Here is a 163,743-nt window from a genome sequence, read left to right on the forward strand (position 1 = left end):
GGGCGGGCTCACGGAGCGCCATCTGCCCCGCGACATCGGCTTGGGCCGGCCCGGTCTGGAGAGCAGACTGGAAGCCGTGCGGGCCGAGTGGTTCGCCGAGATGCGCGCCGAACTGCCCGGGTTCGCACGGGAGACGGAGGACTGGCGGGCGCTGCTCGCCGCGGCCGGTCTCACGCCCAGCGGCGCCCGCTCTTTCCTGCTCGACATCCCCGCCCCCGTGACCCCCGTTGTACGTGAATATCTGCACACCTTCTTCACCCGCAGCCGCACCGCGCTGGAGGGGCGGCTGGCGGATGACGACATCGCCGCGCTCGACCGGCTGCTGGATCCCGAGGACCCGCAGGGGCTCGCCCGGCGGCCCGATGCGTATCTGCTCGCCGCCCACACGGTGCACACCGCCCGCCGGGGGTGAGCCGCCCGCCGGGGGTGAGCCGGTCGGCGGCATGGACGGCCGCCGACAGCTGGCTGGCCGCCGCCCGATGGACGGATACCGGCAAATGGGGTGAAGTGCGCATACGTTGTGGCGTATGCCGTCCTCGATCTACCTCAAGCGGCTCCTCGTCGGACGCCCGCTCGACAGTGCGCGCCTGGGGGAGACCCTCCTCCCCAAGCGGCTGGCACTGCCGATCTTCTGCAGCGACCCGCTCTCCTCCGTGGCCTATGCGACGGAGGAGATCCTGCTGATCCTCGCCCTCGGCGGGGTCGCGCTGCTCCATCTGGCCTGGTACGCGGCGGCGGCCATCGTCTTTCTGCTGATCGTGGTGGTCGCCTCCTACCGGCAGACCTGCCGCGCCTATCCGGGCGGCGGCGGGGCCTATGCCGTCAGCAGGGCGAATCTGGGCCCCAACGCGGCGCTGACCGCGGCCAGTGCGCTGCTCATCGACTATGTGCTCACCGTCGCCGTCTCCGTGGTCTCCGGCGTCGCGGCCATCACCTCCGCCGTCCCGGCGCTCGCCGGCCACCATGTGGAGCTGTCCGTCGGCTTCGTCATCCTGCTGACCCTGATGAATCTGCGCGGCGTCCGGGAGTCGGGGCGTGTCTTCGCCGTCCCCACCTACGGCTTCGTCGCCGCGGTCTATCTGATGTTCGCGGTGGCGGTCTACCGGCTGGCCACCGGGTCTGTGATCCGTGCCGAGTCCGCGGATCTGCCCATCCACGCGGAAGGCGACTACACCGGGATCGCCGTCGTGCTGCTGGCGATGCGCGCCTTCGCCTCCGGCTGTACGGCGCTGACCGGCGTCGAGGCCATCAGCAACGGCGTCCCCGCCTTCCGCAAGCCCAAGAGCCGCAACGCCGCCAACACGCTCGCCGTGATGGGGCTGCTCTCGGTGACCATGTTCGGCGGGATCACCGCCCTCGCCATGACATACGACGTCCATGTGGCCGCAGAACCCGCCGAACTGGGCCTCGCCCCCGACACGCCCATGTCCACCGCCCTGGCCCAGATCGGCCGCGCCACCTTCGGCGATGCGCATCTGCTGTTCTATCTGCTGCAGGCGTTCACCGCGGGGGTGCTGGTCCTGGCCGCCAACACGGCGTTCAACGGCTTCCCGATGCTGGCCTCGTTCCTGGCCCGCGACCGCTATGTCCCGCACCAGCTCCACCACCGCGGCGACCGGCTCGTCTACTCCAACGGAGTGATGCTGCTGGCCCTGGCCGCCATCGGGCTGATCGTCTTCTTCGACGCCTCGCTCACCCGGCTGATCCAGCTGTACATCGTCGGCGTGTTCGTCTCCTTCACGCTCTCCCAGGCAGGGATGGTGCGGCACTGGCGCGCAGCGCTGCGGGAGCGCCTGCCGGCCGCCCGGCGGGCGCGGATGCGCCGCTCGATGGCCGTCAACGCGGTCGGCGCGTTTCTCACCGCGCTGGTGCTGGTGATTGTGGTGGTCACCAAGTTCACCCATGGGGCGTGGCTCGTGGTCGTCGCCATGCCGCTGCTGTTCGCCGGGATGAAAGGGGTGCGACGCCACTATGCGCAGGTCGCCGCGGAGGTGGCGGTGCCGGAGGGGCGGCGGCTGCGCGCCCCGGCCCGGCACCGCATGATCGTGCTCGTCGCCGATGTGCACGCCCCGACGCTGCGGGCGCTGGAAGTGGGCATGGCCATGCGGCCGTCGACGATCGAGGCGGTCACGGTCGGCTCGGACCCGGACGAGCTGCGACGGCTGCGGGAGCAGTGGGCCGAGCATGCGCCAGAGGTGGCGCTGACCGTCCTGCACTCCCCGTACCGGGAGCTGATCGCACCGGTGCTGCGGCACATCAGGGAGGCCGCGGAGGCCGATCCTCAGGCGCTGGTCTCCATCGTCATCCCGGAGTACGTCGTCCGGCACTGGTGGGAGCAGCCGCTGCACAACCAGAGCGCGCTGCGGCTCAAAGCGCGGCTGCTGTTCCACCCGTCCGTGGTCGTGATCGACGTCCCCTACCGGCTCACGGCGCAGACCGGGGCCGGGGCCGGCGGGGGAGTCTCCGGGTGACGGCTACGCGCCGTCGAACGCGGCCGGGTCCGGGCCCAGCCGCCTGCCCTCGTCCAGCGCGGCGAACACCGCCATGTCGTCGGCGTCCAGCTCAAAGTCGAACAGGTCGATGTTCTCGGCGATCCTGGACGGCGTCACGGACTTCGGGATCGCCACATTCCCGAGCTGGAGGTGCCAGCGCAGCACGATCTGCGCCGGCGTCCTGCCGTGCTTCTGCGCCACCGCGACGACGGCCGGCACCTCCAGCAGGCCCCTGCCCTGCCCCAGCGGGGACCAGGCCTCGGTCGTGATGCCGTGCTGGGCGTGGAAGTCGCGCAGTTCGGACTGCTGGAGCTGCGGATGCAGCTCGATCTGGTTCACGGCGGGGACGACGGACGTCTCGCCGATCAACCGCTCCAGATGTTCGGGAAGGAAGTTGGAGACGCCGATGGCCTTGGCCCGCCCGTCCGCGTGGATCCTCTCCAGCGCCCGGTACGTGTCGACGTACAGGTCCCTGGACGGCAGCGGCCAGTGGATCAGATAGAGGTCCACATAGTCGAGGCCGAGCCTGGACAGCGAGGCGTCGAAGGCGCGCAGCGTCGTGTCATAGCCCTGAGCGCTGTTCCAGACCTTGGTGGTGATGAAGAGGTCCTCGCGGGGCAGCCCGGAGTCGGCGACGGCGCGGCCGGCGCCCTCTTCGTTCTCGTAGATCGCCGCGGTGTCGATGCTGCGGTAGCCGGCCTTGAGGGCCGTGCCCACCGCCTGCGCCGCCTCGTCGTCCGGCACCTGCCAGACGCCGTAGCCGAGCTGCGGCATCGTGTTGCCGTTGTTGAGGGTGAGGGAGGGGACCTTGCTCACGAGCGGTCGAGTCCTAACGTCGTCGGTTGTCACATGCCTGCCCAACGATGCCAGCCCGCGGCGCATTCCCGTACGAAGCGATCTTTTTGTTTCCCGCGCGCCTCCGGGAAGCCCCGCCCGCACCGGGCGTCACCCGTACAGGGCGTCCACCTCGGCCGCGTACGCCGCCTCGATCGCCTTCCGTTTGAGCTTCAGCGAGGGGGTCAGCAACCCGTGCTCCTCGGTGAACGGATGCGCCAGTATGCGGAAGGTGCGGATCGACTCGGCCTGTGACACCAGGGTGTTGGCCGCCACCACCGCCCGCCGGATCTCGCTCTCCAGATCGGGGTCGCGCACCATCGCCGCGGGCGGCAGCGGCGCCCTGTGCTGCATGGCCAGCCAGTGCTCGACGGCGTCCTGGTCGAGCGTCACCAGCGCGGCGATGAACGGCCGGTCGTTGCCGACGACGATGCACTGGGCGATCAGCGGATGGGAACGCACCCGCTCCTCCAGCCCCGCCGGCGAGACGCTCTTGCCGCCCGACGTCACCAGGATCTCCTTCTTCCGCCCGGTGATGGTCAGATAGCCGTCCTCGTCGAGGGTCCCGAGATCGCCGGTCGCCAGCCAGCCGTCCCGCAGCACCGCGTCGGTGGCCTCGCGGTCGTTGAGATACCCGGAGAAGATCTGCGGGCCGCGCAGCCACACCTCCCCGTCCTGAGCGATATGCACCGTCGTACCCGGGACCGGCTGGCCCACCGTGCCGTAGCGGATCCGTTCCGGCGGGTTCGCCGTCGCCGCCGCGGTCGACTCCGTCAGCCCGTACCCCTCGAAGACCCGCACGCCCGCGCCCTCGAAGAACAGCCCCAGCCGGCGGCTCATCCCGGACCCGCCGGACATGGCATGGCGCACCCGCCCGCCCATCGCCTCGCGCACCTTGCCGTAGACGAGCTTCTCGAAGAGCTGGTGCTGCACCCGCAGCGCGGCCGAGGGGCCGGAGCCCAGCCCGAAGGCCCGCGCCTCCAGCGCCTCCGCGTACTTCACCGCCACCGCGACCGCCTTGTCGAACGCGGCCGCCTTTCCCTCCGCCTCGGCCGTGCGCCGCGCGGCGTGGAAGACCCTCTCGAAGACATACGGCACGGCCAGGATGAACGTCGGCCGGAACGCGGCCAGATCGGGCAGCAGCGCGGTCGCCTGAAGCACCGGCTGATGACCCAGCTTGACCCGGCCGAGGACCGCCGCCACCTCCACCATCCGCCCGAAGACATGCGCCAGCGGCAGAAACAGCAGCGTCGCCGGCTCATCGCCCGGCCTGGTGTGGAACACCGGCTCCCAACGGCGGATCAGGGTGTCCGTCTCGAACATGAAGTTCGCATGGGTGAGCACACACCCCTTGGGGCGGCCGGTGGTTCCCGAGGTGTAGATCACCGTGGCGATGGAATCGGGTGTGACCGCGCGCCGGTGCCGGTGCACCACCTCGTCGTCGATATGCGCGCCCGCCGCGAACAGCTCGGCCACCGCCCCCGCGTCCACCTGCCACAGCCGCTGCAGCCGCGGCAGCCGGCCCAAGGCCGACCCGACGGTCATCGCATGGTCCTCATGCTCCACCACGCACGCCGTCACCCCGGCGTCATGCAGAATCCAGGAGACCTGCTCGGCGGACGAGGTCGGATACACGGGCACCGACTGCGCGCCCACCGTCCACAGCGCGAAGTCGAACAGCGTCCACTCGTAGCGCGTACGGCACATCAGGGCCACCCGGTCGCCGAACCGCACCCCCTGCGCCAGCAGCCCCTTGGCCAGCGCCAGCACCTCGTCGCGGAACTCGCCGGAGGTCATGTCGCGCCAGCGGCCGTCCGCGTCCTTGCGCCCGAGAGCGATATGCCCGGGGTCGTCGAGGGCATGGTCGAACACCGCATCCGCCAGTCCCCCGACCTGGGGCGCCGCGGCCAGGGGTGGGACAGTGAACTCGCGCAATGGCTGCTCCTCGTGGCGCTCCCCGCACAGCGCCGCGACGGTACCCCAGTCGATCGAGACGTGGGTCAGAGCCCGGGCGAAGTGTGGACAAATGGCGTCGGTACAGGTCAGCGGCTGATGGTCGACCACAGAATGGACGTCTTTATGGACGTTCTTACCGTGGAGTCAGTTCGCGCCGGAGCGATCTCCACCGAATCTGTACCTCCTGAACACGCGCGCTCTACGGGCGTACGCCCCCTGGTACGGACCTGGCGCCTCCGCTGTGCAGCCGATCGCCGCTCGCCAGAATCGCCGCGGCCAGCGCGTCCGCCGCCTCCTGCGCCCCCGACCGCGCCCCCGACGCCGGACCGCGGCGGCGGCCGTGCAGCAGGACGAAGTCCACCGCACCCAGCTCCGGAAGACCGGCCCGCTCGGGAACCTGCACCAGCCCCGGCGGAATCAGCCCACGGGTGTGCGCCATCACGCCGAGCCGCGCGCGGGCGGCGGCGACCAGCCCGCTGAGGCTGCCGCTCGTACAGGCGATCCGCCAGGGGCGGCCATGACGCTCCAGCACCTCAAGCGCGCGGGCGCGGGTGACCGCCGGGGGCGGAAAGAGGATCAGCGGCACCGGGCGGTCCTGCTCGATCCGCACCCCCTCCGCGGCGATCCAGACCATGCGGTCGCGCCAGACCAGCCGCCCCGCGCCGCCGCCGTCCCGCTGGGCGCCGCCCTTGGCGAGCACCAGATCGAGCCGGCCCGCCGCCAGCCGCTCGTGCAGGGTGCCGGACAGCTCGACGGTCAGCTCCAGATCGACCTCGGGATGGTCCCGCCGGAACGACTCCAGAATCTCCGGCAGCCGGGTCAGCACAAAGTCCTCCGACGCCCCGAACCGCAGCCTGCCGCGCAGCCGTGTCCCCGTGAAGTACGCCGACGCCCGCTCGTGCGCGGCCAGGATCGTCCGGGCGAAGCCGAGCATCGCCTCCCCGTCCTCGGTCAGCTCCACGCTGTGCGTGTCCCGTGTGAAGAGCCTGCGGCCCGTCGCCTCCTCCAGCCGCCGCACATGCTGGCTCACCGTCGACTGCCGCACCCCGAGGCGGCCCGCGGCCTGGGTGAAGCTCAGGGTCTGGGCGACGGCGAGGAACGTACGCAGCTGAACCGGGTCGTACATGCTTCAAGCGTAGTGCGCTCATCACGAATGGCGATGACAGTCAGTGCGGCGTACGGGATTCCCGATCGCTGTCCTGCGGCGGATCATGGGAACGCACGTCCGGAGCCGCCGGACCCGAAAGCAAGTGAGCACCATGAGCCGCCGCCCCGCATCGCGCCTGAGTCCGCGTCTGCCGTCCTGGCTGCCGCTGGACCCCTATCTGCTGGCGCTGCTCGGCACGGTCGCCCTGGCGGCGCTGCTGCCCGCCTCGGGCACGGCGGCCGACGCCGTCGGCGGCGCCTCGACCGGCGCGGTGGCGCTGCTGTTCTTCCTCTACGGAGCGCGGCTGTCCACCCGCGAGGCGCTGGACGGGCTGCGGCACTGGCGGCTCCATGTCACCGTCCTCGCCGCCACCTTCCTGGTCTTTCCGCTGCTGGGGCTCGCGGCCCGCGGACTGCGGCCGTACGTCCTCACCCCGGACCTGTACAGCGGGTTCCTCTTTCTCTGCCTGGTGCCGTCCACCATCCAGTCGTCCATCGCCTTCACCTCGATGGCCCGCGGCAACGTCCCCGCCGCGATCTGCGCCGGCTCCTTCTCCAGCCTGGTCGGCATCCTCCTCACCCCGCTGCTCGCGGCCGCCCTGATCGGCGGCGCCGCGGGCGGGTTCTCCGCGGACTCGCTTCTGGGGATCGCGCTTCAGCTCCTTGTGCCGTTCCTCGCGGGGCAGCTGCTCCGGCGGTGGATCGGCGGGTGGCTCGCCCGGCATCGCACGGCGCTCGGCTACGCCGACCGGGGCGCGATCCTCCTCGTCGTCTACACGGCCTTCAGCGAAGGCATGGTCTCGGGCGTCTGGAACCAGGTCACCTGGCCCCGGCTGGGCGCGCTCCTCGGCGTCGAGGCGCTGCTCCTCGCCGTGATGCTCGCGCTGACCTGGTACGGGGCCGGGCGGCTCGGCTTCCCGCGCGAGGACCGGATCACGATCCAGTTCGCGGGTTCGAAGAAGAGCCTGGCGGCGGGGCTGCCGATGGCGAGCGTGCTCTTCGGGGCGCAGGCGAGCCTGGCGGTGCTGCCGCTGATGCTCTTCCACCAGATGCAGCTGATGGTCTGCGCCGTCATCGCCACCCGGCGCGCCCAGTCCTTCGCGGGGCAGGGCCCCGCGCCCCGCAGTGCGCCGTTTCCACGGCGCGGGGGGCCTGGCAAGATCGTCGGGTGACAGTGCATCCGACGGATCCCAAACATTCGGCGTGTTCGCCTCCGGGCCCGCATCCGATACGGCCGTTCGCCGAGCGCCCCTGCACCCTGGTCGTCTGCCGGGGCTGCTGCTGCGGCAGTCCGCGCAAGCACCCGGACGTCGACCACGAAGGCCAGCTGGCCCGGCTGCGGGCCGCCGCGGACGCCTCCGGCGGGCGGATGGCGGTGCGCACCAGTGAATGCCTCGGGCCCTGCGGGCAGGCGAATGTCGTCGTGGTCCAGCCGTCCGCCGAGGGCCGCCGCCGCGGCGCGCGGGCCGCCTGGTTCGGCTGGGTGCTGGACGACGACGCGACCGACGACATCCTGGCCTGGGCGGCGGCGGGCGGCCCCGGCGTCGCCGAGCCCTCGCCGGCGCTGGAGCTCCAGCGGGTGCCCGTCCCGCTGCCGCCGAGCCGCCGCCCGCGCCCCTGACGCCCCGCTGACGCCCCGTTCAGCCTTCGGGCTCGCCTTCTCAGCCTTCGGGTTCAGCCTTCGGGCGCCGAGGGCTCCAGGGCGATCCGCTCCTCTCCCGCGTACACGTTCATCTGCGGCCCGCGCAGAAAGCCGACCAGCGTCAGACCGCTCTGTGCCGCCAGGTCCACGGCGAGCGAGGACGGCGCGGACACCGCGGCCAGCAGCGGAACACCCGCCATCACCGCCTTCTGCGCCAGCTCGAACGAGGCGCGCCCGGACACCAGCAGGATCGCCCGGGACAGCGGCAGCCGGCCGTCCTGGAGCGCGCGTCCGACGAGCTTGTCGACCGCGTTGTGGCGGCCCACGTCCTCCCGTACGTCCAGCAGTTCACCCGTCTCCGAGAAGAGCGCGGCCGCGTGCAGCCCCCCGGTCCGGTCGAACACCTGCTGCGCGGAGCGGAGCCTGCCCGGCAGCTCTGCGAGCAGCGCCGGGGAGACCCGCACCCGGGGGGCGTCGGCTACGGGGAAGCGGGCGACGGTGCGCACCGCGTCGAGGCTGGTCTTCCCGCACAGCCCGCAGGAGGACGAGGTGTAGACGTTCCGCTCCAGGCCCGTCTCCGGCACCGGCACACCGGGGGCGAGCTGTACGTCCACCACGTTGTAGGTGTTCACGCCCTCGTCGTCGGCCCCGGCGCAGTACACGATCGAGCGGACCTCGTCCGCCGCGCCGATCACGCCCTCGCTGACCAGAAAGCCGGCCGCGAGCGCGAAGTCATCGCCCGGGGTGCGCATGGTGACGGCGAGGGGCTTGCCGTTCAGCCGGATCTCCAGGGGCTCCTCGGCCACCAGAGTGTCGGGGCGGGCGGTGACGGCGCCGTCCCGGATGCGGAGCGTGCGTCGGCGCTCGGTGACGCGTCCCATGGTGTGTGAAGCCTCCGTCCCGGTCGCCGCGGCTGTTCGGCGGCCGTGTGCGGTGTTCATTCTCCTGCATTCGCTCTCGTGTATGCCGCCTGCATGCGCCTGCATGCACTTGTCTGCGCTTGTATGCGATCTCCTGTGCGCGGGAGCGCCCTTGTCCGGCCGCGGGGGGCCGGCCGCCGGCATCGCACGTGCGGAAGCTCCAAAGTCCTGGCCGCGACGCTGTGGGATCACCTGCCGTCGTACCGATCGGTAGCCGCCAACACTGGATGTTCCTGCAAACCGCTGCATCGGCTCCGGAGGGGGAACCATCGATGACCGGCTCACGCGTCGTGGCGCTCGGGCACTACCAGCCGGCCAAGGTGCTCGCCAACGAGGACCTGGCGGCCCTGGTGGACACCAGCGACGAGTGGATCCGCAGCCGCGTCGGCATCGAGACCCGCCATGTCGCAGGACCCGACGAACCGGTGGACGAACTCGCCGCGCACGCGGCCGCCAAGGCCCTGGCCGCCGCGGGCCTGACCCCCGACGCGATCGACCTGGTGCTGGTCGCCACCTCCACCGCCGTCGACCGCTCCCCGAACACCGCCGCCCGCGTCGCGGCCCGGCTGGGCATGGCGTCCCCGGCCGTGCTGGACCTCAACGTCGTCTGCGCGGGCTTCACCCACGCCCTGGCCATGGCCGACCACTCGCTGCGCGCCGGGGCCGCACGCCGGGCTCTGGTCATCGGGGCCGACAAGATGACCGCCGTCACGGACTGGACCGACCGCACCACATGCGTCCTCGTCGGCGACGGAGCGGGGGCGGCCGTCGTCGAAGCCGTGGACGGCGGCGCGGACGGGGGCGCGGACGGAGGCGACGGCACACCGGCGGGCATCGGCCCGGTGCTGTGGGGCTCCGTGCCGGAGATGGGCCACGCCGTACGCATCGAGGGCACCCCGTCCCGCTTCGCCCAGGAAGGCCAGGCGGTCTACCGCTGGGCGACCACACAGCTTCCGCCGATCGCCCGCCAGGTGTGCGAGCGGGCCGGAGTCGCCCCCGAGGAGCTCGCCGCGGTGGTGCTGCACCAGGCGAATCTGCGGATCATCGAGCCGGTCGCCCAGCGGATCGGAGCGGTCAACGCGGTGGTCGCCCGCGATGTCGTCGCCTCGGGCAACACCTCGGCCGCCTCCATCCCGATGGCGCTGTCCAAGCTCATCGAGCGGGGTGAGGTCGAAAGCGGCGCGCCTGCCCTGCTCTTCGGCTTCGGCGGCAATCTCTCGTACGCGGGCCAGGTCATCCGCTGCCCCTGACGGCTCCCGCGACATGCCCCGGTGACGCACTCAGGGGCAGACTGGCCCCATGGCCACGGCGGCGAAGCGAAGCGCGGGACTGCTGCTCTTCCGCAGGCGCGGCACCCGGCGGGACGGCGCGGGCAGCGCCTATGAGGTTCTCGTCGGCCATATGGGCGGGCCCTTCTGGCAGTCGAAGGACGCCGGGGCCTGGTCGGCGCCCAAGGGGGAGTACGCGGAGGGCGAGGAGCCGCGGGCCGCGGCGCGCCGGGAGTTCGCCGAGGAGCTGGGGGTCGAGCCGCCGGACGGCGAGTGGCTGCCGCTCGGGGAGGCCCGTCAGCCGGGCGGCAAGACCGTCGCGCTGTGGGCGCTTGAGGCGGACCTCGACATCGCGCTGGTCCGGCCGGGGAGCTTCACGATGGAGTGGCCGCCGCGCTCGGGCCGTGTCGCGGAGTTCCCCGAACTCGACCGGGTGGAGTGGCTGTCGCCCCAGGCGGCACGGCCCCGGCTGGTCACCGGTCAGCGGGTCTTTCTCGACCGTCTCGACGCCCTTGTCCACGGGGAGCAGGGGGAGCGTGAGGGGCGTGAGGGGCGCGGAGAGCAGGGGGAGCAGGGGGAGCAGGGAAGCTGAAGCGCTCTGAAGCCTGCCCCCGCTTTGTCCTCTGAGTGGCAAAAGTTGACGGAGAACGCTGCGCAAGTTCTTCCCCACTCGGAAGAGTGCTGCTACGTTCCCCTCGAAAGTCCGCGAATGCGGGTGAGAGTCCGTGCAGGAGCCGGTCACCGGGGTCCCCGCGCCGCAGGCCAGGGGAGGGGAGGGGCACGTGAGACGTATGACCGCCCGACCCGCCAACGCCCATCAGGCGCGCCTGCTGAGGATGTTGCGCGACGAGGGCCCCAGCTCCCGCGCCCAGCTCGGCGACCGGGTGGACCTATCGCGCTCCAAACTCGCCGTCGAGGTGGACCGGCTGCTGGAGACCGGGCTCGTGGTGGCGGACGGACTCGCCGCCTCGCGCGGCGGACGCCGCTCCCACAACATCCGGCTCGCCCCCGCCCTGCGCTTCCTCGGCGTCGACATCGGCGCGACCTCCGTCGACGTCGCGGTCACCAACGCCGAACTGGAGGTGCTCGGGCATCTCAACCACCCCATGGACGTCCGCGAGGGGCCGGTCGCCGTCTTCGACCAGGTGCTGTCGATGGCGGGCAAGCTCAAGGCGTCGGGCCTCGCCGAGGGCTTCGACGGCGCGGGCATCGGCGTCCCCGGCCCCGTCCGCTATCCGGAAGGCGTCCCGGTGGCCCCGCCGATCATGCCGGGCTGGGACGGGTTCCCCGTCCGCGAGGCCCTCAGCCAGGATCTGGGCTGTCCCGTCATGGTCGACAACGATGTGAACCTGATGGCGATGGGGGAGCAGCACGCGGGCGTCGCCCGCACCGTGGCCGACTTCCTCTGCATCAAGATAGGCACGGGCATCGGCTGCGGGATCGTCGTCGGCGGCGAGGTCTACCGGGGCACGACCGGCAGCGCGGGCGACATCGGCCATATCCAGGTCACCCCCGACGGCCGCCCCTGCCCCTGCGGCAACAGAGGCTGTCTGGAGGCCCACTTCAGCGGCGCGGCGCTCGCCCGCGACGCGGAGGAGGCCGCCCGCTCCGGCCGCTCGCCTGAGCTGGCCGGACGGCTGGAGACGACCGGGCGGCTCACGGCCGTCGATGTGGCCGCCGCAGCCGCAGCGGGCGATCCCGCCGCCCTCGCTCTCATCCGCGATGGCGGCGACCGCGTCGGCCAGGTGATCGCCGGGCTCGTCAGCTTCTTCAACCCCGGGCTCGTCGTCATCGGCGGCGGAGTCACCGGGCTTGGCCACAATCTGCTGGCCAGTCTGCGCACCCAGGTCTACCGGCAGTCGCTTCCGCTGGCCACCGGAAACCTCCCCATCGTGCTGGGCGAGCTGGGACCCGCCGCCGGAGTCATCGGGGCGGCCCGCCTCATCAGCGACCATCTGTTCTCCCCCGCCTGACCGCCGACCCCGACCGCCCGCGTCGCCGTAAAGCCTCCGTACAGCGTCCGTACAGCGCATCTGGTACCGCACCCCCGCCGCCCCTTCTCTCCGCTCACCGGCCGTACAGCCGAGGGGATTCGCCATGGCACCAGAACCACCGCCCCTGCTCACCATGGACGGCATCGTCAAGTCGTTCCCCGGCGTCCGTGCCCTCGACGGCGTCGACCTGGAAGTCCAGGCGGGGGAGGTCCACTGCCTCCTCGGCCAGAACGGCGCCGGCAAATCCACGCTGATCAAAGTGCTCTCCGGGGCCCACCAGCCCGACCGGGGCGAAATCCGCTGGCGCGGCCGGCGGGTGGCGCTCCGCTCGCCCAGCGCCGCCATGCGCCTCGGGATCGCAACCATCTACCAGGAACTCGACCTGGTGGAGGGCCTCACCGTCGCCGAGAACGTCTTCCTCGGCCATGAGCCGACCGCCGCCCGCTGCCTCGTACGGCGCGGCCGGGCCCGCAGCGCCGCGGCCCGGCTGCTGGCCAGGCTGGGGCACTTTGAGATCGCACCCGACCGGCCCGTCGCCCGGCTGTCCGCCGCACAGCGGCAGATCGTCTCCATGGCGCGGGCGCTCTCCCACGAGGTGCGCCTCATCGTCATGGACGAGCCGTCCGCCGCCCTCGATCCGGACGAGGTCGGCAATCTCTCCCGTGTCGTCGCCGGTCTGACGGCGGACGGCGTGGCCGTCGTCTATATCTCCCACCGCCTGGAGGAGATCCGCCGCATCGGCGACCGGGTGACCGTGCTCAAAGACGGACGGGCTGTCGCCCGCGGACTGCCCGCGAAGCAGACGCCCACTCACGACATCGTTGCCATGATGACCGGCCGCGCCGTCGAACACCTCTTCCCCGAGAGCCGCGGCCACACGCCCGCCGCGTCCGGGGCCGCACCGGTGCTGACGGCCGAAGGCCTCGCGCGGAAAGGCGAGTTCGCACCGCTCGACCTCCAGCTGCGGCCGGGGGAGATCGTCGGCCTCGCCGGACTCGTCGGCTCCGGCCGCTCGGAGATTGTGGAGACGCTCTACGGCGCACGACGCCCCAGCGCGGGGCGCGTCCTGGTGAACGGCGCGCCCCTGCGCCCCGGCAGCGTACGGGCCGCCGTGCGCGCGGGCCTCGGCCTCGCTCCCGAAGAGCGCAAGTCCCAGGCGCTGCTGATGCTTGAGTCCGTTGCCCGCAATGTCTCGGCGGCGTCCCTGGAACGCTTCTCACAGGTCGGATGGATCGACCGCACGGCGGAACGGAACGCGGCCCGCACCGCGACCCGGGACCTGTCGCTGCGCCCCGACGACCCCGACGCACCCGTGCGCACCCTGTCCGGCGGCAATCAGCAGAAAGCCGTACTCGCCCGCTGGCTGTTGCGCGGCTGCCGGGTGCTGCTCCTCGACGAGCCCACCCGCGGTGTGGACGTCGGCGCCCGCGCCGAGCTCTATGCCGTCATCCGGCGGCTGGCGGACGACGGACTCGCCGTGCTGCTCGTGTCCAGCGAGATCCCCGAAGTGCTGGGCCTCGCCGACCGGGTGCTGGTGCTCCGCGAAGGCCGTGTCGTGCACACCGCGCCCGCCCGGGAGCTCGACGAGCACCGCGTCCTCGACCTCGTGCTGGAAGGACCGGCAGGAACGGAAGAAAAGGCAGGACGGGCGGGACGGGCAGGAACGGAAGAAAAGGCAGGACGGGCAGGAACGGAAGGAAGTGCAGCTCCATGACCCAGCCCGCTCCCGTGGCACCGCGGGACGCCCAGCCGTCCGCCGGCCCGCAGGACGGGGCGCGCGGCGGCCGGCGAGCCCTCGGACCGCGGGCCGACGCCCGCAGTCTCTCCCTCCTCGGCGTGCTCGCCGCGCTCGTCGTGGTCGGCGGCCTCACCCGGCCCGATCAGTTCCTCGCCGTGTCCAACCTCCAGCTCGTCCTCACCCAGGCGTCGGTCATCGGCGTTGTCACGGTCGGCATGACCTTTGTGATCACCGGCGGCGGGATCGATCTGTCGGTCGGGGCGATCGTCGCACTGGCCTCGGTATGGGCCACGACCGTCGCCACCCAGGAGTACGGCTTCGCGGGCATCCTCTTCACGGCCGCCGCGGTCGGGCTGGGCTGCGGGCTGCTGAACGGCCTCCTCATCGCCTACGGCGGGATGGCGCCGTTCATCGCGACGCTCGCCGTGCTCGCCTCCGCCCGCGGCCTGGCACTGCAGATCACCGACGGAAGTACGCAGATCGTGACGGTGGACGCGGTGCTGGACCTCGGCGTCCCGGACGCCTATGTGCTGGGCGTGCCGCCGCTGGTGCTGGTCTTCGCCGGGGTCACCGTCATCGGCTGGCTGCTGCTGAACCGCACCACGTTCGGCCGGCGCACCGTGGCCGTCGGCGGCAACGCGGAGGCCGCACGGCTGGCCGGCATCGACGTACGCCGTCAGCGGCTGTATCTCTATCTGCTCTCCGGGCTGTGCTGCGGCGTAGCGGCCTTCCTGCTGATCGTGCTGTCCGGGTCGGGGCAGAACACCAACGGCAATCTGTACGAACTCGACGCCATCGCCGCCGCGATCATCGGCGGCACGCTGCTCAGCGGCGGCCGCGGCACCATCACGGGCTCGGTGCTGGGCGTACTGGTGTTCACCACGATCACCAATATCTTCGCCCTGAACAATCTGCAGAGCGACGTCCAGCAGATCGCCAAGGGCGCGATCATCGTCGCCGCCGTACTGGTCCAGCGCCGCACCCTGCGCGACGGCGCGAGATGACTGCCGCCCGCCGACAGCCTGCCGATACGCCCCCCCCACACACACCCTAGGCAAAGGGGTCCTTCCGCCATGCCAGAATCCAGTCGCAGAGGACTGCTCTTCGGCGCCGCCGCCGTGTCGACGGGCGCCCTCCTCGCCGCCTGCACCGGCAACGAGCCCAGGAGCACCCGGTCGGACGCCGACACCGCGCCCGCCGCGGACGACCGGCCGGGCGCCCCCGTCACCATCGGCTTCGCCGGGCCCCAGGCCGATCACGGCTGGCTCAACGCCATCAACGAGAACGCCACCTCACGCGCCGCGCGCTACTCCGACGTGACACTGGAGATCACCGAGGGCTCCAATGACACCGCCGCACAGATCGGCCAGGTCCAGACACTGATCAACAAAAAGGTCGACGTCCTCGTCGTCCTCCCCGCGGACGGCAGGGCGCTGACCCAGGTGGGCCTGCAGGCCATGAAGGCGGGCATCCCCGTCATCAATCTGGACCGGGTCTTCGCCTCCCCACAGGCGTACCGCTGCTGGATCGGCGGCGACAACTACGGCATGGGCCTCAACGCGGGCCGCTACATCGGCGAACGGCTCAAGGACAAGCCGGACGCGAAGGTCGTCGAACTGGCCGGCCTGGACAATCTGGAACTCACCAAGCAGCGCACCCAGGGCTTCGACGACGCCCTGAGGAACTACCCCAACATCACCAAAGTGGCCCGCCAGGCCGCGGAGTTCACCGTGGAGTCCGGGCAGGCCACGATGGCTCAGCTGCTCCAGGCGCAGCCCGCCTTCGACGCCCTGTGGAACCACGACGACGACCAGGGCGTGGGCGCGCTGCGCGCCGTCGCCCAGGCCGGACGGGATGACTTCCTGATGGTCGGCGGCGCGGGAGCGAAGTCGGCGATGGACGCCATCAAGGCCGACGACGGCGTGCTCAAGGCCACCGTGCTCTACCCGCCGACCATGGCCGCCTCCGCCATCGACCTCGCCCGCGCGCTCGGCCAGCACAAGGGCGTGGGCGGCATGGCGGAACTGGAGATCCCCGCCTCGGTCACGCTCTACTCGGCCGTCGTCACCAAGGACAACGTCGACGCGTATCTGCCCACCGGGTTCAGCTGACGCGCCCGCCCCGGCCGACGTCCCCGGCCGCTGTCCCCATCGAGCACGTACGACGAGGAGGTACCGCATGGAGCAGCCCCGTACCGGACACCGGGCCGGCCGGGACAGCCAGGGCAGCCGGACCGGCGCCGCACCCGCCGCCGACGGGGCGGAAGCGCCGCCGACCCTCGGCATCGGCATGGTCGGATACGCCTTCATGGGCGCGGCCCACTCCCAGGGCTGGCGCACCGCGGCCCGCGTCTTCGACCTGCCGCTGCGGCCGCGCCTCGCCGCGGTCGCCGGACGGGACGGAGCGGCTGTACGCGCCGCCGCCGCCCAGCACGGCTGGGCCGCCGCGGAGACCGACTGGCGCGCCCTGGTGGACCGGGACGACGTACAGCTCGTCGACATCTGCACGCCGGGGGACAGCCATGCGGAGATCGCGGTGGCCGCCCTGGAGGCGGGCAAGCACGTACTGTGCGAGAAGCCGCTGGCCAACTCCGTCGCGGAGGCGGAGGCCATGGCCGCCGCCGCCGAACGGGCACGTGCCCGCGGACAGACGGCGATGGTCGGCTTCAACTACCGGCGGGTGCCGGCGCTCGCCTACGCCCGCCGGCTGATCGCCGAGGGGCGGCTGGGAGCGCTGCGCCATCTGCGGCTGACCTACCTTCAGGACTGGCTTGTCGACCCCGGCTTCCCGCTCACCTGGCGGCTGCGGCGCGAGCACGCCGGTTCGGGCGCCCTCGGCGACCTCGGCGCGCACATCGTGGACCTCGCACAGCATCTGGCGGGGGAGCCGGTGGCCGGAGTGTCGGCGCTGGCGGAGACGTTCGTACGGGAACGTCCGCTGCCGGCGGGGGACTCGGCGAGGCGGGGGCGGGTCACCGTGGACGACGCCGCGCTGTTCACCGGGCGGCTCGCCTCCGGGGCGCTCGCCTCCTTCGAGGCCACCCGGATGGCGGCCGGGCGCAAGAACGCCCTGCGGCTGGAGATCAACGGGGCGCGCGGCTCGCTCGCCTTTGACCTGGAGCGCCTCAACGAACTCTCCTTCCACGACCACACCGAGCCTCCGGCCTCCTCCGGCTTCCGCCGCATCCTCGTCACCGAGCCGGACCACCCGTATCTGGACGCCTGGTGGCCGCCCGGCCATGGCCTGGGCTATGAGCACACCTTCGTCCACCAGGCCCGCGATCTGCTGCTCGCCGTCGCCGGCGGCGCGCCCGCGACGCCGTCCTTCGCCGACGGGCTCCAGGTGCAGCGGGTGCTGGCCGCGGTGGAGGAGAGCGCTCAGCAGAACGCCGTCTACACCCCCGTCCCCGTACCGGCATAGGAGACAGCAATGCCTCGACCGTTCACGCTGTTCACCGGCCAGTGGGCCGATCTGCCGCTGGAGGAGGTCTGCCGCCTCGCCCGCGACTTCGGCTACGACGGCCTCGAACTCGCCTGCTGGGGCGGCCATTTCGAGGTCGGCAGAGCGCTCGCCGAACCCGGCTATCTCGCCGGGCGGCACGCGCTGCTGGAGAAATACGGGCTGAAGTGCTGGGCGATCTCCAACCATCTGGTCGGACAGGCAGTCTGCGACGACCCGATCGACGCACGGCACCAGGCCATCGTCCCGGCCCGCGTGTGGGGCGACGGCGAGCCCGAAGGCGTACGGCGGCGGGCGGCGCGCGAACTCGCCGACACCGCACGGGCCGCGGCCGCCTTCGGGGTGCGCACCGTCGTCGGCTTCACCGGATCCTCCATCTGGCATCTGGTGGCGATGTTCCCGCCGGTGCCGGAGCGGATGGTGCAGCGCGGCTACGAGGACTTCGCCGAACGGTGGAACCCGATTCTCGACGTCTTCGACGCCGAGGGAGTGCGCTTCGCCCACGAGGTGCACCCCAGCGAGATCGCGTACGACTACTGGACCACCCAGCGGGCCCTCGACGCGGTGGACCGCCGGCCCGCCTTCGGGCTCAACTTCGACCCGAGCCACTTCGTGTGGCAGGACCTCGACCCCGTCGGCTTCCTCTACGACTTCCGCGAGCGGATCTACCACGTCGACTGCAAGGAGGCCCGCACACGCCTCGACGGCCGCAACGGCAGGCTGGGCTCCCACCTCCCCTGGGGCGACCCGCGCCGCGGCTGGGACTTCGTCTCCGCCGGGCACGGCGACGTCCCCTGGGAGGACGTCTTCCGGATGCTGCGCTCCATCGGCTACGACGGCCCGGTCTCGGTGGAGTGGGAGGACGCGGGGATGGACCGCATGACGGGCGCGAGGGAGGCGCTGGGTGCGCTGAAGCGGTTTGACTTCCCGCCGCCGGGGACAGCGTTCGACGCGGCGTTCGCGCGCGGCGAGTAGGGCCCGCCCTGCGGGGCGTTTTCCCCACCCCACCTGCCCCGCGCGCTTTGTCCTCGCTCAGGAAGAAGTCCAACTTCAACCCCGCACAAGGACTTTCCGCTCCGGACGAAGCCCGCTACCGTCCCATGTTGCGTACACGACACAGGTGGTCCACCGGCGTGACGGCGCACTCCGGTTCCACGGCAACCCGCCCGTTCGACCGGCCACTTCCGGAGGACATTCGTGCACAACAGCCACCACAGCCCACGGCGACGCCGGGCTCACCAGGTGCTCGCACTCCTCACCGGCGGTCTGCTCGCCGCCGCCTCCCTCTCCCTCTCGCCCGCAGCCGCGGCTCCCGCCTCCGCCCCGGCCTCCGCCACCGCGCCCGCCCCCACAGGGGACGCCCGCGGCCCGCAGGCGGGCTCCTTCCAGCAGGTCACCCTCGCCAAGGGTGAGCCCGAGATGGGCGAGCCCATGTCGCTCGCCGTCCTGCCGGACCGCAGCGTGCTGCACACCTCGCGCGACGGCGAAGTCCGGATGACGGACAGCGCCGGCAACACCCGCGTGATCGGCGTCGTCCCCGTCTACGTCCATGACGAGGAGGGCCTCCAAGGCATCGCCGCCGACCCGGACTTCAGCGAGAACCGCTTTGTCTATCTGTACTACGCGCCCCCGCTTCAGACCCCCGCGGGCGACGCCCCGGGCCAGGGAACCCCAGAGGACTTCGCCCCGTACGAGGGCGTCAACCGCCTCTCCCGCTTCGTCCTGAAAGCCGACGGCACCCTCGACAACGCCAGCGAGAAGAAGATCCTCGACGTCCCCGCGACCCGCGGCATCTGCTGTCACGTGGGCGGCGACATCGACTTCGACGCCGCCGGCAATCTGTATCTGTCGACCGGCGACGACACCAACCCCTTCGCCTCCGACGGCTATACGCCCATCGACGACCGGCCCGGACGCAACCCCGCCTACGACGCCCGCCGCACCTCAGGCAACACCGACGACCTCCGTGGCAAGATCCTGCGGATCACGGTGACGGACGACGGCTCGTACACCATCCCGGAAGGCAACCTCTTCCCGCCCGGCACCGACAAGACGCGGCCTGAGATATACGCCATGGGCTTCCGCAACCCCTTCCGTTTCACCGTCGACCGGCAGACGGGCATTCTGTACGTCGGCGACTACGGGCCCGACGCCGGAACCGCCGACCCCGCGCGCGGCCCGGCGGGACAGGTCGAGTTCAACCGTGTCACCGGCCCCGGCAATTACGGCTGGCCGTTCTGCACCGGGGAAAACGACGCCTACGCCGACTATGACTTCGCCACCCAGAGCTCCGGCGCCGCCTTCGACTGCGCGGCCCCGCGGAACGACTCCGCCCACAACACGGGGCTGGCAGAGCTGCCGCCCGCGCAGCCCGCCTGGATTCCGTACGACGACGGCTCCGTGCCGGAGTTCGGCGCCGGCTCCGAATCCCCCATGGGCGGGCCCGTCTACCGCTACGACCCCGCGTCCGCCTCCCCCGTGAAGTTCCCGGAGGCGTACGACGGCGACTTCTTCGCCGGGGAGTTCGGCCGCCGCTGGATCAAGCGCATCGAGCACGCCGCGGACGGCGTCGTCCACTCCATCGCGGATGTGCCCTGGACAGGCACCCAGGTGATGGACATGGCCTTCGGCCCCGACGGCGCGCTCTATGTCCTCGACTACGGCACCTCCTGGTTCGGCGGCGACGAGAACTCCGGCCTCTACCGCATCGAGAACGCCTCCGCGGGCCACTCCCCGGCCGCCGAGGCCAGCGCCGACAGAGTCTCAGGACAGGCGCCGCTGCGAGTCCGCTTCTCCTCGGCCGGCACCTCCGACGCCGACGGGGATCCGCTCGTCTACCGCTGGGACTTCGGCGACGGGACCACGTCGACCGAGCCCCACCCCGTCCACCGGTACACCGCGAACGGCACGTACACCGCCACCGTCACCGCAGAGGACCCCGGCGGCCGCACCGGCTCCGCGAGCGTACGCGTCGTCGTCGGCAACACCGCCCCCACGGTGCGGCTGGAACTGCCCGCGGACGGGCAGCTGTTCGAGTTCGGCGACGAGATCCCCTTCGAGGTCAAGGTCACCGACCCCGAAGACGGCGGCATCGACTGCGCCGAGGTCACGGTGCACTACATCCTCGACCATGACAGCCATGGCCACCCCATCACCTCCGCCCAGGGCTGCAGCGGCGTGATCAGAACGTCCTCGGACGGCGGCCATGACCCCGACGCCGATGTCTTCGGCGTCCTCACCGCCGAGTACACGGATCAAGGAGGCGGCGGACAGGACGCTCTCACCGGCCGAGACCAGGCCAAACTCCAGCCCCGGCAGCGGCAGGCCGAGCATTACGGCGACTCGTCGGGCATCAGGACCTACGACAAGGACACCGCGCACGGCGGAAAGACCGTGGGCGACATCCACAACGGCGACTGGATCTCCTTCACGCCCTATCTGCTCGACAAGGCCACCACGCTGACCGCCCGGATCTCCTCGGCCGGGGCGGGCGGCTTCCTCGAAGTGCGCGCCGGATCGGCCGGCGGACGGCTCCTGGGCTCCGCGCCCGTGCCGGTCACCGGCGGCTGGGAGACCTTCCAGGACGTCGACGTACCCCTGCGGCGCGTCCCGCAGCAGACCACCGACCTGTACCTGGTGTTCAAGGGCGGCCAAGGAGCCCTCTACGACGTGGACGACTTCACTCTCTCCGACACCCCGCGCGACCGCACCGCCCAACGCGTCCTGGTCTTCTCCAAGACCGCCGGCTTCCGCCATGACTCCATCCCGGCGGGCATCGCGGCCCTGAAGGAGCTGGGCGGCGACAGCGATATCACCGTCGACGTCACCGAGGAGGCACGCCAGTTCACCACCGGCAACCTCGCCCGCTATGACGCCGTGGTCTTCCTGAACACCACAGGCGATGTGCTGAACGCCGCGCAGCAGTCGGCGTTCGAGCAGTACATCGCCGCGGGCGGCGGCTATATGGGCGTCCACGCCGCCGCCGACACCGAGTACGACTGGGACTTCTACGGCGGACTCGTCGGCGCGTACTTCGCCTCACACCCGCAGATCCAGCAGGCCACCGTGCGGCTGGAGGACCGCGCCCATCCGGCCACCTCCCATCTGGACGCCTCCTGGCAGCGCACCGACGAGTGGTACAACTACCGCGCCAATCCCCGCGGGGCCGTCCGCGTCCTCGCCACCCTCGACGAAACCACCTATCAGGGCGGCACGATGAAGGGGGACCACCCCATCGCCTGGTGCCAGAGCCATCAGGGCGGCCGCTCCTTCTACACCGGAGGCGGCCACACCAAGGAGGCCTACGCAGAACCGGCCTTCCGGCAGCATCTGCTGGGCGGGCTGCGCTATGCGACAGGGCAGGTCAAGGCCGACTGCCGGCCGCAGCAGGGCTACCGGCCGCTCTTCAACGGCGAGACCCTGGACGGCTGGCGGCAGGCCGGCCCCGGCGGCTTCGACGTCGTCGACGGCGAGCTGCGCTCCCGCGGCGGCATGGGCCTGCTCTGGTACCAGGCCAGGGAGTTCTCCGCATACTCCCTGACCCTCGACTGGAAGCTGGAGGGCGACGACAACTCGGGAATCTTCGTGGGCTTCCCCGCCTCCGACGACCCCTGGTCCGCCGTGCACAACGGCTACGAGGTGCAGATCGACGCCACCGACGCACCGGAGCGCACCACCGGCGCGATCTACGGCTTCCAGTCGGCGGACATCGCCGCCCGCGACCGGGCGCTGCGGCCGCCCGGCCAGTGGAACACCTATGAGATCCGGGTCCGCGGCGAGCGTCTGCAGGTCTTCCTCAACGGAGTCAAAATCAATGACTTCGTCAATGCCGACCCCGCGCGCAGCCTGAAGGACGGCCACCTCGGCATCCAGAACCACGGGGACGGCGACCAGGTCTCCTTCCGCGACATCAAACTCAAGGAGCTGCCCTCGTAGCGGCTTCCGGCAGCCGGCGGCGGGCGGGGAGGCGCCGTACCCCCGCCCGCCGCCCCCACCGGCCGGACATTGAGGCCAGCAGGCAGGGCGAAGAGGCAGGGAGGCAGCACGTGCAGCAAGCAACGAGCGCACCGTCCGGCGCCGGAGTCTGGTTCATCGGAGCGCGCGGTTCGGTCGCCACCACCGCCATGGCCGGCTGCGCCGCCGTCGCCGCCGGGCTCCAGCCGCCGACGGGCATGGTGACCGAGACCGAGCCGTTCGCCGACGCGGGGCTGCCGGCCCTGCCGTCGCTCGTCTTCGGCGGCCATGACACGGCCGGCTGTCCGCTGCCCAAACGGGCGGAAGCCCTGACCGGCGCGGGCGTCCTGCCACCCGGCCTGGCCGCGGCCGTACGGGCCGAACTGGAAGCCGCCGATACGGAGATCCGCGCCGGCGGGCCGCTGCCGGGCGACCGCCGCGACGACGAGGAGCTCATCGCGGCCTTCGCCGCCGACATGGCGGCTTTCCGCGGCCGCCACGGCCTCGCCCGCGTCGTCGTCGTGCATGTGGCCTCGACGGAGCCGACGCCCGCGGCAGACGCGGCACGGCTGCCGCCCAGCTCCCTCTACGCGGCCGCCGCGATCCGCGCCGGCTGCCCCTATGTCAACTTCACCCCCTCCACAGGGCTGCGGACCCCCGACCTGACCGAGGCCGCGGCAGCCCGCGGTCTTCCCCACGCGGGCCGCGACGGCAAGACCGGCCAGACGCTGCTCCGCTCCGTGCTCGCGCCCATGTTCCTGCAGCGCGCCCTGTCCGTACGGGCCTGGTCCGGAACGAACCTCCTCGGCGGCGGGGACGGGGCCGCGCTCGCCGACCCGGCCGCGGCCGCCGCGAAGAACTCCGGCAAGGAACGCGTCCTCGCCGACACCCTCGGCCACATCCCCCAAGGGCAGGTCCACATCGACGACGTCCCCGCCCTCGGCGAGTGGAAGACGGCCTGGGACCATATCGCCTTCGACGGCTTCCTCGGCTCCCGCATGGTGCTCCAGACCATCTGGCAGGGCTGTGACTCGGCCCTCGCCGCACCCTTGGTGCTGGACCTGGCCCGCCTGGTCGCCCGCGCCCACGAGGCAGGCCTCACCGGCCCGCTGCCGGAGCTCGGCTACTACTTCAAGGACCCCGACGGCGGCCCGGCCTGCCTCCCCGCACAGCACACCCGGCTGCTGGCCTTCGCCGAACGCCTGAAGGCAGCCGCCGTGCAGGGCCCGCCTGAGAGGGCCGCCCGATGAGGCGGCGGGCCCGCGCGGGGCTGCGCGCCTGGGCGGAACTCCTGCGCCTTTCCGCGGCGTTCACCGTCCCCGGCGACGCCCTGGCCGGTGCGGCCGCCGCCGGACTGCACCCCGGCCGCGGCACGGCCCACGCCATCGGGGCCTCCCTGTGCCTCTATGAGGCGGGCATGGTCCTCAACGACTGGGCCGACCGCGACGAAGACGCCTTCGACCGCCCCCACCGCCCCCTCCCTTCCGGCCGCGTCACCCCCGCCGCGGCCCTCACCGCCGCCGTCGCCCTCACCGCGGCCGGTCTGGCGTGCGCCGCCCGCGCAGGCCGCCGTCCTCTCGCCGTGGCCACCGCCCTCACGGCCACGGCCTGGTCCTACGACCTCTGCCTCAAACACACCCCCGCGGCCCCCGCCGCGATGGCCGCGGCCCGCGCCCTCGACCTCCTCCTGGGCGCGACCGCCACCCCCGTCCCGCCCGCATGGCCGGTGGACACCATCCCGGACGCACCCCGCGCACGGGCCGTACTCGGCGCGGCGCTCACCCTCGCCGCCCATACGTACGCCGTCACCGCCGTGTCCCGGCACGAGGCGCACGGCGGGTCCACGGCCGCGCCGCTCGCCGCGCTGGCGGCCACCGCCGGGGCGGCGGCGCACCTCGCGCGGGCCCCGCTGCCCGGTGTCCTGCGGGGCGTGCTGCCCGGCGCCCTGGCGGGCGTCTATCTGCGCACCGCGGGGACGCCACTGCTGCATGCCGCTCTCCACCCCTCGCCGCAGCTCACCCAGCGGGCCGTCGCAGGAGGCATCCGGGCCATGATCCCGCTCCAGGCCGCACTGGCCGCCCGGGCAGGCGCCCGGATCTCCGGGACCGCCCTGATGGGCCTGGCCCCCCTGGCCCGCAGACTCGCGCAGAAGGTGAGCCCCACATGATCCCGCTGCGGCTCGGCTACGGCACCAACGGCCTCGCCGACCTCCGGCTCGACGACGCCCTCGCCCTGCTCGCCGACCTCGGCTACGACGGCGTGGGACTGACCCTCGACCATATGCACCTCGACCCGCTCGCCCCCGATCTCGCCGTCCGCACCGCCCGGCTGGCCCGGCGGCTGGACGCCCTCGGCCTCACCGTCACCGTCGAGACCGGCGCGCGGTATGTGCTCGACCCACGCCGCAAACACGGCCCCTCCCTTCTCGACCCGGACCCGGCGGACCGCGCGGCCCGCCGTGAACTCCTCACCACCGCCGTACGCGTCGCCGCGGACCTCGGCGCACACGCCGTGCACTGCTTCAGCGGCATCACCCCCGACGACACCGATGCGGACACCGCCTGGAAGCGGTTCGAAGAATCCCTCACCCCCGTCCTGGCCGCCGCTGACGCCGCCGGCGTCCCGCTCGCCGTCGAACCCGAACCCGGTCACCTCCTTTCCACCCTCGACGACTTCCACCGTCTGCGCCGCGCCCTCGGCGGCCCCGCCCCGCTGGGGCTGACCCTCGACATCGGCCACTGCCAGTGCCTGGAGCCGCTGCCGCCCTCCGACTGCGTTCGCGCCGCCGCGCCCTGGCTGCGGCACGTCCAGATCGAGGACATGCGCCGCGGGGTGCATGAACACCTCCCCTTCGGCGAGGGTGAGATCGACTTCCCGCCCGTCCTCGACGCCCTGGCGGCGACCGGGTATCGCGGCCTCACCGTCGTCGAACTTCCCCGTCACTCCCACGCGGGACCCGGACTCGCCCGCCGCTCGATCGAGTTCCTCCGCGCGGCGGACGCGGCCCGTGCCGCCCGCCGCATGAACGGAGCCCAGACATGAACCCTTTGACGCATACAGAACTCGCCGGCCGGCTGGACGGGCCCGCCAGCGCCTGGCTGGACGACGCGCTCGCCGAAGCCGCCGCCCACGCGGCCGCCGGGGCCGCCGGGGCCGATAAGATCACTGCCGCCGCCGCGCCGCCCGCCCCGCCGTCCCGCATCCCGCTGTGGGAGGTGCGGTTCGCAGCGGCCGGCCGCTGCTGCGGACCGGAGCACGCCGACGCCGTACGCACCCTGCTCCTCCAAGAGGCCCACGCGGACCTGGACACCCTCACCCGTCTCTACCGGCAGGGCGCCGCCGCCGAACGCCGTGCCGTACTCCTCTCCCTCCCCCTGCTCGTCGAATCGCCCGCCGCCCTCCCGCTCGTGGACGACGCCCTGCGCACCAACGACACCCGCCTCCTCACCGCCGCCCTCGGCCCCTATGCCGCCGCCCACCTGGACCCCCACTCCTGGCGGCAGGCCGTCCTCAAGTGCCTCTTCACCGGGGTCTCGCTCGACCATGTCGACCAGCTCGCCCTGCGCGCCCGCGGCGACGCCGAGCTGGCCCGCATGCTCACCGACTACGCGGCGGAGCGCACCGCCGCCGGCCGTCCCGTGCCCCCGGATCTGCACCGGGCACTCGACCTCGCACTCGCCCCCGCGAAGGAGGACTGATGCGCATCTTCGACCCGCACATCCATATGACCTCGCGCACCACCGACGACTACGAGGCGATGTACGCGGCCGGAGTGCGCGCCCTCGTCGAGCCCTCCTTCTGGCTGGGCCAGCCCCGCACTTCGCCCGCCAGCTTCTTCGACTACTTCGACGCGCTCCTCGGCTGGGAGCCCTTCCGCGCCGCCCAGCACGGCATCGCCCACCACTGCGCCCTCGCCCTCAACCCCAAGGAGGCCAACGACCTCCGCTGCACCCCCGTCCTGGACGCCCTGCCCCGCTATCTCGTCAAGGACTCCGTCGTCGCCGTCGGCGAGATCGGCTATGACTCCATGACGCCCGCCGAGGACACCGCGCTGGCCGCCCAGCTGCAGCTCGCGGCCGACCACGGCCTGCCCGCGCTCGTCCACACCCCGCACCGCGACAAGCTCGCCGGACTGCACCGCACCCTCGACGTACTGCGGGAGTCCGCGCTGCCCGCGGACCGCGTCCTGCTCGACCACCTCAACGAGACAACGGTCAAGCAGGCCGCGGACAGCGGCTGCTGGCTCGGCTTCTCCATCTACCCGGACACCAAGATGGACGAGGACCGCATGGTGGCCGTCCTCAAGACCTATGGAACCGAGCGGATCCTGGTCAACTCGGCCGCCGACTGGGGCAGAAGCGACCCCCTCAAGACCCGGCGGGTCGGCGACGCGATGCTCGCCGCCGGCTTCGGCGACGCCGACGTCGACCAGGTCCTGTGGCGCAACCCCGTCGCCTTCTACGGCCTCAGCGGCCGTCTCCGGCTCGACGCCTGCCAGCCGGGAGCCCTCCACGAGGGCAACTCCATCCTCCGCGGCGGCGAATAGGGAGCCGGCCCGATGCGCTTCCGGCACCCCGACGGCACGACCGTCCATCTCTCCTACTGCACAAATGTCCACCCCGCCGAGACCCTCGACGGCGTCCTCGCCCAGCTCCGCGACCACTGCGAGCCGGTCCGCAGACGCCTCGGCCGGGACAGGCTCGGCATCGGCCTCTGGCTCGCCAAGGACGCCGCCCGCGCGCTCGTCGCCGACCCCGCCGCGCTGCGCTCCCTGCGTGACGAACTCGACCGGCGGGGCCTGGAGGTCGTCACTTTCAACGGCTTCCCCTATGAGGGATTCGACGCGCAGCAGGTCAAGTACCGCGTGTACCGGCCCGACTGGTCCGAGCCCGCACGCCTCGCCCACACTGCCGACCTGGCGCGTCTCCTCGCCGCCCTCCTCCCCGCCGACGTCACGGAAGGGTCCGTCTCCACCCTGCCGCTCGCCTGGCGCACCCGGTACGACACCGCCGCCTCCCGGGCGGCGCACCAGGCGCTCGCCACCCTCGCCGACCGCCTCGACACCCTGGAAGAGCTCACCGGGGCCGCCATCCGCCTCGCCCTGGAACCCGAACCCGGCTGCGCGGTGGAGACTGCCGCGGACGCCATCGCCCCCCTCGCCGCCCTGGCCAGCCCCCGTATCGGCCTCTGTCTCGACATCTGTCATCTCGCCACCTCCTTCGAAGATCCGAAAACCGCCCTCGACGCGCTGACCGCCGCCGCCATCACCGTCCCCAAAGCACAGCTGTCCGCCGCACTCCACGCCGAGCACCCCCGGCGGCCCGAGGTACGCCAGGCGCTGGCCGCCTTCGCCGAACCCCGCTTCCTCCACCAGACCCGCACCCTCACCCGGCCCCTGCGGCCCGGGGAGACCCCGTCCGCCGCCGGGCTGCGCGGCGCCGACGACCTCGGCGAAGCCCTCACCCCGGGGGCCCTGCCCGACACCGCCCCCTGGCGCTCCCACTTCCATGTCCCGCTGCACGCGCCGCCCGCGCCGCCGCTGACCTCGACCCTCCCCGTGCTCCACGACACGCTGGCCCTGCTGGTCGGCGGGCCCGCCCCGCTCACCCGCCATCTTGAGGTGGAGACCTACACCTGGCAGGCGCTGCCACCCGGCTCACGCCCCCGCACCCGTGCCCAGCTCGCCGACGGAATCGCCGCCGAACTCTCCCTGGCCCGCGAGCTGCTGACCGGCCTCGGCCTCAAGGAACTCCCCTGAGACACCGTGAAGGAGCCTTTGTGAGCGACACCCCGCGCCGCCCCGCTCCCCTCCTCGTCCTGGACGTCGTCGGCCTCACCCCCCGCCTGCTGCGCCGTATGCCCCGCCTCCAGGCCCTGGCCCGCACCGGCTCCCACGCCCCTGTGACCACCGTGCTGCCCGCCGTCACCTGCACCGTCCAGTCGACCTTCCTCACCGGCGCGCTCCCCGCCGAACACGGCATCGTCGGCAACGGCTGGTACTTCCGGGAACTCGGCGACATCCTGCTGTGGCGTCAGCACAACGGGCTGGTCGGCGGAGACAAGATCTGGGACGCCGCCCGCCGCGCCCACCCCGGCTACACCGTCGCCAACATCTGCTGGTGGTACGCCATGGGCGCCGACACCGACATCACCGTCACCCCCCGGCCCGTCTACTACGCCGACGGCCGCAAGGAGCCCGACTGCTACACCCGGCCCGCCTCCCTCCACGGCGAACTCACCGCGAAACTCGGCGTCTTCCCCCTCTTCCAGTTCTGGGGACCCGGCGCCGGCCTGGTCTCCAGCCGGTGGATCGCCGAGGCCACCCGCCACATCATGCGCACCCGCGATCCCGATCTGACGCTCTGCTACCTCCCTCACCTCGACTATGACCTCCAGCGCTACGGCCCCGACGACCCCCGCTCCCACCGCGCCGCCGCCGAGCTGGACGCCGTCATCGCCCCACTCCTCGACGACGCGGCCCGGCAAGGCCGCACCGTCGTCGCGCTGTCCGAGTACGGCATCACCCCGGTCAGCCGCCCCGTCGACGTCAACCGCGCCCTCCGCCGCGCGGGCCTGCTGGAGGTCCACGCCCAGGACGGCATGGAGTACCTCGACCCCATGGCGTCCCGCGCCTTCGCCGTCGCCGACCATCAGGTCGCCCATGTCTACATCCGCCGCCCCGAAGACCTCGCAGCCGCCCGCGAGACGCTCGCCGCCCTGCCGGGTGTGGAGCGGCTCCTCGACGACGAAGGCAAGAAGGCCCACGGCCTCGGCCATCCGCGCTCCGGAGAGCTGATCGCCCTGGCCGAGCCCGACGCATGGTTCACGTACTACTACTGGCTCGACGACGCCCGGGCCCCCGACTTCGCCCGGCTCGTCGACATCCACCGCAAACCCGGCTACGACCCCGCTGAGCTCTTCCTCGACCCCGAAGACCCCTGCGTACGCCTCAGGGCCGCCGCCGCCCTCGCGCGCAAGAAGCTCGGCATGCGCTACCGCATGGCGGTGGTCCCCCTGGACCCGTCACCTATCCGCGGCAGCCACGGCCGCCTCCCCACGGGCGACGACACCGGCAACGGTCCGCTCATCGTGTGCTCCACCCCCCGCGCCCTGTCGGGCCGCATCGCGGCCACCGACGTCAAAACACTGCTGCTCCGACTCGCCGGCCTCCACTGAATCCGGCCTCCACTGAATCCGGCCTCAACCGAAGCCGGATTCCACTGAACCACACACCGCCGACAGCGAGGAGTTATCCACAGCCGCCCGTCGACGTACCGGCGACTGGCCCCGCAGCAGGCGAACGGCTGCCGGCATTTTCCCCGACCACCGCCTCATGCCGTATCCCCGTACAGGCCCGCCCGGCGGCCCTCAGCTGATGCCCTGGCGGTCGGGCAGCAGCGCGAACTCCCGCTCGGCCGCCTCCGGAGCCGTACGCGCCACCGCCTGCACCAGCAGCGCGCGATGCCGCAGCAGCGGCTCCTTCCGGTCCCCGGGCGCGATGCGCAGCAGATCGTCGATCCCCGCCAGCAGCCGCCGCGACACCTGCGGGTTCCCCGCCGCGCAGCCACGGATCTCGGCGAGCCCCAGATCGACCAGATCCGCCCACCCCGGCACGCTCTGCACCAGCCGCACGGCGCCCCGCGCATCCCGGTGGTGCACCGCGCCGAGCGGCTGGTCCGCCAGCGCCGTCAGAAACTGCACGATCCGGTCCAGACACTGCACGGCGGTGGTCGGGTCGTTCACCCCGGGGGAGAGTGCCCGCAGCGCGATGTCGGACAGCTGTCGCAGCCCGAACCCGAGGTCCTGGTGAAAGGTCCGGTCCACCCCGACGGACACCGTGTACGCCAGCATCCGCCGCGGCGGCTCGCCCCCGCCGTGCACGGCCAGCACCGGCATGCCGCGGACCAGATAGTCCCCGATTTTGGGAATGAGCCGCAGCACGACTCCCTGCCGACGTGCCGCCCGCACCAGCCGCGCCACATTCACATCCCGCAGCACTCCGGCCCGCCCCCGGTAGAGGATCACCGCGCTCTCCGGCGCGAGCGGCTCCCGCTGCAGCGGTCCGCCCGGATGGCGGAGCAGCGTCCGGAACGACTCCCGGGCAATCCGGTCCACCACCGGTCCCACCTGCATCAGCCGCAGTGTCGCCGTCACATAGGCGATGAACAGCAGCAGACTCAGCCCGACCAGCACCAGCGTCACCAGGGACTGCACAAACGGCACCGAGGTGACCCGCTCCAGCGGGATCTCGCTCTCATACGAGGTCAGCACCAGCAGCGAGAACGCGAAGGTGGCCAGGAAGACCGTGAGCGTCAGCTTGGTGATCCTGCTCCGTACGAAGATCCGTACGATCCGCGGGGTGAACTGCCCGCTCGCCATCTGCACGGCCACCAGAGAGATGCTGAACACCACGCCGATGAACGTCATCATGGCCGAGCTGACGGTCGTGACGATCGTTCTGGCGTCGTCGGCGAACGCGACCAGATCGGCGATCGCCGCGAAGTCCCCCCGCTCCCGGAGGAACTCGATGAACTCCCTGTCGACCTCCGCCGCCGCCCACCACAGCATCGCGGCGGCGACCAGGCCGGCGGTCGGCGTGAACCAGAGGGTGTCCCGCAGATGCTCCCGCAGCGGAGAAAGCGTGCGGGGCCGCCGAAGACGAGGGGAGCGGTGCGAACGCCGCGAACGAAAAGCCACGATCCGACGCTATCCCCACGAAGAGCGACAGCCTCGGCACACACGGTGCACACCGCCGCCCAGTCGCCGGTTTCCCCCCGCCGCACCCCGCTGACCACGGGATATGCAGGTGAGGAGCACCCGGAACCCCTGGTATTGTTGTCCATGTCGCCGCGGGAGACCGCGGGCGGTCACCAAGTCCGGGTGGCGGAATGGCAGACGCGCTAGCTTGAGGTGCTAGTGCCCTTTATCGGGCGTGGGGGTTCAAGTCCCCCCTCGGACACCAGCTAAGACCCCAGTGCATCTGGGGTTTTTCTGTATGACCAGATGGACCAGCCGTACCAGGCGCCGGGGGTCGATTCCGACAAGGGACGGACACATGGAGTTCCGGTTGCTCGGCACTGTCGAAGCGCATCACGCGGGACGGGAAGTCGACATCGGACACCCCCGGCAGCGAGCCGTCCTGGCCATCCTCCTCACCGAGGCCAACCGGGTGATCACCGCGGACCGGCTGCGCGACCGGCTCTGGCCGTACGATCCGCCGTCCGGCGCCCCGCGGACCCTGCACAGCTATCTGTCCCGGCTGCGCAGCGCGCTGGCCGCCGCCCCGGATGTGAATATCGAGCGCCGCGCCGGCGGCTACCTGCTGAGCGTCGACCCCCGCACCGTGGATCTGCACCGGTTCCGTGAGCTGACGGCGCATGCCCGCAGCGCGGAGGGGTCCCGCGTCGAGCTGTTCGACGAGGCGCTCGCACTGTGGCGGGGGCCGGCGTTCGACGGGCTCGATCTGCCCTGGCTGCTGGACACCCGCGCCGCGCTCGCCGCCGAGCGCCGTGCCGCCCGGCTGGACCGCAACGACGCCCTCCTCGACGCCGGAGACCACACCGCCGTACTGGCGGAGCTCGCCGGAGAGGACGGCGTCGACGCCCTCGACGAACGCCTCGCCGCCCAGTGCATGCTGGCGCTCTACCGCGGCGGACGGCAGGCGGAGGCGCTCGACGCCTACGAGCGGCTGCGCCGCGCCCTCGCCGAACGACTCGGCAGCGACCCCGGGCCCCAGCTGCGGGAACTGCACCGGCAGATCCTCACCGCCGACCCCGCGCTGCTCACCCGGCCGCAGCCCGCGGCGGCGCTGTCCCAGCCGCCGGTCCCGCGTCAGCTCCCGCCGCGGCCCAGCGGCTTCACCGGCAGGGACGAGGCGCTGTCCCGGCTCTCCGAGGCCATGCCCGTCACCGTCGTCAGCGGTCCCGGGGGCGTCGGCAAGACCTGGCTCGCCCTGCGCTGGGCGCACGGCGCCCGTGCGGCCTTCCCCGACGGCCAGCTCTATGTCAACCTGCACGGCTTCGACGCGTGCGACACGCCCACACCGCCCGCGGAGGCCCTCCGCCGGCTGCTGGAGTCGCTCGGAGTGCCGGGGGACGCCATCCCGCCGGATCTCGAGGGCAGGACCGCGCGGTTCCGCAGCCTGCTGGCGAACCGGCGCATGCTGGTGCTGCTCGACAACGCACGGGACAGCGCACAGGTCCGCCCGCTGCTCCCCGGCGGCGACGGCTGCACCACGCTGATCACCAGCCGCCACCGGCTCACCGCCCTGGTCACCGAGTCCGGCGCTGCGCATCTGACCCTCTCCGCGATGAGCGCAGAAGAGTCCCATGCCACCCTCGTCGGAGCGCTGGGCCCGGCGCGGCTCGACGCCGATCCCGGCGCACGGGCCGCACTCGTCGCCCACTGCGGCGGACTGCCCCTGGCGCTGAGCATCCTCGCGGCCCGCGCCGCCGCGGAGCCTGAGCTGCCGCTCGCCGCGCTGGCCGCGGAACTGAGCGACGACCGCACCCGGCTCGACGCGCTCGACACCGGGGAACTGCACTCCGGCCTCCGCGCCGTGCTGACGGCCTCCGTCAGCGCCCTCACCCCGCAGACGGCGCGGGTCTTCGCCCTGATGGGGCTGATACCCGGCGCGGACTGGGCGCTGCACCCGCTGGCAAGCCTGGCCGCCCTGCCGCCCGCGGCCTGCCGCCGGGCGGTGCGCGAGCTGCTCAACGCCCATCTGCTGGAGCAGTACGCACCCGGGCGCTACCGGTTCCACGATCTGACGGGGCTGTACGCGGCGGAGCTCGCCCCGGACCCGGACTCTCCGGAAGGGGCCGCGGCCCTGCGCCGGTTCACCGATCACTACGCCTTCAGCGTCTACCGCGACTCCGCCTATCTCCGCATGGCCGTCCACTTCGACGGGGACGCCGGCCCCGCCCCGGACGTCGTGGTCGAGAACCATACGGAGGGCGACACACTCGTCGACTGGTTCACCGCCGAGTACGACTCCCTCCGGACCGCGCAGTCCATCGCCCACGATCACGGCTGGCAGCAGCCGCTGTGGATGCTGGCGCTGCCCATCGCCTACCACCAGCTGATGCGCGGCCACACCGAGGCCAGCCTCGCCTCCAGCCGCAAGGCGCTGCTCGCCGCCGAGCGCCTCGGCCTCCAGGCCGCGGTCAGCCAGGCGCACCAGATGCTCGGCCTCGCCCTCTTCTCGGCCACCGGCGACGACGATGCGGCGCTGCGGTCGCTGCACGAGGGCCTCATCGCGGCCGAAGCCGCCGACGACGCACTGGTCAGGGTGCAGGCGCGGTGGGCGCTCTGCTCGGTGACGTCGTCGCTGGAACAGCATGAGACGGCGCTGTCCCATGCCCGCGAGGCCCTCGCCATCGCGGAGAAGCTCGGCATGGACCTCATCGTCGGCATGAGCCTGAACACCGTCGGCTGGTGCCTGGCCCAGCTCGACATGTACGAGGACGCCTACACCCACTGCGAGCAGGCGCTGCACCGCCTGCCGGACGGCACGACCCGACTGCTGACCGGCCATATCCGCGAAAGCCTGGGCTATATCTCCTCCCGCAGCGGCCGTCTGCACGAGGCCCTGCACCACTACGACGCGGCGGTCGCGATGTTCGCGGCCGGCCGGATCGACGTCCACCTGGCCGAAGCGCTGCTGTCCCGGGGCGAGATCCACCATGCCCTCGGCGATCTGGACCAGGCGCACCGCGACTGGCAGCGCGCCCGTGACCAGCACCGTTCCCGCGGGGACAGCCGCCGGGAGGAGCGGGCGACGGCCCTGCTTGCGACGCTGACCGCAGCCGGCGGCCTGGCCTGATTCAAGCTTTCCTCAACATCGCCCCAAATCCCGTGTGTGAAGATCGCGTCATCGGCCGAACCGCCGCCGCACCAGGTGCGCGGCCGGCTTCCCGTGTCGTCCAGGAGAGCCGCGGGGGTGTTCTCCTGGACGGCTCCCACGGGGGCCCACGGCTCCCACGGCGCTCACGGAGGCCCACGGCGCTTACAGGGCCCCGCGGAGCCTTCGCTCTTCTGGCCGATCAGCCGCTGAACTGCCGACGCACCAGCTCGTGCAGACGCCCGCCCGGGTCCGCGAGCAGCTCCGCGGGGCGGCCCTGCTCGACGATACGGCCGTCCGACATCACGAGCAGGCGGTCGGCGTCGAGGACCGTGGACAGCCGGTGGGCGATCACCACGCGGGTGGCGTTCAGGGCGCGGGTGCTGTCGATGACGCGGCGCTGGGCAGCGTTGTCCAGGGCGCTGGTGGCCTCGTCGAGGAAGAGGACGCGGGGGCGGCGGATCAGCGCCTGGGCGATCATCAGGCGCTGACGCTGGCCGCCGGAGACGGCGCCGGCAGCGGAGATCATGGTGTGCATGCCCATGGGCATACGGCGGATGTCATCGGCCAGGCCCGCCATCTCGGCCGCCTGCCAGGCCTCTTCCTCGGTGAAGGGCTCAGCGCCGCGGATGCAGTCGAGGAGCGAGCCGGTGAAGGGCTGGGCGTTCTGCAGCACGACGCCGCACTGGCGGCGCACCGCGGACTGGTCGAGGGCGGCGAGGTCCTGGCCGTCGTACAGGACGCTGCCGGACGACGGGCGGTCGAAGCCGATGAGCAGGCGCAGCAGGGTGGACTTGCCACAGCCGCTGGGGCCGACGACGGCGACGAACTCGCCGGGGGCGATGTCGAGAGAGACGCCGTCGAGGACGAGAGGACCGTCGTCGGCATAGCGGAAGGACAGCTTGCGGGCCTCGATCGCGCCGGTGAGCGCGCCCGGCTGGGTGCTGGCGCCGCGGACCTCCGGCAGTTCCCGCAGGATCGGTCTGATCTGTTCGAACACCGGGAGCGCGGCGGCGGCCGAGACGAGGGCGCCGGTGAGCTGGGTGACCGAGGCCAGCATCATCGTCACCGCCGTATGGAAGGTGAGGAACTCCCCGGCCGTCAGACTGCCGCGCGCGGGGCCCGCCAGCAGCATGAACATGATCAGCGAGCAGAGCGGCAGATAGACGGCGTCGAGGACCGTGAGCACATTTCTGACGCGGCCCGCCCTGCGGTGCAGCTCACGGCTGCGGGCGAACTGCCGCGCCCACGCCGCGTAGGCGAAGCTCTCAGCCGCCGCGACCCGCAGCTTCGGCAGTCCGCGCAGCGTCTGGAAAGCCTGGTTGTTCAGCTTGTTGCCGAGGACTGTCAGGCGGCGCTGCCAGCGCAGCTGCCACAGCCCCAGGGCCAGGAAGACCGCGCCGATGACCAGCAGCATCGTCAGCGCCGCCAGCGCGAGCGGCACGCTGTAGTACAGCAGCAGGACGAGGTTCATCGTGCCGACCGCGCTCGCCTGGACCACGACCGGGCCCACGCCGGACAGCATTCTGCGGATCGCGCTGACGCCCATCGCCGCGCTCGCCAGCTCGCCCGTGGAGCGTTCGGCGAAGAACCGGGTCGGCAGCCGCAGCAGCCGGTCCCACACCGCCGGCTGCAGGACGGACTCGATCCGGCCCTCCAGACGCAGCACGGTGAGGTTCTGCATCAGCATGAAGGCGGCCGAGACGACACAGGCCGCCATCACGGCGACCGACACCTGCACGATCAGGCCGGTCTGCCCGCCTGGGACATAGACGCCCAGGATCTGTCCCGTGGCGATCGGCACAAGAGCGCCCAGAGCGACGGACACCAGACTCGCCAGTGCCAGCCGGCGCAGTTCCGGCCGGGCGCCGAAGAGGCTGAACCGCAGCAGCCGCCAGACGCCGACGGGCCGTTCGGGCAGCGGCCGGTAGAACATGACGGCGCGGGGCTCGAACTCCTCCGCGCTGTCCTCGTCGATGCGCACCCGCGTGCCGCTCGCCGGATTCACCGCCTCATACCGTCCGCGCCGCCACAACAGCGCGACCGGCGCACCGGACTTGGCCCGGCAGCCCACCAGAGGGCCGGCGTTCTCCCGCCACCAGCGGCCCTCCAGCCGCACCGCGCGGGTGCGGATGCGGGAGACGGCCGCGATGCGCTCCACCGCGCCGGTCCGGTCGTCGGCGGGGTCGCCCTTCGGGGGCTCGCTCAGCGCGATCCCGCAGGCCGAGGCGACCACCCGGCACACCGCGTACACGGCGTCGTCGGAAGCGGCCGGAGTGCGGGCGGCCGCCGTACGGCGGCCCGGACCGCCGATCGAGGCGAGCAGCGCCTGATCGGCCCGGGCCCGCACCTCCTCGCCCGCCTTGATGCCCGCAGCCGCCCGGTCCTCATGGGCGCGTTCCAGCCGCTCGATCCACCGGTCAAGACCCGCCAGCAGCCGGTACTGCTGATCGACCAGCTGCTGCCACAGCGCGCCGTCGACGAGCAGCTCCCCGGCCGCGTCCGCGCTGAAGGCCGCCCCGTACTGCACACTGCCGGGGCCCACCGGCGGCCACAGCACGTCGTCGTCGGCGGCCGACGGCTCGTCGGCGGCCGCCCGGCCGTCCAGCGGCGCCTCGAACAGCACCCGCTGACCGCGGCCCACGCCGAGGGCGACGGCCTGCTCCAGCAGGCTCAGCATCCCGTCGTGACCGCCGTACACAACGCCGTACACCCTGTCGTACGCGCCGGGGAAGCCGCTCTGCTCCGGCGGGCGGCACAGCTCCCGCAGCGGGATGCGCCGCAGCTCGCACCCCCGCGCGGGGCGGCCGACGAGCGTGTGCCGCGGCCCTTCGACCGGCCCGAGCAGCAGCGTGCCCGCCTCCAGCCGGCCGAGGAAGTGCCAGTGCCCCTGCGCCGCGGCGTCCACCGCGAACAGATCGAGCGCCCCGCCGGCCACCAGCCACAGCACCTGAGGGCCTTCGAGCGGCACACTGCGCAGCCCGGCGCAGTCGACGGGCGCGCCGAGGGAACCCAGCGCGGCGAGCACCGTGTCGCCGCCGGGCGCGGCGGGGGAGTGCGGTACGGGGATCACTTCAGCGCTCCCTGATCAGCGCGGCGTACGCGCCCCGGGCCGCGAGGAGTTCCTCGTGCCGGCCGCGCTCCACTGCCGTGCCCTGGTCCAGCACCACGATCTCGTCGCTGTCGCGGACCGTGCTCAGCCGGTGGGCGATCACCACACAGGCACAGCCCCGCCGCCGCAGATTGTCGATGATGACCCGTTCGGTCTCCGCGTCCAGCGCGCTGGTCACCTCGTCGAGCACCAGGACGCTGGGGCGGCGGACCAGCGCACGGGCGATCTCCAGACGCTGCCGCTGTCCGCCGGAGAAGTTGCGCCCGTCCTGCTCGACCCGGCCGTGGACGCCGCCGGGCCGCCGGGCGATCACCTCGTACACGGCGGCGTCGCGCAGCGCCTCGATCACATCCTCGTCCGGGACCGACGGATCCCACAGCGCGACGTTGTCCCGCACCGACCCCTCGAAGAGGAACACGTCCTGGTCGACGAAGGAGACGGAGGCGGCGAGCTTGCCGCGCGGGATCTCGTCGAGGCGCTGTCCGTCGATCCGGATCGTCCCCTCCCAGGGCGCGTACAGACCGGCGATCAACCGGGACACCGTCGACTTGCCGCTGCCGGAGCCGCCGACGAGCGCCACCTGCCGGCCGGGTCCGACCGCGAGGGAGAAGCCCGTCAGCAGCGGCTTGTCGAGCGGGCTGTAGCCGAAGGTGACGTTCTCCAGGGTCACATGGCCGTGCAGCCGCCGGGTGTCCGGCAGCGCGGGGGAGGGGCCGCGGCGGGTGTAGAGCGGATCGGCGGGGAAGCCCTCGACGTCCTTGAGCCGGGCCACATCGGCCGCGAAGTCCTGGATGCGGCTCGCCATGCCGTTCAGCCGGGTGATCGGCGCGGTGAAGCGGGTGACCAGCGCCTGGAAGGCCACCAGCAGACCGATCGAGATATGACCCTCCACCGCCCGCAGCCCGCCGATCCACAGGATCAGCGCGCTGTTGAGCGTGGCCAGCGTTGGCGCGACCACCGCGAGCGCCGCACTGGGCACGCCGAGCCGCTGCTGCTCCTCCAGCGTCGTCGCATGCTGTCCCGCCCAGCGGCGGAAGTAGCCGCTCTCGCCGCCCGTCGCCTTCATCGACTCGATCAGCTGGATGCCGGTGTACGAGGTGGTGGTCAGCCGGGCCGCATCGGCGCGCAGCTTCTGGGCGCGGGTGGCCCGCAGCCGTACGACGATCCGCATCGCGACCACGTTGAGCAGGGCGATCAGCACGCCGACGACGGTGAGCTGGGGGTCGTACGCCCACAGCAGCGCCGCGTAGAGGACGACGACGATGCCGTCCACGCCGAACGCCGTCAGATCCCGGGCCAGGGTCTCGGCGACCGCGTCGTTGGACTGCAGCCGCTGCACCAGATCGGCCGGGCTGCGCTGGGCGAAGAACGTCACCGGCAGCCGCAGCAGATGGCGGAGGAAACGGGCGCTGCTGAGCGTGGAGGAGATGATCCGGCCGCGCAGCAGATTCGCCTGCTGCACCCCGGTCAGCACCGCGGTCAGCGCGGTCAGCGCGGCCATCGACGTGAACAGGACCCCGAGCAGCGAGGTCTGCTGCCCTACCAGGAACATATCGACATAGGCACGGCTCAGCGCGGGCAGCGCCGCGCCGACCCCGACGAGAAGCAGGCTGGCGAGCAGCGCGGCGAACAGCGTGCCCGCCGTGCCGCGCAGCCGCGCCGGCACGGTGCGCAGCACCCCCGGCCTGCGGCCGCCGCGGCGGAAGCCGTCGCCGGGTTCCAGGACCAGCACAACGCCTGTGAAGCTGGTGTCGAACTCCTCCTCGGAGAGGAAGCGGCGGCCCTTGTCCGGGTCGTTGACATAGACGCCGCGGCGGCCGAGACGGCGGCCGGCCCCGTCGTAGACGACGTAGTGGTTGAACTCCCAGAACAGGATCGCGGGGGCCCGCACCCCGGCGAGCGCCGCCGGTTCCATCTGCATGCCCTTGGCGGTCAGGCCGTAACTGCGGGCCGCCTTGAGGATGTTGCTCGCCCGCGAGCCGTCGCGGGAGACGCCGCAGGCGATGCGCAGCTCTTCCAGCGGGACATGGCGTCCGTAGTGGGCCAGCACCATCGCGAGCGCCGCCGCGCCGCACTCGACGGCCTCCATCTGCAGAACGGTGGGGGTGCGGACGGTCTTGTGCCGCACCGGCGACGCCGTCTTCCGCGCCCGGCGGGACGGGGAGCGGCGCGACGGGGACCTGCGCGACGGGGACCGCCCGGAGGGCGCCGCTCGCCGTCCGCCGGGGGAGCGGCGGGACGCCGGCGCGCCGCGGCCCTCCGTGGGCTGTTCGGTCGCGGTCATGGCAGCAGCCAGTCGACGGGACGCTGTTCGGCCAGGTGTACGGAGCCGACGGCGGGCGTCATGGAGGCGAGCGCGTACGGAGGAGCCCCGTCCGACGACCAGACGTAGCCGGACGCGCCCGCGTCCGACCGCTCCAGCTCCACCAGCACCGGGACGGGCCGGCCCTGCCGCGAGAACTCCTCCCCGAGCTGGCTGTCGCCGAGGAACGCCGTGATCTGCCGCTGCGTCTGGGCGGTCCGGCCGATGGAGGCGACACGGCCGCGCAGCACGCCGTACCGCTGTGCCGGGACGGACTGGACGGTCAGATCGACGCGTGCCCCGACAGACACCGGCGGGCCGCTCCCGCCCGGGAGATACAGCATGGCCCGCAGAGGCGCGTCGGCGTCGTCGACGACCTCCACGACCGCCACGTTCGCACCGGTGGTCACCACCGCGCCGATGGTGGCGACCAGCGAGGTCAGCCGGCCGGCGGCGATGGTGCGGACGGTGCGGTCGGCGTGACCGGCGCCAGTGCCGGTGCCGGTGCCGGTGCCGTCGCCCTCGCCGTCGTCGTTGTCGGACGCCGGTGCACGGCTCCCGTCCGTGCGCACGGTGAGCAGCGGCGCGCCCGCGGGCAGCCGCTCGCCCTCTTCGGCGAGGACTTCGGTGATCTGCCCCGCTACCGGACTCTGCAGCACATAACTGCCCTGCCCGTAGGTGAGAATTCCCGGCACTTTGACCGTTGAGGAAACAGAGCCGTACATCGCCCACAAAAGGGCCGCGGTCATGGCCGCGACCGTGACCGTCAGCACAAGCCATCCCTGTGGGCGTGCAAACCGCACCGGCAGCTCCGTGTCCTCCGGCGACTGCAGCTTGGCAAGGGCTTTCTGACGGAATTGCATAAACTCTTCCCACTGATGCGCGAGCAGCGCGGCAGGCCCCGGAACATCAGGGATTCCGGGGCCTGCGAGCGGTGATTCTTACAGGCCGGCGACGAAGCCGGTGACCGCGGCGGTGTTGAGGCCGGCAGCCGACTCGACGCAGCCGGCCGCGGAGCCGGAGACGCCGGTGACCGGGGCGATGCCGTCAACGGCGCCGGTCACGTTGGCCACCACGGCGTCGGCGAGGTTGCACTGCAGACCGCCGGAGACGCTGTCGAGGTCGCTGTCGGAGATCTCCGCGGTCTCAATCCGGGGGGTGAAGTCCATGATCGAGCTTCCCTTCGTGTGGATGTTTCTCAATGGCGGCGGCCAGCCGGAGTCCGCCGGATGCCGAGCGGCCGCAACTGCGGTCGTGCGAAGCCGATATGAGGGCCCTTTTCACGCAACTCCCGCGGTGCGCAGGATCAAAGCACGCCGACGCGCCGGACAGCCAATCCGACGGCGGTCTCCGTGTGCTGCGTGCGGCGCTCAATTACGCCTGCGTGCAGGTGTGTCCACGAGCCGGTTTCGACTCCTTCACATGCTTCACCGCATGGATTCCGAACGGTCGGAGACCGGGCGCGGAGGCGAATCGGACACTCCCGAACGAAGGGCCAGCGATACGGCAGGGCCGGGGGATGGAGGGGTGTTCGTGTGCGGCGGTTGGGTGTTCGGTGTGCAGGTTTACGGAAGATGTGGTTCCGGCTACCCCGCCGGCGGCGGCGCGTGGGGCCACGAGGGACCCGTGCGCCGCAAGACGCGGCTCAGCAGCCGGGTCACCGCGGGCTCCGTCCACCGCGCGGCAACCGGCCCGAGGAGGACCAGAATCAGCACATACGCCGCGGCCATCGGCCGAATCCGCGGCTCCGCCCCGACCGTCAGACCCGCGATGACGATCGAGAACTCGCCGCGTGCCACCAGCGCCCCGCCCGCCCGCAGCCGGCCGCGCGCACCGACGAGGGCGCGGCCGGCCGCGTACCAGCCGGTGAGGATCTTGGTGAAGGCGGTGACCAGCGCCAGCAGCAGCGCGGGGACCAGCACCGGCGGAATCGCGCCGGGGTCGGTCGACAGCCCGAAGAAGACGAAGAACACCGCCGCGAACAGATCCCGCAGCGGGCTGAGCAGCTTGCGGGCTCCCTCCGCCACCTCGCCGGAGAGCGCGATGCCCACCAGGAACGCGCCCACGGCGGCCGACACCTGCAGCCGCTGTGCCAGCCCCGCCACCAGGAGCGTCAGACCGAGCACGACCAGCAGGAGCATCTCCGGGTCGTCGGAGGAGACCGCACGGCTGATCACCCTGCCGTGGCGGAGGGCCAGATAGACCACGACCCCGACCGTGCCCAGCGAGACGACCAGGGCGACCGTGCCGCCCGCGAGTCCGATGCCGGCCAACAGGGTGGTGAGCAGCGGCAGATAGACGGCCATCGAGAGGTCCTCGATCACCAGGATGCCCAGGACGGCGGGCGTCTCCCGGTTGCCGAGCCGCCCCAGGTCGGTCAGCACCTTGGCGACCACGCCGGAGGAGGAGATCCAGGTGACGCCGCCCAGAGCGAACGCGGCCAGCGGCCCCCAGCCCATCAGGAGCGCCGCGATCGCGCCCGGCAGGGCGTTGAGGGCGAAGTCCACGGCCCCCGACGGGTACTGCGTGCGCAGACTGCCGACCAGTTCGGTGGCGCTGTACTCCAGGCCGAGCATGAGCAGCAGCAGAATGATGCCGATCTCCGCGCCCACGGCGATGAAGTCCTCACTCTCGCCCAGCGGCATCAGCCCGCCGCGGCCGAAGGCGAGCCCGACGAGCAGATAGAGCGGGATGGGCGACAGCCCGAACCGTCCGGCGAACCGGCCCACCAGTCCGAGACCGAGGACGATGATCCCCAGCTCGATCAGCAGGACGGCCGTGTCATGCAAGGTCAGCCTCCGGTGATGATCTCCGCGAGAGCGTCCACGCCCTCCCTGGTGCCGACCGCGACCAGGGTGTCGCCCGCGGCGAACCGGAATGTCGGCCCGGGGGAGGGGAAGGCGCCGGTGCGGCGCAGCACGGCGACGATGGACGCCCCGGTGCGCGTGCGCGCCCGGGTGTCGCCGAGCAGCCGTCCGGCGTAAGGGGACCGGGAGCCGACGGGGATGTGTTCGGTGACCAGGTCGATGCCGTCAGTGCGTACGGCCTCGATGGGACCGGGATCGAGAAGGTGGGACATCGCGGCGGCCTCCTCCATGGAGAGGGGCACCGACAGCACGCAGGAGTCGGGGTCGTCGGCGTCGTAGAAGCCGAGGAAGCGACGGCCGTCGCTGTGGACGACGACCGAGAGACGCCGTCCGTGCTCCGTGGTGAAGTCGTACTGAACGCCGACTCCGGGCAGTGAGACACGACGTGTGGTCATGATCGCCTCCCAAGGCGCGGGGCCGGTCGCCATGGGGGAAGGCCGGACCCTGGAGAGTGCGATCAAGTCTACGGAGCCGCCGGGCCGCCGGCCTGCGGAGCGGACCCGCCGGGTCTGCCCGGCCCTTGTCGGGGCAGGGAGCTCCTGCAATGATCACGTCATCCGCCCATCCGCCCATCCGCCCATCCGCCCATCCGCCCATCCGCCCATCCGCCCATCCGCCCATCGCCAGTGAGCCGCGAGCAGCCAGGAGACAGCTATGACGGGGTCCGAGCCGCCCTTCGGCCGAATCGACACCAGCAGGCCGCATCCGGCCCGGGTCTACGACTGGTTCCTCGGCGGCAAGGACAACTATCCGGTCGACGAGGAGCTCGGCCGGCAGATCATGAGCATCGACAACCGCGCCAAGCATGTCGCACAGACCAATCGGCGGTTTATGCACCGGGTCGTCCGCTGGCTGGCCGCCGAGGCCGGGGTGCGCCAGTTCCTCGACATCGGCACCGGCATCCCCACCGAGCCGAATCTGCACCAGATAGTCCAGGGCATCGCGCCCGAGTCGCGGATCGTCTACGCCGACAACGACCCGATCGTGCTCACCCATGCGGCGGCGCTGCTGCGCAGCACACCCGAGGGCGTGACCGACTACATCCAGGCGGATGTGCGCGATCCGGACCGCATCCTCGAACAGGCTGCCAAGGTGCTCGACTTCACCCGGCCGATCGCCCTGTCGCTGGTGGCGCTGCTCCACTTCGTCGGCGACGAGGACGACCCGCACGACCTGGTGCGCCGCCTCGTCGACGCGCTGCCCTCCGGCAGCCATCTCGTCGTCTCCCAGCTCACCGCCGACTTCGATCCGCTCTCCGTGCAGCGCGGGGTCGACATGTACGCGGCGGGCGGCGTGACCCTCGCCCCGCGTCCTTACGCGGAGATCGCCCGGCTGTTCGACGGTCTGGAACTGGTCGAGCCGGGGCTCGTACAGCTCACCGAGTGGCGGCCCGAGCCGGACGCCGGAGAGCGCGGGGACGGGGACGAGGCGGTGTCGCTCTACGGCGGCGTCGGGCGCAAGGGGCCGTCGCAGGGGCTCTGACCGCACCCCAAAATCCGCTTATGATGCGCGGGTGTTCGATTCTCGGCACATCAAGACGTTCCATCAGGTCGTCCTGTCCGGTTCGTACTCCGCCGCCGCCCGGGTGCTCGGCTATACGCAGCCGGCGATCACCCAGCAGATGAAGGCGCTGGAGCGGGACGTCGGCACGCCGCTGTTCGTCCGGGTCGGACGCGGGCTGCGGCTCACCGAGGCGGGGGAGGCGCTGGCGCGGCACGCGGCCGTCATCCTCTCCGACCTGTCGGCGGCCGAGCAGCAGATGGGCGCGCTGACCCGGCTGCGCGCGGGCCGGGTGCGGCTCTGCGGCTTTCCCAGCGCCAACGCCTCGCTCATCCCGGAGGCGCTCGCCCGGCTGGCCGCCGGCCATCCGGGGATACGGGTGGAACTGCTGGAGAGCGAGCCCCCCGAGTCGCTGCACCGGGTGGTGCGCGGCGAGTGCGACGTCACGCTGGCCTTCACCTATCCGGGACTCCATGAGCAGGTGCCGGACGCCCTGGTCGAGATACCGCTCCTGGAGGACCAGCTCACCGTGTTGCTGCCTGCCGGGCATCCGCTGGCCCGGCGGCGCGCGGTCAAACTGGCGGACCTGGCGGGGGAGCGCTGGATCGCGGGCTGCTTACGCTGTCGCGCCAATCTGCTGCACGAGTGCGCCGAGCAGGGCTTCGTCCCGGACGTCGCCTTCAGCACCGACGACAACCTTGTCGTGCAGTCCATGGTCGCGGAGGGCCTCGGGGTGGCGATGACGCCCGCGCTGATCCTCGGTTTCCTGTGCCACCGGAAGGTCACGGGCCGGGCGCTGCAGCCCCAGTCCAGGCGGCAGATCTCCGCTTACGTCCTGCGGGAGCATCTGCGCGTCCCCGCGACGGCGCTGGTGCTCGGCGAGCTGAGGGCCGTCTCCGCCAACAAGGTCGGCTGCTGACCCGCGGACCCCGGACCCCCGACCGCGGACCCCGGACCCCCGACCGCGGACCCCGGACCCCCGACCGCGGACCCCGGACCCCCGACCGCGGACCGCAGACACCCGACCGCAGACTCCGGACCGCCGAGCGCTGCCCGCCGGCCCATAAGCCTCTGTTGGGGAGCGGCCAACAAACCCTCGTTGGACGCAGGGGCCGGACGGCTCGACGCTGCCCCTATGACGGCACCCATGGCCCCCACCCCCCACTCCGCCGCCACCGAACGCCTCACTTCCCTCGTCGCCGAGATCCGCGAGGCCGTCGGGCGGGGGATGCCGCCGGACCTGACCGCCCGACTGGTCGCGGAGCGCCTCGCCCCTCATCTGGCCGCCGCGGATCTGCTCACGCCGGGACAGCGCGCCGGCGACCCCCGCCGCTACCGTCAGCATCTGCTGCACGCCGAGCCCGACGGCGGCTTCTCGATCGTCGCGCTCGTCTGGCTGCCCGGCCAGCGCACCCCCGTCCACGACCATGTGGCGTGGTGCACCACCGGGGTGTACGAAGGCGTCGAACACGAACGCCGCTACCGGCTCGTCCCGGCCGCCGCGGACGGCGGAGGGCAGGCACGGCTCGCCGAGATGTCCGACGCCGTCGGGGAAGCCGGCACAGTCGCCGCCTTCGCCCCGCCCGGAGACATCCACCGCGTCTGGAACCCCGGCCCGGGCAAGGCGATATCCCTCCATGTGTACGGCGCGGACATCTCCCGTCTCGGCACCAGCGTCCGCCGCGTCTACCGGCTCCCCGCCGACCGCTGATGGCGCTCCCGCGCCAGCGCACGGCCACCCTGACCACGCGTCCGCCGCGCCCCCGTCTCGCCCCCGGACTCGCCCTCGCCGCGTTCGGCGTTCTCCTCGCCTGGTGCGTGCATCTGCTGCTGCCGGACGTGCCCCTGCTCACCGCGTCGGTGGCGCTCGGCATCGTGGCCGCCCAGCTGCCCGGCGTCCGCACGGCGGTGCGCGCCACGGCCCGTCCCGGACTGTCGTACGCGGGAAGGCGTCTGATGCGCATCGGCATCGTGCTGCTCGGGCTGCGGCTCGGCCTTGACGCCGTGCTCGGGGCCGGCTGGGCGACTCTCGCCGTGGTGCTCGGCGTCGTCGCCGCCACCTTCTTCGGCACCTGGCGGCTCGGCCGGCGGCTCGGCCTGCCGGGCGACCAGCCGCTGCTGATCGCCGCCGGATATGCGATCTGCGGCGCGTCCGCGATCGGCGCGGTCAGCGAGGCACGGCGGAGCGACGAGCGGGACGCGGCCGCCTCGGTCGCCCTCGTGACGCTGTGCGGGACGCTGGCCATCGTCGTACTGCCGCTGCTGCAGCAGCCGTTGCAGCTGAGCGACGCGGAGTTCGGCCGGTGGGCCGGGGCGAGCGTCCATGACGTAGGACAGGTCGTCGCGGCCGCGCAGGCCGCGGGCCCCGGCGCGCTCGACGAGGCGGTGCTCGTCAAGCTGATGCGGGTGGCGCTGCTCGCGCCGCTGGCCGCCGCCGTCGCCCTGTCCGTACGGGGCCGGGTGCGGCACGCCCGTACGGCGGCGGCGGACGGCCGGGCCCGGCCCGCACATGCCCGGCCTCCGTGGCCATGGACCGCGCACCGGGCCCGCGGGACCGGCGGATGGCTCCCGGCCTGCGGGAGCGGTGGGTGGCGCTCGGCGCGCGGGATCGGCCGTACGGCCCCCGGGGCGGACGACAGGTCCGGCGGGTGGCGCTCGGCCTGCGGGAGCGGTGGGTGGCGCTCGGCGCGCGGGGTCGGCCGTGCCGCCCCCGGGGCGGACGACAGGTCCGATGGGTCCGGCCGGGAGGCAGGCCGCGCGGCAGAGGGCTCCGCGGGCGGCGCACGGCCGCCGGTCGTGCCGCTGTTCGTCGTCGGCTTCCTCGCCATGGCGGCGCTGAGCAGCACCGGACTGCTTCCCCCCGCGGCGCTGGACGCGGCGGGCCGCGCACGGGAACTGCTGCTCGCAGCGGCGCTGTTCGGGCTCGGCAGCGCGGTCGACCTGCCCTCGCTGGCCCGGACCGGCCGCCGGGCGGCGGCGCTGGGGCTGGCGGCCTGGGCGCTCGTCGCATGCGTCTCGTACGCCGGGGTGGCCCTCCTCTCGCGGTGAGCCCCGCCCGCCGCCCGTCTGCTCAACTGATCGGCTGACCGACTTCTCGACTGCCCGTCACTCGACCGTGACGACCGTATGCGTGCCCTTCGCCGCCAGCTTGTGGCCGTCGCGCACATCGGCCACCCAGGTGACCAGCGCGTACTCGCCCGGTGTGAACGGCACCTGGACGATGACCGACCGGCCGGGGGAGACCGGGGGCGTGCCGACGCTGCCGAGCGGGAAGGGCGGCGGCACGGACCAGTCGTGGTTGTCGACCCCGACGAAGAACCGGTGCACGTCCTCCTCCGTCTTGCCCGGATACAGCTTGTAGAAGGCGGCCTCGTTGACCTGGTCCAGCGCGTTGAAGAACAGCAGCGGCTCCCCGGCGCGCAGGGTGCGCGGCGTCAGATAGCGCGCCCCGGCGCCCGGCCTGTCGTATGAGGCGACGACGGCGCGCGGCCCGGGCGGCCGTCCGGCGGGGCTGCCGGAGACCGTGAGCGTGCGGATGCGCTCCTCGCCGACGGGCAGCTCGGTGTTCTGGAAGTCCTTGTATTCGATCACCAGATAGCTGCCCGGCCGCAGCAGCTGGGTGAAGGTCACCGGGTGCCCCGGTTTGGTGAGCCCGCCGCCCAGCAGCTCGGCCGAGGCGCTCAGGAGCGCCGCGCCCCGTACGCTCTCCGCCCGGTCGTCGGAGAACGACTTCCGCAGCCCGGTGCGGAAGTCCTCAAGCGCGTCGGGCCTGCGCAGCCGGACGAGGCCGACCTGTCCGGCCGTCGCGTCGGTCGTGGAGACCGCGAAGGTCGCGGGGCCGGGGCGCGCCATGGCCGGTACGACTAAGTCATCGGCGGTGGCGACGATGGCGTACGAGTTTCTGCGGTGCTCCGCGGACGCCGCCTCCGCCCGGCCATGGGCGGCGGCTGCGGAGTCCGTGGCGTCGGCTGCGGGGCCGGCGGCCGTCGCCGCGCCGGGCGCCAGGCCGGTGAGCAGCGCGGCGGCGGTCAGCAGAGCGAGTCCGGCGGCTGTGGCGGACGTGGTGTGTCGCCGTGCTCGTGTGAACATGGGGCCTCCTGGGACACGGATGGGTGATGCACCGTACGCCCCTCGGCTCGGCTCCCCGTGGACTGCTCGTCGTGCCCGCCCCGACCGCCGTGACAGACGCGTCCCGGCGGCCCGTGTGCCGCGGCTGTCCGCCCCGGCGGCCAGTGCCCCTGCCCCGGTCCGGCCGTCGTGTCCGGCCCGGCGGCCGTGTCCCGATCCGCTCGCTGTGTCGCGTACCGGCGGCTGCGCTCCGCGGCTGTCCAGCCCCCGCGCGGCCAGTGACCCTGACCCGCCTCGACCGCCGTGTCCCGGTCCGGTGGCCGTGTCCTGGCCTGGCGGCCGTGACTCGGCCCGACCGCTGTGTCGCGGCCTGGCGGACGCGTTGCGCGGCCGTCCCCGGCCTGGTCAGGTGAGCAGCGTCGGCGTCGCGCGTGTGAGGACGTCCGTCACCCGGTTCCAGGTCTCGATGTCGCGTTCCACCGGCGGCAGCTCGGCGGTGTGCCCGCTCTGCCAGCCGGCCGCCAGCGCCACCGGGTCCTCGCCCGAGGCGGCCGCCGCCGCGAGGGCCGCCGCGCCGAGGGCGACCAGCTCGCCGTTCTGCGGGATCAGCAGAGGGCGGCCGGAGAGCCGCCGCACCGTCTCCACCCAGTGGCGTCCGCGCGCCCCGCCGCCGACCAGCCGCAGCGGGCGGGAGGCGACATCGGGATCGGCCGGGTCGAGTCCGCACGCCCGCAGCACCTCGTCCAGGGCCCGCAGCACCGTCACCGTCGCGCCCTCGTAGGCGGCGCCGAGGATCTGATGCCGGGTGGTGCCGTGCCGGAGCCCCGTGAGCAGACCGGAGGCGGACGGCAGATCGGGGGTCCGCTCGCCGTCGAGATACGGCAGCAGCACCACCTCGCCGCCCGCCTGTGCGGCGTCCCGGTGCAGACCGAGGACGGCGGCGACCTTGTCGACCGCCTGGGTGCAGTTGAGGGTGCAGGCCAGCGGCAGAAAGACGCCGTCCGCGGCGGCGAACCCGGCGACGGAGGGGCGGGTGGGACGGGTGCGGGTGGCGGCGAACACGGTGCCCGAGGTGCCCAGGCTGAGCACGGGGTGGTCCAGCAGCCCCGCGCCGCCGAGCCCGAGACCGACCGCGGCGGCCATGTTGTCGCCCGTCCCCGCGGCGACCGCGATCCCCGCGGGCAGCCCGAGGTCCCCGGCCGCCTCGGCGGTCAGCGAGCCGACCCGTACGCCGCCGGTGGCCGCGACCGGCGGCAGCAGGGCCGGGTCGAGCCCGACGAGGCCGAGCAGTTCGGGGTCGTACGCGCCGTCGGCGGTCGAGTACCAGCAGGTGCCCGAGGCGTCGCCGGGGTCCGTGGCGGGCGTGCCGGCCAGCCGCTCGGTGAGGAAGTCGTGCGGCAGCCGCACCGCGGCGGCGGCCCGGGCCGTACGCGGTTCGTGCTCGCGCAGCCACTGCCACTTGGCGGCCGTCATCGAGGCGACGGGCACGGAGCCGGTGCGCGCGGCCCAGGCGTCCGCGCCGCCGAGGGCCTCGGTCAGGGCCGCGGCCTGCGGGGCCGAACGGGTGTCGTTCCACAGCAGCGCGGGCCGCAGGGCCCGGCCCGCGCGGTCCAGGACGACCAGTCCGTGCTGCTGGCCCGCGACCGCGATGCCGGTGACCGCGGAGGCGGGGAGACCGGACTCCTTGAGCCCGCCGGCCACCGCCTCCCGCAGCGCCCGCCACCACACCTCCGGGTCGCTCTCGCGCGCCCCGCCCGCCCCGCCGACCTCGTGCGGGGCCCGCCCGACGGCGAGCACGGCGCCCGTGCCGACGTCGGTGAACGCCGCCTTTGCGGACTGCGTGGAGCTGTCCACGCCGATGACGACCCGGTGTGTCGGCATTGCCTACTCTCCTCGCTGGCCATTTGGCTGTGGCGGGAACAAATTACGCCAGGTGACGCCGGAGGAAAAGGTCTGACAGCCTTCCCTGGGCCTCAGGTGCCGTGGAATAATTAGTTCATATAGACAACAAAATAGGATTGCCCATATCCGTCCATGTCTCCTCTGGCGAAGGCGGTTGCCCGATGTCGGAAAGCTTCACCCCCACCCCCGAGGACCGGTTCAGCTTCGGCCTGTGGACCGTCGGCTGGCAGGGCCGGGATCCCTTCGGAGACGCCACCCGGCCGCCGCTCGACCCGGTCGAGACCGTCGACAGGCTCGCCGCCCTCGGGGCGTGGGGCGTCACCTTCCACGACGACGACCTGATCCCCTTCTGCGCCTCCGACGCCGAGCGGCGGGGGCGTGTCGCACGCTTCCGCAGGGCGCTCGACGCGGCGGGCATGGCCGTGCCGATGGCCACCACCAACCTCTTCACCCACCCCGTGTTCAAGGACGGCGCCTTCACCGCCAACGACCGCGAGGTGCGCCGCTTCGCGCTGCGCAAGACCCTCCGCAACATCGACCTCGCCGCCGAGCTGGGCGCCCGGGTCTATGTCGCGTGGGGCGGTCGCGAGGGGGCGGAGTCGGGGGCGGCGAAGGATGTGCGGACCGCGCTGGACCGGCTGAAGGAAGCGTTCGACCTGCTCGGCCAGTATGTGCGGGAGCAGGGCTACGAACTGCGCTTCGCCCTGGAGCCGAAGCCCAACGAGCCGCGCGGGGACATCCTGCTGCCGACGGTCGGGCATGCGCTGGCCTTCATCGAGCGGCTGGAGAGGCCCGAGCTGTACGGGGTCAACCCCGAGGTGGGCCATGAACAGATGGCCGGACTCAACGTCAGCCACGGGGTGGCCCAGGCGCTGTGGGCGGACAAACTCTTCCATATCGACCTCAACGGCCAGAGCGGCGTCAAATACGACCAGGACCTCCGCTTCGGCGCGGGCGATCTGCGCGGGGCGTTCTGGCTGGTGGACCTGTTGGAGGGGGCGGGGTACGAGGGGCCGAGGCACTTCGACTTCAAGCCGCCGAGGACGGAGGACGCGGAGGGGGTGTGGGCCTCGGCCGCGGGATGCATGCGCACCTATCTGATCCTCCGGGACCGCGCGGCCGCCTTCCGCGCGGACCCGGCGGTCCGGGAGGCCCTGCGCGCGGCCCGCCTCGACGGCCTCCGCCGCCCCACGGCGGACGACGGCCTGGCGGGGCTGCTCGCGGACCGCACGGCGTACGAGGACTTCGACGCGGAGGGGGTGGGGGAGAGGGGGATGGCGTACGAGGTGCTGGATCAGCTGGCGCTGGAGCATTTGGTGGGGGTGCGCGGCTGAGGCGGTGTGCCGGTGGGTCTTTCCCCTCCCCCGAAGGGGGGTGCGGGGGCGGAGCCCCAGTCGGTACGCCCCGCGTGCACGCGGGGCGCAAGATCAGGACGGCGCGTAGGCCGCGGGGTCGGCGAGCGCCGACTGGAGGACCAGGCCCGCCGCGCCGCGGGAGGCGTCCGTGGTGGGGGAGGCGGGCCGCAGGCGGCCGCTGCCGGGGGGCCAGAGGCCGGAGACCACGCGGGTGGACAGCTCCGCCTCCGCGGGCGGGGCCAGCCAGGGGAACAGCGGGCGGTAGATCCCGCCGAGGACGACCGCGTCCGGGTCGAAGAGGTTCACCGCGCCCGCGAGCACCCGGCCCAGCACCCCGCCGGCCCGCTCCAGCGCGGCCACCGCGGCCGCGTCGTCGGCCGCGGCCCGCCGCTCCAGCTCCGCCACACCCGGCGCGCCGGACTCCCCGTCGAGTCCGGCGGCCCGCAGCAGCGCCGACTGTCCCGCGTACTGCTCCAGACAGCCCCGTGCCCCGCACCGGCACAGCCGCCCCTGCGGATCGACCGTCATATGTCCGATCTCCCCGGCGAACCCGTGCGCACCGCCGAGCAGCTCGCCGTCGAGGACCAGCGCGCCGCCGACCCCGATCTCGCCGGTCAGATAGAGGAAGCCGCGCACCTCGCCGAGGCCGCCGGATCCGAGGCCGCCGAACCACAGCTCCGCCAGCGCGGCGAGGTCCGCCTCGTTTCCCGCGGACACCGGCAGCGGGGGCGCGGCGGGGCGCGCCGCGGACAGCTCCCGGGCGAACGGCTCCGCCGCCTCGACGCCGCGCCACCCGAGGTTGGGGGCCTCGCGTACGGTCCCCGCGTGCACCAGGCCGGGGAGGGCCAGCCGCACCCCCACCGGCCGCAGCTCCTGCTCCGCCGCCGAGGCGAGCGCACGCGCGGCGATGTCCGCCGCGCGCCCCAGCACCTGCCCGGGAGGCGCGCCCCGGTTGTCGAGGTGCTCCACCAGCCGGACCCGGTCGGTGCCCGCGAGATCCGCCACGCACACGGACACATAGGCGACGTTGATCTCGACGCCGACTCCGGCCACTCCGGTGCGGGACACTTTCAGGACGGTGCCCGGCCGTCCCGCGTGCCCGCTGAAGGTCTTTCCGGACTCGGTGAGGAACCCGCCGTCCAGCAGCTGCTCCACCAGCGAGGAGACGGCGGCACGGGTCAGCCCCACCCGTGCCGCGACCCCGGCGCGGGTCGCCTCCCCCTCGTCGCGCACGGCCCGCAGCACCAGGCTGAGATTGTGGCGTCGCACGGTGTCGCGGTCGGCCTTGGGACCCAGGGACGTCCGGCCGCCCCTGGCACTGCCGTTCATGTCGTTCATCGCACGATCGAGCCTACGCGCCTGCCGGGGCCGTGGTTCTGCGGGACTGTGCGACGACGGGTGAACGGCGCAGCGCGAGGGAGATGCGCACCAGATCATGCGGCCCCTCGCCCGCCTCAAAGGACGCGGCGGGGCCGGATTCGGCGGAGGGAGCCCCCGCGGCCGAGGCGATGACCCTGCCCTCCGGGTCGGCGGCCCGCGCCCGCAGCGCGGCGGAGATCATCGCCGCGTCGGCGACGGCCCGCGCCTGCTCCGGGCAGACGCCGGAGCCGAGGGCGGCTCGGTGCGCCTCGGCCCGCAGCGCCCGGTCGAAGTACGGGTGCAGAAACAGCAGTCCGTCATGGATGTCCGACTCGCGCTGGGTGACGCGCAGATCCGCCGGCGCCCACCGGGGGATCCGCACCGAGGGCGTGGAGGCGGGGACCACGGCGCGCAGCTCACGCCAGAGCGGCCCGAGCAGCCGGTACGCGTACCAGGCCGACCAGTGGTCGCCCACCCGCCGCGCCAGCAGCGGCAGCACGAACCCGGCGGCGCTGAGGAGGGCGCCCAGCGAGGCCAGCGGCGGGGCGACGGAGGTGCTCAGCGCGTCCAGATCGGCTCCGGCCCAGCGGGCGAGGACGGCCGCGCTCTTGCAGAAGCCGTAGCCGAGGCTGAACAGCGAGCCGACGACGATGGTGACCAGCCCGGTGCGCAGCCAGCCGCGGACCTTGCGGGACCAGCGCCAGCACATCGCCGTCATGGCGGCGGCCGCCACGCTGTGGGCGGCCAGATACAGCACGATCATCTCGCGGATGTACGGGGTGCCCGCGTAGTGCGTGTCCAGGTCGCGCAGCCGCTCCACGGGGGCGTCGCCCAGGAAGAACAGCACATTGAGGGCGACGACGACGGCCCCGTAGCCGTACATCCAGCGCCGGGCCACCGTCCGGGTCTGTTCGGGCGGGCCGCCGCGCCAGTTGACCAGCAGCACCAGACAGGAGGCGCCGAGGGCGGTCAGGATGCTGTAGACGAGCGGCGCGGAGAAGTTGGGCACGCCGACGAGGCGGTTGACCGCGGTGATGGTCGGCGGGGCCGCGAAGAAGAACGTGGACGCGGCCAGCGCCAGCAGCGCGCACACCGAGCGCAGCAGCGGATCACGCCAGTTGCGCCGCATCCCCGGCAGCTTGAACGCGAGCGCGAGGCCCAGCGCGGCGGCGGGGATGTAGTAGTCGGGCCCGTCCACGCATCAGCCCTGCGGACCGCGGTATCCCAGGGACGCCTCGATGCGGCCGGCCAGCCCGTCACGGCTCACCGGGCCCTTCCCCGTACAGCCGTCGGCCAGCCAGGCGCGGCACTTGCTGCCCAGCAGCAGGCCGAAGCTCTCGGCCTCGTTCTCCTCCGCCTGGTCGAAGCGGGTCCTCGCGGCCACCTTGAGCACGGTGTCCTGGATGTCCGCCGCGTCCGACAGCAGCCGGGCGGCGACGGCCGCGCCCTCGACGTGGTGGGTGCAGTGCCCCGCCTTCATATGCCACAGCTCATGGCCGAGGATGACGACTTGGTGATAGGGCGCGGTGCGGCGTTCGATGACGATCAGATCCTGGTCGGTCATGTCGAGCCAGAGGCCGCTGGCCGTCCCCGGAGGGAAGGAGGCCGTGCGGTAGCGCACGGGCCTGCCGCGGTGTCTGGCCATCCCTTCGCACAGGGCGGCGTAGAGATCGGCGGGTTCCGCCGGAGCGGGGAGATCGATTCCGGAGACCAGCTCGCCGCACAGCCGGCGCATCTCTTTGCCTATGCTCACCGTTCTCCTCTCCCCTGAAGCGTCTGGGCGGACACGTGTGCGGCCGACGCTGTCCGGAAATCGGGGTTACCGGGAGCCGTCGGGGCCGGTCGGCTTGACGCTCTCCAGCAGCATGTCGAGCCACTCGGTGACCTTGTCACGGTGTTTGTCGGTGGGCAGCTGGGCGGCACGCCAGGCGATGCCGCGTACGCCGTGGTCCTGCAGCAGCCGCTCCAGCGGATCGCCGTCGCCGGCGTAGTCCTGCAGCAGGCGCTGCTCGGTGCGCTGGAGCGCGCCGTTGAGCGCGTCGGCGTCGTCGGCCGTAAGAAACCCGGCGTGGACCTTGAAGAACCTCTGGATGGCATCGCAGTGCTCCATGGTGGGCCGGCGGTCGCCGTTGATCAGGGCTCCGGCCTGCTGACGGGACATCCCGGCGCCGTCGGCGATCTCTTGCTGGGTGTAGCGGCGGCCGTTGGGCTTCAGCCGTGTTCTGCGCAGCAGGTCGAAGCGCTGCAGAAAGCGGGTCTGGAGGTCCGGTTCGCCGGCCGGTTGCCCGTCGAGCAGGGCGGCGACGACATCGGCGGGCACGCCGGACGCCTCGGAGAGCTGGTCGGCGTCGAAGACGTCGCCATGGCTCAAACCGAGCTTGCCGGCGAGGTCCGCGACGCGGGCAACGGTAGCCGCAAGAGGGCCTGTGGTCGTCGGGCCCGGAACCGAGAAGCCGTCTGTCACCAGTAGGTCTCCTAGATCACGCGGGTTCGCTCCGCAGACAGTGGGCTGCCGCGAGACTAGCCGCTCCGAGTAAATACAGCCAGGTTTTGCCACAGCTGTGGCGCGTTCTGGTCGTTCAACGACGCGGAATGCCACGATAGTTGACATGACCGCCTGTGCGGTAGCAGGATCGCCACGCGGTTGAAGATCGAAACGATCGTTCTGGTCCGGACGAACTGACCGGCGAACTGACCACCGGCAAGGGCGACTTCGACACGGCAAGGCTTTGCGAAAAGAGCTTCACGAACTTCGAAAGACCGCGAGGCGACTTCGAGAAGGGGGGCGTTCTCGATGACACACGAGGCGGGCATGGAGCAGCCCGGTGTCCAGAGGCGGCTCGGATGCGCCGGCGCGACCCGTGGGACGCTGCGGTCCCGGCGGCTGGCCGAGGCGCTGAGGCGGCGTCGCGGGCAACTCGCGCTGAGCCTGGAAGAGATGTCCGGGCGGCTTGCGGTCGCCCCGGGGGCATACCCCGGCGGGAAGCGCCCGGAGCGGGAGCGTCACGGCCGCCGTGGCGGGCAGGCCGCGCGACGCCCTGATGCGAAGCTGCGGGCTCTGCTCGACGCCGTGGAACAGGCGGAGCTGAGCGAGGCGGGGAACGCCCGGCTGATCGCCTCCGCCGGGGGGCACGAGGTGTTCCGCTTCACCGGCGCTCCGCCGCGCCCCTCGGGCGCGCCGTTGCGTCCCTCCGGGCCGGTGCCGCCGTCCGGCCCCCGCCGTCCGGCCGTGCCGACCCGCCCGGCGGGACCGGCCCGTCCGTCCGGACCGGTGCCCCCGTACCGGCCCCCCGCCTGCCCCGCGGGGCCGGATGCCCGGCCCGCCCGCCCCGCCCCGCCCGTCGTCGTCCCCGACACGCAGTCCTATCTGCGCGACTACGCCGCGATGATGGACGCGGTGCCGCTGCCGTCGCTGCTCTTCGACCGCCGCTGGGACGTGGCACACGCCAACCCGGCCTTCGACGCGCTGTTCCGGCATGTCGCACCGCACCCCACCGCCATGCCGACGCAGAACTTCCTGCGGTTCGTGCTCTTCCACCCGGACGCGGCCACCGTGCTCGCCGACCATGAGACCAGCTGGTGTCTGCCGCTGATGGCGCAGCTGGAGTCCGCCCTGGAGAGCGACGGCGAGGACCGGGTGCTGCGGGCCATCCGCGACGACATCGCCGACGACCCGATCATGGACGCCGCCTATCGCTGCGGCCTTCCGCACTGGATGAGCGCCGTGGGCGCGGCGGCCCTCCACCACGACGGGGCGGTGCGGCCGCTGTGGCACCCCGACCCGCGCTGGGGCCGCACGGACTGCCGCATCGTCGATGAAACGCCCAGGACCCTCCAGGACAAGGGCTATACGCGGATGACGCTGGTGCTGCGCGAGACCCGCCCGGCGGCGGTGCCGGGCTCCCGGCGCGGCCCCTCCCATCTGCGGGCCGTTCCGGGCGGCTGAGCCTGCCGCCCGGAACGGCGGGGCAGGCCGGCTCAGCCGATGTGGACGCCGTAGACCGCGAGCGGCTCCGTCACCGGCTGGAAGAACGTCGTGCCCCCGGTCACGCAGTCGCCGTCGCCTCCCGAGGTGAGGCCCAGCGCCGCGTCCCCCGCGAAGAAGGGGCCGCCGCTGTCGCCGGGCGCGGCGCAGGCGTTCGTCGCGACCAGCCCGTGGACGACATTCCCCTCGCCGTAGTCCACCGAGACGTCAAGGGCGAGCACCTCGCCGTCCCGCAGCCCCGTCGAACTGCCGCTGCGGAACACATGCTGGCCCACATAGGCGTCGGCCGCGTAGTGGATCGGCTGTGCGGAGCCGTCGTACAGATTCACCTCGCTCGGATGGTCCACTGGCGCGGTGTACCGCACGATCCCGAAGTCGTCGTAGGGGAAGCTGCCTCCCGCGGTGGTGCCGATCTCGCCGCCCAGCGGCGAGTCGGACCAGCTCGCGGTGGCGTCCGTGCAGTGCCCTGCGGTCAGGAAGTACGGCGTGCCGAAGGAGTCGACCACGTTGAACCCCAGCGAGCAGCGTCCCACCTCCCCGTTCTGCAGATTGGCGTAGACGGCGTCCCCACCCCTGATGTACTGCCGGAACGTCCCCGCCGTGCGGCGCACCTCCGCCTTGTCCCCGTACGCGCTCGCCGCCTGCTGAAGTTTCTCGAACGCGGCGGGGCCGACCTTCTGGTCCGCGGTGACCACGACCTTGTTGGCCCTGACGTCGACGGCCCAGGAGGTGTGGGGCGTCTTCGCCGTGTTCCGCAGGGCCGTACGGACGGATTCGAGCTGCGCCTGGCTGTACTTGACGGTCCTGGGCTCGGCGCCGGCCCTGCGCACCCGGTCGGCGGCGGCCCCGTCGACGACGTTGACCACCAGCTTCCGCGCCGTCGCGTCGTAGTACGCACCTGCGGCGCCGCCCGCCTCGGCGGAGGTGAGACGGTGGGCGAGGCCGCCCGCCTGAGCAGAGGACAGGGCCGCACCGGCCGGGGCGGCGCCGGCGCTCGGTGAGAGGAGCGCGGCCAGGAGTATCGCGGCGCCCGTTCCGACGGCGGCGACGGAACGACGGACGGACGCGTATCGGTGTGTCACCTCTGACCTCCAGAGGGGGGGTTGGGCCCGAGCGCGGATGGGCGCGGGCATGCCAACGTGCGCCGATGAGTATCCCGACGCCTTGCCAGCGCAAATAAGGTGATGTTCGCACCGCGCAAACGGCGGGGGCCGCGCGCCCCTTGTCCCCCACGCGCGTCTTGCGGACGCCCTCGCGACGGGTCCGGCAAACAGCCGAGATTCGAGGGGCGATGCGTAACGTGCCCGAATCCCCTGTGTTCCGCGGGGGAGACGGGGGCGGGCGGAACAGGCCCCCCGTCTGGACGGCTGGGACGGCGTTCGGGAGTTCGAGTGGCTGCGCTCATCGAGGACTACGCACTGATCGGGGATATGCAGACCGCCGCCCTGGTCGCCAGGGACGGCTCCGTCGACTGGTTCTGTCTGCCCCGCTTCGACTCGCCCGCCGTCTTCGCCGGGCTGCTCGGCGGCGAGGAGCACGGCTTCTGGCGGCTCGCCCCCACAGCGGGCGCCCGGGAACCCCTGCCCGCCACGCGCCGCCGCTACCGCGGCGATTCGCTGGTGCTGGAATCGGAGTGGGACACGCCCGAAGGCACCGTTCGACTGGTCGACTTCATGCCGCCGAGGGACGCCGGGCGCGGCCGGCCGGACGCCGCGCCCACCCTCGTACGCATCGTGGAGGGCGTCTCCGGGCGGGTGCGGATGAGTTCCGCACTGCGCATGCGGTTCAGCTACGGGCGCATCGTGCCCTGGGTGCAGCGCGAACACGGGCCCGGCGGACGGGACCGGGTGGTGGCCGTCGCGGGCCCCGACGCGCTGTGGCTCGACGCCGACGTCGACACCTACGGCAGCGATCTGACCACCCACGCCGCGTTCAGCGTCGCCCCAGGCGAACGTGTCGCGCTCGCCCTGAGCTGGCAGCCGTCCCACGGCGAGGCCCCGCCGCGGCCCGACCCCGCCGCGCTGCTCGCCGGAACCGAGGCTTTCTGGGCCCGCTGGACCGGACAGTGCACCTACCGCGGGCCGTACCGGGAGGCCGTGGTCCGCTCGCTGATCACCCTCAAGGCGCTCACCTACGCCCCCACCGGCGGCATCGTCGCCGCGCCCACCACCTCCCTGCCCGAGGAGATCGGCGGCGTGCGGAACTGGGACTACCGCTACACCTGGCTGCGCGACGCCGCCATCACCCTCTCCTCCCTGCTGCGCACCGGCTACCGCGAAGAAGCCCGCGCCTGGCGCGAATGGCTGCTGCGGGCCGTCGCAGGCGACGCCCAGAACCTCCAGATCATGTACGGGGTCGCGGGCGAACGCGAACTCGCCGAGTCGGAGCTGCCATGGCTGCCCGGCTATGAGAAGTCGGGCCCCGTCCGCATCGGCAACGGCGCGGCGCACCAGCTCCAGCTCGATGTGTACGGGGAAGTCGTCGACGCCCTCTGGCTCGGCCAGACCTCCGGCCTGTCGCGCGACGACTCCACGCATATCCTCCAGATGAAGCTGATGAACTACCTTGAGTCCCACTGGCGCGAGCCGGACGAGGGAATCTGGGAAGTCCGCGGGCCGCGCCGCCACTTCACACACTCCAAGGTCATGGCGTGGGTCGCCGCCGACCGCACCGTCCGCCGGCTCAGCAGGCTCCCGCTGGAGAGCCCCGTACGGCGCTGGCGGGCCCTGCGCGACGAGATACACCGCGATGTGTGCGCCCACGGCTACGACCCCGGCCGCAACACCTTCACCCAGCACTACGGCTCCCGCGAACTCGACGCCTCGCTGCTGCTCATCCCGCAGATGGGCTTTCTGCCGCCGGACGACCCCCGTGTCGTCGGCACCGTCGAAGCCGTCCAGCGCGAGCTGTGCGACGACGGCTTCGTCCGCCGCTACCCCGTGCCCGGCGACGGCTCCGCCGACATCGGCGGCGACGGACTGCCCGGCGGGGAAGGCGTCTTCCTCGCCTGCTCCTTCTGGCTCGCCCACGACCTCGCCCTCATCGGCCGCACGGGCGAGGCCCGCAAGCTCTTCGAGCGGCTGCTGGCGCTCCGCACCGATCTGGGGCTGCTCGCCGAGGAGTGGGACACCCGCCGCGGCCGGCTCGTCGGCAACTTCCCGCAGGCGTTCAGCCATGTGCCGCTGATCGACACGGCGCTGCGGCTGTCCTGAGCGCAGGATCGGACCGGCGGTTAGAGCCATCGTCGAGAGCGACGGCGCATGGTCGGCACATGCGGTCCACCACTCGCCAAGGAGTTTCGGCCATGTCGTCGCTGCGGAAGTTTGTCGTCGTGAGGGTGTTGCGCCCGGTGGGCAGGGCACTGATCGCCTACGGGATGTACTGGGTCTGGGTGCCCGGGGTGCGGCAGCACGACACGCTGCCTTCGGAGATCATGCCGCGTGGCGACGGCAGGTGAGAATCACGCCTTTTTCCACGAGGTCCACGGGGCTTCAAGGACGGCTTGAGAGCGTTCTCCGAAGCTCTGGCCATCAGTACGCGGCTCTGGGGGCGTAGATGGCTGCACACCGGAACTTCACCGAACTCGCGCACGAACGGATAACCGCACTCGCCGAGCGCGAGGCCTATGTGTGCGTCCGGGACGATCAGCAGGGCGGGCTGGAGTCCGACGTCCTCAGCTACGGCGAGCTGGGAGAGCGCGCCCGGGGGCTGGCCTCCTGGCTGCAGCGCAGCGGCTCCCACGGACACCGGGTGCTCATCCTGCAGAGCGACGCACGGCAGTTCATGAGCAGCTTCCTCGGCTGTCTGTACGCCGGGGCGGTGGCCGTGCCCGCGCCCGTGCCCGCCGGCTCCCGGCAGAACGTCGAACGCGTCGCGGGCATCGTCCGGGACGCCTCGGTCAGCTATATCCTCACCGACTCCGCCATGGCCTCCGCCGTCTCGCAGCTGCTCGCCGACATCGGGCACAGCGAGGTCGCCTGCCTGGCCACCGACCGCTTCTCCGGGGGCGACCCGGACGCCTGGGAGGAGCCCGGGCTCTTCCCCGACGACGTGGCCTTCCTCCAGTACACCTCGGGCTCGGTCAGCGACCCCAAGGGCGTCATGGTCACCCATCGCAATCTGCTGGCCAATCAGCAGTCGATCCAGCGCGCGATGCGCACCTCACAGGACTCCCGCGTCGGCGGCTGGCTGCCCTTCCACCACGACATGGGGCTGGTGGGGCATCTGCTGCACCCGCTGTGGCTGGGCGCACGCGGTGTGCTGATGCCGCCGATGACCTTCGTCAAACGGCCGCTGCGCTGGCTGCAGATGGTCGACCGGTACGGCATCACCACCGGCGGCGGCCCCAATCTCGCCTACGACCTGTGTCTGCGCCGCATCAAGGACGACCAGATCGCCGGACTCGACCTGTCCCGCTGGGAGACGGCCGTCAACGGCGCGGAGCCGGTGCGGGCCGAGACGATGGAGGCATTCGCTCAGCGCTTCGCGCCGGCCGGGTTCCGCAAGGAGGCCTTCTACCCCTGCTACGGACTGGCTGAAGCCACCCTGCTGGTCAGCGGCGGCGACGTCGGCGAGCCGGCCGCGACGCGCGTCGTCGACGCCGCAGAGCTCGAACAGCACCGGTTGCGCCCGGCCGAGGTGGGGCAGCCGGAGCGGCGGCTCGTCAGCAGCGGCCGCCCGCAGGGCTGCGAGATCGCCGTCGTCGACCCCGACACCGGCCGCAAGCTGCCCCCGGGACAGGTCGGCGAGGTGTGGCTGCGCGGCGAGAGCGTCGCCCGCGGCTACTGGAACCGGCCGCTGGAGAACGCCCACGCCTTCCACGCCGTCACCGAGGACGGCGACGAAGGCTATCTGCGCACCGGAGACCTCGGCGCGTTCGCGGGCGGAGAGCTGTATGTCACCGGCCGCATCAAGGACATCATGATCGTGGCCGGCCGCAATCTCTATCCGCAGGACATCGAGCGCAGCGTGCAGCGCATCAGCGCGCTGTTCGGCTCCAGCGCCGCGTTCGCCGTCGAGTCCGGCCGCGACCATGTGGTCGTCGTCCAGGAAGTGCGCACCGGCTCCGGCTTCGAGGCCGAGCTGGCCCAGCTGTCGGCCGCCGTCCGGACCTGCGTGTCCCAGGAGTTCGAAGTCGCCGCCGAGAACGTGGTGCTGGTCCGCCCCGGCACCGTACGCCGCACCACCAGCGGCAAGCTCCAGCGCACCGCCATGCGCCGGCTGTTCCTCGACGGGCGGATCCAGCCGCTGCACGAGGAACTGCACCCGGAGGTGCGCGACCTGGTGACGGCCGGGGCCCTGAGCGGCGGCGCGACGAGCGGCGGGGCGGCCGGATGACCGCACTCACCGAGCGGACCGGCGCCCCCACTCCGCTGCGCGCGCCCGCGGACGCCCGCGACGACGGCGGCGGCCCGCGCTGGCGCCTCGCCGAACAGCTCGACCGCCGCCTCGGCGACCCGGAAGCCGACGGACCGCTGTCCTACGCCCGCGCCGCGCGCGAGGACGCGGCGGAGGAGTTCCCGGCGGACGCCTGCGAACTGCTCGGCTCGCTCGGCGTCCACCACTACTACATCCCCGCCGAATACGGCGGGGCGCTCACCGGCTTCCCCCAGCTGCTCCAGATCGTGCGCACGCTCGCCCGCCGCGATCTGACCTCCGCCATCGCGCACGGCAAGACCTTCCTCGGAGCGGTCTGCGTCTGGGTCGCCGAGGACCGGGCCGGCGCCGCGCGGCTGGCGTCCCTGATCAGGGCGGGGGAGCCCGTCTCCCTCGGGCTGACCGAGCGCACCCACGGCAGCGATCTGATGGCCGGGGAGCTCGTCGCGGAACGCACCGACGGCGGCTATCTCGTCAGCGGCGAGAAATGGCTGATCAACAACGCCACCCGCAGCCGCCTCGTCTGTCTGCTCGCACGCACCGCACCCGAAGGCGGCCCCCGCGGCTTCAGCCTGCTGCTCGTCGACAAGAACGAACTGCCCGAAGGCGTCTGCCGCACCCTGCCCAAGGTGCGCACCCTCGGCATCCGCGGCGCGGACATCAGCGGCATCGCCTTCGACCGCGCCCCCGTCGACGAACGCGCCCTCGTCGGCCGCGAGGGCGAAGGACCCGAGACCGTGCTCAAGGCCCTCCAGATCACCCGCTCGCTGTGCACCGGGCTCTCGCTCGGCGCGGCGGACCACGGGCTGCGCCTGGCCTGCCGGTTCGCCGCCGAGCGTGAGCTGTACGGACGCCGGCTCATCGATCTGCCCGCCGCGCGCCGCACCCTCGCCGAGAGCTACGCCGATCTGCTCGCCATGGAGGCGCTGAGCACGGTCGCGGCCCGCTCCATCCACACCCTGCCCGACGAGCTGAGCGTGACCTCCGCCGTCGCCAAATACCTGGCGCCCACCGTCGTCGACGACATCCTCGCCAGACTGCGCGGAGTGCTCGGGGCTCGCTCGTACCTCACCCGCTACTACGCGCACGGACGCTTCCAGAAGCTGGAGCGCGACCACCGCATCGTCGGCATCTTCGACGGAAACACCATGGTCAACCTCTATGCGCTGACCGCCCAGTTCCGCACCCTCGCCCGCCGTCACCCCGTGCGCCCCGGCCGCCCCGAGGACCGGCAGGCCCTCGCCGCCGCCTTCGGCCACGCCCGGCCGCTGCCCCGGCTGCGGCCCGGCCGGCTCAGCCTGCTCGCCCGGCACGGCAGCAGCGTCATGGGCTCCCTGCCGACGGCGGCCGAGGTGCTCGCCGCCCAGGCGTCCCGCGAGCCCGCCCTCGCCCCCGCCGCCGACCTCGCCGGCACCCTGGCGGCCGCGGCCGGGCGGCTGCACACCCGGATGCGGGCCCAGCGGCCGGCCCCCGGCGGCGCGCCCGTGGAGAGCTTTGACCTCGCCCGCGGCTACAGCCTGCTGTTCGCCGCCGCCTGCTGCCTCGGCGTATGGCAGCACAACCGGCGCGAGGCGCCGCACCCGCGCACCGGGGAACCTAAGTGGCGCACCGAGGCGCTGTGGCGCGACGGCCTGTGGCTGCACGCCGCCCTCGCCCGGCTCGCCGAGCGGCTGGACCAGGCGCTGCCCGGACTCACCGGGCCCCAGCCGGTCCGCCCCTTCGCCTACGACCCGGAACTCGCGGAGCTGTACGAGCGCCTGCTCGGCCCGCTCACCGACCAGTACCAGGCGGGGGAGCTGTTCTCCCTGCTGACCGGCCGTATCGCAGAAGGACCCCCCAAAGGACCCCCATGCTGACCCCGAGCCAGGAAGAAGTCCTCATCCAGCGGCGCGTCGCCGATCTCGAGCGCCGCTTCGGCGACCCGGCGGACCCGCACAATCCGCTCGGCCTCGACGCCCTGCTCGCCGCCGACGAACGCAGCGAACTCCTCGCCGAGGCCGAGGAAGAACTCGCCGACTTCGGGCTCAACGCCGAATTCACCCCCCGGGAACTCGGCGGCAGGCTGGACCGCGTCGACACCCTCGGCCGCGTCCTGCGCACTGTCTTCCGCAGGGACGCCAGCCTCGGTCTCGGCTACGGGGCCACCACCTTCCTCGCCGCCGTCGCCGTCTGGGCGGCCGGCACCCCCCGGCAGCAGCGCCGCGTCGCCGACCTGCTGCTCGGCGGCGGCCGGCTGGCCATCGCCTACCACGAACTGGCCCACGGCAACGACTTCGTCCGCAACGAGTTCAGGGCCCGTCCCGTCGACGGCGGTTTTGTGCTCAGCGGCGTCAAGCAGGTCATCAACAACGTCGAACGGGCCGAGGCGCTGGTGCTGTTCAGCCGCACCGACGACAGCCCCGGCAGCCGCAGCCACTCGGTGCTGCTCGTCGAGAAGGACCGGATTCCCGCCGACCGCTACCGCTATCTGCCGCGCTACGAGACCGTCGGCGTCCGCGGCTGCCAGAACGCAGGCATCGAGTTCACCGACTGCCCGCTCGACGCCGGCGCACTCGTCGGCCGACTCGGCGACGGCGTCGAACTCGCCCTGCGCTCCTTCCAGATCACCCGCAGCGTCGTCCCCTCCATGATCCTCGGCGGCGGGGACACCGCCCTGCGCACCGCGGTCGGCTTCGCCCTGGACCGCAGGCTCTACCATCGCTCCGTCCTGGAGATCCCGCACGCCCGCGCCACCATCACCGGCGCCTTCACCGATCTGCTGATCAGCGACAGCCTGGCGCTGGCGGCCACCCGCGCCGTGCATCTGCTGCCGGACGCCACCAGCGTCTACGCGGCGGCCGTCAAGTATCTGCTGCCGAAGCTGCTCACCGAGACCGCCTACGATCTGTCGATCGTGCTCGGCGCGAACTTCTACGTACGCGACGGAACATACGGCGCGTTCCAGAAGCACGTCCGCGATCTGCCCATGATCAGCCTGGGGCACGCGGGCACCGCCGCCTGCCAGGCGACGATCATCCCGCAGCTGCCGCGGCTGGCCCGCACCGCCTGGTTCACCGGCAAGGCCGCACCCGAGGGGCTGTTCCGGGTGCGCGACCCACTGCCTCCGCTGGACCCCGCCAGACTGGCGCTGGTCGCGGGCAGCGACGCCCTGGTCGCCACCCTGGAGGGGGCCGCCGAGCAGTTCGCGGGGCAGGACGCGGCACGGGCCGGGGAGTACGCCGAGGCGTTGAGCGCCCTGGCAGCGGCTCTTGAGCAGGAGCTGCGCAGTCTGCGGACCGAGTGCCGCGACATGCCCCCCAAGGACCGCACCGTCCTCGCCAGCCCCAAGGCGTACGCCGTCGCCGACCGCTACACGCTGCTGCTGGCGGGCGCGGCCTGTCTGGGGGTGTGGCGCTGCCAGGAGCCGGCGGAGGACGCGTTCCTCGCCTCGCCCGCCTGGCTCGCCGCCGCCCTGACCCGGCTCGTCAAACGGCTGGGCCGGCCGCTGCCCGCGCTGCCCGACGGCGTCGGCGGCCGGCTCCTCGACGAAGTCCTGGGCCGCTACCACGAAAGCCGCAGCTACGACCTGTACGACACCCCGATCGCCGGCGATGCGCACCTGGCGTGACACTGCCGTGGCCCTGCCGAGAGCGCGTCGCCGAGAGCACGTTGTGGAGGAGCATCAGATGGCGCTGCATCCCCCCGGGGCGGACGTCCCGGGCCCGAGTCCGTCGTCCGCGGCACCGGTCGCCTCACCGGTTGCGCCAACGGCCGTGGCACCGGTCGCGTCGTCGGCAGTCGCCGGGGCCATCGCCTCGCCCGGGGCCGTCGCCGAACACGACGCACGCTACTTCCGGAACTGGCTGATCACCCGGCTGAGCGAGTATCTGCAGCGCCCCGCCGAGGAGATCGGCAGCCGCACCCCGTTCGCCGAGTACGGCCTCGACTCGGTGGCCGCGCTCAGCCTCTACGGCGACATCGAGGAGGAGTTCGGCCTCTACCTGGAGCCGACTGTCGCCTGGGACCACCCCACCGCCGACGCACTGGCCCGCCACCTCCGCGACGAGTTCGCCAAGGCATGCGGCGGGCGGCGGGAGGTGTGACCATGGGCCGTCCAGCTGGCCCGGCCTCCCGTACGGCGGCCGGGCAGCCCCTCGCACAGCCGGTCGCGGTGGTCGGTCTTGACTGCCGGTTCCCGGGCGCGCCCGACCCGGAGTCCTACTGGCGTCTGCTGCGCGGCGGCGTGCCCGCCGTCGGCGAACGCCCCGCGGCCCGCGGCCCGGCGCCCTCCCCGCCCGGCGGATTCCTGGCCGACGCCGACGCCTTCGACCGCGCCTTCTTCGCCGTCCCCGCCGCCGACGCCGAAGCGATGGACCCCCAGCAGCGGCTGCTGCTCCAGTGCGCCTGGCGGGCGATCGAGGACGCCGGAGCGTCCCCGGCCCGGCTCGCCGGCGCCCCGGTCGGCGTCTACACCGGCTGTATGTCGGACGACTGGCTGCTGCTGAGCGCCGCCTCCGCCGGCGGGATCAGCCCGCGCACCGGCACCGGCGCGGGCCGCTCCATGCTCGCCAACCGCCTCTCGTACCAGCTCGATCTGCGCGGCCCCAGCGTCACCGTGGACACCGCCTGCTCCTCCTCCCTCGTCGCCGTCCATCTGGCGTGCGCCGCGCTGCGCGCCGGGGAGTGCGAGCTGGCGCTGGCCGGCGGAGTGAACATCGTGGCGGGGCCCGTGCTGGACGAGATCTACGCGCAGTCGGGGCTCGCCGCCCCCGACGGGCGGTGCAAGCCGTTCTCCGCCGACGCGGACGGCATCGGACGCGGCGAGGGCGTCGGCGTGGTGGCGCTGCGGCTGCTCGACGACGCACTGCGCGACGGAGACGCCGTGCACGCGGTCATCCTGGGCAGCGCGGTCAACCAGAACGGCCGCGGCAACGGCATCATGGCCCCCCGCCGGGCCGCGCAGCGCGATGTGATCGCCGCCGCCTGCGCCCGTGCGGGGACACGGCCCGAGGAGATCCGCTATGTCGAGGCGCACGGCACCGGCACCCTGCTCGGCGACCAGATCGAAGCGCTGGCGCTGGGCGATGCGTTCCGCGACGACGCGGGGGTACGGGAACGGCCCCTGGCGCTCGGCGCGGTCAAGGGCCTGATCGGGCACACGGAGGGCGCCGCGGGGATCGCCGGGCTGATCAAGGCCGTTCTCGCCCTGCGCCACGGCCTCGTCCCCGCCGACCCGCCGCCGCCCGGCGGGGTGAACCCGCGGCTCGCCCTCGGCCGCCGCGGCCTGGAACTGCTCGCCGAGCCGCTGGCGCTGCCCGCGGAAGGCTGCGCGGCCGGGGTGTCCAGCTTTGGGATGGGCGGCACGAACGCACACATGGTGCTGGCCGATGTGGTCCGCGGCTCGGTGCTCCCCCTGACCCCGTCGCAGGGACCCCCACGGGGCGCTGAAGCGTCTGCCGGCGGTCCCCGCGGCGTCCTGTCGGTTCACTCGCCCATGAGCGAACCGCGGTCAGGCGAACCGCGGTCAGGCGAACCGCGGTCAGGCGGACCGCTGTCAGAGGACTCGCGGCCCGTGGGGGTTTTCACGCTGTCCGCCGACAGCCCCCGTGCGCTGCGCCGGAATCTGCGGCTGCAGGCCGTGGACGTCGCCGGGCGCGGCGCGGCGGAGTTCGCCCGGCTGTGCTGGACCAGCAACCGCTCCCGCGCCCATCTGCCGTACCGCTTCTCGGCCGCCGCCGACACGCCCGAGGAGCTGGCCTCACGGCTCTTCGCCGCCGCGGACCTGGACGGGGACTTCCATGACGCCGGCTTCCCCGGGGCGGAGTTCCGTGAGGCGGAGCAAGTGCCGGCCGTCGCCTTCGCCTTCACCGGGCAGGGGGCACAGCATCCGGGCATGACCGCGAGCCTGTACCGGCACTCCGCCCTGTACCGGGGCTTCCTCGACGAGGCCGCCGCGGCGCTTGAGCCCCACACCGCGGCCCCGGTCCGCGAGACGATCCTCTCGGGCGACCCGGCCGTGCACCGTACGGGCCTGGCGCAGCCCGCGCTGTTCGCCGTCGAGTACGCCCTCGCCCGCACCCTCATGGAACTCGGCGTGCGCCCCGTGGCGGTCATCGGCCACAGCGTCGGGGAGTTCGCGGCCGCCGTCGTCGCCGAGGCGCTCGACCTCGCCGACGCCGCCCGGCTCGTCGCCGTACGCGGCGCGCTGATGCAGCAGCTGCCCGAAGGCGGCGGCATGCTGGCGACCAGGGCGCGGCCCGCGGAGGCCGCCGCGCTCGTCGCCGACGAGCCCTCCGTCGGCGTCGGCGCGCTCAACGGCCCCGGCGCGACGGTGCTGTCCGGCGACCTCACCGCCCTCGGCAGGGTCCGCGCCCGGCTGGAGGAGCGGGGGCTTGCCTGCACCCCGCTCACCGTCTCCCACGCCTTCCACTCGCCCCTGATGGCCCCGATGCTGCGGGACTTCGAGCGCGCGGCGTCCCGGACCCCGCCCGGCCGCCCGCGGCTGCCGTTCCACTCGACCGTACGGGGCCGGCTTCTGGCGCCCGGCGAGGAGCTGAACGCCGCCTACTGGACCGAGCACATCGCCTCCACCGTGCTCTTCGAAGCGGCCGCCGGCTCGCTGTGTGCCCAGCGGCCCGCGCCCACGCACCTCCTCGAGATCGGGCCCAAGCCGGTGCTGTGCGGCCTGTTCCGGCGCATCGCGGCCTCCCGCGACATGCCCGCCCTCCCGGTCTGCCGGGGCGCGGACTCCGGCGTCCGGGAGCTGGGCGAGGCGCTCGCCCGGCTGCACCAGGACGGGCTGGACCCCGTCTGGGACGGCCTCTACGCGGACGCCGACCGGCGGGTCGCACGGATGGTTCCGCACGCGTTCTCCACCGAGTGGCGGTCCTGGCGGCACGCCCCGCAGCCGAACGGGACAGCGGCCGCGGCCCCACAGGCGGGGCCCGCGGACGCCGCGCCCCGCGCCGACCGGGTGCGCGAGGGCGTGCGCGAAGCCGTCGCCCTGGTCAAGGGCGGACGCTGCGACGACCTTGACGACCGCTTGCGCTTCTACGACGACCTCGGCTTTGACTCCGTGATGCTGATGGAGCTCAAGTACCGGCTGGAGGCGCGCTTCCCGGAGCTCGGCGAGCTGTCGATGCCGGAGATGCTCTCCAGCCTCGTCAGCGTCGAGAGCCTGATCGGCTACCTCGGAGAGCAGCTGGAAGCGGCGGTGGCGGGGTGAGGCCGCGGACCCGGCTGGCGGGCGTGGGCACGGCGCTGCCCGGCGACCCGGTCGGCAACACGGCGCTCGCCCAGCGGCTCGGCATCTCCCCGGAGTGGGTGGAGGCGTTCATCGGCACCAGAAGCCGGCACTTCGCTCTCGACCTGGCGAGCGGCGCGGTCCGCTGGAGTCTGGAGGACCTGTGCACGGACGCCGCCGACCGGGCGCTCGCGGACGCCGGCGCGGACCCCGAGGACGTCGGCTTCCTGGTGCTGGCCACCGCCACCCCCGACGCCCTGATGCCGACCACGGCCGCGCTGGTGGCGGACCGGCTGGGCATCGACCAGGTGCCCGCGTACCAGCTCCAGTCCGGCTGCTCCGGAGCGGTGCAGGCGCTGGCGCTCGCCTGCTCGCTGCTCTCCGCTCAGGGGCCCGGCGGCAAACCCCTCGGGCTGGTCATCGGCGGCGACGTCTGCAGCAAACACCTGGACCTCGCACAGGACTTCCGCGAGCTGCCGCCCGCCCAGCTCGTCAACTATGTGCTGTTCGGGGACGGCGCGGGCGCGGTGGCGCTCAGCGGCGAGCCGGGAGCCGGACGCCAGGCCCGGCTGGCCGCGGCCGACCACTGGCTCAGCGGGCTCGGCCGGGCCCCCGGCCAGCGTGTCGAATGGTTCGGCGCGGCGGACCTGCACACCGGCCGGCCCGCCGTCACCGAGGACTACAAGGCCGTGGAGCGCCAGGTCCCCGTCATGGCCCGCGAGGTCCTCGACACCCTCCTGGCGACCCTCGGCTGGCCCCCGGAGAGCCTCGGCCATGTCCTCCCGCCACAGCTCAGCGGCCGGATGACTGAGCGCATCGCGAGGACGCTGCGGCAGGGCCTTGAGTGGGAGGAGGTCTCCTGTGTCGCGGAGACCGGGAACAACGGCAACGCCCTGGTCTTCTGCCAGCTTCAGCGGCTGCTGCCGCGGCTCGGAGCACAGGGGCGGGCAGTCGGCATCGCGATCGAGTCCAGCAAATGGATCAAGGCCGGCTTCGCAGTGGAGGCGACGACATGACCACGCGACGCGATGAAGCGGAAGTCCGCCTGCGCGCGCTGGACGCAGCGGGCGCACTCGCCGCCTCCTACCCCGAACTCGCCGGCCTGCTGACGGCCCTGGACGAGCCGGCTGCCATGACGCGGCCCGCGGACGACGCCTGCGACTGGGCAGGGAGGGTGCTGGCGCGCCTCGACCCCGGCGAGGTGCTCGCGGCCCACCCCGCGACCCCCGTCGTACGGGTGGCGGTGACCGGGCGCGCCGCCGCCGCGGGGATCGTCGCGCCGCTGACCGCGCAGCTCGCCCGGCACGGGATGCTGATGATCCCGTACACCGGCGGGCACGGCGGTTATGTGCACGAGCTGGCCGATCCGGCGTCCGGCCTGTACGCCCACCGGCCCGGGGTGACCGTGTGCCTGCTCGATCCGCTGACCGTCTGGGACCGGCTGCGTGCCCCGTGGCAGCCGTACGACGTCGCCCTGGAGGCCGAGCGGCTGCGGCTGCTGCTCGCGGAACTCGCCGCCGCCCACCGGGCGCACGCCCCCGAAGGGGCCGTCCTCGTCCTGAACACGGTCCCTCTGCTGCGCCGCTTCACCCATCAGCTCGTCTCCCTCGATCAGCGTGCCGAACTGGGCGCGGTCTGGCGGGAGTTCACCGCCGATCTGCTGCGGATGGCCGACCCGGCCGCCGGGCTGGCCGTCGTGGACGCCGAGCCGCTGACCGCCTCCGGAATCCGCGCCGACGATCCGCGCCTCGGTGTGTACGCGGACGCCCCCTGCACGGGCGGGCTGCTCGCCGCCCTCGCCCGCGAGATCGCCCATCTGGCCAGGGCCCGGCGCGGAGCGGCCAAGAAGTGCCTCGTCCTCGATCTGGACGGCACCCTGTGGGACGGCGTCCTGGCCGAGGAAGGGCCCGAGCGGATACGGGCCGCTCGCTCGCTGCGCTCCGGGGCGTTCGCCGCGTTCCGGCGGATCGCGGAGCAGCTTGCCGCACAGGGGGTGCTGCTCGCCGTGTGCAGCAAGAACGACCCCGAGCCGGTCGCCCGCGCCCTGGCCGCTCACCCCGACTGGCCGCTGAGCGCCGACGACTTCGTCAGCGTCGTGGCCGACTGGGGGCCGAAGGCGGACGGCATCCAGAAGATCGCGGCCGAGCTGGGCATCTCACCGTCGAGCGTGGTCTTCGCCGACGACAGCGCCTTCGAACGCGAGGCGGTCCGGGCCGCCCTGCCCGGTGCGGCCGTTGTGCCGCTGGACGCCGAGCCCGCCCTCCACGGCGAACGGCTCCTCGCCGACGGCTGGTTCGACACGCCCACGCTGACCCGGGAGGACCGCAGCCGCGCGGACCGCTACCGGCAGCGCGAACGGCGGGAGCGGCAGCGCACCGGCGCCAAGGATTACGAAACGTTTCTGCACGGTCTCCGCATCGAAGTGACCGCCGCGCCGGCCGCCGCCGGCGACACCGCCAGAATCGCGCAGCTCACCCTGCGCACCAACCGCTTCAACCTCACCGGCGTCCGGCTCACCGCCGCGCAGGTGACGCGACGCGCCGACGACCCGGCCGCGCTCGTCCTCGCGGTCCGCGCCGCCGACCGCTTCGGCGACGACGGAGTCGTCGGCGCGGTCCTCCTGCGCCGGGGCGCCGGCGGACTCCATCTGGAGAACTACGTCATGAGCTGCCGGGTCCTGGGCCGCGGCATCGAGGACGCCGTTCTCGCCGGACTGCTCCAGGCGGCACGGAGTGACGGGCTGCCCGCCGTGCACGCGCTCTGGCGGCCGACCGCCGCCAGCGAGGCGCTGCGCGGCTTCCTGCCGGGCCACGGCTTCACCGCCGTGCCCGACGGCGACGACGACGGCGCGATCCGCTACCGCCACGACCTGCGCCGCATCCCGCCCGCCCCGGACCACATCCGGCTGGCATTCCACTGGCATGCGCCCCCCGAACGGACAGAACCCCTCGCCTCACGGGCGAGTGAGCCGAAGGGGAGCGCGGGTGTCGAAAGGGAGATCACGCGCAGGTTCCGAGGAACGAGGGAGCGAGCATGATCGACCGTCGACGCACGCTGAAGCGCCCCGGAGGAGAACCGAGCCACCAAGAAAACGAGGAGCCTTCATGCAATCCGTCGTCGATCTGATCGAGCTGGCCAACCGGCGCCTCGGCACCGAGCTGACCGCGCAGGACGCGGAACGGGAGCTCGCCGAGGTGCCCTGCTGGGACTCGGTCCATCTGCTGCGCCTGGTGGGGCTGCTGGAGGCGGAGCTGGGGCGGCCGGTCCCGGTCGCGGAGGTTCTTCAGGCGCGTACGCTCGACGAGATCTGGACGGCGGCGAGCACGGCGGACTCCGGCCCGGCAGCCCCCGATCCGGCGGCGGCGAGCACAGCGGTGCACGCATGAAGACCTCCCGCGACCGCGCCCGACGGCATACGCGCCACTTCCTGACGTGGGCGCGGGCCGCCGCCCCCGTCCATCTGTGCGCCGACGTCGACATGACCCGCGTCGAGCAGCACAGGGCCGCCGCGCGCACCGCGGACGGGGGACGCTTCTCGCGCGTCAGCTATCTGCTGTACGCCGCGGGGCGGGTCGTCGCCGTCCGCCCCGAGGCGCGTGCGCTGGCCCGCGGCCGGCTCTGGCCGCGCACCGTGCCGCTGCCCGTCCGCGGCCCCGACGGCGTCACGGCCAAACTCGCCCTCGACCGCACCGCACCCGGCGGCGAGCGCATCGTGCTCACATCCGTGCTGCCGCGCATGGACACGGCGACGCTGACCGAGATCCAGACCTGGGTGGACCGGTGCCGGGACGGCGACCCGCGGAGCCTGCCCGGCGCGGCGGCGGTGCGGCTGCTGACCCGGCTGCCGCCGCCCGTGGGGGAACTGGCGTTCCGGCTGGGCCTGCGCGCCCCCGCCGCCAGGGCACAGCGGATGGGGACCTTCGCCGTCAGCTCGCTGGGCCACCGTGCCGTGGACGTCTTCCACTCCTACGGCGGCACGGCGGTCACCTTCTGCGCCGGCCGCACCGCCGAACGCGCGGTGGTGCGAGACGGGCGGGTGACGGCGGCCCCGGTGATGAGGCTCGGGCTGACGTTCGATCACCGGGTGCTCGACGGAGCCGCCGCGGCGGATGTACTCGACGGAGTGGTGAAGCGGCTGGAGGACTGGCATGGCGATCTTTCCGGGACCCGTGGTGAACCCCGCGACCGAGCGGGGCTTCGCCCGACCGGTGCGGGTGACCGGGCCCGAGGGACCCTGGGATGAGGTCCGCGAGGCGGTGCGCGTACACGGCAGCGTGGTCGTCTACGCCCAGCTCGACGACTGGCTGCCCGACGACCTCGACGCACCCTGGCTGCGGCCGGTGCTCGGGCGCGACCACGCCCGCTTCGCCGCCATGACCCACCAGCAGATCCGGTCCCGCTTCGTGGCGTCGAGGCTGCTGCTCAAGCATGTGGCCTGTGCCGTCATCGAGGCGTCCCCGCAGTCCGTGGAACTCGCCTACAAGCCCGGCGGACGCCCGTATCTGCGCGGTCTCGACCAGATCGACATCAGTCTCAGCCACACCGAGACGCTGCTGCTCGTCGGGCTCACCCGCAGGGGCTGGATCGGCGTCGACGCCGAGCTGAGCGACCGGCCGATGCTCGGCCTCGGCACCGAGAACCAGGTCTGCACCCCGCATGAGCGCCACGCCCTCGCCCAGATCGCCGAGGAGCGGCGCAACGGCGCGCTGGTGCGGCTGTGGACGCTGAAGGAGGCGTACAGCAAGGCCATCGGACAGGGCATGCGGTTCCGCTTCACCGAGTTCGGCTTTGGTCCCGAGGACCGCACGGTGCAGGTGCTGCGGCCCGACGGAGCACGCGGCACCGGAGCGGAATGGACCTTCCACACCTGCATCGTCGACCGCCGCTACACGGTGAGCGTCGCGCTGTTCGACGCGGGCTTCGGCGACACCGACGACACCGCGGCCGCGACGATGCTCGACGCGGGCCTGGTGGCGGCGCTCGCCGAGCCGCCGGCGCCCCAGACACCGACACGGGGAGCGCCATGACCATCACGGCCGATGTATGCGTGGTCGGCGGCGGCCCCGGCGGCCGGGCCCTCGCCCTCGCCCTGGTGCGCCTCGGCCGCCGCGTCGTGCTGCTGGAGCAGCGCGCGGCGGCCGCCCGCGCCTTCCGCGGCGAATCCCTCACCCCCGACGGAGTGCGCCTGCTCGCCGGACTCGGCGTCCTCGACCGGGTACGCGACCGCGCCCACGAGGTGCACCGGCTGGAGATCGCCGACGGCGGAGCGCGCGTCCTCGACGTCCGCTTCGACATCTTTCCCCACGCGTACCGCCGCCCCGTCGAACTCGCCCAGCCGGCACTGCTGGCCGCCCTCGCCGACGCCGCCGCCGAACACGGCGGCTGCACCGTGCTGGAGCCCGCATCCGCCGTCGGACTCCTCGAAGAGGGCGGCGCGGTGCGCGGCGTACGGGCGAAGACGCCCGGCGGAACCGCCGAGATACGCGCCGAGCTGACCGTCGGCGCCGACGGCCGGTACAGCGCCGTGCGGCGGCTCTCCGGACTGGAGCACTCCGCCCGGCGCACTCCTCTGGAGCGGGACGTGGTCTGGATGAAGCTGCCGTTCCCCGACGCCTGGGACCGGCGCGCCTACCGGGTGCGGATCGACTCCGGACGGCACGGGCTGTTCCTGCCCAGCACCGACGGAACCGTACGGGTCGGCCTCAACATCCCCAAGGGCGGGCTGCGCGAGCTGCGCGCCGCGGGCCTTGAGCTGCTGCACGCCCGGCTGCGGCAGCTCGCCCCCGAACTGGCCGCGGAAGCCGCCGAAGGGCTGCGGAGCTGGTCCGACACCGCGCTGCTGGACATCTTCACCACGGATGTGGGCCGTTGGTCCGCGCCCGGCGTGGTGCTCATCGGGGACGCCGCGCACACGCTTTCCCCGATCCTCGGACAGGGCGTCAACCACGCCCTCGCCGACGCGGCGGCGCTCGCCCCGCTCCTCGACCGGGCCCTCGCCGAGCCCCGCAGCCGCCGGGCGGCCGCCCTGGACGCGGCCGCGCTCGCGTTCCGGCGGGCGCGAGTGGACGCGGTACGGCGCTCCCGCGCGCTGCAGCTGCGCCAGGAGCGGATGTTCACCCTCGCCGCCCGGCCCGCCGTCGCGCTGCGCCGCGCCGTCTACCGGGCCGTCAACTCAAGCCCCGCGCTGCAGCGCAGGGTCCTCGCCCCCGCCTACTTCCCCCGCGCCGCCGCCGCGACAGCGCCGCCCGACCGCCCGGCCAGGACCAGGACGGAGCCCCGACGATGACCACCCAGCCCACCGTGCCCACCGTGCCCGGACCAGCCCTGGCCGAACTGCGCCGCTACGCGATCCTCCACGCCCGCGCCCAGGAGATCCCCGAAGACCGGTGCCGGGCGCTGCTGGAGCGGATGACCGCCGCGCACGGCGACGGGCCGGGCTCCTGGGCCGCCGTGTGGAGCCGCGCGGGCGATGTGCTCGCGGCCCGCGGCCGGCCGCTTGAGGCGAGCCGCTGCTACGGCCTCGCCCGCTTCCCGTACGCCTCCGACGGCGACACGCCGCGCCTGCGCGCCCAGCGCCGCTGCGTGCAGACCTTCGACGACTGGCGCGGCGCCCGCCCCGGACTCGGCGTCGAACGCCTCGACATCACCCTGCCCGAAGGCAGGTTCGCCTGCTGGACCGCGGGGCTCGCCACCCCCGCCCGCCCGGCGCGCCGCCCCCTGATCGTGGTCATGGGCGGCATCGTCAGCGTCAAGGAACAGTGGGCCCCCGTCCTGGCCCGCGCCAAGGCCCTCGGCGTAGCCCTCGCCGTCACCGAGATGCCCGGAGTCGGCGAGAACACCCTGCCCTACCGCGCGGACGGCTGCCGGATGCTCGGCGCGCTCCTCGACCGGCTGGGCTCCCGCGCCGACGTCACCCGCACCTCCGTGATCGCGCTCAGCTTCGGCGGCCACCTCGCCCTGCGCGCCGCCCTCGACGACCCCCGCATCCGCGGCGTGGCCACCGTCGGAGCGCCGCTGCACCGCTTCTTCCGCGACCGCGACTGGCAGCGACGGGTTCCCGACACCACCGTCCGCACCCTCGCGCACCTCATCGGCTGCCCGCCGGACCAGGTCTTCGACACGATGCGCGGATGGGCTCTGACCGACCATGAGCTCCAGCGGCTGACCATCCCCGTCACCTACGCCGCGGCCCTCCGCGACGACATCGTGCCCCCCGACGAGCCGGACGCCCTGCTGCGCGCGCCCCGGGCCCCCCGGGAGATCCTCCGCCTCGACGACGACCACGGCGCGCCCGGTGAACTCCCGCGCCTGCGGCTCACCCTGCTGCGCGCGGCCCTCCGCGCCGCCGCCGCCCATCCGGCGCGCCGCGCGGCCCTGGCCGCGGCGCTCGCCGCCCGGCCACGCGACACCGCCGCCTGGACCTACCGCGCCCCCCTGGGCCGGGCCGTGAGCGGCCTCGTCGGCGCGGCGGCCCTGGCGGCCGGCGTCCGCGTCGCGGGCGTCCGCAGCCGTACGCTCTGGACCTGCGCGGTGCTCCCCGACGCGGCCCTGCTGTACGGCATCGCCGCCGCCCCGAGCTTCGAACGCCTCCCGCGCTACGCCGTCCGCCCCTACAACGCCCTCCACTCACCCGCCGTCCCCGCGGCCCTCTTCACCGCGGCGGCCCTCACCCGCAGCCGTACGACGGCGACCGCGGCGCTCGGCTGGCTCGCCCACATCGCCGTCGACCGCGCCTTCGGCTACGGCCCCCGCCGCCCGGACGGCCTGCGCCGCCGCTAGGCGGTGCCCGGGGGGTCTTTCCCTGCCCTCCCCCTATGCCCTGGGGCGTGGGGGGACCCCACTTCCCGTAACTGGGGCTCCGCCCCAGACCCCGTGCGGGGGCTCCGCCCCGAACCCCCGCGCCTCAGTGGCCGGTGGGGCTTGGTTTCTGGCTCCTGCGCCTTAGTGGCCGGTGGGGCTTGGTTTCTGGCTCCTGCGCCTTAGTGGCCGGTGGGGCTTGGTTTCTGGCTCCTGCGCCTTAGTGGCCGGTGGGGCTTGGTTTCTGGCCCTTGCGCCTCAGTCGCCGGCGGGGCTGAGTTTCGGCCCCTGCGCCTCACACGCTGGGGGGGACCGGGTTTCCGGCCCTTGCGCCTCGAACTCGCCCAGCTACCTCCCCCAGACTCCGTCCGGGGCTTGAGTGTGCGGGCCCTCGCGCCCAAGCGGCAGTTGGGCCTGCGGTGCTCCCCGATTGTCGGCGAGGGCCGGGCACTTGGCGCAGCCAAACTGAGCCGGTTGTGGGGCACCTCCCAGCGGTAGCTGGGGGCGTTGGAGGACACGGCCTTCAGGCCGTGCCGGGGGCGGCGGCGCGAAGCTGCCGCCCGCCAGGGGGCGCGGGGCGCCAGCCCCGCAGCCCCTCCCCCCGAAGGGGGGTCTGGGGGGCGAAGCCCCCCAGTTACGGGAAGTGGGGCCCCACGCCCCCAGGGCGTAGGGGCAGGGGAGGGGAAAGCCCCACCGGCCCCCCACCGGCCGCCGACTCCCGACCCGTCACAGGAGGCACGCGTCAGCGAGAGCCCTGGCGGCGACGTCAGGCACATAACCCGCCAGCGCAGCGACAAGCGCCCGGATCTCGCGCCGGGCTTCGGGCGTGAGCGACGCGGTGCGCGCGACGTCGAGCTCATTGGCGATCGTGAGGACGGCGAAGTCGGTGAGGTCGGCCCCGGCCAGGACGACGACCTCACCGGTGAAGCGGTCGGTGAGCGGGAGCGGCGTCGCGCCGAGGCGGGCGTAGGTCTTGCTTCGGTCGCAGGCGGCGTAGCGGTAGACGAGGGCCTCGGCCTCGTCGCCGATCGCCGTCCGCAGGCGGGCTCGCCGGTCGAGCGGCAGCAGCGCGCGGGGGAAGCCGTCGGTGCCGTAGGCGGCGTGGCAGAGCGCGGCGAGGCGTGTGCGTCGGCTCCCGCCCCAGCTGGCCACCAGCTCGTGCACCCGCTGGAGATGGTCGAGGAGCGCTCCGTCGGGGTGGGCGGCCTGCCCCGCGCAGGCAGCGCGCAGGAGTGCCCGCGCCGGCCAGTCGGCGGTGACGGCGGCGATGGTCTCGGCGAGCGCCACGGGCTGGTCCCTTGCGATGAGGTGTCCGGCGTCGCGGATGCGGGTCACGGTGGTGTGGGGGGCCAGGCGCAGCAGCTCGCCGGCGTCGTCGTCGGTGACGGGCGACCCGCTGCCGCCGCGGACGAGCAGGACGGGCAGGTCGAGTTCCGCGGTGGTCTGCCGCAGCTGTGGCACGTGGGCGAGGATGTCGTCGACGATCTCGGTGTGGGCGTCGAGCATCCCGCCGGCGGCGAGAAAGCGGCGGACCCGGCGGGGGTCGAGGCCGGGCACGACGTCCACCAGTACGAGGCCCGCCGCCTTCGTCCGCACCGCCGGATCGCCCAGGGCGGCGATGGCGGCGAGCCCGCCCAGCGAGGCGCCGACGACCACGCATCCCGGCGGCTCGGCGCGGAGCATGGCGGCGACGTCGTGTGCGCAGGGCGCGAGCGCCCGGGGCGAGCCGTCGCTGTCACCGTGCCCGCGCTGGTCGAAGGCCACGCACCGGAACCCGGCGGCGACGAGGACGTCGATGACCGGCTTCCACACCTGACGGCGCTCGCCGCCGGCGTGGAGCAGCAGGACGGTCGGGCCGGCGCCGGCCTCCTCCCCTCGCAGGACCGCGTCAGGGCGGGCGATGCGCCGCGCCCGGGGGGCGGTGAGATCGCGCATCGTGCGACACCTCCTCTGCCTTGTGGAGTCAAGGTAAGACGTTAAGGTCTCTGCCTTGATGTATCAAGGTAAGGTGGGCGGCATGACCCGTTCGCGTGTGCGCCGCCCTCCCGACGAGGCGCGGCGTCTGATCCTGGATGCCGCCGAGAGGCTCCTGGCCGAGGGCGGTGTGGCCGCCGTCCAGGTCCGGGCGATCGCCGCCCGCGTCGGCATGACCGATGCGGGGGTCAGCCATCACTTCGGCACCCGTGACCGCCTCCTGGAAGCTCTGCTGCGCCACGGCGGCCGGAAGATCCGGACCGGAGTGGAGGGGGTGCTGGATTCCTGGCTCGGCCAGGATGCCGATCTCGGTGAGCTGGTCGACGCCTTGGCGGACTTCTACCGCCGGGGCTATGGCGAGCTGGCGGTGGCACTCCACGCCGCCGGGTGGCGGGACGAGGGATCGGGGATGCTCGATCCGGTCGTCGACGCGCTCCACGCCCTGCGGCCCGACGCCGCCGGCACCCCTGTCGAGGACACCCGGCTCGCCGTCGCCGCCCTCCACCAAGCCCTGGCCACCGAGCCCCTGTACGGCCCGGCGTTCCGCCGCAGCGCCGGCCTCACCGGCCGGGCGGCCACCGCCCCCGCCCCCCAGCTCCGCTGGTGGACCACCCACCTCACCCGCTCCCTCGGCCTTGGATAGCCCAGGCAGCGCCGTCCGGGCGGCGGGGAGCGCACGCCGCTACTCCGGCTGCGTCACCGTCAACGCCCACCGAAGGGTCTCCGTCGAGGCGTCCACGGTCACGGTGAAGGACCCGGGCCGAACGACGCCGACGTCCATGGTGACGGTGCCTTTGCCGACCGCCCCGTCCGGGCAGTCGACGGAGAGGGCCGCGACGTCCGCCGACTGCGACTCCATCGTCACCGCCACAGAGCCGCCCCCCTCACACGCCACCGTGAGCACGGTCGGCAGACCGTCCCACGCGCCGCCCGAAGCGACGCCGCCGTCTCCAGTGTGCTCCTTCACCCACACCAGGCCGTCGGGCCCCGGATGGGGCAACAGGACGTCCGCCGACGCGGCGGCGGGCCACGCCGTGGCCCCTGTCATGCCGATGGCCGCAAGCGCCGCCCAGGCCAGGGCTTTCCCCCTGCGCTTCACGATTGCTCCTCACACTGGTCCGTCGTGGGCCCACAGTGTGTCGCGACAAGATCGCTCGCGCATGAGTACGAATACTCAGGTGCGGTCGCCGCGTTCGCCCTCAGTCCCACTCCACCGGCAACGCCTCCAGCCGGTTCACCAGCAATCCCGTCCGCATCCGAATCTCCTCCGCCGGAGCCGCCAGCCGCAGCCCGGGAAAGCGGCGGGCCAGGGCTGAGAGCGCTATCTGGAGTTCGGCCCGGGCCAGGGGCGCCCCCAGGCAGTAGTGCGGGCCGTGGCCGAACGCCAGATGCGGGCCGTCGCGGCGGTCGGGGGCGAAGCGGTCCGGGTCGAAGCGGTCGGGGTCGCCGAACCGGCGTCCGTCGCGGTTGGCCGAGCAGATCGCGCCGATCACCGCACTGCCCGCCGGCACCGTCACCCCCGCCACCTCGATCTCGTCCGTGGTCACCCGCAACGGCCCGCCGTCGCCGATGGGGTTGATGCGCAGCAGCTCTTCCACCAGCGCGGCCAGCGGCTCCGGCTCCTCGGGGACCAGTTTGACGCCGCCGTCATGGCGCAGCAGCGTGAACACGGACGCGCCGAGCACCGAGACGGTCGTCTCATGCCCGGCCACCAGCAGCGTCATCGCCATGGTGATCAGCTCATGCTCGGTCAGCGGGCCGTCCTCGTCCCGGACCTGGACCAGTGCGCTGAGCAGATCGTCTCCCGGCCGCCGCCGCTTGTCCCGGGCCAGGTCCTGGAGATAGCCCACCAGCGCCAGCTTGCGTTCCAGCATCTCTTCAGGGGTGTGCGCCGTCAGCGAGACGATCCCTTCCGACCAGGCGCGGAACCGCTCGCGGTCGGCGAACGGCACGCCCAGCAATTCGCAGATCACCGCCACCGGATACGGAAACGCGAAGGCGTCGTTGAAGTCGACGGGGCCGCCGCGCTCCGCCATCCCGGCCAGCAGCCCGTCGGCCAGCTCGGCGATGCGCGGCCGCAGCAGCTCCACCCGCCGCGCCGTGAACGCCCCGGCCACCAGCGAGCGCAGCCGGGTGTGTTCTGGCGGGTCCATGGTGAACAGGCCGCCCGCGTCGAACGGCACCGCCGTCAGCTTCGGCGACTCGGGGAGCACCGTCGCCGCACGGCTGCAGCGGGAGTCGGAGAGCACGGTGCGCACATCGTCGTACCGGCTGAACAGAAACGCCGGGTCGCCGCTCGGCATGACGACCTCCGCCGCGGGGTCTGCTTCACGCAGTCGCGCGTACTCCCCGGGGATGCCGGTCGCCGAGCGCCGCGGGGGCGGGTAGCTGCGCACAGTGGGGTTGTCAGGCATATCCGAACAGTCGCGCCGCGGACTCGCGTTCTGATGGAGCTGGTGTTCAGAGCGGGTCGGGAAGGTATCCTCGGCCTTCGCTGAGACAGGCAGGGGGAGGCCGAGTGCTGGGCGAGCCGTCGCACATGATCAAAGTGGTTCTGGCCGAGGACATGCATATGGTCCGCGGGGCACTGGTCGCATTGCTCAACCTCGAACCGGACATCCAGATCGTGGCCGAGGTCGGGGCCGGGCGGGACATCCTGCCCGCGGTGCTGCTCCATGAACCCCATGTCGCGGTGCTCGACATCGATCTGCCCGGCATGGACGGGCTCGCCGCCGCGGCCGAGGTGCATGCCAAGCAGCCCGCCTGCCGCACGCTGATCCTGACCGGTCTGGGCCGCCCCGGCAATCTGCGCCGGGCGCTGGAGGCACAGGTGTCCGGCTTCATCCTCAAGGACGCCCCGCCCAGTCAGCTCGCCGACGCCATACGGCGCGTGGCCGCGGGGGAGCGGGTGATCGACCCCCAGCTCGCGCTGGACGCCTGGGCGGCCCGGGACAATCCGCTCACGGCGCGGGAGACAGAAGTGCTGCGGATGGCCGCAGACGGCGCCGAGGCCCCGGACATCGCCGCCCGGCTGTATCTGACCGTCGGCACCGTGCGGAACTATCTGACCACCGTCGTCACCAAGCTCGGAGCACGCAACCGGGTGGACGCCATCCGCATAGCGCGCGAGCAGGGCTGGCTCTGAAGAGGTTCCGCGCACCGGTCTGCCCATGCTGGAAGCGCTCTCAGAGGGGCTTGCACGGCCGCCCACAGGCCGTCAGACCGCGCTGCGCGTCCCTCCCTTGGCGGCCTGCCCGCCCGCCGCACCCCCGGCGGCCTCAGCGCCCTCAGAGTCTTCAGCGGGCAGCGGCTCCACCAGTCGCGGCCGCCGCCCCCGCAGGGCCTCGTCGACATCCAGCGGAACCCGCGCCACCAGATGGAAGCAGCTGTCCTCCCGCACCTCCGCGGTCAGCGTGCCCCCGATCGTCGCCACCCGGGCGCTGAGGTTCGCGATGCCGCTCCCCCCGTATGCCGCCGGCCCCTCCTGCGACTTCGCCACCCCGTCGTTGCGCACATGCAGCACCGCCTGCCCGTCGCCGGCGTCCCGCGCCGAGATACGGCAGTGCCGCACCGCGCTGTGGCGCAGAATGTTGGTGACGCCCTCGCGCAACACCGTGGCCAGCACCGTGCCGATCTGGTCGGGCACGGAGGACAGCGTGCAGTCGACCTCGACGGCGATGCCCGCCGCGCCGAACACCGAGCGGGCCGAGGTCAGCTCGTCGGCGAAGGACATGTCGCGGTAGCTGCGCGCCACCTGCCGGGTGTCGGCGAGCGCCTGGCGGGAGATCTCCAGCACCGTGGACAGCTCCTCCCGCGCCCGCGCCGGATGCTGCTCGACCAGACGCAGCGTCAGCTCGCTGCGCAGCGTGATCGCGGAGAGGCTGTAGCCGAGCAGATCGTGCAGATCACGGGCGAACCGCAGCCGCTCCTGCTCCACGGCGAGCCTGGCGATCTCCTGCTGGGCGCTGCGCAGTTGCAGCACCATCTCGGAGAGCGCGGTCAGCCCGTACACCAGGCTGGCCACCATCACCGTGGAGACGCCGATATAGGCGACGTCCAGGACCGGCTTGCCCGACCAGGCGGTGGTCAGCGCCATCGTGCCGACCGTCGTCGCCCCGGCCGTCAGCCATGACCAGGGCGAGCGCAGCGTCAGCAGCAGCGAGCCGGTGAGGAAGCCGATCAGCCCCACCCAGGCCGTGCCGAGCAGCAGCAGCGGCGGAAAGCTCAGCAGCACCTGCACGCCGAGCAGCGCGTACTGCTGTCTGCGGCTGAGCCGGACCCGCCGCGGCGCGGACAGGGCGACCTGTGAGGCGAACATGCCGAGCAGCGCGGCCGCGCCGATGAACAGCTGGACGGGATTCTGCTCCACCGTCAGCAGATGCAGGGTGGCGGCGGCCAGCACACTGCCCAGGGCCACCACCAGAATGCTCAAGGCGATCTTGGGCGCAAGGCCCGCGTCACCGCCGCCGCGATAGGGCATGAAAGGCTCGCGGCGGTGTGCGCTGTGCACGTGCTGTCTCTCCTGGGTGGAATTCACGTCAGGCATTGGACCCCCGTCGCACGCTACGCGTGGCTCGATCCTATGCCAGGGGTGTGGGGATGGGACTGGCGTTTACTAGACAAACAGTGGTACGGGATTGAGCTCCTCATAGGCAATCGGGCGAGTCCTGCGGCCGAGTTGCACCGGGATGTCGTAGAGGCGTCCCGGACCGAAACGCGCCCAGAAGTGCCGCAGTCCGGGCACCACCACCTTCACCGTGGGAAGTTCGAGGTCGGGCCGTGTCTGGTCGAGCACCAGCAGCTCGAGTCCGCGCTCGCGCAGCAGCGCCTCCGCGGCGTGGATGTCGTCCAGCAGATCCGCGCGCAGCGTGTACGGATAGTCGGCCCGCCGTCTCGCGGGCACGGACGGGTCGGGGCCCAGATACGGCTGATTGGCCACGGTCCGCCGGGCGCACCAGTCGGCCAGCGCCGGGTCGTCCGCCGGGGAAGGGCCCAGCACGGCCGGCAGCAGCTGATTGAGTTCCGTCAGCGCGCGGCGCAGCGCGATCACCGGGTCGAAGTGACAGCCGAAGCCGAACATGATGTCCTCCTCCGGCTTGTCGGTGCGCCGTGAGACCGCCGCCATGGCGGGCACCCCCAGATCTGAGGTGACGTCCAGCACCCAGAACTCCCGCTTCAGCCGGGCGTACTGGGTGTGCATCTCATCGATCCAGGGGTCGGGGAAGGACTCCAGGTCGACCCGCGGCTGACGGGTGCGGTTGTACCACCACAGGGCCACCGCGTCCCGCTCCACCAGCTCGAAGAACCCCTGGAGCACGGCGTCTTCGAGACTGCCGCCGGCCGCGTTGCCGTTGGAGTCGGCGAGCGCGAAGCACGGCCCGCTGGCGGGCGGCGGCGCGCAGTACAGCAGAGCCGTGGGCAGGAGCCGTCGTCTGCCGCGGGTGAGCGACCACACCGGCGTCCAGTCGATCACGGCCTGTTCGTCGAAGGGGTCGCAGACATACTGGAACGGCGGCTGCGACGCGTTCCACTCCAGCCTGGTCGCATACTGCCGCTCGTGGTAGAGCTGGCAGTCGTTGGGGTGGACGGCCTCGTCCGCCAGCTCGGCGAAGCGGCCGCGGATCCGCGGCTCATCGCCGTGCAGCGTGCCGGAGTAACGTTCCACCGCCTCACACAGCGCCCCCACCTTGGCGTCCAGCGCCGTGGTCCCCTTGCCGCCGCTCTGGCTGCGCAGCGAGGAGCGGAACCCGGCAAGCGTACGGTGTGTCAGCGCGGGATTGGGCCCGGAGTGGTACGAGTTGAGGAACGCGGGCCCGCCGGGCGCCCGCTCCAGACCGGTGACCACCCCGGTCACCCGGCCCACCAGATGCTCATAGCGCTCCAGCACCTGCTCGGCCGTCAGCGCCCGGTGCCCGCCCTCGCTGAGCGTCGTCTTGGGCCGCGAGACCAGCACGACGGGCCTGCGCACCCGGTCGCCGACCAGCGCCGGGTCGCCGCACTGCGGGCACTGCGGACGCCGGGCCACCGTATGCGGCCGCACGCCCAGGTGCAGAGTGTCCAGAACGCGTATGGACGACTGGCTGCCGTCGCGGTATCCGGCGAGCCACTTCGCCGCCTCCAGCGCGATGCCGCGCAGCGCCAGCGAACGGCTCGCGGCGATCGCCGACGGCGGCGGGGACGGCGGCGCGTCAAGGCCCAGCGCCCGGCAGACATGGTGCTCCGGGCTGCGGTGGGAGCGAAGCCGGTGCGCCAGACAGTGCCAGCACGGCCCCGCGCCCGGCTGGAACACCGGGCCGATCCACGGCTCCACCCCGTGCGGCTTGGCCAGCAGCCAGGGCCTGCCCGAGCGGCGCTGCGCCGCGTCGACGTCAGCGAGCGCGGGCAGCAGATAGTCGTCGCACAGCACCACCGTCAGATCGCAGACGCCCCGGTCTCCCCCCACACGTGAGGGGAGACCCAGGACGACCCCCGCTTCGGTCAGGGCGTCCCGCACATCCGCCCCGTCCAGCCGGCTCAGATCCAGCAGCCGGACCCGGCCCGCGGCCAGGGTCTCCGCGGCGCGCTGTGCGTCCAGACCCGCGGCCTCCCAGAACGCCGCCGCGTCGGAGTCCGGCCCGTCGTCCGCCGGCGCCGCCGCCGACCCGGTGATCAGATTCGCCTGGCGCAGCTTCGCCAGCACGGCGCCGAGTTCGGTCGGCGACAGCACTCCCTGGGTGTCCCGCACCAGCGCGGACAGATCCCTGCTGCCGTCGAGCAGGGGGGCCAGCGCGGCGACGGCGTGGCCCTCGATCGCGGTGACGCCCTGTTCGGAGACCAGATAGGTCGCCTCGCCCGGCACCACCGCCGTGGTGAGGTGCCGTCTAAAACCGATGCGCGGCCAGAGGGACTCCATCAGCGGCTCACACCCGCAGCGGGTCGGCGGAGCCCTGTCGTACGGGCCGGTCCGCGGGCTCCGGCGTCAGCGCGGCGCGGGTGCCGCAGATGCAGGGCTGCGTCCCCGCGGCTTCGTCATGGGACAGGTCCGCGGCCGACGAGCTGAGGTTGATGATGCACACCCCGGCGTCCGCACCCGTCGGCAGAGCGGGAATCGGACTCTCCGGTCCAGTGGTCAGGCCGAATTCGGCGAGAACGTTTCGGGGCTCCAGCGCGTACCGCAGCGCGAGTTCGGGCTGCAGACAGCTCCGGGCGACCAGTTCGGCGAATCTCCAGTCATGCTCGACCGAACCGCTGTATGCCCCTTGAGCTGCGGCTGCGATGGGTGCGTAACCAGACATCATGTGCTCCCGTCGTGAAGTGAAAGGCGCTGTGCGGTCAGTGCTCCCGTGCGGATGTTCGGCTGGGCATATGAGAGCAGTGTGGTGGCGGCTGACTGGAATCGAACAGTGGAGACGTCACCTCCCTGGATGTGAAGATGTCATAGGTCCGCCCACCGCGATCTCCATACCGTGCTTATGACGTGCTCACTGTTGGTCGCGCACGGGTGCATGGGACGCTCCCAGGACCGGCTCCACGGCACTCGGGAGCCGTCCGACGGGGTGAGGAAGCAGCCATGCCGAACAGGGGGCGCACGGTGCGCGTCGAGGTACTCGGGACTCTCCGCGGCGAGGCCGCCGGGGTGTCCGTGCTGCCCAGCGCTTCCAAGCCGCGGCAGATCCTCGCCCTCCTCGCGCTGAACGCCCAGCACATCGTGCCGGTGCCGGTGCTCATGGAGGAACTGTGGGGCGCGGGCCCGCCGCGCAGCGCCCCCACCACCCTGCAGACCTATATCCTCCAGCTCCGCCGCAGACTGCGCTCCGCCATCCCGGGCGCCGCCGGGGTCTGGGACAAGAATGTGCTGGTGACCCGGCACGGCGGCTATCTCCTCGATGTGGAGCCCTCCGACATCGACGCGCTGGAGTTCGACCGGCTCGCCGGCGCCGGGCACACCGCCTACGAGATCGGCGACATGGCGGCCGCGTCCGCCAGTCTGGCCGCGGCCCTTCGCCTGTGGCGCGGCCCGGTCCTCGCCGACGTCCCCCACGGACGGCACCTCGGCATCGAGGCCACCCGGCTGAAGGAGAGCAGGCTCGGCGCACTCGAACGCCGCATCGGCGCGGATCTGCGGCTCGGCAGGCACCGTGAAGTGCTCGGTGAACTGTGCGCACTGTGCGAACGCCATCCGCTGCACGAGTCCCTGAGGGCGCTGCAGATCCTCGCCTACTGCGCGGACGGCCGCAGCTCCGACGCCCTGATCGCCTACAAGCGGCTGCGCGAGACGCTGGTGGAGGAGCTGGGACTTGAGCCCTCGCCCCGCATCCAGCGACTGCACCAGGCGGTCCTGCGGGGCGAGGACGCCGTGGAAGCCTGGGCGGGTCCCCTGCGCGGCGCCGGCGAGCTGACCGGCTGACACGGCGCCAGGACCATCCCCGGCGCCCGGCGGCGTGCGGGGACCGCACCCACCGCACTCCACCTCCGATCTAGCGGCCTTCCAGGGACGGTCGTGAGGATCGGGGCCCGCGTAGTCGAGAACCAGTGCGGTGTGAGGAGGCGGCGTGAACCACTATCTCGCGGTGTCGCCCGGCGCCCCGGAGCTGCCGGGGCCCGGGCTCCGGCTGTTCTGTTTCCACCATGCGGGCGCGGGCGCACTGACCTACGCCCGCTGGCGGCCCCGCTTCCCCGCGGACGTCCAGGTCCTTCCCGTACGGCTGCCCGGCCGGGAGACCAGGCTCCGCGAGCGGCGCATCACCGACGCCGGGCAGCTGCTGGCCGAACTCGAAGCCAGCCTCGGCCCGTTGCTGGACGGGCCGTACGCCTTCTACGGGCACAGCCTCGGCGCCCTGGTGGCGTACCGGTTCGCCCAGGAGCGGGCCGGCGCGGGACGCCGGCCGCCGGAGCTGGTCGCCGTGGGGGCCTGCGGCGCACCGCATCTGCCGAGTCCGCTCGTCGAGCAGTCCGAACTGCCGGACGAGGGGCTGCTGGCCGCGCTCACCCGCTACGGGACGCTGCCGTCGTATCTCTTCGAGCGGCCCAAGTGGCTGAAGCTGCTGCTGGACACGATGCGCGACGACCTCCAGCTCGCCCGGAGCCTCAAGGAGGGCGCCGGCCCGCCGCTGCCCTGTCCGCTGCACGCCTTCTCGGGCGTCGAGGACGCGGTCGCCACCACCCGAGCGGTCGCCGCCTGGCGCCGCTACACCACCGCCGGCTTCGCCCTGCGCCAGCTGTCCGGCGGCCACTTCTTCGTACGGGACGCGGAGCTGCCCGAGACGCTGGCGGCGGAACTGAGCCGGCTCATCGCACCGCAGCGGACCGCCGCGCCCGGGCGCGCCGCCCCACGCGGGCGGCACGCCGCCGTCAGAGCCTTATCGCCTTGAAAACCTCATAAGCCCAGAAGGGAGTAGCGGATATGGACATCAGCGTCCTGGGGCCCTGCCGGGTCGTCCAGTCGGGGGTTTCCGTTGTCCCCACGGCCGTCAAGCCACGCAAGGTCCTGGCCCTGCTCGCCATACACCCGGACCAGGTCGTGTCGGTGGGCGCACTGGTGGAGGAGCTGTGGGGAGAGGCCCCGCCGCGCAGCGTCCAGACCACCCTGCAGACCTACATACTGCAACTGCGCAACCTCATCGCGGCGGCGATCGGCGGGGCCCGCCGGCCGGAACTGCCCAACGGGGCCAAGTCCATCCTGGTCACCGAGTCCGGCGGCTATCTGCTGGACACCCAGGGCGGCGTCGTCGACGTCAAGGAGTACGAACGGCTCGCCGGCGCCGGCCACCGGGCCCTGGAGGGCGGCGACTGCTCGGCGGCCTCGGACTCCTTCAGGCGGGCCCTGGCGCTGTGGCGCGGCCCCGCACTGGTCGATGTGCAGTGCGGGCCGCTGCTGGAGATCGAGGCGACCCGGCTGGAGGAGTCCCGGCTGAGCATCCTCAACCAGCGCATCGAGGCGGACCTGCGACTCGGCCGCCACCATGAGCTGGTGGGGGAGCTGTCGGGTCTCGCCGCACAGCATCCGATGCACGAGGACACCCAGGGCCAGCTGATGCTGGCGCTGTACCGCTCCGGCCGGCGCGGCAACGCCCTGGAGGTGTACCAGCGGCTGCGCACCGTGCTCTCCCAGGAGCTGGGGCTCGACCCCTCGCCGCGGCTGCAGCATCTGCAGCGCGCCATGCTGGAGTCCTCGCTCGAACTGGAGATCCAGCCCGGGGTGCGCACGGGGACCGGGACGGTGGAACGCGCCCTCAGGGCCCGCTGACCGGCCGGGGGCCCGCGCCCCCGGCGGGACCCGCTCACCGACGTGCCACGGCATGGGTCACTCCGTGCGCCGGTGTGCGCTCCGGCGGTGACACGAGCCGCCCGCGGAGCGTCGCACAGGCCGGGCGGCGAACCCCCGCTCACGCCCAGGTGAGCACGGCGGTGTCGACCGTCCCAGTCCCAGTCCCAGTCCCCGTCCCCGTCCCCGTGTCCGCCGCGGCCGCCGTGCCGTCCGGGGCGAAGCGGGCCCAGCAGCCGCCCGCGCGCCCGTTGAACAGCATCGGGCTCAGCAGGGGCAGGATCCGCGCCGTCCATGTCGCCGTCCCGTCGGTCAGCTCCAGCGCACAGGGCTGCGGCTCCACATACTCCTGCACCACCCCGTCCCCGTCCGCGAACGCCAGGCCGACGGCCGCCTCCCACGCGGAAGCGCCGGTGTGCCGGCCGACGACGGCCTCCCGGCCGCCGCCCGCGGGCCCCGGCTTCAGCACAAAGCGGTCGCGCTCGCGCAGCAGCAGCGCGGGCAGCTCGTACTCGCCCTCCCGCCACTGCGTCCGCCCCGGCAAGGTGATCCGCGTCCAGGGCAGATGGCGCTCGACGACCCGCCGCTCCGCCCGCGTCATCCAGGGGCGCTGCTCGGAGACCAGGGCCAGCGCCCGGCCGTCGGCCAGAAGGGCGCTGCTCTGCGGGGGCAGAAGCAGCAGCCCGGCCCGCTGCGCCCGGAGCACGGCGTCCAGATCGCCCCCGTGCACCCCCCTCGTCAGCAGCCCCAGCGGATAGCGCGGCGCGCCCGGCCGGCCCAGCGCCTGAGGCAGCCGCCGCGGCTCGAAGCAGTCCGCCGTGAAACCGGCGTGCCGGAACCGGTCGCACGCCACGCGGGCGGCACGGTCGTCCGGCGGGCCGATGAGCGCCACAGCCCTCGGCAGACTCCGCCGCGCGCACACGTCCGCGAACGCCTCCGCACGACAGGCCAGGGGATCCCCGCCGACGAGGGCGGGCCCGCCGTCCGCGGCGTACGCACGCCGCCAGGCGCGGGTCAGCCCATGCGCGCGGACCGGCCCGTCGAAGGCGCCGCCCGTGTCAAACCCCAGCAGCTGCGGTCCCCGCCGCCCGATCACCAGGTCGGCGCGGGCCGCCAGCGCACAGTGCTCCGTCTCGCTGTTGTCCCGCCCCGACAGCAGCGGATGATCCCCGGCCTGCAGCCCGAAGGCCGTCAGGCGGGCGGGCCAGCCGTCACCCTGCGCCAGCACCGCGCGCCGCACCAGGGCCAGCAGCACCCGGCTGACGTCGAACAGTTCCTCGTACGACGGGCGCGGCAGCACCAGGGGCCGCGCGGGCAGCACCCGGCCCGCCGGGCGGCCGCCCGGCCCCGGCGTCCCCTCACACAGCAGGGCGTGCACCCGGGCGCCGGACAGCCGGGGCAGCGCCCGCGGCCGGACCCCGCCCTCCTCCCGGAACCAGCGATGCTCCCAGGGCAGCAAGGAGCCGGCCGCGGCGGAAACGGTGCTCGTCATCATCAGCCTCCTGGAATCGAAGCAATTCCCGTCCCAGGAATTAACTTCAATTACCGCTGGACATCTATTCGTTTATTCAATTACGCTGTCAAATGCGGCGGTGGCGCGGTGAGTTCTGCATTCGATGAGCCGGGTGGCGGCAGCAGAATATCCGAGGGGTCTTGAGGACGACTCAAGACCGACCCGCGCCGCGAGGAGACAGCTCGATGAGCAATCCGTCCATGCCTGTGCTGGAGTCGTTCACCCGCACCTGGCCCAATCTGGAAGCCGCGCACGAGAAGGCCATGCGCACCGCGTCCGCGCTGCTCAGCTGCCGTACGGAGCTGCTGGCCCAGCTCACCAGGATCGCCGTCTACAGCAGCGCCCGCGATGAACTCCTGCGCGCCGTCGGAGCCTTGACCGGCGCTCCTGCGGAACTCGCCCGCAATTGCCCGGCGCAGCTCTCCCGGCTTTCCGTCTTCCTGCCGCCGCATCATGTCCTCTACTCCTATGCCCTGTACGGTCTGGTCCCCGCGCTGTACTGCGACGAGGTGGTCATCAGGCCCTCCGCGCTGACCCGGGACACCGCATATGCCGTCCATAAAATGATCACCGGCCGGCTCGACCCCGACGTGGCGCGGCGGATCAGAATGATCGACATTTCCCGGCGGCAGTTCGCCCCCGTGTGCGCCGAGTCCGACGCGGTGGTTTTCACCGGACGTCCCGCCCAGGCCCGCGACCTGATGAACGCCGTCGGAGACCGCCCGCTGTTCCTCGCCGCCGGGTCCGGGCCCAACCCGGTCGTCGTGGGCCCCCGCACCGATCCGGGGGCCGCCTGCCGGGCCATCCTGCGCGCCCGGCTGCACAACTCCGGTCAGGACGGACTCTGCCCCGACGTCGTCTTCGTCCACCGGCTCCGGCTCGACGCCGTCGTGGAACAGCTGCGCGCCGAACTGTCCGTGCTCACCGTCGGGGCGCGCAGCTGGCCCGACACCGTGCTCACCCCCCTGGTCCACGAGGACGCCGTCGAAGGCGCGGCGGCGTTTCTCGCCGAGAACGCCGACCATGTCGTCAGCGGCGGCTCCGCCGACGTCGAGCGGATGCTCGTCGAGCCGTCGCTGCTCGTCTTTCCCGAGGGCGCGGACTTCCATCCGCCCGAGCTGTTCTCGCCCGTCTTCTGCCTCGTCCCCTATGAGGACCCGGAGATGCTGCGCGCCTGGGCGCGCACTCCGCAGGAGCTGGAGCGCGGGATGTACGTCTGCGCCCTGGGCGAGCCGCGGCTGACGGGCCAGACGCTGGGCACGGCCGTCCTCAGCCGCAATGCCGCCGCCCTGGACGCCAGGGACGGAAACCGGCCGTTCGGCGGCTTCGGCGTGCACGCCAGCAGCGTCCGGCGCGACGGCCGGCTCATCGGCCGGCCGCTGCTGCTGTCCGCGGAGGCCGGGCTGCGCCGTGCCGTCATCACCGGTCCGCTGCGCTGAGCGGCGTACACAGCGCGCCGCGCCGGTCCCGGGCGGCGGGGAAGAGGTGGACGGCGGATCGAGCGGCGCTCCAGCGCACCCTGTCACGGTTCAGCCAGACCCGCTCATCGCGGGGCTCTTCAGCACATTCCACGAAGGAGGCCGACGGTGGCACACCGGACGCTCATAGTGGCTCGGATGGAGCCGGGCAAGGCCGGCGACATCGCCAAGATCTTCGAGGAGTCGGACTCCAGCGAGCTGCCCCACATGATCGGTGTGACGAGGCGGACCCTGTTCACCTTCCACGATCTGTACTTCCATCTCGTGGAGGCCGACGAGGACATCAGCCCGCGGCTCTACCAGGCGCGCAGCCACCCGCTCTACGACGACATCAACACCCGGCTCGCCCAGTGCGTGTCCCCCTACGACCCCGACTGGAAAGAGCCCAAGGACGCGATGGCGCAGTCCTTCTACATCTGGACCAAAGAGGGAGGAAGGATCCAGTGAGCGAGTTCACTCTGACGGAGCTGGCCGACAAGCTCCGGGAATGCGCGGGGGAGTCCGAGGGCATCGACCTGGACAGCGACGCCGTGCTCGACGTCCCCTTCATCGACCTCGGCTATGACTCCCTGGCCCTGCTGCAGGTGACCGGGGTCATCAAGCGGGAGCGCGGCGTCGAGCTGTCCGACGACGCCGTGGTGGAGGCCGAGACACCGCGCATCCTGCTGAAGATGATCAACTCCAGCCTGCCCGAGGCGGCATGAGCGCCGAGGACGCGGTCACCCCGGGACTGGCGGGCAAGCGTGTGCTGATCACCGGAGGCACCCGCGGCATCGGGCGGGCGACGGCTCTGGCCTTCGCCCGCGCCGGCGCCCAGGTGATCGCCGGGCACAGCAGGGACGGCGAGGCGGCCGAGGCGCTCGCCGACGATCTGGGCCGGCTCGGCGTCGGCCATCTGACGGTACGGGCCGACGTCACCGCCGCCGAGGGCGCGAAGACGCTCGCCGAAGCCTGCCAGGAGCGGCTCGGCGGGCTCGATGTGCTGGTGAACAACGTCGGCGTCGACGGCCACGCCAAGTTCGGCGACCTGGACACGGCGGAATGGCAGCGGCTGTTCGACCACAATGTCACCTCCGCGTACCGGGTCACCCAGGCGGTGCTGGAACTGCTCGACGAGGGTGCGTCCATCGTCAACATCGGCGCTTCGGTGGCGCTGCGCGGCCGGCCGTTCAGCGCCCACTACTCGGCCTCCAAGGCGGCCCTGGTGGGTCTCGGCCGCGCGCTGTGCAAGGAACTCGGGCCGCGCGGCATCCGGGTCAACACCGTGGCGCCGGGCGTCACCGAGAGCGAGGCCGGCCCGGAACTGCCGCCGCCGCTGCGGGAGCGCATCGCCTCGATGACCGCCCTGGGCCGGCTGGGCCGCCCGGAGGACGTCGCCGGAGCCGTGCTCTTCCTGGCCTCGGACGCCTCCCGCTATGTCTCCGGCGCCACGATCACCGTCGATGGAGGAATCTGATGCCGTACGCAGCGATCACCTACCGGGTCAAGCCCGGCCACGAGGAGGAGATCGCCGAGATCTTCTCCCGCTTCACCCGCGTGGACACCCCCGACCTCAAGGGCGAGGACGGCCAGGCCGCCGGACGGCTGCTGGGCACCGGGGTGTTCATCAAGGACGATGTGATGGTCCGCGTCATCCACTACGAGGGCGACTTCGCCGCGATCGGCCGCCATATGGCGACCCAGAAGGGCGTGCATGCGCTGGAGGAGAAGCTCCAGCCGTATCTGGCCGAGGAGCGCGACACCTCCAGCCCGGCCGGCTTCGCCGCGTACTTCAGGAACGCCACGATGCGGTCCATCGCCCAGCTCACCGTCGACACCCACCCGGCACAGGCCTGAGCTATGGACGCGGTGCTGGGGACGGCCGTTCTCCTCGGCAGCGGCGTCACCGCGGGGGTGCTCTTCGCCGTGGCGCTGAGCGTGCTGCCCGCCCTCTTCGCCATGGAGACCGGTACGTATGTGTACGCGCACAAGCTGCTGGGCCGCAACTGGGACCCGACCATGCCGGTCGTCGTCCTGACGTCGACCCTGCTGGCCGGGGCCCTCGCCGTCACCGCCGACGACGGGGCGGCGAGGGTGCTGTTCGGCGTCGCGGCGGTGCTGCTGCTGGGTGTCTCGGCCGTGTCGCATCTGTGCAATGTGCCGATCAACCGCCGGGTCAAGGCCGTCGAGAACCCCGAGGAACTGCCGGCGGACTGGGAGGACCCGCGCCCGCTGTGGCGTCGCTGGCATCTGCTGCGCACCCTGCTGGCGCTGCTGGCCCTGGCGGTGAACGCGGCGGCGGTCACCATGATCTGAGGGATCTGAGCACAGCCATCGCAAGCGCCGCGGCGGCCACCGACCTGACACGGTGACCGCCGCGGTTCTGCGCGTCTCACAGGCTCGCCGCCCGCGCGCACTCGCGGGCGAGGGCTCAGCGCACCATCTCCATCTGACCCATCATGCCCATCGTCAGATGCCCCATCAGATGGCAGTGGAACATGAAAAGACCCGTGTAGTCCGTGAACTGGATCTTGACCCTGGCCTCTTCCCCGGCCCGGACCGTGACCGTGTCCTTCCACCCGGCCTCGCTGGGACCCGGCGCCTGGCCATTGCGGTCCACGATCTGGAAGTGCGCCAGATGCGGGTGCAGCGAGTGCGGTATCCCGAACTCCGCGTCCTTGTTGCGGATCGTCCACAGCTCGACATCGCCCAGTCTGGACTGGAAGTCCACCCGGTTGACGTCGAACGGCTTGCCGTTGATCAGATGCTGACCGGTCTCCGGGCTGAACGACATCTCGAACATCCGCTCAACCGTCGGCGCGCCCAGGTCCTCCACGGGCCGCAGCACCTCCGGCACACTGCTCGGGTCCTCCGCCTCACGCACCACGTCAAACCGCATCACCTCCGGCGTCTCCCCCGGATACGTCACCATGGTGTGCAGCTCGATCTTCGAGCCGACCGGATACCGCGAGAAGTCGATCACGATCTCCTGCCGCTCCGCCGGCCACAGCTGAAGCACCCGGCTGGGCACCGGCGCAGGCAGCAGTCCGCCGTCCGTGGCGATATGCGTGAACTCGTCGCCCTCGCCGAGCCGCAGCACGAACGCCCGCTCGTTGGAGGTGTTCACCAGCCGCAGCCGGTACTTGCGCGCGGCGACCTCGAAGTACGGGGTGGGCACGCCGTTCACCAGAAACACCGGACGGTCGTTGAAGCCGTTCGGATCCCAGACGAACGTACCGTCGTTCTCCACCTTGGCGTCGCGCATCTGCAGCACGACGTCGTACTGCCCCTTCGGCAGCGGCAGCGCGTCCTCCTCGGGGTCGGTCAGCAGATAGGTGGCGGCCGTCCCCATATAGATGTTCTCCGCATGCGTGTCGTGCGAGTGGTCGTGCACCCACATCGTCGAGCCCGACTGCCTGTTGGGGTAGTGGAACAGCCGTCGGCCGCCGGGCTCGACCTCGTTGTCGGGATGTCCGTCGGAGTGATGCGGCACATGCCCGCCGTGCAGATGCATCGAGAACGGCTCGGGCAGCTCATTGACCTGCTCGATCAGCACCGGACGGCCGCGCTGAGCCATGATCAGCGGACTCAGCTGCCCGTTGAAGGTGCGGACCCGGGAGGTGGCGCCCGGCAGGATCGACACATCCGCCTCACGGGTGGTCAGCCGGTAGACGTCGTATCCGCCCATGCGCAGCGGGCGCTCCGGCCGGGGAATCCGCAGCGGCACGGCATAGGGACCCCTCGCCGCCGCGGCGGCCCGCCCCGGCCGTGCCCCCAGGACGAGACCGGCGGGCACGGCCGCCAGCACCCCGGCAGCCGTGCCCGCCTTGAGCAGTTTTCTGCGGTTCAGCACGTAACTTCCCCCATTGTCTTCCTCGTTTCAGCTCGTGTGCGGGGCCGGCCGCGCGGCCGGCAGATCGCGTACGGACATCTGCGCCATACACGTGAGCAGGGATCGCTTGAAGGTGGCCACGAACCCCTCCACGGTGTCCGTGGCACGGGGCCGGGACAGATAGGGCGCGAGTTTCTCCTCCACCTCGCGCACCCCCGGCTGGGTGGCCATATGCCGGGCGATGGCGTCCAGATCGCCCTCGTACTCGATGACGCGCACCATCGTGTCGTCCCGGATGAAGACGGCCGTGGCCAGAATGCGCGCGGTCTCCTCGCCGTTCTCACCCTGCACCACGGGGGAGCCCACCCGGCGGAAGCCGGTGAAGATCTCGGTGATCTCCTTCTCGTAGCCGGCCTTGATGTCATACGTGATGGCGGCGAACGGCATGGCTGCTCCCTCGCTGGCGCGCGTGGACGCGTGAGACGGCTGATTCCTGCCGTGCCATGGCAGAACACGGCCCTCGCGCCGACCTTGAGCACGGGTACATCCACCACCGGGGACTCGCCCCCAGCCCCCCCTTCGGGGGGAGGAGGAACTGCGAGGCTTCCGCCCCGCGCCCCTGCGGCCGGCGGCTTCGCGCCGCCGGTTCCCGGCCGGGGCTGTCGGCGGGGCTGCCGTTCCCGGGGGATCGGGACCGCCGCCCCGCCGTCCATGTTTCTTCAAGCGGCCCTGTAGGGGCGACTGCGACGGTTCAGGCCATTGGACATAAAGGGCCGTCAAGGAGGCGGGCAGTGACCACCGAGATCACGCGCACCGTCCGGGTGCACGCGGACGACGTCGAGGCCAACACCCGGCGCGGCGGCGACATCCGGACCACGCTCAGCCCGAAGACCGTGGGGTGTACCTCCGGTTTCGGCGGAGTGCTCACGCTCGAGCCGGGCGACTTCGTCACCGAGCACTACCACCCGTACTCGGAGGAGTTCCTCCATGTCGTCGCCGGAGAGCTGGAGATGACCATGGACGGACAGCCCGTGGCGCTCGGCCCCGGCGACTCGCTGCTGGTGCCCATCGGGGTGCGCCACCGGCTCGTCAACACCGGCACGGAGACGGCCAGCGCGGCCTTCCATCTCTCCCCGCTCGCGCCGCGCCCGGACCTCGGGCATGTCGACACCGAGAAGGTGCAGCGCCCGGATCAGGCCAACCCCCAGGTGGGCGGTGCCCAGTGAGCCGCAGGGCCGTCATCACCGGCATAGGCGTGGTGGCGCCGGGCGGGATCGGCAGGGAGCCGTTCTGGGAGATGCTCACGGCGGGCCGCACCGCGACCCGCCGGATCACGCTGTTCGACCCCACGGCCTTCCGCTCCCAGGTCGCCGCCGAGGCCGACTTCGACCCGGCGGACGCCGGACTCAGCCCGCGCCAGATCCGCCGTATGGACCGTGCGGCGCAGTTCGCCGTGGTCAGCGCGCGTGAGGCGGTCGCCGACAGCGGCCTCGACCTGGCGAACACCCCGCCCGAGCGGATCGGCGTCAGCATCGGCAGCGCGGTGGGCTGCACCATGGGCCTGGAGGAGGAGTACGTCCTCCTCAGCGACGCCGGCAAGCACTGGCTGGTCGACCACTCCTACGGAGTGCCGCATCTGTACGGCTATATGGTGCCCAGCACCCTCGCCGTCGAGGTGGCCTGGGAGGTCGGCGCGGAGGGCCCCACCGCCCTGATCTCCACCGGCTGCACCTCCGGGCTCGACTCCATCGGACACGGCGCCCAGCTCATCGAGGAGGGCGCGGCGGACGTGGTGGTCACGGGGGCCACCGACGCACCGCTGTCGCCGATCACCTCGGCCTGCTTCGACGCCATCAAGGCCACCTCGCCCAACAACGGCGACCCCGAGCACGCCTCGCGCCCCTTCGACCAGGACCGCGACGGCTTCGTCCTCGCCGAGGGCGCCGCCGTCCTCATCATGGAGGAGAAGACGGCCGCCGAGGCGCGCGGGGCGCATATCTACGGGGAGCTGGTCGGCTTCGCCGGGCGCAGCAACGCCTTCCATATGACCGGGCTGAAGGCCAACGGCCGGGAGATGGCCGAGGCGATCAAGGTGGCCCTGGACCGGGCCCGTCTCGCCCCGGCGTCCGTCGACTACATCAACGCCCATGGCTCCGGCACCAAGCAGAACGACCGCCATGAGACGGCCGCCTTCAAACGCTCCCTCGGCAGCCACGCCTACAAGGTGCCGGTCAGCTCCATCAAGTCCATGGTGGGCCACTCGCTCGGCGCGATCGGCTCCATCGAGGTCGCCGCCTGCGCCCTGGCGCTGGACCGCCAGGTGGTGCCGCCCACCGCCAATCTGCGCACCTCCGACCCGGAGTGCGATCTGGACTATGTGCCGCTGACCGCCCGCGAGCACCGCATGGACGTCGTCCTCAGCGTCGGCAGCGGCTTCGGCGGCTTCCAGAGCGCCATGCTGCTGGCCCGCTCGGGCGCGGTCGAGTACGGAGGGGACCGAAGGTGACCACAGCAGACCTCCAGACGACGTCCGTCGCCACGGGGCCCGTCACCACGGCGACCGGGCTGCCGGCCCCCGGCCAGCCGGGCGCATCCACCGCCGCGCCCGTCATCACCGGCATCGGAGTGATCGCCCCCACCGGGCTGAGCACCGAGGCGCACTGGTCCGCCGTGCTCGCCGGACGGCCGGCCATCGGGCGGATCAGCCGCTTCGACCCGACGCCCTATCCGGTGCGGCTGGCCGGCCAGGTGCCCGGGTTCACCGCCAAAGAGCAGGTGCCCAGCAGGCTCATCCAGCAGACCGACCACTGGACCCATATGGGACTGGCCGCCGCCGAGGCGGCCATCCAGGACGCGGAGGTCAACCCGGCCGAGCTGCCCGAGTACGAGCTCGCCGTGGTCACCTCCAGCTCCTCCGGCGGCACGGAATTCGGACAGCACGAGATGGAGAACCTCTACCAGCACAACCCCGAGTGGGTCGGGGCCTACCAGTCCATCGCCTGGTTCTACGCCGCCACCACCGGACAGGTCTCCATCCGGCACGGGCTGCGCGGCCCCTGCGGCGTCATCTGCTGCGAGCAGGCCGGCGGGCTGGACGCCGTCGGCCAGGCCCGGCGGCTGATCCGCACCGGCTCCCGGCTTGTCGTCACCGGCGGCACCGACGCCTCCCTGTGCCCGTACGGGCTGACCGCACAGCTCTCCACCGGCAGGCTGTCCACCGTCCAGGACCCCGCCCGCGCCTATGTGCCCTTCGACGAGCACGCCGCCGGCTATCTGCCGGGCGAGGGCGGCGCGATGCTGATCGTCGAGAGCGCCGAGTCCGCCGCCGCGCGGGGCGCGGGACAGATCTACGGACGGGTCCTCGGCTATGCCGCGGGATTCGACCCCGCCCCCGGCTCCGGGCGTCCGCCCGCGCTGCGCCGCACCATCGCCGAGGCACTCGCCGACGCGGGCGTCGAACCGTCCGCCGTCGACGTGGTGTTCGCCGACGCGCTCGGCGTGCCGGCCGCCGATCTGGCCGAGGCCGAGGCGCTCACCGAGGTCTTCGGGCCGCGCGGCGTGCCCGTCACCGCGCCCAAGACGCTCACCGGACGGCTCTACGGCGGCGGGGCCCCGCTCGACGTCGCCACCGCGCTGCTCGCCCTGCGCGACCAGGTGATCCCGCACACCGTGGGCCCGGCCGCGCCCGCCCCCGGCGCCGAGATCGATCTGGTCCTGGGCGAGCCGCGCCACCAGGAGCTCTCCACCGCCCTGGTCCTGGCCCGCGGGCACGGCGGCTTCACCGCCGCCCTCGTCCTCGGCCGGGCAGCCGACTGACCACCGCACGCACCGCACCGCACCGCATCGCATCGACCGCACGCACCACCTGTACGACGGCACACCGACCGACGGCAGACCAATGGCAGGAGGGGCCGCCATGGCGGGCCACACCGACAACAGCATCCTCATCGACGCGCCGATGGACCTGGTCTGGGATATGACGAACGATCTGAGGTCCTGGCCGCAGCTGTTCAGCGAGTACGCCTCCGTGGAGGTGCTTGAGGAGGACGGCAAGGAGATCACCTTCCGGCTGACCATGCACCCGGACGAGGACGGCAACGTCTGGAGCTGGGTCTCCCGGCGCATCCCCGACCCCGCGGCCCGCACCGTCCACGCCTACCGGGTGGAGACCGGGCCGTTTGAATTCATGCGCCTGTACTGGGAGTACACCCAGGAGGACGGCGGAGTGCGGATGCGCTGGGTGCAGGACTTCCATATGAAGCCCCAGGCCCCGGTGAGCGACGCCGGCATGACCGAGCACCTCAACCGCAACACCGGCATCCAGATGAACCTCATCAAGCAGAAGGTCGAAGCCGAAGCCGCCCGCCGGGCCACGGCCGGCCAGGGGTAGCGGAGGAGAACACCGGTGATCGCCTATCTGGTCCCCGCGGTCGTCCTGCTCAACGGACTGGCCGCCGGAGTGCTCTTCGGCACCCAGCTCGGCGGCTGGCCGCTGCTCGCGGCGCTGCCCGCCGACCGCTATGTGCACGCACACGCCTTCTTCGCCACGCGCTACGACCCGGCGATGCCGCTGTGCCTGCTCGGGACCCTGGTCGGCGATGTCGTCCTGGCCGTGATCGCCCCGGACAACGCGGTCCGCACCCTGTTCATCGTCGGCGCCGTGCTCGCCGCGGTCACCGTCACCATCTCACTGACCAAGAACGTCCCGGTCAACAAATGGGTGCAGACCCTCGACCCGGACAATCTGCCGGACGACTTCGAAGCCAACGACCCGCGCTGGAACTGGGGCGCCTGGAACGCCCGGCGCAGCTGGCTCACCGTCCTCGCGCTCCTGGTCAACTGCACCGCCCTCGCCCTGCTGCTCTGACAAGACCACTGTGATGGAGGACAATCCATGGATCTCGGCCTCACGGGCAAGAAAGCCCTGGTCACCGGCGGTACCCGGGGAGTCGGCCGGGGCATCGTCCGGGCGCTGGCCCAGGCCGGCGCCGATGTCCTGACCTGCTACCGCACCGAGAGCGACGCCGTCGCCTCACTGCAGAAGGAACTCGGCGAGACCGCCGGCGACCACCATGTCGTCAAGGCGGACGTCGCCGACCCGGCCGATGTGACCGCCCTGATCGACGTCGCCAGGGAGCACTACGGCCGCCTTGACCTGATCGTGAACAACGCGGGCGCCATCAGCCATATCCCGTACGCGGAGCTGCCGTTCGAGGAGTGGCGGCGGATCATCGACACCAATGTCACGGGAACCCATCTGGTGATCCAGAAGGCGCTGCCGCTGCTCGGCGCGGGAGCGTCCGTCGTCAGCATCGGCTCCAAGGCCGTCGAGGCCGGCATCCCGCTGCGCTCCCACTACACCGCTGCCAAGGCCGCGCTCGTCGGCCTGAACCGCTCCCTGGCCAAGGAGTTCGGCGGCCAGGGCATCCGGTTCAACGTCGTCGCGCTCGGCGTCATCGAGACCGAGAACCTGCACAAGATGCCCGAGGAACAGCAGAAGCTGATGGTCGAGCGGTACAGCGCCAAGACCGCGCTCGGCCGGCTCGGCACGCCCGACGAGGTCGCGGGCGCCATCCTCTGGCTCGCCAGCGACCTCTCCCGGTATGTCACCGGGGCCACCATCGGCGTCGACGGAGGGATCTCCTGATGACCGCACAGACGAACGGCGAGGGCGCCTTCCGGGTCCTGCTCCGCATGGAGATCAACCCCGGTATGGAGGCCGGCTTCGAAAAGGCCTGGCGCGGCTCCACCGAGGCCGTCACCGGCCACCCCGCCTGTCTCGGCCAGTGGCTGTCCAAGGACAACGACGAGGAGAGCGTCTACTTCATCGTCAGCGACTGGACCGACGAAGCCGGCTTCCGCGCCTTCGAGTCCAGCGACGCCCACCTCGCGCACCGCGAACGTCTCCAGGCCTACCGCGGCAAGGGCTCGTTCAACACCATGCGGGTGGTGGCGCACATCGAGGGCAAGGCCGCCTCGCATGGCGCGTGAAGTACGCGTCCTGGTCTACCAGGCGGCCTGCGACGACGAGCAGCTCCAGGCGGTCCGCGAGGCATACCACCTGGTCAGCAAGCGGCTCGCGGGAGTGCCCGGCATGCTCGGCAACGAACTGCTGCGCTCCCCGCTGGACCCCACCGCGCTCGTCGTCGTGAGCCGCTGGACCGACCTCGCCGCCTTCCGCCGCTGGGAGGAGGGCGCGGCACACCGCGAGGACACCGCGCCCCTGCGCCCGTACCGCGACACCCGGCTCGCCACGCCGTTCGGCGTCTACGAAGTGGAGGCGGCCTACTGACGGCCGGCCTACTGAAGGGCAAGCACAGATGACCACCACGCTTCCATCCGCAGGCAAGGCACAGAAGGCGGCAGCCGAGCAGGCGGCCTGGGTCTCCTGCTCCGGCTGCCGCTCCCTGGTCTACGGCAAACGCTATACGCGTCTGCTGCGCGTCTGCCCGGAGTGCGGGGCACACGCCCGGCTGGACGCGCCCACCCGTATCGCACAGCTCTTCGACGAAGGCAGCGCCCGGCCGGTGCCGGTGCCCGCCACTCAGCACAACCCGCTGGACTTCGTGGACCAGCGGCCGTACGCCGAGCGGCTGGGGCAGGCCAGGGCGCGCACCGGACAGCAGGACGCCGTGCTGGTGGTCCGCGGCCATATCGAAGGACGCCCCCTGGTCGCCGCCGTCATGGACTTCCGCTTCTTCGGCGGCAGCCTCGGCGTCGCCGCGGGTGAGGCGATCACCACCGCGGCGGAGACGGCGCTGGCCGACCGCACCCCGCTGCTGATCGTCACCGCCTCCGGCGGCGCCCGGATGCAGGAGGGCGCGCTCTCCCTGATGCAGATGGCCAAGACGTCCAACGCGCTCGCCGAGCTGGACGAGGCCGGGCTGCTCACCGTCACCCTTGTCACCGACCCGACGTACGGCGGCGTCGCCGCGTCCTTCGCCACCCTGTCGGACGTGGTGGTCGCCGAGCCCGGCGCCCGGATGGGCTTCGCCGGACCCCGCGTCATCGAACAGACCATCGGCCAGCAGCTGCCCGAAGGCTTCCAGACCGCCGAATTCCTGCTGGAACACGGTCTCGTCGACGACGTCTGGCCGCGCGCCGAACTGCGCGCCCGGCTCAGCAGACTGCTCGCCGTCGCCGACGACCCCGGCCCCGACTGGGGCGCGGGCGAGGACGACCCGGCCGTCCGCGACAGCCAGCTCCTCGACCAGCTCCCCGCCTGGGACTGCGTCCAGCTGGCCCGCGAGTCGGGCCGGCCCACCGCCCTGGAGCACATCGGCTTCTGGCTCGACGGCTTCGTCGAACTCCACGGCGACCGGGCGGGCGAGGAGTGCCCGGCCGTCGTCGGCGGCCTCGGCCGGCTCGACGGACTGCCCGTGATGGTCATCGGCCACCAGAAGGGCCACACCACCGCCGAACTCGTCGGCCGCAACTTCGGCATGCCCTCGCCGGCCGGCTACCGAAAGGCCGCCCGGCTGATGCGGCTCGCCGCCAAACTCGGCGTCCCCGTCGTCACCCTCATCGACACCCCCGGCGCGTACCCCGGACTCACCGCCGAGGAGAAAGGCCAGTCCGTCGCCATCGCCGAGAGTCTGCGGCTGATGGGCTCGCTGCCCGTCCCGGTGGTCGCCGTGGTGACCGGCGAGGGCGGCAGCGGCGGGGCGCTCGCGCTCGGCGTCGCCGACCGGGTGCTGATGTGCGCCAACGCCACCTACTCGGTGATCAGCCCCGAGGGCTGCGCCGCGATCCTGTGGAAGAACGCGGCCGAGGCCGCCGTCGCCGCCGACGAACTCGCCCTGGACGCCGCCTCCCTGCTGCGCCTCGGCGTCGTCGACGCGGTGATACCGGAGCCCGAGGGCGGCGGGCACACGGACACCTCCGCCATGAGCGACTCCATCCGCCGGGCCGCCGTGGCCGCGCTGCGCGAGCTGCGCTCCGTCACCGTCTCGCCCGCGGCCCGCCGCCGGCGCTTCCGCGCCTTCGGTCTGGCCCAGGACGTGCCGGCCGCCTCAGGAACGCGGTCATGATCCGCCAGAACGGCCACAACGGCCATCACGCGCACCGCGGCCACAACGGCAACGGCAGCAGGTACTACGGAGAGAGACCGATGAGCGAAGTCACCAAGGAGAGTCTCCGCACCGCCCCCACCGACGACCCACTGGCCGGTCTGGACTACGACACCAGCGCCCTGGCTCTCACCGACATCTGCCGCAGCATCGCGGACGTGGTCCGGGTGGGAGCGGGCCACCCCCGCCGGGTGCGCGTCACCCTCGGCGCGGCCAGCATCGAGGTGGAATGGGACGAGCGCGAGCAGCAGACCGCGGCCGCCGCACGCGAGCCCGCCGCGCTGGACCGCATCGAGGACACCGTCGAGGGCCACCACGAATGCGCGCCGCTGGTCGGCACCTTCTATACGGCGCCCTCGCCCGGGGCCCCGCCCTTCGTACGGCCCGGCGACCGCGTCGAGGTCGGCCAGCAGCTCGGCATCATCGAGGCCATGAAGCTGATGAACCCCCTGGAGGCGACCCGCGCAGGCCGCGTCGTCGAGGTGCTGATCGCCGACGGCTCCCCGGTCGAGTACGGGCAGCCCCTGGTGCTTCTCGACCCGGAGGAGCCCGCGGGCGGGGCCGGGGAGGACTGACCGTGGCCTTTGACACCATCCTGGTCGCCAACCGCGGCGAGATCGCGCTCCGAGTGATCAGGACCTGCAAGGAGATGGGCATCCGCACCGTCGCCGTGCACTCCACCGCGGACAAGGACAGCGCCCATGTGCGGGCAGCCGACGCCGCCGTGCAGATCGGCCCCGGCGCGCCCCGCAAGAGCTATCTCTCCGCCCCCGCCGTGATCGAGGCCGCCCTGAGCACCGGCGCCCAGGCCGTCCACCCCGGCTATGGCTTCCTCTCCGAAGACCCCGACTTCGCCGAGATCTGCGCCGACAGCGGCCTCGTCTTCATCGGCCCCAGACCCGAGGTGCTCTCCCGCCTCGGCGACAAGGCCGTGGCCCGCGAGCTGATGACGGACGCCGGGCTGCCCGTCCTGCCCGGCAGCCCCGGCACCGTCGACAGCGCCGCGGAGGCCGCCGACCTCGCCGCCCGCATCGGCTTTCCGCTGATCATCAAGGCGGCGGCGGGCGGCGGCGGCCGCGGCATGACCGTCGTACGGCAGCCGAGCGAGCTGCTGCCCGCCTACCGGCAGACCCGCGCCACCGCGCAGGCCGTCTTCGGCGACAACCGCGTCTATCTGGAACGGTTCTGCGACAGCGCCCGCCATATCGAGGTGCAGGTCCTCGCCGACGGCCATGGCACGGTGCTGCACCTCGGCGAACGCGACTGCTCCGTGCAGCGCCGCCACCAGAAGCTGATCGAGGAGAGCCCGGGGCCCGGCCTGCACAAGGAACTGACCGCCGCCATGGCCCGCGCCGCCGTGCGCGGCGCCCGCGCCGTCGGCTACACCGGCGCCGGCACCTTCGAATTCCTCGTCCACGACGAGGGGTTCTCCTTCATGGAGATGAACTGCCGCATCCAGGTCGAGCATCCGGTCACCGAGGCGGTGTTCGGCGTCGACCTGGTCCGCGAACAGATCCAGGTCGCCGCGGGGGAGAAGCTGGGCTTCGCCCAGGAGGACCTGACGCCGCGCGGCGCGGCCGTCGAATGCCGGGTCAACGCTGAGGACCCGGCGCGCGGCTTCGCCCCCTGCCCCGGTCTGCTGGAGCAGTTCACCCCGCCCGGCGGCCCCTTCGTCCGGGTCGACACCCACGGCTATGCCGGGTGGCGTGTGCCGTCCCACTACGACTCCTTGCTCGCCAAGGTCATCACCTGGGCGCCCGACCGCGACCGGGCCCTGGACCGGATGGACCGGGCGCTCGCCGAGTTCCGCATCTCGGGGCCCGGGGTGCACACCACGATCCCGCTGCTGCGGGATGTGCTGGCCGATCCCGCCTTCCGCGACGGCAAGCACGACACATCCTTCCTGGACGCGCGCCGCTGAGCCGCGTTCCGCACGCCGCGTACGGGTGAGGCCCGGCTCCCTTCGCCAGGGAACCGGGCCTCACCCGCGTGTCTCCGCGACGCCCCTTTCACCAGTCCATGACGGCGTCCCGGCGGAAGAACACCCCCGACGGCCCGTCGTCCGGCAGCGTCGCCGCCCGCACGATGTGCTCCGCCGCGGCCTCAGGGGTCTGCTCGGCGTCCGGCCGCATCCGGGTGCGCACCAGACCGGGGTTGATCGCGTTCACCAGCACGCCCGTGCCGGCGGTCTCCTTGGCCAGCATCACGGTGAGCGCGTTCAGCGACACCTTGGAGACCGAGTACGCCGGACACATCTCGGCGATGCCGAAGGCGAACGAGCCCGTGCCGCTGGACACATTGACCACCCGGCCCCAGCCCCGGCGCACCATCTGCGGCACGGCCGACTGCGCCATCCGCCACGACCCGTACAGATTGACCTCCAGCGTACGGCGCACCAGCTCCAGGTCGACATCGCTGGGGCGCTCGCCCCAGTCCAGCTGAATCCCCGCGTTGTTGACGAGGATGTCCACCTCCCCGGCCTGCTGCACGGCCCGCTGTGCCGCCCCGGGATCCGTCACATCCAGCGCGACGCCCCGCGCCCCCTCCCCGATGCCCGCCGCGGCCTTCTCCGCCGTCTCCCGATCGCGCGCCGCGACCACGACCCGGCACCCGGCGGCGTGCAGCTGCGCGGCGACGGCGAGACCGATGCCGCGGTTGGCGCCGGTGATGAGGGCGGTGGGGGTGGACGGTTTCATGGTTTCCTCCGGTGAGGTTGGTTGGTGGCGCGGGCGGTTCTTTCCCCTCCCCCTACGCCCTGGGGGCGTGGGGGGACCCCCGCTTCCCGTAACTGGGGGCTTAAGCCCCCAGACCCCCCTTCGGGGGGGGAGGGGGCTGCGGGGCTGGCGCCCCGCGCCCCCCAGGGGCGGCAGCTTCGCGCCGCCTGCCCCGGTACGGCCTTCGGCCGTGTCCTCAACCTCCCCCAGACTCGGTCCGAGAGGTGCCCCTGGGGGTACCTCCGCGGGGGTCCCGCCCGTACGGAGACTGGGGGAGGTGGCTGGGGGAGGCGGCTGGGCAGGTTGAGGCGGGGGGCCAGCACAATCAGCCCGGTCGGCAGTTCAGGCGCGGGGGCCCGAACATCCGGCCCCGTGGGGCCACTTCCGTGGGGAGTACCCCCGGACGGAGTCTGGGGGAGGTAGCTGTGGGAGATTGAGGCGCAAGAGGCTGCACAATCAAGCCCCGCCGGCGTTTGAGGCGCGGGGGTCCGGGGGCGGAGCCCCCGGGAGACGGGGTCTGGGGCGGAGCCCCAGTCACTCGTGCCGCGCGTACGCGATGATCTGCCGTGGCGCATCGCCCTCGGCCCCCGGCTCCACCACCGTGAACTGCCCCATCATCCCCTGATCCTCATGCCGCAGCTGATGGCAGTGAAACATGAAGGGCTTCTTCTCGTCCGTGTACTCCGGCAGCGCGACAGCCAGCCGCACCATGTCCCCCGGCGGCACATACACGGTGTCCTTCGCCCCGACGAGATGCGCCGCCGGCTTCCCGCCCGCGTACTCAAGGACGTTGAAGCTCAGACCGTGGATATGGAAGCTGTGCACGCCGTCCGCGTTGCCTTCGACCTCCCACACCTCCACCTGGCCCGCCGGGCACACCTCGTCGATGCGCTCCATGTCCATCTTCTTGCCGTTGATGTTGGTGCCGCTGAGGCGGAAGCGGCGTACGCGGGGTGAGTCGGGCAGTTCGATCGGGGCGGGCGCGCCCCGCAGCCGGTCCGGCACGGGGGGCGAGGGGGCCAGGCGCTTGTCGGCGCGGAGTTCGATCATGTCGAAGGTGTCCTCGCCGCCGTCGAGCCGCTTGGTCGGGAAGCCGACGCCGATGTCCGGCGGGAAGCTGCGCAGCAGGGTGCGCTCGCCGGGCTCGACCGCCACCACGACCTCCGCGCGCTCGGCGGGCGCGAGCTGGATGCGGCGCAGCGGCACGGGCTTGGCCACCAGCCCGTTCTCCAGTGCGACGAGGGTGAACTCCCGGTTGTCGGTGAAGCCGAGGTTGAAGACGCGGGCGTTGGAGGCGTTCATCAGCCGCAGCCGCACCAGCGTGGTGGTGACCCTCAGATGGGGGTCGTAGGTGCCGTTGACCAGGATGGTGTCGCCGAGCACCCCGATGTTGCCGACGCCGGCGAAGCTCTCCAGGGTGGAGACGTTGCGCAGTTCGATGGAGCCGTCGTCGTTGAACTGGCGGTCCTGGAGGATCAGCGGGATGTCGTCAACGCCGTAACGGCTGGGCAGTCCCGCTCCGTCGGAGGCGTCGTCGTCCAGGATGAACAGGCCCGCGAGGCCCCGTGAGACATGGTCGGCGGTCTGGCCGTGCGGATGCGGGTGGTACCAGAGCGTGGACGCGGGCTGGACGATCTCCCACTCCGGCCGCCACACCGCCCCCGGCACCACGGACTGGTGCGGACCGCCGTCGTTGACGGCGGGCAGATGCATGCCGTGCCAGTGCATCGTCGTCGTCTCCGGCAGTTTGTTGGTGAAGCGGACGGAGACCCTGTCGCCGCGCCGGGCGCGCAGGGTGGGGCCCAGGAACGCGCCGTTCACACCCCAGGTCGGCGTCTGCTTCCCCGGGAGGAGCTTGCTGACGCCTTCCTGCGCTGTGAGGGTGAAGCGCTTTCCTCCCGAGCCGTCGGATGTGCCTTCCAGGAGCGGGGGAATTCGGACTTTGTTGGCGAAGGTCAGGGTGCCGAGGTTGGTCATCTTCCGGTCGCCGTACACGGAGGCGAAGTTGACCGCGTAGGCGCCGCCGAGCAGCACTCCGCCGCCTAACACGCCCGATGCGGTGAGAAACAGCCGTCGTCGCAGCGTGCGAGGCCGTTTTCCCTCGCGGGCCTGCTTTCCGCCGCGTCCGGCGGAGCCGGCTCCCTGTCCGTTGCCCTGTGCATGATGGGTCATGGCGCCATGATTGACCGTCACCGGTCCAGATTGGTACGGAGATCTCAAGTCCCGCTCGAATGCCGTGGGAATCACCCTGGAGAGAGCGCTTTCAGACGCACGGCTGATTCTCGCTCGTGTTCAAGTTTCGTTCGAGCCATGACAGCGAGCGTCGAGGTGACCTTGCTCGCGGACAGCGGATAACCGGAGGCAGACACTGTGATCGCACAGTCCCCGGCACCACCGAAGCCCGCCATGGACGACGGCGGAAGAAAGCTTTTTGCATGGCTGAAGACCATGAGAGATGAGCATCCCGTCTGGCAGGATCAGCACGGGGTCTGGCATGTGTTCCGCCACAAGGACGTCCAGCGTGTCATCACCGAGTACGAGGAGTTCTCCGCCGATCAGACGCGGGTCGTTCCCGACCAGCAGCGCATCTCCCGCGGAGACCTCACCCTGATGGACCCGCCGCTGCACCGGACGATGCGCGCGCTGGTGTCGTCGGTCTTCACCCGCAGGGCCATCGACGCACTCGCCCCGCGTATCACCGAGATCAGCGAGACCCTGCTGGACGAGGCTGCCGGCAAGGCGGAGTTCGACCTCGTCCGCGACTTCGCCTATCCGCTGCCGGTGACGGTCATCGCCGAACTGCTCGGCGTGCCCGCCTCCGACCAGCCGCTGTTCCGCAAGTGGGCGGAGACCATCCGGTTCGCCGACGGTGCGGACCCCAACAACCCCGAGCTGATCGCGGCCGTCGAGGGCGCGGTGAAGGCGACCACCGAGTACCTCGGCGAACACTGCCGCAGCCGCCGCACCCGCCCGCAGGACGACCTCATCAGCCGGCTCGTCGCCGCGGAGGTCGACGGCGAACGCATGGACGACGAGGAAGTCTCCACCTTCGCCGGGCTGCTGCTGATGACGGGGCATGTCACCACCGTCGTGCTCCTCGCCAACGCGCTGCTCTGCTTCGACGAGACGCCCGGCGCATACGCCGACGTCCGCGACGACCGCTCACTGGTGACCGGAGCGGTGGAGGAGGTGCTGCGGCTGCGCACCCCCTTTATGCACACCAAGCGCGTCGCCGTGAAGGAGACCGAGGTCGCGGGGGTGCTCATACCGCCGGACCAGATGATCGAGGCCTGGCTGCTGTCCGCCAACCACGACGAGCGGCAGTTCCCGGACGCCGAACACTTCGACCACCGGCGGGAGCACAATGCGCACCTGGGTCTCGGCCACGGTGTGCACTTCTGCCTCGGCGCTCCGCTGGCCCGGCTGGAGGGCGCCATCGCGCTCAATGCGCTGATGGACCGCTATCTGCACATCGAGGTTCTCCAGAAGGAGTTCGAGCCGTACGGATGGGGCCTGTCCGGCGCGCAGCAGCTGATGGTCCGCCCCCAGCGGGCCTGATGCCGCTCCGGCCGGCCCGCCGTCGACGGCCGGATCAGCGATAGGGCTTGGCGTCACGGGGGAGGGCCTGGGCGATCAGCGCCACCAGCACCAGGCCCCCCACTGTGTACGGATGAAACGCATCGAAGGCGTCCGCTAACGCTCCGGCGGCAGCGGACGCCTCTTCGCCTCCCGCGGGCGGAGGTGTCCCCGCGGACGCGGACACGGGCAGCCCGCCCAGCAGCAGCACCCCCAGCAGCGCGGTGCCCACCGCGCCGCCCAGCTGGACGGACGCGCCGCACGCGCCGGACGCCGCCCCCGCGTCGCCCGGCTCCACCCCCGTACCCGCGTACATAAAGGCGGGGCCGATGACCGCCACCGTCCCCACCCCGCCCAGAAACGTCCCCGGCGCCAGCTGCCACCACGCGGCGTCGGCGTCCAGCGCCAGCGCGAACCACAGCAGCCCCGCCGCGGCCAGCAGCGCGCCCAGACTCACCGCGTTCCGGCCCAGCCTGGGGACGGCCCAGCGCAGCAGCTGGGAGGCGATCCCGCCGCCGACGGCCCACGGCAGAAACGTCAGTCCGGTGCGCAGCGCGGTGTATCCCAGGCCGTTCTGCAGAGTCAGCGAGACCGCGATAAAGAAGGCGATCATCACGATATGCACGGTGAACAGCACCGCCACGGCCGGGCTGAACCCCGGCAGCGCGAACAGCCGCAGCGGCACCAGCGCCGAGCGGTCCCGGCGGTCCTTCACCCGTGCGTGCGCCGCGTACAGCGCCAGCACCAGCGGCGCGCACGCCAGCGAGATCCGCAGCCAGACCGGCCACCCGGCGTCCTCGCCCTGCACCAGCGGATACAGCGCACACAGCAGACCCGCCGTCACCAGCGCCACGCCCAGCGGATCCATCCGCAGCGGACGCTCGGCGCGGGTGTCGGGAATGAGCGCCCAGGAGGCCGCCAGCGTGACCAGACCCACCGGCACATTGATCAGAAACAGTCCGCGCCAGCCGAGGCCGGCGATGTCGTAGGTGACGAACACCCCGCCCAGCAGCGGCCCGATCACCGAGGCGACCCCCGTCACGGCCCCGAACGCGGCGCTGGCTCCGGGCCGTTCCCGTAGCGGGAAGACCGCGTACACCGTGGCCATCACCTGCGGCACCATCAGCGCGGCGGACAGCCCCTGGAGCGTCCGCGCCACGATCATGAATCCGGCGTCCGGGGCGAGCCCGCAGGCCGCGGAGGTGACGGTGAAGCAGCCCACGCCCAGCAGGAACAGCGTCCGGCGTCCATACCGGTCGCCCAGCCGCCCGCCGGTGATCACCCCCGCGCCGAACGCCAGGGTGTACGCGGCCATCAGCCACTGCGAGGCCGCATAGCCCGCGCCCAGCCCCTCCCGCATGGCGGGCAGCGCCACCGTGACCACGGTGACGTCCAGCAGGTTCATAAACATCGCCACGAGCATCAGGGAGAGCATCAGCCGGCGGCGGGGATGCGGCTCTGGCTCCGTCCCCGTCGTACGGGTCGTCTCCGGCACGGTCATCCGGCCCTCCGTCAGTCCGGCTCACGCTGTGCGGTGCGCGCCCCTCGCGGACCTGCTGTGTCCGCACGGGCGCGGCCACCCTGCCAGCGGCTTCTACAGCCTCGCTCAAGCCGGGCGTTGAGCGGGTCTGTAGTCACCGGCGAGCCGGGCTTGGGTTGATGGACTCCCGAAGTGTGAGGAGGGCTCCGTGACCGTCACGCCTGACGAGAAGACACCGACACAGAATGCCGAGCCTCCCGAGCGGGCCGGCGTCTTCGCACGGATGGCCCGGCTCGCCGGCCGGCGCAAGTGGTCCGCACTGGCCCTGTGGGTGGTCGTGCTGGTCGGCGTGTGGGCGGCCGCGTCCGCGCTGGGGGAGAAGTACCGCGATGACTACACCCTCCCCGACACCGAGTCCCAGCGTGCCGTGGAGCTGCTGAAGGAGCACTCGCCCGCCAGCGCCGGCGGCTCCGTCGAGATCGTGCTGCACAGCGAGGCCGGACTGCGCGACCCGGGCACGGTCACCGCGGTCGAGGCGATGCTCGACAAGGTGTCCGGGCTGCCGCATGTGAGCCAGGTGCGCAGTCTGTACGACGACGGGGCGGCCATCTCCCGGGACGGCACGATCGGCTTCGCCACCGTCTCCCTCGATGTGCCCGACGAGGAGATGGAGATCGCCGACACCCAGCGGATCCTGGACACCGCGCGCACGGCGCAGACCGACGGGCTCGCGGTCGAGCTGGGCGGCGAGCCCGCCCGTGAGCTGGACGTTCCGGCGGGCGGCGCGGCCGAGGGCGCGGGCATCATCGCCGCGCTCGTCATCCTGGTGTTCATGTTCGGCACGGTCATCGCCGCCGGACTGCCCGTGATCACCGCCGTGTTCGCGGTGGGCTCCACCATGGGCGTGATCGTGCTGGCCTCGCATCTGTTCACCATCGCCAGCTTCACCCCGTATGTGATGATGCTCGTCGGCCTCGGCGTCGGCATCGACTACGCCCTGCTGATCTTCGCCAGATATCGTGCGGAGCTGGTCCGGGGAGTCGCCCCCGACAGGGCCGCGGAGCGGGCCCTGGACGTCGCGGGGCGCACCGTCTTCTTCGCGGGCTGCACCGTGATCATCGCGCTGCTGGGACTGGTCGCGCTGGGGCTCGGCATGCTGCGCGGCACGGCGATCGCGGTGAGCCTCACCGTGCTGATCACCATGCTGGCCTCGCTGACGCTGCTGCCCGCGCTGCTGGGGATCTTCGGCAAGCGGTTCGCCCGGCAGTTCGCCGCACGGGCGGAGAAGAAGGCCGCGCGGGGCAAGAGCGCGGACGGCGCGGGCTGGCGGCGCTGGGGCGCGCTTGTGCAGCGGCGTCCCATCGCCGCCCTGACCGTGGCGGTGCTGGCGCTCGGTGCGCTGTCCGCCCCGGTCCTGGGGATGCGCCTGGGCCTTGCCGACGCGGGCAACGAGCCGACGACGGCCACCAGCCGTACGGCGTACGACCTGCTGGCAGAGGGCTTCGGCCCCGGCTTCAACGGCCCGCTGATCGTGGTGGCCGACGCCGGGGACGGCTCACAGCAGGCCGCGGCGGCGCTTGCCGAGCGGCTCGGCTCGGTCTCCGGCATCGCGGGCGCCAGCGACCCCATCCCCACCGAGGACGGCCAGGCCGCCATGGTGATCGCCTATCCGAAGAGCTCGCCGCAGGACGAGCAGACCACAGAACTGCTGCACGATCTGCGCGACGAGGTGCTCCCGCAGGTGGCGAACGAGACCGGGGCGGAGTTCGCGGTGGGCGGGGCGACCGCGGCCATCGTGGACTACTCCGACACCGTCGCCGCCCGGATGGCGCTCTTCGTCGCCATCGTCGTCGGTCTTTCGGTGCTGCTGCTGATGGCGGTGTTCCGCTCCGTGCTGATCCCGCTCAAGGCGGCCGTGCTCAATCTGCTGAGCATCGGGGCGGCGCTCGGCGCGGTCACCCTGGTCTTCCAGCACGGCTGGCTCGGCGTCGACAAGGGGCCCATCGAGGCATTCCTGCCGATCATGATCTTCGCGATCGTCTTCGGCCTCTCCATGGACTATGAGATCTTCCTGATCTCCCGGATGCGCGAGGAGTGGGAGGCGACCCGCGACCACGCACGGGCGGTGCGCGAGGGGCTGGCCCGGACCGGCGCCGTCATCACCGCCGCCGGCGCCATCATGATCGTCGTATTCGGCGCCTTTATGCTCAGCCATGACCGGATGCTGCGTCAGTTCGGCTTCGGCCTGGCCGTCGCCATCTTCATCGACGCCGTGATCGTCCGGTGTCTGATCGTCCCCGCCGCCATGCAGCTGATGGGACGCCATGCCTGGTCGCTGCCGCGCTGGATGGAAAAGGCGCTGCCTCGAGTGGAACTCGAGAAAGACTAGAGCGCCACGGGTGAGGGAAGGGCCGCCGGAGCGCTCTCTAGCAAGGCGCAAGCGGCCCTTCCTATCCTGAGCGCGCACGGCAAGCACGGAAAATCAGCAGCAGCGCTACTCCCTTCACAGGGGAATCGAGGTTGAACATGGGCGGCGGAGCAACGGCTGCACCCAGGAAAGCCCTCTTGATCGGATGCGGCATCGCAGGCCCCACCCTGGCCATGTTTCTCCAGAGGATCGGCATTGAGGCCGTTGTCTACGAGGCGGGAGAAGAGCCCAGGGACGGCGCGGGAGCATTCCTGAATCTCGCGCCGAACGGAATGGCGGTACTGAAGACCCTCGGGGTGTTCGACGATGTCGAGAAGTACGGTGCTTACACCACCTCGACCGCCTTCCTGAACCACAAGGGAAAGGTGCTCGGGGAGAATCCGGCCCAGACCCTGCTGATCAAACGCGGGCTGCTCAACAAGGCGCTGCGCGAGGCGGCGCAGGGCCGCGGCGTCCCGATCGAGTTCGGCAAGCGCTTCAGCAGCATGGAGCACACCGAAACGGGGGTGCGGGCCCACTTCGCCGACGGCTCAGTCGCGGAGGGCGACTTCCTCGTCGGCTGTGACGGCATCCATTCCAAGACCCGCTACACCGTGCTGCCGGACGCCCCGCACCCGGAGTACACCGGGGTGATCGGCACCGCCGGCTACACCCGCAGCGACCAGGCCGCCCCCGCCGACGGGGTGATGCGGATGTCGTTCTGCCTCAAGGGCTTCTTCGGCTACCAGACCATTCCCGGCGGGGAGATCTACTGGTTCGAGAACTACCACCAGGCGGCCGAGCCCGGCCGCGGCGAGCTGGACAAGGTCCCCCACGAGACCTGGAAGAAGAAGCTGCTCGACAAGCACCGGGACGACCACCACCCGGTGAGCGCGATCATCGACTCCACGCCGGACGGCATCATCGGCTACCCGATCTACGACATGCTGTCCATCCCCACCTGGCACCGGGAGCGCGTCTGCCTCGTCGGCGACGCGGCGCACGCCACCTCGCCGCATGTCGGCCAGGGTGCGTCCATGGCGATGGAGGACTCCATCGTGCTCACCAAGTGCCTGCGCGATCTGCCCACCCCCGAGCGGGCGTTCGCCGCCTTCCAGGCGCTGCGCAAGGACCGCGTCGAGAAGATCATCAAGGAGGGGCGGAAGACGGGCAACCAGAAGGCCGCGGCCAACGGCTTCCAGCGGGCCGTACGCGATCTGGTGCTGCCGTTCTTCCTCAAGCTGGGCGTCAAGGCCACCGACCCCGTCTACTCGTACCGCGTGGACTGGGACCAGCCGGTGAACGTCGCCGCCCGGGCCGCCTGAGCGCTCCGCGGGCGGCGCGGCGACCGGCCGTAGAGCACGGTGCCGCACAGCGCAGAGGGGGCGTGCATCCTTCAGGATGCACGCCCCCTCTTGTCGCCGGAGGCGGACTACTCGTTGTGTGTGGAGAGCTGCACCAGATTGCCCTCCGGGTCGCCCACATACGCCGAACGCTCGCCCCACGGCTGGTCCTTGGGCGCCATCAGCGACCTCGCCCCGGCCTTCAGCGCCTGCTTGTACGCGGCGTCCACATCCGCGACGAGCACCACCAGCTCCGACTGCTTGCGCCAGGTGCGGCCTATGTTCCGCATCCCCGTCGCCTCCCTGACCACGTCATAGGTCGAGACGGTGATGTAGTAGTCGCCCATGACGACTGTGCCGAACACCCCGGGCCCCGTCTCCGGGAACCGGTACAGGATGTCAAAGCCGAGACCGTCACGGTAGAACGCCATCAGCGTGTCGATGTTCCTGGCGTACAGGCCCGGCTGACCGTACCGGACCTCCATGGCCGCAGCGGCGGCCGGCCGCCGCTCCGCCGTCGGTGCGGCCCCCGCGGGCGCACCGGCGGCCAGTCCGACGGTCAGCAGCGTCGTCGCCGCGGCGCCCGCGGCCCAGCGTCTTACAGCGGTGGAAGGCATCTCGTCTCCTTCGGGTTTCGGCAGCGGTGCCGACTTTGCGCCACCAAGACGACCAGCCCCGGCTTGAACCCGGCTCAAGGGCGCGGGCCCGCCCCCGCCCCACGTCGAGGAGTTCTCCACTCCGCCTCCGGCCGGCCCCGGCACGGTGCAGCGGACGGTCCGAACCCGTCTCGCGAGCTTCGGAGGAATGGAGAAACAGATGCGTGGTTCCACCCAGATCCTCGTCATCGGGGGAGGGCCCGCGGGCTCCACCGCCGCAGGACTGCTGGCCAAGGAAGGCTTCCAGGTCACCCTGCTCGAACGGGACCAGTTCCCCCGCTATCACATCGGAGAGTCGATCCTCCCCTCGTGCCGGCCGATCCTCGAGATGCTCGGCGTCTGGGACAAGGTGCAGGCCCACGGCTTCCAGTCCAAGGGCGGGGCGTACTTCTTCTGGGGCCCCGAGGAGTGGGAGGTCCGCTTCAACAGCCTCGGCGACGACGGCGCCAACGCCTGGCAGGTGGTGCGCTCCGAGTTCGACGAGCTGCTGCTGCGCCACGCCGCCGACCTCGGCGTCGAGGTCGTCGAGAACACAGTCGTCAAGGAGCTGGAGTTCGACGGGGACCGCCCCGTCGCCGCGCTGTGGGCCGGCGCCAAGGACACCGCGCTCAGCGGCCGCATCACCTTCGACTATGTGATCGACTGCTCAGGCCGCGGCGGCGTCTTCGCCGCCCGCCATCTGAAGAACCGCCAGTACCACGAGATCTTCCGCAATGTCGCCGCCTGGTCGTACTGGAAGAACGTGAGGCCCCTCGACCGCGGCCCCGAGGGCTCCATCGCCGTGCTGTCCGCCGAGGACGGCTGGTTCTGGAACATCCCGCTGCACAACGGCACCACCAGCATCGGCCTTGTCACCGGCCGGGACATCTTCAACGAGAAGAAGAACACCCTCGGCGGCATCCAGCAGGTCTATGACAAGGCCATCGCCGAATGCCCCCATCTGCTGCGCTACCTCGAAGGCGCCGAGCAGATCTCCGGCATGAAGGTCGAGCAGGACTACTCGTACGCCGCCGAGTCCTTCTGCGGCCCCGGTTATCTGCTCAGCGGGGACGCCGCCTGCTTCCTCGACCCGCTGCTGTCCACCGGAGTCCATCTGGCCACCTACAGCGCCATGCTCGCCGCCGCCAGCGTCGGCAGCGTGCTGCGCGGCGAGGCGGAGGAGAAGGAGGCCTGGGAGTTCTACCAGACCGTCTACCGGCACGCCTACGAGCGGCTGCTGGTCCTGGTCTCCGTCTTCTACGAGAGCTACCGCGGCAAGGAACACCACTTCTACAACGCCCAGAAACTGACCAGCGAACAGCGCGAGAGCCTGTCCATCCAGGACGCCTTCGACCGCATCGTCACCGGCATCGCCGACCTGGAGGACGCCCAGGACGTGTACTCCCGCGTCCACGCCCACCTCAACGGCGCTCAGAGCGGCGACCCCAACCCGCTGGCCAATCTGAACAAGGTCCATGAGCAGAAGCAGGCCCCGATGCGGCCCGAGAACGCCGTCGGCGGGCTGTACCTCGCCTTCCGGCCGCGGCTGCACCTGGCCCGCGCGGAGGGAGCGACCAGCGCATGACTGCCGTACGCGACGAACAGGGGCCGGGCGGGGCCGGCACGGGGTCCATCAGAACCTGGCCCGCCTGGTACCGCACGCTCTTCATGAGCGATGTGTGGGAGCGGTTCGGCTTCTTCGGAATGCAGGCCATCCTGGTGCTGTTCGCCGTCGCCCCGCGCGACGAAGGCGGCCTCGGACTCGCCAAGGCCGACTCCGCCGCGCTGTTCGGCGCGTGGATCGGCCTGGCGTTCATGCTCTGTCTGCCCGGCGGCTGGGTCGCCGACCGGCTGCTCGGCCCCCGCCGCACCCTGCTGCTGGGCGCCTGGGTCACCACCGCCGGCCACTTCACCCTCGCCGCACCCTGGCTGTGGACCACCCCCGTCGGGCTGATCCTGCTGGCCGCGGGCCTCGGCCTCTACAAGCCGAACCACCAGGCCATGCTCAATCTGATGTTCGGCAAGGACAGCGGCCGTCGCGAAGCCGGCATCTCCATGATGTACGTCGGCATCCAGGTCAGCGCCCTCCTCTCGCCGCTCATCGCCGGCTTCCTCGGCGAACGCGTCGACTGGCGGCTCGGCTTCGCCGTCTCCGGCACCGCCATGCTGCTCGGCACGCTCCAGCTGTGGATGAGCCAGCACCAGTTCAGGGACGTCGGCTCTGCGCCCGGCCGGCCGCTCAGCGGGGAGGAGTCCCGCCGCGCCACGCGGCGCATCGGGATCGGGGCGGGCGTCCTCGCCGTCCTGCTGGCCGGCATGGCCGCCTCCGGCGGGCTCAACCCCGGCAGCTCCATCGCGCTCGTCGGCATGGCCTCCATCCTCGCCCCCGTCATCGCCTACACCGTCCTCTACCGCAGCCGCGAACTGACCGCGGGCGACCGCAGGCGGCTCCGCTCCTTCCTGTGGATCTTCCTCGGCTCCACGCTGTTCTGGTCGATGATCGCCCAGGACGGCTCCTCGCTGACCCTCTTCGCCAAGGAGTCGACGGACCGTCATGTCCTCGGCTTCGACGTCCCGGTCAGCTGGCTCCAGTCGGCGACGCCCCTGTTCATCCTGATCCTCGCGCCCCTCTTCGCCTGGCTGCTGCTGCGCTCCGGCGGGGGAGTGGCCGGGGTGCCGGTGAAGTTCTCCATCGGACTCACCCTGACCGGTGTGAGCTTCCTCGTCATGGCGCTCGCCGCCGGCCTGGCCGCGGACGGAGAGAAGGTCTCCCCGCTGTGGCTGCTGACCGTCTATCTGATGCACGCCTGCGGCGAACTGATCGTGGCGGCCGTCGGCATCGCCGCCGTCGCCTTCGTCCTGCCGCGCAAGTTCATGGCCCATATGCTCGGCCTGCTGTGGCTGTTCGCCGCCCTCGGCGGCGGCGCGGGCAGCGGCATGGTGCGGCTCATCGACGTCATCCCCGAGTACGCCTACTACCTGATGCTCGCGGGGATGGCCCTGGCGGCGGGCGGAGCGCTGGCGCTGCGCCGGGGCGCGGTCGTACGGGGCCTCGCCCCCGACGAGCCCGAGACCCCCGGCACACCCCCCGCCGACCCCAGGACCCTCAAGGAGGACAGCCCGGCATGAGCGCTGCAGACCAGGCGACGACCCACCCCAAGGACCCCTCCGGCATCGCCGCGCTGGGCCTCGGCTTCGCCTCCGCGAAACTGCTCCTCAGCGCCCTGGAGCTGGGCGTGTTCACCACACTCGACCAGACCGCCGACCGGGAAGCCGAAGTCGAGGAGCTGCGCGCCGCCCTCGGGCTGCACCCGCGCGCCGCTGCCGACTTCTTCGACGCGCTCGTCGCGCTTGGCCTGCTGGAGCGCACCTCCGGCCGGTATCGCAACAGCGAGGCGGCCCAGCGCCATCTGGTCCGCGGCGAGGACTACGCGGGCGGCTTCCTCGAAGGTGCGAACTTCGTCCTCTACCCCGCCTGGGGGAAGCTCACCCAGGCCCTGCGCACCGGCGCCCCGCAGGCCGAAGGCGACTTCGAGGCCATGCTCAGCGACCCGGCCGCCCAGCGGATGTTCCTCGCCATGCAGGACGCCCTGAGCGCACCCCTCGTCCCGCATCTGCTGGACGCCGTCGACCTGAGCAGCTACTCGACGCTCGTCGACGTCGGCGGCGCCCGCGGCAACCTCGCCGGGCTGCTGCTGCGGGCCTGCCCGCAGCTCACCGGCCGGGTCTTCGACCGCCCGCAGAACGCCGGGCCGTGCGCCGAACACGCCGTGACGCTCGGCGTGGCCGGCCGGCTGGACTTCACCGGAGGCGACTTCTTCGCCGACGAGCTGCCCGAGGCCGACGTCATGGTCATCGGCCATGTGCTGGCCGACTTCTCGCTGGAGGAGCGCAAGCAGCTCATCGGCAAGGCGTACAAGGCGCTGCGGCCCGGCGGAGCACTGCTGGTGTACGACCCCATGCCCGGCGACAAACCCGACCTGGCCTCGCTGGTCGCGTCGCTGCACATGCTGGTGATGACCCCGGCGGGCGCCGGCTACCACCCGGGCGACTGCGAACAGTGGATGCGCGTCGCCGGGTTCGCCGACACCGCCCGGCATCCCCTGCCGCTCGGCAACACCCTGGTGACGGCCCGCAAGACCGCCTGACCGAGGAGCCCTCATGGACATAGGAGTGGGCCTGCCCACCACAGTGCCGGACATCGACGGCCGCCGGCTCGTCGACTGGGCGCGGCTGGCCGAGAACCACGGCTTCGCCAGCCTCGGCTGCCTCGACCGTCTGGTGTACGACAGTTACGAGCCGCTGACCTCGCTCGCCGCCGCGGCCGCGGTGACCGAGCAGATCCGGCTGACGACCTCCATCCTGATCGCCGCGTACCGGCCGGGCCCCGCGCTGCTGGCCAAACAGCTCGCCACGATCCACGAGATCTCCGGCGGGCGGCTCACCGTCGGCGTGGCCGCCGGAGGCCGCGACGACGACTTCCGCGCCACCGGAGCGCCGTACCACGACCGCGGCAAACGCCTGGACGCGCTCCTCGCCGAACTCCGCGAGGTGTGGAACGGCAAGGGCCCCGTCCCCGGCATCGGCCCCTTCCCCAAGGGAGACGGCCCCGAGCTGATCGTCGGCGGCCACACCCCCGCGGCGATGGCCCGCGCCGCCCGCTTCGCCGACGGCTGGATCGCCGGCGGCAGCTCCGCCACCGCCTACGCGGACCTGGCCCGCCGGGCCCGCGAGACCTGGCAGACCCACGGGCGCACGGGCGCGCCGCGGCTGGTCGCCCTGGTGTACGCCTGCCTGGGCCCCGGTGCCCGTGAGACCGCCGAGTCCTATCTGCGCGCGTACTACTCCTTCATCGGCCCCAAGGCCGAGATGGCGGCCAAGGCGGTCATCACGGACGCCTCCCAACTGCGCGACACCGCAGTCGCGTATGCGGAGGCGGGCTGCGGAGAACTGCTGGTGTTCCCCTGCACGGCCCAGCCGGGCCAACTGGAACTCCTCGCAGCCGCGACGCTCGGTTGAGGGCCCGAGCGCCGCGCACCAAGGCCCCGCCGGGTGCACCCGGCGGGGCCTCTCCCGCCCCGGCAAGAGCGCCCGCGAGCTGCTCGCGGGGGCGGCCATGGAGGTGCCCGCGCCGCCGCCTGTCCGCGCGGCGGCGTCCGGATCTTGCCCGGCTCGCGTGCCTGGCGGGGGCACCTCCGTCTGCCTTCGCGGGGACGGGTGTGCGCGCCCGCGCCGTCCGGACCGTACGGGTCGGTCCGCGGCCGGCCGATGGCCTTCCGGCTGACGCCGGGGCGGGGTCGGCGGCGCACCGTGCTGCTCCGGGATGTCCGGTGGTCCGGGACCGGGCGAGGCCGTCACCGTCCCGAGTGGCAGAGGCGACGTGCACGCCGCACGTACCGCAGGCTGTCGGCCGGGGCCGACGCCTCAAGCCCGTCCGTCCGCCCGCCCGCCTGTTCGGCCACGGCCGGGGCGCCGCGGTCCGCGGCGGGCTCGTGTCGTGGCCGCCGCCGACGACGTGCGTCCGTGCGCACGGCGGGCCGATGGCCTTCCGGCTGACGCCGGGCCGCGTTGTTCGCAGGCGGGCGGAGGCCGTCACCGTCCCGGGAGGCGAGCGGCCCGCCGCGCGGGCCGCCGACCGCACGGGCGAGACCGCCCGACGGCGGGCCGTCCACTCTCGGCCGGTCGGGCCGTCAGCAGATCCTCGGCAGTTGTTCGCCCAGGGGCAGATCGATCACGCGGGTGCCGCCCAGGCCCGTGCGGGAGACCACCATGCCGGGGTGTTCGGCGACGCACTCGCCGATCACCGCCGCGTCCGCGCCCAGCGGGTGGGCGCGCATCGCGGCGAGCACCGCGTCCGCCTCGGTGCGCGGGACGAAGGCCACCAGCCGGCCCTCATTGGCGACGTACAGCGGGTCAAGGCCCAGGAAGCCGCAGGCGCCCGCCACCGCCTCCGGGACGGGGACCTGCCGTTCGACGAGGGCGACGCCCGTGCCCGAGGCGACGGCGATCTCGTTGAGGGCCGTGCCCAGGCCGCCCCGCGTCGGGTCGCGCAGCACATGCAGATCGCGGGTGACCGCGAGCATCGTCTCCACCAGGGAGCCCAGCGGCGCGGTGTCGCTCTCCACCTCGACACCGAACTCCAGCCCCTCGCGCACGCTCATGACGGCGATGCCGTGCAACCCGATCGGGCCGCTGACGATGACGACGTCCCCCGGAACGGCCCGCTGGGGACGGATGTCCACCCCGTCCGGCACGATCCCGATCCCCGAGGTGTTCACATATACGCCGTCGCCGTGCCCCGACTCGACGACCTTGGTGTCGCCGGTGGCGACCACCGCCCCGGCCGCCGCCGCGGCCGCCCCGATCGCATCGGCGATCCGCCCCACGACCGGCAGCCCGACGCCTTCCTCCAGGATGAAGGCGCAGGACAGATAGGCGGCACGGGCCCCGCTCATCGCCAGGTCGTTGACGGTGCCGTTGACCGCCAGATCGCCGATGCTGCCGCCGGGGAAGAACAGCGGCTGTACGACGAAGGAGTCGGTCGAGAACGCCAGCCGGGCCCCCGGCAGCGGCAGCACCGCCGAGTCCCCGAGGCCGCCGAGCGTCTCATTGCCGTACGCGGGCGTGAACAGATGCCGGGTGAGCTCGCCCGACAGCGCGCCCCCGCCCCCGTGCCCCATGACCACCACGGGGTGGTCCCGCAGCGGCGCGGGGCAGGTCCAGCCGGCCGGGTCCAGCGCCGTCGGCTCCGGTACGGTGATCGTGGTCTCAGCCAACGGTCGTCGCCTCCTCGGCAGTCGCGGGCCGCCGCGCCGGGGCGTCCAGGCGGCGGTACAGGTAGTACGCGGCACAGGCCCCCTCGCTGGAGACCATCGTGGCCCCGAGCGGGGTGCGCGGGGTGCAGGCCGCGCCGAACGCCTCGCACTCGTGCGGCTTGATCAGCCCCTGCAGCACCTCGCCGCTGCGGCACACCGCCGGCTCGGCGGTGTGCAGCGACTCCACGTCGAAGCGGCGCTCGGCGTCGTACTCCCAGAACGCCTCGGCGAGCCGCCAGCCGCTGCCGGGAATCACGCCGATGCCGCGCCACGCCCGGTCGGCGACCTCGAAGACCTCCTCGATCCTGCGCAGCGCGACGGGGTTGCCCTCCTCGCGCACGGCCCGCGCATAGGCGTTCTCCACCCGGTGCTCACCGCGTTCGAGCTGCCGCACGGCCCGCCGGACGCCTTCGAGGATGTCCAGCGGCTCGAAACCCGTCACCACGATCGGCACCTTGTGCCGCTGGGCGAGCGGCGGATACTCCCGTGTGCCCATCACGCTGCACACATGCCCCGCCGCCAGGAACGCCTGCACCCGGCAGTCCGGCGCGCCCATGATGGCCTCGACGGCCGGGGGGACGCGCACATGCGACACCAGCAGGCTGAAGTTGCGGACGCCCAGCCGCCGCGCCTCGTGCACGGTCATCGCGTTCGCGGGCGCCGTGGTCTCGAAGCCGATGCCGAAGAAGACCACCTCCTTCTCCGGGTGACGGCGCGCCAGGTCGAGCGCGTCCATGGGCGAGTACACCACCCGTACGTCTCCGCCCTCGCTGCGCACCCGGAACAGATCGCGCCCGGTGCCCGGCACCCGCAGCATGTCGCCGAACGAACAGAAGATCACATCCGGCCGGGAGGCGATCTCCAGCGCCTTGTCGATCATTTCCAGCGGGGTCACGCACACCGGGCAGCCGGGGCCGTGGATCAGCTCCACCGTGTCGGGCAGCAGCTGGTCGATGCCATGCCGGATGATCGAGTGGGTCTGGCCGCCGCAGACCTCCATCAGCGCCCAGGGGCCGGTGGCGGCCGTGGCGTGGATCTCTTCCAGCAGTCGGCGGGCGAGGCCGGGATCGTGGAATTCGTCGAGGTACTTCACCGCGGCTCCTCAGGGACGCGGGCCGCCGTCCGCTCGGCGGCCGGGTTGTCGGTCAGTCCGGCCTCGGCGGCCGCACGGCTCCAGGGATCGCCGAACTCCTCCTCCAGCAGCCCCAGTTCCCCGAAGAGCCGCAGCGAGGCGCGCGCGGACTCCTCGTCGAGCCGCTGCAGGGCGAAGCCGACATGGACGATGACGTACTCGCCCTCCTCTGCCTCGGGCACATAGGCGAGGCAGACGTCCTTCACCACCCCGCCGAAGTCGACGCGCGCCATCGGCGTGCCGTCCCGTTCAAAGAGCCCGACCACCTTGCCGGGCACCGCCAGGCACATGGGGTTCTCCGTTCGTCGCTGATTCGTTGACAGGCCCTCTAGGCCCTCTAGGCCGTCGTGCCGTCCCGCTGCCGTGCGGCCACCACGAGCTGTCCCAGGGCGAGCCCCCCGTCGCCCGGCGGCACCTCGCCATGCCGCAGCACGGTCAGCCCCGCGGCCGTCAGCCGTCTGGCGCACTCCTCGTCCAGCAGCGCGTTGGCGAACACACCGCCGGTCAGGCCCACCGCCGAGGCCCCGGTCTCCCGGCGGGCCGTCAGACACACCTCGGTGACCGCCGCCGCGACCGCCCGGTGGAACCGCGCCGCCACGGCCGGGACGGGCACGCCGCCGCGCAGCTCCGCGACGGCCTCCCGCAGGACGGGCGCGGGATCGATCAGGGTGACGCCGTCGCGACGGCTCCCGCGCAGCCCGAAGCCGTACGCGCGGTCGTCGCCGTCCCATGCCTGGGCGGCCGCGGCCTCCAGCTCGACGGCCGCCTGGGCCTCGTAGCCCGCCCGGTGGCACACCCCGGTCAGGGAGGACACGGCGTCGAACAGCCGGCCCATGCTGGAGGTGGGGACGCAGGCGAGGCCGCGCTGAAGCTGACGTGCCAGCAGCCGCAGCTCGCCGGGAGCGCAGGCCGCGGTGCAGGGCAGATCCGGGTCCCAGGCGACGCCCGCCGTGCGCAGCCGGGCCAGCGCCATCCGGCAGGGGTTGGCCACGCCCGCGTCCCCGCCGGGCAGCGGGGCGTAGGCGAGATGGGCGAGCCGCCGGTATCCGCGGTAGCCGGCCAGCAGCACCTCGCCGCCCCACACCGCGCCGTCGTCGCCGTAGCCGGTGCCGTCGAAGGCCACCCCGATGACGGGCGCGCTGCCGTCAAGCCCGTGCTCGGCCATCAGGGAGGCGATATGGGCGTGGTGGTGCTGCACGCGCCGCAGCGGCACGCCCGCCGCGGCCGCGCGGCGTGCGGCACGGCGCGCCGAGAGATACCCCGGATGGCGGTCGGCGGCGAGCAGGCCGGGCGCGACGCCGGTCAGCTCCGTCAGCCGGCGTTCCGCGGCCCCGGCGGCCTCCGCCGTGGCCAGGTCCGCCATATCGCCCACATGAGGGGAGAACCAGGCCTCGTGCCCGGCCCCAAGGCACAGCGTGTTCTTCAGATCGCCGCCGACGGCCAGCGCCGGCGGGACGGACGTCGGCAGCGCGACGGGGGACGGCGCGTAGCCGCGTGAGCGGCGCAGCACCAGCACCCCGCCGTCGTCCGGGCGGAGCCGGACCACGGAGTCGTCGCACGGCGCGGCGATGGCCCGGTCGTGCCAGAGCCAGGCGTCGGCGATCCCGGCGAGGCGGCGGACCGCCTCGCCGTCATCGGTCACGATCGGCTCGCCCGAGCGGTTGCCGCTGGTCATGACGAGGACCCGCGGACCGGGCGGATCGCCGGGCAGCCCGAACAGCAGCTGGTGCAGCGGGGTGTACGGCAGCATCACCCCCACATGCGGACTGCCCGGACAGACGCCGGCGGCCAGACCCCGCGCGGCCGCGCCTCCGGACGTGCGGCGGCGCAGCAGCACGATCGGGCGGCGGCCGCCGGTCAGCTCCGCGCGCTCCGCGGGGCTGATGTGCGCGATCCGCTCCGCCGCGGCCAGATCCGCGCACATCACGGCGAAGGGCTTCCCGCCGCGCTCCTTGCGGGCGCGCAGCGTGTCCACGGCCGCCGGGTCGCCGGCGGCGCACGCGAGGTGGTAGCCGCCGAGGCCCTTGACCGCCAGGACCGCTCCCCGCGCCAGGAGCTCCCGCGCCCGGTGGAGGGCCTGCTCGCCCAGGCACTCCGGCCGGCCGCCGGAGGAGAGGGTGAGGCGGAGCCGCGGCCCGCAGCCGGGGCAGGCGACGGGCTGGGCGTGGAAGCGGCGGTCGCCCGGGTCCGCGTACTCCCGCGCGCACAGCGGGCACAGCGGGAACGCGGCCATGGTGGTGGTCGCCCGGTCGTAGGGGAGGCCCGTCGCGATGGTGAAGCGCGGCCCGCAGTGCGTACAGGTGATGAAGGGGTGCCGGTGGCGGCGGTCCGCGGGGTCGGCCAGCTCGCTGAGGCAGTCGGCGCACGGCGCGGTGTCGGGCGGGATCGCCGTCCTGCCGCCCCCGTCCGGGCCGCCCCCGTCCGGACCGTCTCCGTCCCGGCCGTCGCCGTCCGAGGGCAGGATGGTGAAGTCCCCGCCGCCCATGGCGCGTACGGGCGTCCAGTCCAGCCCGGTCACGGCCGCCAGCGGCGGCGGCTCCTCCCGCAGCCGCCGGCAGAACTCCTCGACGGCCGCCGTCCCGCCCTCCACCTCGGCGGTGACGCCGTCCGTGCCGTTGCGGACGAAGCCTGAGAGGGCGAGGCCCCTCGCCAGCCGGCAGACGAACGGCCGGAAGCCCACGCCCTGCACGGTGCCGCGCACCCGGACCCGGCGGCGCACCGCCGTGCCCTCCACGGTGTGCGTCGGCGTGTCCGTGTGCGTCGGCGTGTCCGTCACAGGGCGGAGCCCGCGCCGACGGACCCGTGGCTGTGTGTGCGGCCGGCCGCGCCGTGGCCGTGGGCGCTCAGATGCTCAGCCGCGAGCAGCGGACGGTGCGGCTCGGCTCCGTCGCACACCGCCGTCACCCGGTCGGTGAACGCGTCCACGCCCCGCCCCAGACGGGCGCTGGTGCGCAGCACCTCCACACCCGGGTTGATCCGTTCGACATGGTCCAGGAACTCCGCCTCGTCAAAGCAGACGGCCTTCGCCAGATCGGTCTTGGTGAGCACCACCAGATGCGCCAGGCCGAAGGCGGTCGGGTACTTGACCGGCTTGTCCTCGCCCTCGGTGACGGACATCAGCGTCACCCGGAGGGTCTCGCCGAGGTCGTAGGAGGCGGGGCAGACCAGATTGCCCACGTTCTCCACGAACAGCGCCCTGATCCCGTCGGGCAGCCAGCCCGTCACATGGGCGCGCAGCTGGGCGGCTTCCAGATGGCACAGCCCGCCGGTCAGGAGCTGCTTGACGGGTGCGCCCGAGCGGGCCAGCCGGCGTGCGTCGTTCTCCGTCGCCAGGTCGGCGGTGAGCGCGGCCGCCGGCAGTCCGCGTTCGGCGGCCCGGCGCAGCACGTTCTCCAGCAGGGCGGTCTTGCCGCTGCCCGGGCTGGACAGCAGATTGACGGCCGTCACGCCCCTGGCGGCCAGATCGGCGCGCAGACGGGCGGCCAGCTCGTCGTTCTTGGCCAGTACGGCCTCCCGTACCTCGACGCTGCGGCACATCAGGCGTCCTCTCCTCTTCCCGTGGGGAGCCCCGCCGGGCGGGGCGCGGCCGGACACGGCTCCCGGTCCGGTGGGCGTACGTCGTCGGGCGGCGTGAGCTGTACGCCGATCAGCTCCAGCTCGCGTCCGGCGAGCAGTCGTGCGGCGGGCCGCTCGCACCGCGGGCACCACAGCCGCGGCGGCGATCCGACGGCGAATTCCATGTCGCAGCTGTCGCATGCGGCACGGGCGGGCACCTCCTCGACGATCAGCTCCGCACCGGCCAGTGCGGTGCCCTCCGCGGCCAGCCCGAAGGAGAACCGCAGGGCGTCGCCGACCACGCCGGACAGTTCGCCGACGCGCAGCCGTACGGCGTCCACCGAGGCCGCACCGTGGGCGCGGGCCGTCTCCTGGACCCGCTCCACGACGGCGGCCGCGATTGACAGTTCGTGCATGGGTCCCCACGCTAGGCACGGCCGGAGGGCGGTTTCCGGACGGCGTACGCGGGGCGGCCCCTGATTCCACCCGCTGGCCCAAACCCGGCGCGATGTGCGGCGCGCCCGTGCGGCAGGCGGCGGCCCTGCGGCCACCATCGGCGGTCGGGTACCGAGCCGATCGCCGATCCGAGGAGCCGTCATGCGTGTGCTGCTGGTCGCCAGCGCGTTCAACAGCCTGTCGCAGCGCGTCCAGTGCGAGCTGAGGGACCGCGGCCACGCCGTCGCGGTCGAACTGGCCGGCCGTGCGGGCGTGCGCCCCGACGCCGTGGCCCGCCGCGCCCCTGACCTGGTCATCGCGCCGATGCTCACCTGCGCGATCCCCGAGGAGGTGTGGTCGGCGTACACCTGTCTGATCGTGCATCCCGGTCCGCCGGGGGACCGGGGGCCGTCCTCGCTCGACCGGGCGCTTCAGGACGGCGTCGACCGGTGGGGGGTGACGGTCCTTCAGGCGGTCGCCGAGATGGACGCCGGGCCGGTCTGGGCGTCGGCGGCCTTCGACGTGCCCGCGGGCGTCGGCAAGAGCGATCTGTACCGGGGCGAGGTCGCCGACGCCGCGGCGGAGGCCGTCGTCCTGGCCGTCGAACGCTTCTCCTCGGGGACGTACACCCCGGCGCCGCAGTCCCCGGCGGCCGTGTCGGCGCGCCCGTATCTGCGTCAGGAGGAGCGCGCGATCGACTGGCGGCGGGAGCCGACGGCCTCCGTGCTGCGCAGGCTGTGGGCCGCCGACTCCCATCCGGGCGTGCTCGACCGGCTCCTGGGGGGCGAGTGGTATCTCTGCGGCGGCCATGAGGAGGACACCCTCACGGGCCCGCCGGGCGAGCTGCTGGCCACCCGGCACGGGGCCGTGTGCCGGGCCACCGTGGACGGCGCGGTGTGGATTCCGCAGCTGCGGCCCCGCCGCGCTCCCGGCGGCCCCGCGACCTTCAAGCTCCCGGCGGCCCTGGCGCTCGGCGACCGGCTGCCGGCCGTGCCCGAGCTGCCCGGCCCGCTGCGGCCGCCCGCGGGCAGGCGCACCTGGACCGACATCCGCTACGAGGAACAGGGGGCCGTCGGCTTTCTGCGGTTCTCGTTCCCGGGCGGTGCGATGGGCGTCGACCACTGCCGCCGGCTGCTCGACGCCTACCGGGTGGCGCTGTCCCGGCCGACGGACGTTCTGGTGCTGGGCGGAAGGCGCGACTTCTTCTCCAACGGCATCCATCTGGGGGTCATCGAGGCCGCGGCCGACCCCGCGGCGGAGTCCCGGGCGTGCATCGAGGCCATGGACGATCTGGTTCAGGCGGTGCTCACCACGACGGACCGGCTGGTCGTGGCCGCCCTGGCGGGCAATGCGGCGGCCGGCGGGGCGATGCTGGCGCTCGCCGCCGACGAGGTGTGGTGCAGATCCGGGTGTGTGCTCAACCCCCACTACCGGCTGATGGGGCTCACCGGCTCCGAATACTGGACGTACACGCTGCCGCGGCGGGTGGGCGCGGCGACGGCGGGGCGGCTGATGAGCGAGGCGGAGCCGCTCAGCGCCAGGGCCGCGCTGGGCCTCGGGTTCGCCGACCGGGTGGTGGAGTGCGGTCCTGAGGACTTCGCCGCGGAGGTCGCCCGTTCGGCCGGGCGGCTGGCTTCTTCGGCCGCGCTCCGCTCCCGCGTCGGAGCGAAGAAGGCCGCGCGGGAGCGCGATGAGGCGGTCCGCCCGCTGGGCGACTGGCGGGCGGCGGAGCTGAAGCGCATGCGGGAGATCTTTGACGATCCAGCGGCTCCGTATCACGCTCTGCGGTCGGCATTTGTGCGCAAACAGCCCCGTCCCGGCGTGCCCACCACCTCATGCATGCCCGAATTGTGAGCATTGTTATGGCGTGAAAGCCTGCGGTGGAGGCCGTCGGCAGAAAGGGAACCGCCATGAGCGCCGGAAGCGAGGAGTCGGAGGCCGAGGCAGCCGCCTCCGCGGACGAGGTCCACATCCTGTGGACCTCGGAGGGGATGAGCTGCGACGGGGACACGGTGTCGGTCACGGCCGCCAGGCTGCCCAGCCTGGAGGACGTCGTCCTCGGCGCGATCCCCGGACTGCCGAAAGTGGTCCTGCACAACAAGGTCCTGGCGTACGAGACCGGCGACGACTTCATGGCGGCCTTCCACCGGGCGGCCCGCGACGAGCTGGGCCCGTATGTGCTCGTCGTGGAGGGCTCCGTCCCCAATGAGCGGGTCAACGGCGACGGCTACTGGGCGGCGATGGGCAACGACCCGGAGACCGGGGAGCCCATTGCCTTCAACACCTGGCTCGACCGGCTGGCGCCCAATGCGTTCGCCGTGGTCGCCGTCGGCACCTGCGCCGCCTACGGCGGCATCCACGCCATGGCCGGCAACCCCACCGGCTCGATGGGGCTCGCGGACTACCTCGGCTGGGACTTCCGCTCGGCCGCGGGCATGCCGATCGTGAATGTGCCGGGCTGTCCCGTACAGCCCGACAACTTCATGGAGACGCTCACCTGGCTGCTCTACCAGGCCGCGGGCCTCGCCCCGCCGCTCCCGCTCGACGAGCAGCTGCGGCCCACGTGGCTGTTCGGCAAGACCGTTCACGAGGGGTGCGACCGCGCCGCCTACTACGAGCAGGGCGACTTCGCCAAGGACTACAACTCCCCCAAGTGCCAGGTGAAGATCGGCTGCTGGGGGCCCGTCGTCAACTGCAATGTCACCAAGCGCGGCTGGATGGACGGCGTCGGCGGCTGCCCCAATGTCGGGGGCATCTGCATCGGCTGCACCATGCCGGGCTTCCCCGACAAGTTCATGCCGTTCATGGACGAGGCGCCCGGCGCCAGCCTCTCCTCGGCGATCCTCTCCGCCTCCTACGGCCCGCTCGTCCGCTCCCTGCGTGCGATCACCAACAAGGCGGCCAACCGCGAACCCAAGTGGCGGCACGGGCGCGAGCTGGTCACCTCGGGCTATGACCCCCGCTGGCCCCGCCGCTGACCCGCCCGTCCGCCCGCCTCCCGCCGTCCGCTCGTCCCCGTCCGCCGCTCGCCCCCCGCCGACGACCACCCCCGGAAAGGACCGTGCCGTGCCGAGCGAGACCCTCGTGCCGCCCCAGCAGCGTGAACTGACCGATGTCGCGTTTGACCCCATCACCAGGATCGTCGGCAACCTGGGCATCTATACGAAGATCGACTTCCCGCGCCGGGAAGTCGTCGAATGCCGCAGCACCTCGTCCATCTTCCGCGGCTACAGCGTTTTTATGAAGGGCAAGGACCCCCGCGACGCCCACTTCATCACCAGCCGCATCTGCGGCATCTGCGGCGACAACCACGCCACCTGCTCCGTCTACGCCCAGAACATGGCGTACGGCGTCAAGCCCCCGCCGCTCGCCGACTGGATCATCAACCTCGGCGAAGCCGCCGAGTATATGTTCGACCATACGATCTTCCAGGACAATATGGTCTTCGTCGACTACTGCGAACGCATGGTCAAGGAGACCAACCCCGGCGTGTGGGAACGCGCCGAGCGCACCCCCGCCCCGCGCGCCGACCGGCACGGCCTGCGCACCATCGGCGAGATCATGACCTCGTACAACCCCTTCGAGGGGAGCACCTACAAAGAAGCCCTCGAAATGAGCCGGCTCACCCGGGAGATGATCTGCCTGATGGAGGGCCGGCATGTGCACCCCTCCACGCTCTACCCCGGCGGCGTCGGCACCGTCGCCACCCCCCAGGTCTTCACCGACTACCTCGTCCGGCTCACCCGCTGCCTCGACTTCGTCAAACGCGCGGTCGCCATGAACGACGACGTCTTCGACTTCTTCTACGAGGCCCTGCCCGGCTACGAGGAGGTCGGCCGCCGCCGTACGCTGCTCGGCTGCTGGGGCGCCTTCCAGGACCCGGAGGTCGTCGACTACGACTACCGGACGATGAACACCTGGGGCAACGCCATGTTCGTCACCCCCGGCATCGTCGTCGACAACCAGCTCATCACCACCGACCTGGTCGACATCAACCTCGGCATGCGCATCCTGCTGGGCAGCTCGTACTACGAGGACTGGGAGGGCGAGGAGACCTTCGTCGACACCGACCCCCTGGGCAATCCCGTCGACAGACGCCACCCCTGGAACCAGACCACGCTGCCCGCGCCGCAGAAGCGGGACCTCGACGGCGGCAACTACAGCTGGGTGATGAGCCCCCGCTGGTACGACAGGCGCACCGGCGACCATCTCGCGCTGGACACCGGCGGCGGCCCCATTGCCCGCCTGTGGGCCACCGCCCTCGCCGGCAAGGTCCGCACGCCGTACGTCCGTTCCACCGGGCACAGCGTGGAGATCGATCTGCCCAAGACGCCGTCGAGCCCGGAAGTCCGGCTGGAGTGGCGGCCGCCGGCCTTCCCCAACACCATCGAACGCAACCGCGCCCGCATGTACTTCGTCGCCTACGCCGCCGGGATGGCGCTGCACTTCGTGGACAAGGCCCTCGGCGAGGTGCGGGCCGGACGCACCAAGGTCTTCCAGGACTTCACCGTCCCCTCAGAAGGCATCGGCGTCGGCTTCCACGAGGCCGTCCGCGGAGTCCTCTCCCACCATCTGGTGATCCGCGACCGGAAGATCGCCAATTACCACCCGTACCCGCCCACCCCGTGGAACGCCAGCCCCCGCGACAGCTACGGCACACCCGGCCCGTACGAGGACGCCGTCCAGGGCTGCCCCATCTTCGAGGAGAACGGCCCCGACGGCTTCAAGGGCATCGACATCATGCGCACCGTGCGCAGCTTTGACCCCTGTCTGCCCTGCGGCGTCCATATGTACCTCGGCGGCGGCCGCACTCTGAAGCAGTCCCACTCGCCGACGTTCGGCGCACACTCCTGAAGGAGACGGCCATGCCCTGGGACGAGGAAGAAGCCCGCCGGCACGTGGTCAGGACCGAGCAGCAGCTCGCCGCCCTGGACACCCTCCCCGACCATGCGGCGGCCGCCCGCGCCCGCGAGGCCGTACAGGCGCTGGTGGACCTGTACGGAGAGTGCCTGGCGAGGATCGCGGCGCAGCTCGGCGAGGCGGACCCGGACGCGGTCCGCCGGCTGGCCGGCGACCCGCTCATCGGCCAGCTGCTTTTGGTGCACGACCTCCACCCCGACCCGGTCGCCAGCCGCATCGAGGCCGTACTCGCCGAACTGCGGCCGGCGCTCGGCGGCGGCGAGGCGGAACTCCTCGCCGTCGAAGGGCCCGTGGCGCGGATCGGACTCACCGAAGGCGGCGCTTCCGGCGGCTGCGGCTGCTCCCCGGACGGGCCGCCCGACGACGCGGTGCGGGACGCGGTCCTGGGGTGCGCCCCGGAGATCGAACGGGTCGAGATCGAGACCGTACGGGCCCCCGCCCCGCAGGCCGTGATCCCGGTCGCCGACCTCTTCCGCGGCCCTGCCCTCGCAGCACGGGAGGCGGGGTGACCGCGCCCAGGGCCTTTGCGGCCCCCCGGCTGCGCCGACTGGCGGCCCCCGGCGGCGCCGGGCATACAACGCGCGAGGTGTGCGACCTGTGCGCCCAGCCGATCGCACCGGACCACCGTCATCTGCTGGAGACGGGAAGCGGCGACATCGCCTGCGGCTGCCCCGCCTGCGCACTGCTGTTCGACCGTACGGACGCCGAGGGAGCCCGCTACCGGCTGATCCCGGACACCCGCAGCCGACTGGACGGCCGCGTCCTTGACGACGCGACCTGGGCAAGTTTCGGCATCCCCGTCGGGCTGGCCTTCTTCACCCGGCCCTCGGGCTCCGACGCGGTCCGCGCCGCCTACCCCAGCCCGCTGGGCCTGATGCGCTCCGTCGTCGCCCCGGAGAGCTGGGCCGGGGCCGAGGCCGCCTGCCCCGCCCTGGCCGCCATGACCCCGGACGTGGAGGCCCTGCTGGTCAACCGGGTGTGCGGGGAGCCCCGGCACTGGCTCGTCCCCCTGGACGACTGCTACCGCCTCGCGGCCCTGGTGCGCGCACACTGGAAGGGACTGGGCGGGGGAGACGAGGTCTGGCGGCAGGTCGACGGATTCTTCCAGGCACTCACACCCGGCCCCGCGCGCGACGCGGGGCTTCCAGGCCCCGCTTCCGGCGCGGGCTCCCCGCACACGACACCCAGGGAGGCGTCATGGGCATCGCCGTAGGAAAGCCCGACGTCCGCGTCGACCGGGCGGCACACGTCCGCGGCGTCCGCCGGGGCAACCACCTCGGACTCGGCAAACACCAGCCGGGACACCGGCGCGACGACACATCCACGGCACGCCGCTCCACCGGCGTCAACGCCAAGCACCATGAGCCGATCATGCCCGACATGCCGAATCTGTCGCCCGCATGACGGCCGCCGCACCGCAGACGACCGGGCCCGCCGGGGCCGGACACGGCGCGATCGACGCGGCACCCGAACTGACCTTCGCCGTCACCGGGGTCGAGCCGGAGCGCCATGCCGCCGTACCCACCCTCCGCTTCACCCTGGAGACGGCCCGCAGCGGCGGCGGGCCGGTCCGGGCCGTGGCGCTGACCGTCGCCGTCCGCATCGAGGTGACCCGCCGCGCCCACGACCCCGTCGCCTGCCGGGCGCTGACCGAGCTGTTCGGCCAGCCGGAGGAGTGGGGCCGGACCATGCGGCCGCTGCTGTGGACGCAGACCACGGTCCAGGTGCCGCCGTTCGACGAGCGGACCTCCGTGCCGCTGCTCGTGCCGTGCGCCGCCGACGCGGAACTGGCCGTGACCAAGTATCTGCGCGCCGCCGGGGACGGCGAGGTGCCGCTCGGCTTTCTCTTCAACGGCACGGTCTTCTACCACACCCCCGGCCCCGCGCCGGTGGCCGGCGCGCTGCGCACCGCGCACATCCCCTGGTCCGCCGAGGCCTCCTGCCCGCTGCCCGCGGGACTGTGGCCCCGGCTCATGGAGCGCTACCACGGCGCGGACCCCTGGCTGCGGCTGCGCCGGGAGACCTGTGACCGGCTGGACGCCTACCGCGCACACCACGCACTGGGCAGCACCGACGACGCGGTGCGCGCCCTGCTCGACCGATCGGGAGCACCATGAAGGACACCGCAGCGCAGACCGGCGTCGACGCCATCGCCCGCACCTGTCTGTACGAGGGCTATCTGCTGTGGCCCTACCGCAGGTCCGCGCTGAAGAACGCCAAACGCTGGACGTTCGGCGGGGTCTTCCCGGGCGGCGGCTGCGCCGAGGCGCTCGGCGAACGGCACACCGCGACCGCGCAGCTGCTGCTGGAACACGGCATCGGCCCGTACGAGGTGACCGTACGCCTGAGGTTTCTCCAGGTCGTGGACCGCACGGTATGGCGGGACGGCCCCGAGGGGCCGGAGCGCACGGATGCGCTCACCGTCGCCGGAGAGCGCCATGTGACCTGGCAGGAGGCGACCGAACGGGAGGTCCTGCTCACGCTCGCCGTGCCCGGCTCCGGCCCCTGCGCGAGCGCCGTCGACATCCCCGAGGGCTCCGCCGCCGAGCCGCTCGCCGAAGCGGACGGACGCCGCGCCGGCAGCGTCATCCGCGGCTGGCGGCGGCTGAGCGGTACGCTGACGGCCGCGAGCGAGCCCGTCGCCCCCGGTGTGGACCGGCTGACCGTCCGGGTGGCGAACACCTCGGACTGCCCGCCTCCCCGGCCGGGCGACCGCCGCGCCCGCGAGGAGGCCGCGGCGTACGCCTTCGCCTCCACCCATCTCATCCTGCACAGCGACCAGGCCCGGTTCATCTCCCTCCTCGATCCTCCTTATCAGCTGCGCCGCGCCGCCGCGGCCTGCGCCAACGACGGCGTCTGGCCGGTCCTCGCGGGCGAGCAGGACGGGCCGGACGGCCGGCGGGCGCACACCGTGCTCGCCTCGCCTCTCACGCTGTACGATTTCCCGGCCGTGGCCCCGGAGAGCCCGGGCGACCTCTTCGACGGCACGGAGATCGACCAGCTCCTCGTCCTCAGCGTGCTGAGCATGACCGAGGAGGAGCAGGCGGAGGCCCGGGCCTGCGACCCCCGGGCGCGTGAGATCCTCGACCGCTGCGCCGGACTCGGACTGGACGAGATGGCCCATCTGCACGGCGCGATCCGGGAGTTCCGCCCCGCGGCCGCGCCCGTACGGGAGGACGGGTGACCGGCGCGCCGCGGACGGTGCTCGTGGACGGCGTTCCCGTCGGCCGCGGCAGCCGGGTACGGCTGCGGCCGTCCCGGAGGGCCGACATCCTCGATCTGGCGCTGACCGGCCGGGAAGCCGAAGTCGACGCGATCGAGGAGGACTTCGAGGGACAGCTCCATCTGGCCGTCCTCGTCCGGGACGACCCCGGGCGCGATCTGGGCGCAAGCCGCAAGATCGGCCACCGCTTCTTCTTCACACCGGAGGAGGTGGAGCCGCTGGGACCCGGCGCCGGTGCACCGGCCCCTCGGGTGCTGGTCGCGGGCATCGGCAATATGTTCCTCGCCGACGACGGCTTCGGCCCCGAGGTGATCGCCGCGCTCAGGGAGCGGCCCGCGCCGCCCGGCGTGCACCTCGTGGACTTCGGCATCCGGGGCATGGACCTGGCCTTTTCGCTGCTCGACGGTTACGCGGCCGCGCTGCTCGTGGACGCGGCCCCGCACGGTGAGCGGCCCGGCACGCTCAGCGTCATCGAGCCCGGGCCCGGGCCGGAGACCGCCATGCCCGAGGCCCACGCCATGGACCCGGTCCGGGTGCTCGCCCTGGCGCGGCGGCTGGGCGACGGCACGCTGCCCCGCGCCCTGGTCCTCGGCTGCGAACCCGAGGTCCGCATGACGGGTGAGGAACCCGATGTCGTCGTCGGCCTCAGCGCCCCCGTGCGCCAGGCCGTGTCACGCGCCGTGCCGCTGGTCGAGTCCCTCGTCACCGAACTCCTTGCACATTCGTCCCTCACCGGCGCAGGAAAGGCAGCAGCCCCATGAAGAACGGCATCTTCATCCCCGCATCAGTCGTCCGCCTCGCCGTCGGCGTCCTGGCCGTCGCGGTGACCGCCGTCGTCCTCGCGGAACTGCCCGAGGCATGGCGCTACTACAAGATGGAGACGATGTGACGCAGCAGGGGCCCGGACGCCCGCAGGGGACGCCCGGGCCCACGCCCGTACCATGACGCGCTGTCAGCCCGTACGGGACAGCAGGGTTTTCACCGCCGCCGTGAGGTCCGCCTTCGGGTCGGCGGACGCGCCCGTGGAACGCCAGGCGACGAAGCCGTCCGGGCGGACGAGCGCCGCGCCGTCGGACTCAAGGCCGTACGCCTTGGCGAAGGCGTCGCCCGTGTACTCGGCGTCCGCGCCGCCGATGCGGCAGGCGCGCAGCGTGACCCCCAGGTCCTTGGCGACGGCCGCCGCCGCCTCCGCCCACGCCCGGCCCCCCTCGGGGGTGACCACGACGGGGGCGCGCCCGTACAGGTCGAGCGTGGAGACCGTCCTGCCGGAGTGCTCCAGCTCCACATGCGGGGCGCGGGTGCCCGGCTCGCCGCTCAGGTGCTGCGGGGCGACCGGCGGGCCCTCGCTGTAGCGGTAGCCGAAGACCGTCGTCCCGTACGCCTCCGCCGCGTCCTGGCCGTCCGCGTCGTCGCCGGTGCGCTCCTGCATCATGCCCAGCGCCTGCTGCAGCGTCATCCAGGCGACCGGGTGCCGCTCGGCCTGGTAGGTGTCGAGCAGCTCCTCGCCGGCCTCGCCGTCCAGGACCGCGGCCAGCTTCCACGCCAGGTTCGAGGCGTCCTGGATGCCCAGGCTTGCGCCGAACCCGCCGGTCGGCGGCACCAGATGGGCCGCGTCGCCGACCAGGAACACCCGTCCCCTGCGGTACTCGCGGGCCACCTGCGCGCCGATGACGAAGCTCAGCCACTGCGCACCGCCGGCCGGCAGCTGCGGAATGATCCCGACCTCCAGCTCGGGGTCGCCGATCGCGGCCCGCACCAGAGCGACCGCCTTCTCCTCGGTCATGTCGTCGAGCGACTCGCCCGGCGGCATGCCCGTGGCGAAGATCCACCGCCGCTGTCCGTCGTGCGCGAACAGGATCGTGGACGGGGCGGGCTTGTCGAGATAGCAGACCCCGACCGGCCGGCCCCTGGCCGCCTTCGACAGATCGGCCTCGAACAGCACGGACACGGTCGTCGCGAACTCGCCGGGACCGTCCGCCTCGATGCCCAGCGTGGAGCGGATCGGGCTGCGGCTGCCGTCCGCCGCCACCAGGTACTTGGCGCGCACGGTGCGCTCCGCGCCGGTGACGGTGTCCCTGAGCACCGCGACGACCCCGCGGTCGTCCTGCTCGAACGAGACCAGCTCGGTGGAGAACGCCAGCTCGGCGCCCAGCTCCCCGGCCCGCTCGCGCAGCAGATGCTCCAGCCGGTCCTGGTCGATCGGGGCCCACTCACACGGGCTCACCGACCCGCTGGGGTCGGGCTGGTCGGTCGGACCGCTGAAGATCTCCGGACCCGCCAGGGTCTCGGCGCGGATCATCAGCAGTTTGCTGAAGTCCGTGGCGAGCGACGCCTCGGACCACACCCGGTCCTCCAGGCCCACCTGGCGGTACAGCTCGACCGTACGCGGGTTGACGCCGCGCGAACGGGGATGGCTCAGGGTGTCCGGATGGCGCTCCACCACCAGTGAGCGCACCCCGTGCCAGCCGAGGAACACCGCCGTCGACAGCCCGGTCACCGCCCCTCCGACGACGAGGACCGGAACCTCCTGATCGGTCGTGCCCATAAACGGAATCCTTTCCTCGATAATCGTCCGGGGAGGCGGGGTCAGGCGGCCTTGCGGCAGATGACGACCGTGTCGTAGTCGCTGAGCGGGGCGACCTCGGTGGAGGCGAAGCCGGCCTTCCTGGCGTGCTCCAGCAGTTCGGAGGTCGGGTACTCGGAGCCGCCGTCGGTGACCAGCAGCATGTCGAGACTGATGACCAGGTTCTCCACATGGTCCGGCTCGTCGTCCAGCATCCGGTCGTAGACGATCAGCGCGCCGCCGGGGTTGACCGCGTCAAACGCCTTGGCGACCAGCTCGCCGCGCTGCTCGCGGTCCCAGTCGTGCAGCACATGGCCCATCGTCACCACGTCCGCCTTCACCGGCAGCGGCTGGGTGAAGAAGCTGCCGCCGTGGAAGTGGACCTTTCCGGTCAGCCCGTAGCTCTCCACATGCTCGTCGAACAGCGGCTCCATGGGCGGCAGGTCGAAGACATGCCCCTCCAGATGCGGCTGGTTCTTGACGATGATCGAGCAGAGATTGCCGCGGGCGCCGCCGACGTCCAGCACGGACTTCGACTTCGACCAGTCGAACTTGCCGACGAGCTCCGGGCCGACGACATGCGTCAGCGCGTCCATCATATGGACGAACTGCTTCAGGATGTGCGGGTTCTTGACGACCTCGTCGAAGTGCGACCCCGACTGCTGCTCGCCGGTGCGCAGCGCCTCGCTGAGCCGCCCCCACGCCGGGTACAGATTGCGGTTGGAGCGCTCCAGGAACCCGCCGACCCAGGTGCGCTCGCCGCGCACCAGATAGGTGTCCGCGCCCGGGGCGTTGCGGAACCGCCCGCCGTCCGCGCGCTCCAGCAGACCGAGCGCCGCCAGCAGATTGAGCCAGTCGCTCAGGCCGCGCCCGTGCAGTTTCAGCTCGCTGCGGATCTCCTCCTGGGTGGCGGGGCCCGTCTTGTGCAGGGTGGTGAACAGATCCAGTTCCACTGCCGTGAGCAGCGCCTTGGCGTCGCAGAACGCGTTGCTCAGCCGGATGATTCCGGCCGGCGTGCTGACATCCGGGCTGGTGTGCGTCATGCGCAGGACTCCTTCCGACACGGCGCATGGCCTGGTGCCAGGCCGCTGGCGGGAGAATCCACGGCGCGGGTTGAGGTCGCCTAGAGAGGCACTGGTGACTGCGCCTTCTGCTGTGTCCTCAAACTCCCCCGGACTTCTCCCCCAGCTACCTCCCCCAGACTCCGTCTGGAGGTGCCCCCAGGAGGCGCCCCCAACGGGCTGGGTTTTCCGCACCTGTAGCCGCTTTCAAGTCGCCGGGGCTACCCATCAGGGGTGCCGCGGACCGAGTTCCCGGCGGAAGCCCAGCTTGCCCAGAGGGGATATGCATGTATGACGTGAAGATCCCGGTGCTGATCGTCGGTGGTGGTCCCGTCGGCCTGTCCACTGCGCTGTTCAGCGGCCGGCGAGGCGTGCGCACGATGCTCCTGGAGAAGAGGGACAGCACCTCCATGCTCCCCCGCGCCCCGGGCCTGCAGGCCCGCACGATGGAGCTGTTCCGGGCGGCGGGGCTCGGCAAGGACATCCGCGCGCTTGAGATGGGCGACTCCCACGCCTACTTCGAGGGCGGCATCATCAAGGTCGAGACGTTCTCGGACATCGACAACGCCGAGCTGCTGGAGGCCCCGTCCCTGGACGGCGAGACCGTCAGCCCGGAGCGGGTGATGGGCTGCGGCCAGGACCGGTACGAGAAGGTGCTGGTCGCCAAGGCCAGGGAGTTCGGCGCCGACGTCCGCTTCAACACCAAGCTGATCTCGTTCGAGCAGGACGCGGACGGCGTCACGGCCGTCGCCGAGGACGGCAAGACCGGAAAGCGCCTGACCATCCGGGCCGACTACCTGGTGGGCGCGGACGGCGCGGGCAGCCGTATCCGCGAGGCGCTCGGCGTCCAGCGGGTCGGCCGCGGCACGGTGTTCAACGCGCTCTCGATCTACTTCCGCGCGCCGGAGCTTGAGACGCTCCTCAAGGACACCAAGTTCATCCTCTGCTACGCCTCCGCGGGCGGCACCCTGATGGGGCTGTCGCGGCTGCATGGCTGCGACCCGTGGCTTGCCGCGCCGATCTACTACCCGGAGAAGGGCGAGAAGCCCGAGGACTACACGGACGAGCGGTGCGTGGAGATCGTGCGCCGTGCGGCCGGCAAGGACATCGACGTCGAGATCATGGCGAAGGTGCCGTGGCAGGGCGCCCAGCTGGTGTCCGAGACATTCCGCGCGGGCCGGGTGTTCCTGGCGGGCGACGCGGCGCACGTCCACCCGCCGGCCGGCGGCTTCGGCGCGAACACCGGCATCCATGACGCGCACAACCTGTCCTGGAAGCTGGCCGCGGTGCAGCACGGCTGGGGCACGGACGTGCTGCTGGACACCTATGACGCGGAGCGGCGTCCGCTGGGCGCCGCCATGTCGGAGCAGGCGCTGGTGCGCAACCGCATCCGTCACGGCTACGCCACCGAACAGGACCGCGCGGACTTCGTTGACGACGTCATCATCACACTCGGCTACCGCTACCGCTCGACGTCAATCATCGGCGCGGAGGGGGCGAAGGTGCTCACCCCGGACCTGGAGCTGACCGGCGAGCCCGGCACCCGCGCTCCGCACGTCTGGCTCAGGAGGGGCGACGAGACGATCTCTGCGATCGATCTGTTCTGGGACTCGTTCGTGCTGCTGACCGGCCCGGAGGGCGGGGAGTGGGCCAAGGCGGCCGTGCCGGTCGCGGAGAAGCTGGGCATCCCGCTGCGTACGCATGTCATCGGGGCGGGGCAGGAGCTTCAGCCGGCCGACCGGGACTGGGCCGACGTGTACGGCGTCGGCAGCGGCGGTGCGGTGCTGGTGCGGCCCGACGCGTTTGTGTCCTGGCGGTCCGCGGAGGCGAGCGACGACCCGCACGGCGTGCTGGCGGATGTGATCGCCCGTGCGTCGGGGGCCGAGACCGCCGCCGTGCCGGCGCCGTGAGGGGGCGCGGACGATGACGGCGCACGCATCCGAAGAGGCCGTCCACCCGGGCGCGGTGCTGGCCCAGGCGATGGCCTTCCAGCCGGCGCGGCTGGTCCTGACCGGCATCGAGATCGGGCTGTTCTCGGCGCTGGCCGAGCAGCCCGACACCGAGGCCGGGATCAGGCGGCGGCTCGGTCTGCACACCCGCGGCACGGACCACTTCCTGGCCGCGCTCGCCGAACTCGGGTTCCTGGAGTGCTCGGCGAGCGGCGTCTACGCCAACTCGCGGGTGGCGCAGCGGTTCCTGACGCCCGGTGACGACGCCTATCTGGGCGGCTTTCTCAAGGTCGCCGGCCAGGTGATGTACCCGGCGTGGGACAGGCTCGGCGAGGCGCTGCGCACCGGCGCCCCGCAGGCGGCCACGTACACCGGCGAGGACATGTTCGGCGAGCTGTATGAGAGCGACGAGAAGAAGGACGGGCTGGTCGGCATGGCGGAGGACGCCAGCCGGCCGCTCATCCCGGCGCTCACGGAGTCGTTCGACTGGGCGAAGCGCAGCTCGGTGCTGGAGCTCGGCGGCTGCCGGGGCAATGTGCTCGCGGGCCTGGTGAAGGCGCATCCGCATCTCGACGCGCGCGTCTTTGACCTGCCACAGCTGGAAGGGGACTTCACCGCCCATATGGCCTCGATCGGCATGACGGGCCGGGTCCGCTACCACGGCGGTGACTTCTTCGCCGATCCGCTGCCGCAGGCCGATGTGCTGATGATCGGTCATGCGCTGGTGGACTGGAACGACGAGCAGCGCCTGCAGCTGGTGAAGAACACATTCGCGGCGGTGCGTCCCGGCGGGGCGTTCCTGGTCTGGGACCCGGTGATCGTCGAGGACGACGAGAGCTATCTGCGCAACCTGATCCGCAGCCTGAATCTGCAGCTGATGACGCCGCACGGCAAGGGTTACCGCTTCGAGCAGTGCGCGGAGTGGATGCGGGAGGCCGGCTATGCCGATGTCACCCGCACCTCGCTCGGCCATGACGTCACTCTGGTGATCGCCCGCAAGGAGTAGGCCCGGTCGCTCACCGCCGGATGCGTTCGGTGTGCTGCTCCTGGAGTTCTCTGCTGGCGCGGAAGAAGTCCAGGAGCAGGGTGAGCTCCTCGACGCTGTAGCGGGCGACCTGCCGGAAGCCGTCCTGCGCGAGCGGCCCGAAGATCTCCTCGGCGGCCTTGAGCGCCTTGTCGGTGGGCCGTACGACCGACCGGCGGCGGTCGGCGGGGTCGGGGGAGCGGGTGATGTACCCCAGCCGGTCCAGCCGGTCGAGCAGGGCCGTGACACTGCCCGTGGTGAGATTCAGCGCCGCACCCAGTTCGCTGGGTGCGGCGCTTTCGCGCTGCATGAGGACGTCCAGACAGTGCAGGTCGGTGCGGTTGACGCCGAGGCGCTGCGCGGCCGCGTAGTCGAAGGAGTCGACGGCGGTCTGGAGCGCGCGGATCTCGGCGGCGAGCTCCCGCTGAAGATTCTTCCGGTTATCGCTTGACATCCAAGTAACTCGACCTTCAAGATAAATGTATCGGATAGCTTGATGCTCAAGCTAGTCGAATCCCAAGAGAAGTCAAGATCGGGTCGTTGCCCGGGTTCCCGGAAGGAACACTGCGATGAACACCCAGACATTCACCAAGGCCGCGCAGGAGACTGCCGAGAAGGCCGCGGAGCAGACCGAGCGGGTCGAGGCGTACTACACCAGCGTCAAGCGGCTGGGCCACTGGACCGGCGCCCGCACGATCGACGTGACCGCGCGCCGCGGCTCCGTCCAGCTGGACCTGAGGTCCGCGCAGATCCCCGAGGGCGATCTTGAGGTGCGGATCACAGGCGAGCGCTCCCTCCTCAAGCTCCTCGTCCCCGACGGCACGGTGGTCGACGAGCGGGAGCTGGCGTACGAGGGCCGCAGCGAGGTCAAGGACGCCCAGCGGCACTCCGCCTCAGGCGGCCGGCGGCTGAAGCTGACCGGGGTTCTCAAGCGGAGCGAGGTCCGCATCGTGCGCGGCGGCATGGCGACGCTGACGGCCATGTTCTCCCGCGAGTTCGTCGAGGACTGCCGCACCGCGCACCGAGGCGGCACCCTGCCGACCGTGCACGCTCCCGAGAGCGTCCGCGAGGGAACCCCGAGGGATGCCGACTGAAGCCCTCAACACGTCTTTGAGCAGGCCCCCTTAGCTTCGTGCCAGCGGCCGCCGGGTCCTCCGGCGGCCTGCGCGGGCTGAAGGGGGCAGGCGTATGACGGCACATCAGATCGAGTCGCTGTTCATCGGACTCGCCGCCATTCTGGTCCTCAGCCGCGTCCTCGGCGCGGGCGCGCGCCGGATCGGCCAGCCTCCCGTGGTGGGGGAGATCCTCGCCGGCCTGCTGGTGGGCCCCACCCTCTTCGGCGGGGCCGTCGCCGACTTCCTCTTCCCCGCCGACATCCGCCCGCTGCTGACCGCGCTGGCCCATCTGGGTCTCGCGCTGTTCATGTTCGTCATCGGCTACGAACTCGACCTCGCCCTGCTGCGCGGCAAGGAGCGCATCGCGGCGAGCGTCTCGCTCTGCTCGGTGCTGCTGCCGTTCGGCCTCGGCGTCCTGCTGGCCCTCTATCTGAGCCGCTCCCACCCGACCGACAACCGCACCGGCTTCCTTCTCTTCCTCGGCGCGGCCATGTCCGTGACGGCGTTCCCCGTGCTCGCCCGCATCCTGGCGGACAGCGGCCTGGGCAGAACCCGCGTCGGAGGCATCGCGCTGGCCAGCGCGGCCATCGACGACATTGTGGCCTGGTCGCTGCTCGCGGCCGTCATCACCGTATCGGGCGGCGGCGCCCAGTGGACCACGCTCCTCGCCCCCGTCTATCTCGCGGTGATGTTCCTGCTGGTACGGCCGGGTCTGCGCCGCCTCTTCGACGAGCGCCGCGGCCGCGGCCAGATCACCGCGGACCAGCTGATCGTCGTCCTCGGCGGGCTGATGCTGTCGTGCTGGGCCACCGAATGGCTCGGCGTCCACTTCGTCTTCGGCGCGTTCCTCTTCGGCGTGGTGATGCCCCGCACCACCTCCGAGCGCCTCCGGGCCCAGGTCGTCGACCGCTTCGAGTACCTCAGCCGGCTGCTCCTGCTGCCGGCCTTCTTCGTGGTCGCGGGCCTTCAGGTCGACCTCTCCCGCACCGGCCTCCGCTCGCTCGGCGAACTGGCCCTCATCCTGCTGGCCGCCATCTCCGGCAAGTTCCTCGGCGCCTATGCCGCATCCCGCCTCAACGGCGTCCCGCCCCTGCAGAGCACGGTCCTCGCCACCCTGATGAACACCCGCGGCCTGACCGAGATCGTGATCCTTGCCATCGGCCTCCAACTCGGCGTCCTCACCCCCGATCTGTACGCCCTGATGGTCGTCATGGCCCTGATCACCACAGCGATGACAGGCCCCCTCCTCCACCTCCTCCGCCGTCGCGCGGGCGGCTCCCAGGCCCTGGGCGCCTATGCGGACCGGACGCCGGACGCGCCGATCGACGCGGCGGCGGGCGCACTCGGGACGGCGGTCCCTCCGCGCGGCGACGCGGACGTTCTCCAGCCGGGAGTCAAGTAGCGTGATCTGATCGCCGCGCTCGCCGCCGACACCTGCAACCGGCTGGCGGACCAGCAGGAGGCGGCCCGCGACGCGCTTCCCGAGGCGGCCGTCGCGGCGCGGCTGCTCGCGGTGGCGGAGACTTTCCGGGACTGGGCCCGCACGCGGCCCGCGGAGTTCCGGCTCACCTACGGCGACAACTCGCCGGGCCATGCCCCGACCGCCGACATCGTGGTCGCGGCCGCCCGCCGCTGCTGCATGATCCTGCTCGGCGCTGGAGATGCCGGGCCTTGAGCAGCCGGCCGGGCGGCGCGGGGGGAGCAGCGTCAGCCGCCCACAGCGAAAGGAGGCGACGCCCCGACAAGGATCGTCGGGGCGCCGCCTCCTCCGGGACGCTCACGCCGGGGCGCCGCCTCGTGCGGAAAGGCTCACGCCGGGGCCGCCGGGGCCGCCGGAGCGGCCGGAGCATCCTCGTCCTCGTGGATGCGGATCGACTTCGTCGGGCAGCCGCGGGCCGCGCGGCGGATCTCCTCGTGGAGTTCGGCCGCCGGGCGCTCGTCGAGGATGCGGACCAGGCCGTCCTCGTCCTGGTCGAAGACCCCCGGCACCCGGTAGACGCACAGGCTGCTGACCGCGCAGGTCTCGGAGTTGGCCGTCACTCGCATGGCGTCACCCTCCTCACCACTCGACGGGGATCTCGGTGAAGCCCTCCATGAAGCCGCCCAGAGCGCGCGGCAGCTCCTCCGCCTTGGCGGCGAGGCGGATGTTGGGGAAGCGGCGCAGCAGGGACTCGGTGGCGACCTGCAGCTCCATCCGGGCCAGGGCCGCGCCCACGCAGTAGTGCAGGCCCGCGCCGAAGGTCATGTGGTGGTTCTCCTTGCGGCGGATGTCCAGTTCGAAGGGGCACTCGAAGACCTCGGGGTCCATGTTCGCGCCCTCTTCGGAGAGCAGGACGCTGGTGCCCTTCTTGATGACGGAGCCGTCGGAGAGCGGGATGTCGTCGATCGCGTACCGCATGGTGCCCACCGACGAGCCCATGATCTGGGTGCGCAGCAGCTCCTCCACCGCGGACGGCACCAGCGAGAAGTCCGCCTGGATCTCACGCACCAGGTCCCGGCGGTGCAGCAGCACCGCGGTGCCCGTGCCGATCTGGCTGGCGGTGGTGACATAGCCGGCGATCAGCAGGCCCTGTGTCCAGAAGTGCAGCTCGTGCTCGTTCAGCCGGCTGTCGTCCTCGTCGTCCCGCACCCGGATCAGCTCGCTGACCAGGTCGTCGCCCGGGTTCTCCCGCTTGGACTCGATCAGGTCGCCCAGGTACTTCCACAGGTTCTGCCGGCACTCGCCGACCTTCTCCGGAGGCAGCTTCGTCACCGACAGGAAGCCGTCGACATAGGCGCGGAACTGGTCCCGGTCCTCCGCCGGCACGCCCAGCAGCTTGCAGATGACCTTGATGGGCAGCGGGAACGCGAACGCCTCGTTCAGCTCGGCCGGCTGCGGGCCCGCCGCCATCTCGTCCAGCAGTTCGTCGGCGACCTGCTGGACGTAGGGGCGCAGCGCCTCGATCCGGCGCGCCGTGAACGCCTTGGTGACCAGGGAGCGCACCCGGGTGTGCTCCGGCGGGTCCGGGTCGATGTTCGGGTCCATGAACAGGTCGTTGTCCTTGGAGATCCGCGCGCAGTCGGGGCGGGCGATATTGCGGGAGAGCCGCTTGTCGGCGAAGAGCGCCCGCACGTCCTTGTAGCGGGTCACCAGCAGTGCGACGTCCCCGCTCGGCAGCGTCACCTCCATCGCGGACGAGTCGTGCACATGGCGGAGTGCCTCGGGGACCTGCATGGGCGGGGTCCACGCGAACGGATACCTGGGCGGGGTCTGGGTGCTCACAGCAGTCCCTTCCGGTCAAAGGTGTGCGAAGAGAGTTCTTGTGTTGTCAGAAGGGCCAGCCCGGCCGGGACCACGCCGCCTCGGCAAAGGCCCACTCGTACCGTGTGCTGACGCTGAAGTGCTTGACGAGCTCGGCGCGCTCCGCGTCGCCGAGCTCCTTGCCGAGCCGGTCGGCGGCGCCCATGAAGGCCTTCACGGCATAGCCGTAGCCCTCGCCCGGGTGGTACACCTCGATCCAGCGCGCATAGCGCGAACCGGGCGTGTGCCGCTCCAGCAGATCGTTGGACACCTGGTAGTTGAACCAGACCATCGGCAGCAGCGCCCCGAAGCCGGCCGCGAAGGACCGGGCGCTCGCCGCCTGGAAGAAGGCGCAGTGCGCATGCGTCGCCGGGTCGGGCATGCCGTCCGGGCCAAGCTCCGGCGCGTCCAGCTCCCCGCACAGCTCCCCGTACGCCTCGCGCAGCCGGTCCCGCGCCTCCAGCGTTCCGGTGATGGACCGGCCCAGCAGCGCCACCTGGTCGTCGGTGCGTGACGCCGCCGCCGTACGGGCCAGCGCCCGGGCGTAGAACGGCAGCAGATACGCCGTGTCCTGCCGTACGAAGTGCGCCAGCGACTCAGGCGGCAGCGAGCCGTCCCGCAGCCCGCTCCAGAAAGGATGCGCCTTCACCTTCTCCAGGGCCGGCGCCGCGAGCTCCTTGAGCTCCTCCTGCAGCATGGAATGTCCCTTCTCAGAAGTCTCTCAGGGGTCTTACGGGGTCTCAGAGGTCCAGGCGCACGCGGTAGTGGCGCAGCCAGGCGTCCAGTTGCAGCACCATCTCCACATTCCTCCGCTCACCCCAGCCGTCCACGGCGATCGGCCGGTCCTCGGCCGCCAGCTCCGCGCACGCCGGACCGTCCAGCAGCGGGCGCACCGGGCTCGACGCATCGGCGACCACCGCGTTGAAGCGGGCGCGCAGCACCTCGCCGTAGCGCGGGTCCTGGGTGATGGGGAAGGGGCTCTTGCGGCGCTGGGTGACCGACGCCGGCAGCAGATCGGCCACCGCGGAGCGCAGCACGCTCTTCTCCCGGCCGTCCGCCGTCTTCATGCCCCACGGGATGTTGTAGACGTACTCCACCAGCCGGTGGTCGCAGTACGGCACCCGAAGCTCCAGGCCCACCGCCATCGACAGCCGGTCGTCGCGCGACAGCAGCAGCGGCAGCCAGCGCGACAGATGGGCGTGGCCCACGACCCGCATGGTGTGCTCCTGGTCCGACTCGCCCGCCACCCGAGGGACCTCGGCGACGGTCTCCGCGTACCGCTGCGCCGAATAGCCGGGTACGTCGATCTTCTTCAGAAAGCCGGGGTCCAGCAGTCCGGTGCTCATGCCGTGCGGGGCGACCCGCAGACCCATCGTCACCCACGGGAAGTTCGCCGTGTCGACCAGCGTCGGGTCGCGGAACGACTGGTAGCCGCCGAAGAGTTCATCCGCGACCTCGCCCATCAGGGCCACGGTCGAGCGCTGCCGCACCGCCCGCAGCAGCAGATACAGCGAGCGGTCCATGTCGGGGATGGGCCGCGGCAGATCCTGGGCGCGCAGCGCGGCCGCGTCCACGACCGGATCGGCGAGGTCCGCGGTGCGCAGCACCACCGGTTCATGGTCCGCGCCCACATGCCGGGCGACCTCCGCGGCATAGGGAGCGTCCGGGTCCTCGTGCCAGAAGTCCTTGCGGAAGCGCTCCGTGTGCCCCTCGAAGTCGACGGCGAAGGTCTTCGGCCGCTCCTTCGCCGACAGGGCGGCGAACGCGGCGATGGCGCTGGAGTCGACCCCGCCCGACAGCAGGGTGCACAGCGGCACGTCGGAGACCAGATGCCCGGCGACGGACTCCTTGAGCAGCCCGCGCACCGTGTCCACGGTGGTTGCCAGACCGTCCTCGTGCGGCCGGTTCGGCAGCTGCCAGTAGCGGGACTCGACCACGGACGACCCATTGCGCACGACGGCCACATGGCCTGCCGGGACCTCCCGCATCCCCCGGTACACCGCATGGCCGGGGGTGGCGATATACGCCAGCAGCTCCGCCATGCCCTCCGCGTCCACGACGCACTCCACCGACGGATGCGCCAGCAGCGCCTTGGGCTCTGAGCCGAAGACGATCCCCCGCCCCGCGCGCGCGTAGTACAGCGGCTTGATGCCCAGCCGGTCCCGGAACATCACCAGCTTCCCGGCGCGCGGATCCCACACGGCGCACGCGAACATGCCGTCCAGGTGCTCGGCGCACCGCTCGCCCCACTCCAGATAGGCGCGCAGCACCACCTCGGTGTCCCCGGCGGTGCGGAAGCGGTGGCCGCGGCCCGCCAGCTCGGCCCGCACCTGGCGGAAGTTGTAGATCTCGCCGTTGTGGACCAGGACGGCGAGGGTCCGGCCGCCCTCCTCGGCGACCATCGGCTGCGGACTGCCCGCCACATCGATCACGGCCAGCCTGCGGTGCCCCAGGACCGCCCGGTCATCGGCCCAGACGGCCTCGTCGTCAGGGCCGCGGTTGGCGAGCGTCGCCGCCATGGCCCGTACGGTGGACGCCTCCTCGGCCAGACCCCGCTCGAAGTCGACCCACCCCGCTATGCCGCACATGCGACCACCCTCGCCTCGATCTCGGCGACCAGCCCGGCCGGGGCGGGCAGGCTCAGCATCTGTTCCCGCAGCTTCACCGCGGCCGCCCGGCAGGCGTCCCCGGCCAGCAGCTTCTCCGTCTCGGCGCGCAGCCGTTCGCCCGTGGCCTCGTCGCGGGTGAGGACCTCGCCCGCGCCAATGGCCACCACCCGGCCCGAGTGGCCGAGATGGTCCGGCAGCTGCGGCACGAGCAGCAGCGGCGCCCCGGCCCGCAGCGCGGTCAGCACGGTGCCCGCGCCGCCGTGCGCCACCACCAGGGAGGCGTCGTCGACCAGCAGATGCAGCGGAGTGTCCTCGACGACCCGCACCAGCCCCGCGGACTCGCCGGGCAGCTCGCCCAGCAGCGCGCGCTGCCCCGCGGTCACGGCGAGGACGACCTCCAGACCCGGCCGGGCGATCGCACGGGCGACCTGCCCGGCCAGGAACCGCTCCGGCGACAGCCGCGCCATGGTGTGACCCCAGGTCACGACCACGCGCTGCACACCGGGCCCCGGCGGGCCGAGCGGGGGATGAGGCGGCCCGCCGGGGCCGTTGAAGGGGACGTACCGCATCGCGAGCCGCGGATGGTCCACCGGCACCTGGAAGCCGTCCGGGCAGGGGTCGACGGTCAGCGCGCCGAACGGGTCGAACGCGCCCACGCCGTTCCGCTCCGCCAGCGGGGCCAGCACCTGCGGCAGCAGCCCGCGGGCGCGCCCCATCAGGTCGGCGCCGTACAGCAGCCGCACCGCCGGAACGCCCGCGGCCGCGGCCGCGATCGGACCGGCCAGCGCGGTCGGTTCAAAGACGACGGCGTCGGCGCGCCAGTCCCGCGCCAGCCGCACCAGATCGTCCGTCATCGAGTCGGCGTGGGCGTAGAACATCTGCATCGCCCGTGGCCCCTTGCCGCTGCGCGGCGTCTGACCAGCGCCGTCCGCCGGCCCGTTCTCGCTCGGCAGCACATAGCCGCGCACCAGGCCCACGGCGTCGACGTCCGCGCCGACCGACGCGCCGGGCAGTCCGGTGCTCGCGGTCAGCCCGGCGAGCTCCGGCTGGCTGGCGACCAGCACGTCATGGCCCGCGGCCCTAAAAGCCCACGCCAGCGGCACCATCGCATACAGATGCGACGGCCAGGCCCAGGTCGTGAACAGTACGCGCATGCTCGCCCCAACCCCTCTCGGTGCACGTGTGAGTGCCGCTGAGACGGTGGCGCAGCCGCCTATCGGTCCGGTCGCGGATGGCTGGAAACCGGCCGGACCGACGGCGGCGGAGCACATCAAGAACTGCTCCAGAGGCTCATATCACCTGGAAGTTCGCCATCATGGCCATGTCCTCGTGCTCCAGGTTGTGGCAGTGGAACATATAGCGGCCGCGATGCCCGGAGAACCTGGCCAGCACATCCACCACCTCGTACGGCCGCACGTCCACGGTGTCCTTCCAGCCCCCGTCCGTGGGCAGCACCTCGCCCCCGCTGCGCGCCACCACCTGGAAGTGGGCCAGATGCAGATGCACGGGGTGGTGGAAGTCGCTGGTGAACCGCCAGCGCTCCACCGTCCCCAGACGCGGCCGCGCCAAGAACTCATCGGAGCGGAACGGCTTCTTGTTCACCGTCCACACCTTCGCCCCGTCCACCTGCGTCTGCCGGAAGTCGAACTGCCGCTCGGCGACGGCGGCCGAGGCGGCCAGCGGCTCCACATCGGCGAGCTTCGCCGGCACCCGGCTGTCGTCCTTCGCCGCACGGGCCACCCGGAACCGCATCACCCGGCGCGTGGAGCCTTCACCGATCCGGTTGACCAGTGCGACCGTCGTGCCGACCGGATAGCGCGAGAAATCGATCACCACGTCATAGCGTTCGGCCGGTGAGATCGGCAGCTCGTCATGCGAGCGGGGCGCGGCCAGCAGCCCGGCGTCGCTGCCCACCTGGGTGAAGGACGCCCCCTCGCGCGGCCCGGGCTCCAGCGCGAGCCGGTAGCGGCGGGCGTTGGAGGCGTTCAGCAGCCGGAAGCGGTAGCGGGCCGCCGCGACCTCAAGCTCCGGCCAGGGCGCGCCGTTGACCAGCACCACATCGCCCATCACCCCCTCCATATAGGCGGCTTCGACACCCGGCTCCCCGGTGAGCGAGGGGTCGAGCGACGGATAGCGCAGCGCCCCGTCCTCGTCGAACGCCCGGTCGCAGATCATCAGCGGGATGTCACGCTCGCCGGACGGCAGGCCCAGCGCCTCCTCCTCGTCGTCATGGACGAGGAACATCCCGGCGAGGCCCCGCCACACCTGCGGTGCGCTGAAGTCCATCCGGTGGTCGTGGTACCAGAGCGTGGCGGCGGGCTGGTCGAGCGGATACACATAGTCCTTGGCGAGCTGCGTCACCGTCCAGTCGTCCGGGGCGACATGCATCACGCCTCCGTGACCGCTCCCATGGCCGCCGCCGTTCCCCGGTCCGCCGGGGTGATGGCGGTACCCCTTGGGCACCACCAGATCCGTCGGATAGCCGTCCGACGCCGGGGCCTGGATGCCGCCGTGCAGATGCGTCGAGGTGGGCGCCGGCAGCTCGTTGCGGACGTTCACCACGATCTGACGGCCGGAACGGGCCGTGATCGTCGTACCGGGAAACGTTCCGTCGTATCCCCACACCTCAGTCTTCAGCCCCGGCAGGATCTCCACCTCGGCGGCGCGCTGCACCAGCTCATAGCGGTCGACGCCGCCCGCCGCCCGCACGGGCACGGCCGTACGCGGGACCGGCAGCGGCGTCCCGTACGGCCGCGGCAGCCTCGCCGCGCTGGTCAGCAGCTCGCCGGAGACCTCGCGGTGCAGGCTGCCGCAGCCGGCGATCCCGGCCGCGGCGGCGGCCCCGCCGAGCGAGACCGCGCCCGCGAGCCCCAGAAACCGCCGGCGGTGCATCGGCTTCCCGGCGCTCATCGGCGGCCGCCGCGGGCGATGAACGACCAGAACACCAGCGCGGTCGCACCCGCGACCAGGGCCACGCCCAGCGGGATGTGCAGAGCCAGGGAGCGGGAGTACCCGAAGCCGCTCTGCGTCTGCACCAGAAAGGCGATCAGCACGGTGACGGGCATCGGCCACCAGGGCCCCCGCCCCGGCCGCCACAGCAGCACCGCGGAGACGACCATCAGCCAGCTCAGAAAGGCGATCGTGTGCGCATTGACCTCGTGCAGCGCCAGCAGATCCACATCACCCGTGATGAACATCCCGGCCAGTACCGCCTGCACCAGCGTCAGCAGCAGAAACGCGATGGCCAGAGCGCGCACCGCGATCAGCGGCCAGCGCCGGACCCTGCGCACCGCGGGACGCCCGGCGTCCGCGCCGGGCTGCGGAGACAAGGGGGCCGCCCGCCCTGACGAGGCGGCGGCCGGGGAGTCCGCCGAGCGGACATCCGGTGTGTGGCTCATGAGGAACCTCTCCCAATCGTCGACCCCCATGACCCTGACACCGGCGACTCGAGCAGAACTTGAGCGACGGAACCGTTCCTCGATCCGGCATCGAGCGGCGGCGGAGACGTTGGTAGCGCATCCCTACGCCATGGAGGCTTCACCGATGGCTACGACTCCGCTCTTCCGCGTCATCCTGCGGATGGAAATCCGGCCCGGCACACAGGACGACTTCGAACGCACCTGGTGGGAGGTGGGCTCCGCGATCGCCCGGCAGCCAGCCAACCGGGGGCAGACGCTGACGCGCGCGACGGAGGGCGAGGGCGGCGCACCCGTCTACTACGTGATCACCGACTGGACGGACGAGGAGTCGTTCCGGGCCTTCGAGGTCAGCGAAGCCCACGTCGGGCACCGCAAGCGGCTCGGCCGTTACCGTACCGGCGGTGAGATGACCACCACTCAGGTCGTGTACGAGATCCCCCCGGCGGCCGCCGCACCCCGAGCCCCGGCCGCCGGCGGAAGCGCCGGCGAGGAGCGCCCCGCCCTCGCTTTCATCGGACTGGGCAACATGGGCGGCGGCATGGCCGCCCGCCTGCTCGACTCCGGCCGCCGGCTCACCGTCCACAACCGCACCGCCGCCAAGGCCCGCCCGCTCGTCGAGGCCGGGGCCGTCGCCGCCGACAGCCCCGCCGACGCGGCCCGGGGGCACTCCGTCGTGCTGCTCAGCCTCAGCGACGAAGCCGCCGTGGACGAGGTGCTCTTCCGGCAGATCGTCCCCGTCCTGGCGCCGGGCAGCATCGTCGTCGACACCTCCACCGTCTCACCGGAGTACGCGCGGCGCGCCGCCGCGCGGCTGGCCGACGCCGGGCTCCGGCGCGTCGAGGCCTGCGTCGTCGGCAACCCCCTCCAGGCCCGCGAGGGCAAGCTCCGCGTCTACACCAGCGGCGTCGAACACGACGTCGCCGAGGTCGCGGACATCCTCGACGCGATCGGCTCCGAGGTGCTGCACCTCGGCGCGCCCGGCGCCGCCGCCACCCTCAAACTCATCTTCAATCTGCTGCTCGGCGCCCAGGTCGCCTCGCTCTCCGAGGCCGTCGCCTACGGAGTGCGGGCGGGCCTGGACCGCGACCGGCTGCTGTCGGCGATCGCCGAGAGCGGCTTCAGCTCGATCGTGATGCGCTTCCGCGCCGAGCTGATGCGCAAGGGCAGCTACGAACCCGCCTTCTTCCGTTCCGCGCTGATGGAGAAGGACCTGCGCCTCGCCATCGACGACGCGAAGGGCGCGGGCGTCGAACTGCCCGTCCTGGACACCGTACGGGCCGGGTTCGCCGCCGTCGTCGCGGCGGGCGACGGCGACAAGGACGCCTCGGTCCTCATCGAGCACACCACGCCCGCGGCTGCCGCACAGCCGCCCCAGGGAGCCGCCTCATGACCCCGCACGCCCCGGACGCCCGCCACCACCGGCTGAAAGTCCTCGCCGAGGCGGGCGCGGCCGCCCGCGCGGGCCGCGCCCCGTCCGACGACGTCGACCGGCTGCTGGAGCTCGTCTTCGAGTGGTTCCGCTCCAACTTCCGCCCGGAGCGCGCGCACGGCCGCTCCGGGATCTTCCGGTACGCCGTCAACACCCCGCTCGGGGTCCGCCACCGCTTTATCGTCGTCGACGCCGGCGCCTGCACGGCGGCCGCTTCCGCGGACCGCCCGGCCGATGCCACGATCGGCGTGGACCTCGACGATCTGATCGCGCTCGCGGTCGGCGAACTCAAAGGCACCGATGCCTTCGTCAACGGACGCCTGAAGATCTCGGGCGATGTCTTCTTCGCCATGAACTGGATCGAGTGGTTCGGCTCACGCAGCACCGCGCGCGACTAGCTGCCGACGGGACAGCGGCCCCGGCAGGGGGTGCGGGGCTCCGCCGCGTTGAAACGGACGGGCGGGGAGAGCGCGCCGTGTCACCGGTGGCGGTGGAGGCGGGGGGTGCGGAGCCAGGACGGGCGGTGGGGGCGGCGGCCCCGCAGGGCGCGGGCCGTCAGGATGAGGGCCGTGGCGATCGCGATCGCCGCCATGGCGAGCAGCCAGTTGCGGGGGTAGTCCAGCGGCAGCACCGACGGGTTGCGCCGGACCGGCGCCAGCAGCGGCGGGAGCGCGATCGCCGTCAGCGCGCCCGCGACGATCAGCACCCCGCGGATCAGCCCGCGCGCCGGGACGCTCGCCACGAGCAGCCCTGCGGTCAGCACGAACGGCGCGATGAGACCGTCGTGGAGCACGATCGCCCCGGCCAGCCACACCGCCACCTCCGACAGCTCGCCGCCCGCCCACAGCAGCCGCCCGCCGATCGCGATCAGCAGGACGCCGAACGCGCCCACGGCATACCGCATCATCAGATGATCTCCATTCTGGCGACCCACTTGGTCTGCCATACGCCGGGCCGGTTGGGCGCGATGACGCGGGCCGGGAAGCCGTGGTCCAGGGAGAGGACCTGGCCGTTGAGACGCAGGGCCAGCAGGGTCAGCGGGTCCTCGGTGTAGCCGCCGCCCATCTCCATCACCCGGTAGGCGCCTCGCCGTTCCATGGAGACCACCCGGACGAGCGCGTCAGGGCGGCCCCCGGCGCGGGCGACCAGGTCGCGGACGCGGACGCCGCTCCAGTCGGCGTACTTGCTCCAGCCCTCGACGCAGGCGATCGGCAGCCGCACGGTGTGCTGGGCCATGGCGGCGAGTTCGTCGAGGGTCAGTTCGTAGCTGTCGCGGCCCAGCACGGTCAGCCGGTATCCGGACAGGTCCCGGCCGACCATCCCGGCCTGGGCGGCGGAGCGGTTGACGGGCAGGCCCTGTTCGCCGTGGTCGGGATGGCGCGGTGCGAAGAGGTCGAGGTTCTTGAGCGGGGTGACGGTCTGGCCGACGGTGGTCAGGGTGACCGCGCCGACCGCCGCCGACACGCCTGCCAGCAGGGACCGCCGGTCCGGCCCGTCCGCCGCGGGCAGTTCCAGCGTGCCGGGAGACGTCCGGCTCCAGTGCGCCCTGATGTCCGGGTATTTGACGGCGATGTGGAGCACCAGCGAACCGAACACCACCCAGGCGACGGCGAAGTGCACGGGCACGAACGAGAACGGCCAGGGATACCACTGGACCGTGTTCAGCAGCCCGGTGAGCAGCTGGAAAACTGTGGCCGCGACGAGCACCGCGATGGAGAGCCGTTCCAGGGCGTGCCGCACGGATCTGACGGGCGGCCACACGAACAGCCGCGGGTATACGGTCCACAGCTTCGCGAACAGCAGGGGGATCGCGGCGATGCCGCTGGCGACATGGACGCCCTGGGTGAGCCGGTAGCCCCACACGGGCCTGCTGGGGAGCGCTCCGGCCAGCCAGTCGGGCGGTCGCTGCACATAGTGGCTGAGGAACCCGGTGAGGAAGCACAGGGCGATCAGCACGCCCAGCCAGCGGCCGATCACGGTGGCGGTGCGGGGCTCGTGCAGCCGCCCTGTGAACTGCGGCAGCGGCGGCTTGGGCAGCCGCGGCCTCGGCAGGCTCACCGACGGCAGCCGCAACCACCGCAGCCGCAGCGACGGCATGCGCAACGACCGCATACGCAGCGATGGCAGCCGCAGCGGCGGCAGGGTCGGCCGGTGCTCGGGGAGCCGTGGGAGCCGTGGGGGCCAGGGGATCCGTGGGGTCCTCATGACCTCCACCATCCCCCCGGCGGGCCCTGCGCGGGGTGCGCGACACCTTACGGAATGCGGACGTCGCGCGCCGTGTGCGCGTATCCGGCCGCGCCGGATGCCAGGCTGATCCCGTGATCAATCCGCGTACCCTCGCCGCCGGCGGACTGCTGGCGGCTCTGATCGCCGTTGTCGCGCTGACCGTCCGCAAGGACGGCTATGTCTCTGACCCCGTGGGCCTGGCCTGGTGGTATGCCGCCTGCTGGGCGCTGTTCGCCATGGCCGTGTTCACGGTGCGGAAGGCTCCGGTGCGTCAGGCGGCAGTGCTCATCGCGGCCGGCGGCGTCGCGGTCGCGGCGATGGGGCTGCTCGCGCCCCCGCGGACCAGCACGGACTCGTTCCGCTATGCGTGGGACGGCCGGGTGCAGGCGGCCGGGATCTCCCCGTACGATCATCCGCCCGCCGCCCCGGAGCTGGTGAAGCTGCGCGACGACTGGCTGTTTCCCACGGGCGACGCCTGCCGGCTTCCGGAGCGGGCGCGGATTCCTGGGCCGGAGGGCGAACTGCACTGCACACGGATGAACCGGCCGCAGGTTCACACGATCTATCCGCCGGTGGCGGAGGGCTACTTCCTGCTGGTGCACGCCCTCTCCCCGGACGGCTCCCGGCACAAGGGGCTCCAGGTCGGCGGGGTCGCCCTGGCGGCCGGTGTGACGGCGGCCGTGCTGCTGGTGCTGCGGCGGCGCGGCGATCCCCGTCTCGCCGCGCTGTGGGCGTGGTGCCCGATCGTGCCGATCGAGGCGGTGAACAACGCCCATGTGGACGTCTTGGGCGTGCTGTTGGCGGTGGCAGGTCTGGCGCTGGTCGCGCGGCGGCGGCGTGCCGCGGGCGGGGCGCTGCTCGGCGCGGCGGTCGCGGCCAAGCTGATGCCGGCGGTGGTGCTGCCCGGCGCGCTGGCGGGCGTGCGGCGGGTGCGTGACGCGGCCGCCGTGCTGGTGCCCGTCGCCGCGGTGACCGCCGTCGCCTATCTGCCGTATCTGCTGGTGTCGAACAGCTCCGTGCTGGGCTATCTCGGCGGCTATACGGAGGAGGAGGGGTACGACGATCCCTCGGCCCGTCAGCGGTACGCCCTGCTGCGTCTGGTGCTGCCGGACGACTGGGCACTGCCCGCGCTGGTCGTGGCAATGCTCGCGGTCGTGGCGCATGTGCTGCTGCGCGGGGACCCGGAGCGCCCGTGGAGCGGGGCGCTGGCGGTGACGGGCGCGGCCTTTCTCCTCGCCACTCCGGGCTATTCGTGGTACGCGCTGCTGCTGGCCGCCCTGGTGGCGCTGGACGGGCGCTGGGAGTGGCTGGCGGTGGCCGCCGCCGGGGCGGCGAAGTACGTCACGGGCAACTCGGGCGCGGATGCGCAGGTGATGAGCGCCACGGCGTACGGGCTCGCGGCAGGGATCGTGCTCGCGGCCGCGCTGGCGCGCCGTGCGGGGCGGCAGGCCCGCAGCGGGGGCGTGGAGGGCGAAGGGGAACGGGCGGGGCCGTCGTCGGCGGTGGCCGGGACGCTCGGCCGCCGGTCCGTGAGTCACCGGTCCTGAGCCGCCGCGCCGCTGCCCGGCGAGTCGCGGCCGGGCAGCGAGCCCGGCCGTCGAGGGTGCCGGGCCGCGGGCGTGTGACGTCAGTGGTCGGTGCAATTCGAGCATGGCGTGCATGACCGCGGCCGGTACGGCCGGAGCTCGGCGCGGCCGGCGGCGAGCGGCGGGCGCCGCCGGGCTCGGCAAGCACGGCCACGGCCCGTTGCCCCGGCGACCAGGTGAGCGTGGCGGGAGTGCGCCGCGCCTGACCGCGGCGGGCTCGTCGACCCGGCCCCGCGGCGCGGGCGCGCTCGCCGCCGCCTCCCGCGTGCTTCCGGCCAGCCGTGCCACAGCGGCAACTCCGCTGTCTTTACGGGCTGTTGAGCCCGGCTCTACTCTCCGGGCCCATGACCTCACCCGGCATACGTCCCCGAAGAACGTCGCTGCTCGCCACCGCGGGCGCGCTCGTCGCCGTCTGTCTGCTGGGCGGCGGCCCCCCGGCCGCCGCCGATGTGCAGGACACGGCCGGTCCGGTGACCGAGTCCGCGACCGTCGTCCCCGTCCAGACCACGGGCCCCGCCGACAAGCGCTTCAATCTCGTCGTCCTCGGCGACGGCTACACCGCCGATGAGATGTCCGCCTTCCGCGCCGACGTCGACGAGCACCTGAAGGTGCTGTGGTCCATGGAGCCGTTCGCCTCGTACCGCTCGTACATCAATGTGTGGGCGGTGGAGGTCCCCTCCCGCGAGTCCGGTGTGGACTGCGACCCGTCCCTGGACTCGCCGCGCCGCGACACCCCGCTGAACATGGGCTTCTGGGGCGGCTGCAATCCGCGGAGCGTACAGCGGCTGCTGACGGTCGACAGCGGCCCGGCGGGCGCGCTCGCCGGCCTCGTGCCGGGTGCGACCCCGGCCAACCGGCAGATCCTCGCGCTCGCGAACAGCGACACCTACGGGGGCGCGGGCGGCGGCTATGCCACCGCCTCCGGCGGCAATGCGCTGTCCGCGCTGATCACCCCCCATGAGCTGGGGCACTCGCTCGGCAAGCTCCAGGACGAGTACGACTACTACCAGCGCGGGGTGCCCGGCGGCGGCTACCAGGGCGGTGAGCCGGACTCCGCGCACCATACGCTGCTCACCGAGGAGCAGATGCGCGAGCGGCGCGCGAAGTGGTGGCGCTGGCTGGGCGAGGAGAGCGAGGCCGGCGGGATCATCGGCCGTCATGAGGGCGGCCTCTACAGCACCACGGGGGTGTGGCGGCCCAGCCGGCACTCCGCGATGAAGACGCTGGGCTATGCCTTCGACCAGGTAGAGCGGGAGGTGCTGACGCAGAGGATCTCCGCGAAGGTGGATCTCGTCCAGGACCATACGCCCAACACGGCCCCGATCGGCGACGACCGGACGGTCTGGGTGGACACCCTGCATCCGCTGGGCGGCGAACTGGACGTGGTCTGGCGGCTCGACCGGCGTCCGCTGCGTACGCAGGGGGCGCGCACGGTCGATCTGCGCCGGCTGCGGCTGTCTCCCGGCACTCATACGCTGACCGCGACGGTGAGCGATCCGACGCCGTTCGTCCGCGATCCCGCGATCCGGCGCTCCGCCGCGCTGACCCGTACGGTCGTCTGGACGGTGGACACCTCGGTCGACACCCGTCCGGAGCCGGTGACGCCCGCCTTCACCGGTCACACGGACACGGCGACGCCGGTGGGAGCGTCGAGCGTGGTGTATGCGGACACCACCCATCCGGTCGACCGTACGCTGAGGGTCCGCTGGGCTCTGGACGGCCGTCCGCTGGCCAATGGGGGCAACGACCGCGATCTGGATCTGAGCGCGCTGCGGCTGCGGCCCGGGACCCATGTCCTGACAGCCCGTATCGCGGGCACGGCGGCCCGGCTCAGCTGGACGGTGGACGCCTCGCCGGCGCGGGCCGCGTACCGGCTCTCGGAGCCGCTGCGCACGGTGCACCGCCCCGGCCGGCCGGTGGAGTATGTGTACGACGGCCCGTTCACGATGGCGCTTTCGGCCCGGGACGACCGGGCGGGCGCGGTGGTGCGGGAGTTCCGGGTCGACGGCGACGGCTGGCAGACGTACTACGGCTGGCCGACCGACTCGGACGCCCCATACCGCTTCACTCCGAGCGGCACCGTCATCGACGGTCTGGTCTTCGGCAAGCTCGGCAGGCATCGCGCGGCGCCGTGGGACGACGCCACACCCGACTACGGCACCCACACGATCGAGTACCGGACGGTCGACGCCGCGGGCAATGTCTCAAAGCCGGGGAGCTTCCTGGTGACGCTGCTGCCGCCGCTGCCGTACGGCCCGGAAGCGCCATAGGCCCGCCCGTCAGGGGAAGGAGGCGGGACGGGCGGCGGGTCAGCCGCGGCTCGGGGTGAGCAGGAAGTCCGCCTGACCCGCCTTCGCCCCCTCGATGAAGGCCGCGATCTCGGAGGAGGTGTAGATCAGCGCTGGACCGTCGGGGTCGGCGGACTGGCGTACGGCGACACGGCCGTCCGCGAGCCTGAGCGCTTCGACGCAGTTGCCGCCGTTGCCTCCGCTCCACGGCTTCAGCCAGCCCGCCTCGCCCAGTTCCGAGGCGGGCATGCCGTTGTAGATGCCGTCCCGCACGCCGTTGTGCGTCCCCTCGGCTTTGCCGTCCGTCACAGCTCACAGCTCCTTGCGGAGATCGCGGAGGATCTCCTTCGTACGTTGTGCGGTCGCGGCCTGGGCCGCCATGCGGTCCATGACCTCCAGGTGGGAGGCGACTTCGGGGCGGGCGTCGAGATAGACGGCCCCGGTCAGATACTCGCTGTAGACCATGTCCGGCAGTTCGGGAATGGCGAACCGGAACAGGACGAACGGCCCATAGGTGCCGGGGTGGTGCCCGGCCTTGAACTCCGCGATCTGCAGGGTGACATGGGGCAGTTGAGCCCCTTCCAGCAACCGGTCGATCTGGGCGCGCATCACGCCCGGCCCGCCGACCGGCCTGCGGAACACCGTCTCATCCATGATCACCCAGAATCTGGGCGCGTCGGGCCGGGTGAGCAGGGACTGGCGTTCCATGCGCAGGGCGACATGCCCCTCGATCTCCTCCGGGTCGGTCTGGCCGAGGGCGCCGCTGTGCATGATGGCGCGTGCGTAGTCCTCGGTCTGCAACAGCCCGGGGACATAGTGCGGTTCATACGAACGAATGAGGCTGGCCGAGCCCTCCAGACTGACGTACATGCTGAACCAGTTGGGCAGCACATCGTGGAACCGCTGCCACCAGCCGGGCTTGTTGGCCTCCTCCGCCAGCTCGACGAAGTGCCGGGCCTCCTCCTCGGGCACGCCGTAGGCGCCGAGCAGCAGTTGCACATACGGGATCTTCAGGGCGACCTCGGCGGTCTCCATACGCCGGATGGTGCCCGCCGCGACGCGCAGCACCTTCGCCGCGTCCTCACGCCGGAGTCCGGCTCGTTCCCGCAGGTCCTGCAGGCGTTTGCCCAGGACGACCTGGCCCACGGTGGGGGCGGACCGCGGTTCGCTCACTTCGCGTCACCCACTTCGATCCTCTCCCATGTGCCGGTGCGAGCAGTGTGCCACGGGCCCCGCGACAATGAATATGCCCACTCTGAAAAATTCATAGTGGGCCTTGCCAAGGTGGGTGCGGGGACGGGAAAGTGGTTGCGTGAACCGTGACGCGCTCACCGCCCAGCTCATGGACCCGTCTTCGGGGACCGCCTCGGGAACCGACTGCCGCAGATACGGCTTCGAGCTGCCCGCGCGCGTCGAATGCGTCGCCCGCGCCCGCACGCTGACCGGCGAACGGCTCGGTTCCTGGGGCATCGGCGGCGATGTCCGGGACACGGCGCTGCTGATCGTCTCCGAGCTGGTGACCAACGCGGTCGTGCACACCGGCGGCGCGCTCGTCGCCTGCGAACTCCTCATCCACGCACAGCACTTGCGCATCACCGTCCAGGACCAGGGAGCAGCCCCCACCGGCCCGCATGTCTGCCGGGTCTCGGACGAGGAGCGCGGCCGCGGGCTGCTGCTGGTGGAAGCCGTCAGCAGCGCATGGGGCACGCATGCGGCGAGCGCCGGGGCCGGCCGCGTCGTCTGGGCCGAACTGCCCCGCACGGCGCGCCCGTGCTGAGGAATCTGGCGACGCTGCTGAGCCGGAGCCGCCGCGCCGCGGAACACCTCGCCGCGGAACACCAGAGCGGACGAGGAGGCAGTCAGCCCGCCCTTCGCCAACTGGAGCTCCCGCCCCGGCTCGCCCCCACTCTCGGCTGTGACGCCGTCGGCTTTCCCGCGCGCTACGGCGCGCGGATGCTGGCCCGACTGCCGCGCGCGGGCTGTGTCTTCGCCGAAGGCCACTGGTGGTGGTGGATCGTTCCGGCCGGCTCCGACCTTGAGGTCGTGTGGCCGCTGCCCGCACACTACGCACCCGGCGCCCGGGTGCCGGTCACCCGTCCGCGGCTGGTCCACCGGCCCGACGAGACACGCGACGGCGCGCATGGCGTCGCCGCCCCCTACACTCCGCCCATCCCGCTCTATGTGCTCGCCTGCCAGCTCACGGGCACCGCGCCGCTGTGGACGGCGGGAGCGGGCAGCGCGCACTGAGCCGGTCCCGGCGACTAGTCTGCTGACCATGTCAGAAGCCAATACGAGCCCCGATGCGAGCGTGGCCGCGCGCCCGGACACGGCCGTGGACTCAGCCGTGGACCCAGCCATGGACACAGCCCATGCAGGCCCGGACGCACACCCGCAGGCGGGCCCCGAGGCGGGCGCGGAGCGTGAGGGCCTCACACCGCGGCAGGCCCGCCGGGTACGGATAGTCCTCTCGGCGCTCATCATGATCGCCGCGGCCGCGGTGCTGGCGCTGCGGCTCGGCAGCACCCATTCGATGCTCACCGTGGGCTTCTACGGCATGGCCCTGATCCTTTCCGGAAGCGCCCTGGTGCTCAGCAAACAGGGCCGCACGAAGGTGGCCACGGCGGTGCTCGGCCTCGGGGTGGCGGTGGCGCTCGCGGGGGAGTGGGCCGTCGCGTCGATGCGCTGACTCGTCCTGGCCGGGGCCGGGCACAGGGAAGGCCCCCGCCCGGAAACTCTCCTGCTCGGGGCGGGGGCCGTGGTCCGGCCCGGCGAGGGCCAGGTC

Annotated in this window: 143 protein-coding genes and 1 tRNA gene (1 of these 144 cut by a window edge); 93 read left to right on the forward strand and 51 right to left on the reverse strand. The window is 72.5% G+C overall.

Going from position 1 to position 163,743, the window contains the following annotated elements; genetic code table 11:
* A protein-coding gene (locus OF819_RS06670) for a class I SAM-dependent methyltransferase (protein ID WP_267242426.1) crosses the window boundary here: on the forward strand, positions 1 to 412 show its final stretch. 455 nt of this gene lie to the left of the window's left edge; only the last 412 of its 867 coding nucleotides appear in the window; its start codon lies off the left edge, out of view; it ends in the stop codon at positions 410 to 412.
* 115 nt (positions 413 to 527) lie between these two features.
* Complete coding sequence (locus OF819_RS06675) at positions 528 to 2,471, forward strand: APC family permease (protein ID WP_267242427.1); 1,944 nt, start codon at positions 528 to 530, stop codon at positions 2,469 to 2,471.
* Between the two features lie 3 nt (positions 2,472 to 2,474).
* Here OF819_RS06675 and OF819_RS06680 read toward each other — a convergent pair whose 3' ends face one another.
* The 3 genes from OF819_RS06680 to OF819_RS06690 form a co-directional block, all read right to left on the reverse strand.
* The gene (locus OF819_RS06680) at positions 2,475 to 3,308 is read right to left on the reverse strand and encodes an aldo/keto reductase (protein ID WP_323748901.1); all 834 of its coding nucleotides are present in this window, start codon (positions 3,306 to 3,308) and stop codon (positions 2,475 to 2,477) included.
* A gap of 129 nt (positions 3,309 to 3,437) precedes the next feature.
* Positions 3,438 to 5,261 (reverse strand): AMP-dependent synthetase/ligase, encoded by a 1,824-nt coding sequence (locus tag OF819_RS06685; protein WP_267242428.1) that lies wholly within the window; start codon positions 5,259 to 5,261, stop codon positions 3,438 to 3,440.
* A gap of 220 nt (positions 5,262 to 5,481) precedes the next feature.
* Positions 5,482 to 6,408: a LysR substrate-binding domain-containing protein gene (locus OF819_RS06690; RefSeq protein WP_267242429.1), complete on the reverse strand. Its 927-nt coding sequence runs from the start codon at positions 6,406 to 6,408 to the stop codon at positions 5,482 to 5,484.
* Between the two features lie 133 nt (positions 6,409 to 6,541).
* Between OF819_RS06690 and OF819_RS06695 the strand changes: the two genes are divergently transcribed.
* Positions 6,542 to 7,600, forward strand: a complete 1,059-nt coding sequence (locus tag OF819_RS06695) for a bile acid:sodium symporter family protein (protein ID WP_267242560.1) — start codon at positions 6,542 to 6,544, stop codon at positions 7,598 to 7,600.
* Positions 7,601 to 7,656: 56 nt separating this feature from the next.
* Positions 7,657 to 8,049 (forward strand): (2Fe-2S) ferredoxin domain-containing protein, encoded by a 393-nt coding sequence (locus tag OF819_RS06700; RefSeq protein ID WP_267242561.1) that lies wholly within the window; start codon positions 7,657 to 7,659, stop codon positions 8,047 to 8,049.
* A 53-nt stretch (positions 8,050 to 8,102) separates the two neighbouring features.
* Here OF819_RS06700 and fdhD read toward each other — a convergent pair whose 3' ends face one another.
* Complete coding sequence (gene fdhD, locus OF819_RS06705) at positions 8,103 to 8,951, reverse strand: formate dehydrogenase accessory sulfurtransferase FdhD (protein WP_267242430.1); 849 nt, start codon at positions 8,949 to 8,951, stop codon at positions 8,103 to 8,105.
* A 311-nt stretch (positions 8,952 to 9,262) separates the two neighbouring features.
* Between fdhD and OF819_RS06710 the strand changes: the two genes are divergently transcribed.
* The 16 genes from OF819_RS06710 to OF819_RS06785 all read left to right on the forward strand — a co-directional run bounded on the left by OF819_RS06710 (position 9,263) and on the right by OF819_RS06785 (position 29,578).
* Entirely contained in the window at positions 9,263 to 10,240 is a 978-nt protein-coding gene (locus OF819_RS06710; protein ID WP_267242431.1) for a beta-ketoacyl-ACP synthase III, read from the forward strand.
* 49 nt (positions 10,241 to 10,289) lie between these two features.
* Positions 10,290 to 10,850 carry an NUDIX domain-containing protein gene (locus OF819_RS06715; RefSeq protein ID WP_267242432.1) on the forward strand — a complete coding sequence of 187 codons (561 nt, stop codon included), beginning with the start codon at positions 10,290 to 10,292 and terminating at the stop codon, positions 10,848 to 10,850.
* Between the two features lie 199 nt (positions 10,851 to 11,049).
* Complete coding sequence (locus OF819_RS06720) at positions 11,050 to 12,231, forward strand: ROK family transcriptional regulator (RefSeq protein ID WP_267242433.1); 1,182 nt, start codon at positions 11,050 to 11,052, stop codon at positions 12,229 to 12,231.
* Between the two features lie 124 nt (positions 12,232 to 12,355).
* Entirely contained in the window at positions 12,356 to 13,966 is a 1,611-nt protein-coding gene (locus tag OF819_RS06725) for a sugar ABC transporter ATP-binding protein (protein ID WP_267242434.1), read from the forward strand.
* Entirely contained in the window at positions 13,963 to 14,994 is a 1,032-nt protein-coding gene (locus OF819_RS06730; protein WP_267242435.1) for an ABC transporter permease, read from the forward strand. Before OF819_RS06725 ends, OF819_RS06730 begins: the two co-directional genes overlap by 4 nt.
* Positions 14,995 to 15,063: 69 nt before the next feature.
* Positions 15,064 to 16,101 (forward strand): substrate-binding domain-containing protein, encoded by a 1,038-nt coding sequence (locus tag OF819_RS06735; RefSeq protein ID WP_267242436.1) that lies wholly within the window; start codon positions 15,064 to 15,066, stop codon positions 16,099 to 16,101.
* Between the two features lie 178 nt (positions 16,102 to 16,279).
* Positions 16,280 to 17,410, forward strand: coding sequence for a Gfo/Idh/MocA family protein (locus tag OF819_RS06740; protein ID WP_267242562.1), 1,131 nt, complete (start codon positions 16,280 to 16,282; stop codon positions 17,408 to 17,410).
* A 9-nt stretch (positions 17,411 to 17,419) separates the two neighbouring features.
* On the forward strand, positions 17,420 to 18,424 hold the full coding sequence (locus OF819_RS06745) for a sugar phosphate isomerase/epimerase family protein (RefSeq protein WP_267242437.1): 1,005 nt from the start codon (positions 17,420 to 17,422) through the stop codon (positions 18,422 to 18,424).
* A 222-nt stretch (positions 18,425 to 18,646) separates the two neighbouring features.
* Complete coding sequence (locus OF819_RS06750) at positions 18,647 to 22,384, forward strand: ThuA domain-containing protein (protein ID WP_267242438.1); 3,738 nt, start codon at positions 18,647 to 18,649, stop codon at positions 22,382 to 22,384.
* A 110-nt stretch (positions 22,385 to 22,494) separates the two neighbouring features.
* A complete protein-coding gene (locus OF819_RS06755; protein WP_267242439.1) occupies positions 22,495 to 23,652 on the forward strand; it encodes an inositol-3-phosphate synthase in 1,158 nt (385 codons plus the stop codon).
* Positions 23,649 to 24,569: an SCO3242 family prenyltransferase gene (locus tag OF819_RS06760; protein WP_267242440.1), complete on the forward strand. Its 921-nt coding sequence runs from the start codon at positions 23,649 to 23,651 to the stop codon at positions 24,567 to 24,569. The genes OF819_RS06755 and OF819_RS06760 overlap by 4 nt, the downstream gene beginning before the upstream one ends.
* Positions 24,566 to 25,444 (forward strand): sugar phosphate isomerase/epimerase family protein, encoded by an 879-nt coding sequence (locus tag OF819_RS06765; protein ID WP_267242441.1) that lies wholly within the window; start codon positions 24,566 to 24,568, stop codon positions 25,442 to 25,444. Before OF819_RS06760 ends, OF819_RS06765 begins: the two co-directional genes overlap by 4 nt.
* Positions 25,441 to 26,100, forward strand: coding sequence for an EboA domain-containing protein (locus tag OF819_RS06770; RefSeq protein ID WP_267242442.1), 660 nt, complete (start codon positions 25,441 to 25,443; stop codon positions 26,098 to 26,100). The genes OF819_RS06765 and OF819_RS06770 overlap by 4 nt, the downstream gene beginning before the upstream one ends.
* Positions 26,100 to 26,948, forward strand: coding sequence for a TatD family hydrolase (locus OF819_RS06775; RefSeq protein ID WP_267242443.1), 849 nt, complete (start codon positions 26,100 to 26,102; stop codon positions 26,946 to 26,948). The genes OF819_RS06770 and OF819_RS06775 overlap by 1 nt, the downstream gene beginning before the upstream one ends.
* Before the next feature lie 12 nt (positions 26,949 to 26,960).
* Positions 26,961 to 28,160, forward strand: a complete 1,200-nt coding sequence (gene eboE / locus OF819_RS06780; protein WP_267242444.1) for a metabolite traffic protein EboE — start codon at positions 26,961 to 26,963, stop codon at positions 28,158 to 28,160.
* 20 nt (positions 28,161 to 28,180) lie between these two features.
* The gene (locus OF819_RS06785) at positions 28,181 to 29,578 is read left to right on the forward strand and encodes a nucleotide pyrophosphatase/phosphodiesterase family protein (RefSeq protein WP_267242445.1); all 1,398 of its coding nucleotides are present in this window, start codon (positions 28,181 to 28,183) and stop codon (positions 29,576 to 29,578) included.
* 192 nt (positions 29,579 to 29,770) lie between these two features.
* On the opposite strand, the gene OF819_RS06790 is transcribed toward OF819_RS06785, so the two are convergent.
* Positions 29,771 to 31,099 carry a DUF2254 domain-containing protein gene (locus OF819_RS06790; RefSeq protein WP_267242446.1) on the reverse strand — a complete coding sequence of 443 codons (1,329 nt, stop codon included), beginning with the start codon at positions 31,097 to 31,099 and terminating at the stop codon, positions 29,771 to 29,773.
* Between the two features lie 177 nt (positions 31,100 to 31,276).
* Here OF819_RS06790 and OF819_RS06795 point away from each other — a divergent pair.
* Together OF819_RS06795 and OF819_RS06800 are read left to right on the forward strand one after the other, a co-directional pair.
* Positions 31,277 to 31,364: transfer RNA gene (locus OF819_RS06795), tRNA-Leu, on the forward strand.
* A gap of 93 nt (positions 31,365 to 31,457) precedes the next feature.
* A complete protein-coding gene (locus tag OF819_RS06800) occupies positions 31,458 to 34,226 on the forward strand; it encodes an AfsR/SARP family transcriptional regulator (protein ID WP_267242447.1) in 2,769 nt (922 codons plus the stop codon).
* Positions 34,227 to 34,446: 220 nt separating this feature from the next.
* Here OF819_RS06800 and OF819_RS06805 read toward each other — a convergent pair whose 3' ends face one another.
* The 6 genes from OF819_RS06805 to OF819_RS06830 all read right to left on the reverse strand — a co-directional run bounded on the left by OF819_RS06805 (position 34,447) and on the right by OF819_RS06830 (position 42,920).
* Positions 34,447 to 37,317 (reverse strand): NHLP bacteriocin export ABC transporter permease/ATPase subunit, encoded by a 2,871-nt coding sequence (locus OF819_RS06805; protein WP_267242448.1) that lies wholly within the window; start codon positions 37,315 to 37,317, stop codon positions 34,447 to 34,449.
* Position 37,318: 1 nt separating this feature from the next.
* The gene (locus OF819_RS06810) at positions 37,319 to 39,640 is read right to left on the reverse strand and encodes an NHLP family bacteriocin export ABC transporter peptidase/permease/ATPase subunit (protein ID WP_416370481.1); all 2,322 of its coding nucleotides are present in this window, start codon (positions 39,638 to 39,640) and stop codon (positions 37,319 to 37,321) included.
* Complete coding sequence (locus OF819_RS06815; RefSeq protein ID WP_267242449.1) at positions 39,637 to 40,521, reverse strand: HlyD family efflux transporter periplasmic adaptor subunit; 885 nt, start codon at positions 40,519 to 40,521, stop codon at positions 39,637 to 39,639. Before OF819_RS06815 ends, OF819_RS06810 begins: the two co-directional genes overlap by 4 nt.
* 78 nt (positions 40,522 to 40,599) lie before the next feature.
* Positions 40,600 to 40,827, reverse strand: a complete 228-nt coding sequence (locus tag OF819_RS06820; RefSeq protein ID WP_267242450.1) for a type A2 lantipeptide — start codon at positions 40,825 to 40,827, stop codon at positions 40,600 to 40,602.
* 417 nt (positions 40,828 to 41,244) lie between these two features.
* Positions 41,245 to 42,447 carry a cation:proton antiporter gene (locus tag OF819_RS06825; RefSeq protein WP_267242451.1) on the reverse strand — a complete coding sequence of 401 codons (1,203 nt, stop codon included), beginning with the start codon at positions 42,445 to 42,447 and terminating at the stop codon, positions 41,245 to 41,247.
* Between the two features lie 2 nt (positions 42,448 to 42,449).
* Complete coding sequence (locus tag OF819_RS06830) at positions 42,450 to 42,920, reverse strand: cation:proton antiporter regulatory subunit (protein WP_267242452.1); 471 nt, start codon at positions 42,918 to 42,920, stop codon at positions 42,450 to 42,452.
* A 259-nt stretch (positions 42,921 to 43,179) separates the two neighbouring features.
* Between OF819_RS06830 and OF819_RS06835 the strand changes: the two genes are divergently transcribed.
* The 4 genes from OF819_RS06835 (at position 43,180) to OF819_RS06850 (ending at position 47,073) form a co-directional block, all read left to right on the forward strand.
* The gene (locus tag OF819_RS06835) at positions 43,180 to 44,007 is read left to right on the forward strand and encodes an SAM-dependent methyltransferase (protein WP_267242453.1); all 828 of its coding nucleotides are present in this window, start codon (positions 43,180 to 43,182) and stop codon (positions 44,005 to 44,007) included.
* Positions 44,008 to 44,038: 31 nt separating this feature from the next.
* Positions 44,039 to 44,944, forward strand: coding sequence for a LysR family transcriptional regulator (locus OF819_RS06840; RefSeq protein WP_267242454.1), 906 nt, complete (start codon positions 44,039 to 44,041; stop codon positions 44,942 to 44,944).
* 216 nt (positions 44,945 to 45,160) lie between these two features.
* Positions 45,161 to 45,736, forward strand: coding sequence for a cysteine dioxygenase (locus OF819_RS06845; protein ID WP_416370482.1), 576 nt, complete (start codon positions 45,161 to 45,163; stop codon positions 45,734 to 45,736).
* Positions 45,736 to 47,073: a YeiH family protein gene (locus tag OF819_RS06850; RefSeq protein ID WP_267242456.1), complete on the forward strand. Its 1,338-nt coding sequence runs from the start codon at positions 45,736 to 45,738 to the stop codon at positions 47,071 to 47,073. Before OF819_RS06845 ends, OF819_RS06850 begins: the two co-directional genes overlap by 1 nt.
* A gap of 57 nt (positions 47,074 to 47,130) precedes the next feature.
* Here the strand turns inward: OF819_RS06850 and OF819_RS06855 are convergent, their stop codons facing one another.
* Together OF819_RS06855 and xylB are read right to left on the reverse strand one after the other, a co-directional pair.
* Positions 47,131 to 48,114, reverse strand: coding sequence for a hypothetical protein (locus OF819_RS06855; RefSeq protein WP_267242457.1), 984 nt, complete (start codon positions 48,112 to 48,114; stop codon positions 47,131 to 47,133).
* 384 nt (positions 48,115 to 48,498) lie between these two features.
* Positions 48,499 to 49,974 carry a xylulokinase gene (xylB, locus tag OF819_RS06860; protein WP_267242458.1) on the reverse strand — a complete coding sequence of 492 codons (1,476 nt, stop codon included), beginning with the start codon at positions 49,972 to 49,974 and terminating at the stop codon, positions 48,499 to 48,501.
* A gap of 182 nt (positions 49,975 to 50,156) precedes the next feature.
* Between xylB and xylA the strand changes: the two genes are divergently transcribed.
* A complete protein-coding gene (gene xylA, locus OF819_RS06865; protein WP_267242459.1) occupies positions 50,157 to 51,329 on the forward strand; it encodes a xylose isomerase in 1,173 nt (390 codons plus the stop codon).
* Between the two features lie 93 nt (positions 51,330 to 51,422).
* On the opposite strand, the gene OF819_RS06870 is transcribed toward xylA, so the two are convergent.
* The 4 genes from OF819_RS06870 to OF819_RS06885 all read right to left on the reverse strand — a co-directional run bounded on the left by OF819_RS06870 (position 51,423) and on the right by OF819_RS06885 (position 55,173).
* A complete protein-coding gene (locus OF819_RS06870) occupies positions 51,423 to 52,688 on the reverse strand; it encodes an ROK family transcriptional regulator (RefSeq protein ID WP_416370483.1) in 1,266 nt (421 codons plus the stop codon).
* Between the two features lie 13 nt (positions 52,689 to 52,701).
* Positions 52,702 to 53,907: an MAB_1171c family putative transporter gene (locus OF819_RS06875; RefSeq protein WP_267242460.1), complete on the reverse strand. Its 1,206-nt coding sequence runs from the start codon at positions 53,905 to 53,907 to the stop codon at positions 52,702 to 52,704.
* Between the two features lie 3 nt (positions 53,908 to 53,910).
* Positions 53,911 to 54,444, reverse strand: a complete 534-nt coding sequence (locus OF819_RS06880; RefSeq protein ID WP_267242565.1) for a toxin-antitoxin system, toxin component — start codon at positions 54,442 to 54,444, stop codon at positions 53,911 to 53,913.
* 84 nt (positions 54,445 to 54,528) lie between these two features.
* Entirely contained in the window at positions 54,529 to 55,173 is a 645-nt protein-coding gene (locus OF819_RS06885; protein ID WP_267242461.1) for a helix-turn-helix domain-containing protein, read from the reverse strand.
* A 330-nt stretch (positions 55,174 to 55,503) separates the two neighbouring features.
* Here OF819_RS06885 and OF819_RS06890 point away from each other — a divergent pair, with 330 nt between their 5' ends.
* Positions 55,504 to 56,655, forward strand: a complete 1,152-nt coding sequence (locus OF819_RS06890; RefSeq protein WP_267242462.1) for a transcriptional regulator — start codon at positions 55,504 to 55,506, stop codon at positions 56,653 to 56,655.
* 32 nt (positions 56,656 to 56,687) lie between these two features.
* Here OF819_RS06890 and OF819_RS06895 read toward each other — a convergent pair whose 3' ends face one another.
* Positions 56,688 to 57,776 (reverse strand): S1 family peptidase, encoded by a 1,089-nt coding sequence (locus OF819_RS06895; protein ID WP_267242463.1) that lies wholly within the window; start codon positions 57,774 to 57,776, stop codon positions 56,688 to 56,690.
* 309 nt (positions 57,777 to 58,085) lie between these two features.
* On the opposite strand from OF819_RS06895, the gene OF819_RS06900 reads away from it, so the two are divergent.
* From OF819_RS06900 to OF819_RS06965, 14 genes are all read left to right on the forward strand, one after another.
* Complete coding sequence (locus tag OF819_RS06900; RefSeq protein ID WP_267242464.1) at positions 58,086 to 59,906, forward strand: glycoside hydrolase family 15 protein; 1,821 nt, start codon at positions 58,086 to 58,088, stop codon at positions 59,904 to 59,906.
* Positions 59,907 to 59,998: 92 nt separating this feature from the next.
* On the forward strand, positions 59,999 to 60,151 hold the full coding sequence (locus OF819_RS06905; RefSeq protein ID WP_267242465.1) for a hypothetical protein: 153 nt from the start codon (positions 59,999 to 60,001) through the stop codon (positions 60,149 to 60,151).
* 98 nt (positions 60,152 to 60,249) lie between these two features.
* Positions 60,250 to 62,031 carry a fatty acyl-AMP ligase gene (locus tag OF819_RS06910; protein ID WP_267242466.1) on the forward strand — a complete coding sequence of 594 codons (1,782 nt, stop codon included), beginning with the start codon at positions 60,250 to 60,252 and terminating at the stop codon, positions 62,029 to 62,031.
* Positions 62,028 to 63,926, forward strand: coding sequence for an acyl-CoA dehydrogenase family protein (locus OF819_RS06915; protein WP_267242467.1), 1,899 nt, complete (start codon positions 62,028 to 62,030; stop codon positions 63,924 to 63,926). The genes OF819_RS06910 and OF819_RS06915 overlap by 4 nt, the downstream gene beginning before the upstream one ends.
* Complete coding sequence (locus tag OF819_RS06920) at positions 63,920 to 65,677, forward strand: acyl-CoA dehydrogenase family protein (protein ID WP_267242468.1); 1,758 nt, start codon at positions 63,920 to 63,922, stop codon at positions 65,675 to 65,677. Before OF819_RS06915 ends, OF819_RS06920 begins: the two co-directional genes overlap by 7 nt.
* 145 nt (positions 65,678 to 65,822) lie before the next feature.
* Positions 65,823 to 66,152, forward strand: a complete 330-nt coding sequence (locus tag OF819_RS06925; RefSeq protein WP_416370484.1) for an acyl carrier protein — start codon at positions 65,823 to 65,825, stop codon at positions 66,150 to 66,152.
* Positions 66,153 to 66,154: 2 nt separating this feature from the next.
* Entirely contained in the window at positions 66,155 to 69,274 is a 3,120-nt protein-coding gene (locus OF819_RS06930; protein ID WP_267242469.1) for a beta-ketoacyl synthase N-terminal-like domain-containing protein, read from the forward strand.
* Entirely contained in the window at positions 69,271 to 70,308 is a 1,038-nt protein-coding gene (locus OF819_RS06935; RefSeq protein ID WP_267242470.1) for a 3-oxoacyl-ACP synthase III family protein, read from the forward strand. The genes OF819_RS06930 and OF819_RS06935 overlap by 4 nt, the downstream gene beginning before the upstream one ends.
* Positions 70,305 to 72,329, forward strand: a complete 2,025-nt coding sequence (locus tag OF819_RS06940) for an HAD-IIIC family phosphatase (RefSeq protein WP_267242471.1) — start codon at positions 70,305 to 70,307, stop codon at positions 72,327 to 72,329. Before OF819_RS06935 ends, OF819_RS06940 begins: the two co-directional genes overlap by 4 nt.
* A gap of 67 nt (positions 72,330 to 72,396) precedes the next feature.
* On the forward strand, positions 72,397 to 72,678 hold the full coding sequence (locus OF819_RS06945) for an acyl carrier protein (protein WP_267242472.1): 282 nt from the start codon (positions 72,397 to 72,399) through the stop codon (positions 72,676 to 72,678).
* Positions 72,675 to 73,535, forward strand: a complete 861-nt coding sequence (locus OF819_RS06950) for a 2-oxo acid dehydrogenase subunit E2 (protein WP_267242473.1) — start codon at positions 72,675 to 72,677, stop codon at positions 73,533 to 73,535. The genes OF819_RS06945 and OF819_RS06950 overlap by 4 nt, the downstream gene beginning before the upstream one ends.
* On the forward strand, positions 73,441 to 74,319 hold the full coding sequence (locus OF819_RS06955; protein ID WP_267242474.1) for a 4'-phosphopantetheinyl transferase family protein: 879 nt from the start codon (positions 73,441 to 73,443) through the stop codon (positions 74,317 to 74,319). Before OF819_RS06950 ends, OF819_RS06955 begins: the two co-directional genes overlap by 95 nt.
* Positions 74,316 to 75,578: an FAD-dependent oxidoreductase gene (locus OF819_RS06960; RefSeq protein WP_267242475.1), complete on the forward strand. Its 1,263-nt coding sequence runs from the start codon at positions 74,316 to 74,318 to the stop codon at positions 75,576 to 75,578. The genes OF819_RS06955 and OF819_RS06960 overlap by 4 nt, the downstream gene beginning before the upstream one ends.
* Positions 75,575 to 77,071: a DUF4260 family protein gene (locus OF819_RS06965; RefSeq protein ID WP_267242476.1), complete on the forward strand. Its 1,497-nt coding sequence runs from the start codon at positions 75,575 to 75,577 to the stop codon at positions 77,069 to 77,071. The genes OF819_RS06960 and OF819_RS06965 overlap by 4 nt, the downstream gene beginning before the upstream one ends.
* 744 nt (positions 77,072 to 77,815) lie before the next feature.
* On the opposite strand, the gene OF819_RS06970 is transcribed toward OF819_RS06965, so the two are convergent.
* Positions 77,816 to 79,024, reverse strand: a complete 1,209-nt coding sequence (locus tag OF819_RS06970) for an alpha/beta fold hydrolase (RefSeq protein WP_267242477.1) — start codon at positions 79,022 to 79,024, stop codon at positions 77,816 to 77,818.
* A gap of 82 nt (positions 79,025 to 79,106) precedes the next feature.
* Here OF819_RS06970 and OF819_RS06975 point away from each other — a divergent pair, with 82 nt between their 5' ends.
* Positions 79,107 to 79,706 (forward strand): TetR/AcrR family transcriptional regulator, encoded by a 600-nt coding sequence (locus OF819_RS06975; RefSeq protein ID WP_267242478.1) that lies wholly within the window; start codon positions 79,107 to 79,109, stop codon positions 79,704 to 79,706.
* A 39-nt stretch (positions 79,707 to 79,745) separates the two neighbouring features.
* Here the strand turns inward: OF819_RS06975 and OF819_RS06980 are convergent, their stop codons facing one another.
* On the reverse strand, positions 79,746 to 80,162 hold the full coding sequence (locus tag OF819_RS06980) for a hypothetical protein (RefSeq protein WP_267242479.1): 417 nt from the start codon (positions 80,160 to 80,162) through the stop codon (positions 79,746 to 79,748).
* A gap of 100 nt (positions 80,163 to 80,262) precedes the next feature.
* Positions 80,263 to 81,477 carry a cytochrome P450 gene (locus OF819_RS06985; RefSeq protein WP_267242480.1) on the reverse strand — a complete coding sequence of 405 codons (1,215 nt, stop codon included), beginning with the start codon at positions 81,475 to 81,477 and terminating at the stop codon, positions 80,263 to 80,265.
* Positions 81,478 to 81,602: 125 nt separating this feature from the next.
* Between OF819_RS06985 and OF819_RS06990 the strand changes: the two genes are divergently transcribed.
* Positions 81,603 to 82,208 carry a response regulator transcription factor gene (locus tag OF819_RS06990; RefSeq protein WP_267242481.1) on the forward strand — a complete coding sequence of 202 codons (606 nt, stop codon included), beginning with the start codon at positions 81,603 to 81,605 and terminating at the stop codon, positions 82,206 to 82,208.
* A 72-nt stretch (positions 82,209 to 82,280) separates the two neighbouring features.
* Here the strand turns inward: OF819_RS06990 and OF819_RS06995 are convergent, their stop codons facing one another.
* The 3 genes from OF819_RS06995 to OF819_RS07005 all read right to left on the reverse strand — a co-directional run bounded on the left by OF819_RS06995 (position 82,281) and on the right by OF819_RS07005 (position 86,337).
* Positions 82,281 to 83,573 carry a sensor histidine kinase gene (locus tag OF819_RS06995; RefSeq protein WP_267242482.1) on the reverse strand — a complete coding sequence of 431 codons (1,293 nt, stop codon included), beginning with the start codon at positions 83,571 to 83,573 and terminating at the stop codon, positions 82,281 to 82,283.
* A 105-nt stretch (positions 83,574 to 83,678) separates the two neighbouring features.
* Positions 83,679 to 85,955 (reverse strand): TOMM precursor leader peptide-binding protein, encoded by a 2,277-nt coding sequence (locus OF819_RS07000; RefSeq protein WP_267242483.1) that lies wholly within the window; start codon positions 85,953 to 85,955, stop codon positions 83,679 to 83,681.
* A gap of 7 nt (positions 85,956 to 85,962) precedes the next feature.
* Positions 85,963 to 86,337 (reverse strand): hypothetical protein, encoded by a 375-nt coding sequence (locus OF819_RS07005; RefSeq protein WP_267242484.1) that lies wholly within the window; start codon positions 86,335 to 86,337, stop codon positions 85,963 to 85,965.
* Positions 86,338 to 86,633: 296 nt separating this feature from the next.
* On the opposite strand from OF819_RS07005, the gene OF819_RS07010 reads away from it, so the two are divergent.
* The 3 genes from OF819_RS07010 (at position 86,634) to OF819_RS07020 (ending at position 89,288) form a co-directional block, all read left to right on the forward strand.
* Positions 86,634 to 87,449 carry an AfsR/SARP family transcriptional regulator gene (locus OF819_RS07010; protein WP_267242567.1) on the forward strand — a complete coding sequence of 272 codons (816 nt, stop codon included), beginning with the start codon at positions 86,634 to 86,636 and terminating at the stop codon, positions 87,447 to 87,449.
* Between the two features lie 145 nt (positions 87,450 to 87,594).
* Positions 87,595 to 88,413: a thioesterase II family protein gene (locus tag OF819_RS07015; protein ID WP_267242485.1), complete on the forward strand. Its 819-nt coding sequence runs from the start codon at positions 87,595 to 87,597 to the stop codon at positions 88,411 to 88,413.
* Positions 88,414 to 88,445: 32 nt separating this feature from the next.
* Entirely contained in the window at positions 88,446 to 89,288 is an 843-nt protein-coding gene (locus OF819_RS07020; protein WP_267242486.1) for an AfsR/SARP family transcriptional regulator, read from the forward strand.
* Positions 89,289 to 89,427: 139 nt separating this feature from the next.
* Here the strand turns inward: OF819_RS07020 and OF819_RS07025 are convergent, their stop codons facing one another.
* Complete coding sequence (locus OF819_RS07025) at positions 89,428 to 90,798, reverse strand: hypothetical protein (RefSeq protein WP_267242487.1); 1,371 nt, start codon at positions 90,796 to 90,798, stop codon at positions 89,428 to 89,430.
* Between the two features lie 206 nt (positions 90,799 to 91,004).
* Between OF819_RS07025 and OF819_RS07030 the strand changes: the two genes are divergently transcribed.
* The 6 genes from OF819_RS07030 (at position 91,005) to OF819_RS07055 (ending at position 94,592) form a co-directional block, all read left to right on the forward strand.
* Complete coding sequence (locus tag OF819_RS07030) at positions 91,005 to 92,258, forward strand: aldehyde dehydrogenase family protein (RefSeq protein WP_267242488.1); 1,254 nt, start codon at positions 91,005 to 91,007, stop codon at positions 92,256 to 92,258.
* A 147-nt stretch (positions 92,259 to 92,405) separates the two neighbouring features.
* Positions 92,406 to 92,744 (forward strand): TcmI family type II polyketide cyclase, encoded by a 339-nt coding sequence (locus OF819_RS07035; protein ID WP_267242489.1) that lies wholly within the window; start codon positions 92,406 to 92,408, stop codon positions 92,742 to 92,744.
* Positions 92,741 to 93,001, forward strand: a complete 261-nt coding sequence (locus tag OF819_RS07040; protein ID WP_267242490.1) for an acyl carrier protein — start codon at positions 92,741 to 92,743, stop codon at positions 92,999 to 93,001. The genes OF819_RS07035 and OF819_RS07040 overlap by 4 nt, the downstream gene beginning before the upstream one ends.
* On the forward strand, positions 92,998 to 93,753 hold the full coding sequence (locus OF819_RS07045; RefSeq protein WP_267242491.1) for an SDR family NAD(P)-dependent oxidoreductase: 756 nt from the start codon (positions 92,998 to 93,000) through the stop codon (positions 93,751 to 93,753). The genes OF819_RS07040 and OF819_RS07045 overlap by 4 nt, the downstream gene beginning before the upstream one ends.
* Entirely contained in the window at positions 93,753 to 94,133 is a 381-nt protein-coding gene (locus tag OF819_RS07050; RefSeq protein WP_267242492.1) for a SchA/CurD-like domain-containing protein, read from the forward strand. Before OF819_RS07045 ends, OF819_RS07050 begins: the two co-directional genes overlap by 1 nt.
* Before the next feature lie 3 nt (positions 94,134 to 94,136).
* A complete protein-coding gene (locus tag OF819_RS07055) occupies positions 94,137 to 94,592 on the forward strand; it encodes a DUF1772 domain-containing protein (protein ID WP_267242493.1) in 456 nt (151 codons plus the stop codon).
* Between the two features lie 115 nt (positions 94,593 to 94,707).
* On the opposite strand, the gene OF819_RS07060 is transcribed toward OF819_RS07055, so the two are convergent.
* Together OF819_RS07060 and OF819_RS07065 are read right to left on the reverse strand one after the other, a co-directional pair.
* Positions 94,708 to 96,129 (reverse strand): multicopper oxidase family protein, encoded by a 1,422-nt coding sequence (locus tag OF819_RS07060; protein WP_267242494.1) that lies wholly within the window; start codon positions 96,127 to 96,129, stop codon positions 94,708 to 94,710.
* 27 nt (positions 96,130 to 96,156) lie between these two features.
* Entirely contained in the window at positions 96,157 to 96,555 is a 399-nt protein-coding gene (locus tag OF819_RS07065) for a SchA/CurD-like domain-containing protein (RefSeq protein WP_267242495.1), read from the reverse strand.
* Positions 96,556 to 96,899: 344 nt separating this feature from the next.
* On the opposite strand from OF819_RS07065, the gene OF819_RS07070 reads away from it, so the two are divergent.
* The 11 genes from OF819_RS07070 (at position 96,900) to accC (ending at position 106,098) form a co-directional block, all read left to right on the forward strand.
* A complete protein-coding gene (locus OF819_RS07070) occupies positions 96,900 to 97,334 on the forward strand; it encodes a cupin domain-containing protein (RefSeq protein WP_267242496.1) in 435 nt (144 codons plus the stop codon).
* Positions 97,331 to 98,614, forward strand: coding sequence for a beta-ketoacyl-[acyl-carrier-protein] synthase family protein (locus OF819_RS07075; protein ID WP_267242497.1), 1,284 nt, complete (start codon positions 97,331 to 97,333; stop codon positions 98,612 to 98,614). Before OF819_RS07070 ends, OF819_RS07075 begins: the two co-directional genes overlap by 4 nt.
* Before the next feature lie 59 nt (positions 98,615 to 98,673).
* Entirely contained in the window at positions 98,674 to 99,924 is a 1,251-nt protein-coding gene (locus OF819_RS07080; RefSeq protein WP_267242568.1) for a ketosynthase chain-length factor, read from the forward strand.
* Between the two features lie 100 nt (positions 99,925 to 100,024).
* Positions 100,025 to 100,498 carry an SRPBCC family protein gene (locus OF819_RS07085; protein ID WP_267242498.1) on the forward strand — a complete coding sequence of 158 codons (474 nt, stop codon included), beginning with the start codon at positions 100,025 to 100,027 and terminating at the stop codon, positions 100,496 to 100,498.
* Positions 100,499 to 100,513: 15 nt separating this feature from the next.
* The gene (locus tag OF819_RS07090; protein ID WP_267242499.1) at positions 100,514 to 100,975 is read left to right on the forward strand and encodes a DUF1772 domain-containing protein; all 462 of its coding nucleotides are present in this window, start codon (positions 100,514 to 100,516) and stop codon (positions 100,973 to 100,975) included.
* Positions 100,976 to 101,002: 27 nt separating this feature from the next.
* Positions 101,003 to 101,755 (forward strand): SDR family NAD(P)-dependent oxidoreductase, encoded by a 753-nt coding sequence (locus OF819_RS07095; RefSeq protein WP_267242500.1) that lies wholly within the window; start codon positions 101,003 to 101,005, stop codon positions 101,753 to 101,755.
* Positions 101,755 to 102,099 (forward strand): antibiotic biosynthesis monooxygenase family protein, encoded by a 345-nt coding sequence (locus OF819_RS07100; protein WP_267242501.1) that lies wholly within the window; start codon positions 101,755 to 101,757, stop codon positions 102,097 to 102,099. The genes OF819_RS07095 and OF819_RS07100 overlap by 1 nt, the downstream gene beginning before the upstream one ends.
* The gene (locus tag OF819_RS07105; protein ID WP_267242502.1) at positions 102,089 to 102,400 is read left to right on the forward strand and encodes an antibiotic biosynthesis monooxygenase family protein; all 312 of its coding nucleotides are present in this window, start codon (positions 102,089 to 102,091) and stop codon (positions 102,398 to 102,400) included. Before OF819_RS07100 ends, OF819_RS07105 begins: the two co-directional genes overlap by 11 nt.
* A 28-nt stretch (positions 102,401 to 102,428) precedes the next feature.
* Complete coding sequence (gene accD / locus OF819_RS07110) at positions 102,429 to 104,138, forward strand: acetyl-CoA carboxylase, carboxyltransferase subunit beta (protein WP_267242503.1); 1,710 nt, start codon at positions 102,429 to 102,431, stop codon at positions 104,136 to 104,138.
* Complete coding sequence (locus OF819_RS07115) at positions 104,135 to 104,752, forward strand: acetyl-CoA carboxylase biotin carboxyl carrier protein (RefSeq protein ID WP_267242504.1); 618 nt, start codon at positions 104,135 to 104,137, stop codon at positions 104,750 to 104,752. Before accD ends, OF819_RS07115 begins: the two co-directional genes overlap by 4 nt.
* Positions 104,749 to 106,098 carry an acetyl-CoA carboxylase biotin carboxylase subunit gene (accC, locus tag OF819_RS07120; RefSeq protein WP_416370487.1) on the forward strand — a complete coding sequence of 450 codons (1,350 nt, stop codon included), beginning with the start codon at positions 104,749 to 104,751 and terminating at the stop codon, positions 106,096 to 106,098. The genes OF819_RS07115 and accC overlap by 4 nt, the downstream gene beginning before the upstream one ends.
* A gap of 88 nt (positions 106,099 to 106,186) precedes the next feature.
* Here the strand turns inward: accC and OF819_RS07125 are convergent, their stop codons facing one another.
* Positions 106,187 to 106,873, reverse strand: a complete 687-nt coding sequence (locus OF819_RS07125; protein WP_267242506.1) for an SDR family NAD(P)-dependent oxidoreductase — start codon at positions 106,871 to 106,873, stop codon at positions 106,187 to 106,189.
* A 552-nt stretch (positions 106,874 to 107,425) separates the two neighbouring features.
* Positions 107,426 to 109,063, reverse strand: a complete 1,638-nt coding sequence (locus tag OF819_RS07130) for a multicopper oxidase family protein (RefSeq protein ID WP_267242507.1) — start codon at positions 109,061 to 109,063, stop codon at positions 107,426 to 107,428.
* Positions 109,064 to 109,339: 276 nt separating this feature from the next.
* Here OF819_RS07130 and OF819_RS07135 point away from each other — a divergent pair, with 276 nt between their 5' ends.
* Positions 109,340 to 110,449, forward strand: coding sequence for a cytochrome P450 (locus OF819_RS07135; protein WP_267242508.1), 1,110 nt, complete (start codon positions 109,340 to 109,342; stop codon positions 110,447 to 110,449).
* A 34-nt stretch (positions 110,450 to 110,483) separates the two neighbouring features.
* On the opposite strand, the gene OF819_RS07140 is transcribed toward OF819_RS07135, so the two are convergent.
* Positions 110,484 to 111,968 carry an MFS transporter gene (locus tag OF819_RS07140; protein ID WP_267242509.1) on the reverse strand — a complete coding sequence of 495 codons (1,485 nt, stop codon included), beginning with the start codon at positions 111,966 to 111,968 and terminating at the stop codon, positions 110,484 to 110,486.
* A 262-nt stretch (positions 111,969 to 112,230) separates the two neighbouring features.
* Here OF819_RS07140 and OF819_RS07145 point away from each other — a divergent pair, with 262 nt between their 5' ends.
* Positions 112,231 to 114,336 (forward strand): MMPL family transporter, encoded by a 2,106-nt coding sequence (locus tag OF819_RS07145; protein WP_267242569.1) that lies wholly within the window; start codon positions 112,231 to 112,233, stop codon positions 114,334 to 114,336.
* Positions 114,337 to 114,473: 137 nt separating this feature from the next.
* Positions 114,474 to 115,679 carry an FAD-dependent monooxygenase gene (locus OF819_RS07150; RefSeq protein WP_267242510.1) on the forward strand — a complete coding sequence of 402 codons (1,206 nt, stop codon included), beginning with the start codon at positions 114,474 to 114,476 and terminating at the stop codon, positions 115,677 to 115,679.
* 107 nt (positions 115,680 to 115,786) lie between these two features.
* On the opposite strand, the gene OF819_RS07155 is transcribed toward OF819_RS07150, so the two are convergent.
* On the reverse strand, positions 115,787 to 116,314 hold the full coding sequence (locus OF819_RS07155) for a VOC family protein (protein ID WP_267242511.1): 528 nt from the start codon (positions 116,312 to 116,314) through the stop codon (positions 115,787 to 115,789).
* A 199-nt stretch (positions 116,315 to 116,513) separates the two neighbouring features.
* Between OF819_RS07155 and OF819_RS07160 the strand changes: the two genes are divergently transcribed.
* Genes OF819_RS07160 through OF819_RS07175 form a run of 4 tightly spaced genes read left to right on the forward strand, consistent with a single transcriptional unit; the run spans position 116,514 to position 121,351 of the window.
* On the forward strand, positions 116,514 to 117,917 hold the full coding sequence (locus tag OF819_RS07160) for a tryptophan 7-halogenase (protein ID WP_267242512.1): 1,404 nt from the start codon (positions 116,514 to 116,516) through the stop codon (positions 117,915 to 117,917).
* A complete protein-coding gene (locus tag OF819_RS07165) occupies positions 117,914 to 119,461 on the forward strand; it encodes a peptide MFS transporter (protein WP_267242513.1) in 1,548 nt (515 codons plus the stop codon). The genes OF819_RS07160 and OF819_RS07165 overlap by 4 nt, the downstream gene beginning before the upstream one ends.
* Positions 119,458 to 120,480 carry a methyltransferase gene (locus OF819_RS07170; protein ID WP_267242514.1) on the forward strand — a complete coding sequence of 341 codons (1,023 nt, stop codon included), beginning with the start codon at positions 119,458 to 119,460 and terminating at the stop codon, positions 120,478 to 120,480. Before OF819_RS07165 ends, OF819_RS07170 begins: the two co-directional genes overlap by 4 nt.
* A gap of 13 nt (positions 120,481 to 120,493) precedes the next feature.
* Complete coding sequence (locus OF819_RS07175; RefSeq protein ID WP_267242515.1) at positions 120,494 to 121,351, forward strand: LLM class flavin-dependent oxidoreductase; 858 nt, start codon at positions 120,494 to 120,496, stop codon at positions 121,349 to 121,351.
* 671 nt (positions 121,352 to 122,022) lie between these two features.
* Here the strand turns inward: OF819_RS07175 and hypE are convergent.
* The 6 genes from hypE to OF819_RS07205 all read right to left on the reverse strand — a co-directional run bounded on the left by hypE (position 122,023) and on the right by OF819_RS07205 (position 128,250).
* Positions 122,023 to 123,012 (reverse strand): hydrogenase expression/formation protein HypE, encoded by a 990-nt coding sequence (hypE, locus tag OF819_RS07180; RefSeq protein WP_267242570.1) that lies wholly within the window; start codon positions 123,010 to 123,012, stop codon positions 122,023 to 122,025.
* An 88-nt stretch (positions 123,013 to 123,100) separates the two neighbouring features.
* A complete protein-coding gene (gene hypD, locus OF819_RS07185; RefSeq protein WP_267242516.1) occupies positions 123,101 to 124,240 on the reverse strand; it encodes a hydrogenase formation protein HypD in 1,140 nt (379 codons plus the stop codon).
* On the reverse strand, positions 124,237 to 124,569 hold the full coding sequence (locus OF819_RS07190; RefSeq protein WP_267242517.1) for a HypC/HybG/HupF family hydrogenase formation chaperone: 333 nt from the start codon (positions 124,567 to 124,569) through the stop codon (positions 124,237 to 124,239). The genes hypD and OF819_RS07190 overlap by 4 nt, the downstream gene beginning before the upstream one ends.
* 47 nt (positions 124,570 to 124,616) lie before the next feature.
* A complete protein-coding gene (gene hypF / locus OF819_RS07195; protein ID WP_267242518.1) occupies positions 124,617 to 127,055 on the reverse strand; it encodes a carbamoyltransferase HypF in 2,439 nt (812 codons plus the stop codon).
* The gene (gene hypB, locus OF819_RS07200) at positions 127,052 to 127,816 is read right to left on the reverse strand and encodes a hydrogenase nickel incorporation protein HypB (protein ID WP_267242519.1); all 765 of its coding nucleotides are present in this window, start codon (positions 127,814 to 127,816) and stop codon (positions 127,052 to 127,054) included. The genes hypF and hypB overlap by 4 nt, the downstream gene beginning before the upstream one ends.
* Positions 127,816 to 128,250 (reverse strand): hydrogenase maturation nickel metallochaperone HypA, encoded by a 435-nt coding sequence (locus OF819_RS07205; RefSeq protein ID WP_267242520.1) that lies wholly within the window; start codon positions 128,248 to 128,250, stop codon positions 127,816 to 127,818. Before OF819_RS07205 ends, hypB begins: the two co-directional genes overlap by 1 nt.
* 181 nt (positions 128,251 to 128,431) lie before the next feature.
* Here OF819_RS07205 and OF819_RS07210 point away from each other — a divergent pair, with 181 nt between their 5' ends.
* The 10 genes from OF819_RS07210 to OF819_RS07255 all read left to right on the forward strand — a co-directional run bounded on the left by OF819_RS07210 (position 128,432) and on the right by OF819_RS07255 (position 137,301).
* Complete coding sequence (locus OF819_RS07210; protein WP_267242521.1) at positions 128,432 to 130,123, forward strand: hydrogenase maturation protein; 1,692 nt, start codon at positions 128,432 to 128,434, stop codon at positions 130,121 to 130,123.
* A 56-nt stretch (positions 130,124 to 130,179) separates the two neighbouring features.
* Positions 130,180 to 131,247, forward strand: a complete 1,068-nt coding sequence (locus OF819_RS07215) for a hydrogenase expression protein HypE (protein ID WP_267242522.1) — start codon at positions 130,180 to 130,182, stop codon at positions 131,245 to 131,247.
* 88 nt (positions 131,248 to 131,335) lie between these two features.
* Entirely contained in the window at positions 131,336 to 133,123 is a 1,788-nt protein-coding gene (locus OF819_RS07220) for a nickel-dependent hydrogenase large subunit (RefSeq protein WP_267242523.1), read from the forward strand.
* 11 nt (positions 133,124 to 133,134) lie between these two features.
* Complete coding sequence (locus OF819_RS07225; protein WP_267242524.1) at positions 133,135 to 133,698, forward strand: NifU family protein; 564 nt, start codon at positions 133,135 to 133,137, stop codon at positions 133,696 to 133,698.
* On the forward strand, positions 133,695 to 134,402 hold the full coding sequence (locus OF819_RS07230) for a DUF5947 family protein (RefSeq protein WP_267242525.1): 708 nt from the start codon (positions 133,695 to 133,697) through the stop codon (positions 134,400 to 134,402). Before OF819_RS07225 ends, OF819_RS07230 begins: the two co-directional genes overlap by 4 nt.
* Complete coding sequence (locus OF819_RS07235) at positions 134,387 to 134,593, forward strand: hypothetical protein (RefSeq protein ID WP_267242526.1); 207 nt, start codon at positions 134,387 to 134,389, stop codon at positions 134,591 to 134,593. The genes OF819_RS07230 and OF819_RS07235 overlap by 16 nt, the downstream gene beginning before the upstream one ends.
* On the forward strand, positions 134,590 to 135,306 hold the full coding sequence (locus tag OF819_RS07240; RefSeq protein WP_267242527.1) for a DUF6084 family protein: 717 nt from the start codon (positions 134,590 to 134,592) through the stop codon (positions 135,304 to 135,306). Before OF819_RS07235 ends, OF819_RS07240 begins: the two co-directional genes overlap by 4 nt.
* Positions 135,303 to 136,373 (forward strand): hypothetical protein, encoded by a 1,071-nt coding sequence (locus OF819_RS07245; RefSeq protein WP_267242528.1) that lies wholly within the window; start codon positions 135,303 to 135,305, stop codon positions 136,371 to 136,373. Before OF819_RS07240 ends, OF819_RS07245 begins: the two co-directional genes overlap by 4 nt.
* A complete protein-coding gene (locus tag OF819_RS07250) occupies positions 136,370 to 137,173 on the forward strand; it encodes a hydrogenase maturation protease (RefSeq protein WP_323748902.1) in 804 nt (267 codons plus the stop codon). Before OF819_RS07245 ends, OF819_RS07250 begins: the two co-directional genes overlap by 4 nt.
* Positions 137,170 to 137,301: a DUF6893 family small protein gene (locus OF819_RS07255; protein ID WP_267242529.1), complete on the forward strand. Its 132-nt coding sequence runs from the start codon at positions 137,170 to 137,172 to the stop codon at positions 137,299 to 137,301. Before OF819_RS07250 ends, OF819_RS07255 begins: the two co-directional genes overlap by 4 nt.
* 63 nt (positions 137,302 to 137,364) lie before the next feature.
* Here the strand turns inward: OF819_RS07255 and OF819_RS07260 are convergent, their stop codons facing one another.
* Both OF819_RS07260 and OF819_RS07265 read right to left on the reverse strand, forming a co-directional pair.
* A complete protein-coding gene (locus OF819_RS07260; protein ID WP_267242530.1) occupies positions 137,365 to 138,957 on the reverse strand; it encodes an FAD-dependent monooxygenase in 1,593 nt (530 codons plus the stop codon).
* Between the two features lie 41 nt (positions 138,958 to 138,998).
* Positions 138,999 to 140,018, reverse strand: a complete 1,020-nt coding sequence (locus tag OF819_RS07265; RefSeq protein ID WP_267242531.1) for a methyltransferase — start codon at positions 140,016 to 140,018, stop codon at positions 138,999 to 139,001.
* Positions 140,019 to 140,323: 305 nt separating this feature from the next.
* On the opposite strand from OF819_RS07265, the gene OF819_RS07270 reads away from it, so the two are divergent.
* Both OF819_RS07270 and OF819_RS07275 read left to right on the forward strand, forming a co-directional pair.
* Positions 140,324 to 141,946, forward strand: coding sequence for an FAD-dependent monooxygenase (locus OF819_RS07270; RefSeq protein ID WP_267242532.1), 1,623 nt, complete (start codon positions 140,324 to 140,326; stop codon positions 141,944 to 141,946).
* A gap of 13 nt (positions 141,947 to 141,959) precedes the next feature.
* A complete protein-coding gene (locus OF819_RS07275) occupies positions 141,960 to 142,991 on the forward strand; it encodes a methyltransferase (protein ID WP_267242533.1) in 1,032 nt (343 codons plus the stop codon).
* A gap of 10 nt (positions 142,992 to 143,001) precedes the next feature.
* On the opposite strand, the gene OF819_RS07280 is transcribed toward OF819_RS07275, so the two are convergent.
* Positions 143,002 to 143,463, reverse strand: a complete 462-nt coding sequence (locus tag OF819_RS07280; protein ID WP_267242534.1) for a MarR family winged helix-turn-helix transcriptional regulator — start codon at positions 143,461 to 143,463, stop codon at positions 143,002 to 143,004.
* Positions 143,464 to 143,578: 115 nt separating this feature from the next.
* Here OF819_RS07280 and OF819_RS07285 point away from each other — a divergent pair, with 115 nt between their 5' ends.
* The 3 genes from OF819_RS07285 (at position 143,579) to OF819_RS07295 (ending at position 145,799) form a co-directional block, all read left to right on the forward strand.
* The gene (locus tag OF819_RS07285; RefSeq protein ID WP_267242535.1) at positions 143,579 to 144,103 is read left to right on the forward strand and encodes a hypothetical protein; all 525 of its coding nucleotides are present in this window, start codon (positions 143,579 to 143,581) and stop codon (positions 144,101 to 144,103) included.
* 94 nt (positions 144,104 to 144,197) lie between these two features.
* On the forward strand, positions 144,198 to 145,526 hold the full coding sequence (locus tag OF819_RS07290) for a cation:proton antiporter (protein WP_267242536.1): 1,329 nt from the start codon (positions 144,198 to 144,200) through the stop codon (positions 145,524 to 145,526).
* A 111-nt stretch (positions 145,527 to 145,637) separates the two neighbouring features.
* Positions 145,638 to 145,799, forward strand: coding sequence for a TetR-like C-terminal domain-containing protein (locus OF819_RS07295; RefSeq protein WP_267242537.1), 162 nt, complete (start codon positions 145,638 to 145,640; stop codon positions 145,797 to 145,799).
* 134 nt (positions 145,800 to 145,933) lie between these two features.
* Here the strand turns inward: OF819_RS07295 and OF819_RS07300 are convergent, their stop codons facing one another.
* The 7 genes from OF819_RS07300 to OF819_RS07330 all read right to left on the reverse strand — a co-directional run bounded on the left by OF819_RS07300 (position 145,934) and on the right by OF819_RS07330 (position 153,411).
* Positions 145,934 to 146,170, reverse strand: coding sequence for a ferredoxin (locus tag OF819_RS07300; protein WP_267242538.1), 237 nt, complete (start codon positions 146,168 to 146,170; stop codon positions 145,934 to 145,936).
* Positions 146,171 to 146,183: 13 nt separating this feature from the next.
* Complete coding sequence (locus tag OF819_RS07305) at positions 146,184 to 147,386, reverse strand: cytochrome P450 (protein WP_267242539.1); 1,203 nt, start codon at positions 147,384 to 147,386, stop codon at positions 146,184 to 146,186.
* A 46-nt stretch (positions 147,387 to 147,432) separates the two neighbouring features.
* The gene (locus OF819_RS07310) at positions 147,433 to 148,101 is read right to left on the reverse strand and encodes a TenA family protein (protein WP_267242540.1); all 669 of its coding nucleotides are present in this window, start codon (positions 148,099 to 148,101) and stop codon (positions 147,433 to 147,435) included.
* A 43-nt stretch (positions 148,102 to 148,144) separates the two neighbouring features.
* Positions 148,145 to 149,992 (reverse strand): asparagine synthase (glutamine-hydrolyzing), encoded by a 1,848-nt coding sequence (gene asnB / locus OF819_RS07315; RefSeq protein WP_267242541.1) that lies wholly within the window; start codon positions 149,990 to 149,992, stop codon positions 148,145 to 148,147.
* On the reverse strand, positions 149,980 to 151,167 hold the full coding sequence (locus OF819_RS07320) for a nucleotide disphospho-sugar-binding domain-containing protein (protein ID WP_267242542.1): 1,188 nt from the start codon (positions 151,165 to 151,167) through the stop codon (positions 149,980 to 149,982). The genes asnB and OF819_RS07320 overlap by 13 nt, the downstream gene beginning before the upstream one ends.
* Positions 151,168 to 151,303: 136 nt before the next feature.
* The gene (locus tag OF819_RS07325) at positions 151,304 to 152,923 is read right to left on the reverse strand and encodes a multicopper oxidase family protein (RefSeq protein WP_267242543.1); all 1,620 of its coding nucleotides are present in this window, start codon (positions 152,921 to 152,923) and stop codon (positions 151,304 to 151,306) included.
* The gene (locus tag OF819_RS07330; RefSeq protein WP_267242544.1) at positions 152,920 to 153,411 is read right to left on the reverse strand and encodes a hypothetical protein; all 492 of its coding nucleotides are present in this window, start codon (positions 153,409 to 153,411) and stop codon (positions 152,920 to 152,922) included. Before OF819_RS07330 ends, OF819_RS07325 begins: the two co-directional genes overlap by 4 nt.
* A 145-nt stretch (positions 153,412 to 153,556) precedes the next feature.
* On the opposite strand from OF819_RS07330, the gene OF819_RS07335 reads away from it, so the two are divergent.
* Entirely contained in the window at positions 153,557 to 154,822 is a 1,266-nt protein-coding gene (locus OF819_RS07335) for an NAD(P)-binding domain-containing protein (protein WP_267242545.1), read from the forward strand.
* On the forward strand, positions 154,819 to 155,259 hold the full coding sequence (locus OF819_RS07340) for an SCP2 sterol-binding domain-containing protein (RefSeq protein ID WP_267242546.1): 441 nt from the start codon (positions 154,819 to 154,821) through the stop codon (positions 155,257 to 155,259). The genes OF819_RS07335 and OF819_RS07340 overlap by 4 nt, the downstream gene beginning before the upstream one ends.
* A gap of 80 nt (positions 155,260 to 155,339) precedes the next feature.
* Here the strand turns inward: OF819_RS07340 and OF819_RS07345 are convergent, their stop codons facing one another.
* Together OF819_RS07345 and OF819_RS07350 are read right to left on the reverse strand one after the other, a co-directional pair.
* Positions 155,340 to 155,768: a hypothetical protein gene (locus OF819_RS07345; RefSeq protein WP_267242547.1), complete on the reverse strand. Its 429-nt coding sequence runs from the start codon at positions 155,766 to 155,768 to the stop codon at positions 155,340 to 155,342.
* Positions 155,768 to 156,958: a molybdopterin-dependent oxidoreductase gene (locus tag OF819_RS07350; protein WP_267242572.1), complete on the reverse strand. Its 1,191-nt coding sequence runs from the start codon at positions 156,956 to 156,958 to the stop codon at positions 155,768 to 155,770. The genes OF819_RS07345 and OF819_RS07350 overlap by 1 nt, the downstream gene beginning before the upstream one ends.
* A gap of 221 nt (positions 156,959 to 157,179) precedes the next feature.
* On the opposite strand from OF819_RS07350, the gene OF819_RS07355 reads away from it, so the two are divergent.
* The gene (locus tag OF819_RS07355) at positions 157,180 to 158,634 is read left to right on the forward strand and encodes a glycosyltransferase 87 family protein (protein ID WP_267242548.1); all 1,455 of its coding nucleotides are present in this window, start codon (positions 157,180 to 157,182) and stop codon (positions 158,632 to 158,634) included.
* A 383-nt stretch (positions 158,635 to 159,017) separates the two neighbouring features.
* A complete protein-coding gene (locus OF819_RS07360) occupies positions 159,018 to 160,943 on the forward strand; it encodes a M64 family metallopeptidase (RefSeq protein ID WP_267242549.1) in 1,926 nt (641 codons plus the stop codon).
* A 39-nt stretch (positions 160,944 to 160,982) separates the two neighbouring features.
* Here OF819_RS07360 and OF819_RS07365 read toward each other — a convergent pair whose 3' ends face one another.
* Positions 160,983 to 161,210: a DUF397 domain-containing protein gene (locus tag OF819_RS07365; RefSeq protein ID WP_267242573.1), complete on the reverse strand. Its 228-nt coding sequence runs from the start codon at positions 161,208 to 161,210 to the stop codon at positions 160,983 to 160,985.
* A 63-nt stretch (positions 161,211 to 161,273) separates the two neighbouring features.
* Positions 161,274 to 162,134: a helix-turn-helix domain-containing protein gene (locus OF819_RS07370; RefSeq protein ID WP_267242550.1), complete on the reverse strand. Its 861-nt coding sequence runs from the start codon at positions 162,132 to 162,134 to the stop codon at positions 161,274 to 161,276.
* 169 nt (positions 162,135 to 162,303) lie between these two features.
* Between OF819_RS07370 and OF819_RS07375 the strand changes: the two genes are divergently transcribed.
* Genes OF819_RS07375 through OF819_RS07385 form a run of 3 tightly spaced genes read left to right on the forward strand, consistent with a single transcriptional unit; the run spans position 162,304 to position 163,647 of the window.
* On the forward strand, positions 162,304 to 162,738 hold the full coding sequence (locus OF819_RS07375) for an ATP-binding protein (protein WP_267242574.1): 435 nt from the start codon (positions 162,304 to 162,306) through the stop codon (positions 162,736 to 162,738).
* The gene (locus tag OF819_RS07380; RefSeq protein ID WP_416370485.1) at positions 162,732 to 163,208 is read left to right on the forward strand and encodes a hypothetical protein; all 477 of its coding nucleotides are present in this window, start codon (positions 162,732 to 162,734) and stop codon (positions 163,206 to 163,208) included. The genes OF819_RS07375 and OF819_RS07380 overlap by 7 nt, the downstream gene beginning before the upstream one ends.
* Before the next feature lie 28 nt (positions 163,209 to 163,236).
* Positions 163,237 to 163,647, forward strand: coding sequence for a hypothetical protein (locus tag OF819_RS07385; protein ID WP_267242551.1), 411 nt, complete (start codon positions 163,237 to 163,239; stop codon positions 163,645 to 163,647).
* Positions 163,648 to 163,743: the final 96 nt, after the last annotated feature.

The organism is Streptomyces sp. PR69 (assembly GCF_026420845.1).
Lineage (GTDB): Bacteria > Actinomycetota > Actinomycetes > Streptomycetales > Streptomycetaceae > Streptomyces.

Bases quoted from the DNA above. Each gene is read 5' to 3' on its own strand.
- OF819_RS06990 (WP_267242481.1), top strand. From the start codon at position 81,603: ATGATCAAAGTGGTTCTGGCCGAGGACATGCATATGGTCCGCGGGGCA.
- OF819_RS07235 (WP_267242526.1), top strand. From the start codon at position 134,387: ATGGGCATCGCCGTAGGAAAGCCCGACGTCCGCGTCGACCGGGCGGCA.
- OF819_RS07095 (WP_267242500.1), top strand. From the start codon at position 101,003: ATGGATCTCGGCCTCACGGGCAAGAAAGCCCTGGTCACCGGCGGTACC.
- OF819_RS07335 (WP_267242545.1), top strand. From the start codon at position 153,557: ATGGCTACGACTCCGCTCTTCCGCGTCATCCTGCGGATGGAAATCCGG.
- OF819_RS06880 (WP_267242565.1), bottom strand. From the start codon at position 54,444: ATGCGCCGGCTGTGCGGCGAGCTGGTCTCCGGAATCGATCTCCCCGCT.
- OF819_RS06955 (WP_267242474.1), top strand. From the start codon at position 73,441: ATGGCGATCTTTCCGGGACCCGTGGTGAACCCCGCGACCGAGCGGGGC.
- OF819_RS07310 (WP_267242540.1), bottom strand. From the start codon at position 148,101: ATGCTGCAGGAGGAGCTCAAGGAGCTCGCGGCGCCGGCCCTGGAGAAG.
- OF819_RS07150 (WP_267242510.1), top strand. From the start codon at position 114,474: ATGGGCGGCGGAGCAACGGCTGCACCCAGGAAAGCCCTCTTGATCGGA.
- OF819_RS07170 (WP_267242514.1), top strand. From the start codon at position 119,458: ATGAGCGCTGCAGACCAGGCGACGACCCACCCCAAGGACCCCTCCGGC.
- OF819_RS07350 (WP_267242572.1), bottom strand. From the start codon at position 156,958: ATGCCGTCGCTGCGGCTGCGGTGGTTGCGGCTGCCGTCGGTGAGCCTG.
- accD (WP_267242503.1), top strand. From the start codon at position 102,429: ATGACCACCACGCTTCCATCCGCAGGCAAGGCACAGAAGGCGGCAGCC.
- OF819_RS07045 (WP_267242491.1), top strand. From the start codon at position 92,998: ATGAGCGCCGAGGACGCGGTCACCCCGGGACTGGCGGGCAAGCGTGTG.
- OF819_RS06940 (WP_267242471.1), top strand. From the start codon at position 70,305: ATGACCACGCGACGCGATGAAGCGGAAGTCCGCCTGCGCGCGCTGGAC.
- hypB (WP_267242519.1), bottom strand. From the start codon at position 127,816: ATGTGCCGCAGCGTCGAGGTACGGGAGGCCGTACTGGCCAAGAACGAC.
- OF819_RS06975 (WP_267242478.1), top strand. From the start codon at position 79,107: ATGACCCGTTCGCGTGTGCGCCGCCCTCCCGACGAGGCGCGGCGTCTG.
- OF819_RS06920 (WP_267242468.1), top strand. From the start codon at position 63,920: ATGCTGACCCCGAGCCAGGAAGAAGTCCTCATCCAGCGGCGCGTCGCC.
- OF819_RS07240 (WP_267242527.1), top strand. From the start codon at position 134,590: ATGACGGCCGCCGCACCGCAGACGACCGGGCCCGCCGGGGCCGGACAC.
- OF819_RS06960 (WP_267242475.1), top strand. From the start codon at position 74,316: ATGACCATCACGGCCGATGTATGCGTGGTCGGCGGCGGCCCCGGCGGC.
- OF819_RS06845 (WP_416370482.1), top strand. From the start codon at position 45,161: ATGACGGCACCCATGGCCCCCACCCCCCACTCCGCCGCCACCGAACGC.
- OF819_RS07290 (WP_267242536.1), top strand. From the start codon at position 144,198: ATGACGGCACATCAGATCGAGTCGCTGTTCATCGGACTCGCCGCCATT.
- OF819_RS07280 (WP_267242534.1), bottom strand. From the start codon at position 143,463: ATGTCAAGCGATAACCGGAAGAATCTTCAGCGGGAGCTCGCCGCCGAG.
- OF819_RS06855 (WP_267242457.1), bottom strand. From the start codon at position 48,114: ATGTTCACACGAGCACGGCGACACACCACGTCCGCCACAGCCGCCGGA.
- OF819_RS06770 (WP_267242442.1), top strand. From the start codon at position 25,441: ATGAACCCTTTGACGCATACAGAACTCGCCGGCCGGCTGGACGGGCCC.
- OF819_RS06985 (WP_267242480.1), bottom strand. From the start codon at position 81,477: ATGCCTGACAACCCCACTGTGCGCAGCTACCCGCCCCCGCGGCGCTCG.
- OF819_RS06775 (WP_267242443.1), top strand. From the start codon at position 26,100: ATGCGCATCTTCGACCCGCACATCCATATGACCTCGCGCACCACCGAC.
- fdhD (WP_267242430.1), bottom strand. From the start codon at position 8,951: ATGGGACGCGTCACCGAGCGCCGACGCACGCTCCGCATCCGGGACGGC.
- OF819_RS06715 (WP_267242432.1), top strand. From the start codon at position 10,290: ATGGCCACGGCGGCGAAGCGAAGCGCGGGACTGCTGCTCTTCCGCAGG.
- OF819_RS06815 (WP_267242449.1), bottom strand. From the start codon at position 40,521: ATGCAATTCCGTCAGAAAGCCCTTGCCAAGCTGCAGTCGCCGGAGGAC.
- OF819_RS07225 (WP_267242524.1), top strand. From the start codon at position 133,135: ATGCCCTGGGACGAGGAAGAAGCCCGCCGGCACGTGGTCAGGACCGAG.
- OF819_RS06915 (WP_267242467.1), top strand. From the start codon at position 62,028: ATGACCGCACTCACCGAGCGGACCGGCGCCCCCACTCCGCTGCGCGCG.
- OF819_RS07260 (WP_267242530.1), bottom strand. From the start codon at position 138,957: ATGGGCACGACCGATCAGGAGGTTCCGGTCCTCGTCGTCGGAGGGGCG.
- OF819_RS06725 (WP_267242434.1), top strand. From the start codon at position 12,356: ATGGCACCAGAACCACCGCCCCTGCTCACCATGGACGGCATCGTCAAG.
- OF819_RS06710 (WP_267242431.1), top strand. From the start codon at position 9,263: ATGACCGGCTCACGCGTCGTGGCGCTCGGGCACTACCAGCCGGCCAAG.
- OF819_RS06765 (WP_267242441.1), top strand. From the start codon at position 24,566: ATGATCCCGCTGCGGCTCGGCTACGGCACCAACGGCCTCGCCGACCTC.
- OF819_RS07270 (WP_267242532.1), top strand. From the start codon at position 140,324: ATGTATGACGTGAAGATCCCGGTGCTGATCGTCGGTGGTGGTCCCGTC.
- OF819_RS07130 (WP_267242507.1), bottom strand. From the start codon at position 109,063: ATGACCCATCATGCACAGGGCAACGGACAGGGAGCCGGCTCCGCCGGA.
- OF819_RS07125 (WP_267242506.1), bottom strand. From the start codon at position 106,873: ATGAAACCGTCCACCCCCACCGCCCTCATCACCGGCGCCAACCGCGGC.
- OF819_RS06970 (WP_267242477.1), bottom strand. From the start codon at position 79,024: ATGCGCGATCTCACCGCCCCCCGGGCGCGGCGCATCGCCCGCCCTGAC.
- OF819_RS07165 (WP_267242513.1), top strand. From the start codon at position 117,914: ATGACTGCCGTACGCGACGAACAGGGGCCGGGCGGGGCCGGCACGGGG.
- OF819_RS06690 (WP_267242429.1), bottom strand. From the start codon at position 6,408: ATGTACGACCCGGTTCAGCTGCGTACGTTCCTCGCCGTCGCCCAGACC.
- xylB (WP_267242458.1), bottom strand. From the start codon at position 49,974: ATGCCGACACACCGGGTCGTCATCGGCGTGGACAGCTCCACGCAGTCC.
- OF819_RS07325 (WP_267242543.1), bottom strand. From the start codon at position 152,923: ATGAGCGCCGGGAAGCCGATGCACCGCCGGCGGTTTCTGGGGCTCGCG.
- OF819_RS06735 (WP_267242436.1), top strand. From the start codon at position 15,064: ATGCCAGAATCCAGTCGCAGAGGACTGCTCTTCGGCGCCGCCGCCGTG.
- OF819_RS07360 (WP_267242549.1), top strand. From the start codon at position 159,018: ATGACCTCACCCGGCATACGTCCCCGAAGAACGTCGCTGCTCGCCACC.
- OF819_RS07330 (WP_267242544.1), bottom strand. From the start codon at position 153,411: ATGAGCCACACACCGGATGTCCGCTCGGCGGACTCCCCGGCCGCCGCC.
- OF819_RS07265 (WP_267242531.1), bottom strand. From the start codon at position 140,018: ATGACGCACACCAGCCCGGATGTCAGCACGCCGGCCGGAATCATCCGG.
- asnB (WP_267242541.1), bottom strand. From the start codon at position 149,992: ATGTGCGGCATAGCGGGGTGGGTCGACTTCGAGCGGGGTCTGGCCGAG.
- OF819_RS06910 (WP_267242466.1), top strand. From the start codon at position 60,250: ATGGCTGCACACCGGAACTTCACCGAACTCGCGCACGAACGGATAACC.
- hypE (WP_267242570.1), bottom strand. From the start codon at position 123,012: ATGGGGCACGGGGGCGGGGGCGCGCTGTCGGGCGAGCTCACCCGGCAT.
- OF819_RS07190 (WP_267242517.1), bottom strand. From the start codon at position 124,569: ATGTGCCTGGCGGTGCCCGGCAAGGTGGTCGGGCTCTTTGAACGGGAC.
- OF819_RS06695 (WP_267242560.1), top strand. From the start codon at position 6,542: ATGAGCCGCCGCCCCGCATCGCGCCTGAGTCCGCGTCTGCCGTCCTGG.
- OF819_RS06740 (WP_267242562.1), top strand. From the start codon at position 16,280: ATGGTCGGATACGCCTTCATGGGCGCGGCCCACTCCCAGGGCTGGCGC.
- OF819_RS07085 (WP_267242498.1), top strand. From the start codon at position 100,025: ATGGCGGGCCACACCGACAACAGCATCCTCATCGACGCGCCGATGGAC.
- OF819_RS06835 (WP_267242453.1), top strand. From the start codon at position 43,180: ATGACGGGGTCCGAGCCGCCCTTCGGCCGAATCGACACCAGCAGGCCG.
- OF819_RS07160 (WP_267242512.1), top strand. From the start codon at position 116,514: ATGCGTGGTTCCACCCAGATCCTCGTCATCGGGGGAGGGCCCGCGGGC.
- OF819_RS06760 (WP_267242440.1), top strand. From the start codon at position 23,649: ATGAGGCGGCGGGCCCGCGCGGGGCTGCGCGCCTGGGCGGAACTCCTG.
- OF819_RS06850 (WP_267242456.1), top strand. From the start codon at position 45,736: ATGGCGCTCCCGCGCCAGCGCACGGCCACCCTGACCACGCGTCCGCCG.
- OF819_RS06810 (WP_416370481.1), bottom strand. From the start codon at position 39,640: ATGACCGCGACCGAACAGCCCACGGAGGGCCGCGGCGCGCCGGCGTCC.
- eboE (WP_267242444.1), top strand. From the start codon at position 26,961: ATGCGCTTCCGGCACCCCGACGGCACGACCGTCCATCTCTCCTACTGC.
- OF819_RS07340 (WP_267242546.1), top strand. From the start codon at position 154,819: ATGACCCCGCACGCCCCGGACGCCCGCCACCACCGGCTGAAAGTCCTC.
- OF819_RS07135 (WP_267242508.1), top strand. From the start codon at position 109,340: ATGAGAGATGAGCATCCCGTCTGGCAGGATCAGCACGGGGTCTGGCAT.
- OF819_RS06720 (WP_267242433.1), top strand. From the start codon at position 11,050: ATGACCGCCCGACCCGCCAACGCCCATCAGGCGCGCCTGCTGAGGATG.
- OF819_RS06870 (WP_416370483.1), bottom strand. From the start codon at position 52,688: ATGAACGACATGAACGGCAGTGCCAGGGGCGGCCGGACGTCCCTGGGT.
- OF819_RS06730 (WP_267242435.1), top strand. From the start codon at position 13,963: ATGACCCAGCCCGCTCCCGTGGCACCGCGGGACGCCCAGCCGTCCGCC.
- OF819_RS06945 (WP_267242472.1), top strand. From the start codon at position 72,397: ATGCAATCCGTCGTCGATCTGATCGAGCTGGCCAACCGGCGCCTCGGC.
- OF819_RS07155 (WP_267242511.1), bottom strand. From the start codon at position 116,314: ATGCCTTCCACCGCTGTAAGACGCTGGGCCGCGGGCGCCGCGGCGACG.
- OF819_RS07115 (WP_267242504.1), top strand. From the start codon at position 104,135: ATGATCCGCCAGAACGGCCACAACGGCCATCACGCGCACCGCGGCCAC.
- OF819_RS07345 (WP_267242547.1), bottom strand. From the start codon at position 155,768: ATGATGCGGTATGCCGTGGGCGCGTTCGGCGTCCTGCTGATCGCGATC.
- OF819_RS07285 (WP_267242535.1), top strand. From the start codon at position 143,579: ATGAACACCCAGACATTCACCAAGGCCGCGCAGGAGACTGCCGAGAAG.
- OF819_RS07105 (WP_267242502.1), top strand. From the start codon at position 102,089: ATGGCGCGTGAAGTACGCGTCCTGGTCTACCAGGCGGCCTGCGACGAC.
- OF819_RS07300 (WP_267242538.1), bottom strand. From the start codon at position 146,170: ATGCGAGTGACGGCCAACTCCGAGACCTGCGCGGTCAGCAGCCTGTGC.
- OF819_RS07385 (WP_267242551.1), top strand. From the start codon at position 163,237: ATGTCAGAAGCCAATACGAGCCCCGATGCGAGCGTGGCCGCGCGCCCG.
- OF819_RS07000 (WP_267242483.1), bottom strand. From the start codon at position 85,955: ATGGAGTCCCTCTGGCCGCGCATCGGTTTTAGACGGCACCTCACCACG.
- OF819_RS06820 (WP_267242450.1), bottom strand. From the start codon at position 40,827: ATGGACTTCACCCCCCGGATTGAGACCGCGGAGATCTCCGACAGCGAC.
- OF819_RS06890 (WP_267242462.1), top strand. From the start codon at position 55,504: ATGACACACGAGGCGGGCATGGAGCAGCCCGGTGTCCAGAGGCGGCTC.
- OF819_RS07005 (WP_267242484.1), bottom strand. From the start codon at position 86,337: ATGTCTGGTTACGCACCCATCGCAGCCGCAGCTCAAGGGGCATACAGC.
- OF819_RS07050 (WP_267242492.1), top strand. From the start codon at position 93,753: ATGCCGTACGCAGCGATCACCTACCGGGTCAAGCCCGGCCACGAGGAG.
- OF819_RS07205 (WP_267242520.1), bottom strand. From the start codon at position 128,250: ATGCACGAACTGTCAATCGCGGCCGCCGTCGTGGAGCGGGTCCAGGAG.
- OF819_RS07065 (WP_267242495.1), bottom strand. From the start codon at position 96,555: ATGCCGTTCGCCGCCATCACGTATGACATCAAGGCCGGCTACGAGAAG.
- OF819_RS07140 (WP_267242509.1), bottom strand. From the start codon at position 111,968: ATGACCGTGCCGGAGACGACCCGTACGACGGGGACGGAGCCAGAGCCG.
- OF819_RS06745 (WP_267242437.1), top strand. From the start codon at position 17,420: ATGCCTCGACCGTTCACGCTGTTCACCGGCCAGTGGGCCGATCTGCCG.
- OF819_RS07145 (WP_267242569.1), top strand. From the start codon at position 112,231: ATGGCCCGGCTCGCCGGCCGGCGCAAGTGGTCCGCACTGGCCCTGTGG.
- OF819_RS07320 (WP_267242542.1), bottom strand. From the start codon at position 151,167: ATGCGCGTACTGTTCACGACCTGGGCCTGGCCGTCGCATCTGTATGCG.
- OF819_RS07365 (WP_267242573.1), bottom strand. From the start codon at position 161,210: ATGCCCGCCTCGGAACTGGGCGAGGCGGGCTGGCTGAAGCCGTGGAGC.
- OF819_RS07030 (WP_267242488.1), top strand. From the start codon at position 91,005: ATGAGCAATCCGTCCATGCCTGTGCTGGAGTCGTTCACCCGCACCTGG.
- xylA (WP_267242459.1), top strand. From the start codon at position 50,157: ATGTCGGAAAGCTTCACCCCCACCCCCGAGGACCGGTTCAGCTTCGGC.
- OF819_RS06675 (WP_267242427.1), top strand. From the start codon at position 528: ATGCCGTCCTCGATCTACCTCAAGCGGCTCCTCGTCGGACGCCCGCTC.
- OF819_RS07175 (WP_267242515.1), top strand. From the start codon at position 120,494: ATGGACATAGGAGTGGGCCTGCCCACCACAGTGCCGGACATCGACGGC.
- OF819_RS07375 (WP_267242574.1), top strand. From the start codon at position 162,304: ATGGACCCGTCTTCGGGGACCGCCTCGGGAACCGACTGCCGCAGATAC.
- OF819_RS07020 (WP_267242486.1), top strand. From the start codon at position 88,446: ATGGACATCAGCGTCCTGGGGCCCTGCCGGGTCGTCCAGTCGGGGGTT.
- OF819_RS07100 (WP_267242501.1), top strand. From the start codon at position 101,755: ATGACCGCACAGACGAACGGCGAGGGCGCCTTCCGGGTCCTGCTCCGC.
- OF819_RS07025 (WP_267242487.1), bottom strand. From the start codon at position 90,798: ATGACGAGCACCGTTTCCGCCGCGGCCGGCTCCTTGCTGCCCTGGGAG.
- OF819_RS07245 (WP_267242528.1), top strand. From the start codon at position 135,303: ATGAAGGACACCGCAGCGCAGACCGGCGTCGACGCCATCGCCCGCACC.
- OF819_RS07210 (WP_267242521.1), top strand. From the start codon at position 128,432: ATGCGTGTGCTGCTGGTCGCCAGCGCGTTCAACAGCCTGTCGCAGCGC.
- OF819_RS07215 (WP_267242522.1), top strand. From the start codon at position 130,180: ATGAGCGCCGGAAGCGAGGAGTCGGAGGCCGAGGCAGCCGCCTCCGCG.
- OF819_RS06950 (WP_267242473.1), top strand. From the start codon at position 72,675: ATGAAGACCTCCCGCGACCGCGCCCGACGGCATACGCGCCACTTCCTG.
- OF819_RS06800 (WP_267242447.1), top strand. From the start codon at position 31,458: ATGGAGTTCCGGTTGCTCGGCACTGTCGAAGCGCATCACGCGGGACGG.
- OF819_RS07275 (WP_267242533.1), top strand. From the start codon at position 141,960: ATGACGGCGCACGCATCCGAAGAGGCCGTCCACCCGGGCGCGGTGCTG.
- OF819_RS06830 (WP_267242452.1), bottom strand. From the start codon at position 42,920: ATGACCACACGTCGTGTCTCACTGCCCGGAGTCGGCGTTCAGTACGAC.
- OF819_RS07255 (WP_267242529.1), top strand. From the start codon at position 137,170: ATGAAGAACGGCATCTTCATCCCCGCATCAGTCGTCCGCCTCGCCGTC.
- OF819_RS06930 (WP_267242469.1), top strand. From the start codon at position 66,155: ATGGGCCGTCCAGCTGGCCCGGCCTCCCGTACGGCGGCCGGGCAGCCC.
- OF819_RS06965 (WP_267242476.1), top strand. From the start codon at position 75,575: ATGACCACCCAGCCCACCGTGCCCACCGTGCCCGGACCAGCCCTGGCC.
- OF819_RS07055 (WP_267242493.1), top strand. From the start codon at position 94,137: ATGGACGCGGTGCTGGGGACGGCCGTTCTCCTCGGCAGCGGCGTCACC.
- OF819_RS06905 (WP_267242465.1), top strand. From the start codon at position 59,999: ATGTCGTCGCTGCGGAAGTTTGTCGTCGTGAGGGTGTTGCGCCCGGTG.